This is a genomic window from Bradyrhizobium sp. USDA 3397, from assembly GCF_054060965.1.
On sequence record NZ_JBSSDS010000001.1, the window covers coordinates 5,018,842 to 5,243,261 of the forward strand.

Below are 224,420 nucleotides of genomic sequence, written 5' to 3' on the forward strand. Positions count from 1 at the left end.
GACGCCGACGAGGCTTTATAGTACGCCGGATCGCGTTCCTTGACACCCTCGAGCTCTCTTCATCGAAACTTGCAGCCGATACCCCAAAAGCGCTCAATACGCGAACGAACGCTTTCCAAGCCTTGGTGCTACTCTCCCCCGGAAGCTGACCTTACGACCTGACGTGTTCAGGTCCGCTAAGGGTCTTGGCTGTGTGAAAACGCCGCGACGGTTGAATGAGATAGGACAAGTTGTTCGTCAAAGGCCGATCTAGCGCTGATCCTCGCAAGCAATCTCAAGCGAAATGGCAAAGTGAAGAACGTGGTTCTAGCCGGCTTTTGACTGTTCGCGTCTTTACACAGCCAGGGCAAAAGCTGCTGTAGGGACCGCACCGTTACAGTTTCCGGTTTGCTGCCCAAAGCGGACTCTTAAAAGCATTCGGACCGATAGCAGCAGCAAGAAAATCCGCGCACCTGCCAAGCGGTTAGCCAGGTTCGGTAGCCGTTGTTAGGTTGCTGTTGCCCAAGTGCGGAATTCAGAAGACGGCGGCTCCACCAATAACGAGGAGCCCATCATGGCACGAGCGACTATCTCTCTGGTTTCCGTTCAGAAGCCGACCGCCAACACTCCGGTCCTTCAACGGCGCAACAAGTTTACGTCCAGCATCGATCAGCAGATCACGAAGATCGGGCTCTTTCGCGAGGGAAAGCGAATCTCGCGCGAGCAGTTCTGGGTCGATGCGAATGGCGGAATTTTCTTCCAGCTTCGCTACGGAAAGCAGCCTCTGGAGCTGGAGAAGGGGAAGAGTACCCTCAAGGCCGTCGGCACCGGAAACGCTGCGTGGGACGATCTGGTTGAGCAGCTTGAGCAGATCAAAACACTCGCGGTCGCTGGCGGTTTGGACGAGGCCCTCTCGGCATGCGCCAATGCAGTGCGCTCGAACTTCAAAACTGCGAAGGACAAGAAGGCCGGCAAGGGCTAAGCCCGCCGTTGCCTATCATCGAGTTTGGTCAGACCCTCTGCTGGCTTGGTGCCACAGAGGGTTTTTCATGACCGATGAGCTTGTTGCGCACGCTCTTTCGCTTATCCTCGACGATCCGCGCATAGGCGAATGGGTGACGGCAGAAGCCGACAACCGCCTGGGCCGGAAAGGTCCTGAGGACGTCGAATTCTGGCGGACATACACTGTCGTCACCAATGAGCTGATCAGCGCCGCACTCACAAAGAACGAGCCTACCTGACTGGCGGCTGGCAGCTAAGCCTTTTTGACAGCTTTGCGGGTCGGCCGCTCTAGGAAATCGGCCGGCTCGGCTTGGAGCACCTTTGAGATCTTCACGAGAACCTCCAAGCCTACCCAGGTTGAGCCCTTCTCCAGCTTGCTGATGTAAGTGCGGTTCACGCCGGCATCCATCGCAAGCGCCATCTGCGAGATACCTCGTTCCCGCCGAATCCTTCTCAAGTTGCTCGCAACCACCTGGCGCCAATCCATGACCAAAGTGGTTGCGCTGTTGCTTAAAAGCGACAACCGCTTTAACGCGACAAAGTGCCTATGGCTGGAGGACGACCATGCAGTTTACCCCACGCATCTTGTTACTCTTACCCGCGCTGCTTTGCGGTGAGCTAGCGCCTGCTCAACAAACGAGTCTTGCGACCCGGGAGTGGAATATGCTGCCGGCCGGCATGCGAACGTGTGTTGATAATCAGCTTCGCCGGGAGCAGGGCACGAACCTGGAAGCATTGATTGCTGGTGGGGTGCGCCCGTCGGATCCAATGCTCGCGGCAATAAAGGAATTCTGTCTCAGCCCCCCGGGGGAGGCTTCTGTGACCCGTCCTTCTTTTGGAGGGCCCGATCGTACTTTTGAGCTTGCCGAGTGGATGAATACGGCGATCCTGTCGAAGCCGGTCTTCGCGAGGGCGTTCGCTCAGTGTCGCGAGGTCGTGGGGCTCTACCAAGATAAGGTGTTAGGCCGGTTGCAGGCTGCCGAAGCTGGAGCAGTGTCAAAAAGCGATCAGGCCCGCATTCGCACCATTAAAGATGACCTTGGTTCCAAAAGGAGCGCCGCTGCTACGGTCGCATGCATCAAGCAATTCCTCGCCTCACTGGTAATCGCCAATGCGTCGAGCGTCTTCTATGCGGATCAGTTGGGCGCACTCAACGGGAGGCTGCTCAATAACGGCATCAAGCTGAAAGAGGCGGCTGCTGCCAGGGTCGATGACATGACGGATCAGGGGTTGGCACAGTTGGCAATCAAGATCGGTCTTGAGAGCTTTCAAGCCCAGGAGCTTCAGGCCGACATCGACTCTGTAGGGCAATATGGGTCAGGATCAGGACCGTTGACCTGTTTGCTGCCAGCGGAATGGGTTGGTGTTGAGCCAGGCGGTTATTCAACTTGCCACGGCTCTTTTCTTGAGAAGAAGGTTGGCGAGGTGGCCTCGCTGCTTAAAGTGAAGTAGGGGCCTCCTTCAGCGATCGAGGTCTGCTTCCGGTATCCCTTTGGACTGGTTAGATCGCGTGCCGAATTCCTGGCTCAAAGCGGACCTCTTCTTGCACAAGCCCGCAGGATCGCAAGCACGATGGAATATGGCGGTGCGCTATGCTGAAGCCTCCGCAATCTCCCGTCTCTCCCACGGTCCAACTGGGCACTTTTAAAACTCGAGGCAAGGTCAGCAGCCAGTCCCGCCATCTCATTGAGGCAATTCCTAACGGGCTTTAGTTTTGGCTTTGTAGACCGCTACGCTGAGTTCGAAAATATCACTGCTTACTACCTTGCCATTTCTGATCGATACGTCAGGCATTCTGTCCAAGCTTACATTTCCGCTAAATTTTGTGTCGAGATTGAAAAAAAAGATCCCCTTCGAATCGTCGTCCTCGTTCATCGAATACTTGAATCCGGGCGCTGGCGCACACGCTTTAACCTGCGCCGCAAATTGGTCGTACGCTTTGTCGGCGTCAGTCTTCGCAGAAAACCGCTTTATGGTGCAAGTTAGATAGAAATCGGTTTCGTCCTTTTTGGACTGATTGATTTCGCATTCCTCTGCGCCAGCAAATCCGATCTTTGAAGCCCAACTTCGTCCCCCTGATGCTGAGCCTCGCGCGGACTCGAAATTTGATGACCGCGCAAAAAGCGCGTTGAGATCGCTACAAACGTCTGCTGACGCGGTCCCACAACTCAGCAGCAGCACCGCAACGACTTGGACGAAACACTTGAGTGACAACATAGCAGCACCCTCCCGTCCTTCTTGCCGATGAAATAACAACCTAGCGTCGCGACGCCCATATGGAAAGCGAAAGCACACGCAATACGAGGTCTAACGCAGGGAGAATAAAGCCAGTGCTGCTGCCCTATCGAACTAAACCTTTAATTGCATCGGCTCTTCGGCTACAGTCACGGCATACTTCATACTTATTTGGAGGTAGATCGTGATGGCAAAGGTCATGTTCTATGCCGCAACGGCGTTCTTTTGCAGTGTGACATCAGCTCAACCAGCCACCCTTTGCGACGAATTGAAGTCCGCTATGACGAAGGCAGACAACCTATCAACACGTGTTGGAAAACAGATTGGCGACGACAAGTGGGAAGGGATCGACCTACCCAAGGTTTCCGGTTTCGATGAGTGCTATATCAGCAAGTCGGCTTTAGGGGGGCACTCGTATCAGTGCTCTTCTCTACTTTCTGACGAGCGTCTCGCGCAGAAAATGCGCAGGAATATTACCGCCACTATCTCCTCATGCTTTCCAGAGTCCGAGTGGTGGTACACGAAGTCGCCAGAAGGGCTTATGTTTTCTAAGCTGGAGGGCAGCCCTACCGGATCATTCCACGTTTGGCGGCTACGCTCGACTAACCAGCATTACGTATCTATTTCGTTTGTTGAACGCAGCCGCTGAGAGGACTTAGAAGAATGCGAGTAGATCTGGACGTGCGACGTCGCTAATGGAGGCATCATGGGCCCGAAGCCACGCCAAATGAAGCGCCGGCTTCAACTGGTGGTTATATGCCAGTTGTTGGTGACGGTGTTGATCGTCGATGCAAGGAATAGCACCGCATGTGCAGACGATGGGTCAATCATCGCTGACTATAAGCAGAGGATGTCGGCTCACATTTTAAGGATGTTTGAGGCGATCCCGTTGTATGGAGCCAATTATTCGGTGGGTGACATCTGGCATCCGTCTATGCGGCGGCTTCTGGAAAAGGGAGTTGATTGCTTTCCGACTCTATCGCTTCTCACCCGCCCCTACGCTCAAACCGAGGCATTTCGAATCAGCGGAGAGGCATCGCTGGGACTTGTTCTTAGAGCGCAGAAATTGTTTGGCTTTCAGACAAAGGCATCGGATAGCGCTCAAGTTATGGTTCAATTCGAGGATGTTGTTGAGGAGTTAGCAAGTGAAGGCGACCTCCAAAGGGGATTCAGCCGCCAGCGATGCGAACGATTTGAGGCTGTCATAAGCGGAAGCAAGATTCCAGCCGATCAAATCGCGATCGCGGGCTCCAACACGAGTGATCTAAATCAAGTGCCGGTAATTATTGGGAGACTATATCGCGGCAAACGTCGAATAGTTGTTTCCTATAAATCTGAAGGTGATTTGAAAGTTAAGGCTGAACAAATTTTGCAAGCTGTTGGAGCGCCCGTAACAGGCGCCATCGAGGTTGCCTTGAGCGGCTCGAAATCCTTGGTTGTAGTTGACCGTGAGCCTGTTCCTTTGGCTTTCGCGCCTGCTTTTATTCCCGTGAGAGTCAGTGGCGCGACGATGGGCTCTCAAAGCACTGGCTCGATCGAGTACGAATGGGTGCCTTTCAATCCTGTCAAGGCTCCATGGCAGAAAGCCGCCTTGACCGATCTTGCCGATAAAGTCGAGGAGGGCTGGGCGTGGGAAGAAGATCGGACACGTTAAGCAAGCTTGTCCTGCTCTCGTTGCTTGTGTCGATAACGCTATCCTTGCCAAGCAGCGCGCGAGCTGCTGTCAGTACTTTCGATGAGATGCAGTACTTGGCTGAATTTCGGGCGGCTCTTCAAGCTGGGGACGTTACTCGCGCCAAGGTACTTGCAACTGAAGGAGTGGACCGAACTCGGCGAGGTGCTAGCGAACAGCACTTTATTCGATATTCGTGGCTCATGAACACTGGATACATCGAACTTCTTGAAAACAGAAACGAACTGGCGGCAGATAGCTTTTCGCAAGCTTGCGCCGTCAAAGCGGCTGTTACGGAACAGCCAAAGCTAGGCGGTGAATGCACAAGCTTCCATGCCTTTGCGGCTTTTGTCTCGAGAGATGTGAAGAAGGCGACACGGCTTGCCCGGATTGCCAAGGCAAATCAGAACACAAAGCGTGGGGATGTGGTTGCGGATTTGGTCCTCGGAACTGAGCCGTTGCTCCGTAAACGGCCTCAAGAGGCCATGCGGAACCTGGGCCAAGCAGCTCAATCCGTTCTCTCCCAACCCACTGAAATTGACCCCTACTTGGCTAACTGGGTGGCAGTCGCTTTAGAAACGCTTGGAGAAATGGAGCTGTCGAACGGCCGCAATAGAGATGGATCGAGGGCTCTTCTCGATTCACTTGCAGTGTTTTCGGCAGTCGTCGGGCGCACCAGCACTGAAATGATACCTTATCTGTATAAGGTTGGCCTAAAGCTTATGGTCGCGGATCAACCGGAGAACAAGGAAGTAGCGAAATGGATGATTGAGGTCGCGGCGCTGGATCCTGATCCAGAGCGAGCTAAGGCTTTGCACTATGCCGCAGTAAGTAATCTCGACTTAGGCAACTACGAAGACGACGTGACTATCGCCCTCTTCAGCCGGCTCGCTTATGTTCAGAGGACCTTTGGGCCCGCCTCAATAGATGCGGCAGAAGTCTTGGCTAGTCTCGGAGAAAGGGCGGAAAAGGACGCCCAGTACGCTTTAGGTCGAAAGTTCCTCCATAAGGCGTTGCACATCGTTGCGACCGCCACCGACCGAGAAAGCAAGGCAGTTAAGGACCTACAAGAAAAGGTCGATCGACTTTTGTCGCGTTCCAGCAACCGAGAAAACTTCCTCTCAGAATCAAAGCGAAAGATCACCAGCAGCAAGGACGCCGCAACAGAGAGGATGGTTGCGTCTAGAATAGCGTCGAATGAAAGTCTGATCTCAATCAAAGATACAGCACTGTCATCAGCACATTCATTTTCTGTCGATGATGCGATCGATGTACTTTCGCGAGCCCACGATACTCTTTTGTCTCCTATTAGGCGACACGGTGATGCGCCAGTTGAAGAAATAAGATTGCGCCACCGGCTAGCTTCGGAGCTTTTGGACCGGGCAATGGAGCTAAAGCTAAAATCCGGTGCCATCGATCAAAGCTTTATCGCCCTTCTCCGCTCAAAATCAAGAATCCTTGAAGAGTCAGATGGATTGCAGCCCGCAATCGATTTTCTAGAATCGCATCTCACGTTCATCAAAACGACTCGGAACCCCACAATCCTTGCGCTCGCTCTCAGCAACTATGCTAACTTGTTCTCATTAGCGCTACCCAACTACTCGTTCGGCGAAAATGCCACGCGTCGATCGCTAAGGGTTTGGGATGCGCGGTCGGCTGACATGATCGCGCTGTCCGAAGGTAAGTTGGATCGCGCTTCGGCCCAAACTATTCGCAACGTACTTCTTGAGTTCGCCGATGCGAATGTGAAGCAACGCCGGCTTTCCGCGGCACAACGGAACTGGAAGCAGGTTGCTGCCATTGAGCGCCAATTTCGGTTGAATCGAGACGAGCGTCCATCGTACCTGCATGCAGGGTCGCTACAGGAGAGAAATCGCACCAAACTAGCAGACGATCGAGAGCGACAACGGCTTCGGAAGCTCCTGATACAGGCGAAGAGTGATTTTGAGCGATCAGAAGTTGCGCAATCTGCTATAACAGCGTTCGATCTCGCATCAGCTGATGCAGCTGAATTTGCAGAAATCGCTTTTGATCTTGAAATCAAAGACCTAGCCGGTCGTATGGACAAATTTGTGTTGTCTCCGGTAGAGCAGATCGCTGATAGACAAAAGTTTCTCGATTCCTCAATTGATCGATATCTGACCGGCGTGATTGGTTCGGGCGACGAACTTGAAAGCCGGTCAAAACGACTCGCAAAGTCAATTGAGATGTTCCAGTGGACCTATAGCGGGCAAGCCGCTAGCGCACTTCTTCGAGCATCGGTTCGCGCCCAGGCGAATCGAGGCCTAGCAGTGGATGCCACTAAGTTCGACGCAGCCTACGTGCAGTGGCGCCAAGCATTAGCCGACGCCATATCTATTGCGTCGGATCCAGATCCAGCGAGAGCGCTGCCACCCCAGTTAGTTGACACCATGGCTTCCGCCTACCACGCGGCTGAAGAGATTGGAGTCAGGCTCCGCAAGGAGCCAGGTTACAGCGGCAGCGTAGAATCCAAGAACGTTCCGCTTTCGGCGATTCAAGCCGTTTTGGATCCCAAAGAGGCACTCATTCAGTACCTATATCGGAACGAGTACTCATTTTTCGCCCTGGTAATTACTAAGACTTACGCCGACGTGTTCGATTTACACGCGTATCAGCGCGCACGATCGCCGCTTCACAGGCCAGACATGAGCGTCGAACAGGGCGCGCTTGCAGTAATCCGAAACATTCGTTCGAAGGCGATTGATTTTGATCATGCGGCCGCTAGATCGCTCTACGAACATGCATTTCGCCCGCTTGAAGATGCATTGAATGGGATCAGCAGACTCGTCATTATACCTTCAGGTCCGTTGTGGGACGTTCCGCTTGCTGCGATTTTGGTGCCGCGCGACGGAAAGGATAGCTGGTTAGTTGAGAGATTCGTGCTGCGGACCGCGCTCTCCATTGGGAGCTTTGTTGCTTTGAGATCGCAGCCCGACAGCCCTCCGGAAGCCTCCCCGTTTATTGGGTTCGCAGACCCATTGATGCGCAACAGCGATGCGGCATGTGCATACTCAGCTTGGGGTTATCGTCGTACTCGGGGAAGCGGATTCTGCCCGATTCCCGAGAGCAGAGGCCATGTAATGGCACTTGCAAACGTGTTTCGCTGGGATACACCTGAAGCGATTGTCACGGGCGCCGAATTTACGATTCACAAAATAATCGAGCGACTTCGGCAGCCGTTCCAGGTAGTCGGGTTCTCTACACATGCTCTTACTTCCGAGGAAGCTCGCAGCGTTCTTGGAAGCCCGCATCCAGCTTTGCTTGTTACGCCGTCGCAAACTGATGCAACGCTGAATGAATGGCTTACCACAGCGCAAATTGAGCAACTGTTGTCAATTCCAACTGACTTAGTTGTCCTGTCTGGGTGTAATACAATGGGCGCTGAGGCTGAAGGCGGAGAGACCTTGTCAGGCCTCGCGCGAGCGTTCTTTGAAGCTGGAGCACGCGGGGTGATGGCTTCAAACTGGCACATAGATCCTTTCTCAACAAAAGAGGTGCTGGAACGTCTCAGAGGATCAAGCCGCGACGTTCCTACCAGTCTCCAGGTTTCTATGGCTTCTCTAGCGCGGACCGAGCTTCATCCCCGATATTGGGCAATTTTTTCCTACATCGGACGCTAGGGCTCGGTGCCTCGTTAGCACGCGGGCGCACTTAAGCCAACTAGACGCCGTCCGCCTTCGCCTATGTGAAGTCTTGTCCGGTTTGTTCAGGGCTTTGTTGCTGCCATCACTGGCAGCAGACACAGACTCGACAAGCTTTGGCTGGCACCATGGGTATTAGCGGAAGCACGGCAGAGGAAATCATCCGGGCCGTCAAACATAAACGCTGGTTTGCCCTTTAAGTTTTGCTGCCTCATCTGCGCTGGACTACGCTTATTTGCACCAAAAAATACGGCCACGGCGAACCCAAAAGTGCGATCCGCATTCCTTCTTCCTCCACACTGATGGGTGAAGAGTGGCCGTGCCATCGTCGTGGCGCGTCACGCGCCAGCAAGGACGCTCATCGGGAAGAAGGTTCATATGTAAAATTGACTTGCAGCCGCACGGGCAGATCATCGCGGCCTGTTCCTCGTATCCGTCCTCCTGCACAACGTAGATGGTGCGGCGCTTCAGTTTCGTTGGGAGCGTCTCCTCCACGACCAGAGTAGCATAGGGCGGTACAATCCAAATGTAGATCCGCTGGTATGCGCTGTAGAAAAGTCGACTGAGTCTGTTCACGCTTTCTTCCTTTCCGAAAGCTCCATTAGCTCCAGCAGTGGCTTCGTGTCCCCGAAACCCACCTTGCCGCCTAGGATGTCGCAGATTCCGTCTTCCGGATCGTAGATTAGCTCCATGCTAGCGAGGCTGAAGGTAACGGAGGCGTACGCGCCATTCGGCTCTTCGCGGTACGGGTGAAGGCGAGCGAGCAGTTCATTCACGGCGAGCCCGGAGGCGAACATGTTCACGCTGATGACGGCCGGCCGATGCCCGACAACGCCCTTGATATAGCCGTCCTCAACCTGCCGTTCATGAGCTGCGGGATCGTTACGGCGAAGACCGGCGGCGGCAACTTCGCTCATCGCGAACAGACCCCGGCTCACGAGGCTGGACCGTCCCGGGCGCAGATAGTTCACGGTGCCGCAGACCTCCCGGATGCGTGCAATGCCGTTAAGGTCCTTCGTCGCATCCAGCCTCACACCAATGTCGAAGTATGGAATCGAGTAGTAGGAGGCGATGGCGTTGAGAAGATAACGGCCATCCACAGTGTCCATGCAACCGAAAATGACGTCACATTGAGCGACTTCGCAGATGACCTCTGGCTCCCACAGGTTCTTCTTCACGCGAATGATGCGGGTGCCAAGGCCGGCACGCTCGACCGCATCGGCGAGAACATCAACCTTCGCCCGCTCTTGCCTCACATCGTCCATGGTGGAGTTCAGGATGCGGTTGACGTTACGCTCTTCCATGTGATCGTCGTCGACACTGACGATCACGGCGGCGCCGAGCCTCATAAGCTGCTCAATTGTCGGGCTGCCTGTCCCCGACGCCCCTATCACCGCAAACGATAAGCGGCGGAAGCGTTCGATCGTGCCGTTGTCGAACGCTTGCGCATGCGAGGCGACGAAGTTGGGCAGTTCAATGCTGCCCGCACCCGCGTACCAGAAATGGAGATCGTCTCCCGCGACGCTGATGCAGTAGATCGGATCGAAGCCGCCGCTCGCGTTCAGAACGCGCCCAAACATCTGGCCGTCGGGCAACATCACGGCGCTGCCGTGCAGCAAATCCGCCTCGACCCATCCGCGGATCATCGGCAGTAGCCGTTCGTCGCCCTTATCGTCAGTCATGGAGAAGGCGGCATAGCCGCCGGGGTGGCTGTGAACCTTGACGACCGTGAGTCCTTCGCTTGCGGCGCGGTCGAGCGTTGGCGCGATGTAGTCGGGCTGCCACGTCACCCGCGTCGGGGTGCGTTCGGAGCAGTCTTCGTACGGGATGCCATGAATTTCGCGCACGATGAGCCGGTGGCTGCGGTCGCCGGCGCGGCTGCCGCACAGCAAGATCGCGACGGCTTCGTTCCCATCACCGGGGAAGAGGAAGCTCTTCAAGTGCTCATGCTGATCGCCTGATAAGGCTAGGGTAACGGGAGCGGTCATTTCTCGAACTCCCTGTCAAGCCAGTCTTCGATCAGAATGACATGCGTCCCGATATGGTCGCGTCCGATCTTCCACGGGTTCGCGGCCGTGCGGTGACGGGACCACCGCTGATAAGACTTTCCGTCGAGCTGCTGCTGGGCCTCAGTCGCCCCGATCTTCTTCCCGTCCATGCGCGCGAGTGCCGGGAAGAGGTACACCATGTTGAGTTCGGTGTTGGGGTAGCCGGTCTCGATCCGAATGGCCGCCGTCACGGTCGCGTGGTTGTAGCCGCGCGGCGCCGGGAAGTTGTGGATGAGCACCCACTGGGAGCCATCCACGATCGTTTCCCAAGGCAGACCGTACTCTTCGAGAAATTCCCGGTCGATGGGCAGCAAGTCAAACTGGCGACGGAGGGTCATCGCTTAACCCTCCGTCTGATCGCGAGGCAGCGCCTTGAACTTCTCCACGCCTGGGCGACGGAGATCGACCTCCTCGTCCAGGCCAATCTTTTGAGGCTTCTCACCCGCGAGCTTGACGCGGAGCGTATAGTTCTCTGCCGGCAGCAGACCCGCAAGGGTCAGGATGGCGCGGCCGGTTGGCATGGAGTCGTACACCACGAACTGCTCGCCGTTCACGCGGATGCGGTAGCCCTTCGAGAGCGGCGGGCGCTTGCCGACCTTCGCGTACTCTTCGAGATCCACGATCTCGTCGAGGACTTCTTCCACGCCGGGGGCGGCGCTCCTATCTTCAAGGTTGTCGGTCATTTGATGTTCTCCTTATCGGCGTGTCCAGGCTCCATGCCCTTTCACGGTTCCAATATGACATAGCGCGCTAAGAATATCAAGCGACCGCTTCGCAAGCTTGACGCCCAACGCGGGACGCGCTAGAAGCTCAATAGAAACAACAACTTGTTGGAGCATGCAGCCATGCTGGCCTCAACCGACGAAAGGAACACCTCGAAAAGGACACTCGGTCAGTACCTCGCTTCGATTCGCCTGGACCGGAAAATGAGTCTGCGCGACGTGGAAGAAGCCACGAGCAAGCAGGTCTCGAACGCGTATTTGTCTCAGATCGAAAACGACAAGATCAAACAGCCATCACCGAACATCCTGCATGCGCTTGCAGAGCTTTATGCCATTAACTTTGAGAACCTGATGGGCATGGCTGGATACATATCCAGCTCCAAGCGCGCCGACACCGAACGGCATGGGCGTGTCGCGACATTCGCTGAGCACAATCTAACAGCCGACGAAGAGACTGAGATGCTTCAGTATCTCCAATTCATGCGCACGAGGAAAAGGCCGGGTGACAAGAGCTGACGACAGCAGCCTAAAGCCCGAAGATCTTCGCGCGGTCGAGGAGCGAGCGCGGCAGCTCCTCGACCGCGCATGTGCGTGGGACCGATTCCCCGTGCCTCTCGACGATATTCTCGTCGCCGCAAATGTGCGGGTAGCACAAACAAGCCTGTTCGATCCCCTTGCCGTCATGGATTACTTGGCGGGCAAGGCGATCCGGACCGCGACAACCGTTAAGTCGGCGCTTGGCAAGCTGTTCGGCCTTTACGATTCCGCCGAAGCGCTCATCCACATCGATGACAGTGCCATCAAATCGAACTCTAAGAAGACCTTCCTGACGCTTCATGAAACGGCGCATCATGATCTTCCCGTGCACAAACGCTTGTTTCGGTTCTTCCAGGACTGCGATCAAAATCTCGATCCCGAAATCGCCGACCAGTTCGAGCGCGAGGCCAATAATTTTGCCCGTTTCGCGCTATTCAAGGGCGATACCTATGCACACTACGCTGCGGACTGTACGTTCAACATCAAGACGCCGATTACACTCGCGAAGAAATTCGGCGCGTCAAACTATGCGTCGGCACGAGAATTCGCCCGCACTAACCATCGGGCCTGTGTCGTCTACATCCTAGAGCCAGTCGAATTCGTGGTCGGTCACGGTGCTCAGGCTCTCGTGCGACGCATTGAAGCATCTCCTTCATTTGTCACACAGTTCGGAAGGCCTATGGACACAGCCATCACGCCCGACCATCACCTTGGGCGCATCTTGCCCATTGGCCGCAGGATGACCAGGCCAACAACTCTCTCGATCATAGACCGAAATGGCACGCCGCATGAATGCGTGGCGGAAGCTTTCGACACGAGGCACAACGTCATCATCCTACTTTACCCCGTTAAAGCCCTTACTAAGACGACGATTATTCTTCCGCCGGGGGGCGAAGGGGTTGCGTAAGCTCGTAGTGGAGCGTTCCCTCATCAGGAGGTCGGCTTCCGCAGCATCGTCCACGCAAGGGCAATACCGCCAGTCAGCACGCCGCATGGGATTATTGCCCATCCCGTGAGTCCGCCTTCGGTCAGCTGCGCGAGAACGAACCAAAGTGGAAATCCGAGCAGGACCGACACGCCCAGCCCGAAACAGCCAATGGACATCACGGCCCCGATCTTATCCTCAGTCCCTCTCGGCATATGCGGAGCTATCAAAAATATCGCGAGCGCAATTGCCGCAGCGATCCCGAATATCCATGGCCCCAAGACCGGGAGATTGAAAATGGCCGCAACGAGTAACGGCCAGATTGCGAGGTTGCCAATCGTTGTAGCGACCATCGTGATGACAACAGTGGCGAAGATCAGCCCCCCGATCAACGCGACGATACCGAAGGCACCGTAAAGACCGGCCCTTATCAGAAAATCCTTCATGGCCTACCACCTTGGTTGCATCGTACCCCATGCAAGCCGCTACGCCACCCTGACGGGTCCAATACCGAGAGATCGCAATATACGTGTAGATGGCTCCAATAATAATCGTTGTCTGATCCCTGCGTCCCGGAAGATCCCGGCCCTATCTTCGTGGGGAGCGCGCCGTGACCAAATTCATCGCTTACTTTCGTGTATCTACAGAACGCCAAGGCAAGTCTGGACTCGGTCTTGCCGCTCAGCACCGCAAGATATCCGACTTCGTTGCTAGTGCCGGAACGCTGATCGCCGAGTTCTGTGATGTTCAGTCCGGACGGGACGATTCGCGCATCGAACTGCAGCGGGCGATCCACTTGGCGAAGCGCGAGAACGCAAAGATTGTCATCGCCCGCCTTGATCGGTTCTCACGCCGAGTCAGCTTCATCGCCAGCATTCTGGAGCAAGGCATCGGTTTGGTCTGTGCTGAGATGCCCAACGCCACAGATTTCCAGCTGCATATATTCGCAGCCCTCGCCCAGGAAGAGCGTAGGTTGATTTCCGAGCGAACGAGAGCAGCTTTGGCCGAGGCAAAACGTCGAGGCAGAATCCTTGGATCAAATGGAAGGAGTTTGGCCGCGAAGAATCGCGAGGCGGCTAATCAATTTGCATCACAACTCGGGGCGAAATTGGATGCGGATGTTTTGCGGTGCTCTTACAGCGAGATTGCCCGACACCTGAACGAGGCGGGAGTGACAACTGTGACTGGACGGAAGTTTTATCCACAAACTGTGAAGAATTATCTGCAGCGACTCCAGATGAGCGCCGACCTACCCTCGTGAGGCCAAGCGCATTCCTGAGTGTACCCCGGTAAACTACGGACTCCAATGATACTGGCCTTTGCTGTCCTGGGAGGCGGCTAAGCTATTGCAAAAGCTGAGCGTCTCTCATTAATTGAAAGTCATAATCGACTCAACTTTTCTGGGGGGCCTATGAGCGATCCGGGTCGGGATTTCGAGCACCTTGTCACTGAGTTCTGCAAGAGAAACTGGCCAACTGTCCAGGAGAACCGAATGCAGGACGGGCGAGAGTTAGACATTTTCGTTGATACTGGTTCCGAGTTCTTGCTGATCGAATGTACGATCGAGCGAACAAAGAAGAAGGCGCAAAATGACATCAGCAAGATCCGGGACCTGCGGCGTGCGCTATTTGGTGATGCACCTCAGAAGCCGGTGCGAGGCTTCTTCATTACTCAATCCGATCCCTCTCCGGACATCCATCAAGTAGCAGAGGAGAATGGTTCATGGATATCTGCGTGCTCGCTACCGGCGTTCATCAATCAGTTCAATGGGAGCGCAACTTATTTGCATGAGCGCGTGAAGCGGCCGTTTGGAAGCGTGCGTAATCCTGCGACAGACAGTCTGGATGTAGATCGATCTCAATTCGTTCCTGTTCCTGTTCGGGTCTCCGGAACTGATCAAGCGCTTACAATTGATCGTCTGGTTGACGACCTCGTGCAAAGGAAAAGGACCAGGTTGATCGTGACCGGTGATTTTGGCATCGGCAAGAGTATGACATTCCGAGAGATTTTCTTTCGGCTTCAAGAGAAGTATTCAGCCGGAGAGATCACCCGATTCCCTCTTTACATAAATCTTGCCGACTCCTCGCTTGATGAAGGCGATGATGCAGTTGATTTGATCGAAAGACATGCAAAATGGGTGGGCCTGCGAGATCTGCGCGATAAGCTAGTACACGCATGGGCATCCGACGGCTGCATTGTTTTGCTTGATGGCTTTGACGAACTCGTGAAAGCAGGCTTCACAAGGCTAACAACGTCATCGAAAGATATTCGATTTGCCTCTTCACACATTGTTCGAGCTCTAATTGCTGATTCACCTACGCACACGCCGATACTGATCTCGGGACGCGAAAGTTACTTCGCGACATTCGACGAGATGAAGGCCGCTCTAGGCGCAACATTATTTTCCCATGTGTCGCTACACGATTTGAACGAGGCGGAGGTGAAGGCCCTCTACCGCAAAATTCTCCCCAAGGGGAAAGAGCCAATTCTATTTGAATGGCTTCCTCAACGGCCGCTGCTTCTCTCGTACATTTATTTTCAACTCAGAGACAATACTAGCGAGATCGACGGTATCGTTGCGCCTCCGACTCCAGGGGACGGTTGGAACTCACTGTTAGACAAGCTATCGACTCGGGAAACGAAGATTGCTCGAGGCGCTCAACCAACCCAAATACGCCGCCTAGTCGAGCGTGTCGCATTGTATGCCCGTACGAATGTCGCAGACGTTGGAAAAGTCACCAGCCTGCAGGTTGCACAGGCTTTTCGCGACGTATTCGAGATGGAGCCCGATCTTTCAGTTCAGCAGGTCCTAATGAGGCTGCCGGGCCTCACCGCTGGGCGTTCAAATGAGGATCGCAGCTTCATAGATCAGTCTTTCTTTGAAGCAGCACAGGCGGGGACGATAATTGAAGCAGTTAGCATCCTTGCGACCCGCAATCGCACCTTCATCCGTTCTGAAGGTTCAAAGAAGTTACTGGATCTCCTTTGTAATACCCGATCATCGATATCGGATCTAACTGCAGACGTCGTTATCTGTGCCCTGAGGAGTACCGACCGCCTGGGGGAATTAGGGGTTGCTCTGGTTGAGGTGAGCGGTGACTACGAACTCTCCAAGGGAAACCTCCTCGCTGACCTTCTTCAATGCGCTCTACTGGAGTCAGATATTTGTCTCAGGTCCGATTTGCGGTCGGTACCTATAAGAGCTGCACTGATCCCAAGCTTGGAGATTGACGCAAAGGCGGCAACTCGCACTCGCTTGTCGTTCGAGGATTGTGTCATCGAACAAGTCAACCTGTCCTTTGACGTCAATACGATTGGGAGTGTAAGTTTCCAAAGGACTCGAGTTGGCATACTGGGCTGCTCATCGGCGATTTCCCAAAACCTCGATGCAACCGGACTATCGAAGGATCAGGTAACCGAAATAGTTGTAGCAGACGCCACAAACGCCGATGTGCTGCATCTGAATATTCCTGACAAACTGAAGGTGCTCAAAATCTGTCTGCGTAAGCTATTTCGACAACCAGGGTCTGGTCGAAAGCGAGCGGCGTTCTTTAGGGGTATTGGGGATCTTGACCATACCCTTGTTGATGAATGCATTGCTAATCTCATCCGACACAAGATTGTGTACTTGAGCGGTCGCGATCGATCGGACAACACGGTGCTCCACCCAAACCGCGCACACACCAAGCGTGCCAATTTTCTGATAGATTCGTCATCTGTTCCTGATGACGTTCTGCTCAACTACTAAGTTTCCTATGGGGCGGGAGTAACGAGCTGCTCATGTCATTTTGGTGGGTGAATCAAAATCAAACTGGAAAGTACGAAATCGCCGGCGGCTTCATGTGGTCGCCAAAGCGAAATCGAAACGGCAGCTTCAATAGATTCTACGAGAACATGCGCCTCGTCGATACGGGCGACCTTGTCTTCTCGTATGTAGATCAACTGATCCAGTATATCGGTGTGGTTCAAAGCCCCGCAGTTTCCGGTGCAAGACCGGCCGAGTTCGCCGACACGATTTGGGACAATGATGGTTGGTTGGTGCCCGTTGAGTGGCATCGCCCCCCGATCATCGTTAGACCCAAGGACATTCTCGAAGTATTACGCCCGCTATTGCCGGCAAAGTATTCGCCTATCCAAAGCGAAACCGGAAACGGCCTTCAGAGTGTGTATCTGGCCGCTGTGCCGGAGCCAATGGCGGTGGAGCTGCTCCGTCCATTAGGCAATTGGAGACCGAGCGCGAGCCCTATCGTTCCAGGATTGGTGACATCGGAGGACGCCATCGATCGGTTAGAAGACCAGATCGAGACCAGGATCAAGAACGATACGTCGATTGATGAGACTGAGCGGCAAGCCGTCGTCCTAGCTCGTCGCGGCCAGGGGCGGTTTCGCAAAAATTTGGGTGAGATCGAAAAATGTTGCCGTATAACTCAGGTTGCGGACCCGAGGTTGCTGAGAGCCAGTCACATAAAGCCCTGGCGTGCGTGCGAAGACAATCACGAAAGGTTGGATGGCAACAATGGACTCCTCTTGTCGCCGCACGTGGACCTGCTCTTTGATCGCGGCTACATCTCATTTGAGGATGACGGGACCCTGTTACGGTCGCCTCGCATTGATCTCGCGGATTTCACGCGACTCGGTCTATCGATTGACCAGAATTTCGGCGTGACGCCTTTCAATGGCAGTCAAGCGAAATACCTGGATTTCCATCGGAGCTCCGTTTTCTTGAGGGACAGCGTCAACGAGTAAGCGAGCGTCGGGTAAGCAGATCAAGCATCGTGGGCCGCAGAATTTCCAGCGTATCGAGTACTTCCGATATCAACATGGTCGAAGGCTCAAGGCACGACGAAGCTACGATCAATATTGGGCGGCTTGACCAAAAGCCTGCGAACCGCTCAAAGAAGTGCATTGTGTCGGCATTTCGAGCAAAGGTCATCGACCTTCTCGGTTGAGGCGAAAGGATAGACTTCGGGATGAAGCACTGCCCGATACCCCGCCGCCGCATGCGCCGCAAGCAGAACGATAACTATCCGAGCACTGGCCCTACTTGGTTGATGCCAGCCCGTGTTCATTAAACCTTCGCACGCTATTAGACACTTCTCCCGAGCATTGGCTGACTCGATGAGTGACTTCACCAACTTCCGAGCTGTCTATGACGACCTGACCGACGAGGTGTCGCGGGCTCGGCATACGTTCATACCTGATCACCTACGCAATTGGTTCAAGCATCTCGACGAGACGCCACGAGTCTCGGCCATCGTGCGCCGTCTGGAGCACGGCCTCGATATTGACCGCTTCACCGAACTGGCAATGAGCAGCCATACCCGGACGCTGGACTGGGGCGATCACGACGAGAAGTCACTCGGAATGCGCCTTCTTCTTTTCCGGAGATTTGCAGATCGGAAGCAGGACATCGGGCTGTATGGATTTCACTTCCTGCGCGTGAGCAGCAACGTCAATGACAATGCGCGTGCTTTCGTGGAGCAAGTGTTTGAACCGATGGCACGCGAGCTGCGCCGCTTCCTCGAAAAGGATGTCGCGCGGCTAGAGCGGGACGAGGCCGAAGAGGCCCAGAGAGTGCCTGCATCCGATCGGGTCGTTTTGCTGAATCACAACAGCAAGGAATACACCGACGCCGACGAGGCGATGGAGAGGCTGGAGAAAGCGATTCGAGAAGCAAACGATTTCGAAGACCTCGACGAGAAGGAGCAGCGCGAGGCGGAAGTTTCGGCGGCACGACGGCTGCTGAAAGCTGCCCAGGTCCGCCTCGAACCGCTCGCATCGCTCCTCAGGCCGATACTGGTGCAGTTCACGACCAAGGTCAAAGACAATCTGATCACGACAGCGGCGACACTCGCGTCAGGCGCGCTGATTACGCTCCTCGGAATCGGATTTAAGGCGTTGCTCGGTCTTTAGCCTGCCACTGCGTGCCACAGTGCTCAACGGCTGTAAGGCCGCGTCTCACGGGATTGAGAGAAAAGATGCCGGGATCGTCATTGCTACTCTGGACCGCTTCTCACGCCGAGTCAGCTTTATTGCCGTCTTTCTTGAGCAGGGCATCGGGCCGGTTTGCGCCGAAATGCCCAATGCAGCGGACTTCAAGCTACACATGTTCGCTGCCCTCGCCCAAGAAGAGCGCCGGCTGATTTCCGAACGAACGAGGGCAGCGCTGGTTGAGGCAAAGCGGCGAAGAAAGATTTTGGGCTCAAATGGAAAGAATTTTGTCGCCAAGAATTGCAGGGCCGCTGACGAGTTTGCATCTCAATTCAGGGCAAAACTGGATGCGGATCTATTGCGGCAATCTTACAGCGAGATTGCGCGCTACCTGAACGACGCGGGAATTACTACCCTGACTGGGCGGAAATTCTATCCGCAAACGGTCAAGAACTACCTAACGCGAGCGAACGGACACACTTGACCGCCTCTCGCGGCGATCAGGCTTCTTGATCCAATAGGTCTTCTTCTCCTGGCTCTGAGAATGTCTTCGTTTGCAGTTCTTGAGTCCACGAAAGTGTGAACGCTTGAAAATCACCGCTTGTTACGAGACGAAAGCGAAGATCACGACGATCTCGCTTCTCCGCAACGGACGTGGGTTCACTCAAGCGAGCTCTCCAGTATTGTTCGTCACCATCGAAGCGGCCTAGCTGACGGACGGTTGCGAACTTTTTCTTGATATAGACTATGAACCGTCGCTTAGAGGCGAGCCGGTATGTGAAGTAGGCTTGATCGACGTTATTAGGTCGCGCAGCAGCCAGCTCGTGAGTGACAAATTCGAGCTCCGCGCTGTTTTCAAGTGCCCTGGAGATCTCTTCCCAACTACTCGTCCCTGCGACGACTCCCTCGGTGGAGCGGCGGCGCCGGACTGCTACCTCCGTAAGTTCAGGTGGCGGATAAGCCCGGTTGCAGCTTAGAAATTCGTCCGCCTCGTGCTGCGATAACGATATGCGATAGCAGCGGATATCGAGCCCATAGCGTTCTGTTAGCCATTCAGCTGTAATCAGAACCTCGTAATCGAATTTTTCGGCCACCAGCAGAATGCGTTGGTTCCGATTGATCGTTTCAGAGTCTCCATCATCTAGAAGTTCTTCAAGCTCGTCTCTCGCTTGTTCTACGGTTTGATTGACCGCTTCAGGATAAAATGTCCTGTTGAACTTGTTGAGTTCTTCGATGAACCGACGAGAGGGCCACTTCGAGACCATTCCTGCATAGGCAAGGGTCTGCAGTAGCTGCAGCTTGTGACTGTCTCTCTTAAGCTCGATAATTACGGCAGCACCGGTGTTGTCGACGGCTAGCAGATCAATTCGATCTTTCACGAACCCATCTGGGATAACTTCGGTCCCCACAATGTGGATCGCCTCGCCGAGTTCATCGCAAAACTCCTGAGGTGACCTACAGATCATCTCCTGAAGGTCGCGTCGCTCCCAGTATCCAGATTCACGCATTGTCTTCTGTTGAAGAGAGACGAACTTCCTGGAGGTCTTGTTGATCCGAAGCATCGAGACTACTGCGCCATAATCAGGAGATACTTAGGCCGATGTTGATTCAGCCGGCGCGTGCGAGCATTTGTCAGCGATAGATAAATCAGGCAGGTTGGACCACAAGCCGCCGCTGGGCCGCTTTCAGAACTTCCAACAACAGCCGGCTCTGACCGATAAGCTCGAACGTTTCACCGGGCGTTAGACTGTCTTCGGTTGCGTGCGAAACGGCCTTGGTGGTCTTGCGGAGGCGCTGGAACAGGGAAATGACGCTTTCTGAAATCAGGCCACGGCCTTTTAGATAGCCGAGAACCTCATTCAAATTCCGGTGTGGCTTGTTATCCGGCAACTGCGTCCGTATCGCAAGCAACAATTCTTCGACTTCCTTAAAGGATTGCAGAACGGCCACGGCCGGCGAAGATCGAGCCAATTCAATGGTCGCTGAGTCTAACTTGGCCGCGGTTGTGGCCGGCGCATTCTGCTCAGATTGAACGATCTCTGCTTCAGAACGTGCTTTGTCGACTTCATCTGCAAGTTCGAGCTGAACACCTGCAGCACCCAGTCTCTTGAAACGCCGGAATAGCGCCCGAATCTCTTTGGAGAATAAAGCTACTATGAACACTACCGTCACCGGCCAGGCCAGCGCCCCGGTGGTGCTTGCTATGAAAGCTTTCCAATCCATTTTTCGTTCATGTCATGCCAACACCTGCACGAGACACTCAGTTTTCCTACTTGTGGTTGTCAATACCCGCTCCCCTCGATCGGGTGATTTCCCAGTGGAGAAATATCAGCACTCAGAGTGACCCGATTGAAATTCTTTATTTCTCGTCAAGGGCTGTCTCGTCGGCTGGCAATTGAACAACCGTGCCATCGGCGGCAAGCAGGTTGAAGTCCGGCGCCTTCCCGCTGACCTTTTGGATGAACTTCGCCGGATTTTCCGGATCGACGAACAGTGTCATGCCCTGACCGTCTCGAAAGATCACCTCAAAGCGCTGAGTATCGGGGTCCACTGTCAGTCGCAGTTCGCTGATCAACGATTGCAGCCTCGATGCGATCTGGGCACGGAGCTTGTAAACGTCACCGCCACGGCTCGATCGCACTCGCTCAATCAGCTGCGCAACCTGCTCAGGATGCCGGTAGTACGTTAGCGAGGTTTGGTCGAGGACCGAAATCTCGTGTCGAAGTTGCTTCTCTCGCTTCCTTGCTGCATCCAGTTCGATTTCGATCTTCTTGATCCGCTCGGCAATGAATGCGCTGTCAAAATCCGCCATTTTCAAGCCGATCTCGAAAGCTTTGCGCTGCTCGTCCTCCAACAGCCTTATTTTGCCCACGGCAGCATCAAGGTGGAACGCGACCTCATTGCGCTTCGACGAGTGCTCACTCGACGACACAAGCGATGCCAAATCAAGCCGCTCGACGAACGACAAGAACGTTGCTTCGAACTGGTCGTACCGCCAGCGGCCAGTCATTACGCAACCATTGTCACGAAGCGCATTCGAGCACACGAGGTACGTCCGTCCCTTGGGCGGTGCACCCTTGTCTTGATAGTGCATTGGCTCGCCGCAGTAGTCGCAGACGGCCAGCTTTGAGAAAAGATTTGTATATTGCTTGCCCTTTCTGCCGCCCACCGGATGCGGCTTTTTTCCCTTTTCGGGTTGGGCATTCCGCCACCGTTCAAGGCGGCCGCGCTGAGCTGTTTCGAATACGTCCTGCCGGACGATTCGGGGAAAGTAGTTTTGTATTGGCTGTCCGTCAGGCAGACGCCTACCACCCTCGATGCGATTGGGCTGGAACGTACCAATTGCCGCAGGGCTGCTGAGAATTTTGTTGACCGTCGAGTTCTGCCAGCCCCCTTTGCCCGTAAAGGTCGGGACGCCATCGTTGTTGAGGCGGCGAACGATTGTGAACGTGCCATATCCCGACGCAGCTTCGTCAAAAATCTTACGGACGATCGCCGCACGCTCTTCGATAATTTCGAAGCCGCTGCGGTCTGGGGAAAGGCGTAGCCAGCTTGGGCACCGGGCCGTTAACTTCTTCTGGCCCGCACCTGTCCGTTTGGCGGCCCAAGCGCTCTTCAGGCGATGACTTTTTACGTCCGATTCCTCGTGGCTCCGCTGCATGATGGTCAGCGCCATCAGTAGGCGATAAAAGTCGGTTGTTTCCGCTGTGAAGACCTCCAGTGGATTCATCGTCACCAGGATCATTCCGCTGTTGATCACCGCTAAGAAGGGCTCCAGCGCCTTGGTCGGGGTTTGCCGGCTTATCCGATCGATGGACTCAACCAGCAGGTACGAACCACGCTCGATTTTTCCGTCCCGAATGGCGGCCAGAAACCGCCCGAGCCCGCCTGATGCGAGGAGATTTTTACCTCGATAGGCCGAAACGCCAAGATCGTGGAGATCGGGGTCATCGACCAATTCCAGGCCGTGCACCTCGGCATACTTGCGGGAGGCGTCGAGCTGCCTGCGGAGGCTGTCGCCCTTCTTCTGAAGGTCGGTCGACATCCGGACATAGGAGAAGGCTTTGGGGCGAGGTTGTGAGGCAGGGATAACCATCCACAATTATTACTAAATCTAAATTTAATTGTCCACCATATCCTCATGATCGGCGCGCCGGGCGCGGGCAAATCGATGTTGGCCGCGCGCCTGCCCTCGATCCTGCCGCCGCTGTCGCCGAGCGAGCTGCTCGAGGTCTCGATGATCGCCTCGGTCGCCGGCGAGATCGAAGGCGGCGCGCTGACGGCGCGGCGCCCGTTCCGCTCGCCACACCATTCCGCCAGCATGGCCGCGCTCACCGGCGGCGGCGCGCGCGCCAAGCCCGGCGAGATCTCGCTGGCGCATCAAGGCGTGCTGTTCCTCGACGAATTGCCGGAGTTCGATCCGCGCGTGCTGGATTCGCTGCGCCAGCCGCTGGAGAACGGCGAGGTCGCGGTGTCGCGCGCCAATCACCGCGTCACCTACCCTGCCCGCTTCATGCTGGTCGCGGCGATGAATCCCTGCCGCTGCGGCAATGCGTTCGAGCCCGGCTATGCCTGTAAGCGCGGCCGCATCGACCGCTGCACCGCCGATTATCAGGCGCGCATCTCCGGTCCTTTGATGGACCGCATCGATCTGCGCATCGAAGTGCCGGCGGTGACCGCCGCCGACCTGATCCTGCCGCCGCCGTCGGAAGGATCGGCCGAGGTCGCCGCCCGCGTCGCGGCGGCGCGCGACATCCAGCTGGCGCGCTATGCAGATGCAGGCCTGCCCCATGTCCGCACCAATGCCGAAGCCCCCGCTTCCGTGCTGGAGGAGATCGCAAAGCCGGACGCGCAGGGTCAGAAGCTGCTGCGCGACGCCGCCGAGACCATGCGCCTGTCGGCGCGCGGCTATCACCGCGTGCTGCGGGTGGCGCGCACGCTGGCCGACCTCGACCATGCCGACAAGATCGGCCGGCTGCACCTCGCCGAAGCGCTGTCCTACCGCGCACTCGCGGAGGATGTGCGCCAGCTGGCTTGATCATTCCGCGCATCAACCCGGCGGTAACGACTTTCCTTTACGCTCTACAAACCATAAGGCCCGACGCGTTTCGGTTGTGAGTTCCCCGGGGCCTAGCGAGTAGAGCGTCATGTTGCGTTTCAAGTTCCTGGCCTCGGCTGTTCCCGTGCTGGCGGCTGCGGTGTTCGCCCGCGCCGAGATCGGATCGGTGTCGCATCCCTGCATCGCGCTGGGCGACACATCGGTCGAGCTCACCTCGCTGTTCTGGACCGCCGGTGTGCATGTTGCCTTCACCGACGATCCCGCGCAGGCCACGGTGCGGGTCCAGATCACCGAGGATGCCGACGCCGCGGATTTTGCCGTGGTCGACGACGGCCTCGGCTCCGAGCCTGACACCTGCCAGGCCAGCCCTTCGACGCGTCTCGTCTCGATCGCCGCGCAGCCGGTCGACGGCGGCCAGGTGGTCTATCTCTCCAGCGAAGGACCGGCGGATTACCGCATCTATGTGCGCTCAAAGACGTTCTCGCCGCGCGAGGCGGCTGCGCTGATCGTCGGCGCCCGCGGCGGCCACGGCCGCTTCCAGGCGGCATCGCTTTAGAGCTTTGTGTTTGAGCATGATCTCCGCGCAAACGCGTCCCGCGTTTGTCGCGAAGGAAAACCGCTGCACACTTTTCCGGATCATGCTCTGACCCGTTAACGTCTCGTCAACCCTGTTCGGAGGCGGCGCCACCGCCGCAATTTGTTCGCAAGGTCGGCGGGCCATCGTCGCACGCGGCGGCGGGGATTTCAGGCAAGGGTCGGTTGCGATGGGTCGGACGTTCCGGATCAAGGTGCGCATGCGTCGTTTCAGGCGACGGCATCCGAGGCTCGCCTTCGCGATCCGCTCCTTCATGATCTTCTCGGCGACGTTCGGCGGCGCCTATGGTTTCGTCTCCGGCAGCCGGTCCGACAATTCCGGCTACGATCCCCATACCTTTGCGATCGGTGCCAGCTTCCTGTTTGCGCTCGCCTGCCTCGGCCTTGCGACGCTGAGCATGCGCCTGCGCTTCGTCAACAAGCAGCTGCGGACGCTCGCCGCCCACAACGAAGCCCTGATCGACCGCAATTGGGAGCTGAAGGAAGCGGAAGAGCGCGCCCGCAGCCTGTTCGAGCAGCAGGGCGACCTGATCGTGCTGCGCGCTACCGACGGCCGCATCAGCTTTGCCAACGACGCCTATTGCGCGCTCGCAGGACAGGCGCGCAGCGCGCTGGTCGGCACGCGCTTCGATTTCGACGTGCTGGAGCAGGGCGACAGTGCCCGCGAGAGCAGCGGCACGCGCATCCACGACCAGAAGATCGCAACCCCGCTCGGCGCGCGATGGATCGCCTGGCGCGAGGGCTATGTCCGCCTCGATGCCGGCCAGCCCGCCGAGTTGCAGAGCGTCGGACGCGACGTCACTGACCGCACCGAGACCGAGCGCGCATTGTCCGACGCGCGCGACCAGGCCGACGCCGCCAACCGCGCCAAGTCGCGCTTCCTGGCGATGGCCTCGCACGAAATCCGCACCCCCCTGAACGGCATCATCGGTATGGGCGGCCTGTTGCTCGACACCGATCTGACGCCGGAGCAGGCGACTTATGCCAGGGCGGTGAAGACCTCGGGCGAAGCCTTGATGGCGCTAATCGAGGAGCTGCTCGACTATTCCAAGATCGAGGCCGGCAAGCTCGACCTCGATCAACGTCCCTTCGCGCTCTCGACCCTGGTCGAGGAGATCACCGAGCTGCTCGCGCCGCGCGCGCAGGCGAAGTCGCTCGAGATCGCCGCCTATGTCGACGAGCGCCTGCCGCTCGAAGTGGTCGGCGACGCCGCGCGGCTGCGCCAGGTGCTGCTCAATCTCGCCGGCAACGCCATCAAGTTCACGAGCAGCGGCGGCGTGGCACTGATCGTCGAGCCCGGCATCTGGCCGAACGAGATCAGCTTCCTGGTTCGCGACACCGGCATCGGCATCGCAGCCGAGGCCCAGCAGCGCATCTTCCGCGAATTCGAGCAAGCCGACGAGCGCGTCGCCCGCACCTATGGCGGCACCGGCCTTGGCCTCGCCATCAGCGAGCGCATCGTCAAGCGCATGGGCGGCCGGATCACGCTCACGAGCGAGCCGGGCAAGGGCTCGACCTTCGAGGTCGCGGTGCCGCTTCCGCCGTCGCAAGGCGGCGCCGGGCAGACCGCATTTCCGAGTCCCGACCTCACCGGCAAGTCGATGCTCCTCGTCGCCGACGGCATCGAAGCCTCGCTCATCGCCCGGCGCCTCGAACGCTGGGGCAGCCAGACCTGCCTGATTGCAGATGCGGCGGTCGCCGAAGCATTGCTGCCGGAACGCTCCTGGCACGCGGTGCTGATCGATCGGGCGATCGGTCCAGCCGCAGCCGATCAGCTCGGTGAGGCCGCCCGCGCGCATGCCTTGCAGCGCCTCGTGCTGCTGACGTCGAGCTCGCGCCACGAGAAGCTGTCGCCGGCTTTCACCGGCTTTCTGGTGAAGCCGCTGCGCGCGGCCTCGCTCGCCGCACGCCTTGCCCTGACGCCGGAGGTCGCCTCGCCCGATCTCGCGCCGGAGCCGCCACCGGCCTCCGCCGGCCCCGCGCCAGCGAAAGGCCTGTCGATCCTCGTCGCCGAGGACAACGAAATCAACGCCTTGCTGATGCGCTCGCTGCTGACCAAGCTCGGCCACCGCGTCGTCATTGCCGTCCATGGCGAGGCCGCGCTGGAATCCTGGCTCGCCGCCTCATCGGCCGGCACGCCCTACGATCTCGTGCTGATGGACATCCAGATGCCGCAGCTCGACGGCATCGAGGCGACAAAGCGCATCCGCGCGCACGAGGCCGCGCTGGGCGATTCCCAGACGCCGATCCTGGCGCTCACCGCCAACACGCTGGTGGAGGATCGTTATGCCTGCTTCGAGGCAGGCATGAACGGATTTCTGATCAAGCCGGTCGACCGTGAGAAGCTCGAGGAGGCGCTGGCGGGCCTTGCCGCGTCCCGGCACCAGACGGCTCCGGATCTCACGGGAACCTGATCTCGTCTGACGATCGCAATTGAAATCGAGCGCGTTGCGCGTCACGATCACTCCGGGGGCATTTTGCAACCAAAGGATTTTGCGCATGAACGTGCTTTGCCGCCTCGCCCTGATTGTTCTCCTGGCTGGAATCTCCCGCCACGCAGCCGCCGACACACCGGACCTCATCTCGTCGCTGAAGCAGGGCGGCTACGTCCTGATCTTCCGACACACCGCGACTGACGACAGCCAGAAGGATGTCTATCCCTTCAAGTTCGACGACATGAGTGCCCAGCGTCAGCTCAGCGAGAAGGGCAGGGACGCGGCGCGCCAGATCGGGACGGCGGTCAAGGACCTCGCGATCCCCATCGGCGACGTCTACACCAGCCGCCTGAACCGCGCGGTCGAAGCCGGCAAGCTGATCTCCGGCCGTGAGGTCAAGCCGGTCGATGCCCTGACCGACAGCAGCAACGCCAGCGCATCGGGAATGGCAAACCCGACCGGCGCCAATACCAAGGCCGGGCAGGCCGTGCGTCAGCTCGTCGATGCGCCGCCGCAGGCCGGCACCAACACCGTCCTGGTCACCCACAAGACCAACATCGCCGATGCCTTCGGCAAGGACGCCGGCAACGTCGGGGAAGGCGAGGCCTTCGTCTACAAGGCCGGCGGCTCGGGCCCCGCCACCTTCGCAGGTCGCATCACGCTTGCGGATTGGATCGCGAAAGCGGGCAGGTGAGGACCTGCCGCTCCGCCACGATGTTGTGCTACGGACATCATCTGGCGAACGAGCGAAGAGCTGGCGAACACGTGAGAACATCGGAGAATCGTTCATTCCTCATCCTGCTCGGCGCGATCTCCGTCGCGTTCGTCTGGGTGCTTTGGCCGTTCTCCGGTGCCGTGTTGTGGGCCACGCTGCTGGCCATCATCTTCGCCCCGTTCTATCGGCGGGTCCTGAAATCCGTGCCCGAAAAGCACAACCTTGCCGCCCTCGCCACCGTCATCGTGGTGGTCGTCATGGTCCTGATCCCCGTGGCGATCATCATCGCGTCGCTGATCGACCAGGGCGGGGAGCTGTATCAGCGCGTTCAGAGCGGGGAGATCAGCCTGGCTCATCCCCTGCAGCAGCTGAAATCCGCGCTGCCCGCCTGGGCTGCGTCGCTCGGGGACCGCCTGGCCGGCATCGATCTTTCGGCCCTGAGGGAACGCCTGTCGGGTCTGGTCGTCCCGGCCGGCCAACAGCTGGCCGGGCACGCGATCAACATCGGTCAGGTGACGCTGGAGTTCGTCGCAAGCCTGCTCGTGATGCTGTACCTGCTGTTCTTCCTGCTGCGCGACGGTGACGAGCTCAATGCCCGCATTCGCGAGGCGCTCCCGCTGAGCCCGAGCCATACCGCCGAAATTCTCGATGTCTTCACCCTGGCGGTTCGTGGAACGATCAAGGGCATCGTTCTCGTCGCTTTGATACAGGGAGCGCTCGGCGGGCTCATCTTCTGGCTGCTCGGCCTCACAGCGCCGCTGCTGGCGGGCGCACTGATGGCGCTGCTCTCGCTGCTGCCGGTGCTCGGCTCCGCGCTGGTCTGGGTTCCGGTTGCGCTTTACCTGCTTGTTGCAGGTTCGGTCACGAAGGGCCTCATCCTGCTCGCTTTCGGCACCTTCGTGATCGGCCTTGCGGACAATTTTCTCCGCCCGATCCTGGTCGGCCAGTCGATCCAGATGCCTAGCTATGTCGTGCTGCTTGCCACGCTGGGCGGCCTTGCGACGTTCGGAGCGAACGGGTTCGTCATCGGCCCGCTCGTTGCTGCGATGTTTCTGACGACTTGGCACATCTTCGTCGTCGGGAAAGCGCGAGATGACGTCCGAAAGTGACCTTCATTCCTTGGCCGGCCGGTCTAGGATCTCGCGCACACGCAGCGCCAGCTTCGCTTGCGAGACGGGCTTCTCGAGAACATCGACCCCTTCATCCAGGCGGCCCTGGTGGACGACGGCGTTCCTGGAATATCCGGTCATATAAAGAGTCTTGAGTCCCGGCCGAATCTGCTGCGCCCGTCTCCCGAGCTCGCGACCGTTGATTCCGGGCATGACGACATCGGTTAGAAGCAGATCCACTCTCGGCTCCTCCTGGAGCAGAATCGTCAGAGCGCCTTGAGCGCTCGGCGCGGAGAGGACGCGATAATTGAGGTCGCGCAGGACATCGCACACATAGGCCCTGAGGTCGGCATCATCCTCGACAACGAGAAGGGTCTCAATCTTCTCGCCTTCGGGCAACACGTCTTCCGGCTCGTTGGCAGGCGCCCGGCTCGTGCCGAGATAACGAGGGAAGTACATCTTGATGCTCGTGCCGTGGCCGACCTCGCTGTAGATCTTCACGTGCCCGCCGGATTGCTTGACGAAGCCATAGACCTGGCTGAGACCGAGTCCCGTGCCGTGCCCCGGCTCTTTTGTCGTGAAAAAGGGCTCGAAGGCATGATCGAGCACCTCGCTCGACATTCCGCTTCCGGTGTCGGTCACACAAATTACGACGTACTGACCTGGCGACAGCTCGGGATTGATGCGGCTGTAATCATCATCGGCCGAGACATTCACGGCCTCGACGGTGAGCTTGCCGCCGTCCGGCATGGCGTCGCGGGCGTTGATGGCGAGATTGATGATCGCCGACTCCAGATGGTTTGCGTCGGCTTCGATCTGCCACAGGCCCGCGCTCCCGACAGTCTCGACTTCGATCCGTTCGCCGAGCGTACGCTGCAGGAAATCCTGCACGCCGTTCAGGAAGTTGTTGACGTTGATCGGCTTCGGATCAAGTGCCTGGCGGCGCGAGAAGGCAAGCAAGCGGCTGGTCAGCGCCGCAGCTCTCTGGGCACCACGCTTGGCGTGGCCTAGAGCGCGCTGGAGATTGCCGCTGCCGGCCAATTGGCGGGCATTGCGCTCCGCAGTCTCGATGTTGCCCAGCACGATCATGAGCAGGTTGTTGAAATCGTGCGCGATGCCGCCGCTGAGCTGTCCGACGGCCTCGAGCTTCTGCGAGGCGAGCAGTTGCTCCTGAACCTGCTTGAGCTCGTCCTGTGCGCGCTTGCGTTCGGTGAGATCGCGCGTGACCTTGGCGAAACCGATGACCTCGCCTGTCTCGCCGACGATTCGATCGATGATGACGGAGGCCCAGAAGCGCGTTCCATCCCTTCGTAACCGCCAGCCTTCGGCCTCGAAGCGGCCGTGCTCGCGAGCTTCTGCCAACGCGCGCTTGGGGACTCCGCTTGCGATATCTTCCGGCGTGTAGAACCGGCTGAAATGCTGCCCGATGATCTCATCCGGAGCATAGCCTTTGATGCGCTGAGCCCCTGGATTCCAGGTCGCGACGTTGCCCTGCGGGTCGAGCTGGAAAATGGCATAGTCGATCACGGCCTCGATCAAGCGACGGTAGCGTCGCTCACTCTCGAGCAGCTCGGCGTGCGCTTGCTGCCGCTCGGTGATATCCCGCGTCACCTTGGCAAAGCCGATCAGGCGGCCCTGCTCGTCCCTAATCGCGTCGAGGACGACGAGGGCCCAGAACCGGCTGCCGTCCTTGCGCACCCGCCAGCCCTCGGAATGGAAGCGCCCTGTCTCACGCGCTGTCGTCAGCGCCCTGTCGGGCAGGCCCGCGGCGCGATCCTCGGGCGTGTAGAACGCCGAGAACGACTTGCCGACGATTTCGCCTGCGGAATAACCCTTGAGACGCTCGGCCCCCACATTCCAGGTCCGTACGATCCCATCGGTATCGAGCATGAAGATCGCATAGTCGACGATCGCGTTGACCAGCAGCTCGAGGCGGCGCCCGTCCTCGAGCTGGTCGAGCGGCGTTTGACTCATACGGATCCTCGAGACAGAACAGGGCGGGGTTGCTTAACGAATAGGCAGCAGCAAAGTTCCCCACAAGGACTAAGAATACCTCGGCCTGATGCACTCTCGACCGGCTGCGGGCGCAGCCGAAGCCCGACGCAGCGGCTTCTGGGCCATTATGCTGCGTGGGCGTGGAATCGCGGCGCCGAAAGTCGACCGGGCGGTCCCTGAGTGCCCCTTGGAGACCGTATCTGTCCGGGCGGCGCGCTTGCAATGCGGGCACACAAAAAGGTGGGCGATGACCGGGACCGGCTCGTCCGCGAGCAATTCGGAGCGATACCACCTCATCTCGACTTGGCAGTCCGGACATGTCGGCGCTTCGAGATGCTCTGCAGCGCTTCTGAGACGATCAACCATGGCCCCTCTCGTTTTCGAAGGCCATAACGGAATACCCTTTGCCGGTCTGCATCAAAAGATACTCAGCTGGAAAATTGCGATCGGCTCGGCTGTCCGGCTGGCTAGAGCCGCCTGAGCGCCACGCTCTCCACGGTGTGGTCGGCGCCCTTCTTGAGGATCAGCGTCGCACGGGGCCGGGTCGGCAGGATGTTATCCTCGAGATTGGCGAGGTTGGTACGCTCCCAGATTGCGATCGCGGTCGCGGTGGCTTCCTCGTCCGACAACAGCGCGTAGCGGTTGAAGTAGGATTTCGGATCGGTGAATGCGGTGTCGCGCAGCGCCAGGAAGCGCTTGATGTACCATTGCCGCAGCGCCGCCTCGTCGGCGTCGATATAGACCGAGAAATCGAAGAAGTCGGAAACCACCGGCACCGCCTTGCCATCGCGCGGCAGCTTGCCGGTCTGCAGCACGTTGACGCCTTCGACGATCAGGATGTCGGGCTGGTCGATCTCGGCCCATTGGTTCGGCACGATGTCGTAGGTCAGATGCGAATAGACCGGCGCACGGACGTGGCGACGGCCGGCCTTGATGTCGGAGAGGAAGTTGAGCAGCATCGGCAGATCGTAGCTCTCCGGAAAACCCTTCTTCTGCATGATGCCGTGCCGCTCGAGCACCGCGTTGGGATAGAGAAATCCGTCCGTGGTGATCAGCTCGACCTTCGGCCGCGGCGACCAGCGCGCCAGGAGGGCCTGGAGCACGCGTGCCGTGGTGGATTTCCCGACCGCCACCGAGCCGGCGACGCCGATGATGTAGGGCACCTTGCGATCCCGGATGTTGAGGAACTGGCGCTCGGCGTAATACAGCCGCTGCATCGCATCGACGTAGATCGACAACAGGCGCGACAGCGGCAGATAGATGTCTTCGACCTCCTGCAGGTCAAGGCGATCGTGCAGCGAACGCAGCCGGTCGAACTCGCCCGGCTCTAGCGTCATCGGCGTATCGTCGCGCAGTCGCGCCCATTCCTCGCGCGTATAAACGCGGTAGGGATTGTACTGCTGCTCGGGTGCGCGGATATCCATGACGCCGCCTTTCCGTTGCGATCTATTCGCCCTTGCCTAGCCGCCCTTGCGCGACGCCTTCTCTTCCAGCCCCGACATCGAGGTCCGCTTGTCCAGCGCGGCCTCGACCTCTTCCAGCTTTATGCCGCGCGCCTTCAGCAGCACAAGGAAATGATAGAGCAGGTCGGCACTTTCAGCGATCAGATGCGCGCGATCGTTTTCGACTGCAGCGATTACGGTTTCGACTGCTTCCTCGCCGAACTTCTTGGCGCAATGCTCGGGGCCTTTGTCGAGCAGCTTGCGGGTATACGATGCTTCGCCGCTGGACGCTGCGCGGGCGTCGATGGTTTCGGCCAGATCATGGATCGTGAAACGCGGCATCGGACTCACTCGGAAACACATGGGACCACGGCGGCCATCCCCAGCCACCAGCGTAGCATTCTTATGAACGGGAGTCGTCAGGCATCGAGGCGCATCGGCAGCCCGCGTCGCGCCATGTGCTCCTTGGCCTCACGAATCGTAAATTCCCCGAAATGGAAGATCGAAGCCGCCAGCACCGCCGTGGCGTGCCCGTCGCGGATACCGTCGACGAGATGGTCGAGATTACCGACGCCGCCCGAGGCGATCACGGGAACGGGAACGCTGTCGGCGATCGCCCGGGTCAGCGGAATGTCGAATCCCTGCCTTGTGCCGTCGCGGTCCATCGAGGTGAGCAGGATCTCGCCGGCGCCGAGTGAAACCACCTCCTGGGCGTATTCGATCGCGTCGATGCCGGTCGAGTTGCGCCCGCCATGAGTGAAGATCTCCCAGCGGTCGCCGCCCGGACGCTTGACGCGCTTGGCGTCGATCGCGACCACCACGCACTGCTCGCCGAATTTTTCCGCGGCTTCCTTGACGAATTCGCGCCGCGCCACCGCGGCGCTGTTGATCGACACTTTGTCGGCGCCGGCGCGCAGCAGCGTCTTGATGTCGTTGACCTCGCGCACGCCGCCGCCAACGGTGACAGGCATGAAGCAGGCTTCCGCCGTGCGACGGACCACGTCCAGCATGATGCCGCGGTTCTCGTGGGTCGCGGTGATGTCGAGGAAGGTGAGCTCGTCGGCGCCGGCGGCGTCATAGGCGATGGCGGCTTCGACGGGATCGCCAGCATCGCGCAGATCGACGAAATTGACGCCCTTGACGACTCGGCCGTCCTTGACGTCGAGGCAGGGGATCACGCGCACCTTGAACATGGGTCAGCTCCTGCGCGCGTCGCGGATCAAGGTGAGGGCGGCGGCGGAATCGAGCCGGCCGTCATAGAGCGCGCGGCCGGCGATCGCGCCGGCGAGCTTCTTCGCGCACGGCGTCAGCATGGCTTTCACGTCCTCGATCGAGGCGAGGCCGCCGGAGGCGACCACGGGAATCGAGATGGCATCGGCCAGCGCGATGGTCGCCTCTAAGTTCAAGCCCTTGAGCAGGCCGTCTCGCGCGATGTCGGTGAAGATGATGGCGGCAACGCCCGCATCCTCGAAGCGCTTGGCGATCTCGAGCACCGTGACCTGCGACGTCTCGGCCCAGCCTTCGACCGCGACCTTGCCGTCGCGCGCATCGAGCCCGACCGCGACCCGCCCGGGAAATTTCTTCGCCGCAGACTTCACCAGCTCCGGATCGCGCACCGCGGCGGTGCCAATGATGACGCGGGTGATGCCCTTGTCGAGCCAGGCTTCGACGGTCGCGAGATCGCGAATGCCGCCACCGAGCTGCACCGGAATCTTGATCGTCTTCAACATCGCCTCGACCGCCCCGGCATTCACCGGCTTGCCGGCGAAGGCACCGTCGAGGTCGACGACGTGGAGATATTCAAAACCCTGCTCGGCAAAGCTCTGCGCCTGCGCGGCCGGATCGAGGTTGAACACGGTCGCGCGCGCCATGTCGCCTTGCTCGAGGCGCACGCACTGGCCGTTCTTGAGGTCGATCGCGGGAAAGAGAATCACGGTTTCCATCGCAAGAAGTTCGAGATCAGGGCCAACCCAAAGCGCTGGCTCTTCTCGGGGTGGAATTGCGTGCCGATGGCGGTGTCCTTGCCGACGATCGCGGTGACGGGCCCCCCGTAATCGGCGCGCGCGAGCACGTCCGCCTCGCTGGCGGGATTGAGGTGATAGGAGTGCACGAAATAAGCGTGCTGGCCCTTCGGGCCGAGCGGCAGCTTGTCGAGCACCGGATGCTCCCTGAGCACCTCGAGCGTATTCCAACCCATGTGCGGGATCTTCAGGCCTTCATCGCGCGGCGTGATCTTCTCGACGTCGCCGCCGATCCAGTTCAGGCCCTCGGTGACGACGTGTTCCTTGCCGCGGCTCGCCATCAGCTGCATGCCGACGCAGATGCCGAAGAACGGCCGCGCCTTGACGCGCACCGCTTCGGTGATGGCCTCGACCATGCCGTTGACGGCATCGAGCCCGCGCCGGCAATCGGCGAAGGCACCGACGCCGGGCAGCACCAGGCGGTCAGCCTCGTAAGCCTGGTCCGGATCGCTGGTAACAAAGACCTTTTGCGGGCTCTCCAGGCTGCGCGCGGCGCGCTCGAAGGCTTTCGCGGCTGAATGCAGATTGCCGGAACCGTAATCGATGATGGCGACGCTCATCTTGACCCTCCCGGTTCTGGAAACAACCCAATGATGCCGCCGGCTGGAATGGGCGGCGGGTTCGAGAATGGCTGACCCGGCACATTGCGGGTCGGCGGCGGGCCGCCGCGATCGACGGCCCATTGATCGCCAGCGCTGCCGTTCTGCTTCTGGCTCCAGCGCTCGAAGAAGCGGCGCTCCGCAGTATCGCTGTCGTCGGCGACGACGATGTCGAGCTGGCGCCATTTGCCGCGCGACAAGGTCCAACGGCGCAGGCTCGAGGCTTCGAGGCCCATCAGCAGCGCGACGATGCAATCGGCGAAGAAGATCGAGGAGCGCCCGACGCCGAGGCTCGACAGCCCGGCGTTGAACGCGGCCAGGAAGATCAGATAGCCGATCAGCGCCAGCCACAGCCGATTCCACAACAGCCAGAACGGACCGAAGATCATCGCCCAGAAATGGAAGCCGTCGCGCACGAACACGATCCTGTCGGTCGCGCGCGGGTCGGCTCCTGCGGGTGAGGGAGCGTGAACTGTGTAGACAGGCATGGTGATGCCCCGTTCTCGAAATTCAGTGATGCCGCCAGCAGCCTTCGCCGCAAGACGGAAGATGTCAGCCGCCGAGCGAGCCCTTGGTGGACGGGATTTCGCCCGCCGCCTTCGGATCGATCGCCACGGCCGTGCGCAACGCCCGCGCCAGACCCTTGAAGCAGGACTCGGCGATATGATGGCTGTTATCGCCATATAGGGTCTCGACGTGGAGAGTCACGCCGGCGTTGATGGCAAAGGCCTGGAACCATTCGCGCACCAGCTCGGTGTCGAACTCGCCGATCTTGTGCCGGGGGAAGTCGGCCTTGAACACCAGGAACGGGCGGCCCGAGATGTCGATCACCACGCGCGTCAGCGTCTCGTCCATGGGCATGTGCACGCCGGCGTAGCGGGTGATACCCGCCATGTTGCCGAGCGCCTGCTTGACCGCCTGGCCAAGCGCGATGCCGGTGTCCTCGGTGGTATGGTGATAATCAATGTGCAGATCGCCCACCGCCTTGACCGTGAGGTCGATGCGGGAATGGCGGGCGAGAAGATCGAGCATATGGTCGAAAAAGCCGATGCCGGTCGCGATATTGGCCACGCCGGTGCCATCGAGGTTCACGGAGACCTCGATGTCGGTTTCCTTGGTCTTGCGCTTGATCGTCGCGGTGCGCATTGAAAGCTGGCTTTCATCCTAGCTAGGGAGCCGAAAACGCCAGTCTCTTAACAGCCAAATGACACCTTCGCTACTGCGGGAACGGCCGGCCGGACCTCTACTTCTGCCTATGGTGAGCGAAATTCGGCCCGGAACGGCCCGTTGTGCCCTTGGTCCCGACCGCCTAAATCAGGCCGGACAGTGAGGTATTCATGCAGGACTCCCAGAACAGCTCGCCGGGCTGGCACGGCACCACGATTCTAACGGTCCGCAAGGGCGGCAAGGTGGTGGTCGGCGGCGACGGCCAGGTCTCGATCGGCCAGACCGTGATCAAGTCCAATGCCAAGAAGGTCCGCAAGCTCGGCAAGGGCGACGTGATCGGCGGCTTTGCCGGCGCCACGGCTGACGCCTTCACGCTGTTCGAGCGGCTCGAATCCAAGCTCGAGCAATATCCGGGGCAGCTGACCCGGGCGGCGGTGGAGCTCGCCAAGGACTGGCGCACCGACCGCTATCTGCGGCGGCTGGAGGCCATGATGATCGTGGCTGACAGGGACGTCTCCCTGGTGCTGACAGGCACCGGCGACGTGCTCGAACCCGAGGCCGGCGTGATGGCGATCGGCTCCGGCGGCAATTACGCGCTGGCGGCGGCCCGGGCTCTGCTCGACACCGACAAGGACGCCGAGACCATCGTCCGCCGCTCGCTGGACATCGCCGCGGACATCTGCGTCTACACCAACCGGAATCTGACGATCGAGAGCCTGGCTACGGGGTAGGGCGGAGGGGTCATTTGTCCGAGAGCCTCTCCGCACGATCGGTGCAGCCTCTCCCTCTTGCGGGGGAGGTCGGCGCGAAGCGCCGGGTGGGGGCTCTTCCCTCTGGGGGATTGTCCCATTGCGGAAACACCCTCTCCCCAACCCTCTCCCGCAAGCGGGAGAGGGAGAGCAGCACCGCTGTGGGCGCTAGATGACGCAAAGCTACACCTTCCGTCCCATGACCGCGGCCGACATGCCGCTGATCCGGCGCTGGCTCGACGCACCGCATGTCGCCGAGTGGTGGCATGATCCGGAGACGCTTGAATTCGTCGGCGGCGACCTCGATCATCCTGACCTGGCGCAATTCATCGTCAGCCGTGACGGCCGGCCTTTCGCCTACCTGCAGTGCTACCGGCTCGGCGATTGGCATGTCAGCTTCGGCCCGCAGCCCGTGGGCACTCGCGGCCTCGATCAGTTCATCGGCGAGGCTGACATGCTCGGACGCGGCCACGGCTCCGCTTTCATCCGCGCCTTCATCGACCAGCTCTTCGCGCGCGGTGTGCCGCGCATCGTGATAGACCCGAGTCCTTCCAATGCGCGCGCGATTCGTGCCTATGAGAAAGCTGGCTTCGTGCCGCAGCACGAGATCGTCACGCCCGACGGTCCCGCACTCCTGATGATCCGAGACCCATGACGCTCGCCGCAAGCCCCGCTGCCAAGACCACCTTCCCGCCGCTCGCCTGGGTCGGCATCGCGCTGCTGCTGCTGGCGCTGCAAGCCGCGATCCTGCTTGCGATGGGACGGGTGCCGATCTGCGCCTGCGGCACCATCAAGCTGTGGCACGGCGTGGTGAACAGCTCGGAGAATTCCCAGCAGATTGCAGACTGGTACACGTTCTCACACGTGCTGCACGGCTTCCTGTTCTACGGCCTGACCTGGCTGCTGTTCGCGCGGTTACCCTTCCTGCCTCTCTCCTGGCCCGCACGGCTGATCATCGCGATGCTGATCGAAGGCGCCTGGGAGATCGTCGAGAACTCGCCCTTCATCATCGAGCGCTACCGCGCCGGCACGATCTCGCTGGATTATTACGGCGACAGCATCCTCAATTCGGTCTCGGACAATCTGGCCATGATCTTGGGGTTCCTGGCCGCTCGCGCGCTGCCTGTCACCGCGACTGTGCTGCTGGGGCTGGCCTTCGAGATCGTGCTGGCGCTCCACATTCGCGACAATCTGACGCTCAATATCCTGATGCTGATCCATCCGATCGATGCCGTGAAGCAGTGGCAATCCGGCCCGCCGATCATCTGACCCAAAATGCGGCTTGTCCTTGGCCGTCTCCCGCCCTAGCTAATCAGACATGACAGACTTCTCCCCCCGCGAAATCGTTTCCGAACTCGACCGTTTCATCGTCGGCCAGGGCGACGCCAAGCGCGCCGTCTCGATCGCGCTGCGCAACCGCTGGCGCCGGCAGCAGCTCACCGGCTCCTTGCGCGAGGAGGTGCTGCCGAAGAACATCCTGATGATCGGCCCCACCGGCGTCGGCAAGACGGAAATCGCGCGGCGGCTCGCCAAGCTCGCAAATGCGCCGTTCCTGAAGGTGGAAGCGACCAAATTCACCGAGGTCGGCTATGTCGGCCGCGACGTCGAGCAGATCATCCGCGATCTCGTCGAGGTCGCAATCGCGCAGGTGCGCGAGCGCAAGCGCAAGGACGTGCAGGCGCGCGCCCAGCTTGCCGCCGAGGAGCGCGTGCTCGATGCGCTGGTCGGCGCCAATGCGAGCTCGGCGACGCGCGAATCCTTCCGCAAGAAGCTGCGCGCCGGCGAACTGAACGACAAGGAAATCGAGATCGAGACGCAGTCGTCGGGCGGCGGCATGCCGATGTTCGAGATCCCGGGCATGCCGGGCGCCCAGATGGGCGCGATCTCGCTCGGCGACATCTTCGGCAAGCTCGGCGGCCGCAGCAAGACGCGCCGGCTGACGGTGGAGAGCTCGCACGAGATCCTCGTCAACGAGGAATCCGACAAGCTCTTGGACACCGAGCAGCTGACGCTGGAGGCGATCAGCGCGGTCGAGAACAACGGCATCGTGTTCCTGGACGAGATCGACAAGATCTGCGCCCGCGACGGCCGGGTCGGCGGCGACGTCTCGCGCGAGGGCGTCCAGCGCGATCTGCTGCCGCTGATCGAGGGCACCACGGTCTCGACCAAGCACGGCGCGGTCAAGACCGACCACATCCTGTTCATTGCGTCGGGCGCCTTCCACGTCGCCAAGCCGTCCGACCTCTTGCCGGAATTGCAGGGCCGCCTTCCGATCCGCGTCGAGTTGCAGGCGCTGACCCGCGACGACATGCGCCGCATCCTGACCGAGCCCGAGGCCTCGCTGATCAAGCAATATGTCGCCCTGATGCAGACCGAAGGCGTGACACTCGACATCACCGACAGCGCCATCGACGCGCTGGCCGACATTGCGGTTGCCGTCAATTCGACGGTCGAGAACATCGGCGCCCGGCGGCTGCAGACCGTGATGGAGCGGGTGCTGGACGAGATCTCCTTCACCGCCCCCGACCGCAACGGCGAGACCGTTCGGCTCGATGCGGATTACGTGCAAAAGCACATCGGCGACCTCGCCAAGAACGCGGATCTCAGCCGGTTCATTTTGTAATTCAGGGCGGTCACGCTATGGATGCGGCGTGACCGTACGCATCCTGCAAAATCCCTGGCGGCTCCTGCTCGCGATCAACGCGGCGGTCATCGTTGGCGTGCTCATTCACAAGATCCAGCTGCCGCCCTATGTCCCGTACATCCACCTCCTGGTCGACTATCATTTCGGCTTCATCAAGCGCGCGCTGATCGGGGCAATCGTCGCGCTGTTCACCGACAAGGTGCCGGTATGGCCAGTGTTCGCGCTCGGCGGGGCGACGTGGCTTGCAACGCTGGGCCTCTATGCCAGGCTCTTCCAGAACACGTTCGGCTTCTCCGCGAAAACGCTGCCGCTGTTCGTCTTCACCGCCGGCTCGCCGTTCTTCCTGAAGAACTTCATGCACACGCTCGGCCATTTCGACATCTATGGCTGCGCGCTGGCGATCATCCTGCTGCTGATGCCGGCGGGCTCGCTGGTCTTCGTGGTCATGGCTGCGCTGTTCTCGATCGTTCTCGTGCTGATCCATCACATTCATCTCTTGATGTACGTGCCGACGATCATCACCATCGTCGTGATCCGGCATTACCTTGCTTACGGCTGTGACCGCAGCAATGTTGTCTTCGGCGGGGTCGCTCTCGCCATTGTCTCCGCGCTGTTCTTCGCCGCGCAGTTTCTGGGAACGATGCCGGTCCCCGAAGCGGACTTCGTCGCCTATCTCAAAAGCCGGATGGCCGATCCTGCGCGCATCGACCTCTTGCAATTCGCCTACATCTGGTACCAGCCGCTGGCGAAGGAGGTTGCCGACACCTGGGGCCGCCTGCCGCACAACATCCTCGGCGTGCCCGTGTTCGCGCTTCTGATCTGGCTGCACGCGCCGCTGTGGCGCTTCTTTGCCAGCCTGATCGGCGCGCTCGCCGGCGATCTGCACAAGCGGCTCGTCATCGCAGCACTGGTCGGCATCAGTGTCGCCTATCTTGTGATGTTCGCTATGGTGTTCGACTATTCACGCTGGATCTCGAACTGGGCGGTCTGCATGTTCCTGATCCTGCACGCGGTGAAGATGCTGCCGGCCAAGCAGGAAGCAGCGCCGATTCCGGCGGAGGATCGGAAGACCAACATCTTCGGTTTGATACTCACGCTGATCCCACGCGTCGGAATCATCCGGCCGTTTTAGAGCTCTGCTTGCGCGGCATCGGAGGTGCGCTCCCTCTCCCGCTTGCGGGAGAGGGTTGGGGAGAGGGCTTTCTCGGCGGCGGGAATCCCCAAGAGGAGAGAGCCCTCACCCGGCGCTTCGCGCCGACCTCTCCCGCAAGCGGGAGAGGTGTAGAACCGCTAACCCCTGGGGCGCCTGATCCGCACATACAGCGCCCCCTCGCCGCCATGGCCGATCGCGGCTTCCTCGAAGCCGACCACGAAGGCGCGGAATTCCGGCAGGCTGAGCCATTCCGGCACTTGGCGGCGGAGCACGCCGCTTTCGCCGCCGCTGCGTCCCTTGCCGGTGATGACGAGCACGAAGGTGAGGCCGTCCTGATGGGCGCGGTGCAGGAAGCCGGCCAGCGCGCGATGGGCGCGCATCTGGGTCATGCCGTGCAGGTCGAGCCGCGCCTCGATCTCGCTGCGGCCGCGCGACAGCTTGGTCCGCTCGCGCTTGCCAAGCGGCGCCAGCGGCGGAATAGACGGCTTTGCAACGCGCGGCGCCGGTGCAGCGGCAACCGGCCTTGACGGTGGCGAAGTCCTCGTCACCTGGGACCCGGGCGAAGATTCGGCGCGCGGGGTAGCATGCGCCTTGGCCGCGCGATGCTTTCGCAGCGGCTTGACATGCTTTGCGACGAGATCCCACAGCTCGCGCTCCTCCTCGCTCAGCGCGCGACGACGCGGCGAGGGGCGAGGCTCCAGCACGGGCGGACGGGACGGCCGTTTCATTGCGGGCGATGGGGACGATTCTTCGCCGGACGGCGCGGCTCAGGGGCAGGCTCGATCGCGGGACGTGGCACGGGCAGGGGAATGGGGCCGGCGACCGCAATCGTTTCGGTCTTGCCTTGCGTTGCCGCGGCGACAGGCGTGCCAGTCTTCGCCGGATCGGTTTGCGGAAACAGCTTTGCGATCTTCTCGGCGGGCCTTGGGTCCGGGATCGGCAGCTTCGCGGCGCGCGGGGCGGGATCGAGGCTCTTCGGCACTAGCATCACGAATTGCATGGGGTGGCGCAGCCGGCCGGAGACACGGCCGGCATCCGCGCCGGCGCCGAAAAACAGATCGGCCCGTGCGGGCCCGATGATGGCAGAGCCGGTGTCCTGCGCGATCATCAGCCGGCGGAACGGCGTCTTGGCGCGTTCCGACTCGATCGGAAGCTCGCCCTCGATGAAGAACGGCGTGCCGTAGACATGCAGCGATTTGTCGACCGCGATGGAGCGCCCCGCGGTCAAGGGAATGCCTTGCGCGCCGACTGCCTCCTCCTTGTCGGAGAGGTTGACCTCGCGGAAGAAGATGTAGGCGCGGTTCGCGCGGCGCAGCTCCTTGGCGCCGTCGGGGTTCTGCGCCATCCACTCCCTGATCTTCTGCATCGACATCTCCTCTCTCGGGATGATGCCGCGCTCGATCAGGATGCGACCGACCGCCGTGTAGGGATAGCCGTTATAGGCATCGTAATTGAGCCGAACCGAGCTGCCGTCGTCGAACTTGATGCGGGCCGAGCCCTGGATCTGCGCGAACAACAGATCGGTCGGATCCTTCAGCCAGGCAATCTCGAGCCCGCGGCCGGCGATCTTGCCGTCCTCGATCTCGCCGCGGTCGTAATAGGGCACCAGCTTGCGGCGGCCGATCTTGCGATAGACCGGGCCCTTGTTGGGCAGGCTGAGCGCATCCTGCTTGTAGCCGCGCACGAACAGGTTCGAGGGACGGCGATAGACCGGCACGTTGTAGACATCGGTCTGCGTTCGCGATCCCTCCAGCACCGGCTCGTAATAGCCGGTGACGAATCCGTCGGGCTCGCCGAGCCGCGAGATCCGCAGCGGCGTGAAGTTCTCCTCGAAGAAGCTCTTCGCTTTGCCGTCGTCGACGAGATCGAGGGTTTTGGCAACCCGGCAGGGCTCGCCCAGCGAGGTGCCCAAAGCTTTGGGCTCGGCCTTGGCTTCGCCGTTCTGCGCATTGATCGGCTTGCAGCTGGCGCGGAAGGTCTTGTACGCGGCGAGATGATTGTCGTCGCCCCATCCCTTCACGTCCGCCCAGGCCAGCGGCAGATATTGCGCGCCGGGAATTTCGAACGGCAGGGTGAGCTGCGGATAGGGCAAGGCCCGCGGCGGAGCGGCAGGCGTTCGCGGCAGATGGTGGTAGTGGCTGCGATGGTGACGCCGCGCCGCCTCGGCACCGAGCGAAAACGACGACAGCGCGACGGCGGCTGCGCAAAGCGCCGTCGCGCCGTTCTTCAGGAAGATCTTAATTCGCGCTTCCGGTGCCAACCAGCTTCCAATTCGGATCGCGAGAGGAGGTGTCGCGGGCGAAAGTCCAGATATCGGTGATGTCGGCGACCGTGTCGGCGCTGCCGTCGACGATGTTGCCGGCCTTGTCGCGCGTGGCCGAGATCATCTGCGAGACGAAGCGCACGGTGAGCTGCGCACTGCGATCGCGCAACTCGGCGCCGACGAGCTCGGCCTTGTCGATCGACACGAACCGCGTCTCGGTCTTCTGCTCGTTCTTCTCGCGCTCCTTGATCGCGGCGTCGAAGCTGTCATAGACGTCCGACGACAACAGATCGCGCAGCGCGCGGCGGTCGCCATTGGCAAAAGCCAGCACGATCATCTCGTAGGCGCCGCGCGCACCCGAGAGGAAATGGCGCGGGTCGAAGCTGGAATCCTTCTCGACGATGGCATCGAGACCCTGCGCCAGCGGCGTGCCCGGCTCGGTCAGCCCCTTCCAGCGATCGGCCGGCGCGGTCGGCTCGGCCGTCGGCGCCAGCGGGGCCTGGTCGATCACCTTGCCCGGCATGGTCACGACGTTGTTGTCCTGGGCGCCTCCGAGCGCGTTGCGGGCGGCGGTGCGATCGAACGGCGGCCGCTCGTTGCCGGTACGCTGCCCCAGCACGCTACGCAGCCGCAAGAAGATGAAGACGGCCAGCGCCAGGAATATGATGGTGTAGATGTCCACGTCGTATTCGCTTTCTGGTCTTTGCAGGGCTCGTTGCCGGGAAAATCAATCCGGCCAGTAGACCGTTCCTTACGGAAACGGCAAGACTACATCACCATTTTGGGTCCACGTCAGGTCCGTGGGATGTAGGCACGAAATCTGGCCCGGCCAATGGCGCCTTTTGGCACAGCGCCAAGTGTAGCGCGTTTTATGCTTAAGGGGAAACCCGATCCTGTCCGGAAATGGCGCATCTTCAATCGTTTAAGGCGAAATTTCGCGGAAAAGGCAGGAGGAACGTCAAAGGCGCGATTGCGGCCCGAATTCCTGGTCCGGGACCGTTCGTCCTTGTGGAACGAGCCGGCCCTATGTTAGCCAACCGCCGCGAAATTCAGCCCCAATCGGGTAAGGAGACACTTTCATGACCAACGGTAACGGTACCCCTCCCGAGGCGGCTCAGGCTCCCCAGCTCAACGTGCTGGCGCAATACACCAAGGACCTCTCGTTCGAAAATCCCAACGCGCCGAGCTCACTTCAGCCGCAGAGCCAGCCGCCGCAGATCAACATCCAGATCAACGTCAACGCCAACAATCTCAGTGAACAGGAATTCGAGGTGACGTTGTCGGTCGAGGGCAAGGCCGAGACCGCCGGTAAAGTGATGTTCTCGTTCGAGCTCGCCTATGCCGGCGTGTTCCGGATCGTCAACGTGCCCAAGGAGAACCTGCACCCGCTGGTCATGATCGAGTGCCCGCGCCTGTTGTTCCCGTTCGCACGCGAGATCATTGCGACGGCGGTTCGCGATGGCGGGTTCCCGCCGCTGATGCTGGATCCGGTCGACTTCGTCGGTCTCTACCGCCAGAACATGGAGCGGCAAATGGCCGCTCAGGGCGGACAGGCCGGTCAGGCCTGAGCCGCCGCCAGCACGGCTGGAGCGGGCAGGTACTCGTTCCAGATCGCCTTGTCGCCGAGCGTTGCGATGAAGGCCCGATGGGCCTCGCGCTCGGCTTCGGAAATCCGCGGCGCGAGCGGCACCGGGCGTTGCCGCCGCGGCGCATCGCCGGTGCTACTGACCCTGATCTCCTCGGCGTCCGAGGCCAGCAGCAGCTGCGACTGCCGCGCTCCGACCAGATCGACGTAGACCTCGGCGAGCAGCTCGGCGTCCAGCAGCGCGCCGTGCTTGGTACGGTGTGAATTGTCGATCGAATAGCGCGAGCAGAGATCGTCGAGCCGGTTGGACACGCCGGGATGCTTGCGACGCGCCAGCAGCAGCGTATCGACCAGGCGCTCGCGCGGGATCGCAGCGCGCTTGATGCGGTCGAGCTCGGCATTGATGAAGCCGATGTCGAACGAGGCGTTGTGGATCACCAGCGGGGCGTCGCCGATGAATGCCAGAAAGTCGTCGGCGACCTCGTGGAACAACGGCTTGGTCGCCAGGAACTCGGACGACAATCCGTGCACCGCAAACGCTTCCGCCGGCATGTCCCGCTCGGGGTTGATGTAGACGTGATACGTCTGTCCGGTCGGCATGCGGTTGAAGATCTCGACGCAGCCGATCTCGACCAACCGATCGCCGCGCAGCGGATCGAGGCCGGTGGTTTCGGTGTCGAGGACGATTTCGCGCATGTCTCTTGGAAGCCGTGTGAGGCGGCGAATCAGGTCCGCCGCTGCGGCATCTTAACGACCTCGGCCAGGATGTGCGCGATTTGGGCCCGCACAGGGTCAAGTCCGTGTGAGGTATCCACCACGAAATCGGCCCGCTTGCGCTTCTCGGCATCCGGCATCTGCTTGGCGATGATGGCATCGAGCTTGGCCTCGTCCATCGTGCCGCGCGCCAGCACCCGCTGGCGCTGCAGCTCCGGCGAGGTCGAGACGACGACCACGGCATCGACCCGTTTCTCGCCGCCGGTCTCGAACAGCAGCGGGATGTCCAGCACCACGACCGGCGCCTTGGCGGCCTCGGCGTCGGCAAAGAATTTCTGCCGGGACGCGCCGAGCATGGGATGAACGATCTGCTCGAGCTGCTTGATCGCGACGGGATCGTGAACGACGCGCGCCGACAGCTTTTGCCGGTCGACCTTGCCATTCGCGGTGGTGCCGGGGAAAGCGGCCTCGATCGCGGGGGCGGCCTCGCCCTCATAGAGCTGATGCACGGCGGCATCGGCGTCGTAGACGGGGACGCCGGCCTCCGCGAACAATGTCGCGGTGGTGGATTTGCCCATCCCGATCGAGCCGGTCAGTCCGAGAATTCGCATCAGCACCCAGCCTTCTCTCGCATCTACACCGCAATTAGCTGCTCGCTGCGCAGATACGCAAGCAGCGGCAGCAGCGGCAGGCCGAGAATGGTGAAATGGTCGCCCTCGATGCGCTCGAACAGATGGATGCCGAGGCCCTCGAGCTGATAGGCGCCGACGCTACTGGTCACAGCGTCGCCCGCGGCGTCGAGATAGGCCGAAAGCTCGGCTTCGCTCATTCCCCGCATGGTCATGCGCGCCACGGAAATGTCCTCGAAGAGAATCCTGCCATCCTGCGCCACGGCGACGGCGGAATTCAGCTCGTGCGTCTGACCGGCGAGATCGCGCAATTGCGCCAGCGCCTGGGTGCGGCCTGCCGGCTTGTTGAAGAGACGGCTCCCGAGCGCCAGCGTCTGGTCGGCGCCGATCACATGATGTCCGGGATAACAGGCAGAAACAGCCTTGGCCTTTTCGCGGGCCAAGAGCAGGGCGATCTCGCGCGGGTTGGAGAGCTTTGACGCGGCCTGGATGCCACGCTCGTCGATATCAGCGGTGACGGCTTCGAAGTCGAGCCCGGCATTGGCCAGCAGCATTTTGCGCGCGCTGCTTTGCGAGGCCAGGATCAACGGACTTTTGCCGCGCCACAGACTCATCGACGACACTTACTCGGACGGCCGGTTGCGCTGGCGATCGCTATACAGCTTCATGATCGCCGCCGCGGTTTCCTCGATGGAGCGGCGCGTGACGTCCAGCAGCGGCCAGTCATGCTTGGCGCTCAGCTTGCGCGCGAACGCGACCTCCTCCGTGACCGACTGCTTGTCGGTGTAGGTATCGCTGCCGCTGCTGGACTCGGCGCCCATGGACAGCAGGCGGTTCTGCCGGATCTGAATCAGGCGTTCCGGCGTCGCGTGCAGGCTAACCACCAGCGGCCGCGTCAGCGTCTCCAATTGCGGGGGCACCGGAATGCCTGGCACCAGCGGCACGTTGGCGGTGCGAATGCCGCGATTGGCGAGATAGATCGATGTCGGCGTCTTCGATGTCCGGGACACCCCGACCAGTACCACGTCGGCCTCGTCGAGACCTTCGACATGCTGACCGTCGTCATGGATCATCGTGTAGTTCAAGGCATCGATGCGCTTGAAATATTCCGCGTTGAGCACGTGCTGGGCGCCGACACGGCCGGTGGTCGCTGCTCCCAGATAGGCCTCGAACAGCTGCATCACCGGCCCGATGATCGAGAGGCTCGGAACATTGATCTGCTTGCACTTATCCTCGAGTCTGGCGACCAGATCCTTCTCGAGCAGCGTGAACAGCACGATCCCCGGAGCTTCCTCGATCTCATCGAGCACGCGGTCGAGCTGCTTCTGGCTGCGCACCAGCGGATAGACGTGCTCGACCGGCGTCACGTTGGCGTATTGGGCCGCGACCGCGCGCGCCACGGTGATGAGCGTCTCACCCGTGGAGTCCGAGACCAGGTGGAGATGGAAATAATTGTTCGAGGTCGGCACAAAAACCCTTTGAATTTCGTTGGGGTGGTTTGTGGATTTCTGTGGAGCTTAACCTCTCGGAAAGGGATGCGCGACACCAGGGGCGGGACAAGGCGTGATTTTCTTCACACCGCTGCCGGTCAGGACAAATCCGACGCCCCGCCGAGAGGGAAACGGGATTGCGCGGACAAGTCCCTTGATAAGCTGCCGATACAATCGCGCAAGCCTTTGAAGCCGGCTGACTTATCGGAAGTCGACAAAGGCGGTCCGGAATATGTGGATGGATGTGAACAAGCGCACGTGAACGCGCGGACGGAATTGTGTGAGTCCAATCCACGGTCACATAGACTCAAACCTTAAGAATCTAAGATTCTAGATTTGAGGAAGGCGCTACGGAGGGATATGTGTGCGGGGTAAGACCTTAACGGGTTCTTACTATCCCCAGCGTTCCCCGCGCTGGGCAGCAAGCCGGACCCCCCGAAAATGTTCGAAGACGTCTATCTCTGGATCAAGGCGCTACACGTGATCGCCGTCATCTCCTGGATGGCCGGCATGCTCTACCTGCCGCGGCTGTTCGTCTATCACTGCGAGGCCGAAATCGGCTCGAAGCAGTCGGAGACGTTCAAGGTGATGGAACGCCGGCTGCTCAAGGCAATCATCAACCCCGCGATGATGGTCACCTGGCTCGCCGGGCTCTATCTCGCCTGGTCCGGGCATTGGTTCTCGTTCGGCTGGCTGCACGTCAAACTGGCACTGGTCCTGGTGCTCTCGGCGGTCCACGGCTATTTTTCACGCTGGGTCAAGGATTTCGCCGCCGATCGCCGCCCGCGAAGCCAGAAATTCTATCGGATTATCAACGAGGTGCCGACCGTCCTGATGATTTTCATCGTCATCTTGGTGATCGTGAAGCCGTTCTAGGCAGCCCGCGCGACGATTCGCTCAGCGCTTCGGCTTGCGGAGCGCTAGGCGATTTTCTATATTATCGATATCCCACCCAACGCAGGCGGATGTGGTTGTGTCCGAGCCTTCCAGAGGCCGGACCCCGCATCAGGATTGAAGCCTCACCGGCGTTCACCTTGCCAGACCTGCGGACCTTACCTGCACCTGCTCGCGTCCGCATTTCAGAGCCTCCTCGCACCCCCTCTTTTCAGGTTACCCCACAGGACCACCCCAATGCGGGAAATCAAACTCGAAGACCTCAAGTCCAAAACGCCGGCCGAGCTCGTCTCGTTCGCGGAGGAGAATGGGGTCGAGAATGCCAGCACCATGCGCAAGCAGGAGCTGCTGTTCGCCATCCTTAAGCAGCTGGCGCTCGCCGAAACCGATATTGTCGGCCAGGGCGTCGTCGAAGTTCTCTCCGACGGCTTCGGCTTTCTCCGCTCGCCCGACGCGAATTATCTGCCGGGCCCCGACGACATCTACGTGTCGCCCTCGCAGATCCGCCGTTTCGGCCTGCGCACCGGCGACACCATCGAAGGCCACATCCGCAGCCCGAAAGAGGGCGAACGCTACTTCGCGCTGCTGAAGGTCAACACGCTCAATTTCGAGGACCCGGAAAAGGCCAAGCACAAGGTCAATTTCGACAACCTCACGCCGCTGTTTCCGAATCAGCGTTTCCGCATGGAGATCGACGACCCCACGCGGAAAGACCTGTCGGCACGCGTGATCGACATCGTCGCGCCCATCGGCAAGGGCCAGCGCGCCTTGATCGTGGCGCCGCCGCGCACCGGTAAAACCGTGCTGATGCAGAACATCGCGCATTCGATCACGCACAATCACCCCGAATGCTATTTGATCGTGCTCTTGATCGACGAGCGTCCGGAAGAAGTCACGGACATGCAGCGCTCGGTGAAGGGCGAGGTCGTGTCCTCGACCTTCGACGAGCCGGCGGTCCGCCACGTCCAGGTCGCCGAGATGGTGATCGAGAAGGCAAAACGCCTGGTCGAGCACGGCCGCGACGTCGTGATCCTGCTCGATTCGATCACGCGCCTCGGCCGCGCCTACAACACCGTGGTGCCGTCATCCGGCAAGGTGCTGACCGGCGGTGTCGATGCCAACGCGCTGCAGCGTCCGAAGCGCTTCTTCGGCGCGGCCCGCAACATTGAGGAGGGCGGCTCGCTGACCATCATCGCGACCGCGCTGGTCGATACCGGCAGCCGCATGGACGAAGTCATCTTCGAAGAGTTCAAGGGCACCGGTAACTCCGAACTGATCCTGGACCGCAAGGTCTCGGACAAGCGCACCTTCCCGGCAATCGATATCTCGCGCTCCGGCACCCGCAAGGAGGAGCTCATCACCGATCCGCAGGTGCTCAAGAAGATGTACGTGCTCCGCCGCATCCTCAATCCGATGGGGACGATGGACGCGATCGACTTCCTGCTCGACAAGCTGCGCTCGACCAAGAGCAATTCGGAGTTCTTCGACTCTATGAACACCTGAGTGCACTGCAACAAAGAATTCTGGGGCGCCTTCGGCGCCCTTTTTGCTGCGGTTGTGCTGCAGCGAAGGTGCAGCATGAGCGGCAGCCGCTACCCGATCTCCGTTTCTCCTTAAGCTGTTGATATCGAAAAGTAATACTTGAAATTCTGGTCGGCCTCTCCTCTTCCGATCAGGCAAACTGCAGCAAAGGGCTGCGGTTATATTGCGATGCGAAATCGATTTGCTGCAGAATCTGGTGCAGCAAAACCCGCTTGGCTCGATCGCAAAGAACGGACGTTTGCATTTTTGGCCACAGCCGGACAAATAGGCCATGCATCCGCGAGACCAGACTATCTTTGCGCTGTCATCGGGGCGGGCGCCCAGCGCGATCGCCGTGGTCCGCGTCTCCGGCGCGCAAGCCGGCTTAGCGTTGACGACGCTAGCGGGCCGGTTGCCGGCGCCGCGACAGGCGAGCCGTCGGCTGCTCCGGGACGGCGCGGGCCAGCCGATCGACGATGCGGTCGTGCTCTGGTTTCCAGGACCGGCCAGCGCCACCGGCGAGGATGTTGCCGAGTTTCACGTTCATGGCGGCCGGGCGGTGCTGGCGGCGCTCTTCGCTGTGATTTCCGATATCCCGAATACGCGTGCGGCCGACCCCGGCGAGTTCACGCGCCGCGCCTTCGAGAATGGCAAGCTCGACCTGACCGAGGCCGAGGGGCTGGACGACCTCATTCACGCCGACACCGACCGCCAGCGCCGCCAAGCGCTGCGCCAATTGCAGGGCCTGCTTGGCGACCGCGCGCGCGACTGGCGCGAGCGCATCATCGAGGCCTCCGCGCTGATCGAGGCCGGCATCGATTTTTCCGATGAAGGCGACGTGCCGGCGGAGCTGCGGGCGCCGGCGGTGAAAGCGATCAGAGCGCTTCACGACGAAATCACGGAAGTGCTTGCGGCACAGGGGCATTCTGAACGGCTTCGCGAGGGCCTCGTCGTTGCCATCGCCGGCGAGCCGAATGTCGGCAAGTCGACGCTGATCAACCAGCTCGCGCGCCGCGAAGTCGCGATCGTCTCGCCGCATGCCGGCACCACGCGCGACGTGATCGAGGTGCAGCTCGATCTCGACGGTTATCCCGTCACGGTCATCGACACCGCCGGTATCCGCGAGACCGACGATCCGGTCGAGCAGGAGGGCGTGCGCCGCGCCCGCGCGCGCGCCGAGGACGCCGACCTGGTGCTGTGGCTGGTGGAGGGCGGGCAAGCCGTCGATCCGAATACAATGCGCTCGCGCTGGACATCGGCGGACGGTGCTGCTTCGCCCGGCGGCTCGGTCTGGATCGTGCGCAACAAGATCGATCTCGGCGGGGTCGGAAGAGCCAAGCCGAGCGAGTTTGGGATTTCGGCAAGCCGGGGCGACGGCATGCCTGAGCTGGTCGAGGCGCTGGTGAAATTCGCTTCGGAGTTCTTCGGAACCACCGAGGGCGCCATGGTGACCCGGGCCCGCCAGCGCGAGTTATTGAGCCGGGCCTCAGACAGCTTGCGCCGGAGTCTGGACCTTGTAGAACACGGTGAGGAGCTCGCGGCCGAAGAGCTGCGGACGGCCGCCTATGCCTTGGGCCGGCTCTTGGGCCGGGTAGACGTCGAGGACGTCCTTGGGGCCATCTTCCAGAAGTTCTGCATCGGAAAGTAGCGCTAGTTCTTCATTGTAGAACTAGCGCTTGTTCCATTTCTTCTGTTTCACGTGAAACAGCGCCGGGGCCGCCATGTCGGTCGGCCGTTCCGATCTACAGAGAGAGCGCGAAGGCGATGGCTGTGCTTCGAATCGCGTCATTGCGAGGAGGCCTTGCGAAAAGCAATCCAGACTGTTTCTGCCGCGAAACTCTGGATTGCTTCGCTACGCTCGCAATGAGGGCGTATGATGCGGTTCCCCGCGTTCCACTGGCAGCTCCGGTACCAGGCAAGGGGCACGTGATAGGGCTCGTGTGCTCGGCCCATCTACCGCAGTAAGCCCCCGATCTTGTTTCACGTGAAACACCATATGGCTCAATGCCCCTCCTACCGTGCATGGGGTTGTTTTCGCGAAAGTGCTGCCGCCCTGGGCCGCGCTTGTTTCACGTGAAACACGGCCCACGGAGTTTCCACTTCCGGCTTGCTCGCCGCTAAGCTAGAAGTCCGTCCATGCGAACAGAGCGAGAGAGCTTCGACGTCATCGTCATCGGCGGCGGCCACGCCGGCTGTGAGGCCGCGGCTGCTTCTGCCCGGATGGGTGCAACGACCGCTCTGGTAACGCACCGTTTCTCCACCGTTGGCGCGATGTCCTGCAATCCCGCCATCGGCGGCCTCGGCAAAGGGCATCTGGTCCGCGAGGTCGATGCGCTCGACGGCCTGATGGGCCGTGTGGGCGATGCGGGCGGCATCCAGTTTCGCGTTCTCAATCGTCGGAAAGGTCCTGCCGTCCGCGGTCCGCGGGCCCAGGCCGACCGCAAGCTCTATGCGGCGGCGATGCAGGCCGCGATCCTCCAGACCGAAGGTCTTTCCGTCATCGAGGGCGAAGCCGACGAGCTGGTCGTGGTCGATGGTCGGGTGACCGGGCTTCGCCTGGCCGACGGCCGGGAGCTCCGGGCAGGGGGCATTGTCGTGACCACCGGCACCTTCCTCCGCGGTCTCATCCATCTCGGCGAGAAGAACTGGCCCGCCGGACGTGTCGGCGAGGCGCCTGCGATGGGCCTTTCCAGCTCCTTCGAGCGCGCCGGCTTCACTCTTGGGCGTCTCAAGACCGGGACGCCGCCGCGTCTCGACGGCACCACCATCGACTGGTCCGTAGTCGAGATGCAGCCCGGCGACGAGCCGCCGGAGCCGTTCTCGGTAATGACTGAGCGGATCACGACGCCGCAGATCCAGTGCGGGATTACCCGGACCACGTCCGCGACCCATGAGGTGATCCGGGCCAATGTCCATCGCTCCCCGATGTACTCCGGCCAGATCAAGAGTTCCGGTCCACGCTATTGCCCCTCGATCGAGGACAAGATCGTCCGCTTCGGCGACCGCGACGGTCACCAGATCTTCCTGGAGCCGGAAGGGCTCGACGACACGACCGTCTATCCCAACGGCATCTCGACCTCGCTCCCCGAAGAGGTCCAGCTCGCGATCCTCGCCAGCATTCCCGGCCTGGAGCGGGTGAGGATGGTCCGTCCCGGCTACGCCATCGAATACGACCACATCGATCCCCGCGAGCTCGATCCGACCCTCCAGACCAAGCGTCTGCGCGGTCTCTTCCTGGCCGGGCAGATCAATGGCACCACCGGATATGAGGAGGCCGCCGGGCAGGGCATCGTCGCCGGCCTGAATGCCGCGCTCTCCGCCAGCGGTGCCGCGCTCACCGTGTTCGACCGTGCCGACGGCTATCTCGGTGTGATGATCGACGACCTCGTCACCCGCGGAATCAGCGAGCCCTATCGGATGTTCACCTCGCGGGCCGAGTACCGGCTGACGCTGCGGGCCGACAATGCCGACCAACGTCTGACCGAGAAAGGGATCGCTCTGGGATGTGTCGGCAGCGCCCGGATCAGGCATCATCGCGCCAAGATGGACGCCCTGAACGCTGCCCGGACGTTGTCGAAGTCCCTGACCATCACTCCGAACGAAGCCATCAAGCACGGGCTGTCGCTGAACCGGGACGGCCAACGCCGCTCGGCGTTCGAGCTGATGGCCTATCCGGAGATCGGCTGGAGCCAGGTCCGCGCGATCTGGCCCGAGCTGTCGGCCATCGATCCCGTCATCGCCACCCATCTCGAGATCGACGCCAAGTACGACGTCTACCTGGAGCGACAGAGTGCCGACGTTGAAGCCTTCCGGCGCGACGAGGGCATGGTGCTGGCGGATGTCGATTACCAGCTCGTTCCCGGTCTCTCCAATGAAGTGCGCGCCAAGCTGGAGAAGGCACGACCGTTCACCGTCGGCCAAGCCGGCCGGATCGACGGGATGACGCCGGCGGCGCTCGGCATTCTTGCGGCCTATCTCCGCCGCGAGGCACGGAAGACTTCCAAAGCAATCGCATAAAGCCAATCGCATAGGCGTTTCACGTGAAACAGCGCGGACCGGGCGGAGATCGACCGCCATCGCGACGACCCGGAGCGGGTGAGGGCGCTGGGCGGCGAATTGAATCTGGGTCGGCCAGCCCGAAGATCAGCAAGGCCACAGCCAACGACAAGGCGCTCGATTCCATCATCGCCGCGGACAAGATCGCCGCCCTCAAGCTCGCTCCCGTTTCACGTGAAACCGAGGAGCGGCTTGATCGCTACATCGCGCTACTCCGGGAGTGGCAGGCCAAGACCAATCTCGTCGCGCCATCGACCTTGTCAAACCTCTGGACCCGGCACATCGCTGACTCGCTCCAGCTGCTCGATCTCGCACCGGCTGCAAAACGCTGGGCTGATCTCGGGAGCGGCGGCGGATTTCCCGGCGTCGTGCTCGCCTGCGCCATGGCCGGCAGGCCCGGGGCGAGCGTCCATCTGGTCGAGCGAATCGCCAAGAAGGCCGCCTTTTTGCGCGAAGCGATCCGCGTCACCACATCTCCGGGGGTCGTACATCTCGCTGAGATCGGGGATAATGTGGATAGAATCACCGGCCCCGTCGATTGCGTCACCGCGCGTGCGCTGGCTCCGCTACATCAACTCATCGGCTTTGCGGAGCCGCTGATGCGCCAGGGCGCAAGAGCGTTGTTTCTCAAGGGTCAAGATGTAGAGGCTGAATTGACCGAAGCCGCTAAATATTGGAGTATTCGGCCGCAGCTCCACCAAAGCCGCACGGGCGACGGTTGGATCGTGGAGCTCAATGCCGCCGAACGGCGCAGCTGAGGCGTTGAGGGGTGAGTGGGGGAATTGCGATGAGCGTGATTGACGAACCGCAGCAAGAACAGACGGCCCAAAAGACCGACGAGGTCCCCCACGGCCATCCGCGCATCCTCGCGCTGGCGAATCAAAAGGGCGGAGTGGGGAAAACAACCACAGCGATCAACCTTGGTACGGCGCTCGCGGCGATTGGCGAGCGCGTCCTGATCGTCGATCTCGATCCCCAGGGCAACGCCTCGACCGGCCTCGGCATCGATCGCCGCAACCGCTCCTGCTCGACCTACGACGTGCTGATCGGCGAAGCCGCCTTGCGCGAGGCGGTGGTCTCGACCGCGGTGCCGCGGCTGCACATCGCACCATCGACCATGGATCTCTCTGGCCTCGAGCTCGAGCTCGGCACCACGCCCGGCCGCGCCTTCAAGTTGCGCGACGCGATCGGCGCGCTCAACAACAACGTCTCCCCGGACGCCGACTACACCTACGTGCTGATCGACTGCCCGCCCTCGCTCAACCTGCTCACGGTCAACGCGATGGCGGCCTCGGATGCGATCCTGGTGCCGCTGCAATGCGAGTTCTTCGCGCTCGAAGGTCTGTCGCAATTGTTGCAGACGGTGGAGCAGGTGCGCTCGACACTCAATCCGAACCTGTCGATCCACGGCATCGTGTTGACCATGTTCGACTCGCGCAACAACCTGTCGAACCAGGTCGTCGCCGACGTCCGCCAGTTCATGGGCGAGAAGGTCTACAAGACCATGATCCCGCGCAACGTGCGCATCTCGGAAGCGCCGTCCTACGGCAAGCCGGTGCTGGTCTACGACCTCAAATGCGTCGGCAGCGAAGCTTACTTGCGCCTCGCCACCGAAGTGATCCAGCGCGAGCGCGAGTTGCGCAACACGCATTGACGCTGCCGTAGGGTGGGTTAGCCGAAGGCGTAACCCACCGCGGTCTATCTCCGTGGAAACAGAGGAGGTGGGTTACGCTTCGCTAACCCACCCTACGATTCGAAATTCAGTTCTGGAGTGCTGCACTGTGAATCCAAGGGAGCTGGCGATGGCCGACGAAGCGCGTTCGCGACTGGGCCGGGGTCTTGCAAGTCTGATCGGTGACGTCGGCGGCGAGGCTCAGCATGTCGATCGTCCGCGCGCGCAGCGCAAGGTGCCGATCGAATTCATCAAGGCCAATCCGCGCAACCCGCGCCGCACCTTTTCGGACACCGAGCTGAAGGAGCTCTCGGAGTCCATCAAGCAGCATGGCGTGATCCAGCCGATCGTGGTGCGTCCGGTGAAGGGCGCGCAGGACCGCTTCGAGATCATTGCCGGCGAACGACGCTGGCGCGCCTCGCAGATGGCCGGCCTGCACGAGGTGCCGATCGTCCCGGTCGACATCAGCGACAGCGATGCGCTGGAGTTCGCGATCGTCGAGAACGTGCAGCGCGAGGACCTCAACCCGATGGAAGAGGCGCAGGGCTATCATGCGCTCGCCAACGAGTTCAAACGCAGCCAGGAGGACATCGCCAAGGTAGTCGGCAAGAGCCGCAGTCACGTCGCCAACATGATGCGGCTGACCAAGCTGCCGGCGGAAGTGCAGGCCTTCATCGCGACCGGCGAGCTGACGGCTGGCCACGCCCGCGCGCTGATCGGCGTGCCCGATCCACTCGCCGCCGCCAAGCGCATCGTCGAGGAAGGTCTCAACGTCCGCCAGGCCGAGGCGCTTGCGCATGAAGAGGGCGTGCCGGAGCGCAAGCCGCAGAAGGCGCGCGCCAGCGGGGGCAAGGAGAAGGACCCCGACACGATCGATTTGGAGAAGCGCGTCAGCGACGCGCTCGGCCTCAAGGTCACCGTCAATCACCGCGATCCCGGCGGCTCCGTGCAGATCAACTACCGCAACCTCGATCAGCTCGACGAGGTGATGAAGCGGCTGGCCAAGGGCGCGCTGTAGACCGAATCCTCGGCGTCGTTCCCGCGTTCGAGAACGACAGGGCGTGCGTGGGTGCGCAACTATTTCCACATCGTCATTGCGAGCGCAGCGAAGCAATCCAGAGTCCCTCTGCGGAGAGATTCTGGATTGCTTCGCTCGGCTCGCAATGACGGGTGGAGAGAGCTGCGCTCGCAATGACGTGGAGAGAGCGGGGACCTAGACTAGCCCCGCCGTTTCGCATTCGCGGCGATCGCCATCAGCGCGCGTTGGGCGATGGCGGCGGCGAGGGTGGACTGCTTGCGCGTGTCGAGGGCGGCGGTCGCCAGCTGCTCGATCACAGCGGCGAGCCGCGCCGGGCTGAAGTTGCGCAGCGCGGTTTCGACCGCCGGCTTTCGCGAGAAATGCAGGCGCGGAAAGCCGCCGTCGAGCACGGCGGAGGCAGGCGTGCCGTCGGCAATCGCCAGCGCGGATTTGTGCAGCCACGCGGCCTGGCGTTGCGCGGCCGAGATGATCACGCCGGGATAGGTCCCGGCGATCATCGCCTTTGCAAACTCGGTCTCGACGATGTCGGGCCGACCGGCAAAGGCGCCGTCGACGATCGGATCGAGCTTCAGCTCCGAGGCATCGGCGACCACGGCCATGACGTCGTCCAGCGTGACCTCGCCCTTGCCGTGGGCGTAGAGCGTCAGCTTGCGCAGCTCGTTACGCGAGGCCTGACGGTCGCCGCCGAGGAACGACATCAGCGCCGCGCGGGCGTCCGGCGCGATGCGCAAATTCGCGATCCGCAGCTCGTCGTCCATCAGCTTGGCAAGATCGCGCTCGGTGTCGGGATAACAGCCGATCGCCACGGCGGTCTTGGCTTTCTCGCAGGCCTTGCGCAGCGGCGATTCCGGGCGGAGCTCGCCGGCCTCGATCACGATGCGGCAATCCCTCACGTTCATCTCGGTCAGGGTTTCGATGCCGGAGGCAAAGCTGCGCGAGCCGGCGCGAACGCGGATGGCGCGTCGGCCGCCGAACAGCGGCACCGTCATGGCTTCGTCGACGAGGCGCGAAGGCTCGGCGGAGAGCTCGTCGCCGTCGAGCTTGACCAGCGAGAACGGATCGTTGGGATCGTCGACGCCGGACGCGATCAGCGCGTCGGCGCGCTCGCGCACGAGGCCGGCATCGGGACCGTAGAGCAGGATGATCGGACGGCCCGCATCGGGGCGGGCAAGGAAGGCGTCGATCTCTTTTCCGCGCAGTGCGACCATATTGTCCGATACTCGTCATTCCGCAATGCCTCGTCAGAGGCGAACCCGGAATGACGGAAGGGTACTACGTCCCCGCGGTGAAGTACGAGGCGAGCCGGGTGGTGATGTTCTCGGCGATCTCGTTGGCGGCGCGATCCTCGGCATCGCGCACCGCGCGGGTGCGCGAGAAGCGCTGATAGGACCCCGGCATGTCATAGGACACGCGCGAGAAGGTCGAGCCGGTCATCACCGACCGGCCGGTCGCGACCTCGACCAGATTGTACTGGGCGTCGATGCCAAGATTTTCGCTGGTCGGCAGTCCCGTCGCGGAGCTGACGATCAGGGAGGAGCGGTTGGTGGTGAAGCGGATATCGAGCCGGTGGGTCGGCGGCATGCCCGTCGCGGTGCCGTAAAGCTTGAAGGCCAGCGCATTGCGGATTTCGACGCCGACGCGGGCCTCGCGGGAGGCATTGGGCTTGTTGATCGGGGGCAGCTCGACCCCCATCAGCTTCTCGCGCAGGCCCGGGGTGCCGTCGCTGCGCTCCGCATACATCGGCTGGAAGCAGCCGGCCGTCAGCGCCGCCAGTGCGGCGACTGCCAGCAAGCGGGCTGCGATACGGGTCCTAGCCGACAACATTCACGATCCTCTTGGGGACGATGATCACCTTGCGGACGGGCTTGCCGTCCAGGGCCAGCTTTACCGCATCGAGGGCCAAAACGGCAGCCTCGATTTCCGGATTTTGGGCCGCTGTTGCAACTGTGACCTCACCTCGCTTCTTGCCGTTGACCTGCACCACCAGGGTCACGCTGTCTTCAACCAGCAAATCGCGTTCGATTTGCGGCCAATCGGCCTCCGAAACCAGCCCCTTTCGGCCAAGACCATTCTCAAAAAGCACCTGCCAGCACTCCTCGGCGAGGTGCGGCATCATCGGCGAGAACAGCTGGACCAGGATCTGGCTGGCCTCCTGGATCGCCCAAGCCAAATCTGGAGCGAGATCCGGGGCAGGTTGGCCGGGGCGCTGGAGCACCTCCGAGAAGGCATTGGTGAATTCGCGGATATGGGCCAGGCAAACGTTGAAGTGCAGCCGCTCGATGCCGGCGGTGACCTTGTCCAGCGCGCCGTGGGCGGCCTTGCGCAACGCCGTGGCGTCCGGGCCGAAGCTGGCCGGCCGGGCCGCCGGCGCAGCCTTGCCGAGGGTGGCGGCATCGTTCACCAGCCGCCACAACCGCTGCACGAAGCGCGAGGCACCCTGGACGCGCTCGTCGCTCCAGATCACGTCGCGGTCGGGCGGGGAGTCCGACAGCATGAACCAGCGGGCCACGTCGGCGCCATAGGTCTCGATGATGTCGTCGGGGTCGACTGTGTTCTTCTTCGACTTGGACATCTTCTCGATCGGGCCGATCGCGATGTCTTCGCCCGTCGTCAGCAGCGTGGCGCGGCGTCCGTTGCCGCCGACCTCGACCTTCACCTCGGCCGGCTGCACATAGCTGCCGTCGGCCTTCTGGTAGGTCTCGTGCACCACCATGCCTTGCGTGAACATGCCGGCGAACGGCTCGTCCAGCGCGATATGCCCAGTCGCTTTCATCGCGCGGGTGAAGAAGCGGCTGTAGAGCAGATGCAGGATCGCGTGCTCGACGCCGCCGATATATTGGTCGACCGGCAGCATCCGGTTGGCGACTGCAGGCGTAGTCGGCGAAGCCTCGTTCCAGGGATCGGTGAAGCGCGCAAAGTACCAGGACGAGTCCACGAACGTGTCCATGGTGTCAGTTTCGCGTTGAGCCTTGCCGCCGCATTGCGGGCAGGTGACGTGCTTCCAGGTCGGATGATGATCGAGCGCGTTGCCCGGCTTGTCGAAGGTCGCATCGTCCGGCAGCTTCACGGGCAGATCGGCATCCGGCACCGGCACCACGTCGCATTTCGGACAGTGAATGACGGGGATCGGGCAGCCCCAATAGCGCTGGCGCGAAATGCCCCAGTCGCGCAGACGGAAATTCACCTGGCGCTCGCCGACCGGCGCATTGCCGCGCAGCTCCGTCTCGAGCCGCTTCGCCACCTCTTCCTTCGCCTGCTCGATGGTCATGCCGTCGAGGAAGCGCGAATTGATCATGCGGCCGTCGCCGTCATAGGCGGTATCAGTGATGACGAAGCTCTTCGGGTCCTGGCCTTCCGGGCATACGACGGGCGTGTTGCCGAGAGCGTACTTGTTGACGAAGTCGAGGTCGCGCTGATCGTGCGCCGGGCAGCCGAAGATGGCGCCGGTGCCGTATTCCATCAGCACGAAATTGGCGACATAGACCGGCAGCTTCCAGGTGGGATCGAACGGATGCACCGCGCGGATGCCGGTGTCGAAACCCTGCTTCTCCGCGGTGTCGATGATCTCCTGCGCGGTGCCGATTTTCTTGATCTCTGCGATGAACTCCGCAAGCTCAGGGTTCTTTGCGGCGGCGGCCTGCGCCAGCGGATGATCCGCCGAGATCGCCATGAACTTGGCGCCGAACAGCGTGTCCGGGCGCGTCGTGAAAATCTTCAGCTCGCTCTCGCCGGCCGGCGTTGTCGCCGCATCCAGCGCGAAGCGGATCAACAGGCCTTCCGAACGACCGATCCAGTTGCGCTGCATCAGCCGCACCTTGTCGGGCCAGCGGTCCAGCCCGTCGAGCGCCGACAGTAGCTCCTGCGAGTACTTCGTGATCTTGAAGACCCACTGGTTCATCTCGCGCTGCTCGACGACGGCGCCCGAACGCCAGCCGCGGCCGTCGATCACCTGCTCGTTGGCGAGCACGGTCATGTCGACGGGGTCCCAGTTCACCTTGCGCTTCTCGCGCTCGGCAAGCCCTGCGCGCAGAAAGTCCAGAAACATCTTCTGCTGGTGCTTGTAGTAGGAGGGGTCGCAGGTCGCGATCTCCCTGGACCAGTCCAGCGACAGCCCGATCGAGCGGAGCTGCTTCTTCATCGCGGCGATGTTGTCGTAGGTCCAGGCCTTCGGCGCGACCTTGCGCTCGATCGCGGCGTTCTCCGCCGGCAGGCCGAAGGCGTCCCAGCCCATCGGATGCAGCACGTTGAACCCCTTGGCGCGCATGAAGCGGGCCAGCACGTCGCCGAGCGTGTAATTCCGGACATGGCCGATATGGATGCGCCCGGACGGGTAGGGGAACATCTCGAGCACGTAATATTTTGGCCGCGGATCGTCGTTCTTGGAGACGAAGATCGCCTGCTCGTCCCAGAGGCGTTGCCAACGCGGTTCGGCGTCGCGGGCGTTATAGCGTTCGGAGGTCATGGAATCGTTGGGTTTTCGTGGTTCGGCCGTCTCAAGACGGCGGACTAGGCCATAGAAGCCCTTAAGGGGTCAATGGGTTGCCGCGTTTTGGGAACCGACCCCCTCCGCATAACTACGAGGGTCCGCGTTGGGGTGTGATTAAGGCGTCGATGCCAAGTTGCGATCCGACAAGGTCGCATTACCGCACATGGATTCCAGCTTCGACGATCCCGATTACGACTATGCCGCGTCCGTCGCAGGGCGGGCGATGCGGAGCATGGCCGAACAGCGGATTGCACCGACCCCTGCCAACTTTGCCGTCTGGTTCCAGTATTTCGCGGGCAGCCATGACGATCTGCGCAACGCGATCGATCTCCTGATCGACCACAATCGTCCCTTCGACCCCCAAACCAATCAGGATCTGTTCGAGACCTACATCGCGCCCCAGGTGAGTGCCGTCGTGGTCGACACGTCCGAGCGGCTGCAGGCGCTGATGGGGACGGCGAAGGAGTTTCTGGCGACGGCGATCGCCGACAATCATTCGCAGATGCAGGTCATCAGCCAGGTGGCCGACCAGGGCAAGGCCGGCGTCGATCCAAAGCTGCTGGTTGCCCAGCTCATGAACGAGCTGGCGCGGGCGGCCACGCGGGCGACGCGGCTGGAGGCAGGCTTTGCGGAAAAGACCCGCGAGCTCGACGTGATTCGCGATTCGCTGTCGCGGTCCGAGCAGCGCGCCCGGACCGACACGCTGACCGGGCTGGCGAACCGGCGGGCCCTCGACGAATTCCTGCGCAAGGCGCAGACGACCGCGGAATGGGGCGAGCCGCTCAGCGTGCTGATGCTCGACATCGACCACTTCAAGTCCTTCAACGACAATTTCGGCCACGGTGTCGGCGATCAGGTGCTGCGCCTGATGGCCAAGGTCCTGCGCGAGAAGGTTCGCGCGCAAGATCTGCCGGCCCGCTATGGCGGCGAGGAGCTGATCGCGGTGCTGCCGGACGCCGATCTAGCCGCTTGCGCCGAGATCGCCGAACGGATCAGGCGCGCGATCGCAGATTGCACGATCACGCGTCGTTCGACCGGCGAGACCCTGCCCGGCATCAGCGTGTCCATCGGCGTGGCGCAATACCGGACCGGCGAGGCGATCACGGATCTGATCGAACGCTGCGACCGCGCGCTCTATCTCGCCAAGGGCGGCGGCCGCAATCGTGTGGTGACGGAGATCGAGCTCGAGCGGGCCGGGGCTGCGGGGTAGCGGTCGACCGCGATATGCTCCCTCTCTCCGCAAGCGGGGCGAGGTGAAGAACCAGCGCTTTAGGCGCTCGCCACCATCATCATCTCGGCCGTGCCGGTCGCGATCGCCTGCACGCCGTGCTCGACGACATTGTTGCGGCCACGATGCTTGGCAGCGTAGAGCGCGGCGTCGGCGGCTTCGATCAGGTCGCCGGGACGCAAGGATTCGCTCGGCTTGGTCGCGGCGACGCCGATCGAGACCGTGACGATCATGTGGTTCGAGGTGATGTGAGGCAGGCAGAGCCTCAGCACGGCCGAACGCACCTGCTCGCCGATCGCGACGGCGCGCGTCACGTCGGTGTTCGGCAGCAGCAGGCAGAACTCCTCGCCGCCGTAGCGGGCCGCGAAGCCCATCGTGTCGGCGGCGATGCCGGACAGCGATTCGCCGAGCCGCGTCAGGCAGGAATCGCCTTCGAGATGGCCGTAGGTGTCGTTGAAGAGCTTGAAATGGTCGACGTCGATCATCAGAAGCGCCAGCTCGCTGCCATATTGCTGCGCGCGCATCCATTCGAAATCCAGCCGGCTCTGGAAGCCGCGGCGGTTGGCGAGACCGGACAGCATGTCGATCGACGCCATCACCGTCAGGCGGTCGTTGCTTGCGATCAGCTCGCGCTCGCGCTGGCTCAGCTGCGCGGCCATCGCGTTGAACGCGCGGGCCAGCGGCACGAACTCGGCGGGCAGGCGATTGCGCGCGGCGCGCGCCGACAGGTCTCCCTCGCCGAGCCGCTTGGCCATGTCGGCGAGCATCTCGATCGGCTTGATCACGAGCTTTTCGGCGGCGATCAGCGCGCCGAGCAGGACGAACATGAGCACGAAGGCGAGCTGCAGATAGGCGGTGCGGATGTCGCGGCTGACCGCTGCGGACACCTTGTCTTCGTCGATGCTGGCGATCAGGCGGGCATTGGTGCCGGCGATGCGGATATAGCTGACCGCGCGGCGGGAGCCGTCGGCGGCGAGAAAGGACAGCGAACCCTCATCCTGATCAGAGCGCAGCGCCTTGTCGGCGATCGCGGACATCAGCGGCATGTTGTCGAGCGGACGGCCGACCGCGCTGTGCTGATCGGCCGGGGCCGCCAGCACGGTGCCCGCGCTGTCGACCAGCACCGCAGTGATGCCGGCGCGACCGCCCAGATTGTTCATGACCTTCGACATCCAGTCGAGATTGACGGTGGCGAGCACGACGGCATCAGCCACGCCGCTGAAGGCGGAGACCGGATAGACCGCCATCACCGTTGGCGACGGTACCGGTCGCGACATGATGAAGTCGCTCAGCACGAAGCGGCCGGTTTCCTGGGCCTGCTGGAAGTACGGTCGGTCACTGAGATCGAGGCCAACATACATGTTGTTGGTGGCGCATTGGATGCGGCCGTCCTGGCCGGCGATCAGAAGCGTGCGGATCCAGGGCAGGCTCGACGGCAGGCTCGCGCGTAGCACGTCGCAGCTCTTGCTGATGCCGCCGGCGGAGGCGCGGATGAAGGCCTCCGATTTCAGAATGGTCTCGACCGACGAGATCACCTGGCGCTGCGCATCGGCGCTGTGCCTCGCCACCGTGGTGAATTCAGCCGCGGCCTGCGCAACTTGCCGCGCGCGCGTGTCTTCGAGGGAACGGATGCGCTCGATCATCAAGGGCGTCACGAGAATCACCGCGAGCAACGCAAGCCGCGCCCGGATACCGAGAACCTGCTTGAGTTTCGCGCGCTTGCGGTTGAGACTGACGCTTGCCATTTTCGCTACCCACCCCGCGGGCTAAGGTAAAGCGAAGGGTTCAAAAACTGTTTCTTGAACTCGGTAAAATTGGACCTAACTCGGGTTCGGGTCACAACCAAGAGACGTCATGACGGAAGCCAACGTCGCGCCGGTAACCGGCGATTCACCAACCGCGCTCGCCGCGGTCGAAGCCGAAATTGCACGCGCCTGCAGGGACGCGCAGCGTGAGCGCGCCTCGGTCACGCTGATCGCCGTATCCAAGACGTTCGCGGCGGATGCAATTACCCCGGTAATCGCCGCCGGACAGCGCGTATTTGGCGAAAACCGGGTGCAGGAGGCCAAAGCCAAGTGGCCGGCGTTAACGTCTGCTCACCCCGATATTGCGCTGCATCTGATCGGGCCGCTGCAATCCAACAAGGCGAAAGAGGCGGTCGCGCTGTTCGACGCCATCCATTCGGTCGACCGTCCGAGCATTTGCCAAGCGTTAGCCAAGGAAATCGAATCCCAGAACAAGCACCCGCAGCTGTTCGTTCAGATCAATACCGGCGAGGAACCGCAGAAGGCCGGAATTGCTCCCGGCGAGGCCGATGCCTTCATTGCGAGCTGCCGCGACACCTACGGGCTGACGATCTCCGGATTGATGTGCATCCCGCCGGTCGACGAGCCGCCCGCCGCACACTTTGCGCTCACCGCCAAGATCGCCGCGCGCAATGGCTTGACGAATCTTTCGATGGGCATGAGCGCCGATTTCGCGACCGCCATCATGCTGGGCGCCACCCATGTGCGCGTCGGCAGCGCGATCTTCGGGCGTCGCTAGCCGTTGGCGAGGATCTGTCGTGTCCCGGACAAGCCGCAACGCCAAAGCGGGACCCAGAGCAATGCCTTCATGTGCCGCGAATGGGCCCCGGCTCTGCAGCGCACCCTTAAGGAGCGCTGCGCTGCGTCCGGGGCACGAGCAGCAAAATGCTGCCCCTCGACCTGGAGCGGGACAGATCGCAATGACGGCGCCTCTCAACCGATGATGATCTTTGTGCGCGGGCCCAGGCGCCGCAGCAATTGCAGCATCGCGGATTTCGTCATGGAGACGCAGCCGGCGGTCGGGCCGAAATTGTCGCGGGCAAGGTGCAGGAACACCGCACTGCCGCGGCCGGCGATGCGGGGCCGGGTGTTGTGGTCGATCTCGATGATGAAGTCGTAGAGATGGTCGGCGCGCTGGAGCCGGTCGCCGCCCTGCCCCTCGCCGAGCCGGATGCTCTGGTTGTAACGGCGGTCCCGCGGATCCTCGCACCAGGCGTCCACGCCGGTGATCACCCGGGCCGGCAGGAACGTCCGGGGACGGCTGTGCCGGTCGCCCCGCCACCATAATTGCCTGGGCCGGAAGCTGCCTCTGGGGGTGCCGCCATCGCCCTCGCGCTTGTTGGCGAGAATGCCGCCTCGCCCCAGCGCAACCGGAATGGTCAGCGCTCCCGCCGTCAGCCAGCCCCGGCGCGGATTGCCGGCAGCAGGCTTAACGCGGATCGCCGAGAGCGGCCCGGGGCCTCGATTCCTGATGTAACCGATTGAAGCTGCTTTATTTTTCATGCGAACGTGCAATGTCGAATTCATTACAGGACATTCATCCAAACGTCCTGCTATCTTGGGTTAGAGTGCTTCCGGCTTGTGAATCGGTAACAGCCCACTACTTCAACACGAACAACAATAACAATAATGACGAACGACCTTAAACTTCCCCTCGCGGCTGGGTGCGGCATGGATGTGCTGCCGAGCCGGACCCCAAAAGGATGACCCCCCATGGCCAATGCCCGCAAGATCCTGATCGTGGATGACGATACCGATCTGCGCGACACGTTGGTGGAGCAATTATCGCTACACGAAGAATTCGAAGCCTCTGCGGTCGATACCGGCGCCAAGGGCGCCAGCGCCGCGAAGGCCAATTCCCCCGATCTGGTCCTGATGGATGTCGGCCTGCCCGACACCGACGGCCGCGAGGTTGTCCGCTCGCTGCGAAAGGGCGGCTTCAAGGCCCCGATCATCATGCTGACGGGGCACGACACCGATTCCGATACGATCCTGGGCCTGGAATCCGGCGCCAACGACTATGTGGCAAAGCCCTTCCGTTTCGCCGTGCTGCTGGCGCGCATCCGCGCCCAGCTCCGTCAGCATGAAGCCAGCGAGGACGCGGTGTTCTCGGTCGGACCCTACTCCTTCCGCCCCGGCTCGAAGATGCTGACCGCGGCCAATGCCCGCAAGGTCCGCCTCACCGAGAAGGAAACCGCGATTCTCCGCTTCCTCTACCGGGCCGGCCAGATGCCGGTGTCGCGCGAGACCCTGCTCCAGGAGGTCTGGGGCTACAATTCCGGCGTCACCACACACACGCTGGAAACCCACATCTACCGCCTCCGCCAGAAGATCGAGAAGGACGCCGCCAACCCGGAGATCCTGGTAACGGAAGCCGGTGGCTACAAGCTGGTGCCGTGATACGCTTCGATGGCGTGCGAATCGTTTTAGATCGCACGCCTTCGAGCCTCGGACCTGAATGTCAATCGACGATGATGTAGCGCTTCTCGAGCGTGTCCCGACACTGCGCCTGTTGGGAGACGCCTCGTTGCGCATGCTGGCGATCGGCTCCGAGCAGCGTGACTTCGTCCGCGGCGACGTCCTGTTCAATCTCGGGGACGACGCCGACGCCGGCTTCGTGGTCCAGCGCGGCGCCTTCCGGGTCGAGGACGGCGCGGGCGCCGAAATGATCGCCGGCCCTGGCGCGCTGATCGGCGAGCTCGCGCTGGTGGTGCCGATGAAGCGGCCGTCGAGTGCGATGGCGCTGGAGCATTCCTCCGTCATCCGCGTCGCACGCAGCCTGTTCCAGCGCGTGCTCGAAAGCGATCCCGCTGCGGCGGTGCGCCTGCGCGACGAATTCGCGGTCCGCTCCAGCCAGATCGCCAGCGATATTTTGATGGCCGGTGCGAAGCTGACGAGCTGAGCCCTCGTCATTCCGGGGCGCGACGAAGTCGCGAACCCGGAATCCATTGAGCGGCAGAGTCAGTTGATGAATGGATTCCGGGCTCGCGCCAAGTGGCGCGCCCCGGAATGACCCACCGCGGCTCACACCTCCAGCGTCACCGTGACGGGCACGTGGTCCGACGGCCGCTCCCAGCTGCGCGCATCGCGCAGAATCTTGAAATCGCTGACTGCATCCTTCAGCGCGCGCGAGACCCAGATGTGGTCGAGCCGGCGGCCGCGATCGCCGACGGTCCAGTCGGCGGAGCGGTAGCTCCACCACGTATAGACCTTCTCCGACATCGGAATGCGATCGCGCGCGACGTCGACCCATTCGCCGGCTTCGAGCGCCGCCTTCAGCTTCTCGGTTTCGATCGGCGTGTGCGAGACCACTTTCAGCAGCTGCTTGTGCGACCACACGTCGTTCTCGTGCGGGGCGACGTTGAGATCGCCGACCAGGATGTGGCGATCCTCGTCGCGCGGATGCAGCGGCTCGCAGGCCGTCATCTCGTCGAGGAAGCGGAGCTTGTGGTCGAATTTCTCGTTCAGTGCGGGATCGGGAATGTCGCCGCCCGCGGGTACGTAGAAATTATGCAGCACCAGCGGTTTTGCGATGCCCGCTTTTTCACCGAACGACACCGAGATGTGGCGCGAATCCACCTTGTCGCAGAAGGTGCGGATGTCCTTCGATTCGAACGGGATCTTCGAGACGATGGCGACGCCGTGATAGCCCTTCTGCCCGTTCAGTGCGACGTGCTCGTAGCCGAGCCGCTTGAAGCGCTTCAGCGGAAAGGCATCGTCGATGCACTTGGTCTCCTGCAGGCACAGCACCTCCGGCCGCGCGCTCTTGAGAAACTTCGCGACCAGGTCGATGCGCAGCCGCACCGAATTAATGTTCCAGGTTGTCAGGGAAAGACGCATGGGAAATGCGTCTTAGCAAGCTCTCGCAGGGTGGGCAAAGGCGCTAGGCGCCGTGCCCACCGGCTTTTGGGATTGACCAGGATCAGCAGGATCGTGCCCCGGACGCTGCGCGGCACGAAGTGACGCGCTGCAGAGCCGGGGCCCATCTTGCGGCATTCCTGGGTCCCGGCTCTGCGCTCCGCTCTTGGACAACGCTGCGCGTCGTCCAAGAGCTACGCTTGTCTGGGACACGAGGGCGCTCAACCCCGCGATGGCGTGTTGTAATTGGTGAAATCGATCTTGAACATGTTGGGGTCGAGCTTCTTGCTCGAGTCCAGATTGTACACCGCGATCGTCGTGTCGTAGCCCTGCGGATCGGTGACGGTCCACTGCTTGAGCTGGCCGTCCTTGGCGCCGAACATCAGCAGCAGGCGGCTGGTGCCGACCAGGGCCTGCTTCTCCTCGATGGTGACGCTGACGAAGACGTCGTCGGCCGAGACGCCAACGACATTGGTGTCCTTCATCAGGTCGATGCGGTCGGACAGGAGAAAGCGCAGCGGCGTCTGCGACAGCGGGTAGACGTCCTGAGTCGCGAGCTTGCGGTCGCGCACAACGAGCGAGGAGCCGTCGGCGACGATGTCGATCGGGCTCGGCGCGTCATATTCGAAGCGTACCTTGCCGGGTTTCTGGATGTAGAAATCGCCCTGCGTCTTGCTGCCGTCGGGACCGACCTGGACGAAATTCCCGACCAACGTCTGCAGCGACGACAGATAGGCACTGACCTTGGCCGCCTGCGCTTTCTGGTTGGCGTCGAAGGTCTGGAAGATGCTGCTCGGAACGTTGCGCCGCGGATCCGGGATCACCGGATTGGGCGGCGCCTGCGTCGCGCCGGTGACGGCCGGTCCGCCGGCGGATGCGCCGCCGTCACGCCCCTTCGGCGCGGGTTTCGGCACCGGCACGGTCTGAGCGAACGACGCAGCGGTCACTATCGCGGCGGTGACGAGAAGCACGCCGGCCACGCGCGCGCTTCGCGCGGCGATCGTGGCAGCGAATCGAATGTCCGGATGTCTGATCAACGCGTCGTCCTGTGTGGCTGGGCGCCCTTTTACCGTGATTTCGGGCAAAAGCAGATATCGAATTTGCGTGAAATGTTGCTCAGAGGCTCCTCGCCTCACATATGGCTGTCTTCTTCCTCGACCAGAATCTCGCGCTTGCCGGCATGGTTGGCGGGGCCGACGATGCCCTCCAGTTCCATGCGCTCCATCAGCGATGCGGCGCGGTTGTAGCCGATTTGCAGACGGCGCTGGATGTAGCTGGTCGAGGCCTTGCGATCGCGTTTGACGATCGCAACCGCCTGCTGGAAGAGATCGCCGCCGCCATCGCCGCCCATGCCGGTGGCGTCGAACACGGCACCGTCCTCGTCCTCGGTCGGCTCTTCGGCGGTGACGGCTTCGAGATATTCCGGCTGTCCCTGCGTCTTGAGGTGACGCACCACCTTCTCGACTTCCTCGTCGGAGGCGAACGGTCCGTGCACGCGGCTGATACGGCCGCCGCCCGCCATGTAGAGCATGTCGCCCTGGCCGAGCAGCTGCTCGGCGCCCATCTCGCCCAGAATGGTGCGGCTGTCGATCTTGGACGTGACCTGGAAGGCGATGCGGGTCGGGAAGTTCGCCTTGATGGTACCGGTGATGACGTCGACCGACGGACGCTGCGTCGCCAGGATCACGTGCAGGCCGGCGGCGCGCGCCATCTGCGCCAGACGCTGCACCGCGCCTTCGATGTCCTTGCCGGCGACCATCATCAGGTCGGCCATTTCGTCGACGATGATGACGATGTAGGGCAGCGGATCGAGCGAGAGCTTCTCTTCCTCGTAGATCGCCTTGCCGGTTTCCTTGTCGAAGCCGGTATGCACCGTGCGCGTCGGCTCCTCGCCCTTGGCCTTCAATTCGAGCAGGCGCGTGTTGTAACCGTCGATGTTGCGCACACCGAGCTTGGCCATGTTCTTGTAGCGCTCTTCCATCTCGCGCACGGCCCATTTCAGCGCGACCACCGCCTTCTTCGGGTCGGTCACGACAGGCGTGAGCAGATGGGGAATGCCGTCATAGACGGAGAGCTCGAGCATCTTCGGATCGACCATGATCAGGCGGCACTGGTCCGGCCGCAGCCGGTAGACCAGGCTGAGGATCATGGTGTTGATCGCGACCGACTTGCCCGAGCCGGTGGTACCGGCGATCAGCATGTGCGGGGTGCGCGCGAGGTCGATGATGACGGGGTCGCCGCCGATGGTCTTGCCGAGGCAGAGCGGCAGCTTCGCCACCGTGTCGGTCGCCTCCTTCGCCACCAGCAATTCGCGCAAATAGACTTTCTCGCGATGCGCGTTCGGCAGCTCGATGCCGATCGCGTTGCGCCCGGGCACGACGGCGACGCGCGCCGACAGCGCGCTCATCGAGCGGGCGATGTCGTCGGCAAGGCCGATCACGCGCGAGGACTTGATGCCGGGCGCCGGCTCCAGCTCGTACAGTGTGACCACCGGACCCGGATTGGCCTTCACGATCTCGCCGCGCACGCCGAAATCCTGCAGCACGCCTTCGAGCGAACGGGAATTGTTCTCCAGCTCGGCCTTGCTGAGCGGCTGGCGATCGCCGGCCTTCGGTGCGGCCAGCATGGAGACGGACGGGAGGTCGAACTTGTCGGAGGATTTCTTGGAAGCGGGCTTCGGCGCGGCTTTCTTCTTCGGGGCGCGCGCGGCGGGCTCCTCCTCTTCCTCCTCCTCGTCCTCCAATTCGTCTTCGTGCTCGTCCTCGTAGTCCTCGTCTTGAGACTGCGGCGAGATCGACGGCGCCGAGCGGCCGCCGCCGAGATTCGGCTCCTGCCGGCTGAACTGGGCGGCCTTGGTCTTCGGTCCGCTCGAGACCAGCGAGCGGTAGGCGGCACCACACAGCCAGATCAGCCGCGCCTTGGTGCTCATCAATGCATGGAACAGCCAGCCCAGCGAGACCGAGCCCCGATCGCTCTCCTCGTCTTCGTCGAGCGGCTTGTCGTCATCGGCGACCTCAGCGATCTCGTCGTCCTGCTCACGCGCGCCGAGGCCGCAGGCGATCAGGAAGGTCGCGGTCATCGCGGCGAACAGGATCGTGCCCAGCACGATGCGATAGATCGTACCGGCCGGCCCGAAGATCACCGCGGGGGCGCGCACCAGCGCATCGCCGACCACGCCGCCGAGGCCGGTCGGCAGCGGCCAGGCCCCGCCATGCTGAAAGCAACTGACGAAGCCTGCCGCGATCACCGTGCAGAGAATCCAGGAGCCGAGCCGCAGCGCCTCGCGGTCGAACGGCCGATGCGTCATCATGCGCCAGCCCCAGACCGCAACGGTCAGGACCAGCATGATCGCGCCGAGCCCCAGGATCTGCATGGCGAGATCGGCGCCGATCGCGCCGGCATAGCCGAGGATGTTGCGGATCGGCCGCGAGGTCGCGTGGCTGAGGCTGGGATCCTGCACCGACCACGTCATCAGCGCCGCCGCGGCGACGCCCGCCAGCGCGATCAGGCCGAGGCCGGCGAGCTCGCGCATGCGCCGCGCCAGACCCTCGCGGATCGAGGGCGGCAGATGGCCGACCAGAGGAATGACGCGTTCGATTGCCGACATGCTCACGGGCCCCGCCTAACCCAGAGTCTCGACCAGCCGGTGCAGCGCCTGCGCCGTGGTCTCGCCGTCCTGCACCAGCGCGAGGCGGATATAGCCTGCGCCGGGATTGAATCCGTCAGGCTGCTGTCGCGCCAGGAAGCTGCCGGGCACCACGCGCACGCCGGCTTCCCTGAACAGCTTGAGCGTCACCGACACGTCGTCGCCGATCTCGGAGGTGTTGAGCCAGACGCAGAAGCCGGCATCGGGCCGGCGATAACCGTAACGGTTGCCGATGATCTGGTCGGCGAGGTCGAACTTGATCCGGTACAGCCGCCGATTCTCCTCGACATGCGCCTCGTCGCCATAGGCGACCGTCGCGACATGCTGCAGCGGCACCGGCACCTGGGGCGCTGCGATGTTGCGCAGCTCGAGGAACATGCCGATGAACTTCTTGTCGCCGGCGGCAAAGCCGACGCGCAGGCCCGGCAGGTTGGAGCGCTTCGACAGTGACTGGAACGCGACAACACGTGTGAAGTCGGGGCCGGCGCATTCCAGCGCGCTGCCGGGTGCCTCGCGGGTGTAGATCTCGGAATAACATTCGTCGCTTAGGATCACGAAGCCGTAGCGGTCGGCGAGCTGCTTCAAGCGTTTGAAATAGCCAGGCCTCGCGACCGAGCCCTGCGGATTGGCGGGCGAAGCCAGGTAGAACGCCACCGTGCGCGCCAGGGTCGCCTCATTGATGGCGTCGAGGTCGGGCAGGAAGCCGTTCTCGACCGTGGTCGGCAGATGGACCGGCTCGCAAGCGGCCGCAAGCGCGCCCGCGCCGTAGACCGGATAGAACGGGTTCGGCATCAGGATCGCGGGCTTGCCCGGACGCGGGCCGACATAGCGCGCGGCCGCGATCGCGGCGAGGAACAGCCCCTCGCGGCTGCCATTGAGGACGAGAATCTCGCTCTCGGGGTCGAGCGGCCGCGGCAGCTGGAACCGCGTCGACAGCCAGGCCCCGGCGGCGTTGCGGAACGGGTCGGTCCCCTTGTTCGCGGGATAACGGCCGAAATCGGCGATGTGCTTGGCCAGCACCGGGCCGACGAAGTCGGGTACGGGATGCTGGGGCTCGCCGACCGCAAGCGAAATCAAGGGCTTGCCCGGCTGATGCGGGGCCAGCAGCTCGTTCAGCCGGACGAAGGGCGAGCGTTCGGAATCGGAGCCATTACCGCCCTGCGGCGCACGGGATGAAGCGGTCAGAGCCATTCGTTGGGCGCCAGTACTCTTGGAACGGCCGGTCGCTACCATAGGCGCCGGCGGGAAGCGGTTCAGTTCACCATAGATAGGGCGAGGTTAAGACGCGATTAACCATCGGCCGCCGCCCGCGTCCAGCGCGGGAAAAATGGGGCGAGATAGCGGCGTGCATGGACGGTCCACCCTCCCCTGGAGGTGCCTGCAGGCGGAGCCATCAAAAGAAAGGGGCTCCAGCTTGCGCTGGAGCCCCTCAACGGTCAGGGCATTGCCGGGTATGTGCCCGAACCGTAGTTGTGGACGCGGTCCCCGAAGCGACCGCGCCCGGGAGGAGACGGTTACATGTTGTAGGCGCGCTCGGTGTGCTCGGTGATGTCGAGGCCTTCACGCTCGCTCTCGACATTGGCGCGGAGGCCAACGATCACATCGACGACCTTGAAGAGGATCGCCGAGCCGATGCCCGACCACACCAGCGTGGTGCAGACGGCCTTGATCTGGGCGAGCATCTGGGTGGCGAAGTCGTAATCGGCGACCTTCGGCGGGATCGCCGAGTAGTCGATGATGCCGGCGCCGCCGAGCGCGGGGTTGACGAGAATGCCGGTGCCGATGGCGCCGACGATGCCGCCGACGCAGTGCACGCCGAACACGTCGAGGGAGTCGTCGTAGCCCAGCGCGTTCTTCACGACGGTGCAGAAGAACAGGCAGACCACGCCGACCACGAGGCCGAGGACGATCGCGCCCATGACGCCGGCAAAGCCGGCCGCAGGCGTGACGGCCACGAGGCCCGCGACGGCGCCGGAGATCACGCCGAGCACCGACGGATGGCCCTTGATGATCCACTCCGCGAACATCCACGACAGCGCAGCGGCCGCGGTGGCGACGAAGGAGTTGGTCATGGCGAGCGCCGCGCCGCCGCTAGCTTCCAGGTTGGAGCCGGCGTTGAAGCCGAACCAGCCGACCCAGAGCAGCGAGGCGCCGATCATCGACATGGTCAGCGAGTGCGGAGCCATTAGTTCCTTGCCGTAACCGACGCGCTTGCCGATCAGCAGAGCGCCGACGAGCCCGGCGATGCCGGCGTTGATGTGCACCACGGTGCCGCCCGCGAAGTCGATCGCGCCCATCTTGAAGATCCAGCCGGCGTCGGCGTTGAGCTCGTCGAGCTTGGCCTGGGCCGCGGTCTTTGCCGCAGCGTCAGTGGCGGCAGCGAGCGCCTTGGCCGCATCCTGGATCAGGTCCGGGCCCTGCCAGTACCAGACCATGTGCGCGATCGGGAAATAGATCAGGGTAACCCAGAGCGGAATGAAGAGCGCGATGGCCGAGAACTTCATGCGCTCGGCGAAGGCGCCGACGATCAGGGCGGGCGTGATCGCCGCGAAGGTCATCTGGAAGCAGACGTAGATGAGTTCGGAGATGTTGGCGTCGACCGAGAAGGTCGCTGCCTTCGTATCGGTGGTGACGCCCATCATGAAGGCCTTGGAGAAGCCGCCGATGAAGTCCGAGCCTCCGGTGAAGGTGAGGCTGTAACCGTACACGGCCCAGATCACGGTGACGACGCAGACGGTGTAGAACACCTGCATCAGGACCGAGAGCATGTTCTTGGAACGGACCAGACCGCCGTAGAACAGCGCGAGGCCGGGGATCGTCATCAACAGCACCAGCACTGTCGATGTCAGCATCCAGGCGTTGTCTCCCTTGTTGACCGTTGGCTCGGCGTAGGCTGCGGTCGCAGCGAACAGGCCGACTGCGAGAGCTGCCAGTCCCGCGCCATAGGGACGCTTGAACGTCATATTGTTTACTCCTGCTTGAATAAGGTTGAGCGCGAAATCAGAGGGCCGCGGCATCGGCCTCGCCGGTGCGGATGCGCACCGCGTGGTCGAGGTTGATGACGAAGATCTTGCCGTCGCCGATCTGTCCGGTTTTCGCGGCGGACGTGATGGCGTCGATGGTCTTGTCGACCTGGTCGGAGGCGACAGCGACCTCGATCTTGATCTTGGGCAGGAAGCTCACGGCATATTCGGCGCCGCGATAGATTTCCGTATGGCCCTTCTGGCGGCCATACCCCTTGACTTCCGTCACCGTGAGACCGTGAACGCCGATGGCGGTCAGGGCGTCACGGACTTCTTCAAGCTTGAATGGCTTGATGATCGCCATAACAATTTTCATGGGTCCTATCCCCGCTTGGGCCCGGTCCGGACGTGGCCGGGCGTTCTCGACTGGTTCGCCACGAGGGAGAAGTTTCACTACGCGGGCACAGCCGGACCCCTAGAATCAAATGCCGTGCCAGATCAGGCGGATTGCCTAACGGATTATGAAAACGGGGGTTTTCGCCTTCGGCGGGTGTTGCAATGCAGTGCGCTATTACGTCGCGCTCAAAACGTGGTCACGCCTGCGCAAAACATGGGCAAGACAGGCTCTCGACACAATGTTGCTCACGCGTCGGGCAGCAGGACGGTATTTACGTAGTATCGGCGTCTATTGCAGGGCTTCTCCGTGCTGCGAAATATCCAGACCCTCGAGCTCGTGCTCACGGGATACGCGCAAGGGCACGAACAGGCCGACCAGCTTGAGCAGGATGAAGCTGACGCCCGCCGACCAGACGAAGGTCACGGCGACCCCGTAGAACTGGATCAGGAGCTGCTGCGGATGGCCCTCCAGCAGGCCGGCGGTGCCGCCGATTGCGCTGGTGGCGAACACACCGGCGAGCAGGGTGCCGGTCAGGCCGCCGATGCCGTGGACGCCGAAGACGTCGAGCGAATCGTCATAGTCGAAGCGGTGCTTCAGCCAGGTACAGGCCCAATAGCAGAGCGCACCGGCGATGATGCCGATGACGATGCCGTGCCATGGCGCGACGAAGCCCGAGGCCGGCGTGATGGTGCCGAGACCTGCGACCGCGCCGGAGATCATGCCGAGCACCGAAGGCTTGCGCCGCGTCGACCATTCGATCGCGCCCCAGGTGAGCGCGCCCGCACAGGCGGCCAGATGGGTCGCGATGATCGCCATCACCGCGCGTGAGTTCGCTCCGAGCGCCGAGCCGCCGTTGAAGCCGAACCAGCCGACCCACAGCAGGCCGGTGCCCATCACCGCGAGCGACAGATCGAACGGCGCGAGATTCTCGGTGCCGTAGCCGTGACGGCGTCCCATCACCTTGGCTGCAACGAGGCCGCCGGTGCCGGCCGACAGATGCACGACGAGACCGCCGGCGAAATCGAGCACGCCCATGCTGGCGAGGAAGCCGCCGCCCCACACCCAATGCGCCAGCGGAATGTAGACGAAGATGAACCAGGCGACCGAGAACAGCAGATAGGCCGAGAACCGCATCCGGTCGGCGACCGAGCCCGCGACCAGCGCCACCGTGATGATGGCAAACGTCATCTGGTACAGCATGAACAGCGATTCCGGGATCGTCTTCGCCGCGGGGTTGACGCTGTCCATCGTCATGCCGGCGAGAAACCAGCGATCGAGCGTGCCGATCCACGGGCCGTCGCCGACGAAGCACAGCGAATAGCCGAACGCCACCCAGAGAATGGAGATCAGCGTCACCGCGGCCAGGCTCTGCGCCATGGTGGCGAGCACGTTCTTCTTGCGCACCATGCCGGAGTAGAACAGCGCAAGTCCCGGGATCGTCATCATCAGCACCAAGGCGGTGGCGACGATCATCCAGGCGGTGTCGGCGGTGTTGATCTCGGTTGCCGCCGCTTGCGCCGGCGCAGCTAGGACGGACACAAATCCAATTGGCGCAGCCATGGCAGCTGCGCGGCGCGACAATCCCGCCATATCGTTCCCCCCGGCATCAATTGGCGTCGCACATCGTGGCGTATTTGCCCGGTGCGATCGAAGCAGTCGTGTCAAAGCGTTTTCGAGCGAAGTGGATACCGGTTCGCGTGAAGAAAACGCGTCAAAACAAAAAGTCAGAGCGCGTCGCTGTCGGTCTCGCCGGTGCGGATGCGCAGCGCGTGGTCGATCGGTGTGACGAAGATCTTGCCGTCGCCGATCTGGCCGGTGCGCGCCGTCGCGGTGATCACGGCGACCGCCTTGTCGGCGACGTCGGAAGCGACCGCGATCTCGATGCGCAGCTTCGGCAGGAAGTTCACGACATATTCGGCGCCGCGATAGATCTCGGTGTGGCCCTTCTGCCGGCCATAGCCTTTCACCTCGGTCACGGTCATGCCGTGCACGCCGATCGCCGTCAGGGCCTGGCGGACCTCATCGAGCTTGAAGGGTTTGATGATCGCGACGACGAGTTTCATGGTCAGGCCTATTCCCCGGGATGCGCCGCGCCGTATGTCCCCGGCGCTGCGTCAATCTGGCATCTTTCCGGGCAAATGGCACAAAAAAGTTGCAGATTGAAGCGGAAAAACGTTTGGCCAAGGGCGGTCATGTGAACGGCCGCCTCTGTACAGGGCAGCTGTTCATCATTCACAATGCATTTTTGGCATGGATGCGGTGAACCCAGGCGTGAACCGAAGCGTCCCGGCCGGTACATACGTAAGTTCGAGGGGGACGTTCCATGGCGAGTTGGTTTTACGCATCCGAGGGCAAGCAGCAGGGGCCCTTTCCGGAAGGGCAATTCCGCGACCTCGTTGCCCAGGGCGTCGTGCGTCCGGACACCTTGGTCTGGACCGAGGGCATGGCCGGCTGGCAGAAGGCCGCCGAAATTCCCGGCCTGATCGGCGGCGGTGCGCCGCCGATGGTCCCGACGGGCGGAAGTGGCTATGGCGGCACCGCCGGCTATGCAAGCGGTGGATCGCTCTCGGTCGATTTCAGCATCCTCGAATTCACCTGGCGCAGCATCGTCCTGCTGATTGGAATGATCTTCGTCATCCCGGCGCCCTGGGCCTTCGTCTGGTACACCAGATGGATCGTCTCCTGCGTGAACGTCCCCGGGCGGCCGAACCTCGGCTTCACCGGCAATGCGATGACGTTGGTGCCGTGGTATTTCGGCTTCATCGTTCTCGCCATCGCGCTTGGCTTCGTCGGCAGTGAGATCCTGAGCAATCTGCTGTTCATCGTGCAGATCGTGCTCTACTGGCTGCTGATCAAATGGATGGTCGCGAACCTCGCCTCCAACGGGCAGCCGCTGGGCCTCAGCTTCACCGGTTCGGTCTGGGCCTATATCGGCTGGAACCTGCTGTTCGCGATCTCCATCATCACCATCATCGGTTGGGCCTGGGTGGCCGCGGCGCAGATGCGCTGGTTCTGCCGCAACATCGAGGGCACGCGGCGCGAGATCGTCTTCAAGGGCAGCGGTCTCGATATCCTCTGGCGCGGCATCGTGGCCGCCATCCTGATGTGCTTCATCATCCCGATCCCGTGGGTGTACCGCTGGATCATGAACTGGTTCGCCTCGCAGACCGAGCTCGCGCCGCGCGGCTCGCTCGGGGCATGATCTGAACGGCTTCAGGCGCTGCTCGTCGCGCTAGAGCATGATCCGGAAAAGTGTGAAGCGGTTTTCCGAAAGATCATGCTCAAACAATAACCTAAAGCGCGATGACGATTCATCCTAATCGCATCGCGCTTTAGAAGCGATCAGGCCTTCCGCTCGCGCACCGAGCCTTCCTGCGCGACGGAGGCAACCAGGGTGCCGTCCGGCTTGAAGATCGAGCCGCGGGTCAGGCCCCGCCCCGATTGTGCGCTCGGCGAATCCTGCGCGTAGAGCAGCCATTCGTCGGCGCGGAACGGGCGATGGAACCACATCGCGTGGTCGAGGCTCGCCGGCATCATGCGCTTGTCGAACAGCGTGCGACCATAGCGCGCCATGATCGCGTCGAGCAGTGAGAAGTCCGAGGCGTAAGCGAGCGCGCACATGTGCAGCGCCGGATCGTCGGGCAGCTTGGCGGCGGTCTTGATCCAGACGTGGATGCGGCCGTCGTCGATCTTCTGGCCGAAATAACGGCCGAGCTCGACCGGGCGCAGCTCGATCGGCCGATCGGATTCGTAGTAGCGGCGGATGAAGTCCGGCATCTCCTTGAACATCGGCTGTTTCGCCACCTCCTCCGCCGTGAGCTTTTCCGGCGGCGGCACGTCCGGCATCGTGTCCTGGTGGTCGAACGCAGTCTCCTCCTCGGCGTGGAACGACACCATGATCGAGAAGATCGCGTTGCCGTGCTGGATCGCGGTGACGCGGCGGGTCGAGTAGCTCTTGCCGTCGCGCAGGCGCTCGACCTGATAGATGATCGGGATCTGCGGATCGCCCGGCAGGACGAAATAGCAATGCAGCGAATGCGGCAGCCGGCCCTCCACGGTGCGGCAGGCCGCGACCATCGCCTGCCCGATCACCTGGCCGCCGAACACCCGCTGCCAGCTCGTCTTCGGGCTGTTGCCGCGGAACAGGTTCACCTCGAGCTGCTCGAGGTCGAGGATCCCGATGAGGTCGATCAGTCCTTTGGACATGATGGTGCTTTCCAGTAATGTCTCATTCCGGGGCGCACGCGGTGCGAACCCGAAAATCTCGAGCTGATAAACCTCCGGATTCCGGGTACGCGCGTTGCGCGCCCCGGAATGACGGAACGAAGGGCTAGCGGCCCTCGTTTCACCGCACTGTTTCGCCCAGCTCAAGTCTGCTAGCAAGACCGAGAATTGTCCGGGAAGCTTTGGTATGTCGGTACAGGGTAGCATTGTCATCGGTGGCGGCGCGTTTGCCGGCCTTGCGCTGGCCTTGGCGCTACGCCAGGGGCTCGGGCCCGAGATCCCGATCGTCGTCGCCGATCCCGCCCTCGGCACGCGGCCGAGCCGCGACCCCCGCGCCACCGCGATCGTCGCCGCCTGCCGCCGCCTGTTCGAGACGATCGGCGCCTGGGACGACGTCCGGGATGAGGCCCAGCCGATCCTCGACATGGTCGTCACCGATTCCAAGCTCGAGGATGCCACCCGTCCGGTGTTCCTGAACTTCGCCGGCGATGTCGCGCCGGGCGAGCCGTTCGCCCACATGGTCGAGAACCGCCGCCTGATCGACGCGCTGGTGGTGCGCGCCGAGGCCGAGAGCATCGATCTTCGCGCCACCCCGGTCGCGTCCTACGATGCGCGCACTGACGGCATCGACGTGACGCTCGGCGACGGCAGCGTGATCGCGGCGGGCCTCTTGGTCGCCGCCGATGGCGCGCGGTCGAAGCTGCGCGAGCGCGCCGGCATCGTCACTCATGGCTGGGAGTACGACCAGTCCGGCATCGTCGTCACCGTCGGCCACGAGCGCGATCACGAGGGCCGCGCCGAGGAACACTTCCTGCCGGCTGGCCCGTTCGCGATCCTGCCGCTCACCGGCAAACGCTCCTCGCTGGTGTGGACCGAGCGCCGCACCGAGGCCGCGCGCATCATCGCCCTCAGCGACGAGGAATTCCACGCCGAGCTCGAGCAGCGCTTCGGCCTGCATCTCGGCGAGGTCAAGGTGCTCGACAAGCCGCGGGCGTTTCCGCTGTCCTATTTCGTCGCGCGGTCCTTCATCGCCGAGCGCATCGCGCTGGTCGGCGACGCCGCCCATGTCATCCACCCCATCGCGGGCCAGGGCCTCAACATGGGCCTGAAGGACGTCGCTGCGCTGGCGGAAGTGGTGGTAGATGCCGCGCGGCTCGGCCTGGATATCGGCGGGGCGGACGTGCTCGAACGCTACCAGCGCTGGCGCCGGTTCGACACGATGGCGATGGGCGTCGCCACCAACTCGCTGAACTTCCTGTTCTCCAACCAGTCGACGCTGTTGCGCACGGTGCGCGACATCGGCCTCGGCCTCGTCGACCGCGCCCCGCCGCTGAAGAACCTCTTCGTCCGCCAGGCCGCAGGCCTCACCGGCGAGGTGCCGCGGCTGTTGAAGGGCGAGGCGTTGTAAGGGGCGAATGGTGAGTGGCGAATAGCGTAGGTCCATTCGCCATTCGCCACTCCCCACTCGCTGTTATCAATCGATCTTGCGCGCCTCTTCCGGCAGCATGATCGGGATGCCGTCGCGAATGGGATAAGCGAGCTTGGCGCTGCGCGAGATCAGCTCCTGCCGCTCAGAATCGAATTCCAGCGGGCCCTTGGTCAGCGGGCAGACCAGGATCTCCAGCAATTTTGGATCGACGCTGGCTTCGGGACGTTCGGTGGGCGCGTTCATGGAAGTCTCCGGCACTTGCCTGCCTTTAGCATAGAAATTCGCGCCCGCCATCGCGCTTTAGGCGGGGACCATCGCCAGGAGCTCGTCGAGTATGATCCGCGGCCGGGATTGACGGGCCTGACAGGGCGCAGCCGAGAAATGTCCAGTACAGGATCTGCGCGCGGCCCAGCTCCGTTGCCAGGGCGAGCCCACGCATCCGCGGCCATCTAGAGCGTGATCCGCAAACGCGCGCAGCGGGCTTCCGGCGCGACCGGCGCGCGGAACGTGTTAGCCCGAAAGATCAAATTTTCCGGACGGTGTTGACGTGGCGCTAAGCATGCGATCAGGCGCGGCACAAAATTAACGCGAAGGGCGATTAGCCGGTCCAGCATCGACAATATCAACAATATCGACGATGGGGCGAGACTGAATGTTCCGCGTTTTCTCCTGTCTTACGGCCGAGCACGATTGGCGGCTCGTCGTGCTCGCTGCTCTGGTCTGCTTCGTTGCCAGCATCGTCGCGGTCAGCATCTTCCACCGCGCGATCGCAACGCGCGGGAGAACCCGGTGGATCTGGATCGCCATTGCCGGCGCGGCCATCGGATACGGGATCTGGGCTACGCATTTCGTCGCGATGCTCGCCTACGAGCCCGGGGTCTCCACGGGCTACGGCATCGTGTTAACGGCGTCCTCTCTCGCGGCGGCAATGCTGCTGACCTCGGTCGGCTTCGGCGTCGCGGTCGTCACGTCCGGCCGCTGGCGCGCGGCGGCTGGCGGCGTCATCATCGGCGGCGGCATTGCCAGCATGCACTATCTCGGAATGTGGGCGCTCGAAGTGCCGGGCCGAGTCTCCTGGTCCGTGGACCTCGTGCTCCTCTCCATCGTTCTGGGCATGTGTTTCGGCTACGCTGCGCTGGCGGCAGCGCTCACCCGTCAGGGTTATAGCGGCACGCTGGCAGCCGCCACCCTGCTGACGCTCGCCATCGTGTCGCATCACTTCACGGCCATGGGCGCCGTGAAGATCACACCGGATCCGGCGCTCGCGACCGATACGCTTTCGCTGTCTCCGGCCTTCCTCGCGCTCGCCATCGCCGGCGTCGCATTGTCGGTGCTGGGCATGAGCCTGATCGGCGTGCTGGCCGATCGTCGTCTGGCGACCAGAACTGCCAGGTTCGAGGAGATCATCAGCCAGCTCTCCATCGCCCGGCAGCAGCTCGAAGGGTCGCAGAACGAGCTCAAGGAGCAGAAGCTGAGGCTGGACACGGCCATCAACCACATGGTCGAAGGCCTTTGCATGTTCGACGCCGAGAAGCGGCTCGTCATCTGCAACGAGCGTTACGCCCGGTTGTACCGGCTGCCCCCGGAATTGCTGCGTGCGGGAACTCCCCACCGCGACATCATCAGACATCGCGTCACGAGCGGCGTACTCGAAGGCGAGGCCAGCGATTTCGCCGCCGAACGGCAGATCGCCAGGCTCGATGCGCTGCCGATCCATGTCGTTTCGAGCCGCATCGATGCGTTTGCCGATGGGCGGCTGATCTGCGTGACGCGGCAGCCGATGGCCGGCGGCGGCTGGGTGGCTACGCATCTGGATGTCACCGAGCAACGCCGGTCCGAAGCGAAGATCACCTACATGGCGGAACACGATGCGCTCACCGAGTTACCGAACCGCGTGCTGCTCAAGGCGCGTCTGGAGCCCGCTCTTGCCGATACGCGTGGCGGAAACCTACATTTGGCGGTTCTCTTGCTCGATCTCGACCGCTTCAAGGAGGTCAACGACACGCTCGGACATCCGGCGGGCGACCTGCTGCTGCGCTCGGTCGCGGCGCGCTTGCTGGACTGCGTCAGGGAAACGACGTTCGTCGCCCGACTGGGCGGCGACGAATTCGCAATCGTCGACTACGTGACCAATCCGGCTGCGGACGCGGCCTCTCTCGCCGAGACGATCCATGGCGCGCTCAGCGAGCCGTTCGATCTCGGCGATCATCAGGTCGTCGTAGGCACCAGCATCGGGATCGCCCTTGCGCCCCGAGACGGCGCCGATTCCGACACGATCCTCAGGAGCGCAGATCTTGCCCTCTACTCGGCCAAGAGCGGCGGACGTGGCGCATTCCGCTTCTTCGAGCCGGAGCTGGACCGGCTCCTGCAGGCGCGCCGCAACCTGGAGCGGGATTTGCGGAAGGCGCTTGCGAGGAGCGAATTCGAACTCCACTACCAGCCGTTCGTCAATTTGAAGAGCGGCGAGACCTGTGGCTTCGAGGCGTTGCTGCGTTGGCATCATCCCGAGCGCGGTCTGGTCTCGCCCGGCGAATTCATTCCCGTCGCGGAGGAAACCGGCTTGATCCTGCTGCTGGGGGAATGGGTGTTGAGAACCGCTTGTGCCGAAGCGGCGAAATGGCGTTCCGACCTAAAGATCGCGATCAACCTGTCTCCAGCGCAATTCAGGAGCAAGGAGCTCGTGTCGACAATTGTGAGCGCACTGGCGGCTTCGGGGATCGCTTCAGATCGGCTCGAGCTCGAGGTCACCGAAACCGTCATCATGCATGACAGCGGGACCGTATTCGCAGCACTCAGCCAGCTGCGCGAGCTCGGAGTGCGGATTGCCCTCGACGATTTCGGCACCGGCTATTCGTCGCTCAGCTTTCTGCAGAAGTTTCCATTCGACAAGATCAAGATCGATCGCAGCTTCGTCAGCGAGCTGTCCAATCCGATGGAGGAGCCCCATCGCATCGCGCGGGCCGTGGTCCAATTCGCCACGAGTCTCGGCAAGACGTCCACCGCCGAAGGCGTCGAAACCGCCGAGCAGCTGGAGGTCCTGCGCCAAGAGGGCTGCGTCGAGGCGCAGGGCTTCCACCTCAGCCCGCCGGTACGGGCCTCGACGATCGCGCGGCTTGCGGATCGAAGGGCCGAGGCCGGCGAGTTTGCCGCTTAGCTCGCGCTTGCCGATCACTGCAGCGGCGGATCGCCGCTGGTGCGCTTCTTGGCGAGGTCCATTTCGGTGACGGCGATCAGGATCTCGGCGCGGGTCTTCAGGTCGGGCGCCTCCAGCATGGCCTGCTTCTCGGCGGGGCCATAGGGCGACATCATCGCGAGCGCGTTGACGAGGGCTTCATTGGGCGCGCTCTCGACGCCCTCCCAGTCGACCTTGAGGTTGTTGGCCTTCAGGAAGTCCGCCAGCACCGCCAGCAGCGCCTCGCGGTCGACCTCCTCCTCGCCGCGGCGCGCGGTGAAATCGTCGACATAGGCGAAGAAGTCCACCTTGCACTGCCGATAGGGGGTGAGCACCTCGAGCTCCTCGACCACCTTGAAGCGCGAAACGCCGGTGAGCTCGAGGATGTAGCGGCCGTCGCCGGACTCGGCGAGCTGGGTGATGCGGCCGACGCAGCCGACGCTGAACAGGGCCGGCTTGTCGGAATCCTTCCGCGAATGCGCGATGTCGGGCTGGATCATGCCGATCAGGCGATGGCCGTCGCGGAAGGAATCGTCGACCATCGAAAGGTAGCGCGGCTCGAAGATGTTGAGCGGCATCTGGCCGCGGGGCAGCAGCAGCGCGCCCGGTAGCGGGAAGACCGGAATGATCTCCGGGAGGTCGGCGGGCCCGCGATATTCGATGTTGATCGGCATCTGCCCGGTCCCCTGGCGTTGCTAGCGCATGATCCGGATCCGAAGGACCGCGTTAGCGCAAAGTGTGGAGCGGTTTTCCGAACAGATCATGCTCAAAAAAGGCCGTTACGAAAACAGGATCGTCGACAAACGTTTGCGGCCTTCGACGGTTGCATCATCCGTGCCGCCCCAGGCCTCGAAGAACTGCACCAGCTGCTTGCGGGCGCCGTCGTCGTTCCATTTGCGGTCGCGCTTGATGATCTCGAGCAGCTGCTCGGTCGCCGCCGCGCGGTTGCCTTGGGCGTTGAGCGCGGTGGCGAGGTCGAACCGGGCCTGATGATCGAGCGGATTTGCGGCGACTTTCTGTTCCAGCTCGGCAACCGGTCCGAGCGATTTCGCCTGCTCGGCGAGATCGATCGCGGTCTGCACCGCCTTCACGGCCGGGTCGTTGCGCTTGGATTCCGGCACCATGGCCAGCGTCTGCTTGGCCTGCTCCATCGCGCCCGAAACGGCGTAGCACTTGGCAAGGCCCGCGAGCGCCGCGATGTTGGTCGAATCATGCTGCAGCGCCTCGGCATAGATCTGCGCCGCCGCCGCCGCGTCGCCCTCGGCGAGCACCGCGTCGGCCTCCTGCACGATCTCGGCGACGTTGACCTCGCCCGGCGCGGTGACGCCCTTGGTCAGCCGCTCGATGAAGGCGTTGACCTGGCTCTCCGGCACCGCGCCCATGAAGCCGTCGGCCGGCTGGCCGTTGACGAAGGCGATCACGGCCGGGATCGACTGGATGCCCATCTGGCCCGGGATCGCCGGATGATGGTCGATGTTCATCTTGACCAGCTTGACCTTGCCCTTGGCCGCCTTCACCGCCTTCTCCAGGACGGGGGTGAGCTGCTTGCAGGGGCCGCACCATTCCGCCCAGAAATCGATCAGCACGGGCTGGCGCTTCGATTCCTCGATGACGTCCTTCACGAAGGTCTGGGTGGTGGTGTCCTTGATCAGGTCGGCCGCAGCCGGGCCCGCCGCTCCGTTACCCTGGTCGATGATCGTCACGGGATTCCCTCGTCATGTCTGGAATGGCGGCTCTTTAGCACGCCGCCGCGTCATATGCTTGTGGTCGGCTCCTAAATTGGGCCGAATGGGCCGAATTTCAATCCAGGCACCCCGATTCGCCGGTTCCGAGGCCTTTCCGGTCAATTTGGCCAGCTTCGGGCTCCATATGGCGCCGCAAATGCGAATTGAGGCCGCCCGTAGCTGTTGCATTCCCCTCCCGCTTTTGGCATACGACAGCCGTTGCCGGCGCGTCACGCGACCGACACAGGATGCGGGTGTAGCTCAGTGGTAGAGCACGACCTTGCCAAGGTCGGGGTCGAGGGTTCGAGCCCCTTCGCCCGCTCCAGTTTTCTCCAAAGCATCCAGCCAAACCGGATCAGGCCGCGGTTTTCCGCGCCGCTGGCGGCTGTTCGGGTCTCACATGACAATTCTGGTCACAGGCAGCGCAGGTCACCTTGGCGAGGCCATCCTGCGGACGCTGCGTGGGCGCGGGTCGCCTGCCCGCGGGCTTGATCTAAAGAGCTCCCCCTTCACCGACGCTGTCGGCTCCATCGTCGATCCCACCTTCGTGCGGCGGCAGATGGACGGCATCACTGCCGTGATCCACACCGCGACGCTGCACAAGCCGCATGTGGCGACGCACTCCAAGCAGGACTTCGTCGATACCAACGTGTCAGGCACGCTGAATCTGCTCGAAGCGGCTGCAGCGGCCGGCGTGAAGAGTTTTGTCTTCACCAGCACCACCAGCGCGTTCGGCTCGCAGCTGCGGTCTGAGGCGGGACAGGCCGCGGTGTGGGTCACCGAGGAGCTGCCGTCGGTGCCGAAGAACATCTACGGCACGACCAAGCTGATGGCCGAGAACCTCTGCGAGCTGTTCTTTCGCGAGCGCGCGCTACCGATCGTGGTTCTGCGGACCTCGCGCTTCTTTCCGGAGGACGACGACGATCCGGCGATGCGATCGGCCTACGCGCTGGACAACGCGCAGGCCAACGAGATGCTCTACCGCCGGCTGGATATCGCGGACGCAGTGAGCGCGCATCTAGCTGCCGTCGAGCGTGCGCCCGGCATCGGCTTCGCCCGCTACATCGTCTCGGCGACGAGCCCGTTCGAGCAACGTCATCTCGGAGCGCTGGCGCGCGATGCCGCCACTGTCGTGCGCGAGCTCTATCCGGAGTGCGCGCAGCTCTATGCGGCGCGCGGCTGGCGGCTCTTCCCCGCGATTGACCGGGTCTATGTCAACGCGCGGGCGCGGCGGGAGCTCGGCTGGCGACCCGAATTCGACTTCGCGCACGTGCTGCGCAGCCTGCGCGATGGCCGCGATGTCCGCAGCGCGCTGGCGCGTGAGGTCGGATCGAAAGGCTATCACGACACGCTATTCGACGACGGACCCTACCCCGTCGCGTCGTAATCGCAATTTTACTCGACGCGTCAAATGACTGTCCGGCCTCACCGCGCGCGGGCCAATTGCGCCGTTCTACTGTGCATGGGGTTGTTTTCGCACTTTTGTATGTCCAACCCTGATTCCGCGTTGCAGCGAGAACGCGTTGTCGCCGCGTTCATCCGTTCATTCACGTTCCGTCTCAATTTTTCATGCGCGCAGCCGCGCTGCATCCGGCGCGCTTCTCACGATGGGCAGATGTGCTAACCTTTTTGCGCCTGTCGTCCCGACGGGCTCAAGACTTCGCCTCTCGACTAGCAAAACAAAATAACGCGCAGCCCTGACGGCTGCCTTAGGGGAGTGATGCGATGACATCGATGTTCCATCGATCCGTGTTAGCGCTTGCGGCCGTGGCTCTTCTCGCCGGGACCGGCGCCGGCAACGCGCAGCAGCAGGACAAGAGCAAGCCGCTGAAGAAATACGATTCCAGCACCAAGGAATTCTGGACCCATCCGCCTGACGATTGGTTCCTCGGTGACGAGACCGAGGCGCAGAAGGGCCTCGCGCCGCCGTCGGGCCCGCCGACCGGCGCCTCCGACGCCGAGCTCGCCAACATCGTCAAGAAGATCAAGCTGCCGCCGGGCTTCAAGATCGAGGTCTACGCCTCCGGCGTGCTGGCCGCGCGGCAGATGGCCTGGGGTGACAAGGGCACGTTGTTCGTCGGCTCGTTCGGTCTCGGCAACGTCTATGCCATCAAGGACAACAACGGAAAGAAGGAGGTCAAGACCGTCCTCAAGGGCCTGAACATGCCCACCGGTCTCGCCTTCCGGGACGGTGCGCTCTACGTCATCGCCGTCGACAAGCTGATCCGCTACGACAACGCCGAAGCCAATCTCGACAATCTCGGCCAGGGCAAGGTCGTCTATGACGACATGCCGTCCTATGCCGCGCATGGCTGGAAGTACATCGCGGTCGACAAGGAAGGCTGGTTCTTCCTGCCGTTCGGCCCGCCCTTCAACATCGGCATTCCGCCGACCAGCGTGTCGCAGATCCGGCGCGTCGATCCCAAGACCGGCAACGCCGAAATCTGGGCGCTCGGCGTCCGCAACTCGGTCGGCGGCGACGTCGATCCGCGCACCGGCAAATACTGGTTCACTGAGAATGCCCGCGACTGGATCAGCGATGATCTGCCCTCGGACAAGCTGAACATGATCAACCGGATCGGCGAACATTTCGGCTATCCCTATTGCCATCAGGGCAATCTGCCTGACGACAAGTTCGCGATGGGCCACAAATGCTCCGAGTTCACGCCGCCCGTGCTGAATCTCGGTGCCCATGTCGCCCCGCTCGGCATGAAGTTCTACACCGGCGACCAGTTCCCCGCGGACTACAAGAACAACATCCTGATCGCGGAGCACGGCTCCTGGAATCGCCACAAGTACCAGGGCGCGCGCATCGTGCGCGTGATCGTCGGACCCGACGGCAAGAACCCGAAGCGGGAGATCTTCGCGTCCGGCTGGCTCGAGGGTGACCAGGGCTATCTCGGCCGTCCCAACGACATCATCATCGCCAAGGACGGATCGATCCTCGTGGCGGACGATTGGGCCGGCGCGATCTATCGCATCAGCTACAGCAAGAAGTAGCGCGACCTGACGGAGAAGCTGCGGCCGGGTGACGGCCGCAGCTTCTCCCATTTTGAAGCCCCACGCCGTCGTTCCGGATTGCGCGCCACTTGCGCGCAAGTCCGGAACCCGTAACCACCAACGGGATTATGGATTGCGGCCGCGCCAAGTGGCAAACCCGGAATGACGCAGGACAGAACGGATTTCCAATCATGCGCCGTCAGTTCTCTTGGTCCGTAATCGGCGCGCTATCGCTCGCAGTGATCGCCTTCATTCAAGCCGAGGCCGCCGACAATGCCGCGATCAAGGAGAAGGCCGCCGCCTGCTCCGGCTGCCACGGCGAGAACGGCATTTCGCAGACCGAGAACATCCCCTCGCTCGCCGGCCAGCCCGATCAATTCCTGCAATGGCAGCTCGTGTTCTTCCGCGCCGGCGCGCGCAAGAACGATCAGATGCAGCCGATCGTGGAAGGGATCAGCAACGAGGACATCCGCAATTTCGGCGCTTACTTCGCCTCGCTGACGCCGCCGAAGGGACCCGAGGACGGGGATCCCGACCTGTCGAAGAAGGGCGCGCAGGTTGCCGCCGGCCGCCGCTGCGCCTCATGCCATACCGACAGCTATGCCGGTACCAAGGCGGTGGCGCGGCTCGCCGGCCAGCGCGAGGAATATCTCGTCAAGGCGCTGCACGATTACAAGGCCGGCCAGCGTGTCGGCGGCGGCGTCGCCGCGATGGCCGACGTCGCCTATCACATGAGCGATGAGGAGATCACCGCCGTCTCGCACTATCTCGCGCATTTGAAATAGCGCGGGATGCTGCGGCAAGCACAGCCGTCATCCCGGGGCGCGACGAAGTCGCGAGCCCGGGATCCATAGCCACAGGCAAGAGTTTTGCGAAGACTCTGGAGTCACCACTTCGCCCCATGACCACTCCCTGTGGTTATGGGTCCCGGGCTCGCGCGGCGCGCGCCCCGGGACGACACCGAATGTGTGGTTACGCCCTACCCCGCCCGCTGCTTCTCATACGCCTTCAGATGCGTATAGGCGATGCGCAGCTTCGGCACCGGCACCTTGGCGGCGTCGGCGCGCGCGATGAGATCGCCGATGACGTGATCGGCCTCGACAGGCAGGCCGGCCTTGATGTCGCGGAACATCGATGCCGTCAGCGGCGAGCCCTCGGTGGTGAGATTGCCTTTGACGCGATCGAAGAACGGGCCGCCCGGCGGATAGCCGGACGCCGTGGCAACCGCGCTGGTCTCATCCAGCATGCCGAGCAGGAACTCCCGGCCGCCGGGCGCGGCGAGGATATTGCCGACGGATGTCCGCATCAGGCTGGTGCTTGCTGCGAGCGAGGACAGGAACACCCACTTCTCCCACATGTCCTGCATGATGTTCTGGCTGGCGCTGGCGCCATTGATGCCGCTCTTGAAGGCCTCGTCGATCGCCTTCACCCGGTCCGACATCCCGCCGTCGCGCTCGCCGTAGCTGATCGACTGCATCGGCTGGAGCTGCACCACCTCGCGCTTATCGTTCAGCGTCGCGGCGATGGCGCAGAGGCCGCCGAGCACGCGTTCCTTGCCGAACCTCGTATCCAGCGTGTCGAGATGCTTCATGCCGTTGAGCATCGGGATGATCGCGGTGTTCGGCCCCACCGCCGGGGCAAACGACTTGATGGCATCGTCGAGGTCGAACGCCTTGCAGCTGAGCAGCACGACCTCGAATTTGTCCTTGATCGCGTCAGCTTGAACCGACGGCGGGTTCTTCAAGGTCACATCGCCGTTCGGGCTCTTGATGACGAGGCCGGCGCTCGCGAGCTCGCCGGCGCGGCGCGACCTAACCAGGAAGGTGACGTCGCGGCCGGCCTGCAACAGCCTGCCACCAAAATAGCCGCCGATGGCGCCGGCGCCGACCACGAGGATGCGCATGGGAGAACTCCGTTATTGTTGTTCTTCAGAAAGAGGCGAATGGCGAATAGGGAGTAGCGAATAGAATAGCAAGTTACGAAACGCGAGTAACGTTTCCACTACTCGCCATTCGCCATTCACTACTCGCCTTTCTCGAGCACCATCTCCTCGACCTCGCGCAGCTGCTCCTTGCCGAAGAACATCTCGCTGCCGACGAAGAAGGTCGGCGAACCGAACGCGCCGCGGGCGACCGCCTCCTCGGTGTTCTTGATCAGTTTGGCCTTGACCTCGGGTTCCCCGGCGCGGGCGAACAGCTTTTGCGCATCGAGACCAGACGACGCCAGCGCCTTCGCCGCGATCTCGGGATCGTCCATCTTCTTCGGCTCGCGCCACATGTGGTGGAAGGCGGCCTCGACATACTGCTCGAACACGCCCTCGAGCTGCGCCGCGATCGCGGCGCGCATCAGGTTCAGCGTGTTGACGGGAAAGTGCGGATTCCAGACATAGGGCTGGACATGGAAGCGCTTGATGAAGCGCTCGGTCTCGACCTGCTGGAACTCCCGCTTGTTCTTGATGCCGGCGAGCGTCTCGGCCGGCGACTTGTTGTTGGTCGACTTGAAGATGCCGCCGAGCAGGATCGGCACGTATTCGAACTTGACGCCGATCCGCTGTTCGATGGCCGGAATCGCCAGATGGCTGAGATAGGCGTTGGGGCTACCGAAATCGAACAGGAATTGCGGGGCGGTGCGGGTCAAAATTATTCTCCCTGGTCTTAGCATTCTGAGTGGCTTTTTTTCATTGTGGCGCAGGCCGCGCCACAGGTCCATCGTTTAATGATGGTCATAATACTCTGACGATCAGATCAGGCGCTGGATCGCCCGCTTGCGCCACACCAGATGGTAATAGCCCATCTGCAGAATCAACATGGCGCAGAATACGATGGGATAGGCAGCCCACACGCCGGTCAGGCCGACCGTGCGGCTGAGGATGATTGCAGCCGGCAGCTCGATTGCGGCGATCGCGAAGATCGACAGCAGCATCGGCGTCAATGCGACGCCGGCGCCGCGCATCGCGCCCGAGAACACGGTGGCGAGCCCGAACGGCACCGAGCTCCACAAGGCGATGTTGAGCAATCCCTTCGCCAGATCCAGCACGGCGCCGTCGGTGATGAAGATACCGAGCACCGCGCGTGGCGCGAGATAGATCAGCGCCACCAACCCGCCGGTCAGGACGATGTTGAACGCAAGGCCCATCCGCACGATGCCGTCGAGCCGGGCCCGGTCGTCGCCGCCGACGGCCTGGGCGCCGAGGATCGAGACCGCGATCGAAATCGACATCGCCGTGAACTGGGTGTAGCCCATCACCTGGTTGACGGCGCCATAGGCCGCGGTGGCATTCGAGCCGAAGCCGTTGACGAGGCCGAGCAGCACAAGCTCGGCGATCGCCATCACCACCATGCCGATCGCGCTCGGCAGGCCGATGCCGAGGACTTTGCCGAGCACGGCGCCGTTCAGCCGGAGGTGACGCAGCAGCGTCGCATCCGGCGCGAGCGTGTGCTTTCTCCGCAGCAGATAGGCAGCCAGCACGATCAGCGTCAGCGTGTTCGAGATCGCAGCCGCCCAGGCAGGACTGGTGATGCCGGCCACCGGCAATCCGAACGTGCCGCGGATCAGCATCGGCGTCAGGATCAGGCCGATCGCCGTCGACAAGGCCAGCGCCAGCAGCGGCGTCAGTCCATCGCCGACGCCGCGGATCATCGCCGTCATCAGCAGGAAGATGAAGCCGAGCGGCATCGTCAACAGCATGATACGCGCATAGGCGCTGGCTTCATCGAGAATGTCCGCGGGAGTGGCGAGCATGGCCATCAGGGGCCGGCTGAAGATCCCGCCAACGAGTGCAATCGCTATCGAGAGCAGCAGGCCGACGGCGAGTGTCGTGCCGACGATGATCTTGATCCGGCCATGCTCGCCGGCGCCGAAGGCCTGGCCGATCAGCACGGTGGCGCCGGTGCTGAGGCCCATGACGAAGGCGAACAGGAAGAACATCACGGGGAAGAACGCCGACACCGCGGCGAGCGCGCCGACGCCGACCATCTGGCCGAGATAGACGTTGCTGACGGTGCCGAACAGCGATTGCAGCGCGTTGCTCAGCATCAGGGGTGCGAGGAAGCGGAGGAATGTGGTCCAGAGTGGCTTTGCGGCAGACATGGAATTGGCCTTTCATCAGGGCGTGCGAAGCCGTTGCCGCGCAATGCGCGGCTCGGCCGTCGATGAGTTGTGAGAAGCGGCGCGCGGCTTAGGCGCGGTGGCTGTAAGCGAGCTGGACGATGTGGTCGCGGATGTCGGCCGGCCAATCGGCGATCAGCGAGGTGAAGCGTCGCCGGTCACCCGCGAACAGCGCGCGCGAGGCCTCCTCGAACTGCGGCAGGTCGCCGGCCATGGTCGACATGAAGTGGTAGGCCGCATCGCGCGCCTGCCGCTCGCGGTCCTTGTCGCCGCTGGCGCGCCTGGCCTCGTCGACGAGCTTGCGCAGCGCGACCGAAGCGCCGCCGGCCTGTGCGTTGAGCCACTCCCAGTGCCGCGGCAGCAAGGTCACCTCGCGCGCGACCACGCCGAGCTTCGGCCGGCCGCGCCCGCGCGGCTCTGCGGGTGCTTCGGCCGTCTCGGCTTGCGGCATGAGCGTTGCCAGCCGGGCCAGCACCTCGCGGTCGTCGCCGCGCAGGTCGAAATCGATCGACCGCCCGGTGCTATCGTCGAAGATGACAATTGGCTGGTCCAGCGGTTGCGTCGCCCGCTTGACGGCAAGCGCAACCTCGCCTGCCGTGCCGGAGGTCAGCCGGCGCTGGCCGGCGAAGGCTGTGTAGGTCCCTTGCATTGGAATCATTGCCATATTGATCGCGTTGCTGATTTAATACCCGGGTAAATTCCTCGCGTCAATATACCCGGGTGAAAATATCTGCGGCGACGGCTCGACATTGTGTTGCCGGGCTGGCACCAACGGCGCGGCCGATGACCACGACCAAGCCTTGAGGACCCCGCGATGCTGACCGTTCACCACCTCAACAATTCCCGCTCGCAGCGCGTGCTGTGGCTGCTCGAGGAGCTGGGCGTTTCCTACGAGATCGTGCGCTATCAGCGTCAGCCGGACATGCGCGCGCCGAAGGAGCTGCGCGCCATCCATCCGCTGGGCAAGTCGCCGGTCATCACCGACAACGGCAACACCATCGCCGAATCAGGCGCGATCATCGAATATCTCATCGCCACCTATGGCAACGGGCGGCTGATCCCGCCGCCGAACACGCCGGAGCGGCTGCGCTACACCTATTGGCTGCACTATGCGGAAGGATCCGCGATGCAGCCGCTGCTGCTCAAGCTGCTGTTCACGCTGATGCCGAAGCGTGCGCCGGCCTTGCTGCGCCCGCTGGTGCGCAAGGTCTGCAACCAGGCACTGACCGCGCTGGTCAATCCGCAGCTCAAGCAGCACATGGACTATTGGGAAGGCGAGCTCGCTAAGAGCGAGTGGTTCGCCGGCAGCGAGTTCAGTGCGGCCGACATCCAGATGAGCTTTCCGCTCGAAGCGGCGCAAGCCCGCGGCGGGCTCGAGCAGGGCCATCCCAGGGCGATGGCGTTCCTGGAGCGCATCCACGCCCGCCCTGCATATGTGCGCGCGCTGGAAAAGGGCGGGCCGTATCAGGTCGGGCGGTAAAGTTTCCACCCCGACATGCCGGGAGCACGTTACTGCCCCGCCGCCTCCGCCCCGCGCGTGCGCGGATCGGCTGCGCCCAGCGGTCCGTTCGGTGTCACCAGAATCGAGTTGGCAGATGTCTGCCCCATAGGCTCGACAACGAGGTGCCCCATCGCCTTCAGCTCGAGCAGCACGCCCTCGGGAAAGCCGCGCTCGACGCGCACTTCATCCGGCAGCCATTGGTGGTGCAGCCGCGGCGTTGCGACGGCGGCCGCAACATCCATCTTGTAGTCGAGCACGTTCACGATCACCTGCAGCACAGTCGAGATGATGCGGCTGCCGCCGGGCGAGCCCGTCACCAGCACCGGCTTGCCGTCCCTCAGCACGATGGTCGGCGACATCGACGACAGCGGCCGCTTGCCGGGTCCGGGCAGATTCGCCTCGAAGCCGACGAGGCCATAGGCGTTGGACGCACCGACCGCCGCGGTGAAATCGTCGAGCTCGTTGTTGAGCAGCACACCGGTGCCGTCGGCGACGAGGCCGACGCCGTAGCTGAAGTTCAGCGTGTAGGTGTTGCTGACGGCGTTGCCGCGGGCGTCGACGACGGAAAAATGCGTGGTGTTGCTGCCCTCACGCGGCGCGGCAGAAGCAGACACGAGCTCCTTCGAGGGCGTGGCGCGTTCGGAGGAAATGTTCGCGCGCAGCTTCGCGGCATAGTCCTTCGCAATGAGGGTCTCGATCGGCGCGTTGACGAAGGCGGGATCGCCGAGATAGCGGGCGCGGTCGGCATAAGCGCGCTTCATGGCTTCGATCAAGAGATGCAGCGACGCCGCCGATCCCTGCTTCAGATCTGCCAGAGGGAAGCCCTCGAGGATGTTGAGCGTCTCCATCAGCACGACGCCGCCGGATGAGGGTAGCGGCATCGACACGATGTCATAGCCGCGGTAGCTGCCACGCACCGGCGCGCGGATGACCGGCTGATAGGCCTTGAGGTCGGCCGGCGTCATGATGCCGCCGGCATCGGTCACGGCCTTGGTGAGTTTCTCGGCGACCGGCCCCTCATAGAATCCCCGCGGCCCCTGTGCAGCGACGGCCGCCAGCGTTTCGGCGAGATCGCCCTGCACCAGCCGATCGCCTTCGCCCAGCGGCGTGCCATCCGGACGCGAGAAGATCCTGGCCGAAGAAGGCCAGCGTGCCAGCCGCCGGTGCCAGCTCGGCAACGTATCGGCCATGTCGTCGCTGACGATGAAGCCATCGCGTGCGAGCGCAATCGAGGGTGCCAGCAGTTGCGCCAGCGTGAACTGACCCGAGCCGTATTTCTCGAGCGCGAGCGCGAGGCCGGCAACGGTGCCGGGCACGCCGATGCCGAGCGCGGAGTCCCGTGACTTCGTCGCGTCGGGCTTGCCGTCGGCGCCGAGGAAGATCTGCGGCGTGGTGGCGGCCGGCGCGGTTTCGCGATAGTCGATCGTGATGTCTTCATTGCGATCGGCGGAATGGATCACCATGAAGCCGCCGCCGCCGATATTGCCGGCACGCGGATAGGTCACGGCCATCGCAAAGCCGGTCGCGACCGCAGCGTCGATAGCATTGCCGCCGCGCCGCAGGATGTCGGCGCCGATCTGCGCGGAGATCTTCTCCTGCGCCACCACCATGCCGTGCTCGGCGGCGACGGCGCGCACCGCCTCGCGTGCGGGCGGAACATAGCCCTGCCGTGCATCCTGAGCGGTTGCAGGCGCGAGACCGAGCACCAGGGCAGCAATGGCGGCTAAAAATCTCCGCCGTGTCGAATATGACGACATCATCGAATTCCTGCCGTGGCGTTGAACCGGTTCACACCCGTCACCGTAATGCTATACCGTTTGCTCTAAGAGAGGCAAAACTGTTCGTGATGGGTACTGCGTGATGACGACAATCGCCCCGGATGCGCGCATGGCCGGCGTGGCGCGGACCTATCCGCCGCGCGCCGCCGTCGTGAGTTGGATCTTCTTCGATTGGGCCGCGCAGCCATATTTCACGCTGATCACGACCTTCGTGTTCGCGCCCTATTTCGCGACGGCCATTGCGCCAAATCCCGCCGCCGGTCAATCCTTGTGGGGCTTTGCGATGGCGGCCGCGGGCCTCGCGATCGCGCTGTTGTCGCCGGTGCTCGGCGCCATCGCCGACGCTTCGGGCCGCAGGAAACCGTGGATCGCAGGTTTCGGTACGGTGCTGGTGCTGGCGTCCTGCACGCTCTGGATCGGCAAGCCCGGCGATCATGCCGTCATTCCGCTGGTGCTCACCGCAGTTGCGCTCGCCAGCGTTGGTGCGGAATTTGCCACGCTCTTCAACAACGCGATGATGCCGACCCTGGTGCCGCCGGAGCGGATCGGCCGTCTCTCCGGCACCGGCTGGGCCACGGGCTACATTGGCGGCATCGTCAGCCTGATCATCGTGCTCGGCCTGCTCGCCGCCAATCCCGAGACCGGCCGCACGCTGCTCGGCGTCACGCCGCTCTTCGGTCTCGATCCCCTCACACGTCAGGGCGATCGTGCCGCGGGGCCGCTGACCGCGCTGTGGTTCATCATCTTCGTGACGCCGATGTTCCTGTTCACGCCGGATTATCCGGCGAAGCGCCCGCTGGGCGAGGCGTTGCGCGAGGGCCTCTCGGAGCTGAAGCAGTCGATCAAGAGTCTGCCGAGGCAGAAATCGCTCGCGGCATTCCTGCTCGCCAACATGATCTACACCGATGGTCTGGTGTCGCTGTTCGCCTTCGGCGGCATCTATGCCGCGGGCACCTTCGGCTGGCACACGATCCAGATCGGGACGTTCGGCATCATGCTCGCGATCGCCGGCGCGCTCGGCGCCTGGCTCGGCGGCAAGCTGGATGATCGTCTCGGGCCGAAGCGCGTCATCGCCGGCAGCCTGCTGGTCCTGCTGCTGTCGGTGGCCGCGATTCTTCTGGTCGACAAGGACAGCGTCCTGTTCGTCAAGACCGCGCCGCCGCAAGCGGGCGCTGCTCTGTTCTCGAGCGCGGCCGAGCGCGCCTATCTGGTGCTGGGCTGCCTGATCGGTGCCGCCGGCGGCCCGCTCCAGGCCGCTTCCCGCACGCTGCTGATCCATCTCGCACCGAAGGATCGCATCGCGCAATATTTCGGCCTGTTCGCGCTGACGGGAAAGGTGACGTCCTTCATCGGCCCGCTCCTGATCGGCCTGGTCACCGCGGTGACCGCCAGCCAGAAGGCCGGCATGGCCGTGCTCGTCGTGTTCTTCGTCGCGGGATTGGGCCTGTTGATGCGGGTGCGGGATTAGCTGCACCACGCAACTCTATCCTCGTCATTGCGTGGAGCACTTGCGACGAAGCAATCCAGACCTTCCTTGCGGAGAGAGACTGGATTGCTTCGCTTCGCTCGCAATGACGAATCGATGGTCTCAATGCCTGAAGTGCCGCGTTCCCGTGAACACCATGGCGATGCCGTGCTCGTCCGCGGCCTTGATCACCTCGTCGTCGCGCATGGAGCCGCCGGGCTGCACCACGGCGGTGGCGCCGGCTTCGATGCAGGCGAGCATGCCGTCGGCGAACGGGAAGAATGCATCCGAGGCCACCACCGAACCCTTGGTGAGCGGTTCGGCGAGCTTCAGCTCGGCCGCCGCATCCTGCGCCTTGCGTGCGGCGATCCGCGCTGAATCCACCCGGCTCATCTGACCCGCGCCGATACCGACGGTGGCGAGATCCTTGGCGTAGATGATGGTGTTGGACTTGACGTGTTTTGCCACCCGGAACGCAAACTTCAGATCACGCATCTCCGCATCCGTCGGCGCGCGCTTGGTGACGACCTTGAACGTCATGTCGTCGACCACGGCGTTGTCGCGGCTTTGCACCAGCAGGCCGCCGGCCACCGTCTTGGCGGTCAGGCCCGGCGCACGCGGATCGGGCAGGCTGCCGGCGAGCAGCAGGCGCAGGTTCTTCTTGCCGCCGATGATGGCGATCGCCTCCTCGCTGGCGTCGGGCGCGATGATGACCTCGGTGAAGATCTTGGTGATCTCGCGCGCGGTGTCGGCATCGAGGGCGCGGTTCATCGCGATGATGCCGCCGAACGCGGACGTTGAATCGCAGGCCAGCGCCCTGCGATAGGCCTCGACGAGGTTCGGCCCTTCGGCGACGCCGCAGGGATTGGCATGCTTGACGATGACGCAGGCCGCGGTGCGCTTGGCGTCGAACTCGCCGATGCATTCATAGGCGGCATCGGTGTCGTTGATGTTGTTGTAGGAGAGCTCCTTGCCCTGGAGCTGCCGCGCGGTGGAGACGCCGGGGCGCTTGTCCGGTGTCGCATAGAACGCGGCGGTCTGATGCGGGTTCTCGCCGTAGCGCAGCGACTGGATCAGCCTGCCGCCGAAAGCGCGGAAGTCGGGCGCGTCGACCTCGAGCTGACGGTTGAACCAGTTCGAGATCGCGGCGTCATAGGCCGCAGTGCGGGCATAGGCCTTCGCGGCAAGCCGCCGGCGAAGCTTCAGCGTGGTCGCGCCCTTGTTGGCGGCAAGCTCGTCGAGCACGGCCTGATAGTCCTGCGCCTCGACCACCACGGCGACGTCGTCGTGATTCTTGGCGGCGGCGCGGATCATCGCGGGGCCGCCGATGTCGATGTTCTCGATGCAATCCTCGAAGCCCGCGCCTTTGTCGACGGTCGCCTCGAACGGATAGAGATTGACGACGAGGAGGTCGATCGGCGCGATGCCATGCGCCTTCATCGCCTCCGCATGCTCCTTGTTGTCGCGGATCGCGAGCAGGCCGCCATGCACCTTCGGATGCAGCGTCTTGACGCGGCCGTCCATCATCTCGGGGAAGCCGGTGAGGTCGGAGACGTCCTTCACCTTAAGGCCGGCCGCGGCGATCGCTTTCGCGGTGCCGCCGGTCGAAACCAGCTCGACATCGTGCGCGGCGAGCGCCTTGGCGAACTCGATCAGGCTGGTCTTGTCGGAGACGGAGAGAAGGGCGCGGGTGACGCGGCGGGGATGGTCAGTCATGAGCAAGATCCTCTGTTCAGGGAGTGTCTATGCCCAGGCGCGCGGCTTATATGTCCCGCGCTTCCCGATGGTGCTCCATCCAAGGTCGCCAGTCGCGCGAGCGAGCGCTCGATAGCAGCTTTTGGCGTCGCTCTCAACGGGTAGATAGGGCCGGATCGCGCCTGTTTACAACGGAAGTTCCGGCTCGCGCCGGGCGTTGCGGCGGGCATTGGTCACCGCGGGCGAGGCGGTGGAGCGGACAAAGCTCCAGCGGATCGAGGGGGCCTGGCGGGCGTTCTGACGGATCACGATCTGGGCGGTGCGGCGCGGGCCGTCATTGCCGGCCAGGAATACGCTGTCCTCGAGATCGACCTTGTCGTCCAATGCCTCGAAGGTCCAGACGTCGCGGTTCGGCAGCACCAGCATGACGCCGCGCGCATCCGACAGCCGGCTCGCCTTCACCGCCGGATGCAGATGGAAGCGCAGCGCGAAATCGGCATCGGCGCCCTTGAAGCGTCCGCCCTGCGGCGGCGACAGCGCGTCCTCGCCGTCGATGCGCGCGCCGTCATTGGCGATCATCAGCACGCGGCGGTGGATCGCGCCGAACTTGGCGAGATAGCCGTCATGCGAGGTCGTGAGCAGCGTGCCGTTCTGCACGACCTCGCGATAACTCTCGACCTCGACCGGGCCGCTGGTGACGGGCGCGCCGTGCAGGAGCCGCTTCATCGCCGACATCTCGACGAACTGGCATGACGACGTCTCGTGATAGGTCAGGGTCGAATGCGCCGCCGTGCTGCGTGCGAACGGCCGCCAATTGTCCCGGCCGGTGGTCGGCATGCCGCAATTGGTGACGATGCGGCTGATGCCGGACGACAATTCGAACGAGAGGCAGCCGGCATGGGCGTCGTGGCTGACGCCGGCCGGCGGCGGCGGGCCGGTGTCGATGATCACAGTGGTCTGGCCGGCATCGAGGCGCTGAAAGCCGGTATGCGGCATGTTCGCCATCGGCACGCCGTGGGTGTCGTCATAGGCGAGCAGCGTGGCGAGCAGGTCGGACGAGGTCGCGCTCATGCCGTTGAACAGGGCGAAATTGCCGTCGCCGTGCCGGAAGAAGCGCAGCATCGGCATCATGCGGTCGATCGCATTGAGCAGCGCCGGCGGCGGCGCGATATTGCGCGCGGCAAAAGTCTGCCGCAGCGGCAAGAGGTCGATCAGGAGCTCGATCAGCGCCCCCGGATTGCGCGAGATGTGGCCGCCATCGGGCAGGATCTGCCGCTGCAATTCGTCGGACAGCTTCTTGGAGGCGGTGCGGATGTGACGCGTCTGGTTGGCGAGGCACAGGGACGCATAGCACAGCGCGATCAGCACCTGCAGCTTCGGCACCCCGTCCGGAATGTCGACCATGGTATAGCGCAGGAAGCGGATCTCGCGCGCCAGCGCCCGCAAGTAACGGCGGTAGAACTTGTTGTCGGTCTCGCTCAGCACCAGCGGCGCCTGCGACAGCAGCGAGATCACGCGCCGCGCCAGCACGTCGGCACGGCGCGCGACGGGGCGGCGCTTGTTGGCGGGATTCGAGATCCAGTCCTCGATCAGCGCGCGCGCATTCGCCCGCGTCAGCGCCGTATCGGCGGCGCGCAAGTGCCGCAGCCAGCCGAAGCCGAGCAGCGCAACCTCCCAATCCTCCGACGGCGGCTCGAGGTCGAAGATCGAGCGGCCGTGGCAATTGACGATCTTGCCGGCGAAGACGAAGCGACCGGCATAGATCTCGGCAGCGCGAGTCGCATCCGCGGTCCGCAGGTCATGCGGCGCGATGATCAGCCGGTCGGTACGGCCGGGCCAGACTCGCGACAGCACAACGGAACCGCCGCTCGCGCGCGCGAGCATGTTCCGCGCGAAGCGGTTCATGACCAGCGTCGAGATACGTCTGCGTTGAGCGACCGACACGCCTTGCCTTGATGGGGGAGAGGATCAGTGACGAATCCTTATTAATCCCAAAATCGGACGCCTGACACCACCTTGAACGGCGCGAATCAGGGTCGTGGTCGCAAAATCCAGTGCAAAATCAGGATTTAACGAGCCGGGCCGCGAAAAATCCGTCGAGCCCGCCGAGCCTGGGATCGGCGTTCGGCAGATGGCAGGGCAGGGTGCGCAGGTCGCCGTCCCGGTTGAGGATTTCGTCGAGGCCCGCAACCTCCGATGCCACGATCGGAGCGCGGCGAAGTGCGGGCTCGGCGGCGAGCAGTGCCGCCACCGCCTGCTCGCCCTCCTCGGGTTCCAGCGAACAGGTGCAATAGACCAGCGTCCCGCCCGGCTTGAGCAGCGACACCGACTTGCGCAGCAGCCGCTGCTGGAGCGCGGCCAGGGTAGCGATGTCGGAGTCCTGCCGCAGCCATGCGACGTCGGGATGACGGCGGATCGTGCCGGTGGAGGTGCAGGGCGCATCGATCAGAACACCGTCGAACGCCTCGGCCGGGCCGGTCCATTCGACGGCGTCAGCGACGACGGTCTCGGCCTGCAGCGACAGCCGCGCCAGGTTTTCGCGCAAACGCGCCACACGCGCGGGCGAGCGGTCGATTGCCGTGACCTGCGCGCCTGAGAGCGCCAGCTGCGCGGTCTTGCCGCCGGGGGCGGCGCAGAGATCGGCAATGGACTTGCCTTTGACATCGCCGAACAGCCGGGCGGGCAACGCGGCGGCGGCGTCCTGCACCCACCATTGTCCTTCGGCGAAGCCGGGCAGCATGGTCACCGAACCGTGCAGCAGCATCCGCACCGTTCCGGTCGGCAACGTCTCGCCATGCAGGCGGCTCGCCCATTGGGCGGGATCCGATTTCACCGTGAGATCGAGCGAGGGCTCGTGGCCGAGCGCCGATGCCATGTCGCGTGCGGTCGCCTCGCCATAATGCGCGCTCCAGCGCGCGAGCAGCCATGGCGGCAGATCCAGCGATTGTGTCGCGACCTCCTCCACCAGCGCCTTGCCCTCGCGCGCACAGCGGCGCAGCACGGCGTTGACGAGCCCGGCATAGCGCGCGGCGCGGCGGTCGGATTGCACGAGCCGGACGGAGAGATCGACCGCGGCGTGATCCGGCACGTCCATCCAGAGGATCTGGGCGGCGCCGATCAAAAGTGCACTCTGCGCGCGTGGCGCGTCGGAGGGAACGCCCTTGTCGAGCAGGCGGGACAGCACATGGCCGAGAGTGCCGAGCCGGCGCAGCACGGTGGCGACCAGGCGCCGCATCAGCGCGCGGTCGCGATCCGCCAGCGTCTTCAGTCCGGGGTGGGCACCGGCGCCGTCAAGCTGGTCGTCGAGCGTGCGGTGCTTGTGCAGCACGCCGTCGACGATGTCGGCGGCTATCCGTCGCGCCGCAAGGCCGGGCACTTCGGACGGAGGGACGAAACGTTGAGATGGCATGCGGAAGCAAGGTTCTGAACGAGCGGCAGTTCCGCCGCAATGGGCGCATGCCTTGAGAAGTCGATCTCTGACACGCGAATATGCCAAATGTAAGAATCGCTTGCGGGTTTTTCAGCGCTCCGGGCCGATTTCAGGAATGCGTTATTGGGCATCGCGTTGTGCCCGGTCCTGCGCTAGAAAGCGCGGCGATGAGTAACCCCGTTCCCGATCGCAAGCCGCTGTCGCCGGCCGCCCAGCGTGCGCTGGCCGAGGCCGAGGCGCGCCGGCAGGCTGCGGCCGCCAGGGCCAACGATGAGGCCAAGAACGAGACCAAGGCGAAGGAGCTGCAGGGTCCAAAGGGGCCCGAGCCCACCCGCTACGGCGATTGGGAGCGCAAGGGCATCGCTTCCGACTTCTGAGGCGCTTATTTAACCTCTCCCGCTTGCGGGAGAAGTCGCGCCGCAGGCGCGGGTGAGGGCTTTCTTCTCTAAGGGATTATCCCATTGCGGATACACCCTCTCCCCAGCCCTCTCCCGCAAGCGGGAGAGGGAGCGAAGCTCCTTCGCGGCCGCATCAGACCGAATCTCGTCTTGCCTTGGCTCGCTACAGGTAATTGTGCTCTCGCAAGTAGCGGATGATGCGTTCGCAGGCCGCCTCGCTCGACAGCTCCGAGGTGTCGATGGTGATGTCGGGCGCCAGCGGCGCTTCGTAGGGGGCATCGATGCCGGTGAATGCCGGTAGCTGGCCCGACCTAGCCTTGCGATAGAGACCCTTGGGATCGCGGCGCTCGCATTCGGCAAGCGGCGTCGCGACATGGATCTCGATGAACTCGCCCGCTTCGAGCCGCTGGCGCGCCAGCTCGCGCTCGCTGCGGAACGGCGAGATCAGCGCCACCAGCGCGATCAAGCCGGCCTCGACGAACAGCCCCGCGATCTCCGCGACGCGCCGGACGTTCTCCGTTCTCTCCGCGTTGGAAAAGCCGAGGTCGCGGTTGATGCCGTGACGAAGATTGTCGCCGTCGATCAACGCGGCATGGCGCCCAAGCTCGGCGAGCCGGCTGTCGACGAGATTGGCGATGGTCGATTTGCCGGCGCCGCTCAGCCCCGTGAACCAGAGCACGCAGGGCCGTTGCTGCTTCAGCCGAGCCCGCACGGATTTGTCGACCGCAAGCCGCTGCCAATGAACGTTGGTGGCGCGGCGGAGCGACATGTCGATCATTCCCGCCGCGGCAGTGCGATGGCTGATCGGGTCGATCAGGATGAAACTGCCCATCTCGCGGTTGTCGCGATAGGCCTCGAACACCAGCGGGCGGTCGAGATCGAGATGGACATAGCCGATCTCATTGACGTCGAGCGTGGCGGCGCTTTCCCGCGCCATGGTGTCGATGGCGATCCGGTGCTTGAGCTCCGTGATCACCGCGCCGGTCGAGGCGGTGCCGCACCGGAGCAGATAGCGCCGGCCGGCGACCATGGCCTCGCCATCGAACCAGACGAGATGGGCCGCGAGCTGATCCGACACCGGCGCTGCAGATCCGGCGGTGAGCACGTCGCCGCGGCTGACGTCGATCTCATCGGCGAGCGTGAGGGTGATGGACTCGCCCGACCTTGCGTGATTGCGCTCGCCGGCGGGCGTGAGAATGCGCGCGATGCGGGTCTGGTGTCCCGATGGTTGCGCGCGAACGGCATCGCCCACCGCGATCGTTCCGCTCGTGATCCGTCCGCAGAAGCCGCGAAAATCCGCATGCGGCCGGCTCACCCATTGCACCGGCAGCCGGAACGGCTGCTGCGAGGCGTCGCCGGCGACGTCCACGGATTCCAGATAGGCCGTAATGGTCGGCCCCTCGTACCAGGGCATGCGCGTGCTCGCAGCGACGATGTTGTCGCCGTCGGGCGCAACGACCGGGATGCACTGGACCTGGGAGATCCCGAGCTGGCCGGCCAGAGTCAGGTATTCGGCGGTGATGGAAGCGAAGCGATCGCCGTCAAATCCGATCAGGTCCATCTTGTTCACGGCGAGCACGACGTGGCGGATGCCGAGCAGCGACAGGATGTGGCTGTGACGCCGCGTCTGCGTGATCACGCCCTTGCGCGCGTCGACCAGCACCACGGCGAGATCGGCATTGGAAGCACCGGTCGCCATATTGCGCGTATATTGCGCATGTCCCGGCGTGTCGGCGACGATGAAGCGGCGCAGCTTCGTGGCGAAGAAGCGGTAGGCCACGTCGATGGTGATGCCCTGCTCGCGCTCGGCCTGCAACCCGTCGACCAGCAGCGCGAAGTCGAGGTCGCCGCCGGTGGTGCCGGCGGTCTTGCTCTCCGAGGCGAGCGCGTCGAGCTGGTCGTCGAGCAGCGTCTTCGAATCGTAGAGCAGCCGACCGACCAGCGTGCTCTTGCCGTCGTCGACGCTGCCGCAGGTGACGAAACGCAGCGTCGGGCGATCCTCCTGGTCGAGCCGCGGCGCATCGGTGGCGGCAATGGTCGGTGCCTCGTGATAGGACATCAGAAATAACCTTCCGCCTTCTTGCGCTCCATCGATGCGGGACTGTCCCGGTCGATCATGCGTCCCTGTCGTTCGGAGGTACGCGACGCCATCATCTCCTGCACGATCTCGGGCAGGGTTGCCGCCGTCGAGCTCGTTGCGCCGGTGAGGGGATAGCAGCCGAGGGTGCGAAACCTGACGGAGCGCCATTGCGGTTCTTCGCCAGGCTGCAGCGGCATCCGGTCGTCGTCCACCATGATCAGCGCACCGTCGCGCTCGACCACCGGGCGCGACGCTGCGAGATAGAGCGGAACGATCGGGATGTCCTCGAGCAGGATGTAGTCCCACACGTCGATCTCGGTCCAGTTCGACAGCGGAAACACCCGCATGCTCTCACCGGGCGCGAGCCTCGTGTTGTACAGGCCCCACAGCTCCGGCCGCTGGTTCTTCGGATCCCAGCGATGCGCGGCGCTGCGGTGCGAGAACACGCGCTCCTTGGCGCGCGACTTCTCCTCGTCGCGCCGCGCGCCTCCGATCGCGGCGTCGAAGCCGTGGAAGTCCAGCGCCTGTCGCAGCGCTTGCGTCTTCATGACGTCGGTGTAGCGGGCCGAGCCGTGGGTGAAGGGGTCGACGCCCTGGCTCAATCCGTCAGTGTTGGTATGGACGATCAGGTCGAGCCCGAGCTCGCGCGCGCGTCGGTCCCGAAACGCGATCATCTCGCGAAACTTCCAGGTCGTATCGACATGCAGCAGCGGAAACGGCGGCCTGCCGGGATCAAAGGCCTTCATCGCCAGATGCAGCAGCACCGACGAGTCCTTCCCGATCGAATACAGCATGACCGGCTTGCGGAACTCGGCCGCCGTCTCTCGCAGAATGTGGATGCTTTCCGCCTCCAGCCGGCGGAGGTGGCTGGCGACGTGACGCTGCTTGCCGCCAGCACCTTCATGGAGTGCGGAATCGGCTCCGGTGGGAATGTCCAGCATGACGATCACGCAGCCGCAGCAAACCAGTCGCCGAACAGACGTTGCGACAGTGCCGCATTCAGGCCGAGATCGCGAACGCAGGCGGCGACCGCGGCGCGATACGCATCATTGACCCCGCAGCGCTCCAGAGCCTCGCGTTGCGCTTCGCTCAGAGAGGCCGTCGCACGCCGCTGGTAGCGATAGGCACTGTCGGAGGTGTGCAGATTGGGCACCTTGTAGATCGTCGCTTCGCTCGGGAAGATGACGCGCGCATTGTTCGCGTGCGAGTCTCCCGGCTCACGCCAGGACGTCACGGCATTCTCGTTGAAGCTGCCCGAAAGGCCGATCCGTTCGAACAGGACACGAACCGAGGACACGGCCTCCTTGCTCACCTCATAAACGTAGTGAGTGACGGCAACGCCCTGTCGCTGGGCGTAGCTTGCGACTTGAGCCGCGTTGAGCGCGGCGACGACATAGTGCCGCAACAATACATCTGCAGGCGCGCGCGAGATCAGCTTGTCGAGCCACGATGCCAGTGAACTCGCCGGCTCACGGTCGAGCATGATGAGATGCAGCCGGTGCCGCGGATAGCCCGCCTCGATCAGCAGCTTGAGCGGATTGAACAGGCTCTCGGCGAGCACGTAGGGCCCGATCGTTTCCTTGCTGAAGATGTGCGGCTCGTCGTCTGCCGACGGCACGGCCCACGGCGCCGGCCTCTTGCCGACGAGCGCATCGCGCAGCATGGCCTTCAAAGGCTGATAATAGGAAGGCATCCCGGTCATGCCGAACAGATTGCTCAGGGCCGTCGATCCGACGCGCGCCTTGCCGCATGCAAAATAGAGCATGGGAAAGTCTTGCGGCGAGCGATGCCGGAAGCCGTCCGCCAGGCACTCCGTCACCTCGCGCATCAGCGTTTCGAGCGCGACGGTCCTGGTTTGGAACCCCTCCACCGGCGGAAGCAGCGTGGTGTCGAGAGAACTATCTTGCTGACGAACGAGTTCGGCGATTCGCTCGAGCGAATCGGGGGACGACGCATCGATATTCATGGCGGGGACTCGCTGAACAGGTTCCGCAAGCGAGTTGCTTACGGCTCAATATTCAACCTATTGTTGATTATGACCCCGGTCAAACCCGGGCAATCCCGGGGGCTTCATGAATGTCCGGCGAGCACGGCAATCGTGCTCGCCGCTTCGTTGCGCATTACGCGGCGCGCACGGTGCTGAGGAACTTCTCGACCTCCGTCTTCAGGAGGCTGCTTTCGCTCGACAGTGAACGCGCCGACGCCAACACTTGTCCCGACGCCGCGCCGGTCGCGCTCGCGCCATGGCTGACCTGGGCGATCTTGTCCGCGACTTCGACCGTTCCCTTGGCGGCTTCGCTGACGTTTCGCGCAATCTCGGCCGTCGCTGCGCCCTGCTGTTCGATCGTCGCGGCAATGGTCGTCGAAATATCGGAGATGCGGCCGATGGTCGTTCCGATTTCCTTGATCGCTCCGACGGAGTCCTGCGTTGCCGATTGCATGCCGGCGATCTGCGCGCTGATTTCCTCGGTCGCTCGCGCGGTTTGCGCCGCGAGCGCCTTGACCTCGCTCGCCACGACCGCAAAGCCGCGGCCGGACTCGCCGGCGCGGGCCGCCTCGATCGTTGCGTTTAGCGCCAGGAGGTTGGTCTGTTCGGCGATCGCCGTGATCAATTTGACGACGTCGCCGATGCGGCCCGCCGCCTTGAGCAGCTCGTTGATCCGGGCATCGGTGCGCTCGGCCTGCTTGACCGCATCGCCGGCGATACGGCTGGAATCGTGCACCTGACGGCCGATCTCGACGACCGACGTGCTCATTTCCTCGGCCGCGGACGCCACGGCCCCGACATTGGTCGAGGCTTCCTCCGAGGCGGCGGCGACCATTCCGGAGAGCTGCTGGGTCTGTTCGGCCGTACCCGACAACGTGCCGGCAGCGGATTCGAGCTCCTGGGATGCAGCCGACACCGAGTCGATGATGCCGCCGACCGCAGTTTCGAACGCGTTGGCAAGCCGCGTCATCTCCTGCTTGCGCTGAGCGGCCGCAGCGGCTTGATGGTTCTTCTGCTCGGCTTCCATCTGCTCGATGCGGATCAGATTGTCCTTGAAGGCCTGTGCCGCGCGGGCGTTATCGCCGACCTCGTCGCCACGGCGGGTGTAGGGAATTTCGATCGCCTTGTTGCCTCCGGCGAGCTGCAGGAGCACATCGCCAATGCGACGGATCGGACGGGCGACGTTCAAGACGGAAAAGACTGCGGAGCCGACCAACGTCAGGACGACGAATAGGCCGACGATCAAAGCGAAATTGGCGACGCGGTCCAGCTCGGCCAGCATCTCGCCCTTGCGGCGCGCGGCGAATTCGTTGGCGACGCCGACGAGATCGTCGATGCGCTTGCTGACTTCCTGTGCTGCCGGACGCATATGCTCTGCGAGAATGCTTGCCCTTGCCGACTCTGCTGCAAGCTTGGCGCCACCCGCGGGGGCGGCGATGACCGCCTTTTGCGCCGCGGCGAGCTCGACGCCGCTGGCCAGATACGCATCGACGAATTTCTTGGTCTCGCGGTAAGCGTCCTGTGTGACCTTGCGGGTCGCCCGCTCTCTCGCGGCATCGATTTCGGTGCCGGCCTCGCCGGCCCGGGTACGGAGAAGCTCAAGGAGCCTGTCCACCTCTCCGGCTGACGGTGCCGAGCCGAGTTCGAGAGCGGCGAGCTGCGCGCGTGCCATCGCCGTCTGAGCCGCCTGCGCATTGCCCTTGTTGAGATAGTTGATCGTGACGAGGCGATTGGATTCGGCAATGGAGCGGTTGCCGAGCATCTGATTGGTCAGCATGCCGCCGACCAGCACGACGCTCACGCCTGTCACGATGCCGAGCTTTGTTCCAATGCGAAACCTGAATGACCTCACGGCGATCTCCCCTCGGTTTGTCGTATAACAGCTATTCGCAACCAATGATTGAGAATTGGAAAATATTCGCGAATCCCCAGTAGAACTACGGCTGACTTCTGAGAGACGGAACTTTCGTGCATGGCCTCCGGGCGCATTCGGCTTCGTTCATGGACGCGCTCATGCTTGTGAGTTCCCCCGACTCAGTCATAGCGTGAGCTGATGCGTTTCCAGGATCGCCCCAATTCCTATCGGCCGCAGTTCAGCGGCTCGCCGTTCGGCCGCCGCTTCTCCGGCCTATTGCCCTGGATGTTCGTAGTGGGCATCGGGCTGGCCGTCGTGCTCACATTCCGCCATGGAACGCACTGGCTTGTTCCCGATACCGATCGCACTGGAGATGCCGAGATCGTTCTTCAGCAGACCGGCCACGCGGATGTGCGGCCCGTCGAATTCATCCGCGCCATCGATGGCGACACTTTTCTCGCCCGTGTTCGTCTGCACGAGGGACGCGATCCCGTGGTCCGCATTCGGCTGCGCGGCATCGATGCGCCCGAATTGAAAGCATCCTGCCAGGAGGAGCTGGACAAGGCCGAAGCTGCGGCCCGTGCCTTGCGCGATCTGCTCGGCCAGGGCGGCGTGACCATTACCAATCTCGCTCCCGACAAATACGGCCGAGTCCTCGCCGACGTCGCGACCCGGCGGACTGCGAACGTTTCGGCGGCACTGCTCGCCGGCGGCTTCGTGCGCAGCTACAATGGCGGCCATCGCGACGGCTGGTGCGCGCGCGGCTGGCGGTTCTGGCAATAAAAAGGCCGCGTCGAAGACGCGGCCTTTCATTTCATCTCGGCTGATTCAGGCGATCAGCGCGTCACGACCACCGTCGTGCCGACGGAGACGCGGCCGTAGAGATCGGTGATGTCGTCGTTGAGCATGCGGATGCAGCCATAGGAGACGAAGCCGCCGATCGAGCCCGGCACGTTGGTGCCGTGGATCGCATATTCGCCGCCGGCGAGCGTCATCGCCGCAACGCCCATCGGGTTGCGCGGCGAGCCGCCCGGAATGACGTCGGGGATACCAGGCTTGTCGCGCTTCACCTCGGCGGGCGGCGCCCAGGCCGGATTGAGATATTTGCCGTCGATCTTCGTGGTGCCGGCCCACTGCTTGCCGGCTTTGCCGACGCCGACCGGATAGCGCACGGCCTGGCCGTTCCCGAGGATGAGATAAAGCCGCCGCTCGCTGGTTTTGACCACGATGGTGCCCGGCGAATAGTCGGCCAGGTGCGCCCCCACCATTTCCGGCCGCGCCTGCGCCGCCGTCGACGTCAAGGCCCCAGCCGCGATGGTGGCGGCCAGCGCCACCGCAATCCTCATCGACATCGATGCTTCCCCTTGCCCAAATCGGATCGTCCAAAATGACGCAGAACCGGCAATCGTCGCCGCACCAAGCCCTCGTCGATGCTCATTCTTAACGGCGCCCGTTAACCCAATGGTTTCCGCGCGCGGCTGCCGAGGGCAGGCCAGCAGGGGGAACAAAGGAAATGTTCGAAATAAAGTAAATGACCAGAAAACAACACTCGGCGGGAAAGATGCAGGCGCGCTGCCGCGCCCGCTGACAACAGCGTGAGGGTGTGAATGGCCGTTGGTTGAGAGGGAGACGCGCTCTCGTGTCCCGGACAAGCGCAGCGAGGCGGAGCGCCGATCCGGGACCCAGTTCTTTCTTTCGGTCGATCGCTGGGCCCCGGCTCAGCAGCGCACCGCTGAAGGAGCGCTGCGCTGCGTCCGGGGCACGAACTCGCCTTACGCCGACTTCTTGTTCTGCCGGTTCTTGACGAGATCATCGACAACGGCGGGATCGGCGAGCGTCGAGGTGTCGCCGAGGCTGCCCGGCTCGTCCTCGGCGATCTTGCGCAGGATGCGGCGCATGATCTTGCCGGAGCGGGTCTTGGGCAGGCCCGGGGCGAACTGGATCTGGTCGGGCGAGGCGATCGGGCCGATCTCCTTGCGCACCCAGGTCACGAGCTCCTTGCGCAGCTCGTCGCTCGGCTGCACGCCGGCCATCAGGGTGACATAGGCGTAGATGCCCTGACCCTTGATGTCGTGCGGGAAGCCGACGACGGCGGCTTCCGACACCTTCTCATGCGCGACCAGCGCGCTCTCGACTTCGGCGGTGCCCATGCGGTGGCCGGAGACGTTGATGACGTCGTCGACGCGGCCGGTGATCCAGTAATAGCCGTCGGCGTCGCGGCGGCAGCCGTCGCCGGTGAAGTACTTGCCCTTATAGGTCGAGAAATAGGTCTGCTCGAAGCGGGCATGGTCGCCGTAGACCGTGCGCATCTGGCCCGGCCACGAGCGCGTCAGGCAGAGATTGCCTGATGTCTCGCCTTCCAGCACCTTGCCGTCGGCATCGACGATCTCAGGCACCACGCCGAAGAACGGTTGCGTCGCCGAGCCGGGCTTCAGCTTGGTCGCGCCCGGCAGCGGCGTGATCAGAATGCCGCCGGTCTCGGTCTGCCACCACGTGTCGACGATCGGGCAGCGGTCGTCGCCGACGACGCGGTGATACCACTCCCAGGCTTCGGGATTGATGGGCTCGCCGACCGAGCCGAGCAGACGGAGCGAGGCGCGCGAGGTCTTCTTCACCGGTTCGTCGCCGGACTGCATCAGCGCGCGGATCGCGGTCGGCGCGGTGTAGAAGATGTTGACCTTGTGCTTGTCGATGACGTTCCAGAACCGCGAATTATCCGGATAATTGGGCACGCCCTCGAACATCAGCGTGGTCGCGCCGTTGGCGAGCGGCCCATAGAGGATGTAGCTGTGGCCGGTGACCCAGCCGACGTCGGCGGTGCACCAGTAGATGTCGCCGTCGTGATAGTCGAAGACGTATTGATGCGTCATCGAGGCGAACACGAGATAGCCGCCGGAGGTGTGCAGCACGCCCTTGGGCTGGCCGGTCGAGCCCGACGTGTAGAGGATGAACAGCGGGTCCTCGGCGTGCATGTGCTCGACCGGGCATTCCGTGGTCACCATCGCCGCCGCCTCGTGGTACCAGAGATCGCGCGTCGGGTTCATGTCGACCTTGGCGCCGGTGCGCTTGACCACGACGACCCAGTCGACGCCGTCGGCCTTGCTGAGCGCCGCATCGACATTGGCCTTCAGCGGCACCTTCTTGCCGCCGCGCAGGCCCTCGTCCGCGGTGATGATCACCTTGGATTGGCAGTCGTTGATGCGTTGGGCGAGGCTGTCAGGCGAGAAGCCCGCGAATACCACGGAGTGGATGGCGCCGATCCGCGCGCAGGCCAGCATCGCGTAAGCAGCTTCCGGGATCATCGGCAGGTAGATGGTGACGCGGTCGCCCTTCCCGACGTTGCGGGTGCGCAGGATGTTGGCCATCCGGCAGACCTCGTCATGCAGCTCCTTGTAGGTGATGTGCTTGGACTGCGAGGGATCGTCGCCTTCCCAGATGATCGCGGTCTGGTTGGCGCGCGCAGGCAGATGCCGGTCGATGCAGTTGTAGGCGACGTTGAGCACGCCGTCCTCGAACCATTTGATCGAGATGTTGCCCGGCGCGAACGAGACGTTCTCGATTTTAGTCGGCGCCTTCATCCAGTCGATGCGCTTGGCCTGCTCCGCCCAGAAACCGTTCGGGTCCGAGATCGAACGGGCGTACATCTCCTTGTACTTGGCCTGGTCGACCCAGGCGCGCTTCGCCCACTCCGCGGGGATATCGTAGATCTTCTCGGACATGCTTCCCTCCACATGCGGCAAGCTCAGGCAATGCCGGCAGCATCATTCGATGGATTATGCGTCGGGCTAACCGGGCCCGACAAGGAGCACAAGCTGGACCTTCGACGGGCAGCCGGCCATGCGGAGGATCAAGGTCTGGGCGGGTCGCGTCGCAAATCTGAAACAGGGCGACGGGCGCCTTCCGGCTCTTTACCCAAACCGCCAGCAGGGACGCTGCAGACCCCCCATGCGCCGAGGAGAGGTATTTAGCAACCTCTTCTCACTGATTCGGGACTCGCAATCGTGTTCGGAACACCCTAAATGGCCAACCCGGGTCCAAAGAGACCCCTCGGAACAAAAATCACAACAGCGGCATTGATCGACAACAGGACAGGGCTAAGGCGTAAGACCATGATGGATCAGCAGAATCTCGGGACGATACGGCCCGCTTCAGCCGATCCTGCAGCCATTGCCCTGGCCAAGGCCCTCGGACAATGGCCGAAACCGGGCGGTTTCAGGCGCCCGAGCCCCAAGAAGACCTATGACACGGCGCCTGCGGCGACGGTCGAGGCCCTCGCCAAGGAGCTCGGCTTGCGGCTCGGCGACCAAAACGAGCTGACCATCCGTCGTATCAGGCGCGGCAAGGGCTATTCCTTCGTCCGTCCCAACGGCGCGCATATCCGCGACGCCCGCACCATCCGGCGGCTGCACGCCATGGCGGTGCCGCCGGCCTATCGCGAGGTGCGCTACTCCGCCGATCCGAACTCGCACCTTCAGGCGGTGGGCCGCGATGCCGCGGGCCGGCTGCAATACCGCTATCACGCCGACTGGGAGAAGGTCCGCGAGCAGCGCAAGGCGCATCGCCTGGCAAAGCTCGTCGGCGCGCTGCCGAAAATTCGGCGCAAGGTCTCGGCGTTCCTGTCAGGGGACGAGCCGACGCGCGAGTTCGCGCTCTCGGCCGTGATCGAGCTGATCGCGCGCACCGCAATCCGCCCCGGCAATGAATCTTACGCCCGCCTCAACGGCACCCGCGGCGCGACCACGCTGCTGAAGTCAAACGTCACGCTGGAAGACGATTGCTTCGTGCTGACCTTCAAGGCCAAGGGTGGCAAGGCGGTGCGCAAAGAGTGCGACGCCGCCAAGCTGGTGCGCGCCATTGGCATTTTGCAGAGCGTTCCCGGCAAGCGCATGTTCCAGTATCGCGATGCCTCCGGCATCGTGCGCGCGGTCAACACCACCCAGGTGAACGCGTTTCTGCGCGAGATTGCCGGCATCAAGATCTCGCTGAAAGATTTCCGCACGCTGATGGCGTCCGCCGTCGTGGTGGAATCGCTGTCGCGGATCACGCCGGCGAGCAGCCAGCGCGGCCGCAAGAAGCAGGTGCTGGATGCGATCCGCGCCGCCGCCGACCAGCTCTCCAACACGCCGGCGATCTGCCGCAAGAGCTACGTCCACGACACCATCGTCACCGCCTTCGAGGATGGCATCCTCGAGCGCTTCGCCGCGACCATGACGGGTCAGCGCTCGCAGGCCAGGCGCGAGCAGTTGCTGGCGCAGGTGGTGGCAACCGCGGCGGTGTAACGAAGCGACGCTCTCGTAGGGTGGGCAAAACGAAGCGTGCCCACCATTTGCCCATGGTGACGGGTGGTGGGCACGGCGCGAAGAGCGCGCCGTTGCCCACCCTACGAGAGCTACTTCTTATCTGACACACCCGTGTCCGGACCGGGATCGCCGCCTGCGGCTGCGATCGTGAGCCGCTCAAGGTAGTGCGCCCAACCCGTTGCATGAGCGGCCGCCTGCGCTTCGTTCGGCAGGCCGCTATGGGTCATGCGCAGCAGCGTGCCGCCGTCCTGCTCGATCAGGTCGATCTCGATCAGGCTCGAGCCGGGCGGCACTTCCTGACCGCCCTCCCACCCGAACGTGTAGGCCAGACGATGCACCGGCACGACCTCGCGGAACGCGCCGCGGGCGGCGGCGCCGTCCGGGCTGACGCCCTTGAGCAGGTAGAGCCCGCCGGGATAAGGCTCCGTGGTTGCGTCGGAGCCCATCCAGCTCAGGATCTTTTCGGGGTCGGTGAGGTAGGCGAAGACAGTGGCGCGCGGGGCCGCGATCTGGGTCTCGCGTCGCACTATGAAGGGCTCGGGCATCGGCGATCATCCCTGGTCTGACGATGGGACATGGCGGTGGCCCTGCGCTCCGTCAAGGATTGCCCGTGGCAAAGACGACCCGGTTTCGCCATGATCGCCTGATGCAGCTCTCCCCGACCCTCGCCTGGCTCCTCGATGCGGCCTCGGATTGTCGCGGGGCCGACCACCTGCTCGCGGAGCTCGGCGCGCATCTGGTCGCCGACGGCGTGCCGCTCGCGGCAGGCGCCCTGACGCTGGAGGTGCCGCATCCGCTGATCGCGAAGCGGACCTGGCTGTGGCGTGCCGACAGCGGCCAGGTGATCGAAGCGCTCGGCTTCGCGCCGGGCGGCCTCGCGCCCGATCCACCCGACGACGCCGGCCGCCGCTGGCTGCGCGATATCGCGCGCGGCGAGGTGCATGAAGATGTCGCCGGACGGCCTGCTGGACCGCTGCTCGGCTGGATCGGACCGCGCCCATTCACGGCAGATGAGATCGAGCAATTGCGTCAGGCCGCGCGTTTCGCCGCAACGCCGCTGGCCGTGCTCGCCGCGCGCGCCACCTTGCGGGCAACGCTCGATGCATACCTCGGCACGCGCAGCGCGGAGCGGGTACTGGCGGCGCCTCTGCGCCGCGATCTCGGCGAGACCATCCAGGCCGCACTGCTCTATGCGGACCTGCGCAATTTCACGAGCCTGTCGGAGACCACCCCGCCGGCCGGTGTCATTGCGGCGCTCGATGCCTGGTTTGATCGCATCGCCGGCGCGGTTCACGCCTTCGGCGGCGAGGTGCTGAAATTCATCGGCGACGGCGTGCTCGCGATCTTTCCGGTGCTCGAGGCGTCACCGCGCCGCGCCTGCGATGCCGCGCTGCGCGCGGCAAGCGCAGCCGAAGCGGGCATGGCGTACCTCAACAAGGAGCGCCGCGCGCAAGGGCTGCCGCCTTTGTCGTTTGGCGCCGCGCTCCATCTCGGCGAGATGCTCTGGGGCAATATCGGCGCCGCCAACCGGCTCGACTTCACCGCGATCGGCCCCGCCGTCAATCTCGCCAGCCGTCTGGAGGGATTGTGCAAGCCGCTGGGCCGGACGGTGCTGGTGTCGGGCGCGCTCGCCGCCGAGACGGAGATGCCGCTGGTTGCGCTCGGGTCGCACTCGCTGCGCGGCATTGCCGCACCGTGCGAGGTGTTTGCGCTGGAGGAATCGCAAGCCCGGATATCGTAGCCCGGATGGAGCGAAGCGTAATCCGGGATCGGGCTTCAATCGAGACTTTCCCGGATTGCGCTGCGCTCCATCCGGGCTACGAAACGACGTAACTACAGCCCGCCCATCTTGCAGACGAGCTTCCACTCCTCCGCCGTCACCGGCTGCACCGACAGGCGCGAATATTTCACCAGCGCCATATCCGCGAGCTTCTTCTCCGCCTTGATCGCGACCATCGTCACCGGCGTCTTCAAGGGTTTGTCGGCCTTGATGTCGACGCAGACGAATTTGCCGGTCTTGTCGGTTGGATCGGGATAGGCCTCCTTGATGATCTCGGCGATGCCGACGATCTCCTTGCCCTCGTTGGAATGATAGAAGAACGCCTTGTCGCCCTTCTTCATGTTCACGAGGTTCTGACGCGCGGTGAAATTGCGCACGCCGGTCCAGGCCTCGCCCTTGGCGCCCTTCGCAACCTGCTGGTCCCAGGACCACACCGACGGTTCGGATTTCACGAGCCAGTACGCCAAGCTTATTCCTCTGCCTTGAAGGGGCGCGTCATCAGCGCCGAGATCGCGGCATCGATCGTGCTTCGGCCGCTCAGGATCGATGCGACCGCCTCGGATACCGGCAATTCGATGTCTTGCGAAGCCGCGAGCTCGATCAGCACGGGGGCGGTGAACTCACCCTCGGCGAGCTTGCCGGCGGGCGGCTGCTCGCCGCGTCCGAGCGCGAGGCCGAGCGCGAAATTGCGCGATTGCGGGCTCGAGCAGGTCAGAATGAGATCACCGAGGCCCGACAGGCCGGTGAGCGTCTCGCTGCGTGCGCCGAGCGCACGGCCGAGGCGCGTCAGCTCGGCAAAGCCGCGGGTCGTGAGCGCCGCCTGCGCGGAGGCGCCGAGCTTGCGCCCGACCGCAATGCCGACCGCGATCGCCAGCACGTTCTTGGCGGCGCCACCGATCTCGACGCCGCGAATGTCGGTGGAGTGATAGGGGCGGAATGTCGGCGAGCCCAGCGCCTGCACCAGGCTGCTGGCGAGCGCCTCATCGCTTGCCGCCAGGGTCACTGCCGTCGGCAGGCCGCGTGCGACGTCGTCGGCAAAGCTCGGCCCCGACAGGATCGCCGGCCGCGCGTGCGGCGCGGCCTCGGCGATCACGTCGGTCATGAACTTGTGGGTGCCGTGCTCGATACCCTTGGCGCAGGCGACGATCGGCACCGCTTTCGTGATGTGCGAGGCCAGCATGTTGACGGCACCGCGCAAATGTTGCGCCGGCGTCGCGATCAGCAGCATGTCCGCGCGCGCGGCGAGCGCCAGCTCGCCCGTCACCACGATCTCAGGCGCGATGCGCACGCCCGGCAGCCGCGGGTTGTCGCGCGTCGATGCGATCCGCGCGCCATGCTCGGCATTGCGTGCCCACAGCGTCACGTTTCGCCCTGCTCGCACCGCCACCGTCGCCAGCGCCGTACCCCAGGCGCCTGCGCCGATCACTGCGACGGATTGGAACGCGGCCATTCCTAGAATCCCGCCCGAGTCTTGCCGTAGCCCGCGGGCGCCGTCGCGTTGGCATCGAGCAGCCAGCGTGCGCGCGGCTGCGCGTCCATCGTGTCGGTCAGGCCGAGCGCCAGGCGCTCGGCGCCGGCCCAGGCGATCATGGCGCCGTTGTCGGTGCACAGCGCGGGCGGTGGCATGATCAGCTGCGTCCCGGCCTGCCTCGCGACATCGTCAAGCGCGCCGCGGATCGCCTGATTGGCGGCGACGCCGCCGGCGGCGACCAGCGCGCGCGGCGCGCCGAACTGCTCGCGGAAAAGCTTCAGGCCGACGCTCAGCCGGTCGGCCGTTGAATCGAGCACGGCGGCCTGGAAGCTCGCGCAGAGATCGTTGATGTCCTGCGGCATGAGCTCGGCCAGCCGGCTCGCTTCGGTGCGCACCGCCGTCTTCAGCCCCGACAGCGAGAAATTGGCATCGGGGCGCCCCTGCATCGGCCGGGGAAACGCAAAGCGCGTGGCGTCGCCGCCTGCCGCCGCGCGCTCGACCTGCGGGCCGCCGGGATAGGGCAGGCCCAGCATTTTCGCGACCTTGTCGAAGGCCTCGCCGATGGCGTCGTCCACCGTGGTGCCGAGCCGCACATATTGGCCGACGCCGGTGACCGCGACGATCTGGGTATGGCCGCCGGAGGCGAGGAAGAGGCAATAGGGAAATTCGATGCCGTCGGTGAGACGCGGCGTCAGCGCATGCGCTTCGAGATGGTTCACCGCGACCAGCGGCGTGTCGTGCACCATCGCGATCGCCTTCGCGGTGGTGAGTCCGACGATGACGCCGCCGATCAGCCCGGGCCCCGCGGCCGCCGCGACGCCGTCGAGCTGAGCATACCCGATGCCGGCCTCGTTCATGGCGCGCTCGATAATCCCATCGAGCACGTCGACATGCGCGCGCGCGGCGATCTCCGGCACCACGCCGCCGAAGCGGGCATGCTCGGCGATCTGCGACCGCACGATGTTGGACAGGATCTTGCCCTTGCCGTCGGCCGCGCGTTCGATCACGGCCGCGGCGGTCTCGTCGCAGGTGGTTTCGATGCCCAGCACCAGCATTGGCGAATTGTTATCCAATTTGCGCCCTTGCGCTCATCCATAAAGCAGAGTTCTGGTACGTCCGGTAGCATCCCGGGGTCGGCTTGCGCAATCGTCACGCGCAGCCGTTCTGGTCAATGCGTCACCGCCAAATGGTCCGGGAACAGCAGCGATGTCCATTCTTGTCACACGGCCGCATCCCGACAATGCGGCGACGGCGGACAATCTGCGCACGCGCGGGCATGCGGTACTGCTTGCGCCGGCACTCAAGCTCGAGCCGGTCGCCTTCCAAGGCGAGAGCGAAGTTTCTTATGATGCCGTTCTCGTCACCTCGGCCAACGCGATTCGCGCCATAGCGCCGCAATTGCCGGACCTCGGTCTGCTGGAGCTACCATTGTACGCGGTCGGCGAACATACGGCTTCAGCGGCGCGAAAGGCTGGTTTTGCCGAGGTGATCGTCGCCGGGGGCGACGCAGCGTCCTTGCGCGACAAGGTGATGCAGAGCGCGTGCGACAAGGTGCTGAAGAAAAACAGCACGCTGCTGTATCTCGCCGGCGCGGATCTGTCGCGCGACCTCGGCGGCGAGCTCGGCGCGGGAGGTTTCCGCGTGGTGACGCAGACGACCTACCGCATGGCGCCGGTGAAGCATCTGCCGCGCGAGGTGTGCGAGGGCTTTGCCGCCTACGGGATCGAGGCGGTGCTGCACTACTCCCGGCGTAGCGCACGTGCGTTCCTAGATGCGGCGCGGGACGAAGGTGTCGAAATTTCGGCGCTAGCGATCCCGCATTGCTGCCTGTCCGAGACCGTTGGGGGCGTGCTGCGCGATGCCGGCGCGTCACAGGTTCTGGTGGCCGCAACGCCGGACGAAACTGCCTTATTCGACACCTTGGAGCGTGCGTTGCGGACCCGTTTGGCGTAAAGGTCGGGCCGAATCCGACGCAATCTAATCCATCCCTGGTATGGAAGTGTGAGGAACCGTCACGATGGCCGACGACAAGCCTGAAGACGCTGGATTGGCGCCCGATCCGGGTCGTGCCAAGCGCACCCCGCCCACCATCGACCTCGAGGCGACGGAAGTCTCGACCCAGCCGCAGCAGGTCGCGGGCGAGCCCGAGGCATCCGAGCACGTCGCGCAGGAGCCGGCCAGGGTGGAAGAGCCCGGCTCGGAACAGGTCAAGGCCGAGCCTCAGTCCGAATCGGCAGAGCAGCAGGCCTCCGCGGCGGCGCCTGTATCGGCGCCGATTTCCCCCTGGATCATTGCGCCGTTCTCCGGCGTTGCCGCGGCTGCGGTCGTGATCGCAGTCGGCTGGATGCTGGGCTGGCCCGCGGTGCAGGCCCCGCCGGCCGCGCCGCAGGTCACCAGTGCGACCGTCGATGCGCTGAGCGGACGCGTTGCCGCGGTCGAAGCCAGAGCGGCGAGGCCCGCGGCTGATCCGGCCCAAGTCGCGCGGATCGACGCGTTGGAGAAAGCGGCGAGCGCACTGCGCGGCGACATCGCCAATTTGCGCGCACAGTTCGACAAGACGGCGAGCGCGCTGAACGATGCGAAATCCGCAGCCCCGAGTGCCGCGCCCGATCTTGCCGCGCTCACCGACCGCATCGCTCAGCTCGAGCGCGCGAGCAAGACCGAGCGGGCCGAGCTCGCGCAGCAGGGCGAGAAGATCGCCGAGGCCAAGACGATGGACGACAAGCCGCTCCGCTACGTGGTGGCGGCGTCCCTGCTCGACGTTGCCGTTCGCCACGGCGATCCCTATCAATCGCAATTGGCGGCGGCGCGGTCGCTGGCGACCAAGCCCGATATGCTGAAGCCGCTCGAGGCGTTTGCATCGTCCGGCATCCCGACATCGGCGGCGCTGAGCCGCGAGCTCCTCAATATCGTGCCGAAGCTGTCGCCGCCGGCTGAAGCTCCGTCGAGCGAGGCCGGCATTGTCGAGCGGCTCCAGGCGGGCGCGTCGAAGCTCGTGCGGATCGAGCGCACCGATGGCGTCGGCAACGATCGCGGCGCTATCGTGACGCGCGTCACGGCGGCGGCGCTCCGCAGCGATTTCGCCGAAGCGCGGCGCGAGCTGAAGACGCTGCCCGAGGCTGATCGCGCCCCGGCGCAGGCCTGGCTCGACAAAGCCGACGCCCGCGACGCCGCGCTCGCCGCGTCCCGCAAATTCGCCGACGATGCCATGGCGGATCTCGCCAAATCTACTCAATAAGATTCGCGCAACAATCGGCGCGTATAGGGATCGACCATGCTTCGCATCGTCCTCTTTCTCGTCTTGATCGCACTGGCGGCGGCCGGCGCGGCCTGGGTCGCCGACCAGCCCGGCGATCTCGTCCTGACCGCGGGCAGCTTCCGCATCTCGACGACGCTGCCGAGGTTCGTGTTCTTGCTCGGCCTCTTCGCCGCTTCCGTCGTGCTGGTCTGGAGCATCCTGACGATGATCTGGCGCATGCCAGGGCGCTTGCGCCGACGCCGTCATGACAAGCGCCATGCCCGCGGCCGTCATGCCATCACCCATGGCCTGCTCGCGATCGGCCACGGCGATTCCGCGCTCGCGCGCCGGCACGCCGAGGCGGCGCGGCGGCATGCACCGAACGATCCGCTCGCGCTGCTGCTGCACGCGCAGTCGGCGCAGCTCGAAGGCAATCGCGACGAGGCGCAGCGCGTCTTCCGCGCCATGGCCGAACGCGAGGATATGCGGCTGCTCGGCCTGCGCGGTCTCTTCATCGAGGCGCAGCGCGCCGATGATGCGGTCGGCGCCGTGATGATCGCGGAGGAAGCGATCAAGCTGTCGCCGTCCGCGACCTGGGCCTCGCACGCGGTGCTCGGCTTCCGCTGCGCGCGCGGCGACTGGAGCGGCGCGCTCGCGATCCTCGATTCGAATCTGTCCGCGGGCCTGATCGACAAGCCGACCTATCGCCGGCAGCGCGGCGTGCTGCTCGCCGCGCGTGCGCTGGAGCTGGAAACGATGGACCGCGACGTCGCGCGCGAGAGCGTGATGGAGGCGGTCAAGCTCGCGCCGACCCTGGTGCCGGCGGCCGTGCTCGCGGCAAAATTCGAGAGCGAGGCGCATCAGGTGCGCCGCGCCATGAAGATGGTCGAAGCCGCCTGGCTCGCCAATCCGCATCCCGATCTCGCGGATGCCTATGCGCATGTGAAGCTCGGCGATTCCGCATGGCACCGCTTGCAGCGGGTGGAAACTCTCGCCGCGAAGACCCCCGCCGACAAGCCCGGTTATGTCGAAGGGCAGCTCGCGATCGCGCGTGCTGCGATCGAGGCCTCGGAGTTCGCCCGCGCACGCGAGGTGCTCGCGCCTTATCTCAAGGATCCGACCCAGCGCGTCGCGCTGCTGATGGCTGAGATCGAGCGCACCGAGCATGGTGACGGCGGCCGCGCCCGCGCCTGGACCTTGCGCGCGGTGCGCGCCCGGCTCGATCCCGCCTGGACCGCGGACGGCTATGTCAGCGACCGCTGGCGTCCGGTCTCCCCGGTCACCGGCCGCCTCGATGCGTTCCAGTGGCAGGCGCCGGTCGCGAGCCTGCCCTCGGACAAGGGCCCCACGCTCGAATCCTCGGCCTTCGAGGAAGCCATGCTGGCCGCTCCGCCGCCGAAGCGGGTGACCGCCGCTCCCAGCGAAGCCGCGGTGGAACCGCCGGAGGTGGCCCCGCTGCCGGCACCGGCCGCGCAGGACAATTCACCCCCTCAGGCCAAGGACGCCGCGAAGGAGGCTACCAAGGAAGTGGCCAAGGAGACTGGGGAGCAAACTGCGAAGGTCGACGAGCCGGTCGTCACGCCCGCCGAGCCGGCGAATCCGGCTCCGGCGCCCGCCGAATCATCGCCGCCGGCGCCGACGCCGGTCTTCCGGACCCGCGCCGACCTCAGTAAGCCCACCTCGGCGCCGACCCAGACCGTCATCCCGATCGTCCGCGCACCGGACGATCCCGGGATCGACGACGACGGCCCAAGCGACGAATTTACGGAACAAATCGGCACGCCCAAAGCCCAGGCGGGCGGCTGGCGCGGATTCTGGTCCCGCTGGGGCGCGTGAGCGGTATTTCGCCTCCCGCTTGTCCTTGCCAATTCGGGCCATGCCCGATATCAGGGGCGCGCGTATCGGGGCCGGCATTGCTTTGGTCCCGGCAGGTTCGCCGCAATAGCTCAGTCGGTAGAGCACGTCATTCGTAATGACGGGGTCGGGGGTTCGAATCCCTCTTGCGGCACCAGCGCCCCGGTTCATCCGATCCCCAAGCGCCTCCGATCGACCAGGCATCAGGCTCGCTCAGCTGCGTGATCGCGATCACATAATCGCAGCCATGGCTCCCCTACCGTCCGTCACGCCAACACGGGGAGACCTCACATGCGCAAGATCATTCTGATTGCCGCCATGCTCCTGGCTTCTGCCTCCGCCCAGGCAGGCGGCTCCCGCGGCCTGTCGCTCGCCGCGGCAGACGAACAGACCTCCACTCCGCAAACTGCGACATCGGCGAGCACCGTGACCACGCACGTGAGCGAAGCCGCGCCGGCCACCGAGGCTCCGAAATATTCCGATCGTCCGCCGGCGGTGTCGCTCTCCGCGCCGGCTGCGGTGAGCGCTCCGACGGCGACCGCACCTACGACGGCCGCGCCGGTCATGACGGCCAAGCCCGCATCTAAGAGCGCAGCAAGGTCAGACAAGCCGAAGCCCAAGCGCAGCTGGACCGAGCGCCGCATCATCAGCGAACTGCATCGCCACGGCATCTATTGGTAGGCCGCAGACCAGTACCCCGATCTCGCCGTCATGCCCGGGCTTGACCCGCCTGCGCGGCCGAAGCCGCTTCGGCGCGGCGAAGGCCCGGGCATCCACGTCTTCGCGCCTGACTCAGAAACGTGGATGGCCGGGACAAGCCCGGCCATGACGCAAAAGTTTGGATTTAGCGCGGTTACTGCGAAATTGTTTGCACCACGCTCGCGATCGGGCGCGTGTTGGTGCCTGCGGTCGGCACCTTCATGTCCTTCATCAGCGCCTCGTCATATTCCGGCAGCGTCTGGAGGCTCGTCTTGGCCTTCATCTGCACGACCTTGTAACCGCCGGCCTTCAGCCGCGCGAGCAGCGTCGGCAGGGCGAGGCCCGTGTTCTTCTGGAAGTCGTGCATCAGGATGATGCCTTTGCCGAGCTTGTCCAGCCTCGTCATCACGGTCTCGACGATCTTCTCCGGCGTCGCGCCCTTCCTGAAGTCGAAGGAGTCGATTTCGGTCGAGAACATCGCGACGTTGCGGGTGCCGAAATAGCTCACCATCGCCGGATTATGCTGAAGCTGCGGAAAGCGGAAGAACGGCGCCGGATTGGTGCCGAGCGCGAATTTCACCGCGCTGAAGCCCTTCTCGACCTCGTCCTTGACCTGCTGCTCGGTCAACTTCTTGCTGTTCAGATTGACATGCGACCAGGTGTGCGTGCCCACCGTGTGGCCCTGGGCCAGCACCTGCTTCAGGATCTCCGGATGGTAGGTCGCGTGCTTGCCGACCGAGAAGAATAGGCCCTTGGTGCATTCGTCCGCGAGCGCCTTCAGCACCGTAGGCGTGTTGACCGGCCACGGACCGTCGTCGAAGGTCAGCACGACCTCCTTCTCGGTCAGGAAGTCGAACTGCTTGAAATGCTCGAAGCCGAAGCCGGGGCCGCCCGTCGTGTCGATCTCGACGACGCGGGACACGCCCAGCGCGTTCGGATTGGCGCAGGCCTGCTTCGGCTGCATCGGCATGACCGGCACGGGGGCAGGTGCTGGAGCTGCAGCGGCCGGCTTGGCCGCGACGGCCGCGGTGGTCTCGACGTCGTCCTTGGCGGCGAGCTTCGCCTGTGCCGGCAATGGGTCGGCGGCACGGGCGGCAACTGTCTTGGGAGCGCCCTGGTCGGCGCGCGCGGAATAATAAAACCAACCGCCGGCGGCGATCACGACCGCCGCAACTACACTGGCCAGCATCAGGCCCAACGCATTACGCATCGCTACTCTTTCCAATTACGCAACCAAACCGGCGGAATTTCCCGCGCGACGAGCCATTAATGCGAAGTAAGAGTTAACGTGACACCAACACGACAGCGGTTGCGAAGGAATTTCAGTGGGCTGCGTCTGAGTGACTGAGATCACAGAGGACGGGTCTCCCGTGAGCGTCATCACAGTGGAAACGGTTTTGCCGGAGCATCGTAGCTCCCATCGACAACGGGCCCCGCTGTGGCGGCGCCAATGGGAGCTTCAAATGACCAAGTCGTTTACCGGCAAGATCCGCGACACCAGCCTGGCCCTGGGTTTTGCCGCCATCGTCTCGATCGCTTCGACGGGCGCGAGCTTCGCCTTCTCGGCCGAGGCGCAGCAGATGTGCACGGGCGATGCCTTCCGTCTCTGCTCGGCCGAGATCCCCAATATCCCGAAGATCACCGCGTGCATGATCAAGCATCGCTCGGACCTCAGCGCCGGCTGCCGCGCGGTGATGGACAAGACCCTCGCCAAGGGCGCTTCGCGCAAGGTCGCTGACGCTCAGGACACACAGTAATCAAGACGCCGGCGGTTGCGCCGGCAGCTCCCCTCGCCATGTCCCCCGGCATGAAGCCGGGGTGATGGCGGCGGCGCGCTGCAGCTAGTCAACAAAGCCGTTGCAGGTGCGGGATCGTCGCACTAGCTTCGCCCGCGTCTTTCCGGGTAAGAGGCAATTGCGCAATGACCAGACTGCTTTTCGTTATTTACTTGCTCCTGTGCGCATCGAGCGCCTCCGCGCAACAGCAGCCCGGCCATGATGCCTGCGCGCGCGACGTAACGCGCTTCTGCCGTCCCGTAATGAACAATGGCGACGGTGCCGTGCTCGCCTGCCTGAAGCAGAACCGCACCCGCCTCAGTAAGGGCTGCGACAAGGTGCTGACGGATCATGGGCAGTGATCGTCATTCCGGGGCGCGCCGTTAGGCGAGAGCCCGGAATCCATCGGGCGGCAAACTCCTGAGAGAAATGGATTCCGGGCTCGCGCTTCGCGCGCCCCGGAATGACGAAAGACCTACGTACTGCTTCCCGCCGCGGTCGCGACCACCGGCAGCACCTCGCTGTTGGCGCGGTCCGGCGTATCGTCCTTCCAGCGCACCGAACCGAATGGGCGCTCCAGCATGCGGCGGATCCGCACCGGCTCGGGACCGATGTGGAAATCGATCGCCTGCTGATGCAGCGCGCGTTCGGACTGGGTCGCCCGGTTGCGCTGACGCAAATAGTCGAGCCAGGTCGGGCAGTGATAGCGCTCGGTCCACAGCTCGGGGTCGGCGATGTCGCGCGCGATCGACCAGCCATAGGCGCCATTGCGTTGGCGGGAGAGCTGCACATCCTGCATCACGTTGTGGAACGCGCGCGCGTTCTCTTGCGCGACGCGATATTCGATCTCGACCACGAGGGGCCCGCTGCGTCCGGTCAGCGACAGCTTCACTTCGGGATCGGCCAGCATGTCCGCATCCTCGTTGCGGGCGCCGACGCGCGGCATCGTAAGCCAGATGCCGAGCAGCGGCGAGATCAGCATCAGGCCGGCTGCCGTCAGCAGCGCGATCTCGACGCCGGCATAGTCGGTGAGATGGCCCCAGCCCCAGGCGCCAATCGCGATGCCCCCGGCGATCGCGGCCTGGAAGGCTGCGAGCGAGCGACCAGCGACCCAGCGGGGGGCCGAGAGCTGCACGCCGATATTGAATAGCGCGATCGCCGCCATCCAGACTGCGCCGCCTAGCACCAGCGCGGCCGCCGTCAGCACCGGCTCCGTGCTCAGGGCGAGGGCGGCCATGGCGAAGGCCATCGTGATGGTGCAGGCGCGGATCGCGGCCTCGCCGCTCATGCGCTTGCGCAGTTCGTGAATGTTGAGCGCGCCGATCACGGCGCCCATGCCGAAGGCGCCGAGCATGATGCCATACATCTGCGCGCCGCCATGCAGCAGGTCGCGCGCGACCAGCGGCATCAGCGCCATCACGGCGCCGCCGATCAGGCCCATCACCAGCGTGCGCAACAGCACGATCTTGATCGGCGGCGAATTGGTGATGTAACGCACGCCCGAAACCATGGCACGGTTGAGCTTCTCCCGCGGCAGGCGCGACGCCTCGGTGTTGCGGCGCCAGAGCAGCAGCACTACCAGCAGCGGCAGATAGAGAATCGCGTTGCAGGCGAACGCCGCCACCGCACCGAGCGCAGCGACGATGACGCCGCCGACCGCCGGGCCGAAGCTGCGCGCGATGTTGTAGCTGATGCCGTTCAGCGCCACCGCGGACGCCAATGCCTCGGGCGGCACTTGTTCGCTGACCGAGGACTGCCAGGCCGGACCGAACAGCGCATTGCCGCTGCCGACGATGAAGCAGAAGGCGAGCAGCAATTCCGGGGTGATCAGGTTGAAGCCGGCCAGCACGGTGAGCACACTCGCGCCGATCAGCGCGATCGACAGCGAAATCACGCTGACGATGCGACGGTCATACATGTCGGCAATGGCGCCGGCCGGCATCGAGATCAGCATGATCGGCAGCATGAGCGCGGTCTGCACCAGGGCCACCTTGTCTGCCGAGGCCGCCATCTGCGTCATCGCCCAGGCCGCACCCACGCCCTGGATCAGGAGGCCGAGATTGGAGAGCAGGCTGGCGAGCCAGATCCGCCGGAACACGGTGTACCGCAGGGGCGCAGTGATGCCGTCGGCGGCCATTTTCGGGCGGTTCGGCTGCTCGGTCATATCCCCTTCCATGTCGGATGGCAGAAGTGGTTGTGGTGATTCCGGCCAATTCAGTGATGCCCGCGAAAGTCCTTCGCTGTCCAGTGCTTAGGCCGGTATAAGCAGTGCAAAGAGCTAGGCTTGCCGGGAGGAACTGATGAAGCTGTCGCGACGGACGATCTTGCAAGGGGCTGCGAGCGTGCCTTTCGCACTTGCGAGCTTGCGGACGGGCGCGCTGGCCCAGACTCCGCCTGCCGCCGCGCCCGGCACGGAGCTGCCGCCGATTCTGTTCGTCCACGGCAATGGCGATTACGGCGCGCTCTGGATGACGACCTTGTGGCGGATGGAGTCCAATGGCGTTGCACGGGATCGCATGATGGCGATCAATTTCACCGATCCCCTGGCGCGCAACGACGACAAGGTCGAGCAGGCGGGCCGCTCCTCGACCGAGGACCAGCGCCGCGAGCTCGCTGCTGCGATTGCTGAGCTGAAGCGCCGCACCGGCGCACCTCGCGTGGCTCTGGTCGGCAGCTCGCGCGGCGGCTACGCGATCCGCAATGTCATCAGAAACGGCGGCGCCGGGGATGTCAGTCATGCCGTGCTGTGCGGTACGCCCAATCACGGTGTGTTCGCGACCGACGACCAGCCCAACAACGAGTTCAACGGCCGCGGCAGGTTCCTGCGCAGCTTGAACGAGGGCGAGAGTGAGGTGACGCCGGGAGTCGCTTTCCTCACGCTGCGCAGCGACGGTCTGGACAAATTCGCGCAACCCGATGGCCGCTTCATCGGCAAGCCGGGCACGCCGACCAATGTCACCGCCCAAGGGCCGGAGCTGAAGGGCGCCACCAATATGGTGCTCGGCGCGCTCGACCATCGCGAGGTGGCGTTCCACCCGCGCGCGTTCCGAGAGATTTACAAGTTCATCGCGGGGCGCGAACCTGCGCGCATCGCGATCGTGCCGGAGACCAGCGTGAGATTGAGCGGCCTCGTCACGGGCACGCCCGGCGGCGTGCCGACCAATCGTCCGGTCGCGGGTGCAACCGTCGATGTCTTCCGTGTCGATCCTGATACCGGTGAGCGCAAAGGTGGTGCGCTGTACAGCTCGAAGACCGGCGCCGATGGCCGTTGGGGGCCAGCGCAGGTCGATCCCGCCTGGTCGCTCGAATTCGTGCTGACCTCGCCGGATGCGCCGACGACGCACATTTACCGCTCGCCCTTCCCGCGCTCGTCAGAGGTCGTGCATCTGCGGCCCGCGCGGCCGCTCGGGCCTGCCGACAAGGACGCTGGCGCCGTCGTGATCATGTCGCGCCCGCGCGGCTATTTCGGCCTGCCGCGCGATGTGGTGCTGCTCGATGGCAAGGAGCCGGCCGACGTCAAGCCGGGCGTGCCCACGGATGCGGCAGCAACCCTGCGGCTTCCGGCCAGCGAGGTTGGACGTAACATCGTGGCCCAATTCGGCGAAGAACGGATTGTGACACGCGCCTGGCCTGCGTCCGAGAACCGGATTGCCATCGCCGAGCTGACTTACTAGCTATTTACCTGCGTCCCACTTGCGGGAGAGAGCCATGAATATCGCCAGCGTGCGTCGGCCCATCATCCCTCCGGCTCCCCCGCGGGCGCCCGACAATATGTCGTTCTACGCCCGGCTCGCGGTCATCAGGCAGAACATGATCGCGACCTGGGGGCAACGCGCCTATGAGGAAGAGGTCATCCCGGGCCGCTTCATCTTCCGCAACAGCTTCATCCTGAACCAGCCGGACGCGATCCGGCACGTGCTGCTCAGCAATTACGAGAACTACACGCGCACGCCGGCCGGCATCCGCATGCTGCGCCCCGTGCTCGGCGACGGCCTTCTGATCGCGGAAGGTCATTCCTGGACGTTTCAGCGCCGCACGCTAGCGCCGGCCTTCACGCCGCGCGCGACCGCAAACCTCGTTCCGCACATGACGGCGGTGCTCGACGAGACCATCGCCAAGCTGGACGCGCAAACCGGCGAGCCGGTCGACCTGCGCGCGATCATGCAACGCATGACGCTCGAGATCGCCGGGCGCACGATGTTCTCGTTCGGCATGGACCAGCACGGCGCGACCCTGCGCAACTTCATCATGGAATATGCCGCGCGGTTGGGACGTCCCTATTTCCTCGACATGGTGCTGCCGGTGTCCTGGCCGAGCCCGATGGATTTCGCCCGCGCCCGTTTCCGTAAGCGCTGGACCGAGTTCGTGGCCATGCTGATCGCCGAGCGGCGTAAGGCGGGCAAGAAGGACGGTGCGCCGCCGCGCGATTTGTTCGATCTCATGGACGAGGCACGCGATCCCGAGACGGGCCAGGGCTTCTCCGACGAGCAGCTGGTCGACGAGGTCGCGACCATGATCCTCGCCGGTCATGAGACCACGGCAACGGCGCTGTTCTGGGCACTCTACCTGCTCGCGCTCGATCCTGATACGCAGGAGGAGGTGGCGTCCGAGACCCGCGGCGAGCATCTCGACAGCATGGCCGACATCGATCGCCAGAAATTCACCCGCGCGGTGATCGACGAAACCATGCGGCTCTATCCGCCGGCCTTCCTGGTCGCGCGTGCCGCGCGCGATAAGGACAATGCGGCCGGTGTCGAGATCAGCAAGGGCGACATCATCATGATCGCGCCCTGGCTCTTGCACCGGCACGAGAAGCTGTGGGATCAGCCGAACGCTTTTATTCCAAAGCGCTTCATGTCGAAGGAGGCGCCGGACCGTTTTGCCTATCTGCCGTTCGGCGCAGGTCCGCGCGTCTGCATTGGCGCACCGTTTGCCCAGGCCGAATCCGTGCTGGCGCTTGCGCGGCTGATCGGCGCATTCCGAATCGAGCTTGCCGACCCCGCGACCCCCGTGATCCCGCTCGGCGTCGTCACCACCCAGCCGGACCATTCACCCCTGTTCCGCATCACGCGTCGGTGACAGGCTCGCGTCTGGCCGCTGGCGTGACCCAGCCTACATAGAGTTCCGCCATGAGCGACATTCAGGCCCAGTTCTCCGTTCTGAAGCAGACCGCCGACCCCGTTGTGGTGGAGGCCATCGCGCAGCTGATCGCCAACGGTCATGATCGCGATCTCAACCGGATCAATGCGCTGGATTTTGCCGACCGGACCGGGCTCGACCAGGAGAAGGTCATTTCCGGCTTCCTGCACGCCTCGCGGCTCGGCCTGTTCGACATGAGCTGGAACGTGCTGTGTCCCGGCTGCGGAGGCGTGCTGGGCGCGCACGCCACGCTGAAGTCGTTGAAGCACGACGACTACAATTGCGCGCTCTGCGCCGCCGGATACGAGGCCTCCGTCGACGAGATGGTCGAAGTGGCCTTCACCGTCAGCCCGCGGGTCCGCCGCATCGGCGCTCATGATCCCGACACGTTGCCGATCTGGGAGTATGTGCGGCAGATGTTCTGGAGCTCAGGCGTCGACATCAACGACGAATCCTTTTCCCGCCTGATCAACCAGGTAACGCTCGAAGCCCTCGAATTGCCCGCCGGCGAGAAGGCGATCCTCTCACTCAATCTGCCGAGCCAGTTCATCATCGTGTTCGAGCCGGTCACCCATTCCGCCCATTTCCTGGACGTTCAGGGTGAGCCGACCAGCGAGCGTCAGCAGCTGTCGATCATGTTCAACAAGCTGGAGGCGCCGACGGGGACCACCGTGATGCGCCCCGGACCGTTGCGTCTCATGCTTGAGAACCAATCGGACAGTCGCGTATTGCCCTCGGTCTGGATTGCCGACCACGCGTTGCACGAGATGATCGGCAAGCGCAAGCCGATCCTGACCGCCAAGCGCATGCTGTCCAACCAGACGTTCCGCGACGTCTTCAAGGCCGACAACCTCAATGTCGACCAGCGACTGAAGATCACGTCCCTGACGTTCCTGTTCACCGACCTGAAGGGTTCGACGGCGCTGTATGAGCGGGTCGGCGATCTCAATGCCTTCGATCTCGTGCGGGCGCATTTTCGCGCGCTGCTGGAGATCATCGCCGCCGAGAAGGGTGCGGTCGTGAAAACGATCGGCGATGCCGTGATGGCGACCTTCGTCAGGCCCGAGCACGCCATTACCGCGGGACTGCGGATGCGCGCGGCGATGGACGAATTGAACAAGCAGCGCGGCGCCAACGACCTCATTCTCAAGATCGGGATCCACGAAGGCCCCTGCCTCGCGGTCATGCTCAACGAGCGGCAGGATTATTTCGGCCAGACCGTCAACATCGCCGCGCGCGTGCAGAGCCTCTCGACCGCACAGGAGATTCACATCACCGGTCCGGTGCTGGACGCTCCCGCCGTTGCCGAAGTGCTCGAGCAGCGCGCGATCAAGCCGATCCAGAAGCAGGCCGCGCTCCGTGGCATCGCCGACAAGATGGTGGTGTACGAGATACCGTGAGGCGGGGGATGCGACTGCTTGCTCCGTCATTGCGAGGAGCCCTTGCGACGAAGCAATCCGGGCCGCCTCCGCGGAAAGATTCTGGATTGCTTCGCTGCGCTCGCAATGACGTTGTGGAAGCGGACGTGCGCCCCACTCTCCATCGTCAAGCCCGGCCATGACGGCAGAAAGCGCGCCCAGATTGCCGAAACGTAATACGCGCGCGGAACTGACGCACGTTGCGCCGGTTGGGTTTCCTGCTCATATAATGCTGGTAACGGCCGCGCTCCTTGCGGCGTCATCAATCTCGGTAGGACCCATGCTCGACGGCTTGCGCCAATTCATCGCCGACATTGTCGGTCCCCAAGCCCAGGACCGCGCATTTGGCGACAGCGATTACCGGCTGGCCGCGACCGCGCTGCTGGTCCATGTGGTCTCGCTGGACGGCCAGCCCAGCGCGGCCGAGCAGCGCAAGCTGCACAGCCTGATCGAAAACCATTTCGGGCTCGACCGCGGCACCGCCGACCGTCTCATCGCCGACGCGACCCAGGTCGAAGGCGAGGCCGTCGACCTCTATCACTTCACCAGCGTCATCATGCGCTCGCTCGATGAAGCGGGTCGCAAGCGAATCGTGCAGATGATGTGGGAACTGGTCTATGCCGACGGAGAGGTCAGCGAGTTCGAGGACAATGTGGTCTGGCGCGCGTCCGACCTGCTCGGCATTGCCCAGCGCGACCGGATCGAGCTGAAGCACGCTGTTGCGGAGCGTGCTGGTGGCCAGGTCAAGGATCGCGCCGTCGGACCTGTCCCCGGCGGATTGCCTGGCCTGCGAGCCACATGACGAAACTTTAATATAAGCCCGGCGGTCCCCCGCTTTGCGGATTCGACTGCAAATACCGGGCTTTCCTGCTTCCCCTGTCGCTCTCACAAGCAGCCATGCTGCCGCCGCCGCTTGCCTGCCGCGCACGGCTTATGCTCTCGTTCTGGTATTGCCGGGGCCACAGAGTTCAATTCAAGAGACTTCGATCGTGACTGAGCGGGTAACGTTGATCACCGGTGCCTCGGCGGGCATCGGGATGGAGCTGGCGCGTGTGTTTGCCGCCAATGGACATCGCCTCGCATTGACGGCGAGACGGGTGGATCGGCTCGAAGCGCTCGCGAACGAGATCGCCGCCAAGGGTGGCAAGAAGCCGATCGTGATCGCCTGCGATCTCGAGGACCCGCATGCCGGTGAGAGGATCGCCGCGGCACTTGCCGCCGAAGGCGTCGAGCTCGATCATCTCGTCAACAATGCCGGCTTCGGCGTGTTCGGCGATGCGATCGAGCGCGATCGCGCCGAGCAGCTCGGCATCGTCGATGTCAATGTCCGGGCCCTGACGGATCTGTCGCTGCGCTTCGCCGATCAGCTCATCCGAAACAAGGGCGGTCTTCTCAATGTCGGCTCGGTCGCAGGCTTCCTGCCCGGCCCCGGCATGGCCGTCTACTACGCGTCCAAGGCCTATGTGATCTCCTTTACCGAAGCATTGCGGGCGGAGCTTGCGCCCCGCGGCGTCCGCGTCACCGTGCTTTGTCCGGGCCCGGTCCCCACGGAATTCCAGGCCCGCGCCGGCGTCGGCTCGCAACATGACACGGCCTTTCTCAACGTCTCAGCTGCCGAGGTTGCGCAGGAGGCGTATCGCGCTCTGATGGCCAACAAACGGGCAGTGCTGCCCGGCCTCGGCAACAAGATTGTGCCGTTCGCGCTGCGCTTCTTCCCGCGCGGCTTCATCCTGGCCGCCACTAGCCGGTTCCAGCGGCAGCGGCGCTGAACGCCGCCGCCCACGTCCGTAGTGGCCCGGAGCTTGCTTCCAGACGTGCGCGTGTGTGCGCAAACTCACACGATGTTAACCATCGCTTAGCTATGCTGGCGGTCTGAACCGATAGCACTCGCAGAGGCCATGTCGTTCCGGACGGACAGGTTTGGTGGCGCAGAGGTGGTCGCCTTCCCACAGAGGGCGGCGAGCGTCGCCGCCGCTGAAACCCGGCTGCCGGTGCTGATCGTCCTGCATCAGGAATGTTCGACACCCGGGCGCGTCGGCAATGCGCTGCGCGCACTCGGCCATCGCCTCGACATCCGCCGTCCCCGCTTCGGCGATCCCCTGCCCGAGACGCTCGATCAGCACGCCGGTGCCGTGATCTTCGGCGGGCCGATGAGCGCCAATGATTCCGACGACTACATTCGCCGCGAGATCGACTGGATCGAAATTCCGCTCCGCGAGCAGCGCCCGTTGCTCGGCATCTGCTTGGGGGCGCAGATGCTGGCGATGCAGCTCGGGGCTCGTGTCGCGCCGCATGCGCAGGCGCTGACGCAGATCGGGTACTACCCGATCAGGCCGACCCTCGCGGGCCGCGCGCTCTGCCCGCACTGGCCGGCGCAGGTCTATCACTGGCATCGCGAGGGCTTTGAGCTGCCTGAAGGCGCCGACTTGCTCGCCGAAGGCGATGATTTCCCGGTGCAGGCATTCCGCACGGGCAATGCTTTCGGCGTGCAGTTCCACCCCGATGTGACCTATGCGATGATGTGCCGCTGGACCACGCGCGGTTACGACGGCTTCAGCGCGCCCGGTGCACGGCAGCGGCATCATCATTTCGCGGATCGCGCCGTCTACGATGTCGCCGAACGCGCCTGGCTCGATCATTTCCTCGACGGCTGGCTGGAGCGCCGGCCGATGCTGGCGCAAGCCGCCGAGTGATCGCGGCTTCGCGCAAGTCCTTCTCCCATCCCTGGGTATGCTAGGCTCGCTTCTAACGAGCGCGTGCCAACGCGTGCCGGCAAACAAGGGAGAGCGTCATGGCCTACGAACACATTCTCTATGAGGTGAGCGACAAGATCGCGACCATCACGCTCAACCGCCCCGATCGCATGAATGCATGGACGCCGGTCATGGAGCGCGACGTGCGCCACGCTATGGAGGCATCGAGCACCGACGACAATGTCCGCGTCATCGTCCTCACCGGCGCGGGCCGCGCCTTCTGCGCCGGCGCCGACATGGATGCGCTGAAGGGCCTCGATCCCGACGACGTCAGGCGTGCCTCGAACCTGCCGCCGTTCGATATGAATCGCCGGCCGGACTGGCAGACGCGGTACGGCTATTATCCTTCGATCAAGAAGCCTGTGATCGCCATGCTCAACGGCGCGACGGCTGGCATTGGACTGGTGCATGCACTCTATTGCGACCTGCGCTTTGCTGCCGACAATACCGTGTTCACCACGGCCTTCGCGCGGCGCGGCCTGATCGCCGAGCACGGCATCAGCTGGATGCTGCCGCGCATCGTCGGCCACGCCAATGCGCTGGATCTGTTGCTCTCGGCGCGGCGCGTGTCGAGCGAGGAGGCACTGCGGATGGGCTTGGTGAACCGGCTCTGGTCGCCGGAGAAGCTGCGCGAGGAGACCTATGCCTATGCGCGCGATCTCGCCGATTTCGTTTCGCCGAGTGCGATGGCCGTGATCAAGCGCCAGCTCTACGAGGTGCCGTTCCAGACGCTGGCCGAGGCGACGATCGAGGCCAACCGCGAGATGATGGTGGCGCTGAACGGGAGTGATTTCCGGGAGGGCGTGGCGAGCTTCATGGAGAAGCGGCCGCCGCGGTTTACGGGGAGGTAGGGGAGGAGAGATTCCGAGAGAGCCCGGCTTCGCCCTTCGGGCTACGCCGCGGCAGCCTTCGCTACGAAAAGGCTTGCCGAGCCGAAGCTGGCGAAGCCAGCGAAGGCTGGTGGAGCCAGGCGGGATCGAACCGCCGACCTCGTCATTGCGAACGACGCGCTCTCCCAGCTGAGCTATGGCCCCTTTGCTGGCCGCTCTGGTGAACGCGGCCGACAACCGGGCGCCATTTAAGTCCCCGCCAAGGTCAAGTCAAGGACGGGCGTAACCCGGTTTTAGCTCTCAGGGTGCCGACTTCCCTTGTTTGGGCCTGACGGAACCGATATCTAGCAAACGGGGCATCAATCCCGACCGAGCCAGAGTTTTCAAAAGCCAGAGGCCTCATAAGCCATGCGTGCCGTTCTCGACATCGTCATCATCGTGCTCGACCTCTACGTCTGGCTGCTGATCGCCTCCGCGATCCTGTCCTGGCTGATCGCCTTCAACGTGGTGAACACGCGTAACCAGTTCGTGTCGGCGGTGGCGGAGTTCCTCTATCGGATCACCGAGCCTCTGCTGGCGCCGATTCGCAATTTCCTGCCCAGCCTCGGCGGTCTCGACATCTCGCCGATCATCCTGATCCTGATCATCATGTTCATCGAGCGGGTGATCCTGTACTACATCTATCCGAACGTGGTCTAAGCGGGCGGGAGCGCCTTGGTTGCCAACAAGGAGCCTTGTTGTCAGGAGCCTTGCCCTAAGGACCCTTGGCGCTACTCGGCCGCAGGAATCAGCATCGCGCTGCGGGTGACTCCGCGCGGCGGCCGCGACGACATCGACGGGATCGAGCAGCTTTCGGATGGCCGCAGCGTGCTCAAGGTGCGGGTGCGCGCCATTGCCGATGGCGGCGAGGCCAACAAGGCCGTTCTGGCGCTGCTGGCGAAATCGCTCGGCGTGCCCAAGAGCAATGTAAAGCTGCTATCCGGAGCCACGTCGCGGCTGAAGCAGATCGCGGTCGACGGCGATCCGGCGCGTCTCGGCGAAACCCTGCGCCAGCTCACATCGGCCAAACCGACAGATTGAGAGAACGGACATGACCGCTGATATCATCGATGGAAAAGTCATTGCGGCGGAACTCCGTGGCCGCGTCGCCAGCGAGGTCGCCCGCGTCAAGCGCGAGCACAATCTGGTGCCGGGCCTTGCGGTGGTCCTGGTCGGCAACGACCCCGCGAGCGAAGTCTATGTCCGCTCAAAACACACCCAGACCCAGGCCGCGGGCATGGCCTCGTTCGAGCACAAGCTGCCGGCCGACGTCTCGCAGGCAGACCTGCTGGCGCTGGTGGCAAAGCTCAACCGCGATCCCGCCGTGCACGGCATTCTCGTGCAATTGCCGTTGCCGAAGGGGTTGAACACCGAAGCGGTCATCAATGCCATCGATCCCGCCAAGGACGTCGACGGACTGCATCCGAACAATGCCGGCCGGCTCGCCGGCGGCTTCGAGGCGCTGTCGCCCTGCACGCCGCTCGGCTGCATCATCCTGACCAAAAGCGTGCACGCCTCGCTCGAAGGCATGAACGCCATCGTCATCGGCCGCTCCAACCTGGTCGGCCGCCCGCTCGTGCAATTGCTGCTGAACGAGAACGCCACGGTGGCGGTCGCGCATTCGCGCTCGCGCGACCTGCCTGGCCTCGTGAAGAAAGCGGATCTTGTCTATGCGGCGGTGGGCCGGCCAGAGATGGTGCGCGGCGACTGGCTGAAGCCGGGTGCGACCGTGATCGATGTCGGCATCAATCGCATCTCGAAGGAGGACGGCAAGACGCGTCTCGTCGGCGACGTCGCCTATCAGGAAGCGCTTGCCGTTGCCGGCGCGATCACGCCGGTGCCGGGCGGTGTCGGCCAGATGACGGTGGCGTGCCTGTTGGTGAACACGCTCCGCGCGGCCTGCGCGATCGCCGGCCTGCCGAAGCCGGCGGTGTAAGAAAGCTCTCCTGTCCCGGACGCGACGCCGAGCCGGACCCATGGCGCCACTGTGCTGGGCCCCAGCTCAGCAGCGCATCGTTTCATGGGGCGCTGCGTCCGGGGCACGGAAGCTCAGCCCTTCTTCTTCTTCTCGCGCTCGATGCCTTCTTGGATCAGCTGGTGCGCTTCCTCCGGGCCGCCCCAGCGCAGGATCTTCACCCACTTGCCCTTTTCGAGATCCTTGTAGTGCTCGAAGAAGTGCTGGATCTGCTGCAGCGTGATGTCAGGCAAATCGGAATACGACTTCACCTTGTCGTAGCGCTGCGTCAGCTTGGACGACGGCACCGCCAGGATCTTCTCGTCGCCGCCGGCTTCGTCCTCCATGAACAGCACCCCGACCGGACGCACGCTCATGACGGCGCCGGGGATGATGGCGCGGGTGTTGATGATCAGCACGTCGCAGGGATCGCCGTCATCCGACAGCGTGTGCGGGATGAAGCCGTAATTACCGGGGTAACGCATCGGCGTGTAGAGGAAGCGGTCGACCACCAGCGTGCCTGCCTCCTTGTCCATCTCGTACTTGATCGGTTCGCCGCCCACGGGGACCTCGATGATGACATTGACGTCGTGGGGGACGTTCTTTCCAATCGAGACCGCATCGATACGCATTCAAGGCTCCGTTGTTGCCGAGGATAAATCGCGCCCGGCAGCGATTTTGGCGCTGTCATACGCGGGCTTGGCCCGCTGATCCATCGCGTTTTTGTGAAATAATGAATCCGGCGATCACCGGCGCAAGCGGCCTGCGGTATCGACGGATGGGAACGCTGCCCGGCTAGAGTTTCAGCAGCTCAATTGGTCCAAGCGAAGGCAACCTTGTCGAGCGCCTTCGGTCCGAAACGCTCCGACGAGCGCGCCACCATGCGGCCCCCCAGGGCGCGATAGAACTCGGTAGCGGGGTCGTTGTCCGAGAGCGCCCACACCACCATGCTCTTCAGGCCGCTCTGCATCAGGTCGCGGCGGGCGGCGGCAAACAGGCGGCGGCCGAAGCCGAGGCCCTGAAATTCGGGCCGCAGATAAAGCTCGTAGATCTCGCCGTCGAAATGCAGGCTGCGGGCTCGGTTGCGGCCGTAATTGGCATAGCCCGCGATCTTGTCACCGAACACCAGCACGCTGACACGGCTGCCCTTGCGGATCGCGCTGTCCCACCATTGCGGACCGCGGCGGTTGATCAGCTTCTCCAGCTCGGCGCCGGGAATGATGCCCTGATAGGCCGAACGCCACGCTTCGTCATGGGTCGACGCCACCGCAGTTGCATCTGCAGCTTTGGCCGGCCGGACCTCGATCAGGGTTGTGCTCATGGACGCGATCAAACCAAGTCGCCGCGCCGGCGGCAAGACCTATCGTTAATTATCGGTTAACCTGTGGACTTTCTGCATCAGTATTTTGGCCATGTTGTGCCGAAAAAGGACAGGGCCCAATGCTGAGGGCACCGGCGGGCCGTGCCTCGGTGCAAAACTCCTGTTGCGGCAACGAAGGAACGGCGATGGGCACCGCAGAAAGTCCGCCCATGCTGATTCGTTCCTACTAGTGTGGCTGTCGCTGTTCTTGTTCGCCCTCGGCAATTCATGCGGCTCCTCAACACCATCGCGCTCCTGCCTCTGCTGGCCTTGCTGACTGCGTCGCCTCTGTGCGCGCAGGTCGGGTTCGGTCCAACCGGAGAAGAGGGCGAGCCGTTTCGTCGGCAGGCATGGCGCGTGCCAACGCCGGATACCGATCTTGCTGCGCATGCCCTGCTGTTTCGCCCCTCGGGCCCAGGTCCGTTCCGGCTCGCGGTAATCGCACACGCCTCAACGCAGAACACGCTGCGTCGGGCGCAAATGCCGCAGCCGGAATACCGCCCGCTCGCCGCCTATCTCGTCGCGCGCGGCTTTGCGGTGCTGGTGCCGGAGCGGCCCGGCCATGGTGCTACCGGCGGCCGCTACCTCGAGGATCAGGGCGGCTGCGACGAGGCCGACTACGCGCGCTCGGGCCGCGCAACGGCCGACGCAATCAAGCTGGCGCTGGTCCATCTGCAAAAGCAGGACTTCATCCGCAAGGATGGCGCGATCGTGATCGGACATTCCGCCGGCGGATGGGGTGCGCTGGCGCTCGCCGGTGCCGATCCGAAGGTGATCTCCGCCATCACCGTGTTTGCACCGGGACGCGGCGGCCATGCCAATGATGAGCCGAACCGAATCTGCGCGCCGCACACCCTGCTCGCCGCCGCAGCGGAATTCGGCAAGACCGCGCGCATTCCCGTCACTTGGCTTGTTGCGCCCAATGACAGCTATTTCGCGCCAGCATTCTCGCAGAAGCTCGTCGATGCGTTTCGCGGCACGAGCGGCAAGGCCGAGTTTCGCCCGCTGCCGGCCGTCGGCAGCGAAGGCCATTGGATGATCGAAACCGAAGCCGGCGTCAAAGCCGCCAGCGGCGAGCTCGCGCGGGCGCTGAACCCGCCCAAGCCTGTGGCGACCAAGAAGCCATGACGCTGTATTTCCTGTTCAAATTTGTTCACGTCCTCGGCGCCATCGTCATTCTCGGCACCGGGACCGGCATCGCCTTCTTCATGCTGATGGCGCATCGCACGCAGCAGCCGGAGTTCATCGCCCGCACCGCTTCGGTCGTGGTCATCGCGGATGCGATCTTCACGCTGTCGGCCGTGATCCTCCAGCCGGTCAGCGGCGGCGTGCTGATGATGCTGTCGGCGACCTCGATCACGGAGGGCTGGCTGCTGGCCTCACTCGCGCTCTACGCGATTGCCGGCTTGTTCTGGGTGCCAGTCGTGTTCATGCAGATCGAAATGCGCGACCTCGCGCGCAAGGCTGCTGCGCAGCGCAGTGCGCTCCCACAGCGCTATTTCGTACTGTTCCGCCGCTGGTTCGCGTTCGGCTTCCCCGGTTTTGGGGCAACCGTGCTGATCCTGTGGCTGATGATCGCAAAACCGTTTTGAGAGACGTGATGAACCAGCGCACCATTCTCGTACTCGGCGCCTCTGGCCTGATCGGCCGCTTCGTCACCGATGATTTGCGCACGCGGGGCTTTCGCGTCGTCGGCGTGGCGCGGAGCCTGTCGCCGGCGCAGAGGATGAGCGCGCTGGACATCGAGCTGCCGATCCTCATCCTCGACACGGCCGCGCTGACGCGTCTCCTCAGCGAGCACGCGGTAGACGTCGTCGTGAACTGTCTCGGCGTGCTCCAGGATGGTCCCGGCAGCAACACGAGCGCGGTGCATCGCGATTTCGTCGCGCGACTGCTTCAGGCGATCGGCGGCAGCGGCCGCGCAATCCGGTTGGTGCATATCTCGATCCCCGGCTCCGCGGAGGCGGACCGCACCGCCTTCGCTACGACCAAACGCGAGGCCGAGCGCCTGATCGGGGCTAGCAGCATTCCCCATGCCATCCTGCGGCCCGGCTTCGTGGTCGCACCGTCAGCCTATGGCGGCAGCGCCCTGCTCCGCGCGCTTGCAGCCTTTCCGATCGATTTGCCGGCCAAGGACATGGCAACGCCATTTCAGCCCGTGGCGATCGAGGATATTACGGCGACCATCGCCTGGCTCGCCGCGCGCGACATTGACGATGCCTCGTTGAGGGCGGTGAGCTGGGACCTGATGCAGGCCGAACCGGTCACCATGGCCGGCGTCATCAAGCCGTTTCGCCATGCGTTCGGCACGGCCGGTTGGCCACGCAACGCGATGCCGCGCTTCCTGCTTGATCTCGGCGCGAAACTCGGCGATGTCGCCAGCTATCTTGGCTGGATGCCACCGATGCGCTCCACCGCCATTGCCGAGCTCCGTCGCGGCGTGACTGGCGATCCGACAGCGTGGATCGCCGCGACGGGCATCGCGCCGAGGAGGCTGGCTGAATTAATCGGACGCCACCCTGCCAGCATCCAGGACAAATGGTTCGCGCGTCTGTTCCTGGTCAAGGCGCTGATTTTCGCAAGCCTGGTCGCGTTCTGGGTCGTCTCGGGCTTTATCGCCTTGTTCGTGTCCTACGGTGCCGCCGCCGGCATCTTGACCGCGCACGACTTTCCGCCCGCGTTGGTCGATCCCATCACCATCGGCACCAGCCTGATGGACATGAGCATCGGTGTATTGATCGCCTTCCGCCGGACGGCTGCGATCGGCTTGGTCGCGGGTATTTTCGCTTCGCTCGGCTATATGGTTGGCGCAGCGATTCTCACGCCCGACCTCTGGATCGAGCCGCTTGGCGCGCTGGTGAAGACCGGGCCGGCGATCGTGCTGATGGTCGTCGCGCTTCTGATGCTGGATAACCGATAGCGTTTTCGAGCTAAGTGGATTTCGGTTCGCGTGAAGAAAACGCGTCAAAAAGAGAGTCTGATGCCCAAATGGCCTGACGACGACGTCATTCTGTTCGACGGCGTCTGCATCTTCTGCTCACGCTGGGTCCGCTTCGTCGCCAAGCGCGACACGGCGAGGCAGTTTCGGTTCACGCCGATCCAGTCGGATTATGGCGCCCGGCTCGCGCACACGTTCGGCATCGACCCCGATGATCCCGACACCAACGCGGTTGTCCACGGCGGCGAGGTGTTCATGAAGTCGGATGCTGCGCTGACGGTGCTGTCGCAGCTCCCAGGCTGGGGCTGGGTGCGTGGGCTGTTCGCCGTGCCGAAGCCGCTGCGGGACGCGGTCTACAGCCTCGTCGCGCGCAACCGCTATCGCATTTTTGGGAGGTATGACGCCTGCTTCGTGCCGGATGCCGATTTGCGGGCGCGGGTGATCGAGTAGCTCGCACTGACGGAGCTTGCGGGTTATGGCTTGCCCAGAGCCGCCAGCGCTTCCCCCGCCGCCCGTTCTCCGCTATCCCGCGCGCCATGGGCGGTCGTGAAGAAATTCGGCGACGTCGCCTCTCCCGCAAAAAACAGTCGCCCATCGACCGGCGCGGCCAGCACTGCGCGATCCCTCGCGTGCCCGGGCAGCGCATGCGAATACGACCCCCGCGCGAACGGATCGCGGGCCCAGCGCGATTCGTACAGCGGCTTCAGCTTGCGCCTGATGTCGTTGCCGAGAAAACCCGCGATCTCGTTGATGGCTTGGGCGGCGATGGCGCCGGCGCCGGCATCCTCGAGCTCGCGGGCAAAGCTGCCGCCGAAAAAGCCCTCGATGCAGGGCTGGCCGAACGGGCGGATGTGATAGGTGCCCATCTCCGTGCGCATGGTGGCGCCGCGCAGGTTCCCCTCTATCGGGAAGGTCTCGGCGTCCTCAAGCGCCAGCGTCACCTTGTCATCGACACCGAGCGGCAGGCCGGCCGCTGCGCTCACCTTTGCGGGGAGCGGGGGCGAGAAGCGGATGGCTTCCTCCGCAATGAGATTGGTCGGCACGGTGACGATCACCTTGTCCGCGGTCAGCGTGCCCCGCGACGTCTCGATGCGGATGCGCTTGTCCGAATGATCGATCAGCGCGACGTTGCAGTTCAGCGCCACCGGGCAGGGTGCACCATAGGCCGCAATCAGCGCGCCATAACCGCGGCGGACGCGCCAGTTGAAGTTGGTGTCCTCATAGGCGTCCCAGTCCAGCGTCGACATATCCTTCAGCTCGCAGCCGTTGATATAGGTCGAGATCGCGTCGATCATCGGATTCCAGCGATTGCCCGGCTCCAAATGCGAGCTCGCGGGCTCGTCCTTACCTGTTTGCGCTGCTTCCCACAGACGCTCATAGAACGCGTCCATCGCGCGCATGAAATCGTCGCGCTCGCTTTCCGGAAAGGCATTGCCGTAGGCCCGCTCGCGCCAGGGCGGCAGGTCCTTGTTGAGCTCGAAGCCGAGCTGTCGCGCGATCGGCACGAAGCAGTTCTTGTCGGCCGAATGCAGCCAGCCGCAGCCGACGTCGAACGTCACCTCGGGTGAGGCCTGCACCGTCCAAGCCCGGCCGCCGAGCCGGTCACGGGCCTCCAGCACGATCACGGAGAGGCCGGTGTCCGTCAGCGCATGGGCTGCGCCGAGGCCGGCAGCACCGGCGCCGATGATCGCAACGTCGACGGAGGAGGGGAGGGACATGGAGAAGCGAATAGTGAGTGGCGAATGGCGAATAGAGTATAAGAAACGCCGCTTCTGGCCAAACGCCCCTATTAGCTACTCGCCATTCCCCATTCGCTCAGTCACGCCACCGCTTCCTTGGCCTTTTCCGCGCGCTTGCGCTCGTTCGGGTCGAGGTGCTTCTTGCGCAGGCGGATCGACTTCGGGGTGACCTCGACGAGCTCGTCGTCCTCGATATAGGCGAGCGCCTTTTCCAGCGTCATGCGGATCGGCGGGGTCAGGCGCACCGCCTCGTCCTTCGAGGTGGTGCGGATGTTGGTGAGCTGCTTGCCCTTGAGCACGTTGATCTCGAGATCGTTGTCGCGGGTGTGCTCGCCGACGATCATGCCGCGATAGACCTTCCAGCCCGGCTCGATCATCATCGGGCCGCGGTCTTCCAGCTTGAACATGGCGTAAGCCACCGCTTCGCCCTGGTCGTTGGAGATCAAGACGCCGTTGCGGCGGCCCTGGATCTCGCCCTTGTAAGGGGCATAGCCGTGGAACAGGCGGTTCATGATCGCGGTGCCGCGGGTGTCGGTGAGCAATTCGCCCTGGTAGCCGATCAGGCCGCGGGTCGGCGCGTAGAACACCAGGCGCTGGCGATTGCCGCCCGAGGGCTTCATCTCGATCAGCTCGGACTTGCGCTCGCTCATCTTCTGCACGACGACGCCGGAATGCTCCTCGTCGACGTCGATCACGACCTCCTCGATCGGCTCCATGGTGGCGCCGGTCGCTTCGTCCTTCTGGTAGACGACGCGCGGACGCGACACCGAGAGCTCGAAGCCTTCGCGGCGCATGGTCTCGATCAGGATCGCGAGCTGGAGTTCTCCGCGGCCGGACACTTCCATTGCGTCCTTGTCGGCGGATTCGACGACGCGCAGCGCGACGTTGCCCTCGGCTTCGCGCAGGAGACGGTCGCGGATCATGCGGCTCGTCACCTTGTCGCCTTCGGTGCCGGCGAGCGGGGAGTTGTTGACGATGAACGACATCGACACGGTCGGCGGATCGATCGGCTGCGCCGGCAGCGGCACCTCGACGGTCGGATCGCAGAAGGTGTCGGCGACGGTGCCCTTGGTGAGGCCCGCGATGGCGACGATGTCGCCGGCTTCAGCTTCATCGAGCGGGGTGCGCTCGAGTCCGCGGAACGCCAGGATCTTGGTGATGCGCCCGGACTCGACCAGCTTGCCGTCGGCGTTCAGCACCTTGACCTGCTGGTTCGGCTTCAGCGTGCCGGAAGAGATGCGGCCGGTGATGATGCGGCCGAGATAGGGGTTGGCTTCGAGGATGGTGCCGATCATGCGGAACGGACCTTCCTCGACCTTCGGCGGGGCGACGTGGCGCAGGATCAGGTCGAACAGCGGCTCCATGCCCTTGTCCTGCGGACCTTCGGGGCTATCCGCCATCCAGCCCTGCTTGGCCGACCCGTAGAGGATCGGGAAATCGAGCTGCTCCTCGCTGGCATCGAGCGCCGCGAACAGGTCGAACACCTCGTTGATGACTTCGGTCGGACGCGCGTCGGGGCGGTCGACCTTGTTGATGACCACGATCGGCTTGAGGCCGACCTTGAGCGCCTTGGAGACGACGAACTTGGTCTGCGGCAGCGGGCCTTCGGCGGCGTCGACCAGCACCAGGGCGCCGTCCACCATGTTCAGGATGCGCTCGACCTCGCCGCCGAAATCGGCGTGGCCGGGGGTGTCGACGATGTTGACGCGAGTGTCCTTCCACTGCACCGAGGCCGCCTTGGCCAGGATGGTGATGCCGCGCTCGCGCTCCAGATCGTTGGAGTCCATGGCGCGATCGGTCACCTTCTGGTTCTCGCGGAACGTGCCGGATTGCTGCAGGAGTTTGTCGACCAGGGTCGTCTTGCCGTGGTCGACGTGGGCGATGATGGCGACGTTACGAAGATTCATGAGTGAGCTTCTTTGCGGTCGAACAATGGGTTAAGCGCGATCTCGCCGGTCGGACCGGGACCTCTTCTCGAAACAACGCTGGAAGACTGGAAACGGGGCGCTTTCCGCCCAAAAAGGAAGCCCGGCCATATCGACCGGGCGCCCTGCGCGTTGCGGCGCAATATATGCAAAAACGGCCAAAAAACAATGTGTTCTTTGGCCGTTGGTTGACTGAATTTTGTCCGGGAATCCCCGGGGCTTAGGGCTGGGTCGGGGGATGAGCGGGGACCCTGCGCCCCTTGATCGCCGCCCAGATCATCGCGACCCCGCCGATGCCCACGACCAGTCCCAGAAGGACGAACGGCGCGATGTCGCCAGCGATCTTGCCGTCCTCGAACATCGACACTCCGCCGAACAGGAGTGCGCAGAGACCCGGCAGCAGCATGAAGATCCCGGCGATCGCCATCAGGGCGGTAAGGCAGCCGCTGCGAGCTGGGCCGGGCGTTGGTGCGGGTGGCGGTAGAACCGGCGGTGGCGTGTCGCTCATCGTGGTGCCTCCTCGGTTTGCCTCGCCTCGTGATAGGTCTGCCCCTCGAGCCCGGCGCGAATCCGGGAGATGGCGCCATTCCGATAGAACAGATTGTAGGTGTCGAACGGGATGATCGCCCCCTGCTCGGTCACGAAATGGATGCAGCTGCGCTTGACGTTGCCGACGCAGAAATTGAAGCGGTCGAGAAACTGCACGACGGTGACGCGGAAGACGTTTTCGTAGGTGAGCCCGTCCGGCACCTGAAAGCTCGGCAGGCAGCACAACAATTCGCAGACGCGCTCGGACGTGTTGAGGGGCCCTGAGGAGAGCGAGAACAGGTCGATGAACTTTTCCCGCAGCACCGGATATTTCTCCGGGCTGATTGTGTTGGGCATCACCGCCACCAGCTGCTCCTGCGGGATCAGCGAGGTCAGCGGCAGCACCTTCTCGCCGTTGCGCAGGCCATAGCCGATCGAGATGCTCTCGGGGTTGCAGGGCAGCGGGATCATGTCCTTGTCCCCGAACACGCCAGTCTCGACGACGCGCTTGCGGATCTCCGACAGCATGATGCGGTCGGTATTCTTGTTGAAACTCTCGTTGCGGCCGGCATCCTGGACCGGCTGCAATGTCACCCCGCGCACGCACGTCCAGGTCAGCGCGTGGCGCACGATGTCGCCGATCTCGGAATCGTTGACGCCGCGCTTGATGGTCGCGACCAGCGTGGTCGAGATGCCGTAATGCTCGAGATTTTCCAGCGCCTGCTGGCGGATTTTTCGCAAGTCCGCGCCGCGCAGATTGATCAGCGCGTCGCGCTGCAGCGAATCGAACTGGAGATAGACCTCCAGCCCGCGCCTGTTCTCGGCGAGCCGCGCCACGAAATCCTTTTCGCGGGCGATGCGCAGGCCGTTGGTGTTGATCATGACATGGCGGATCGGGCGCGCGCGCACCGCGTCCAGGATATCGAAGAAGTCAGGATGCAGCGTCGGCTCGCCACCGGAAATCTGCACGAGATCGGGCTCGCCCTCGCTCGCGACCAGCGCATCGAGCATCTTCTCCACCGTCGCGAGCGGCGTGAATTTGGTTCGTGCCGGCGAGGACTCCGCGAAGCAGACGGGGCAGGTGAGGTTGCAATGCTCGGTGATCTCGATCAGCGCCAAGCAGGAATGCTGCTCGTGGTCGGGACAGAGACCGCAATCATAGGGGCAGCCGAATTGGGTTCGTTCCTGGAATTGCAGCGGCCGGTCGCCCGGCTTGATGAAATCCTTGCACAACCGCCAATAGGCGGCATCGGTCGACACCAGCGTCGATTGCACGCCGTGCTCCCTGCAGCGTTTTTCGTACCAGACCTCGTTGCCGAGGATCTGGATCTTGGTCGGCACCAGCTTCAGGCAGGTCTCGCATAGGGATTGGGTCTGGCCCCAGAAGATGTAGGGGCGCGACTTACGCAACGGCGCGTTCATGCAAGTGACTCTTTTTGCAAGCGTCTCGCTTTGGGTGCTGTTGCCAGCATGAAGGCGGCGTAGAGCAGGATCGACAGCGACAGCAGGTGAAACAGGGTCAGGGGCCCAACCAGCGTGCCATAGGGTTTGAGAAATTCCCACAGAAAGCGCTGCGCTCCGTAATAAGCGAGCACCAGGTAGAAACCATTGGTGATCGTGAACGCGTTCCGGTTCAAGACCGCCAGCACATAGGCGAGCGCGAACAGGGCCATGGCCGCGCTCTCGTAGAGCTGCACGGGATGGCGGCGAACGCCGTCGCCGAAATCATGGCCGAAGGGCAGCGCCGTCGGCGTGCCATAGGTGAAATCGTCGAGGCCCGCGAGGTAACAGCCGATCCGGCCGATCGCGATGCCGAGCGCCAGCGGCAGCGCGAAGCGCGCGCCGGTTCGCACCGTGACGCCTGCGGACCATTTGTAGAGCTCGATCGCCACGATGCCGCCCGCCAGCCCGCCCTCGACCGAGCGCGCAATGCCGCTTTGCCCCGACAGCCACAGATTGGCGGAGCCGAACAGATAGGCGCCAAGGCCTGCGCCAAACACCAGCGTGGCGATATAGGGCAGCGCGAAGGATTGCGAGGGAAACTGCAAGCCCCGTCGCGACAGCCAATAGATGGCGGCCGCCGCCGCCAGCCAGGCCAGGATGTCGAAGAGAGTGTGAAGCAAAGCCCCGCTCATGCGGGCGGCAGTATAGCACGACCGCGGTTACAACGGCGCGCCGCGCATTATTGCAGGGGAGAAGAAGCTACCCGGCCTCCCGCTCCTCGGTCGGATAGACCCCGCGCAGCACTTCCTCGAAATGCATCTTTACGGCATCGTTGCACAGGCAGGCGCGCAGCCTCAGGCCGTCGCGGTTGCGGACCAGGATCGAGCCGCGCCGCGTGTCGAGCACGCCTTCGGCCTTGAACGACTGAAGCACGCGGCTGGCATAGGAGCGGCCAACGCCGAGCAAAGTCGCGAGCTGTTCGTGGGTCAGCGGCACACTGGTCTCGTCGCCGGTCCGCTCCATCGCCGCCAGGATCCATTTGGCGGTGCGCTGCTCGATCGAATGGATCGCGTTGCAGGCGGTCGACTGGAAGATCTGGGCCAGCATGCAATCGGCATAGCGGGCAAAGACGTTGCGCAGCGACGCCGAGCGCAGCTTGGCTGCTTCCAGCTTGGCGACGTGAATGCGCGCAAACGGTCCACCGAATTTGACGCAGATCCGGGTATAGGCCGGCAGAAACCCCTCGCTGACGATGCCGCCCACCGCGCCCTCGCGGCCGACCAGAATGGTTTCGACGTCGCGGCCATCCTCGTTGGGGACGAGGAAAGTCGCGAGCGATGGGCCGCAGGGGAAATGGACGACCTGCACGTCATCGCCGGGATTGTAGAGCAAGTGCCCGGCTGCAGAGTCCTCGACGGTCACGTGCGGCGCCAGGAGGCCGTAGTCGACCTGACTCAAGCGCCGCAGCAGATTGTTGGCCGGCCGGCTCTCGACCTCGGTGACCTTGCCGATACGCGCATCCATCCTGAACTCCCACCTTCCTCCCACCTTAGCGAGTTCCATCCGTTTCCTGTGTGCACAAGTGGACAGACCAGAGAACGAGGATGTGGTGAGTTTCGTTCCGGGAACCCTCCGATGCGCTGGGCGCAGGCATCGTGTCGCGGCAGTCCTGATCCCAAAACCCCCGAACCAAGATGCGATCATGGCACCTGCAAACTGCAATGGCACAGGCCGGCCGGCTGATGTTCTGATCGTCGAAGACGATCCGATCATCGCGATCGATTTCGAGGATCGCCTGCTCGGATTTGGTGTGGCCACCGTGCGGACCGTGGGGTCGGTAACGCAGGCGTTGAATGCCATCGCAAAACGGGCACCCGATTTCGCGCTGCTCGATGTCGAGCTGATCCGCGAGACGAGCTTTGCGATCGCCGAGCGGCTGATCGCGCTGAAGGTTCCGTTCGTGTTCGTCACCGGCTACGGCGCAGAGGTACGCATTCCGTCCGAACTGGCGGGCCGGCCGCGGCTGCAGAAGCCGTGCTCGAGCGAGGCGCTGGAGGCGGCGCTGCAGGCACGGGACACCTGATCGCCTATTTGCCGGAGCGAATGCAGAGCTCGGCGAGGTCGGTCTCGACGCCCTTGAAGAATGTGTGCGGAAACGGCGGCGGCGATGAGGCCTTCTTGATCGCCGCACTCTGCGCAATCGCCTCTTGATCGGACAATTGCAGGAAACGTTTCAGCGCTTTCGAACGACTCTTGCTGGCGAACGTCTCCAACCGCTCTTCCGTTGCATCGGTCGGATTGAGACGGAGCAGAGCTTCGTTGCCTGTCTGCAATGGATAGACCCCTCCAAGTTTCACGCGGGCGATCACGTTGTAGCGGTCGAAATGCTCGAAGATCAAATCCAGGATCTTCGCCTGACGTATCGGCTCTTCCATCGCGAGATAGCGCTTCACATCCGGATTGCTCTTCAGGCTTACCAATTCGGCTGCGCCGGCAAATGGATTGTCGGAGATCTGCCGGTCGATGAACGCCGATGCGCCTTCCAGCATATGCGTGCCCCATCTGATGACAATATCGCGGCCGCGCGGTTCGAGCTGGTCGGCAGCCAACCCCTTGTCCGTCAGACATGCCGGGTCGGCGCTTGCGCGCAGTGACTTGCCGAGCTCGGCGGTCAGCGCCTTGCCGTAAGGCGAAGCGAGGGCCTCGCGCACCAGCGTCGCTCTGTCCTGGGTTTGCGCGCATGTGGGGGATGCTGCGCTCAGCAGCAGCGCGATAACGATCGTTGGGCGGCTGAACGGCACGGCATCAACTCGAACATGGCTCGGACGGCATCACGCCCTCGAAAATGCGCGGGCGCCTGCAATTGTCGTCCGGGCCGGGCGGATGGTTCATCCGGGTTCGACTTGGCCGTCACGCAAGCTTCGGATCGAGCGTGGTCGACCACAGCGCGACGTCGGCGCGATCGCGCAGGGTCACCGTCATCCGGCCGGACGCGCCGTCGATCTTGACGTGACCAAAGAACTGCATACCCGCGGACGGCGGCAGATTCTGGCTGTCCTTGCCCGGCGCCTTGACGAAGCGCACCTCGGGGCCAAAGGTATTGTCGAGCGCGTTCGGGCCGAACGTGCCGGCATGCAGCGGGCCCGAGACGAATTCCCAGAACGGCTCGAACTCCTGAAATTGCGCCTTGTTCGGATCGTAATGGTGCGCGGCGGCGTAGTGCACGTCCGCGGTCAGCCACACCGTGTTGCTGATCGGCGCCATCTTGATGAAGCGCAGGATGTCGGCGATCTCGAACTCGCGGCCACGCACCGGGCCGTCGCCCTGCGCAACGGCTTCCGAGCCGCCCTTCGGCGTGTCGGAGACGATCAGGCTGATCGGCATGTCCGATGCGATCACCTTCCATGTCGCGCGCGAATTCAGCAGGCCGCGCTTGAGCCAGGCGATCTGCTCCGGGCCGAGGAAATAGCTGGCGGGGCCATAGGCGGTTTCGAGATTGGCACCGTTCGGCCCGCGATAGCTGCGCTCGTCGAGCACGAATACGTCGAGATGCGGGCCGTAGGAGATCTGGCGATAGACGCGGCCGGGCTCGATGATGCTCTCCCGCATCGGGTACATCTCGTGGAAGGCCCGGCCCGCGCGAGCTGCGAGCAGTGAGATGTCGCGCACCTTGTAGGCGGCCGGCAAGTCTTTCGACAGCGACCAGTTGTTGGTGACCTCGTGGTCGTCCCACTGCACGAAGACCGGCACCTCGGCATTGAAGGCGCGGAGATTGTCGTCGGTGAGATTGTATTTGTACGCGGCGCGGTACTCGTCCAGCGTCTCGGCGACCTTGGCTTTCTCCGGAATGGTGAGATTCTTCCAGATCTTGCCGTCGGCGAGCTTCACCTCGGGTTGGATCGGACCGTCGGCATAGACCGTGTCGCCCGAGTGCAGGAAGAAATCCGGCCGGTGCTTGCGCATGGTCGAGAAGGTGACCATGCCGCCGTCGTCGGGATTGATGCCCCAGCCCTGCCCTGCGACGTCGCCGCCCCAGACGAAGCTGACGTCGCGGCGGTCGGCCGGCGCGGTGCGGAAGCGGCCGGTCACCGCCTCGCCCTCGATGGCGCTGTGCGAGAGATCGCGGAAGCGGACGCGGTAGAAGATGTCCTGGCCGGCGGGAAGATTTTCGACCAGCATCTTGGCGGTGAAGTCGCTTTCGGGCAGCGCCGCGATCGGCGGCAATGTGCGGGCGTCCCTGAAGGACTCGCTCGTGGCGACCTCGACCAGCATCTGCGCGGGCCTGTCGGTTCGCGCCCACACCACGCCGCCGTCGACGGTAACGTCGCCCGCTTGCACGCCGTGGGTGACCGCCGGCCGATCAGCCGCGCGCGAAAGATACGGCATCGCCATCGTGCCGAGCGCACCGGCGCTGCTGGTGAGGAAGCGGCGGCGGGAGAATGTGATGGTCATGAGGCTCCGACCCCGGGCTTGCGGGCGAGTCCGTCAATCCGGGGCGCGCGTAGCGCGAACCCGGAATCCATGTCTCCCCGCGAATGCTGCGCAATGGATTCCGGGTTCGATGCTTCGCATCGCCCCGGATGACGTTGGGAGCTATATTGAGACAATGTGACGCAGCAATAACGCGCGCGGGCGCTCACGCGTTGCCGGCGGCCCGGAACTGCGCGCTGGCACGTTGCAGGTTCGGCGGCAGGCTGAACAGCACAGCCTTGCGGTCGGCGACGGCGGCGTGGAATTGGTCGAGTGCGATGTTGAAGGCGGTGAGCGCGGCTTCCTCGATGGCGCCGTGATCGAAGCAGCGCAGCGTGTCGCGCAGGATCTCGTCGGCCTCGGTCTGCATCTGGTCGAGCTCTTCGGTCGTCTCGCACTTGCGTGCCGCGGCGATCATGTCAAGCAGGCGTTCGCGCTGGTGATTGTTGTTGTCGCGCTCGTCCTTCTTCAGATAGCCGGCGAACCAGGCGCCGACCGAGCCCATGGCCGAGAGCGCCATCAGGCTCCACCAGATGTAATCGCTGTATTTGTCGAGGAAGGTCTTCTCCTCGCCGTCGACGAAGGCGGCCGCACCCGGATGCACCGGGATCACCGCATCCTTGTCGGTGTCGGGCGTCTCGATCTTCGCCGCCAGCGGGAATTCCGTCACCAGTTGCTGGCGCACGGCGAAGAGCTGGCGCGTGAACGCTGCGATGTCGGCCTCGGACACGCCTTTGCGCGCCACGATGTGGTGCGCGAAGCTGATGGTCTTGACCTCGTCCTCGGGACGGTCGGGCGAGCCGCCGTAGGTGCCGGCGGGGATCTCGCCCGCTTCATAGACTGGATGGTTTTGCGCGATCGCATCGGCGGAATCGATGGCGAGGAAGGTTGGCGTGCCGCCCTCCCTGACCGATGCCGAGATCGCCTCCGCGGTGATCTTGCTGTTGACCGGGCCTGCCGCGAGGTAGACGTCGGCCTTCTGCGCCTTGATCGCCTCGGCAACTTCGTTGGCGGGAAATTGCACGATCTCGACCTTGGCCGGGTCGACGCCGTATTGGTGCAGGATCACCTTGAGCAGATTGACGTTGGCCTGGGTACGGCCGACGACGCCGATGCGGTGACCGGCGAGCTGTGCGACTTTGGTGATCTTCGCGCCCTTCTTCTTGCCCTTGGCGGGCACGGACCACAGCACCACGACGTTCTTGCGCAGGGTCGCGACCGCCTGTGCGTTCTTCGGCACGTCGAGATCGCCACGCACGATGGCGAGATCGACCTTGCCTTCGGCGAGCGCATTGGCGCTGGCGGTTGCGCCGTCGGTTTGGATCGGGCGCAGCCGCACGTAGCTCTTGTGCTGCGCAAAGCCTTGCGTCAGCGCCTGCACGACCTTGACGTCGTCGCTGTTGGCGGGGCCGACCGCGATTCTGAGCGTCACGGGACGCATCGCGAAGTAATAGCCGCCGGCAACCACGCCGACGATCGCAAGCAGGAACGCCAGAGACACGAGCGCCGTCTTCCGCGCCGCGGATCGCGGCGAAGGCGGAGGGGGCGCTTCGGCCAGGTCCAATCCCCCGGTCATCGGTCTCCCAAACAGGCGCTTCAGGCTCAGTTTCATCTTGGCCGGCGATTTACGTCCGCAATTGTAGCAAATTTCTTGTCCGGCGGGGTTACATCTCCGTCATGGTTAGCGGATGGAGGAAATCCCCCGTATGAACCCGGGCGTCGGCACGGTGTTAGGGTAAAGTTCCTCCGAAGGATGGAGATGGTGATGGCAGAACGGCTCTCGGCGGAGGCGCGCAGGCAGGCGTTGGGCGGATTGTCCGGCTGGACTGACGTCCAAGGCCGCGACGCCATCGGGAAAACCTTTGTCTTCAAGGATTTCAACGAGGCGTTCGGCTTCATGACCCGCGCCGCGCTGGTCGCCGAGAAGATGGATCACCACCCCGAATGGCGCAACGTCTACAAGACGGTGGAGGTGGTGCTGTCGACCCACGACGCCGGCGGCGTCACCGCGCGCGACATGGCGCTCGCCAAGGCGATGAACGCCATCGCAGGCTGACACCAAGCAGACGCCTTGCAGGGACCGGCTGCATCCCCATCTTGTGATCAGCCGGGATCGGGCGGTCCTCCGCCTCCCGCAGAACGGGGAGCATTTGAGCATGGCTGCCGAGCACAGCGTTGGCTTCGAGCCGGCCGATCGGCTCGCGGAAGATCGCGAGAGCGTGCGCCGCCGCTTCTGGCGCAAGCTGAAGCGGGTCGCTGCGCATCTGCCGTTCGCGGAGGATCTGCTTGCCGCCTATTACTGCGCGTTCGACCGGCAGACGCCGCGTCACGTCCAGGCTTCGCTGCTCGGTGCAATCGCCTATTTCGTCCTGCCGTTCGATTTCGTCGCGGACGTGATGCCCATGCTCGGCTTCGCCGATGACGCTGCCGTGCTCGCCACCGCCATCCGCATGGTTGCCAGCCACATCACGAACGAGCACCGCGAGGCCGCCCGCGCCGCGCTGAAGCGTGGGGTGGAGGAGGCGGACGGCAAAGCAGAAGTCGCGTAGCCGACGCGACTTCAACCACCTGCATCAGCTCACGGATGCAAGATCACCTTGCCCATCGCCTGCCGTCCCGCCAGCACCTTCAACGCATCCGCCGTCTGAGCCAGCGGGAAGGTGCGGTCGACATGCGATGAGATCTTGCCTTCCGCGGTCCACTTCACCAGCTTCTCGAGATTGGCGCGGTTCTTGGCCGGGTTGAGCCGGGTCCAGGCGCCCCAGAACACGCCGCGGATGTCGCAACCCTTCAGCAGCGCGAGGTTCAGCGGCATCTTCGGAATGTCGCCGGCGGCAAAGCCGATGACGAGGAAGCGGCCTTCCCATGCGATCGAGCGCAGCGCCTGTTCGGCGTAAGCACCACCAACGGGATCGAAGATGATGTCGACGCCCTTGCCGCCGGTGAGCTTGCGCAGGCCTTCCTTCAGATCTTCCTTGGCGTAGTTCAGCGTCAGCTCGGCGCCGTGCGCCTTGGCGAATTCGAGCTTCTCGTCCGACGAGGCGCAGGCGATCACCTTCAATCCCATCAGCTTGCCGAGCTCGCAGGCCGCAAGGCCGGTGCCGCCGGCTGCGCCCAGCACAGCGAGCGTCTCGCCCGGCTTGGGGCTGGCGCGATCTTCCAGCGCATGCAGCGCGGTGCCGTAGATGATGATGATGCCGGCCGCGCGGTCGTAGTCGAGATTGTCGGGGATCTTCACGATCGAGCTCGCCGGCAGCGCGATCTTCTCGCGTGCGCCGTTGTGGCCGCATGAGGCGACGACGCGATCACCGACCTTGAGATCCGTGACGCCAGCGCCGATGCTCTCGATCACGCCCGCAACTTCCGCGGCCGGCGAGAACGGGAAGGGCGGCTTGATCTGGTACTTGCCTTGGATCATCAGGATGTCGAAAAAATTCAGCGCCGCCGCCTTGATCGCGATCACGGCTTCGCCGGGCCCCGCCACCGGATCCGGCACCTCAGTCAGGACGAGGTCGTCGGGCTGGCAATATTGCGAGCAGAGGATGGCTTTCATGGCGGCACCTTGAGGGCGTTTCGGGTGGAATTATAGTTTGGCCGTTTCTGCCGGATTTAGGCAGTGGCGACAATCCGGATTCTTTGTCTGGGGTCAGCGACGGCCTATCCTCCGTCATTGCGAGCGCAGCGAAGCAATCCAGAGTCCGTCCTGCGGAAATAGTCTGGATTGCTTCGCTGAGCCTGTCATCGGGCCGCGCTTCGCGCGGACCCGGTGGCTCGCAATGGCGAAATCCGCGGAGAAAGGATTCAAACGATGTTTGAAACAGGCCTGCTCAAGAACAAGCGCATCCTCATTACCGGTGGTGGTTCGGGTCTCGGCGCTGCAATGGGGCGTCGCTTCCTCGCGCTCGGCGCCGAGCTCGTGATCTGCGGCCGCAAGCTCGAGCGGCTCGAGGCGACGGCGCGCGAGATGCGCGACGAGACCGGCGGCACGGTCACGACCATCGCCTGCGACATCCGCGACGGTGCGGCGGTCGACGGCATGATGGATACGATCTGGCGCGAGGCGCCGCTCGACATCCTCGTCAACAATGCCGCTGCCACCTTCATCGCACAGAGCGAGCATCTCTCCTTCCGCGCCGCGGACGCGATCCTGGCGCCGACACTGCATGGCGCGATGTATTGCACGCTCGCCGCCGGCAGGCGCTGGATCGAGGCCAAGCATGGCGGTGTCGTGCTGTCGATCCTCTCGACCTCCACCATCACCGGCCGCGCCTTCACCGTTCCCTCGGCGATGGCGAAATCCGCACTGCTGGCGATGACCAGGAGTCTTGCGGTGGAATGGGGCCCGAAGGGCATCCGGACCGTCGCGATCGCGCCGGGCCCGTTTCCGACCGCAGGGGCCACCGGGCAGCTCCGTCCCGAAGGCCGTGACGAAGGCTGGACCGCGCGCAATCCGCTTGGACGTACCGGCGAGCACGGCGAGCTCGCCGATCTCGCCAGCTTCCTGGTCTCGGATCGCGCCGCCTACATCAATGGCGAGATGGTGGTGATCGACGGCGGCGCGCATCTGCGCAGTTCCGGCGCCGAGGATTTGCTCGGCTGGACCGAGGCGCAATGGGCCGCGCAACGCACCGCCCGATCCAGGGCCTAGCCGCCGCCGATACCGCTAACTGCCTTCCCAAATTGAACTTTCCCGGCTATCCCTGCCCGGGGACAAAGCGCGCTCGGGCCATCTTCCAGTCACAATATTGAGGGAACCAACGCGGCATGTGGCGGGTGCTGATTTTAGCTTTGATGACTGGCGTGGCGGCCGGGGGAATCACCGTGTCTGCGCGGGCGCAGACGGCGCAACCGGCGCCCAAGTCCAGTCCAGCTCCAAAAGAGGCGGCACCGAAGCCGGCGGCGCCGCCGGCCAACACCAACGCAAAGGCGGCCCCGAAGCCCGAGAGCAAGCCGGCGGCCCCGGCTGCGGCCGTTGCGGGGGGCGCGGAGCCGACCCTGATCGGGCAGTTCGGCACCTGGGGTGCCTATTCGGCGACGCCGAACGGCAAGAAGGTCTGCTTCGCGCTGGCCAAGCCGTCATCGTCGAAGACCAACCCGCCGAACCGGCCGCGCGATCCCGCTTATGCCTTCGTCTCGACCCGGCCGGCGGAGAAGGTCAACAACGAAGTTTCGGTCATGATCGGCTATGCGCTGAAGCCGGGCTCGGAATCGACCGCCGAGGTCGGCGGCGCCTCCTTCGCCATGTACACGCAGGGCGACGGGCTCTGGATCAAGAACGCGGCCGAGGAGGAGCGGATGGTCGAAGCCATGCGCAAATCCGCCGATCTCGTCGTCAAGGGCGTCTCGGCCAAGGGTACCGAGACGACCGACACCTTCTCGCTGAAGGGCCTCGCCCAGGCGCTCGACAAGATCGCGCAGGATTGCCGGCGTTAAGGTCGCAATCGGTGGTTCCGGTTGCTATATAGGTGTATTCCAAAGGTGCAGCCGTCATGGCCGGGCTTGTCCCGGCCATCCACGCGCTGGCAACGGGCGAGAAAGAACGTGGATGCCCGGGACAAGCCCGGGCATGACGAGAGATATCAGGCAACCGATGCAACCGACGACCGAGCCGCACAACGGCCTCCTGGTGGAGAAGACCCCGCTCGAAACCTATGTGCCGCCGGCCAAGCCGTCGCTGATAGGCCTGTCGCGCACCGAGCTTGCCGATCGCCTCGGCGAGATCGGCGTCGCACCGGCCCAGCGCAAGATGCGCGTGCAGCAGCTGTGGCACTGGCTCTATTTCCGCGGCGCCCGGAGCTTCGACGAGATGACCTCGATCTCGAAGGGCATCCGCGCCGAGCTCGCCCAACATTTCACTGTGGACCGGCCCGAGGTCGTGGCCGAGCAGATCTCCAACGACGGTACCCGCAAATGGCTGTTGCGGCTGCCGAGCGGCGACAATGTTCAGAAGGCGCATGAAGTCGAGTGCGTCTACATCCCCGAGACCGACCGCGGCACGCTCTGCGTCTCCTCGCAGGTCGGCTGCACGCTGAATTGCGCCTTCTGCCACACCGGCACACAGCGCCTGGTGCGCAACCTCACTGCCGGCGAGATCGTCGGCCAGGTCATGGTCGCGCGCGATCGGCTCAACGACTGGGCCGACCGTGAGGACGGCACGCGCCGCGTCACCAACATCGTGATGATGGGCATGGGCGAGCCGCTCTACAATTTCGACGCGGTGCGCGATGCGCTTCTGATCGTCGGCGACAACGAAGGCATCGGCATCTCCCGCCGCCGCATCACGCTGTCGACCTCGGGCGTGGTGCCGAACATCGTGCGCGCCGGCGAGGAGATCGGCGTCATGCTCGCGATCTCGCTGCATGCGGTGCGCGACGAGCTGCGCAACGAGCTGGTGCCGCTCAACCGCAAATATCCGATCAAGGAGCTGCTGCAGGCCTGCCGCGACTATCCCGGCGCCTCCAACGCGCGCCGCATCACCTTCGAATATGTGATGCTCAAGGGCGTCAACGATTCGCTCGACGATGCCAAGCTGCTGGTGAAGATGCTCAAGGGCATTCCGGCCAAGATCAACCTGATCCCATTCAATCCCTGGCCCGGCACCGCCTATGAATGCTCGGACTGGGACCAGATCGAAAAGTTCTCCGAATACATCTTCAACGCCGGCTATTCCTCGCCGGTGCGCACCCCGCGCGGCCGCGACATCCTCGCCGCCTGCGGCCAGCTCAAGTCGGAGACGGAAAAGCTCTCGGCGCGCGAGCGCCAGGCGCTGCGCGCCATGGCGATGACGGATTAGTGTGTCATGCCCGTGCTCTCGCCTCCTCGTCGTTGCGAGGAGCGTAGCGACGAAGCAATCCAGACTGTCTCCGCGGACGTATGTCTGGATTGCTTCGCTGAGCCTGTCATCGGGCCGCGCTTCGCGCGGACCCGGTGGCTCGCAATGACGACAATCGGGACTTCTTCGTCATGTCCCTGATCGGCCGCCTCGTTGTCATCTTCATCGGCTTCCTCGCCGCCTGCTTTGTCGGCGGCATGATCGTCGTCGTCGCGCTGCTGTTTCCGGAGTTCGCCGATCTCGGCGCCGGTCCGGTCGATCAGGGCACGATCGACATCCTGCTCGGCTTCGGCTTCATCTTCGTGTCCGGCTTTGCCCTGGTGCCGGCAGCGGTGATCGTCGCGATCACCGAAGCGCTCTACATCCGTAGCGCGCTCGCCTACGCCGTCGGCGGCGGCCTCGTCGGGCTCGCCTGCTATCTCGGCCTCGTCCCGTTCCATTCCGACACGTTGCAGTTCGAAGGCATCGTACGGCGTCACCTGGAGATCATGACCGGCGCGGGCATCGTTGCCGGCTTCGTCTATTGGCTGATCGCCGGCCGCAATGCCGGCGCCTGGCGGATCCCGCCGCCCCCGCGCAAACCACCGCCGCCATTGCCATCGAATTCAAGGCCGGATGCGCGGTGAGTTTCTTATCCTCCCCCTCCAGGGGAGCATGGATACCTCCCTTGGGGTTTTCATCTCCATCCCACTCCGCTAAACCGCGCGCCATGAACCGTACCGGACTCTTCATTGCCCTGGCGCTGTGGCTCGTGATCGGCGTCGTCTTCGGCCTCTATCCCGAGCTCGACCTCAAGCTCGCATCGCTGTTCTTCGATCCCGCCACCAAGACGTTCCCGCTCAAGCTGAACGGGTGGGCCGGCTTTGCGCGCGATGCGGCGATGTGGATCGCCTGGGCCTTCGTGCTGCCGTCAATCGCGGCGCTTGTTGTGAAGATGATCCGGCCGGACCGGCCGCTAATCGTGCGGGGACGCACGATCATCTTCTTGCTGGTGACCATGATCATGTCGGCCGGCATCCTCACGAACCTGACCTTCAAGACCTATTGGGGCCGGCCGCGGCCGGTGGTGGTGACGGAATTTGCCGGCGACCAGCAATTCGTGCCGTGGTGGGATCCCCGCGGCGGCTGCGCGCGCAACTGCTCGTTCTTCTCGGGCGAGGGCGCGACCGCCTTCTGGACGCTTGCGCCCGCGGCGCTAGCCCCGCCGTCGTGGCGGCCGCTCGCCTATGCCGGCGCCGTCATCTTCGGCACGCTCACCAGCGCCCTGCGCATGGCCTTCGGCGGGCACTTCTTCACGGACGTGTCGATCGCCGGCCTCGTCACCTTCGTCGTGATCTGGTTCGCCTACGCGCTGATCTATCGCTGGCCGCGGACGCGGTTCTCGGACGAAGCGGTGGATGCCGCCCTGACCCGGCTGAACATGCCCGCTTACCGGCTCCGGCAGCGCCTGTTCGGCCGCAAGACCGGCCCCGAGCCCTCGGTTTGAGCCATTAAAGGGGTGCCGAGCCCCGCGAAATTTGATATTCGCGCGGTCGAACGCACCCGTCACATCAGCTTGAGACCCGATTGGAAGCCCCATGACCACGATCCTGAAAAGCCTGCCCAAGGGTGAGAAAGTCGGCATCGCTTTTTCGGGCGGCCTCGACACCTCTGCGGCGCTGCTCTGGATGAAGCAGAAGGGCGCGCGCTGCTACGCCTACACCGCCAATCTCGGCCAGGCCGGATGAAGCCGACTACAACGAGATCCCGCGCAAGGCGCTGGAGTTCGGCGCCGAGAACGCGCGGCTCGTCGATTGCCGCACGCAGCTGGTCCACGAGGGCATTGCCGCGATCCAGTCGGGCGCCTTCCATATCTCGACCGGCGGCATCACCTATTTCAACACCACGCCGCTCGGGCGCGCCGTCACCGGCACGATGCTGGTCGCAGCGATGAAGGAAGACGGTGTCAACATCTGGGGCGACGGCTCGACCTTCAAGGGCAACGACATCGAGCGCTTCTACCGCTACGGCCTGCTCACCAATCCCGGCCTGAAGATCTATAAGCCCTGGCTCGACCAGCAGTTCATCGACGAGCTCGGCGGCCGCGCCGAGATGTCTGCGTTCATGACCGCGCAAGGCTTTGCCTACAAGATGAGCGCGGAGAAGGCGTATTCGACCGACAGCAATCTGCTCGGCGCCACGCACGAGGCGAAGGATCTCGAGAGCCTCGACAGCGGTATCAAGATCGTCAACCCGATCATGGGCGTGCCGTTCTGGCGCGAGGACTGCAATGTCAAGGCCGAGAAGGTCGTGGTGCGCTTCGAGGAAGGACAGCCGACCGCGCTCAACGGCCAGACCTTCTCCGATCCCGTCGCGCTGTTCCTCGAAGCCAACGCGATCGGTGGCCGTCACGGCCTCGGCATGAGCGATCAGATCGAGAACCGCATCATCGAGGCCAAGAGCCGCGGCATCTATGAAGCGCCCGGCATGGCGCTGCTGCACATCGCCTATGAGCGCCTCGTCACCGGCATCCACAACGAGGACACGATCGAGCAGTACCGCATCAGCGGCATGCGTCTGGGTCGTCTGCTCTATCAGGGCCGCTGGTTCGATTCGCAGGCGTTGATGCTGCGCGAGACCGCGCAGCGCTGGGTCGCCCGCGCCGTCACCGGCGAAGTGACGCTCGAGCTGCGCCGCGGCAACGATTATTCGATCCTCAACACCGAGAGTCCCAACCTCACCTATGCGCCGGAGCGGCTGAGCATGGAGAAGGTCGAGGACGCGGCCTTCACGCCGGCCGACCGCATCGGCCAGCTCACCATGCGCAACCTCGACATCGCCGACACCCGCACCAAGCTCGGTCTCTATTCGAAGACCGGCCTGCTCTCGGGCAGCGAAGGTTCGCAGATCTTCCGGCTCGAGAGCGACAAGGGCTGAGGCTTTCCGTAGCCGGATGGAGCGAAGCGAAGTCCGGGCTGCGAGCTTAATGACGCTGTCATTCTCGACCGCTACGCTTCCACTTCTGTTGGAAACGGGATTGCGGAGCATCGCACATGGTCAGGGGATCGGCACTCGCCTCTCTCATTGTTCTCTGTTGGGCATCATCATCGTCGGCGCAGACGATCTATCCGATCGATCGCGCCGAGATCCTGGCGGGAGCCAAGTTCGACTTCAAGGTCGAGCTCCCCGGGCTGGTCGATCCCGCCAAGTTGAAGGTGACGGTGAACGGCGCGGATTATGCGGCCGCGTTCGGCCGCTCCGGAACCTTCATCGAGCGCGAGGACGGCAAGGAGCAGTCGTCCCTGGTCCTGCGCGACGTCACGTTGACCAAGCCGGGCAGCGTTGCCGTGGAGGTGAGCGACGGCACGCGCCAGCGCAGCGTCACATGGACGGTTTACGACACCGGCCCGCGCAAGGCGAAGAACGTCATCCTGTTCATCGGCGACGGCATGTCGCCGGCGCATCGGGTCGCCGCGCGGATTCTGTCCAAGGGCATCTCGGAAGGCAAGAGCCGCGGCAAGCTCGCCATCGACGACATGCCCCATATGGCGCTGGTGGCAACCGCCGGCTCGGACTCGATCATCACGGATTCCGCGAACTCGGCGAGCGCCTATGCGACCGGGCACAAGAGCGCCGTCAATGCCCTTGGCGTCTATGCCGACCGCAGCGCGAGCCCGCTCGACGATCCCAAGGTCGAAACCATCACCAGCCTTGCCAAAAGGCGGCTCGGCATGGCGATCGGTGTGGTCACCAATACCGAGATCGAAGACGCGACGCCGGCGGCGATGGTCGCGCACACCCGCCGGCGCGCCGCCTACGACGACATCGTCGAGCAGTTCTTCGCGGCAAAGCCGGATGTGATGATGGGCGGCGGCAGCGCGAATTTTCTGCCGAAGTCGGCTGCCGGCTCCAAGCGCAAGGACGAGACCGACTACATCGCGAAGTTTCGCGATGCCGGCTATCAGGTGGCGACCACCGCGGGCGAGCTCAGCGCCTCTGCCGCCAAGCAAGAGACGAGCAAGCTGCTCGGCCTGTTCGCCACCGGCAACATGGACGGCGCGCTCGACCGCAAATTCCTCAAGGGCGGCGGCGTCAAGAAATTTCCCGAGCAGCCTGATCTGACCGAACAGGTGCAGGCGGCGTTGAAAATCCTCTCGAAGAACGAAGCCGGCTTCTTCCTGATGGTCGAATCCGGAATGATCGACAAATACGCGCATTTGCTCGACATGGAGCGTGCCGTCTACGACACGATCATGCTCGACAACGCGGTGCGTCAGACGCGCGAATGGGCGCGCGCACGCGGCGACGACACCCTCATCCTGGTGCTGGCCGATCACAATCATCCCAACAGCCTGGTCGGCACGGTGAACGACGACATGGGCACGACGCCCAACGTGCCCCTGCGCGAGCGCGTCGGGGTCTATGATCAGGCCGGATTTCCCAACTATCCCGCGCCGGATGCGGAAGGTTATCCGTCACGCGTCGACGTGAGCCGCCGGCTTGCCATCTTCTCGGCGAGCCTGCCCGATCATTATGAGACGTTCCGCCCGAAGCTCGACAATCCCAACGAGCCGACCGTCAAGGCCGGCGACGACGGCACCTTCAAGGCCAACGAGAAATACAAGGAGGTCCCGGGCGCGGTGCTGCGCCCCGGCAATCTGTCGTCGCTGGTCGGCGCCAGCGTGCATTCGGGCGAGGACGTCATTGTCACGGCGACGGGCCCGGGGAGCGAGCGCGTGCACGGCTCGATGGACAATACCGAAGTGTTCCGTGTCATGGCCGAGGCGCTGGGATTGGCTGCGCGAGAATGATGGGGGCGACTGCCAACCTGGGCGCAATTATTCCTGCCGCAGGCGAGCGCGGCAGGACGGGCCGCCCTGGTCCGCTCACGTTCTATCAATTCACGACGCGTGAGGCGGCGTGAAGACCAGCTTCACGCAGCTGCGGAAGAGCATGATCTGCCGCTCCAGCCGCTTCGGGTCGTTGAGCGTCTTCGACATGATGATTGCGCCGTCGACCACGCACGAGATCATCTCCGCGAGATCGTCGAGGTCGATCGGCTCGCGGGGCGGATAGACCGCGGCGATGCCGTCGAGAATCTCGCGGAAGTGCGCATTCCAGCTCCGGACCGATTGCGCGGTCAGATCGCGAACGTCGCGGTCGAACAAGCGCTCCTGGTAGCAGATGCTGGCGATCAGGCAGCCGGGATGGCCGTTCGGCAGATCGGCCATGACTTCGGCGAGTAGTTTCAGCGAGATCAGGAACGACTGCAGCGGGTCGTCGGAGAGCTCACGTCCGCGCCTGAAGATCTCGTCGAACAGGCGGTCATTCGTATCCACGTAGCGACGCAGCATCTCCCGTGCGAGCGCGTTCTTATCCCTGAAGTGATAGAAGAACCCGCTCTTGGTCAGTCCGGCCTCGGCAATGACCTCCTCGATCGAGGTGGCGCCGAAGCCCTTTGCGAGCACCGCCGCTTCCGCGATCTCGAGAATGCGCTCGCGCGTCGCTTCGCCCTTTCCCATCGATGTCTCCAGAACTGTACCGACGGTGCAGAAATTGGCCCTTGGGGCCAAGGCCCACTCCGCGTGACTCCTGCAAATCATTGATTTGTCTCCGCTTGCGGGTGGAAGTTCAGCCGCACCATGGGGCTTCTAGAGCGACGCGACATTATGCGGCACCAAATGCCGCGACCGAACACGGGCGTAGCGCGACCGAGTGAAGAGTGCGGCCCGTCCAAATCATGGAGCGATCAATGGCCAGATACAGACATGGTCTGCCGCAGCGCGGCGGCGGCATTTTCCTGACCGATGGCGGCATGGAAACAACTCTCATCTTTCAGCACGGGCTGGAGCTGCCCCACTTTGCGGCATTCGTGCTGCTCGACAGCGCGGATGGCCGTGCGCATTTGAGGCAGTACTACGAAGCCTACCTGCGTATCGCGCGGCAGCATGGGCTCGGCTTTGTCCTCGACAGTCCGACCTGGCGCGCCAACCCTGATTGGGGCGCCAAGCTCGGCTATGATGCGGCCAGGCTTAAGGCCATTAACATGCGCGCCATCCGCTTCCTCGACGAATTGCGCGGCGCTTGGGAGTCCCCCGCCACGCCTTGCGTCATCAATGGCGCGATCGGTCCGCGAGGCGACGGCTACAAGGCCGGCAACATGGACGCGGCGGAGGCGGAATCCTACCACTCAGGCCAGATCGCGGCCTTCGCCGAGGCGGGCGCCGACATGGTGACTGCATTCACGCTGAACAGCATCAACGAAGCCGTGGGCGTAGTCCGAGCAGCCAAGAGGCAGGACATTCCGGTCGCGATCTCTTTCACGGTCGAAACCGATGGCCGCCTCGTCCGGGGAGAGTCGCTGCGCGAGGCGATCGAGGCTGTCGACGACGCAACTGAACGTGCCTGCGAATACTTCCTGATCAATTGCGCGCACCCAACTCACTTCGAGAGTGCACTCGCCGCAGGCGAGGCGTGGGTTCAGCGCATCCACGGCATCAAAGCCAATGCATCGGTCAAGAGCCACGCCGAGCTCGACGAATCGGAGGCGCTGGACAGTGGCGATCCCCAAGATCTCGGCCGCCGCTACCGTTTGCTCAGGCGCGCATTCCCCGGCATGCGCATTCTCGGCGGCTGTTGCGGCACCGATCACCGGCATGTTGCCGCCGTTTGCGAGGCATGTCTGCCGTCGGAAGCGATGACGGCGTGACAAGAAAAATGGCCGGGATCGCTCCCGGCCCTTGTCTTCTTGCGAAGGTCTTACTGGCGCGGCGGAGGCGCCGCATTGGCCTGGCCGCCATTGAGCAACGGCGTGATGCGGCGGACGGTGACGCGCCGGTTGATCAGGCTCGAGCCTTGCGTCTGCTCCTTCAGATACTGCTCGCCATAGCCCTGCGACGTCAGGTTCTCCGCGGGCACACTGAATTGCTGCGTCAGCAATTCGGCTGCGGCCTGCGCGCGGCGATCCGACAGCGACAGATTGTCGACCTCGTTGCCGACCGCATCGGTGTGGCCCTCGATCAGGAACACCTCCTGCGGATTGGCCTGGATCGCCTGGTTGATGCCTTCTGCGATCACCTGGAGCCGCGCCGCCTGATCCGGCGGAATGGTCCACGATCCCGTCTCGAAGGTGATCGTGTTGACGTCGATGCTCGGCATCTGCATGCGAACATTCGGGCTGTAGCGGATCTCGTCGAGCGAGTAGCGCCGATCGATCCGCTGCACCGGAGGAGCCCGCATCGTTTCGTAGATCACCTGCGGCGGCGCTTCCTGGGCGTCGACGATGTAGCGATCATAGGGAATGCTGACCACCGGCGGCGGCACGTCGACGTAGAAGCCGCCGACCGCCCGCGGATCGCGGTAGGTGTTGTCGATGATCACGATCTCGCGTCCGCGCGGGTCCCTGCGGATACGACGCAGCAGCGAGCCGTCTGGGCCGACCACGGTGATCACCTCGCTGCCGTCGGGACGGATCACGACGGTGCGGGTTTCGCCGCCGACGGTGTCGGTGCGGATGTCGCGGGCGCCGTAGCGGAAGCGATAGAGATCGTTGCCGCGGACATAGGCCTGCCCGCCCGGATCGCGGATGATGATGCGGTCCGGCTCGGTATAGACGGTGCGGCCGCCTTCGACGACCTCGCGCCGCTGGCTATGAATATCGGCGATGGTGGCGCCGATCACGGCACCGGCCACCACGCCCGCGCCGATCGCAAGCGGCGTCAGGTCACGCTGCTGCGGACGCGGCGGCGGCGGCAAGGGCGTCGCGACTGTCGGCGCGGCGCGGAAAGCCGGCGCGACCGTCGGCGGTCTGTATTGTGCCCGGTCGGGCGGCGGCGCTGCGGCGGGCGTGCCGGGCACCACGGTCGGAGCCGCGGCGCCGGCGGGAGGTGCCGGCGGCCGGGCGGGCGCACCAGCCTGCGGCGGCGCAGCCGGAGTCCCGGCGGCGGGCGCGCCGGCCGGAGGCGTTCCACCCTGCTGCCCGGGGGCTGGCGTCGCTGTCGGGGCCGGGGTTGCGCCGGGCGCGGGCGTTGCCGACCCCGGACGTCCGGGCGGCGGCGGGGGCGGCGGCGTGCTGCCGGGCGCGGGCGTTGCCGTTGGAGCGGGCGTAGCGCCGGGTGCGGGTGATCCCGCCGGGGGCGGCGGCGCGCCAGGACGTACGCCGGGCGGAGGTGCGCCGGGGCGACCAGCCGGCGGTGCGCCGGGCGTGCTGCCGGGAGCCGGCGTTGCGGTTGGCGCAGGTGGCGTCGTCGGTGTTGGTGTCGCCGTTGGAGCCGGCGTGACTGCCGGCGCAGGCGCGCCGGGGCGCGCCGGGGGCGCGACTGTCGGAGCAGGCGGTGTTGCCGTGGGCGCAGGCGCGGGAGTCGGCCGGGCCGGCGGAGCCGCTGCGGGAGGGGGCGGCGGGGGCGGCGTCGGGCGAGCCCCAGGCGGCGGTGTGGTGGGGGCCTGCTGCTGCGGCGCCGCCGCAGGGGGCGGTGCGGGCGGCGTGGGAGCCGGGCGTGCGGCAGGCGGGGGCGGCGGCGGGGCAGCGGGACGCGCAGCCGGAGGCGGCGGTGTTGGGGCTTGCTGCTGCGGGGCCGCGGCCGGGGGCGGCGAAGGCTGCTTCGGAGCAGCAGGCGGCGGCGAGGGCGGCGGAGGCGCCGGACGGGCTGCAGGGGGAGGCGGCGGCGGAGGTGCCGGGCGGGCCGCAGGGGGAGGCGGAGGTGGTGGCGGCGCTGCCGGGCGCGGCGGTGCTGCGGCCGGCGGAGGAGCTGCAGGCGGCTGGGGCGGTGCAGCCGCCGGCGGCGGAGCCGCGGGGCGTGCGGGTGCTGCAGGCGGCGCCGCGCCTGGCGGTCCCTTCGGCGGCTGCTTCGGTCTTCCGTCAGGGCCCGCGTCCTGCGGCTGGGCCTGAGCGACGACGAACGGCGCAGCGTCTTGCGCATGCGATGCGGTGTTGGCCAATTGCATCGCGGTCAAAGCCGTCGTCGCAAGCAGCACGAAACGAAGGTTGGTCATGTGGTGAACTTCCCCGGAAGGTTCTTTGTCGAAGTGTCGGGATGAACGGCTAAGCGTTAGGCCGCATTGTGGCGGGCGATGCAACTGCGACCCGATTTATTTCTGCACGCAAATCATCTCACTATGGCAACGTTCATTGCGCATTCAGGCGCTGGTGGCAATCGCCTGACATTGCTTCGCCGCTTCACGCGTGATCGCGCGGCGGAATCGCATCCGTCGCAGGATTGGGCGTGAGCGGCCCGTTCGGTCCGCGCGATGGGATCTCCTCAGGCATGCGGCCCGGCAATTCGTCGGGCCGCGGCGGCGAGCCGGGCTCGCGCACCGGCGGCGTGATTTCGGGCTGCGGATTGCCGGGCGGGATTCCGGGCGGCGGCTCAGTTGGCGTACCGGGCGTCGACGGCGGAATCTCGGGCGGTTCAATCGGCATCGGCATCATCGGGATCGTTGTCCAGAGAACAACAACGAAGGTGCAGCACCGATGTTCCGCGTCACATCGCTTCGAAGACCGGATTATTCCGGCGTGTGGCAGACCGCTTCGATATTGTGGCCGTCGGGGTCGAGCACGAAGGCGCCGTAATAGTTCGCGTGATAATGCGGGCGGATGCCGGGCGGGCCGTTGTCGCGGCCGCCGGCCGCCATCGCCGTCTTGTAGAATGCATCGACTGTGGCGCGGTCCTTGGCGTGGATGGCGACGTGCACCGGCTTGTTCATCGCGCCTTCGCCCCCGATCCAGAAATCGGGCTTGCCGTCGGCTCCGAAGCCTGCAGCCGCAGCGTGTCCGGTCTGCTCGGCAGTGACCTCCATGATCAGGCTGTAGCCGAGCGGCGCCAGTGCCTTCGCATAGAACGCCTTGGCGCGCTCATAGTCGGAGACGGAGAAACCCAGATGATCGATCATCGCAACCTCCCTTGTTCGTACCCGTCAGCGGGACAGAAACGTATTGCTTCGTGTCTTGCGTGCGATCGTAAAGCCGCGCCCGACCATGTCGGCAATACAATCCTGCTGCCATTCGTTTTGTGACAGATGCTCGATCACCACCGCACGTGGCCAGAGCGATTGCGGCGCGTCGCGGAAGAAGCCGATCAGCACGCGGTCCTCAAAGCCCTCGACGTCGATCTTCAGCGAATCGACTTGGCCGACGCCGGCCTCCTCCAGAATGCGCACCAGGCGCAGCGACGGCACCTTGATGGCCTCGGCACTGGCCGTGCCGGTGACGACGTGGGTAGCGCCGAGGTTGCCGCCGCCGCTCTCGATGATCAGCTCGCCGTCGCTGTCGCCCGCGGCGGCCTGCACCAGGCGCACCTGCGGCGTCTTCGATGCGGCGTGGTTGAACGAGAGCCGTCCGAAGGTCAGCGGATGCGGCTCGATCGCCACCACTTGTCCGGATGGCCCGATCTGATGCGCCATCACCAGTGCGAAAGTGCCGACATTGGCGCCGACATCGACGAACGTGCCGCCCGCCGGGGTGTGCTGGCGCAGGAAGTCGAGCTCGTCGAGATTGTAGTCGGGATTGAACAGCGCGCCGCGCTCGGTCGCGCTGCCCTGGTGATGGAAGCGGAACGAGGCGCCCTGATATTGCACGTCGACCGGGCCGCTGCGCAGCAGATTGACCAGCCGCGACATCCACGGCCGGAACGCGCCGCGCTTCAGCCCCGACCGCTGAGCGAGGCGGATGATCGCAGCCTGCGCCGCATTGGGCGCGAACGCACCGAACGGCGCGGGCGAAGGGGCATTGTCGGACGTCAAGCAGCAGATCCTCGTTGCAGGCGGCGCATGCATAGCGGGTTTTAACGAGGACTCCAACGCTCGATCACAGTCCGGTAGCCCGGATGGAGCGCAGCGTAATCCGGGATTCTTGCCGCGCGGATAGACCTTCCCGGATTGCGCTACGCTCCATCCCGGCTACGGATCACGCCGCCTTCTTTGGCGCCTTGCGCTGCCGCAAGAACCGCCCGAGCAGCCGGCGCCGGCCCTTGCGCGGAATCAGGTCGATATCGCTGACGAGCTTGGCGCCGCCCTTGCGCCGCTCCAGCACGATCTTGCGGCTGTGGAAAGCCTCCAGCTCGGCGCGATGCGCGACGCTGACGATGGTCGCCTTCGGCAGCGCCTCGGTGATCATCTGCATCATCTTGTCCTGGCTCTTCTCGTCGAGAGCCGAGGTCGCCTCATCGAGCACGACGATGTCGGGGTTGTGCAGGAGCAGCCGCGCAAAGGCGAGGCGCTGCTTCTCGCCGCCCGACAAGGTCTGGTCCCACGGTGCCTCCTCCTCGATCTTCTCCTTGAGATGATCGAGGCCGACCTTGTGCAGGGCTGCGCTGATCTCGTCCAAAGTCCAGTGGTCGGCCGCGCCGGGATAGGCGACCGCTCGCCGCAAGGAGCCGGAGGGCACATAGGGCCGCTGCGGCAGCATGAACAGCCGGCGATCGGCATGGAAATTCACGCTGCCGCCGCCCCACGGCCACAGCCCGGCGATGGCGCGCACCAGCGTGCTCTTGCCGGTGCCGGATTCGCCGGCGACCAGCAGCCGTTCGCCAGGCTCGATCACCACCTCGGTCTCGCCGACCACGGCGGTGCCGTCGTCGAGCGTGACCGAGAGATCCTTCAGCTCCAGCATGGCCTCGTTGCTGGTCTCGCCGCGCTTGATGCGGCCGAGGCCGTCGCCCTGCTCGGCGCGCTCGAGGCCGTCGAGCGACATCATCAGCGAGGCGATGCGCCGCGCACAGGCGTTCCAGTCGGCGAGCCGCGGATAATTGTCGACCAGCCAGCCGAACGCGCTCTGCACGATGGTGAAGGCGGACGCGGCCTGCATCACCTGGCCCAGCGTCATGCTGCCGTCGAGGAATTTTGGCGCGCAGAGCAGAAGCGGCACGACCGGCGCAACGAGGCTCGATCCTTGCGACACCAGCGTGGTGCGCATGTGCTGGCCGGCAAGGCGCGCCCATTGCCGCAGCACGCTCGTGAAGTTGCGATCGATGCCGTCGCGCTCCTCCTCCTCGCCGCCGAGCAGGGCGATGCTCTCGCCGTTCTCGCGCACGCGCGTCAGGGTGTAGCGGAACTCGGCTTCGGCCTGGTTCTTGCCCTCGGAGACCTGCACGAAGCGCCGGCCGATCACCACGATCGATCCGGATGCGATCGCGGCGTACAGCATCGCGGCGATCACCAGGAAGCCCGGAATGGTCACGGACGAACCGCCGATCGTGACTGTAAGTGCCCCGCCGATGGTCCAGAGCACGACGATGAAGGTCGCGGCCGACAGCAGCGCCGACGTCACGCCGGCAAGAAAGTCGACGGGGGAATCGGTCGCAATCCGCAGATCCTCCGCGATCCGATATTCGGGATTCTTGTGATCGCCGCCGACGAGGTTGAGCTGGTAATAGCGCCCGTTCTTGAGCCACCGTGTCAGCACGCTCGCCGTCAGCCAGGCGCGCCAGCGTCGCTGGATGCCCATGCGCGCGAACACCTGCACGACTGCGAGCACGATGCTGCCGATCGCGAGCGGGAAGAACATTGCGGTGAGATGGAAGACGCTCGCTGCATCGCGCTTCTCGATGGCATCGAAGATCGCGCGATTCCAGACGTTGATGCCGTATTGGAAGCCGACGGTCAGCACGATCAGCAGGCCGAGACCAACCGAGAACGGCCAGGCGAGGCGGTCGCCGTTGCGGCCCCAGAAGCCGCGGGCGCTGATCCAGAACCGCGTCAGCAGATAATCCTTGCGGACCTGCTCGGCTTCCTCGGGTGACAATTCGGGGTCGGGTTCGACCAGCTCGGGCGGCGGCGGTGTCACCTCGTCGCCGTTCTCGCCCTGGATATCGATGATGGGCGGCTTCTTGCCCTTTTCACGCGTCGCGGCCGGCTTGTACATGAACGGACAACGCCAAGGGAACTCGGCCGGTTCCCGCGAGGTTCCGGAGCCCCTATTCGGCGGCGCCGTCCCTGACGTGCCGGATCCGCGCCGCCCGATGCAGAACGCGCGACAATTCCTCGATCGAATAAGGCTTTTGCACGAGGTCGCAGCCGCCGGTACCCTCCTGCGACAGGGCCTGGCTGTAGCCGGTGGTCAGCACGACCGGAACGCTGAGGCCGCGCTCGCGGATCGCCTGCGCCAGATCGAGCCCGGTCATCCCGGGCATCACCACGTCCGAGAACACGACATCGAAGCGGTCGGCGTCCACGACGAGCTCGGCGAGCGCGTCGGCCGCGTTGTCGACCAGCGTGATGCTGTAGCCGAGCTCGGTGAGGCCATCGGCGGCGAAATTGGCCAGTTCGATATTGTCCTCGACCACCAGCACCGACATGCCGCTGCCGGCCACCGCCGGCGCCGTGTTGGGGGCCTGGCGCTGCGGCAGCAGGCCCGGTGGCACGCGCGGCAGATAGAGCGAGAAGGTGCTGCCGTGCCCCACCTCGCTCGTCACGGTCACCTCGCCGCCGGACTGCCGGGCGAAGCCGAACACCTGGGACAGGCCGAGACCGGTGCCGCGGCCGACCTGCTTGGTGGTGAAGAACGGCTCGAAGATGCGCCCGAGCCGCGCGGCGGGAATGCCGACGCCGGTATCGCTGACGGTGACGCGGACGAAGCCGTGGTCCGGGCTGGCCGAAAGCTGCACCAGCGCGTCCGGAACGGTCGTCGTGGCCTCGACCTTGAAAACGATTCGTCCTTGGCCCTGCATGGCATCGCGCGCATTGGTCGCCATGTTGATCAGCGCCGTCTCGAACTGGCTGGCATCGGCATTGACGAGGCACGGCTCCGCCGGCAGCTGCATGACGATCTCGATCGCGGGGCCCAGCAGCGTGGCGAGCATGTCGTGCAGCGACTGCACCCGTGTGCCGACGTCGAACACCTCCGGCTTGAGGGTCTGGCGCCGCGCAAAGGCGAGCAGTTGCGAAGTCAGCTTGGCCGCACGCGCCACCGAATCGGCAATGGCCGTGATGTAGCGTTGTCGCCGCTCCTCCGTCAGCTGCTGACGGTTCAAGAGATCGACCGAAGCGCGGATCACCGTCAGGAGGTTGTTGAAGTCGTGCGCGACGCCGCCGGTGAGCTGGCCGAGCGCTTCCAAGCGCTGGCTGTGCTTGAGCGCCTCCTCGGCCTCGCGCCGCTTTGCAGCTTCGGTCTGAAGGTGCTGGGTGCGCCGCAGAGCGAGCGCCAGCAGCAGAAACAGCAGCGCGGTGGCGGGAATGCCGAACACCAGATGCTGGCCGATGGTGGCGAGCCAGCGTGCGCGGATCGCAGAGGTCTCCAACCCGGCGCTGACATAGATCGGATATTCGGCGACGCGCCGATAGGCGATGCGCCGCTCGATACCGTCCGAGGGCCAGGCGACCGTGATGAGGCCGTGCACGGGCTGGGTCGCGATCTTCTGGCCCACCGGTCCGGTCGGATCGAGCCGAAGCTCGTGGTCGAGCCGGGGAAAATGCGCGAGCATTGCGCCGTCGGTGCGCCCCATCGCGAAGAAGCTGCCGGGATCGGTGCCGATCCTGGCATAGAAGCTTTCGAAATATTCCGGCAGCACGGAGGCCTGGATCACGCCGATGAAGCGGCCGTCGTCGGAGTCGCGGCGGCGGCTGACTCCGAAGAATCGGGCGCCCTGATAGGGCGGTCGTGGCGTCAGGGCCGTGCCGATGAACGTGCCGATGCTCTGGTCGACATGGGAATAGAAGTAATCGCGGTCGGCAAAACTCAGGTCCGGCGGCGGCGAGACGAGACTGTTGACCAGCGCCTTTCCGTTCGCGTCGAAGATCCAGGCCGATTTGAGCTGCGGCAGCGAATCGGTCAGCCGCTTCAGCCGGCGATGCAGCGTCGGCTCCCGGTCGCGGATGATGCCGTCGGGCAGGCCACGCACGACCTCGTTGAGCTCGGCGATGCTGCGGTCGATGGTCTCGAAGACCTTGAGCGCGTGCTCATGTGCGACATCGACCGTGCGCTCGATCTCGCGGTCGGCGGTATCCTTGGTCGATGTGTAGGAGATCGCGGCGGCGATTGCGAACAGCCCAATCGGCAGCGCCAGGGATGCCGCCATCATCCACTGTAACAGCCTCAGCGAGTTGCGTTGCGCCCTCTGCACAGTCGCTCCGTCCCTGACGGGAGCTTAACTGAATCCCGCGCAAGGAAGGAAGCAGCTTGTGCTGGAACCGTTGGTTGCGAGCCGGAAATTTGCGCGTCGAGCGGGTCAGAGAAAAATTCTGCTCGAATTGACGGCAAATGCAGAACACCCCGGCCGGTTTGGCCGGGGCGGAAGGGGGACTTCGCCTCAGATCTGGCGTTCGACCATCTTGAGCTTGAGCTCGGCGATGGCTTCGGCCGGGTTGAGGCCCTTCGGGCAGGCCTTGGCGCAGTTCATGATGGTGTGGCAGCGATAGAGCCGGAACGGGTCCTCGAGATTGTCGAGCCGCTCGCCGGTGGCCTCGTCGCGCGAATCCGAGACCCAGCGGTTAGCCTGGAGCAGCGCGGCGGGGCCGAGATAGCGCTCGCTGTTCCACCAATAGCTCGGGCAGGAGGTCGAGCAGCAGGCGCAGAGGATGCACTCGTAGAGGCCGTCGAGCTTCTCGCGGTCCTCATGGCTCTGGCGCCATTCCTTCTGCGGCGTCGGCGAGGTCGTCTTCAGCCAGGGCTCGACCGAGGCGTATTGCGCGTAGAAATTGGTGAGGTCGGGGACGAGGTCCTTGACCACCGGCTGGTGCGGCAGCGGGTTGATCTTCACCGCGCCGTCCTTCACGTCGTGCATCGACTTGGTGCAGGCCAGCGTGTTCTGGCCGTCGATGTTCATCGCGCAGGAGCCGCAGACGCCTTCACGGCAGGAGCGGCGGAAGGTCAGCGACGGGTCGATGTGGTTCTTGATCCAGATCAGGCCGTCCAGCACCATCGGGCCGCAATCATTGGTGTCGATGTAATAGGTATCGACGCTTGGATTCTTGCCGTCGTCCGGATTCCAGCGATAGACCTTGAACTCGCGGAGCTCGGTCGCGCCCGGGGGCTTCGGCCAGGTCTTGCCGCCAGTGATCTTGGAGTTCTTCGGAAGTGCGAATTCAACCATTCGATTAAGGCCTTCGCTGTTCGATCAATACACGCGCGACGCTTAGTAAACGCGAGCTTTGGGCGGGATGTACTGCACGTCGTTGGTCATGGTGTAGTTGTGAACCGGGCGATACTCGATCCTGACCTTGCCGGCATCGTCAAGCCAGGCCAGCGTGTGCTTCATCCAGTTCTTGTCGTCCCGCTCGGAGAAGTCCTCGCGGGCATGGGCGCCGCGGCTCTCGGTGCGGTTGGCGGCCGAGTTCATCGTCACCACCGCCTGCGAGATCAGATTGTCGAATTCCAGCGTCTCGACGAGGTCCGAATTCCACACCAGCGAGCGGTCGGAGACGGCGATGTCGGTGATGCCGCTGTGGACCTTCGCGATCAGGTTCTGGCCTTCGCTCAGCACTTCGCCGGTGCGGAACACCGCGCAATTGTTCTGCATCACGTGCTGCATGCCTTCGCGCAGCTTCGCGGTCGGCGTGCCGCCTGAGGCGTAGCGGTAATGGTCGAGGCGACCGAGCGCCATCTCGGCCGAGTTCGTCGGCAGCTCGGGCTGCTTGGCGTTGGGTGTGAGCTTTTCGGCCAGGCGCAACGCGGCGGCGCGGCCGAATACGACGAGGTCGATCAGCGAGTTGGAGCCGAGGCGGTTGGCACCGTGCACGGAGACGCAGGCCGCTTCGCCGATCGCCATCAGGCCGGGGATCACCGCGTTGTCGTCGCCGTCCTTCTTGGTCAGCACCTCGCCGTGATAGTTCGTGGGGATGCCGCCCATGTTGTAATGCACGGTCGGCACGATCGGGATCGGCTCGCGCGTCACGTCGACATTGGCGAAGATCTTGGCCGATTCCGAGATGCCCGGCAGACGCTCGGCGAGCACGGCGGGATCGAGATGGTCGAGATGCAGGAAGATGTGGTCCTTCTTCTTGCCGACGCCGCGTCCCTCGCGGATCTCGATGGTCATCGCGCGCGAGACCACGTCGCGCGAAGCGAGGTCCTTGGCCGACGGCGCATAGCGCTCCATGAAGCGCTCGCCTTCGGCGTTGACGAGATAGCCGCCTTCGCCGCGGGCGCCCTCGGTGACGAGGCAGCCCGAGCCGTAGATGCCGGTCGGGTGGAACTGCACGAACTCCATGTCCTGCATCGGCAGGCCGGCGCGCAGCACCATGCCGCCGCCATCGCCGGTGCAGGTGTGCGCCGAGGTGCAGGAGGCGTAGGCGCGGCCATAGCCGCCGGTCGCTAGGATCGTGGTCTGGGCGCGGAAGCGATGCAGCGTGCCGTCGTCGAGCTTGAGCGCGATGACGCCGCGGCAGGTGCCCTGGTCGTCCATGATCAGGTCGATGGCGAAGAACTCGATGAAGAACTCGGCCGCGTGGCGCAGCGACTGGCCGTACATCGTGTGCAGCATGGCGTGGCCGGTGCGGTCGGCCGCGGCGCAGGTGCGCTGCGCCTGGGCCTTGCCGAACTCGGTGGTCATGCCGCCGAACGGACGCTGGTAGATCTTTCCGTCCTCGGTGCGCGAGAACGGCACGCCCCAATGCTCGAGCTCGTAGACCGCGTCGGGCGCGTTGCGCACCATGTATTCGATCGCGTCCTGGTCCCCGAGCCAGTCCGACCCCTTCACGGTGTCGTACATGTGCCAGCGCCAGTCGTCCTTGTGCATGTTGCCGAGCGAAGCGGAGATGCCGCCCTGCGCCGCGACCGTGTGCGAACGGGTCGGAAACACCTTGGTGATGCAGGCCGTGCGGAGGCCCGCTTCGCTGCAGCCGACGACAGCGCGCAGGCCGGCGCCGCCGGCGCCGACCACGACGACGTCATAGGTGTGGTCTTCGATCGGATAGGCTTTTCCGTTGGTGGCGGGAGCGCCGTTGCCCTTGCCATTGGTCTCAGCGGCCATGGGTTACACTCCGGAAGAGAGCTTCAGGATCGCGTAGGTCGAGGCGAGCGCCACGGCGACCGAGAAGAAATTGTTGAGCATGATCGCGGTGAGCTTGAGCTTCTCGTTATGGACGTAGTCCTCGATCACCACCTGCATGCCGATCTTCATGTGCCAGGCGCTGGCGAAGATGAAGAGGAGCAGGATCACCGCAACGGGAATGGAGCTCAGGGTCTGCGCCGCATAGACCTGGTTGCGGCCGAGCAGCATCATGATGATGACCAGCGCCGGGATCATCAGCAGCGTCATGGCGACGCCGGTGATGCGCTGGCGCCAGAAATCGGACGTGCCGGAATGCGCGGCGCCGAGATTGCGGACGCGCCCGAGCGGGGTGCGCATCGAGGGACGCTTCGGAGAACCGTGGGATTCGTCGAAGCTCATCGGCCGCCTCCGTTCGCATAGGCGATAATCCAGATCAGCACCGTCAGCGCGATGCCGCCGATCAGGGCGCCCCAGGTCAGCGCTTCGCGCTCATTGGCCTTGAAGCCGTAGCCGAGATCCCAGACGAAATGCCGGATGCCGCTGAGCATGTGGTGCATCAGGGCCCAGGTGTAGCCGAACACAATCAGCCGGCCGATGATGCTGCTGGAGAAAGCCTGGACATGGGCATAGGCGGCCGGGCCGGAAGCCGCGGCAACCAACCACCAGACCAGCAGCAGGGTTCCGACGTAAAGGGCGATACCGGTGGCGCGGTGCACGATGGATAGAGCCATCGTCAGCGTCCAGCGATAGGTTTGGATGTGCGGCGAAAGCGGTCGTTCGATCCGTGCGGTCATGGGCGGCTTTTGATGTTTGTTGCGGCCCAGCATGGGGCGCGCGGGGATCGCGAAAGGTGGGCTCTATTTACGGAGTCGATCTGGCCTGCGCAATCACCAAATCGCCATAAACCGAACTGTGGTTCAGCTCTATGGCCTTGATGAACCAAGGCCAATCAGGGCCTTGGTATACCAGCCTATCGGTCCGCAAACGAACATAGGAATCTAAATTCATCACTTCGAGGCCGGCGTTTGGCGCATTGAAATCACTATTGGAACGCCTCTAAGCCGTTGCGAGCCGGGGCGTGGCAATGCGCCCGCGAAGGATGCCGGGCGCGAATCTGCCCGGCCGTTGCCCGATTGGGTTTCTGGCACTCTCACCGGTTCACGCGCTGCGGGCCGATATGCGCAACCTGCATTCCACCCCAGCCGGGCCGCGCGACGTTCGACCGCCCAAATCGGATCGCCTACTGCTGCCGATGCGCTCGGCTACATCTATGCCGGATGGCCCGCCGCGGCGAGCTATCCGGCTTGTCGCAGCCCTGCAAGTGCCCTTCGGGCTCAGCTCGTCTCGCTGCTCCGCGCCGCGCTGATGATGCCGATGAGCCTCGTCACCCTGCCGCTCGGCGTGAAGGCCGCGGATGCAATGTCGAAGCGCACGCTGGAGATGGCGTTCGGGTGTTATCTGTTGATCGTAGGCAGCTGTAGCCGCCACATCCACCGTCATTGCGAGCGAAGCGAAGCAATCCAGGCTGTCTCTGCGGAACGATTCCGGATTGCTTCGTCGCAAGTGCTCCTCGCAATGACGGGGAGAGCAGAGCTCAGAAATCGCAAGGCGGACTAATCCTTCAGTCGCACTTCGCTGTGGAACCATGATCGGAGATCGCCGATGCCTTCGATGCGATCGGAGTCGGAAAGCACCTTCAATCGCGCAGCAATCACTTCGCCTTCGATCTGCAATCCAAGCTCTTTGCAGCGATCCAACACATAGGTGACCATCATCGCGGTTTTTCGCCAGGTCGGCTTCATGACCGAAAAAATAATCTCGTCGAGTTGCTTTTCGGTCGTCGACGCCGGGAGCTGCACCTCATCCCACGTGAGTTCGCAAATATACCTCAGCGGTTCTCGATCGGATTTTGGCGGCTCCAGATCCGGGTACTGATCGTAGATCGGCTGGAGCAGTTCGTCCTCTAAGGCGGCAACGACTTCCTCAAGCCAATCTCCGAACCCGATCCGCTCAGCCTTGCCAAGTGCCGCGATGCCCATTCGGGCCTGGTCGAGGGCCCTATAAGCATCGAGGAGATGATCGTTGATCCGGACAGCCTGCTCGCGCTTCATGCATCTCTCCAGCCCCGGAGCATTCGCTCCTACTTCTTCGCGTAAATGTCCTTGTACGTCTCGCGCAGCACGTTCTTCTGCACCTTGCCCATCGTGTTGCGCGGCAGCTCGTCGACCACGAAGACTCGCTTCGGCATCTTGAATTTCGCGAGGCGCCCGTCGAGGCCCTTCAGCACGGCCGCTTCATCGATGCTCGCGCCGGGCTGGCGCACCAGCACGGCCGTGACACCCTCGCCGAAATCGGCATGCGGCACGCCGATCACGGCCGACTCCACCACGCCAGGCATGGCGTCGATCTCGCTCTCGATCTCCTTCGGGTAGACGTTGAAGCCGCCGGAGATCACGAGATCCTTGCCGCGTCCGAGAATGTGCACGTAACCCTTGTCGTCGATCTTGCCGAGGTCGCCGGTGATGAAGAAGCCGTCGGGCCGGAATTCGGCCTTGGTCTTCTCCGGCATGCGCCAATAGCCCTTGAAGACGTTCGGCCCCTTCACCTCGATCATGCCGATCTCGTCGCGCGGCAGCTCTTTTCCTGTCTCGGGATCGGTCACGCGCACGGAGACGCCCGGCAGCGGGAAGCCGACCGCGCCGGGCACGCGTTCGCCGTCATACGGGTTCGACGTGTTCATGTTGGTCTCGGTCATGCCGTAGCGCTCGAGCACGGCATGGCCCGTGCGCGCCGACCATTCGCGATGGGTGTCGGCGAGCAACGGCGCCGAGCCCGAGATGAACAGCCGCATGTGCTTCGTCGTCTCATGCGACAGCGCGGGGTTCTGCAGCAGGCGGGTGTAGAAGGTCGGCACGCCCATCAGCACCGTCGCGCGCGCCATCAGCTTGATGATCAGGTCCGGATCGAGCTTCGGCAGGAAGATCATCGAGGCGCGGGCGAACAGCGTCACGTTGGTCGCCACGAACAGGCCGTGGGTGTGGTAGATCGGCAGCGCGTGGATCAGGACGTCCTTGTCGGTGAAGCGCCAATAGTCGACGAGCGAGAGCGAGTTGGACGCGAGATTGTCATGCGTCAGCATCGCGCCCTTGGAGCGGCCGGTGGTGCCCGAGGTGTAGAGGATCGCGGCGAGATCGTCGTTTTCGCGCGGCACCGTCGTGAATTCGCTCCTCGCCTTGTCTGCGGCCTCCGTCAGCGAGCCCTTGCCGTCAGCCCCGAGCGTCTCGACCTTCGCCCTCACCTTGCCTGCGATCGGCGCGAGGCCTTCTGCCTTGGCGGGATCGCAGACCACCAGCGACGGCTCGGCATCGCCGATGAAGTAGTCGAGCTCGTTCAGCGTATAGGCCGTGTTCAGCGGCAGAAAGACCGCGCCGGCGCGCACCGTGCCGAGATACAGCACGATGTTGGCGACCGACTTCTCCACCTGTACCGCGACGCGGTCGCCCGGCTTCACGCCGCGCGCGACCAGCACGTTCGCCATCTGGCCCGCGCGCGCGATCAGGTCGCCATAGCTGATATGGGCGCCGTCATGCGTCTCGATCGCGAGCCGCTTCGGATCGGCGAGGCCCTCGAACAGGCGGGAAAACAAATTGGCGTTGGCAGCTTGGTTCATGCAACATTCCTCGCCGGCATAGGCCGGTCAAAACCGAGGGCTGGATTAGCAAAAACCGCCCCGATGAAGCAACGGAGACAGTTTGCATGTCAAAAAGCGGGAAACGCGTGGCCTGGGTCACGGGTGGTGGCAGCGGGATCGGGGAGGCCGGCGCCGAGGCGTTAGCTGCCGACGGCTGGACGGTGGTGGTCTCGGGCCGGCGGCAGTCAGCCCTCGATGCCGTGGTGGCGAAGATCACGGGGGACGGTGGGGCGGCCGAGGCCATTGCGCTCGACGTCGCCAACGCGGCCGCAGCCCAGAAGGCGGCCGATCAGATCGTCGCGAAGCACGGGCGCATCGACCTGCTCGTCAACAATGCCGGCATCAATGTCCCCAAACGCAGCTGGAAGGACATGGAGCTGGAGGGCTGGGACAGACTGGTCCAGGTCAATCTCAACGGCGTGCTTTATTGCATGCGCGCCGTGCTGCCGACGATGCGCCAGCAGCAGGACGGTTCCATCATCAACGTCTCGTCCTGGGCCGGCCGTCACGTCTCGAAGATGCCGGGCCCGGCCTACACCACCACCAAGCACGCGGTGCTGGCACTGACCCATTCCTTCAACATGGACGAATGCGTCAACGGCCTGCGCGCCTGCTGCCTGATGCCGGGCGAGGTGGCGACGCCGATCCTGAAGCTGCGCCCGGTGGTGCCGAGCGAAGCCGAGCAGGCGAAGATGCTGCAGCCCGAAGACCTCGGTCGTACCATCGCCTTCATCGCGAGCATGCCGGCGAGAGTCTGCATCAACGAAGTGCTGATCAGCCCGACGCATAATCGCGGCTTCATTCAGACCCCGAACAACAGGGATTGACGGCCCATAGCAGTAGGCTCGTCATTGCGAGCGAAGCGAAGCAATCCAGGAATGCATCCGCGGAGACAGTCTGGATTGCTTCGTCGCAAGGGCTCCTCGCAATGACAGCGGATGGACCCACACGAACATCCCCGCCGATAGTTTCACCCATCACAAAGAATTTTTCCCCGAAACCGCACCTGAAACCCTCCCGTAGTTCGGTCCAACGACGGAACTGCTGCATCACCCTCAACTGTCGCAGGCGCCGTTGTTGCTCAGCTCAACGCCGGCCATCGCCGGTCTCAATTCAATCGGGAGACTCTCTCATGTCGAAGCGCATTACCTATCTCGCTGCCGCCGCCTTCAGCGCCCTGGCCCTCACCGCGACCGTCGTCGCGCCCGCCAGTGCCGAGGAAAAGACCGTGATGGTCGGCGGCGCCGCGATGTACCCGTCCAAGAACATCGTCCAGAACGCGGTCAACTCCAAGGATCACACCACGCTGGTGGCGGCGGTGAAGGCGGCCGGCCTGGTGCCGACGCTCGAAGGCAAGGGCCCGTTCACGGTGTTCGCGCCGACCAACGCCGCCTTCGGCAAGCTGCCGGCCGGCACCGTCGACAACCTGGTCAAGCCCGAGAACAAGGCGACGCTGACCAAGATCCTCACCTACCATGTCGTGCCCGGCAAGCTCGCGGCTTCCGACCTCACCGACGGCAAGAAGCTGAAGACCGCCGAAGGCGAGGAGCTGACGGTGAAGAAAATGGACGGCAAGGTCTGGATCGTCGACGCCAAGGGCGGCACCTCGATGGTGACGATCACCAACGTCAACCAGTCGAACGGCGTGATCCATGTGGTCGATACCGTGCTGATGCCGGCGACGTAACACCGCGCGATCCTGTTTCATCCCCGAACAGGACGTCCTCAGACCGCGAGCCGGGGATACCCGGCTCGCTCTTTTGTGACCACAATAGCCTCACGACATCGATTCGATGGCGAACGGGATGTAACGAAAGCCGAAACACCGGCGTATAATCGCTGTCACACGCCCTCAGGATGGAACCCGCCATGGCGAGCCTCACAGTCACCGACGAGCAGGTCACGGCCACCAAGTCCAAAGTGATCCAGCCGGCCTGGGTGCGGGTCATGCATTGGATCAACGCGCTCGCCATGATCCTGATGATCCTGTCGGGCTGGCAGATCTACAACGCCTCGCCGCTGTTCGACTTCCGCTTTCCGCGCGAGTACACGCTGGGCGGCTGGCTCGGCGGCGGCCTGCTCTGGCATTTTGCGGCGATGTGGCTGCTGATGATCAACGGCCTCGCCTATCTCGTCACCGGCATCGCCACCGGCCGCTTCCGCAAGAAGCTGCTGCCGATCACGGCATCGGGCGTGCTCCACGACGTCAGGGCGGCGCTGACCTTCAAGCTCGGCCATGACGATCTCACCGTCTACAATTACGTGCAGCGGCTGCTCTATGCCGGCATCATCGTGGTCGGCGTGCTGATCGTGCTGTCGGGCCTTGCGATTTGGAAGCCCGTGCAGCTCTATTATCTCGTGATGCTGTTCGGCGATTATCCGGCCGCGCGCTATGTCCACTTCTTCTGCATGGCCGCGATCTGCGCGTTTCTGGTCGTTCACGTCTTGCTTGCGCTGCTCGTGCCGAAGAGTCTGCGCGCGATGATCATCGGTCGCTGAGGAGGAGAATCGTCATGGCGAAGCGTCCGTTCCTCATTCCCGGCGTCGACAAGCGGCTGCTGATCAAGGATTCCATCAAGACGATGCCTGACGTCACGCGCCGCCGCTTCATTGCGGGCGGCGCCAGCCTGGGAGCGCTGACGCTGCTCACGGGTTGCGACGTCATCGACTCGTCCTCGGCCGAGACCATGCTGGCGAAGGTCTCGAAGTTCAACGATGCCGTGCAGGCCTGGATGTTCAATCCCGACGCGCTGGCTCCGACCTTCCCCGAAAGCGCGATCACCAAGCCCTTCCCGTTCAACGCCTATTACGATCTCGACGACGCGCCCGATATCTCGGCCGCCGATTGGAAGCTCGAGGTGCGCGGCCTCGTCGACAACAAGAAGTCCTGGACGCTGGATGAACTCCATCAATTGCCGCAGGTCACGCAGATCACGCGTCACATCTGCGTCGAGGGCTGGAGCGCGATCGGCAGCTGGACCGGCACGCCCTTGCGCGATTTCCTCAAGCTGATCGGCGCCGACACGCGCGCGAATTATGTCTGGTTCCAGTGCGCCGACAAGGACGGCTACAATTCACCGCTCGACATGCGCAGTGCGCTGCATCCGCAGACCCAGATGACGTTCAAATACGCAAACGAGATCCTGCCGCGCGCCTACGGCTTTCCGATGAAGATCCGCGTGCCCACCAAGCTGGGCTTCAAGAACCCGAAATACGTGGTCTCGATGGAAGTCACCAACGATTACAAGGGCGGCTATTGGGAAGACCAGGGATATAATTCGTTCAGCGGGAGCTGAGAGGGCGAATAGCGAATCGGGAGTGGCGAATAGGGAAGCAATGAAGCCAACCCGCTCTCAATTCGCCACTCGCTATTCGCTATTCGCCTTTCGGGCCCACTTTCCTCTGGCACAACGCCGCCACCGCGCCCAGCGCCAATAGCGCCGCCGACACATTCAGCGCGTAACTCAGGCTCCCCAGCGCATCCGTAATCGCGCCGACCACGATCGGCCCGAGCGTCTGGCCGACGCCGAACGAGATCGTCATCGCCGCGATCGCGGTCGGCCACACCTCTGGCGGATAGTTGAAACGGACGAAGGCGGTGGTCGAGCCGACCACGGCGAAGAAGGCGACGCCGAACACGATCGCGGAGACCGCGAGCCAGGCCGGCGAATGCCCGATCATCGGCAGCGCTGCGCCAGCTGCGTTGGTGCCGAGGATGATGGCGGTGGCAAGTCCGCCGCGATCGAGCGCCAGCACGCCGCGCCAGGCCCAGGGCGTCACGAACGCGGATAGGCCGATCAGGCCCCAGAACGCCGCCTGCGCCGCGGCCCCGCCGCCGCCGTCGCGCACATAGGCGATCATGAAGGTCATGTAGGCGATATAGCCGGCGCCGAACAGGAAATAACCGGCCAGATAAATCAGCACCGGCAGGATCGCGAACGAGGCATGACCGCCTTCGGAGAAGCGCGCGCCGCTCTCGATGCGGATCAGGAACAGCGGGATCGTCATCGCGACCGACAGCAGCGTCAGCGCCCACCACACGATCCACCACGAGCCCGGCCCAAAATGTTGCAGCGTGAACGGGGCGATCAGCCCCGAGGACAGAATGCCGATGCCGGGTCCGGCATAGAACAGGCTGAGCAGGAAGTTGGCCCGTTCGGGCCGCGACTGGGCGATGGTGGCAGCGAGTGCGCCGCCGGCGACGAAGCCGGCCGCCGCGCCCAGGCCCAGCACCAGGCGCGCCAGGCTCAGCGCGACGAAATCCCCCGTCAGCGCGCAGGTGGCGAGCGCTGCGACGCAGGCAATTGTTCCGCCGCGGATCGCGGCGGCCCAGCCGACGCGCCGGATCAGGCGGGACGCCACCAGCGCGCCCACCAGATAGCCGACGGCGTTGATCGTGTTCATGAAACCGGCCGCCGAGTATGACCAGCCGAGGTCCTCCCGCATATCAGGCAACACCAGCGCATAGGCAAAGCGGCCGATGCCCAGTCCGACAGTGGCGGCCAGCGACAGCGTCAGGATCAGCCGCGCGGGATGCGCGTAGGGCAGGCGGTCAGGGGCGTGCAAGGGGTACTCCGGCCTGCCCAGTGTGGCAGGCCCCGCCCGCCTTGCACAGCCGCACCCCGGCAATGGTGTCTTGCCAAGCGCGCAACGCCGCTCTAGCACTCCGGCGCCGTCATTCCGGGGCGCGCGAAGCGCGAGCCCGGAATCCATAACCCCGGCTGGTGGCTATGGATTCCGGGCCCGCGCTAAGAGGCGCGTCCCGGAATGACGAGAGAGGATCGAAAAGGACACGACCATGGCGACCCACAAACTGCTGCTGCTTCCCGGCGACGGTATCGGCCCCGAGGTGATGGGCGAGGTGAAGCGGTTGATCGACTGGCTCAATTCGGCCGGGATCGCCAAGTTCGAGACCGACACCGGCCTCGTCGGCGGCTCCGCCTATGATGCGCACAAGGTGTCGATCTCCGAAGGCGACATGGCCAAGGCCAAGGACGCCGACGCCGTGATCTTCGGCGCGGTCGGCGGCCCGAAATGGGATGCCGTGCCTTACGAGGTGCGCCCGGAGGCCGGCCTCTTGCGCCTGCGCAAGGATCTCGCGCTGTTCGCCAACCTCCGTCCCGCCGTGTGCTATCCGGCGCTCGCGGATGCTTCCAGCCTGAAGCGCGAGGCGATCGAGGGCCTCGACATCGTCATCGTGCGTGAGCTCACCGGCGGCGTCTATTTCGGCGAGCCCAAGACCATCACCGATCTCGGCAACGGCCAGAAGCGCGCCATCGATACCCAGGTCTACGATACCTATGAGATCGAGCGCATCGGCCGCGTCGCCTTCGAGCTTGCCCGGAAGCGCAAGAACAAGGTGACGTCGATGGAGAAGCGCAACGTCATGAAGTCGGGCGTGCTCTGGAACGAGGTCATGACTCAGGTCCACAAGCGCGAATACCCCGATGTCACGCTCGAGCATCAGCTCGCCGATTCCGGCGGCATGATGCTGGTGAAATGGCCGAAGCAGTTCGACGTCATCGTGACGGACAATCTGTTCGGCGACATGCTCTCCGACATCGCGGCGATGCTCACGGGTTCGCTCGGCATGTTGCCCTCGGCCTCGCTCGGCGAGGTCGACGTCAAGACCAAGAAGCGCAAGGCGCTGTACGAGCCCGTGCACGGCTCGGCCCCCGATATTGCCGGCAAGGGCCTCGCCAATCCTATCGCGATGATCTCGTCCTTCGGCATGGCGTTGCGCTATTCCTTCGACATGGGCGATCTCGCCGACAAGGTCGACCAGGCAATCGCTGCCGTGCTGGCCAGCGGCCTGCGCACCGCCGACATCAAGTCGGAAGGCACCACGGCCGCTTCCACCACGCAGATGGGCGAAGCGATCCTGAAGGAATTGCAAAAGCTGCACGCGTAGCCACAAGCACCGCCATCGTAGGGTGGGCAAAGCGTAAGCGTGCCCACCGCTTCTATCGCGATTGCCGAGAGATGGTGGGCACGGCGCAAGCGCGCCTTTGCCCACCCTACGGCGTCTTCATCGGAGCCGCCTCATGGATACACCCCGCCCCAAGATCGCGGAAACCGTCATCCATGAGACGGTGCGCCTGCGCGAGGCGCAGATCGGGCGACGCTGCGAGGTGCTCGCGAACACGCGCATCGAATATGCTTCGCTCGGCGACTACTCCTATCTCGGCGAGAATTGCGACGTCGCCGACGCCGTGATCGGCAAGTTCACGGCGATCGCCAACTCGGTGCGGATCGGTGCGCCAAACCACCCGATGGGCCGTCCCTCGCAGCACCGCTTCACCTACGTCCCCGAATATTACGAGGCGGGCGCGACGCGCGACCGCGACTTCTTCGCAGGTAGGCGCGGCGACCGGGTGATCGTCGGCAACGACGTCTGGATCGGCCACGCCGCCATCCTGCTGCCGGGCGTGAGCGTCGGCGATGGCGCAGTGATCGCCGCAGGCGCCGTCGTCAGCCGCGATGTCGAGCCGTACACCATCGTCGGTGGCGTTCCCGCCCGTCCCATCCGCAAGCGCTTTGACGATACCGTTTCCGCAAGCCTGCGCCGCATCGCCTGGTGGGATTGGCCGGATGCGCTGATCTTCGAGCGCCTCAGTGATTTCCGCTCCGAGGCCATCGAAGAATTTTGCCGGCGCTACGATCCGGCAGCCAACGCGTGAGGCGCACGCATCTCGCGAAAAACAAAAATGGCCGGGCGTGAGCCCGGCCATTTTGCTTCGGATCGCTGTCCGCCTCAGTACAGCGGGAAGTTCTGCGGATAGCCGCCGACATCCTGCGGCGGGGAGAGCGGCTGGCGGTCGATCGGCCGGTTGAGGTTCTCGCGGGCGAAGGACGGATAGCCCACGGCCGGGGGGAAGGCATAGTCGGTGAACTTGCGGTCGCCCGGATTGACCTCTGTGCCGCCGTCCAGCCAGGAGCGCTTGCTCACATAGAGGCGCGTGCGGCCCTGCTGGTAGACCGTGTTGGGTCCACCAGGGCCGTAATAGGGCCGGCCGCGGTCGTCATAGCGCTGCTTGGTCCTGGTGTCGGCGGAAGTCGGGGTCGCGAACGCAACGGCAATTGCGGCGCCCGCCGCAAGCAATGTCGCCAGTTTGTTCGCGGCAGAAAATTTCAAGCTCATCACGTCCCCTTCAGGCGGCAGGCCGCCAGTCGATTTCACCCCATACTAGCCCGGCCGGGGCGGACGCAACTAGGTCAATTGGGTCACACCAGCTCGGAATAATCGTGCGCGCCGGCAAAAGTTGCATGCAAACCAGCCACTTGAGCTTGATGCAGAATCCTTGATGCAAGTCAAAGCGCTCCGCGCAATTGCGCGTTCGCTGCGCCCAGCAGCCAGTCCGGCGAGCCCTGGGGGTCACAGCCGCGGCGCCTGAGCTCGGCATGGGCGAACAATTCCGCCAGCCTCGGCTCGTTGCCCGAGGCCAGCAGCGTCAGCCGGTTCAGCGTGCAGGCGATCGCCGCGCGCCGGGCGGGCAAGCTGTCGCCCTGGCAAGAGAAGCCGGAGATTTGCAAGGCAGGCTCCTCGTAGCGCTTGAGATAGCCGAGGCAGGCCCGCGTCCCCTCTGTCGCGCCGACCGGCCGGAACAGGGCGACGGGGCCGAATTTGCTGTCGATCAGGCCAGCCTGCTCGAGCGGGGCATCTGCACTCAAACCCATCCGAGCGGCCAAGCCCGCGGCCGCCGGCCGTGTCACGTCGAATTCGGCGCCTTGGCGGTAGATTTCGAGCTCGGCCACCGGCTTGTCCGCCATATCGGTCCAGCGCAGCACGTCCCTGCGGCCGCCTTCGGGATGCCGAAAGATGATGTAAGACGCTGTTTTTTCTGATGAATCGATCCGGCTGACGGCGAAGGCCGGATGCGAGCGGTGGGCGATGCTCCAGTCCGGTCTGTCCCTCGGACCATCGCCACGCAGGTCGGGCAGCTGTCCCAGTCCTGCGAGGGCGAGGATGGCAAACAGGGCGAGCGCCCCTACATAGGCGACCAGATGCGCCAGCGTGCCGACGATCTCGTCGGCGACGGCCAAGAGCGTCAGCTGGATCTGGGTAGGGCTAACGGCCGTGCTGGCCTCAGGCGACTGCATCCACGTCCCTAAGGCATGGTCTTAACGTTGTCTTGAGGCCGGTTCTCGCATAGAAGCGCTGCTCTTCCTGTTTAAGCGTCAGCTTCGGGAACGTGCTTTTTCATCGGAGAGTGAACGATGGGTTACAAAGTCGCAGTCGTCGGCGCGACCGGCAATGTCGGTCGGGAAATGCTCAACATCCTGGATGAGCGCAAATTCCCCGCGGACGAGGTCGTGGCCCTGGCGTCGCGCCGCAGCGTCGGTGTCGAAGTCTCCTATGGCGACCGCACCCTGAAGGTCAAAGCGCTCGAGCACTACGACTTCTCCGACGTCGACATCTGCCTGATGTCGGCGGGTGGGTCGGTGTCGAAGGAATGGTCGCCGAAGATCGGCGCCGCCGGCGCTGTGGTGATCGACAATTCCTCGGCCTGGCGCATGGATCCGGACGTGCCGCTGATCGTGCCCGAGGTGAATGCGGCCGCGACCGAAGGCTTCAAGAAGAAGAACATCATCGCCAACCCGAACTGCTCGACCGCACAGCTCGTGGTGGCGCTCAAGCCGCTGCACGAGAAGGCGACGATCAAGCGCGTCGTGGTCTCGACCTATCAGTCGGTGTCGGGCGCCGGCAAGGACGCGATGGACGAATTGTTCTCGCAGACCAAGGCCGTCTACACCAACGACGAGCTGGTCGCGAAGAAATTCCCCAAGCGCATCGCCTTCAACGTCATCCCCCACATCGACGTCTTCATGGAGGACGGCTACACCAAGGAAGAGTGGAAGATGATGGCGGAGACCAAGAAGATCCTGGATCCCAAGATCAAGCTGTCCGCCACCTGCGTGCGCGTGCCCGTGTTCGTCGGCCATTCCGAGGCCGTCAACATCGAGTTCGAGAATCCGATCACCGCCGATGAAGCCCGCGAGATCCTGCGCAAGGCGCCGGGCTGCCTCGTCATCGACAAGCAGGAGCCCGGCGGCTACGCCACGCCCTATGAAGCGGCCGGCGAGGACGCGACTTACATCAGCCGCATCCGCGAGGACGCGACGGTGGAGAACGGCCTCGTGCTCTGGTGCGTGTCGGACAATCTGCGTAAAGGCGCCGCCCTCAATGCGATTCAGATCGCGGAAGTCTTGATCAACCGCAAGCTGATCACCGCCAAGCAGAAGGCGGCGTAAGGGGCTTACATAGGCCGGACTTCGACCACGTCAGGCACGAAGTGCTTGAGCAGGTTCTGGATGCCGTGCTGGAGCGTCGCCGTCGATGACGGGCAGCCGGAGCAGGCGCCCTTCATGTTGAGATAGACGATACCGTCCTTGAAGCCGCGGAAGGTGATGTCGCCGCCGTCATTGGCGACGGCCGGCCGCACCCGGGTCTCGATCAGGTCCTTGATCATGTCGACGGTCTCGGCGTCGGCTTCATCGAAGAACTCGTCCTCGTCGTCGAGATCGGCATCGCTGTGCGCTTCGCCGTCGGCGAGCAGCGGCGCGCCGGACATGTAGTGCTCCATGATGGCCCCCAGAATCGCGGGCTTGAGCTGCTGCCACTCACCGCTCGCCTTCGTCACGGTGATGAAGTCCGATCCGTAGAACACGCCGGTGACGCCGGGCACCTCGAACAGCTTTTCGGCGAGCGGCGAACGCGCCGCCGATTCGCGGCTCGAAAATTCCATCGGGCTGCCGTCGACCACGACGCGGCCGGGAATGAACTTCAGCGTGGCGGGATTGGGGGTTGCTTCGGTTTGAATGAACATGGTTTTCTCCAGACGTCGCCGGTTCAAGGCCGGCGCGTGCTCTATCCCCTAACAGATGGCGACGGCGAACGCACGGTCAAGGGGAAGGCTGGACGTTTCGGTGCAATTTCAGTGGGTTAAGGTACGCAATCTTCTCTCGTCGTCATGGCCGGGCTTGTCCCGGCCATCCACGCTTTGCTTCGTCGTGCCAAGAACGTGGATGCCCGGGACAAGCCCGGGCATGACGAGTAACCCACCGGCAGAGCCGTCTACGACAGCGAATCCACGCTTTCGTCGCTCAGCGCGCCCGAGATAATCGTCACCGGCACCGGGAAGGTGCCGAGCGCATTTGCGAGCAGCGAGACCAGGGGTCCGGGCCCCTCCGCGCCAGGATTGGCGGCGAGCACCAGCATGGCGATATCGGGGTCCTCGTCGATCACTGCGAGCAGCTGTTCCATCGCGCTGCCCTCGCGGATCACCCGCTCCGGCGTGATCGCAGCGATGCCGTTGGCGCGCCCGGCGGCGCGGTCGAGTGCGGCCTCGGCGGCTTCCTGCGCTTCGGCGCGCATGATGTCGGCCACCCCCAACCATTCCTGGCTCTGCTGCTCCGGCTCGATGATGCGCAGCATCACCACGCCGCCGCCGGCGCGGATCGCCCAGCGGCTTGCGTAATAGACGGCGCGATCCCATTCGGCGCTGTCGTCGACGATGACGAGGCATTTGGGCTTGTGACCCGGCTCGTAGCAAAGTCGCTTGCTGGTCATGCATGTCCCGGATTGTGCACGGGGAGCATGCTGCCACACTCCCGCGATGTTTGGGAGGGGCGAAGCGGCCGGCGCCGTGGCGCCAGCCGGTATCGTGAAGCGCGCCCTAGCGCCGGCGGATGAAGCCAACGATGTCCTTGGAGAGCTTCATGGTCTCGTCGGCGATCGCGCGCGCCCGATCGGATCCCTCGTTCAGGATCGCGTCGATATGGCCGGGGTCGGCGACGAGGCGCTTCATCTCGCCGGCGATCGGCGCGAGCTTTGTCACGCACAGCTCTGCCAGCGCGTTCTTGAAGCTGGAGAACTGGCCGTTGCCGAATTCGCGCAGCACGTCCGCCTTGGAGCGGCCGGACAGCGCGGCGAAGATGCCGACGAGATTGTCGGCCTCGGGCCGCGCTTCCAGGCCTTTCTCTTCCGTCGGCAGCGGCTCCGGATCGGTCTTCGCCTTGCGGATCTTCTGCGCGATGGTGTCGGCATCGTCGGTGAGGTTGATGCGCGAATTGTCGGAGGCGTCCGACTTCGACATCTTCTTGGTGCCGTCGCGCAGGCTCATCACGCGCGTCGCCGGACCCGTAATCAAGGGTTCCGGCAGCGGGAAGAACAGCCCGTCATTGACGCCCTGCGCGCGGATCGAGTCGCCGAAGTCGTTGTTGAACTTCTGCGCGATGTCGCGCGAAAGCTCGAGATGCTGCTTCTGGTCCTCGCCCACGGGAACGTGGGTGGCGCGGTAGAGCAGAATGTCGGCGGCCATCAGCACGGGATAGTCGAATAGACCGACCGAGGCGTTCTCGCGGTCCTTGCCGGCCTTCTCCTTGAACTGGGTCATGCGGCCGAGCCAGCCCATGCGCGCAACGCAGTTGAAGATCCAGGCGAGCTCGGCATGGCCGGAGACCTGGCTCTGGTTGAACACGATGTGCTTCTTCGGGTCGATGCCGGCCGCGATGAACGCGGCGGTCACCTCCCGGGTGTTGCGCGCGAGCTCGACCGGCCCGCCCCAGACGTCCACCCCTTGCGTGATCGCGTGCATGTCGACGACGCAATAGATGCAATTGTGGGTTTCCTGCATCTTCACGAAGTTGACGATGGCGCCGAGGTAATTGCCGAGGTGGAGATTGCCCGTCGGCTGGACGCCCGAAAAGACCCGTTCAACGAATGGCATGGTCAGCCTTCCCATAGGTATTCGGCCGTCGTTTCCAACAGCGGCGCTGCCCCGTCAAGGGTCTTTCGCCGGGCTCGCGGTTTAGCCGGGCCGTTTCAACGCGTTAACCGCCTCACGCCAGGAGGCGGCGCCGACGGTTTGCAGCAGCAAGCCGTAGACGGCGATCCCGGCCACGATCTGTACACCCAGCGCAATGAAGTGGATGAGCCCATGGGCGCCGGCAGGCACCAGACCCGTTGTCAGCCAGAGCAGGGCGCCCATGGCGATCGCGGCCAGCACGATCCGCGGCAATCGCGTGCGGGCACTCGCATCGATCGAGAAGCCGAACGCGGCCGTGCCCTTCCGGATCAAGGAGAGCGCGCTGCTCCAGGCGCCGGCCGCGATACCAGCCGCGATACCGCTCGCGCCAAGGAGATGGCCGAGCAGAATCGCGAGCACGACCGTCACCACGAAGCCCTTGGCGGTCGCGAGCAGCGGCGTCACCGTGTCGCTGCGGGCATAGAACGCCGGCGACAGCGCCTTGATCAGCACATGAGCCGGCAGGCCCAGCGCCAGCCACATCAGCGAGCGCGCGGTGGCCGCGCTGTCCTCCGCACCGAACGCGCCATGCTCGAACAACAGCCGCACGATCGGTTCGGCCAGCACGATCAGGCCGAGGGTGGCCGGCAGCGCCAGCCCGGCGGCAAGCTCGAGCGCGCGGGATTCGGCATGCGCCACCGCGTCGCGATCGGAGCTAGCGACGGCGCGCGTCAGCTCCGGCACCAGCACGGTGCCCATGGCGACGCCGACGATGCCGAGCGGCAGCTCGATCAAGCGGTTGGCGAAATAGAGCCAGGACACGGCGGACGGCGTTGCGGACGCGATGATCGCACCCGCCACCATCAGCCATTGCGGCCCCGAGCTTGCGATCATGCCGGGGATCGCCTTGGCGAAGAAGCCGCGCATCTCCTTGTCGAAACTGGCGCGCAGCGGTGTCGCCAGGCGCGCGCTTCGCCGCGACAGCAGCATCAGCAATTGCAGCAGGCCGGCCAGGCCGACCGTCGCCGCCAGGATCCACGCGGCGAAGCCGGCGTCTGCATGCCAGACCAGCAGCATCACGATCGCCGCGATCAGCGCAATGTTGAACAGCAGTGGCGAGAACGCCGTCAGCGCGAAGCGCCCCTGCGCATTGAGAAGCCCCATCAGCACGGTGACGGGACCGGCGAAGGCGAGGTAAGGCAGCATCAGCCGCGCGTTCTGAACCGCGAGATCGAGCGTGCCACTGCCGAGGAATCCCGGCGCGATGACCGTCATGATCAGCGGCATCAACAACGCGATCAGGATCGAGCTCGCGATCAGGGCCGCGCTGACCGTGCCGAGCACGCGCCCGGCGAACGCCGCGGCTTCCGCCACCCCGTCGCGGTCCCGCACCCGCAGCCAGGCAGGGATCAGCGCCGCGTTCAGCGCGCCCTCGCTGAGCAGCCGCCGCACCACGTTGACGAGCTGGAACGCCGCCAGAAACGCATCCGCCACGGCGCCGGTGCCGAGCAGCGCCGCAATGAGGGAATCGCGGGCAAAACCCAGCAGGCGCGAGGCCAGCGTTCCCGTCGAGACGGTCAGGAAGGAGCGGATCATGCTCTCGAAAATACCGTTGCTTGCCCGCCAAGGCCCGGTCGTGATAGGCCGCGAGCTTGGATTTCAGGCCGACAGGAAGCGGATTTCCGGTTAGATCGCAATCCGGCAAACAGGATCAAGGTGAATGGCTGACGTGAAATATGACGTTCTCGGCATCGGCAACGCGCTGTTCGACGTGCTGGTTCGGACCGACGAGGCCTTTCTGGCCAAGCATGGCATGGCGAAGGGCAGCATGTCGCTGATCGACGAGGCGCGCGCGGCGGCCATCTACAAGGACATGGGTCCGGCCACGGAAGTCTCGGGCGGATCTGCGGCCAACACCATCGTCGGCATCGGCAGCCTGGGGGCGCGCGCCGCCTATGTCGGCAAGGTCAAGGACGACCAGATCGGCAAGCTCTACGTGCACGACATTCGCGCCGCCGGCGTCGCCTTCAACACGCCCGCTGCCAAGGACGGCCCCGCCACCGGCTGCTCCTACATCCTGGTCACCGGCGACGGCGAGCGCACCATGAACACCTATCTCGGCGCGGCGCAGGACCTGTCGCCCGCCGACATCGATCCGGCCGAGATTGCGGGCGCGGGCATCGTCTACCTCGAGGGCTATCTCTGGGACCCCAAGAACGCCAAGGAGGCCTTCGTCAAGGCGGCCAAGATCGCCCATGACGCCAAGCGCAAGGTGGCGCTGACGCTCTCGGATTCCTTCTGCGTCGATCGCTATCGCGACGAGTTTCTCTCGCTGATGCGGGGCGGCACCGTCGACATCGTGTTCGCCAACGAGTCCGAGCTGCACTCGCTCTACATGACCTCGGATTTCGACACCGCGCTGAAGCAGCTGCGCAACGACGTCAATCTCGGTGTGGTCACCCGCAGCGAGAAGGGCTGCATGGTGGTGTCGTCGGAAGACGCGGTCGCCGCGCCGGCCTTCCCGGTCGAGAAGGTGGTCGACACCACCGGTGCCGGCGATCTCTTCGCCGCCGGCTTCCTCTACGGCCTCGCGCGCAACTTCGGCTACAAGCAGTGCGGCGAGCTCGGCGCGCTCGCCGCCGCCGAAGTCATCCAGCACATCGGCGCCCGCCCGCTGGTGTCGCTGAAGGAGCTGGCCGAGCAGCGCGGGTTGACAGGTTAAGGTCCCGCTCTCACGCCGTCATTGCGATCCTCATTCTCCGGTGTCATCGCCCGCGAAGGCGGGCGATCCAGTATTCCGGAAGCATCAGCGGGTTACGAAAAAGCCGCGGCGTACTGGATTCCCCGCTTCCGCGGGGAATGACACCGTCAGTGTTGCGCGAGTGTTCGACAACTCACGCCGTCTTCGCCGCCTTCAATCCCAAACGCTGCTCGACTGCCTCGCGCATCAGGAATTTCTGGATCTTTCCGGTCACGGTCATCGGAAACTCGTCGACGAATTCGACGTAGCGCGGGATCTTGTTGTGGGCGATCTGGCCTTCACAGAAGGCGCGCACTTCCTCAGCCGTCAGTTGCTCGCCCGCTCTGACGCGAATCCAGGCGCAGAGTTCTTCGCCGTAGCGGGTGTCTGCGACGCCAAAGATTTGCACGTCCTGGATCTTGGGGTGACGATACAGAAACTCCTCGATTTCGCGCGGATAGAGGTTTTCGCCGCCGCGGATCACCATGTCCTTGATGCGGCCGACGATGTTGCAATAACCATCGTCGTCGATGGTGGCGAGATCGCCGGTGTGCATCCAGCCGTTCGCGTCGAGCACGTCGGCCGTCTTCTCCTTCTCTTCCCAATAACCCAGCATGATGCTGTAGCCGCGGGTGCACAGCTCGCCGCGTTCGCCGCGCTTCACGATCCTGCCCTCGAGATCGACGATCTTGACCTCGACATGCGGATGGATACGTCCGACCGTGGAGACGCGGCGCTCCAGCGGATCGTCCACCGCGCTCTGGAAGCTGACGGGGCTGGTCTCGGTCATGCCATAGGCGATGGTGACCTCCCGCATGTTCATCTCGGTGTTGACGCGCTTCATCACCTCGATCGGGCAGGGCGCGCCGGCCATGATGCCGGTGCGCAGCGATGTCAGGTCGAAGCCGGCAAATTCGGAGTGATCGAGTTCGGCGATGAACATCGTCGGCACGCCGTAGAGCGCCGTACATTTCTCCAGCTCGATCGTGCGCAGCGTCGCGAGCGGGTCAAAACCCTCGCCGGGATAGACCATCGCGGCGCCGAGCGTCACGGAGGCAAGGTTGCCCATCACCATGCCGAAGCAATGATAGAGCGGCACCGGAATGCAGATGCGATCCTTCTCGGTGAGGCGCATCGCGCGGCCGACGAAATAGCCGTTGTTGAGAATGTTGTGGTGGGTTAGCGTCACGCCCTTGGGTGATCCGGTCGTGCCGCTGGTGAACTGGATATTGACGGGATCGTCGAACTGCAACTCCTGGCCGAGCGCGGCCAATTGCTGACGGTGCCGGTCGCCGCCCATGCGCGCGACCTCGTCGAAGGCAATCGTGCCCGGGGCGGCCGGGCCGCCGATCTGGATGACATTGCGGAGGGCCGGCAGCCGTGCCGCTTGCAGCTGTCCGGGCCTGGCGGATGACAGCTCCGGCAATAGCGTGTTGAGCATCTCCATGTAGTTGCTGGTCTTGAACGCCGTCGCGGTGACGATCGCCGCGCAGCCGACCTTGCGAAGGGCAAATTCCAGCTCGCTCAGGCGATAGGCAGGATTGATCGTCACTAGGATCAGGCCGGCCTTGGCGGCGGCGAACTGGGTCAGCGTCCATTCCGGCCGGTTCAGCGACCAGATGCCGATCCGTTGGCCCCGCTCGAGCCCGAGCGCAAGAAAGCCGGCGGCAAGCGCATCAACCCGTTCCGCGAATTCCGACCAGGCCCATCGCACGCCGTGGCTGGGCGAGACCAGCGCTTCGCGATTGCCCCAGCGCTGCGCGGCCTGGTCGAGACTCCGGCCGATCGTGTCGCCGAGCAGCGGCGCGTCCGAGATGCCGCAAACGTAGCTGTCCGCTTTGTCCGCCAAGTCGAAATCCTTTCGTCAGTGATGATCGGCACACTCTACCCGTCGTCATGCCCGGGCTTGTCCCGGGCATCCACGTTCTTTGTGCCGCGTGGCAAGACGTGGATGGCCGGGACAAGCCCGGCCATGAGGTCAGGTGAGAGGTTGACGAGTCACGCCGCCTTCTGCCCGCTTCCGGCAGCATCGAGCCCGGCATAAACGCCGCGCTCAAAGCCTGCGAACGCCTCCAGGCATTTCGCGTCCGCGAACGGCAGCAGCTGCATCAGGATGACGCCGGTGACGTCTCGCGCCGGGTCGATCCAGTAATAGGTGTTGGCGAGGCCCGCCCAGGCGAGGCTGCCGGCGCTGCGGCCCTCGGCGGTCTTGGCGGTGTTGATCATGAAGCTGAGGCCCCACTTCTTCACCTGCTCCGGATAGAGATCGACGTCGTTGGTGTACATCGGCGCCGCCGTCGTCATCTTGGTCATGTTGAGATCGCCCATCTGGTTCTGGCTCATCATGGCGATCGTGTCGGCCTTCAGCACCTGATTGTCGTTGCCGCGGCCCTTGTTGAGGATCATCTGGGTGAACTTGATGTAGTCGGCCGCCGTCGAATAGAGCCCGCCGCCGCCCATGTGAAATTCAGGCTCCTGCTCCAGCTCGAACGGGATCGCTGCCAGCTGGCCGTCCTCGCCGCGCGCATGCATGCCGACCAGGCGCTTGCGCATGTCGTCGCTGATCTTGAAAGCGGTGTCGCGCATGCCGAGCGGCGCGAACAGATTGTCGCGCAGGTACGCGTCGAGCCGCTTGCCGCTGGCGGCCTCCACGGCCTTGCCGACGAAATCGATGTTGGTGCCGTACTCCCAGCGCGTGCCGGGGTCGGACATGATCGGCGTCTTCAATGCCGCGTTCTGGCAGGTGGTGATGGCGGGAATGCCGTTCTTGTCCAGATAGACCGCGAGATCGCCGTTCCACATGTTGTAGCAGAAGCCGGCGGTGTGGGTCATGAGCTGGCGCAGCGTGATCGGTCCTTTGGCCGGCCGCAGCTTCGCCTCGCCCTTGGCGTCAAAGCCTTCGAGCACCTGCGGATTGGCGAGCTCCGGCAAGACATCGCCGATCGGCGCATCCAGCGACAGCCTGCCCTGCTCGACCAGCTGCATGGCGCCCGCTGTGGTCACCGCCTTCGTCATCGATGCGATCCAGAACACGCTGTCGGCGGTCATCGGATCGGGCTTGGACAGATCGCGCTTGCCGAACGCACCCTGATACAGCACGTCTTGACCGCTGGCCGCGATGGCGACGACGCCCGGAATCTCCTTGGTCTCGCTCTTCTGACGCAGAATCTCATCGATCTGGGCTTGGCTTTGCATGGCGTTTCCTCGGGTTTGATTATTGTTGGAAGTGATCGATTGTCTTCCCGGATCTCCGGCGCGGCAAGCGCCATCTATGTACCTGCACCGGTCGCGATGTCGTGACTTGACGGTCTTGATCCAACGCAGGACGACAACGAGGCTGAGCGCGCACGCTCTTTTACAATCTGCGGTGGATCGGCGTGTCTCGCCTCACCTTGGATGGGTTTCTCGCGATATGCTTCGTGGTTTTCGAACCCCTGAAACATTTCGTGAGCTGCCGCGTTCAGCACCCGGCCCGATCGACGAGCCGTTAAGACTTGATGCAAATGTGCCGGCCGTGGATGGGCGGCGAGGGGGACCTCAGATGATTTCGACCTGGAGCGAATGGAAACGCTATCCCCGTGCCGGACGAGGCGAGAATCTGGAGGCGCCGATTTCGCCCGGCATTTACGAGGTCCGCATCGCCGGCACCGGCGCGCTCTATTCCTTCGGCGCCGTCGACAATCTGGCGCAGGCGCTGGCGCTGCTGCCGGTTGGCTCGAAGTCGTGGTTCGGCCGTCGCGACACCTCCCACGTTCCCGATCTGGAATACCGGACCTGCGCGACCTCCACGAAGGCGGACGCCAAGGCCGCGGCCGAACGCATGATCGGACGCCGCGAGACCTATATGAGCGGCGCGGCCTGATCCTTCCGCGGCGGTGGTGCTTCACCTCTCCCCGCCGGGGAGAGGTGAAGGACCAGCGGCCCTCAGCTTAACTCCCAGCAGATGTGCGTTGCCGGGCGGTGCATTGCGTACCGTCTGTCCCTATATTGCGGCCGATCCGATCGCCCAGGGAGAAACGCCATGACACCGACCGCCGCCGCACGCGCCTCGCAAGCCACCGCCACTCTGCGCGACCGGTTGAAGGACCCATCGCTGCTGAAGGAGGCCTGCTACATCGACGGCGCCTGGGTCGGCACGCCGGTCTTCCCTGTCAACAATCCCGCCACCGGCGTCGAGCTCGCCAAGGTGCCGCAGCTTGGTGCCGACGACACCACCCGGGCGGTTGAAGCCGCCGAGCGCGCCTTTCCGGCCTGGGCAAAGCACACCGCCAAGCAGCGCTCCAACATCCTGCGGAAATGGTTCGAGCTGATCACGGCCAATCGCGAGGACCTCGCGCTGATCCTCACCTCCGAGCAGGGCAAGCCGCTCACCGAGGCGCTCGGCGAGGTCGATATCGGCGCGGCCTATATCGAGTTCTTCGCCGAGGAAGCGAGGCGCGTCTATGGCGAGACCATCCCGACCCAGCGCGCCGATGCGCGCCTGCTCGCCATCAAGCAGCCGATCGGCGTCTGCGGTGCGATCACGCCGTGGAATTTCCCGAACTCGATGATCACGCGCAAAGTGTCGCCGGCGCTGGCGGCCGGCTGCACGGTGGTGCTCAAGCCCGCCAACGAGACGCCGCTGTCGGCGCTGGCGCTGGCCGTGCTCGCCGAGCGGGCCGGCGTCCCCAAGGGCGTGCTCAACATCATCACGGGCGATGCGCCGCCGATCGGCAAGGTGCTGTGCGAGCATCCGGCCGTGCGTTTCGTCGGCTTCACCGGCTCGACCGCCGTCGGCAAGATCCTCTACCAGCAGGCCTCGGTCGGCGTGAAGCGGCTCGGCCTCGAGCTCGGCGGTAACGCGCCGTTCGTGGTGTTCGACGACGCCGACATCGACGCCGCGGTCGAAGGCGCCATCGTCTCGAAATACCGCAACATGGGCCAGACCTGCGTCTGCGCCAACCGCATCTACGCCCAGGACAAGATCTACGACGAGTTCGTGCAGAAGCTGTCGAAGAAGGTCGCCGCGATGAAGATCGGCGACGGCACCGAAGGCGGCGTCACGCAAGGCCCGCTGATCAACATGAAGGCGGTCGACAAGGTCGAGCGCCACATTGCCGATGCCGTCAAGCGCGGCGCCAAGGTCGTCACCGGCGGCAAGCGCAGCGAGCTCGGCCGCTCCTTCTTCGAGCCGACGGTGCTGGCCGACGTCAAGCCTGACTCGCTGGTGTCGCAGGAGGAGACCTTCGGCCCCCTCGCACCCGTGATCCGCTTCAAGGACGAGGCGGACGTCATCGCGATGTGCAACGCCTCGCCCTTCGGCCTCGCCTCGTACTTCTACTCCCGCGATATCGGCCGGGTCTGGCGTGTCGCCGAGGCGCTGGAATCGGGCATGGTCGGCGTCAACACCGGCCTCATCACCACCGAGGTCGCGCCCTTCGGCGGCGTCAAGGAAAGCGGCCTGGGCCGCGAAGGCTCGCGTCACGGCATGGAAGAATATGTCGAGATCAAATACGTGATGATGGCGGGGGTGTGAGAGCCGCCGTCCTCTTCGCGAACGCGAGCCAGGCAGAAATGGTGGAGAGGGGCTCCCGGCCTCTCCACGTCATTGCGAGCGGAGCGAAGCAATCCAGAATCCCTCCGCGGCAAGACTCTGGATTGCTTCGCTGCGCTCGCAATGACGAAGCGAGACGCGACAGTCGGGCCTAAATCTTCAGCTCATTCCCCGTCACGCGCCGATACGCTTCCAGGTACCGCTTGCTGGTCGCGTCCACCACGCTGGCCGGCAGCGGCGGCGGCGGGGCGTCGCCGTTCCAGCGGCCGGCGCGGCGTTCGACGTCGAGATAGTCGCGCAAGGGCTGCTTGTCGAAGCTCGCCTGCGGCTGACCCGGCTTGTAGGCATCTAACGCCCAGAAGCGCGACGAGTCCGGCGTCATGACTTCGTCGATCAAGATGATGCGGCCGTCCTTGTCGCGGCCGAACTCGAACTTGGTATCGGCGATGATGATGCCCTGCTCGCGGGCGAGCTCCTCGCCGAGCGTGTAGATCGCGCGCGTCATGCTCTCCAGCGTGTAAGCGACCTCGTCGCCGACCACGGCGCGCATCTTCGCGATGGTGATGTTCTCGTCATGGCCGCTCTCGGCCTTGGTCGCCGGGCTGAAGATCGCCGGCTCCAGCTTCTCGCTCTCGACGAGGCCAGCCTTCAGCGTCTCGCCCGCGAGCGTTCCGCTGGCAGCATATTCCTTCCAGGCGGAGCCTGAGAGATAGCCGCGGATCACGCATTCGATCGGAAACACGGTGGTGCGCTTGCACAGCATGGCGCGGCCAAGGATCTCCGCGCGATGCGGTTTCAACGCCGGTACGGCCGCGACGATCGCGTCGGTGTCGGCGCTGATCATGTGATGCGGCACCACGCCTTCGAGCTCATTGAACCACCACGCGCTGATCTGCGTCAGCACCGCGCCCTTCATCGGGATGGTCTCGCCCATCACCACGTCGAAGGCGCTGATGCGGTCGGTGGTGACGAGCAGCAGGCGGTCGTCGTCGACAGCGTAGATATCGCGCACCTTGCCGCGTCCGATCTTGGCAAGCGGCAGGTCGCTGGAGAGCATGGTGGTCATCGGCAAAGCCTTCGCACAGGGAATCCAGCCGCATTCGTTGTGCGGCCGGACACCGGATTAGCCTATTCCGGCAGCGGAATGAACTCGTGTTCCTGCGGAACTGCGGCGAAGCGGCCGGTTTTCCAGTCCTGCTTGGCCTGCTCGATCCGCTCCTTGCTGGAGGAGACGAAATTCCACCAGATGTGGCGCGGGCCCTCCAGCGCATCGCCGCCGAGAAACATCATTCGCGTGGCCTTCAGGGCTTTCACGGTGATGCGGTCGCCGGGCCGGAAGATCAGCAGGCGCGGCCCTTCGTAGCGCTCGTTCGCGATCTCGACCTCGCCGTCGACGACATAGATCGCGCGCTCCTCATGGTCCGGATCCAGCGGCACGCTCGCGCCTGCCACCGCCGTGACCTCGGTGTAGAACCAGGGCGAGACCATCGACACCGGCGAGGTGATGCCGAGGGCGGAGCCCGCGATCACCCGCGCGGTGAAGTCGCGCTCGGAAATCATCGGCAAATCGCCTGCCGCATAATGCTGGAACGACGGCGCGATCTCTTCGGAGCCCGCCGGCAGCGCGATCCAGCTTTGCAGGCCGAGCATCTTCTGTCCCGAGGCGCGCTGCGCGTCCGGCGTGCGCTCGGAATGCGCGATGCCGCGCCCGGCCGTCATCAGGTTCATCGCGCCCGGCGCGATCTCCTGGACGTTGCCCTCGCTGTCGCGATGCATGATTGCGCCGTCGAACAGATAAGTGACGGTGGCGAGCCCGATATGTGGATGCGGCCGCACGTCCATGCCCTTGCCGGAGACGAACTGCACCGGTCCGAAATGGTCGAAGAAGATGAACGGCCCGACCATCTGCCGCTTGCCGTGCGGCAACGCCCGCCGCACCGCGAACCCGTCACCGAGATCGCGTGTGCGCGGCACGATGACGAGATCGAGCGCATCGCAGGACATGGGATCGCCGAGCACGGGATCGTTCGAGGGCTGCCAGCTCATGAGTGGACTCCTTTTGGCTTTGTTGGACGCGACGGTAGCAGACTTTCACATCAGCGTCGCGACAAAGCGAGCGCCCGACGTCGCAGCTGCGATAGCCTACATACTCCGCTGTCATGCCCCGGCTTGACCGGGGCATCCAGTACGCCGCAGCCCATCGATTCAACCGCTGCCGTCTCGGAGTACTGGATCGCCCGGTCAAGCCGGGCGATGACAGCTGTGGATGCCGCCGCTAGCCCTTGCATGCGGATGGACCTTGAAAAAGCGAGCCTGACGAACGATGTTCGGCTGCCTTCAACTGCGACCGTTCGACCCAGCCGATGACCCTTACCGCAACCGAGCTCGCCTTCCGCGCTGCCAGCGTCGCGCTGCTGCTTGTGCTCGCGGCCTCGCTTGTCTCCGGCCTCCGTCATGTGCTGGCAGCCCGCCTCGGCGCCGTCTTCGCGTTAGGCTCGGCGGCGCATGCCGCGAGCTATTCCATCGGCGTGTCGTCGCCCGTTCCGATCTGGCACGCGCCGCTGATTGCACTGTCGACCGGCAACATCGTCGTGTTCTGGCTGTTCACGCGCGCGCTGTTCGACGACGACTTTGGGCTACGCTGGTGGCATGGTTTGATCTGGGCCGCGGTGACCGCCTTCAGCTTGGTCGGGTGTCTCTGGATCGCGCCGGGCGGCAACGCGCGGTTCTCCGTGACGGCAGTGAACCTGATCGTGCTCGGCTTCATCGCGCTCGCGGTGGCGCAGACGATCGGATCGTGGTCCGCCGATCTGGTCGAGCGCCGCCGCCGCCTGCGCGTCGTCATCGTCTGCGCCGCCGCACTCTATGGCGGGTCGAATGCGCTGCTCCAGATCCTCGTTGCCTTCAGCGTGGGCGATGTCGCCGACACGATCAATACCGGCGTGCTCGCCTGCATCGTTGCCGCGATCGCCTACGCCATGTTGCGCGTCGATGGCGCCGATCTGTTTCCGATTGGGCCAGAGCCCGCACCGGCGATCGCGCCGATCCAGCCTTTGGCCGAGGACTCCGACAAGAAACTCATCGATGCCCTGATGCGCCTGATGGCGGACGAGCGGATCTATCGCCAGGAGAACATCACCATCGGTGTGCTGGCGGGCCGGCTGAAGATTCCCGAATACAGGCTGCGCCGGCTGATCAACCAGCGGCTCGGCTATCGCAATTTCAATGTATTCCTGAACAACCACCGCATCGAGGAAGCCAAGGCCGCGCTCGCCGATCCCTCCCAGGCCGAGGTCCCCGTCATCACCATCGCCATGGACGCCGGCTTCCAGTCGCTGGGACCATTCAACCGCGCCTTCAAGGCGGTGACAGGCGTGACGCCGACCGAGTACCGGCGGTTGAAGACGAGTGCGGCGTGATCCTTCTTTACCTCTCCCCGCTTGCGGGGAGAGGTCGGATCGCTCTTGCGATCCGGGTGAGGGGGAACAGGTCTCACGACGAACTCGTCTGGGGAGAGAGCCCCTCACCCCAACCCTCTCAGCGCGAGCGAAGCTCGTCGCGGCCCCGTAAGAACGGGGAGAGAGAGCAGACCCATCGCTGTCTCACTTTCGTATCACTCTGAAATAGCTCGCTTATTCCAAAATCGGCCAGCCCGCCCCGATTTCAACTAACCCCTTTTCCAAATCCGGCGAGCATCCCCCATCCGCATCCCGCTTCCTCCCCGGCATACGCCCCAGCCGGAGAACGCCCGTGACCCGCCGCCGCAAGATCCTCCTCATTGCCTCCGCGATCGCCGCAGCCGGCCTCGCGCTCGGCGCGGCCCGGGCTCGCGACGTGCCGAAGGTCGCGACCGGCTTCGTCGCCGATATCCTGTGCGCCGAGACGTTCGTCTCCGGCCTCGATCCCAGGCGCAACTTCGCCGAGACCACGGATGCCATGCCAGGAGCGAGTCTGATCGACTGGGCGATGGAGTACAGGGTCGACCGCGTCCGCAAGGATGTCACGGTGACGCTGTTCGGCCTCGGCCGCAGCCATGCCATGTATCGCGAGGGCCTCGGCTGCACGCTCGAGCACGGCGCTGGCATTGCCTCCGTCGAGCCGCTGCCTGACGACAAGCGGCCCGCGTTGCTTCCCGCGATCGCCGGCCCCGCGATCGTGCCGCCGCAGAGCCCCGAGCTCGGCGCCGCGCTCGACCGGGCCTTCGCCGAGCCCGCTCAACCGCCTTACCGCCGCACCCGCGCCATCGTCGTGATGAAGGCCGGCCGCGTCGTCGCCGAACGCTACGCCGACGGCATCGGCCCCGAGACGCCGCTGCTCGGCTTCTCCATGACCAAGTCGGTGGTCTCGGCGCTGATCGGCGTGCTGGTGCGCCAGGGCAAGCTGAAGCTCGACGGCCCCGCACCGGTCGCCGCCTGGAAAGATCCCGACGATCCGCGCCATGCCATCAATGTCGATCAGCTGCTGCGCCACACCGCGGGCCTTGCGCTCGGCAGCTCGCTGCAGGCCTCGCTCGGCTCCGCCTTCGAGCCGGTCAACCGGATGAAATTCGCCGAGAAGGACATGGCCGCCTATGCCGAAAGCATGCCGCTCGCAACCGCGCCCGGCACCGCATGGAATTATCACGACGGCAACACCCTCATTCTCTCGCGTCTGATCCGTGATGCGACCGGCGGCACACCGCAAGACGCGCTGCGCTTTGCGCGCCGCGAATTGTTCGCCCCGCTCGGCATGCGGAATGTGGTGCTCCAGCTCGACGGCGCCGGCACGATCGAAGGGTCGAGCGAGATGCTCGCCTCCGCCCGCGACTGGGCGCGCTTCGGCCAGCTCTATCTCAATGACGGCGTCGCCGGCGGCAAGCGCATCCTGCCGGAAGGGTGGGTGAACTATTCGGCGACGGCCACGCCGAATGCCTGGGTCGGCATCGGCGCCGGTTTCTGGACCAACCGCGGCGACAGCTTTGGCGCAAATTTTCGCGTGGAGCACGGCTGGCCGCGCGATGCCTTCTTCGCCAAGGGCACGATCGGGCAGTACGCGATCGTGGTCCCGTCGGAGCAGCTGGTGATCGTGCGGCTCGGACGTTCCCCAAACGCACCGCCGCAAGCCGACGGCGTGTTCGAGTTGGTGCGGGATGTCGTGGCAGCAACGCGCGAGAAGGGGAAGCTGGCGGGAGAGGATTAAGACGCCTCTTACCCTCCCCTGGGGGGAGGGTCGATCGCGCGCAGCGCGAGCGGGGTGGGGTGACGGTCTCTCAGCGACGAACAGTGCCCGAGTGGAGAGATCACCCCACCCCGTCACGCAATCTCGCTTCGCTCGATCGCGTGCCGACCCTCCCCCTCCAGTGGAGGGTAAGAAGCGGCTGCGGCTCTAGCTCTTACCTCCCCAATTCCGTCGCCTGCGCCACGCGGTCGAACCGCTCCAGGGTCATGATCGCATCCGCGAACTTCTCCGCGCGCTCGTTCAGCACGGGACGGGCCAGCGTCAAAAACTTCTGCTGCATCGCCTGCGTATCCGGAAACGAGGTCGGCTCTCCGGACGGATCGGCGTAGAGCCGCTCGTGCACGCCGTCGTCCGTGGTGATGCTCACGCGCGCGCCGAACGGATGGGTGCGGCCGATCTCGAGCCGGTCGTCCTGCACCACGTCGAACTTGTCGGCGAGTGCGTCGATGGCGGCGTCGCCGAGACGGTTGTAATCGTCCCAGCCGAACGAGCCCTGGTCGAGCGCGAGTGCGCCGGTGAAGAACATCGAGAACTGGCCGCCGACGATCGAGCGCGGGTGCCGCTTGGTCGCGGCATCGCCGGTCAGCGTGATGCCGTTGCGGTGCAGGCCGATCTCGACGCGCTTGACCTGCTCCGGCGTCAGATTGTGCTCGCGCCGCATCGCGATCAGCGCGTCGATCGCGGCATGGGTGTAGCGGCAGCTCGGATAGGGCTTCACGCCGATCTTCATGGTCTCATAGGTCTTGCCGAGCTCGGCGACCGCCTTGTCCGGATGCGCATCGTCGGTGTAGCCGGCGAGCAGGCCGTGCTTGCCCTCGACCGATTCCGTCGCACCGACGAAATCGTTGCGCGCGAGCGTCGCGGCGATCACGCCGTTCATCGCGGCGGCGCCGACCTGGTAGCGCTTGTTCCAGGCGCCGTTGACCAGAAATTGCAGCGAGCCCGCGGCCTGGCTGCCGGAAACGCCGAATGCTGCAATCAGCTGCTTCTCGCTCAGGCCGAACAGTTTTCCGGCCGCCGCAGCCGCTCCATAAGTGCCGGCGGTCGCCGTCGGGTGGAAGCCGCGCGCGTAATGCGAGGTCGGATCGAGCGCATTGCCGAGCCGGCAGCACACCTCGTAACCGGCAACGATCGCCGTCAGCACGTCGCGCCCGGAGGCGCCGACCATCTCGCCGACGGCGAAGGCGGCCGGCACCACCGGTGCGCTCGGATGCAGCGAGGAATCGGCATGGGTGTCGTCGAAATCGAGGGAGTGGCCGAGCGCGCCGTTGAGCAGCGCCGCGACCGCCGGCGTCCAGGTCTTGGTATCGCCGAACACGGTGGACTCACCCTTGGTGTCGAGCGCCAGCGCCTCCAGCATCTTCAGCATCGACGGGGTCGATTCCGCCTCGCGCCGCGCCCTGATGGCGCTGCCGAGGAAGTCCAGCGTCAGTACCTTGGCGCGCTTCAGCACCTCCGCCGGAATATCCTGGTACTTGAGATTGAAGACATAGGCGGCGAGCGTTGCGGTTTCGTGAGCCATCGTGTTTCCTCGATTTGGCGCGCAAGTTAGGCGGGCTGATTTGGCCTTTCAAGCGGCCTTGCGTCGGCGGGGATCAGCCATGCTTTTGCTTAGGCGAAAAGGATCGGGATATTCCGCATGACGCGCGCAAGGCAGCTGTTCGACCGGATTCGAGCGCGGCGGACGCAATTGGGGCTGGCGATCCGGGTCACCGTCGCCGCGACCGCGGCCTATGCGATCGCGACCGCGCTGCATCTGCTGCTGCCGCTCTGGGCGGTGCTGACCTCGCTGATCGTGACCCAGATGAGCGTCGGCCGCTCGCTGAAGGCGACGCGCGACTACATGCTCGGCACCATCGGTGGAGCCCTCTATGGCGGCGCCATCGCCATCCTGATTCCCTATTCCAGCGAGGCGGGCCTGCTCGGCCTGCTGGTCCTCTCCGTCGCCCCGCTCGCCTTCATCGCCGCGATCAATCCGAGCCTCAGCGCCGCCACTGTCACCGCCGTGATCGTGCTCCTGGTTCCGACCCTGCATCATGCCGATCCCCTGACCTCGGCGATCGATCGGGTCAGCGAGGTCGGTGTCGGCGCTGTCACGGGATTGTTGGTCTCCTTCCTGGTGCTGCCCTCGCGCGCGGTGCGGCAGATCCGCGCCAGCGCGGCGGTTCTGCTCGAATTGATCGCCGATGCCCTCGCCGAGCTGCTGGCAGGCCTCACGCGCGGCCGCGACAACGACGCGCTGCACCGGATCCAGGACGGCATCGGCACCGCGATGGTCAATCTGAATGCGATCGGCTCCGAAGCCGAGCGTGAGCGCGCGGCGCGCTTGTCGAGCGGTCCGGACACCGGCCCATTGCTGCGAACGATCCTGCGGCTGCGCCATGACGTCGTGATGATCGGCCGCGCCACGGTGGTGCCGCTGCCGGTGGAAGTGCAATTGCGGCTGGCAGCGCCCCTGTCGGAAGTGTCGACCGTGATCGCCCGCTTCCTCCGCTCGGCCGCTGGCGCTTTGCGCGAGGGCGCCGGCGCGCCGCCGATCCATCCCGTCCATGTCGCGCTCCAGCACTACGCCGAGGCCGTCGCGTCCGTCCGTCAGGATGGCCTGATCCGCGGTCACCCCAGCGACACCGCCGAGCGCTTCTTCGCGCTCGGCTTCTCCCTGGAGCAGATGCACCAGAATCTCGGCGACCTCGACCGCGTCGTCGGCGAATGGTCGGAGGCCTCGACAGATAAAACCGCACGCGTTGCGGAGTGAGTTCGGGCGCGTCGTCGTCAACGTCGGCTTTCGACAGTAATGCGCGTGTGCGAAGCGCGGCGGTGATCGGCGGTCTGCGGCTCTGAGTCGCTCCACGCACGAGGTTCCATCGGGTCATGTTGCTGACGCATTTTCTGTCTTAATCGGCGAGAAGCTAAACACGACGTGAGACCACTCCGGTTCTCACAACGGTTCCGTAGCCAAGGGTTGGCTCGCATCCGCAAAACGATCGGCAAGTTCATGAGCGCTGCTGCGTTCGCTTGACCACGTGTGCGGTTCTGGAACCGGACAATCTAAAAAATCACAGGACTCATGATGCTCTTCCGCTCGAGCGCCGCAATTTGCGGCGCCCTGGTTACGCTTGCCTTCTCTGTTGCCGTTGCTCGAAGTGAAACGCGTGGGGATCACTCAAGTGCCGTCGTCGATGCCGCCTCCGGCGATGCGATCATTGGCGCGGCGTCCACCTACAATCCGTTCAAGCCTGGCAAGGAGGAGGGCGGTCCGCAGACGGCCTCCGGCGAGCGTTATGATCCCTCTGCCTGGACCGCCGCCATCAAGACGAGCTTGCGCCGGAAATTCGGTGGAGTCGGATTTGGCGCGAGGCCGAAATATGCTCTCGTCGAGGCCGTGGGCAAGAAGGTCATCGTCAAGATCAACGACGTCGGGCCATTAAGACCTGGCCGCATCATCGACTTCAATGAACGGACGATGCGCCATTTCGATCCGAGCATGGACCTCGGCGTCATTCCTGACGTGAAAGTCAGTCCGCTCGCGGGCGACAATTGGACTCCAGGGCCGGTGGGCTGAACACGGCGTGTTCGTTCAATGTCGGCCCGCACAGTTCATCGGACAGACTCCACGATCCGTCCCATCATGTTGCGGACCACGAGCTTGTGGAAGGGCATGATCAGCGCAAGATAGGTCCGGCCGAGCCGGTTGTGCGTGCGCACCAGCGTGGTCGAGGTCACCTGCCGGCTCGCGGCATCGCCTGAAACGTCGATGACGATGCGGAAGTCGAGGTGCGAATCGTCGAAGCCTGCGACCAGCTGCTCCGGCGTCTCGCTCAGCACCGGAAACAGGCCGATCATGCCGCGTGGGGCCGGCGCGCCTTCGCCCGATGTCTTCAGCCCGAACGGCCTCACCAGAATGTTGCGCAGCCGCAGCAACGCGTCGATCCAGCGCGGCCCGTTCAGCACCATTCTCGTGCAGGCCTTGCGGGCATTCACCGCTGCGGCGCCGATGTCCACGCAAAACGCGTCGATGAACTGCGCGCCGCCGAGCAGCGCATCGGCATCGACTTCAGGCGCGACTTCGCGGACCGTCCCGATCATCCCGCCATTTTGCGCGTCAGCATCCGGAAGCGCAAGATCAGGAGCCCGGCATAGACGAACGTGCCGATCGAGAATCCGATCCAGACGCCGACCGCGCCCAGCCCTGTGTGGAACGCCAGCAACCAGCCGATGGGAAAAGAGACACCCCAATAGCCGATCGCGGCGAACAGCAGCGTCATCTTGGTGTCGTTGATGCCGCGCAGCGCGCCGCCCATGATGGTCTGCAGGCCGTCGGCGATGAAGAAGCTGGCCCCGACCAGCAGCAGCGTTGCCGTCAGCTCGACGGTGGCCGCACTTTCGCTGCCGCCGCCGAAGAACAGCCGGCCGAGCTGATAGCGACCGATCACGATGGCGATCGTCAGCGCGGAGACCAGCGCGAGGCCGAGCACGGCTGCGACGAGCCCTGCGCGCTTCACCGCCGCCGGATCATTGCGGCCGAAGGCATGACCGACTCGTACCGTCGCCGCCATGCCGATGCCGAGCGGCACCATGAACAGCACGGCGGTGATCTGGAGCGCGATCTGGTGCGCGGCGATCGCGGTGGTCGAGATCAAGCCCATCAGCAGCGCGGCCGAGGAGAACAGGCCATATTCCAGCAGCAGCGAGAACGAGATCGGCGCGCCGATCGCGATCAGCTGGCGCATCAAGGGCCAGTAGATCCGCCAGAGGTGGGCGAGCGGACGATAGTCCGCGAACGGCTTGCGCAACCCGGCGATCGCGAGCGCGGCGAGGAAGGTGCCGAGATTGACCAGCGTGGTCGCAAGCCCCGCGCCGAACAGGCCGAGCTCGGGCAGGCCGAACAGGCCGTGGATCAGGGCATAGACCAGCGCGGCATTGACCGGGATCGCCGCCAGCGTGATCCACAGCGGCGCCTGCGGCCGGTTCACCGCGCTCATCATGCTGCGCAGCGCGATGAATCCGAGCGCCGGTGCGATCCCCCAGGCCAGGCCGTTCAGATAGTGCTGCGCCAGCGCGGCCGAGTGCGGTGTTTGACCGAGTGCGAGCAAGATCTGCTCGCCATAGAGCGGCGAGGCCATCATCGGCAGCGAGATCAGCAGCGCGGCCCATAGGCCGACGCGCAAGGAGCGGCGAATGCGCCTGACGTCGCCGGCGCCGAACGCCTGCGCCGCCAGCGGCGACACTGCGGACGTCAATCCGAGCCCGAACGTGAAGCTGACGAAATAGACCGTATGGGCCAGCGCCGCCGCGGCCACCGCCTCCTCGCCGAGCCGCCCGATCATCGCAAGATCGGTCGTGATCATCGCGATCTGCCCGAGTTGCGTCAGCATCAGCGGCACAGCGAGGCGCAGCGTCTCGATGAATTCTTCGGCAAGGTGGTTCCGCCGTGCGTCCAGGCGTGCCCGGTACCGCCGTTTGGTATCCAAAAGCTCGGTCATGCCGGGGACATAGCAGCCTCGATCGGCGAAGTAACGGCAAAGAAATGTGAGGGCGGGTGCCGCTGAAAAAAAGGCGGGCTCAGGCGAAGGAAAGGTCGGGTTGCGCCGTATTCGTCATGTGCGGCGAATCTGGGCCGGTCTCACATTGGAAATTGAGCATGATAACGAGATTTAGATTGACGTTCGCCGCGCTGTTCATCGGTTCTGCCATCCTGAGTGCCGGCGCCGCTGCAGCGGCCGACCTGAGGCTGCCCGCAGCGCCGCCCCCGCATGCGGCGTCGGCAGCCCTGCTGAGCTGGGCGGGGCCCTATTTCGGCGTTCTGGCCGGCTATCTGTCGGGCCGCTCCGAGATCTCGCTGCCGGCGACGGGTGAATTCCACTTTGTCGATCCGAAGGGCGCGATCGTCGGTGCAACGGCGGGCTTCTCGGCGCAATGGGGCCGGATCGTCGCCGGGCTCGAGGGCGACGTGAACTTCGTCGATGCGCGCGCGACGATCGATACCGGCTTTGCGCCGACCCCCGCCGTCACGCAGCTTCAATCCGCGGTCAATTGGAACAGCCACCTCCGTGGACGGATCGGCTATGCTTTCGACCGCACGCTGCTGTTCGCCGCCGGTGGCCTTGCCGTCGCGGGCGTCGAGAGCAAGGCGTTCGACAATGGGATCGGCGCCGTTGCGAGCTGGAGCGATACACGGATCGGCTGGTCGATCGGAGCGGGCGGGGAATTCCGCTTCGCACCGCAGGCCTCGGTCCGGCTCGAATATCTCTATGACAATTACGGCTCGAAGACGCTGGCCGCCCAGACGATCGGCGCGACGACGTTCGGCGCGCGCGAGTCCCGGCTCGACACGCACACAGTACGAGCCGGAGTCTATTGGCGCTTTTGATGCTCGGTTGGAGGCGGCTATCGCCTAGTAGGATCGGTTCGCAATTCTCGGCTACGATGTCCGCAGGCCAGAGCAACAGATCGATGTGATGGAAGAGCCATCGGACGAGACCTTGATGGCGGAGGTTTCGGCGCAGCGGCAGCACGCGTTTCGCGTCCTCATGCGGCGCCATATGCCTCGGGCGCTGCGGGTCGCGGAGCGGATCGTGCGCGACCCGGTCGAGGCCGACGACATCGGCCAGGAGGCGTTCATGCGTGTCTGGACGCACGCAGCCTCTTTCGACCCAGAGGTTGCGAAATTCACGACCTGGCTCTACCGCATCGTCCTCAACCTGACGTTCGACCGCACGCGGCGCCGAACGTTCCAGCCCCTCGAAGACGCTGGCGATGTGCCCGATTCGGGACCGCACGCCGTCGAACGGCTCATCGCCGATGAGGAGGTTCGCCTTCTCAACCGCGCGATGGCCGGCCTGTCGGACCGGCAGCGCGGCGCGATCGCCCTCTTCCACATGGAGGGATTGAGCGGTGAGGAGGCGGCGAACGCGATGAATCTCAGCGCCAAGGCGTTCGAATCGCTGCTGGGCCGCGCCCGCACGGCGCTCAAGGCAAATGTTCAGAAAATACAGCAGACGGGGAGCCACGTATGACGCCCGAACAGTTCAGACAATTGGCCGAGACATGGGGAGGTGACGTCGAGCGCTGGCCCGCGCCGACGCGCGAGGCCGCGCGGCGGATTGCGGCGACTGCGGAAGGCGCTGCGGTCCTGGACCAGCAGTCGCGCCTCGACCGGCTCCTTGCCGTCGCCCCGGAGATCGAGACGGCGCGGGCGGATCGGTCGAGCTTTCTGGTCCTGCAAAGGCTCGCCACCGTGCCGCAGCAGCCTCGGCCGGCATGGCATCAGCGCCTGTTGCGCTGGCCGGCGCTCGTTCCCGCCGCAAGTCTCGCCTGCTCTGTGATGGTGGGTGTGTGGCTGGCGGGAGCGCTGCCCTATGCCCACGCGCCGTCGGACCCCCTGTCCGTCATGAGCGGCGTCTTCGACATCTACGCAATCGGCTATGGATCGGTGCAATGAAGTTCTGGCGAGAATGGTCCACTCCCTGGCGGGCGCTCATGCTGCTGTCGCTGTGCGTCAACGTCGTGCTGTTCACCTATGTCTCGGCGCAATGGCTGCTGTCCGGCGGCTTTCGACCGGGCGCAGCCGTGCCGCTACGCATGATCGAGCGTGTCGCCGAAAGACTTCCGGCGGAAGACGCGGAGATCCTGTGGAGCATTTATCGTGGCAAGGAGGCGGAGCTGGCTCCGCTCCAGGCCGAGTACCGGCTCGCATTGATGAAGGCGATGAAAACGGCGGCGCAGACGAATCTCGACAAGGCCGAGCTGGAAGCAGCCGTGAAGGATGCCCGCGACAAGCGCGTGAAGATTGGCGACCTCGTCGTCTCGACCTTCGTCGAGATGCTGGAACGAATTTCAGCGAAAGGACGCCGACAACTCGTCGGCGGCTATTTTCGCTGAGCCGCGCAGAGTGAACGAGGGATTCGGCCCGTCCAGACGTATCACCTACATCGATGTCTGCGAATTGGTGGAGATGATATGGTGCAACGATTTGACAGGACGGCAAGCGGACCAGTGGTGAGGTTCTCGCATCGGACGGCCGTCTACGTGCGTGCGGGTCTTGCGGCCGCGAGTCTGGTCGCACTTCTCGTGCTGTTTCTTTCGCAAGCCTCCGCAGGCGATGCGCGGAGTGAGGCGAAGCAGGCCTGCAAGGCAGACTATTCACGGTTCTGCGCCGGCACCATGCCCGGGGGCGGCCGCATCCGCAAATGCCTCGGCGACAATTACGCGAGCTTGTCCGGGGCCTGCAAACAGGCCGTCGACGCGAATCCGTCAAAATAGACCAGGTTAGCTCCGCTCCGGCACGCGCTTGATCTTCGCGCCAAGCGCGTTCAGCCGCTCCTCGATGCGCTCATAGCCGCGCTCGATCTGGTCGGCGTTGTTGATCGTCGAGGTGCCCTCGGCGCACACGGCCGCGAGCAGCATCGCCATGCCGGCGCGGATGTCGGGCGAGGTCATCGTGGCGCCGTGCAGGCGGCTGGGGCCGGCGATGATGGCGCGGTGCGGGTCGCACAGCACGATGCGCGCGCCCATCGCGATCAGCTTGTCGACGAAGAACATCCTGGATTCGAACATCTTCTCGAACATCAGGATCACGCCCTCGCATTGCGTGGCGGTAACGATGGCGATCGACATCAGGTCGGCGGGGAAGGCCGGCCAGGGCTGGTCCTCCAGCTTGGGCACATGGCCGCCGAAATCGTCCTGGATCTTCAATGTCTGATTGGAGGGCACGATGAGGTCGTCGCCCTCGATCCGGCAGACGATGCCGAGCCGCTCGAAGCCCATGCGGATCGAGCGCAGATGCTCGACGCCCGCGCGCGCGATGCGCAAGGGCGAGCGCGTCACCGCGGCAAGCCCGATCAGCGAGCCAACCTCGATGTGGTCGGGCTGGATCCGGTACGTCGTCCCGCCGAGCGTCGCTTGACCATGAATGATCATGGTGTTGGTGCCGATGCCTTCGATCCTGGCGCCGAGCGCGACCAAGAAATTGGCGAGGTCCTGCACATGCGGCTCGGAGGCCGCGTTGCGCAAATAGGTGATGCCGTCGGCGGCGACCGCCGCGACCAGCGCGTTCTCGGTGGCGGTGACGCTCGGCTCGTCCAGGAACACGTCCGCGCCCGCGAGCTTTGGCGCGCGGAATTCGAGCCGGTCGGTCGCGGTGACCTTGGCGCCGAGCTGCTCCAGCGCGAGCACATGCGTGTCCAGCCGGCGGCGGCCGATGACGTCGCCGCCCGGCGGCGGCAGCATCACTTCGCCGCAGCGGGCGAGCAGCGGCCCGGCGAGCAGGATCGAGGCGCGAATACGCACGCACAGCTCGGGGTCGAGGTCGGCGGCGCGGATGCTCTTGGCATGGATATGAAGCGTGTTGCGCGCGGACCATTCGGCCGACGCGCCGACCGAGCGGACCAGCTCGACCAGCGTCTCGGTGTCGCGGATCCGCGGCACGTTCTCCAGCACGACCGGATGCTCGGTCAGCAGCGCGGCGGCGATGATCGGTAGCGCCGAATTCTTATTGCCGGACGGCTCGATCGAGCCCGAGAGCCGGTGACCGCCCTCGACGATGTATTGGATGGGCGCCACGGGGTTCTCGCTGTCCTGTTGAGTGGGAGGGCCTGTTTCGGGCGGAAACTACAGAGATTTGAGCGCGGGAGCAATTGTACTGGGCGGTGGTTCGTGGCCGTTCCGTGAGCCCAGGCGAGGCTGCTGATCCCTCATGGTGAGGAGCGCGGAACGCGCGTCTCGAACCATGCAAGCCCCTATGTCGCCCGTGGCCATCCTTCGAGACGCCCGCTTTTGCGGGCTCCTCAGGATGAGGACGGGAGCTTGTGGCAAGCGGCCCCTCAAAACAGCCCGATGATATTCCCGATCACATAGAGGATCGCGATCAGGATCAGAGCCCCCATCATGAAAAAGGAGATTTCGATGCCGATGGCGCCGGTGCCGAGCGTGGCGGCGACGGCGGCGAGGAGCCGTTCCTCCCGGAAGATCAGGGAGAGCACCGAAAGCAGGATGGCGAGCAGGCCGAGCGAGATTGCCGTGACCGATGCGGTTTCACTCCAGCTTCGTCCAGCCGACTTCTCGACCTTCGGAGCCTGATACTCGACGCCCTTCACCTTCGCGACGATGCGGTCCTTGATGCGATGTCCGGTGTCGACGATCACCTTGTCCGCCGGCGGCGGCGGAAACACGATCGGCACGACCCAATGCGGCAGCACCGCCGCCATCAGCGCCAGCACGCCGACGATGCTGCCGATGATGCCGAGGCGGCGTGAGGGCACAGCGGAACTGGGCGTTGCAGAGGCGGTCATGGCGCGACATTTTCCCGGCCGGAATTGGCCTTGCGGGTTCATGCCGTTTCGTCGCGACGGCCCGTGGTGAGGTTCAGAGCCGAATTGGTGCGCCGTCATGCCCGGGCTCGTCCCGGGCATCCACGTTCTTTGTTCCGCGGGGCAAGACGTGGATGGCCGGGACAAGCCCGGCCACGCCGCCGCGGAAGCAGCGAGCCCTCAAATATCGATCGTCGCGCTCAGCGAATGTTCCTGAATGAAATCGCGGCGGGGCTCGACGACGTCGCCCATCAGCTTGGTGAAGATGTCGTCGGCCTCGTCGACCTCCTTAACCTTCACCTGGAGCAGCGAGCGTGCCTCGGTGTCGAGCGTCGTTTCCCAGAGCTGCTCCGGGTTCATCTCGCCGAGGCCTTTGTAGCGCTGCAGGCTGATGCCCTTGCGGCCCGAATCGGTCACGGCCTCGAACAGATCGACCGGGCCGTGGACCACGTGCTCTGAGTCCTTGCGCCGCAGCTTGCCGGAGCGGGCGTAAACGTCCTGGAGCTTGGTCGTGTATTCGTCGAGCTTGCGCGCCTCGGCCGAGCCGAGCAGGGCGTCGTCGATGACGGCGGCTTCCTTGACACCGCGCACGGTGCGCTCGAACAGGAAACCCTGGCCCTCGACGAATTGTCCGACCCAGCCGCGCTCGACCTCCTCGGCCTGGTTGTCCAGCCGGCTCGCGATGTATTGCGCGGCGGCCGCCGCCTTCTCGGGATCGCCGTAGATCTCCTTGTTCAGCACGCCGGTGATGGCGGCCTGCTCGACCACCTTGCGATTATAGCGGCTGTGCAGGTTGCGCAGGACGCTGCGGACTACGCGGGCGTCGTCGACCAGCGCGCGCAGATCGCGCCCGGAGCGGTCGCCGCCGGTGCCGGGGATGTACACGCAATCATCGAGGCCAGCGTCGATGAGATAGTCTTCCAGCGCCCGCTCGTCCTTCAGGTACTGCTCGGACTTGCCGCGCGAGACCTTATAGAGCGGCGGCTGGGCGATATAGAGATAGCCGCCGTCGATGATGTCGCGCATCTGCCGGTAAAAGAACGTCAGCAGCAGCGTGCGGATGTGAGCGCCGTCGACGTCGGCGTCCGTCATCACGATGATCTTGTGATAGCGCAGCTTCTCGACCGAGAACTCGTCGCTGATGCCGGTGCCGAGCGCGGTGATCAGCGTGCCGATCTGCTCGCTCGACAGCATCTTGTCGGGACGGACGCGCTCGACGTTCAGGATCTTGCCGCGGAGCGGCAAGACGGCCTGGAATTCGCGGTTGCGGCCCTGCTTGGCGCTGCCGCCTGCCGAGTCGCCCTCGACGATGAAGAGCTCGGACTTGGCCGGATCCTTTTCCTGGCAGTCGGCGAGCTTGCCCGGCAGCGAGGAGACCGAGAGCGGGCTCTTGCGCGTCAGCTCGCGCGCCTTTCGCGCCGCTTCACGGGCCGCCGCGGCCTGGATCACCTTGCCGACGATCATCTTGGCTTCGCTCGGGTGCTCCTCGAACCAGGCGGCAAGCGCCTCGTTGAGGACGTTCTCGACCACGGGGCGCACTTCCGAGGACACCAGCTTGTCCTTGGTTTGCGACGAAAACTTCGGATCGGGTACCTTCACCGAGAGAACGGCGGTGAGCCCTTCGCGGCAATCGTCGCCGGTCAGCGCGATCTTTTCCTTCTTGGCATTGGCCTCGGCATAGCCGTTGACCTGGCGCGTCAGCGCGCCGCGGAAGCCGGCGAGATGGGTGCCGCCGTCACGCTGCGGGATGTTGTTGGTGAAGCACAGCACGTTCTCGTGGTAGCTGTCGTTCCACCACAAAGCGGCCTCGACGCCGATGCCGTTGGCTTCCGAGCGCACCATGATCGGCGCCGGCACCAGCGCCTTCTTGTTGCGGTCGAGATATTTGACGAACTCCTCGACGCCGCCGGAATAGAACATCTCCTCGCGCTTCTCGACCGCGTGGCGCATGTCGGAGAGCACGATGTTGACGCCGGAATTGAGGAAGGCGAGCTCGCGCAGCCGATGCTCGAGCGTGGCGAAGTCGTATTCGACGTTCTTGAAGGTCTCGGTCGAGGCCAGGAACGTCACCTCGGTGCCGCGCTTGCCCGGGGCATCGCCGACGACCTTCAGCGGCGCCACGGCATCGCCGTGGGCGAACTCGATATAGTGCTCCTTGTTGTCACGCCAGATGCGCAAGCCGAGCTTGCTCGACAGCGCGTTGACGACGGAGACGCCGACGCCGTGCAGGCCGCCGGAAACCTTGTAGGAGTTCTGGTCGAACTTACCGCCGGCGTGCAGCTGGGTCATGATGACCTCGGCCGCCGAGATGCCTTCGCCCTTGTGGATGTCGACGGGAATGCCGCGGCCGTCGTCGCGCACGGTGACGGAATTATCCGCGTTGAGGATCACCTCGACGCGCGAGGCATGGCCGGCGAGCGCTTCGTCGATGGCGTTGTCGACGACTTCGTAGACCATATGGTGCAGACCCGAGCCGTCGTCGGTGTCGCCGATATACATGCCCGGGCGCTTGCGGACGGCATCGAGTCCCTTGAGCACGCGGATCGATTCCGCGCCGTAATCGCTCGCGTTGGAGGGCTCGTTTTCGGCAGCGTGCTGCCGAGCAGGTTCTGTCATGAGAGGCCTTCGAGATGTCGCCCGAATCAGCGGCGCAGAAGGCGCTGATTTGCGGGGCTATTTGTGCCATGAAAGACAGCTTGCGCCTAGCGCAAAGTATCCTCCGGCAACCCTTTGAGAAGATGGGGTTTTTCGGCCGGTTTTCAAGGCGCCGGAGGGCCGATTCTGGGCGCCGCAAAAAGCCCGATTCGAGGGCAGTTTTTTTCCTCGAAAAGCCGTGGATTCTGCGGGGTGAAAGGTTCGGTTTTGGTCGGGCCACAGCGTCGGTGCAACCTCTCCCGCTTACGGGATCGGCGCGTCCGAGCGATGCGAAGCATCGTCCCGCGCGCCGGGTGAGGGCTTTCTCATCTTGGGGATTGTCCCAATGTGGAAGCACCCTCTCCCCAACCCTCTCCCGCAAGCGGGAGAGGGAGCGCACCTGCTTCGTGGCGTCTCAATACATCTGCAGCGGCAGCACGTCGCCGCTCGGGCCCACCAGAAGGCCCCAGGCCTCGCCGGCGGCAACGGTCAGGGACTCGTTACGCGCAGGCCGGCCGGGCAGGCGCAACGCGTACGCGTATTTGCCGGGCGGCAGGTCGAGCATCGGGCCTTTCGGTGATTGCGGGCCGCCGGCGCCGGCTGCGATCTTCACAGTCTGCTTGTTGATCGTCAGCGCGGCCTCGTTCGCTGCCATATTTCCGAGCATGAGCCGCGCTTGTCCCGCCTTCGGCATGATCTCGGCCTTGGCCGCGACATCGGCATTCTTCTGCGCCAGGCTGACCGTGGTCTCGCCCTTGGCGCGGCCGAGCTTGAGCATGGCGGGACCTTGCGGCGAGGTGAAGTCGATCTGCGCGCGTTCCGCGGACACGATCGCGCCGTCGGCTCTCTCCTGCCAGCCCAGCTTTGCAAGCTCGGCCCGGTAGAAGGCGAGGACTTCGTCGAGCGAAGCGGGGATGCGGGCCTCGAGCTCGCGGCGGAGCGGCGCTTCGCCTCCGGGTATCTTGGTGGTGGCGAGCGATTTCGACGAACGCTGCGTCGGCACCGGCAGCGGGGACTCAGGATCGGGCTTGAGCGGCTCGGCGGATTTGGCCTGAATCTCCACCGCCGCGCCGGCCGCAGGCTTGGCCGCTTCGGTCACCAGGCCCGATCCGTCGGCGCGGACATTCACCTTCGGGCCCATCTGCATCACCGTCATCGAGATCGACTTGCCGCCCTTCGAGAACGCCATCACCGCCATGTTCGGCTGGTTGATGACGGAGGGCTGCTCCTTCCAGCCCGAACTCTTCAGCGCGGTGCGATAGAAGCTGCTGAGCGCCTTCACGCTCGACGCCGAGGAGAATTCCAGGTGGCCGTCGCCGCCTTCGAACGTCACGGCTTCGGCGTTTTCGGGCAGCGGCACCGGCGTCTTGCTGTCAGCGAGCGCGGTGAGCGGGGCGTCCGACAGGGAGGCGGCCTGCGTCTTGCGCCTGATATCATCGGCCGCAATGAGCTGCTGAGCCGTACCCAAGGCATCGCTCAGGAATCTCGCGTCGGCCTCCTTCTTCGCCTTGGCGCGGGCGGCGAGCGCGGATTCCTTCACCTGCGCGGTCAGGCTGACCATGGTGAAATCATATTTGCGGCCGAGCCGCAGCACGCCGGTTTCATCGGTGTTGGAGATCTTGATCGCCACCTCGTCGCCGGGCGCGAGCGGTGCGCTGCCATCCTCCTGCCAGCCGCGCGCGGCGAGCTCGCGTTGATAGAAGGCGCGCACGGCGGGCAGCTCGGCCATCGCGGCGGCCGAGATCTCGCGCTTGTTCGAGCTGGCGCTGCCGAGGCCCCGCGCAGATTTGGTTGGCTTCGGCCGCGGCAGACCGGCCATGTCGTCGTCGGCCTCGAGCACCTCCGGCAGCGCGAACGGCGCGACCCGGATCTCGACATTGGTGCGGCCATCGTCGCGGCGCGTCAGGGTCAGCATCACCGGCTTCTGGTAGACGTGCGTCGCGTCGCGATCGGGGTGGTCATAGAAGACGCGAACGCCGTTCGGAACGGTCCCGGCAAGATCGGCGTTCGGCCAGCGCAAGGCCGTCTCTGGGTTCAGCTTGCGCCACCCCATCGCCGCCATGTCCTTGGTAAAGAATGCTGCGGTCGCATCGAGCGCGCCGGGCGCGATGCAGCTGAGATAGGGCCGGGTCTCGTCGAACACGAGATCGATCGCACCTTCCGGAAAGGGCACGTTCGCATAGATCCGGTTCGGCGTGTAGAACACGGCGGACTGGTCGGGTCGCCCGCGCGCCTGTGTGAAGGAAACGCGCAGCCCTTGCCGTCCCTTCTTGAAGGTCAACGCTGCGCTTTTCTCATCCAGCGGATACACATAGGGCACCCAGCCGTCGGCGCTCAGCAGCTTCCTGGTGGCGTCCGACGTGGCGGCAAGCGGGGTCGGCACGGTGTAGATCACGCGATAGGTGTCGGGACGCGAAGTGTCCTCCACCGCACCGTCGAGCCGCGGCAGCGTATGGACGTCGACGATGCCATCATCTGCCGCGCCGGCGGGACGCGAGGGGATCGCTATCGCGAGAATGCCGCAGGCAAGCAGCAGCCATCTTGCCGGGACTTGCGCCCCGCGCCGGATCATCGGCATCGTCAAAAAACTCCTGGATGTCGCGCGGGTCGTCATGCCTTTGCGCATTGGCGGCCTGCGGCGCCGCCGGCGCGGCCTCAGACGAGAAGTCGCGCCGGGAACCGGAGAGGTTCAACAGGCTCAGTACAGCTGCAACGGCGGCCAGGCGTCACCGTCGCGCCCGACCGTGAGCTCCCAGGTGTCGCCGGCGGCGGCGGTGAGGATGTTCGTGGTGGCGGGTTGGCCCGGGACGGCTAGCCTGTACGAATATTCGCCCGGCGCGAGGTCCAGCGCGACGGCATTCGCGCCGGCCGGACGCGGGATGGTCCGCTCGTTGATGGTGAGGACCGCTTCCTTGTCGCCGATATTGCTGAACACCAGCTTCGCCTGGCCGGGCTCGGGCAGCACGTTTGCCTTCATCGCCATGTCCGCGTTCTTCTGCACCAGATGAACCGAGGTGCCGGAATCCTTGCGGGCGAGCTTCAGCGCGGCCGGCCCCAGCGGCGAGACGAAGGCGAGCCGGACGTGATCGGCGTTGACCACGGCGCCATCATGCTGCTCTTGCCAGCCGAGCTTGCGAAGCTCGGTCCGGTAGAAGGCGAGCACGTCGCTGAGCCCTGCGGGCACGGTGGCCTCCAGCCTGACGCGGAGCGGCGCGTCGACGCCCTGCATCAGCGTGGTGTGGATCCCTCTGTAAGTGTAGCGGGTCGGTGCGGGCAGCTTGGCATCGGAATCCAGCGTGAGCGTCGTCGGAAACAGATGCGGCAGCGAGGCACCGGCGCTGGCCGCGAGCATGCACATCGCAAGCAGGGCGAAGCCGCACGCAAACAACTGCCATCGTGCCGGGGCTTGCGCCCCATGCCTCACCGCCGTCATGCTCATGCTCCAAAAATATCGCGAAGGATATCGCGCATGTCCGAGTGCTGCGCGATGGCCGCTTCTTGCGGCCTCAAGCAGCTAGTCGCGATCTGGAACAGGCGGGTTCAATGCGGCGGCCTAGAGGCGGGCCGAGACTCGTCCGCTCTCGACGTCAAACACTTCGCCCCCCGCTCCGATCTCGGCGAAGGCGGCAGGATCCGCACCGGTCAGCCATACCTGCGCGCCGAGCTTCTTCAGCTCCTCGAACAACGCCGCCCGGCGGTTCGGATCGAGATGCGCAACCACCTCGTCGAGCAGCAGCAGCGGCACGATGCCGGTCATCTCGGCGACCAGGCTCGCATGCGCCAACACGAGGCCGATCAGCAGCGCCTTCTGCTCGCCGGTGGAGGCATCGCGCGCCGGCATGCTCTTGGGCGCATAGATCACCTGGAGGTCGGTGAGATGCGGGCCGTCGGTGGTGCGGCCGGCGATCGCATCGCGCGGACGGTTGTCGCGCAGGATCTGGCGGTAGCGGTCCTCGACCGAGGTCGCGGTCTCCTCGAGCAGCGCATTCTCCATCCAGCCGTCGAGCGCGATTTGAGCGGACGGAAATGCGGATTCTTGCGCGCGCGCGTTGAGCATGCCGGTGAGCCTTGCCGCAGTCTGGCCGCGCGTGGCCGCGACCGCGACCGCGAGCTCGGCCGTCTCGCGCTCGATCGCGTCGCACCAATGGTCGTCGTAATTGCGCGTCTCCAGCAGGCGGTTGCGCGAGCGCAAGGAGCGCTCGAGCGCGTTGATGCGGCTGGAATGCTCGCTGTCGATGGCGAGCACGAGACGGTCGAAGAAGCGCCGCCGTTCGGACGCTGCGCCCATGAACAGCCCGTCCATCGCCGGCGTCAGCCACACCATGCGGATATGATCGCCGAAGGCGCTGGCCGAGCCCACCGGCTCGCGGTCGATGCGGCAGCGCCGGCTGACCGTGGTGTCCGCGCGCGGCGCATCGATGCCGGTGCCGAGCGTCGCCAGCCCCAGCGCGCCCTCGACCTGCGCCGACACCGCCCAGGAGCCGTCACCCTGGTTGTCGGCGACATCCTCCAGCGTCGCCCGGCGCAGGCCGCGGCCCGGCGACAGGAACGAGATCGCCTCGATGCAATTGGTCTTGCCCGCCCCGTTCGGCCCGACCAGCGCCACCAGATCAGCCGCCGTCTCGAGCCCCGCCGCTCGGTAATTGCGAAAATGCGTCAGCGTCAGCCGATGAATGCGGGAGGGGGTCATGCTAGCTCGTCATTGCCGGGCTTGACCCGGCAATCCATCGGCCGCGTCAGCGGGCTATTTCATCATATAGGTCTTGCCACGCGGGATTGCTTTTCACGATCAGGTCGATCTTCCACTCGCGTGACCAGTGCTTCATGTTCTTTTCGCGCTGAAGGGCAGCGGCGATCGTGTCGTGTGCCTCGAAATAGACCAGGGTTTTCACCCCGTAGCGTTTGGTGAAACCGTCTGCCAGACCTTCGCGATGTTCATAGACGCGCCTGACCAGATTGTTCGTGACGCCGATGTAGAGCGTTCCACCGGGCTTGCTGGCGAGAATGTACACCCAATAGGTCATCTTGCTTGATGGATGGCCGGGTCAAGCCCGGCCATGACGAAAAGAGAGAAATCGTCTCACACCCGCATCGGCATCAGCACGTACAGCGCGCTCTTGTCGTCGCGGTCCTGCACCAGGGTCGGCGAGCCGGGGTCGGCGAGGCGGAGCGTGGCGACGTCGCCTTCGATCTGGGCGGCGATGTCGAGCAGATAGCGGGAGTTGAAGCCGATATCGAGCGCGTCGGAGGCGTATTCGACCTCGAGCTCTTCGGTCGCGCTGCCGGAATCCGGATTGGTCACCGAGAGCACCAGCTTGCCCGCCGACAGCGACAATTTGACGGCGCGGCCGCGTTCGCTGGAGATGGTGGAGACGCGGTCGACCGCGTTCTCGAAATCCTTCTTGTCGACCACGAGCTCCTTGTCGTTGTTCTGCGGAATGACGCGGCCGTAATCGGGGAAGGTGCCGTCGATCAGCTTCGAGGTCAGCACGACGTTGCCGATGGTGAAGCGGATCTTGGCCTGCGACAGCTCGATCGTCATCTCGGCCTCGGTGTCCTCGATCAGGCGCTGCACCTCGCCGACCGTCTTGCGCGGCACGATCACGCCGGGCATGCCCTCGGCCCCCTTGGGCTGCACCAGGTCGAGCTGGGCGAGGCGGTGGCCGTCGGTGGCGACACCGCGCAGGGTGGCGGCCTTTGGCGTGCCGGCGGCATGCAGATAGATGCCGTTGAGGTAATAGCGCGTCTCTTCGGTGGAGATCGCGAACTGGGTGCGGTCGATCAGCCGCTTGACGTCCTTGGCGGCGAGCGAGAACGAATGCGACATGTCGCCGGCGGCCAGATCCGGGAAATCGTTCTCCGGCAGCGTCTGCAGCGTGAAGCGCGAGCGGCCGGCGCGGATCGCGAGCACCGCGCGGTCGCCGTCGGCCTCCAGCACGATCTGCGAGCCGTCCGGCAGCTTGCGCACGATGTCGTAGAACATGTGCGCCGGCACGGTGGTGGAGCCCGCGGTCGCGGTTTCCGCCGGCAGCGTCTCGGTCACTTCGAGGTCGAGGTCGGTCGCCTTCAGCGACAATTTCGCGTTCTCGGCGCGCACCAGCACATTGCCGAGGATCGGGATCGTGTTGCGGCGCTCGACCACGCGGTGGACGTGGCCCAGCGATTTCAGCAATTGTGCGCGTTCGACCGTAACCTTCATTGCACTACTCGCCCGATCCCTTAGGAAAACACAGCGTTGAGAAGGCCGGGCGGCGGGACGCGCGCCACGGCACCGAAGACCCCGCAAGGCCGGATCATTCCTGCCGATATGACCAAAGCCGTCTGGGTCGCGCAAGGTGCCGCGGATGCCCCGCGGATTCAAGGGATTGGGGCCAGTTCCCCACGATTTACCGCGCCAAAACGAAGACCGCGCCCAGGTGTAGGTGCGCTCCCTCGCCCCGTTCTTACGGGGAGAGGGTTGGGGTGAGGGGCTTCTCTCCGCGGGCGAGCCTGCCGTTGGATCGGTACCCCCTCACCCGGATCGCAAGAGCGATCCGACCTCTCCCCGCAAGCGGGGAGAGGTGAAAGAAGAAATAGGCCTTTATTCCTGAAGCTGGCGCTTCAGCGATTCCACTTCCTCCGACAGCGCGGTGTCCTTGGAGACCAGCGCCTCGATCTTGCGCACCGCGTGCAGCACGGTG

General features: G+C 64.2%; 204 protein-coding genes, 3 tRNA genes, 3 pseudogenes and 1 riboswitch (1 of these 211 running past the window's edge). Of the genes and pseudogenes, 99 read left to right on the forward strand and 111 right to left on the reverse strand.

Annotated elements, in window-relative coordinates; translation table 11 throughout:
* Positions 1-553 precede the first annotated feature (553 nt).
* Both ACVWYQ_RS23180 and ACVWYQ_RS23185 read left to right on the forward strand, forming a co-directional pair.
* On the forward strand, positions 554-961 hold the full coding sequence (locus ACVWYQ_RS23180) for a hypothetical protein (protein WP_456726414.1): 408 nt from the start codon (positions 554-556) through the stop codon (positions 959-961).
* 67 nt (positions 962-1,028) lie between these two features.
* Entirely contained in the window at positions 1,029-1,220 is a 192-nt protein-coding gene (locus ACVWYQ_RS23185; RefSeq protein WP_456726415.1) for a hypothetical protein, read from the forward strand.
* A 14-nt stretch (positions 1,221-1,234) separates the two neighbouring features.
* Here ACVWYQ_RS23185 and ACVWYQ_RS23190 read toward each other — a convergent pair whose 3' ends face one another.
* Positions 1,235-1,468 (reverse strand): helix-turn-helix domain-containing protein, encoded by a 234-nt coding sequence (locus tag ACVWYQ_RS23190; protein WP_456726416.1) that lies wholly within the window; start codon positions 1,466-1,468, stop codon positions 1,235-1,237.
* A 77-nt stretch (positions 1,469-1,545) separates the two neighbouring features.
* On the opposite strand from ACVWYQ_RS23190, the gene ACVWYQ_RS23195 reads away from it, so the two are divergent.
* On the forward strand, positions 1,546-2,433 hold the full coding sequence (locus ACVWYQ_RS23195) for a hypothetical protein (RefSeq protein WP_456726417.1): 888 nt from the start codon (positions 1,546-1,548) through the stop codon (positions 2,431-2,433).
* A 246-nt stretch (positions 2,434-2,679) separates the two neighbouring features.
* On the opposite strand, the gene ACVWYQ_RS23200 is transcribed toward ACVWYQ_RS23195, so the two are convergent.
* The gene (locus tag ACVWYQ_RS23200; RefSeq protein ID WP_456726418.1) at positions 2,680-3,198 is read right to left on the reverse strand and encodes a hypothetical protein; all 519 of its coding nucleotides are present in this window, start codon (positions 3,196-3,198) and stop codon (positions 2,680-2,682) included.
* A 202-nt stretch (positions 3,199-3,400) separates the two neighbouring features.
* Between ACVWYQ_RS23200 and ACVWYQ_RS23205 the strand changes: the two genes are divergently transcribed.
* The 3 genes from ACVWYQ_RS23205 (at position 3,401) to ACVWYQ_RS23215 (ending at position 8,529) form a co-directional block, all read left to right on the forward strand.
* On the forward strand, positions 3,401-3,865 hold the full coding sequence (locus ACVWYQ_RS23205) for a hypothetical protein (protein ID WP_456726419.1): 465 nt from the start codon (positions 3,401-3,403) through the stop codon (positions 3,863-3,865).
* A gap of 78 nt (positions 3,866-3,943) precedes the next feature.
* Entirely contained in the window at positions 3,944-4,870 is a 927-nt protein-coding gene (locus tag ACVWYQ_RS23210) for a hypothetical protein (protein WP_456726420.1), read from the forward strand.
* 221 nt (positions 4,871-5,091) lie between these two features.
* Positions 5,092-8,529, forward strand: a complete 3,438-nt coding sequence (locus ACVWYQ_RS23215; protein WP_456726421.1) for a CHAT domain-containing protein — start codon at positions 5,092-5,094, stop codon at positions 8,527-8,529.
* A 252-nt stretch (positions 8,530-8,781) separates the two neighbouring features.
* Here the strand turns inward: ACVWYQ_RS23215 and ACVWYQ_RS23220 are convergent, their stop codons facing one another.
* The 4 genes from ACVWYQ_RS23220 to ACVWYQ_RS23235 all read right to left on the reverse strand — a co-directional run bounded on the left by ACVWYQ_RS23220 (position 8,782) and on the right by ACVWYQ_RS23235 (position 11,281).
* The gene (locus ACVWYQ_RS23220) at positions 8,782-8,964 is read right to left on the reverse strand and encodes a DUF6527 family protein (RefSeq protein ID WP_456727204.1); all 183 of its coding nucleotides are present in this window, start codon (positions 8,962-8,964) and stop codon (positions 8,782-8,784) included.
* A 158-nt stretch (positions 8,965-9,122) separates the two neighbouring features.
* On the reverse strand, positions 9,123-10,538 hold the full coding sequence (locus tag ACVWYQ_RS23225) for a ThiF family adenylyltransferase (RefSeq protein ID WP_456726422.1): 1,416 nt from the start codon (positions 10,536-10,538) through the stop codon (positions 9,123-9,125).
* Positions 10,535-10,936, reverse strand: a complete 402-nt coding sequence (locus tag ACVWYQ_RS23230) for an E2/UBC family protein (RefSeq protein WP_456726423.1) — start codon at positions 10,934-10,936, stop codon at positions 10,535-10,537. Before ACVWYQ_RS23230 ends, ACVWYQ_RS23225 begins: the two co-directional genes overlap by 4 nt.
* Before the next feature lie 3 nt (positions 10,937-10,939).
* On the reverse strand, positions 10,940-11,281 hold the full coding sequence (locus tag ACVWYQ_RS23235) for a multiubiquitin domain-containing protein (protein WP_456726424.1): 342 nt from the start codon (positions 11,279-11,281) through the stop codon (positions 10,940-10,942).
* Positions 11,282-11,443: 162 nt separating this feature from the next.
* Here ACVWYQ_RS23235 and ACVWYQ_RS23240 point away from each other — a divergent pair, with 162 nt between their 5' ends.
* Together ACVWYQ_RS23240 and ACVWYQ_RS23245 are read left to right on the forward strand one after the other, a co-directional pair.
* Positions 11,444-11,836 carry a helix-turn-helix domain-containing protein gene (locus ACVWYQ_RS23240; protein ID WP_456726425.1) on the forward strand — a complete coding sequence of 131 codons (393 nt, stop codon included), beginning with the start codon at positions 11,444-11,446 and terminating at the stop codon, positions 11,834-11,836.
* A complete protein-coding gene (locus ACVWYQ_RS23245; RefSeq protein ID WP_456726426.1) occupies positions 11,823-12,764 on the forward strand; it encodes an ImmA/IrrE family metallo-endopeptidase in 942 nt (313 codons plus the stop codon). Before ACVWYQ_RS23240 ends, ACVWYQ_RS23245 begins: the two co-directional genes overlap by 14 nt.
* A gap of 23 nt (positions 12,765-12,787) precedes the next feature.
* Here ACVWYQ_RS23245 and ACVWYQ_RS23250 read toward each other — a convergent pair whose 3' ends face one another.
* Positions 12,788-13,228, reverse strand: coding sequence for a hypothetical protein (locus tag ACVWYQ_RS23250; RefSeq protein ID WP_456726427.1), 441 nt, complete (start codon positions 13,226-13,228; stop codon positions 12,788-12,790).
* A 164-nt stretch (positions 13,229-13,392) separates the two neighbouring features.
* Between ACVWYQ_RS23250 and ACVWYQ_RS23255 the strand changes: the two genes are divergently transcribed.
* The 5 genes from ACVWYQ_RS23255 (at position 13,393) to ACVWYQ_RS23275 (ending at position 19,197) form a co-directional block, all read left to right on the forward strand.
* A complete protein-coding gene (locus ACVWYQ_RS23255) occupies positions 13,393-14,043 on the forward strand; it encodes a recombinase family protein (RefSeq protein WP_456726428.1) in 651 nt (216 codons plus the stop codon).
* Positions 14,044-14,274: 231 nt separating this feature from the next.
* Positions 14,275-16,530 carry an NACHT domain-containing protein gene (locus ACVWYQ_RS23260; protein ID WP_456726429.1) on the forward strand — a complete coding sequence of 752 codons (2,256 nt, stop codon included), beginning with the start codon at positions 14,275-14,277 and terminating at the stop codon, positions 16,528-16,530.
* A gap of 32 nt (positions 16,531-16,562) precedes the next feature.
* On the forward strand, positions 16,563-17,528 hold the full coding sequence (locus ACVWYQ_RS23265) for an HNH endonuclease (protein WP_456726430.1): 966 nt from the start codon (positions 16,563-16,565) through the stop codon (positions 17,526-17,528).
* A 372-nt stretch (positions 17,529-17,900) separates the two neighbouring features.
* Complete coding sequence (locus ACVWYQ_RS23270; protein WP_456726431.1) at positions 17,901-18,695, forward strand: hypothetical protein; 795 nt, start codon at positions 17,901-17,903, stop codon at positions 18,693-18,695.
* Positions 18,696-18,714: 19 nt separating this feature from the next.
* Positions 18,715-19,197, forward strand: a complete 483-nt coding sequence (locus ACVWYQ_RS23275; RefSeq protein WP_456726432.1) for a recombinase family protein — start codon at positions 18,715-18,717, stop codon at positions 19,195-19,197.
* A 16-nt stretch (positions 19,198-19,213) separates the two neighbouring features.
* On the opposite strand, the gene ACVWYQ_RS23280 is transcribed toward ACVWYQ_RS23275, so the two are convergent.
* From ACVWYQ_RS23280 to ACVWYQ_RS23290, 3 genes are all read right to left on the reverse strand, one after another.
* Positions 19,214-20,275 (reverse strand): hypothetical protein, encoded by a 1,062-nt coding sequence (locus tag ACVWYQ_RS23280; RefSeq protein ID WP_456726433.1) that lies wholly within the window; start codon positions 20,273-20,275, stop codon positions 19,214-19,216.
* A gap of 85 nt (positions 20,276-20,360) precedes the next feature.
* Entirely contained in the window at positions 20,361-20,936 is a 576-nt protein-coding gene (locus tag ACVWYQ_RS23285; protein ID WP_456726434.1) for a hypothetical protein, read from the reverse strand.
* 136 nt (positions 20,937-21,072) lie between these two features.
* Positions 21,073-22,809 carry a recombinase family protein gene (locus tag ACVWYQ_RS23290; protein ID WP_456726435.1) on the reverse strand — a complete coding sequence of 579 codons (1,737 nt, stop codon included), beginning with the start codon at positions 22,807-22,809 and terminating at the stop codon, positions 21,073-21,075.
* A gap of 33 nt (positions 22,810-22,842) precedes the next feature.
* Between ACVWYQ_RS23290 and ACVWYQ_RS23295 the strand changes: the two are divergent.
* The 5 genes and pseudogenes from ACVWYQ_RS23295 to ACVWYQ_RS23315 form a co-directional block, all read left to right on the forward strand.
* Positions 22,843-23,751, forward strand: a pseudogene (locus ACVWYQ_RS23295) (YifB family Mg chelatase-like AAA ATPase); the annotation flags it as partial.
* A 109-nt stretch (positions 23,752-23,860) separates the two neighbouring features.
* Positions 23,861-24,328: a hypothetical protein gene (locus ACVWYQ_RS23300; RefSeq protein ID WP_271543273.1), complete on the forward strand. Its 468-nt coding sequence runs from the start codon at positions 23,861-23,863 to the stop codon at positions 24,326-24,328.
* Positions 24,329-24,536: 208 nt separating this feature from the next.
* A complete protein-coding gene (locus ACVWYQ_RS23305; protein WP_404544947.1) occupies positions 24,537-26,780 on the forward strand; it encodes an ATP-binding protein in 2,244 nt (747 codons plus the stop codon).
* A gap of 85 nt (positions 26,781-26,865) precedes the next feature.
* The gene (locus ACVWYQ_RS23310) at positions 26,866-27,495 is read left to right on the forward strand and encodes a histidine phosphatase family protein (protein WP_271543269.1); all 630 of its coding nucleotides are present in this window, start codon (positions 26,866-26,868) and stop codon (positions 27,493-27,495) included.
* Between the two features lie 71 nt (positions 27,496-27,566).
* Positions 27,567-28,625, forward strand: a complete 1,059-nt coding sequence (locus ACVWYQ_RS23315; protein ID WP_271543267.1) for an AI-2E family transporter — start codon at positions 27,567-27,569, stop codon at positions 28,623-28,625.
* A 3-nt stretch (positions 28,626-28,628) separates the two neighbouring features.
* On the opposite strand, the gene ACVWYQ_RS23320 is transcribed toward ACVWYQ_RS23315, so the two are convergent.
* The 8 genes from ACVWYQ_RS23320 to hisB all read right to left on the reverse strand — a co-directional run bounded on the left by ACVWYQ_RS23320 (position 28,629) and on the right by hisB (position 35,828).
* The gene (locus ACVWYQ_RS23320) at positions 28,629-30,599 is read right to left on the reverse strand and encodes a hybrid sensor histidine kinase/response regulator (RefSeq protein ID WP_404544950.1); all 1,971 of its coding nucleotides are present in this window, start codon (positions 30,597-30,599) and stop codon (positions 28,629-28,631) included.
* A 488-nt stretch (positions 30,600-31,087) separates the two neighbouring features.
* Positions 31,088-32,044, reverse strand: a complete 957-nt coding sequence (coaA, locus tag ACVWYQ_RS23325; protein ID WP_404544952.1) for a type I pantothenate kinase — start codon at positions 32,042-32,044, stop codon at positions 31,088-31,090.
* Positions 32,045-32,080: 36 nt separating this feature from the next.
* Entirely contained in the window at positions 32,081-32,404 is a 324-nt protein-coding gene (locus tag ACVWYQ_RS23330; protein WP_404544955.1) for a phosphoribosyl-ATP diphosphatase, read from the reverse strand.
* Between the two features lie 77 nt (positions 32,405-32,481).
* Positions 32,482-33,255 (reverse strand): imidazole glycerol phosphate synthase subunit HisF, encoded by a 774-nt coding sequence (gene hisF, locus ACVWYQ_RS23335; RefSeq protein ID WP_057025778.1) that lies wholly within the window; start codon positions 33,253-33,255, stop codon positions 32,482-32,484.
* Positions 33,256-33,258: 3 nt separating this feature from the next.
* The gene (hisA, locus tag ACVWYQ_RS23340; protein WP_404544957.1) at positions 33,259-33,996 is read right to left on the reverse strand and encodes a 1-(5-phosphoribosyl)-5-[(5-phosphoribosylamino)methylideneamino]imidazole-4-carboxamide isomerase; all 738 of its coding nucleotides are present in this window, start codon (positions 33,994-33,996) and stop codon (positions 33,259-33,261) included.
* Complete coding sequence (gene hisH / locus ACVWYQ_RS23345) at positions 33,993-34,643, reverse strand: imidazole glycerol phosphate synthase subunit HisH (RefSeq protein WP_404544960.1); 651 nt, start codon at positions 34,641-34,643, stop codon at positions 33,993-33,995. The genes hisA and hisH overlap by 4 nt, the downstream gene beginning before the upstream one ends.
* On the reverse strand, positions 34,640-35,170 hold the full coding sequence (locus ACVWYQ_RS23350) for a DUF2628 domain-containing protein (protein ID WP_157285168.1): 531 nt from the start codon (positions 35,168-35,170) through the stop codon (positions 34,640-34,642). Before ACVWYQ_RS23350 ends, hisH begins: the two co-directional genes overlap by 4 nt.
* A 64-nt stretch (positions 35,171-35,234) precedes the next feature.
* Positions 35,235-35,828 carry an imidazoleglycerol-phosphate dehydratase HisB gene (gene hisB, locus ACVWYQ_RS23355; protein ID WP_036044988.1) on the reverse strand — a complete coding sequence of 198 codons (594 nt, stop codon included), beginning with the start codon at positions 35,826-35,828 and terminating at the stop codon, positions 35,235-35,237.
* Between the two features lie 191 nt (positions 35,829-36,019).
* Between hisB and hslV the strand changes: the two genes are divergently transcribed.
* From hslV to ACVWYQ_RS23380, 5 genes are all read left to right on the forward strand, one after another.
* Positions 36,020-36,580 carry an ATP-dependent protease subunit HslV gene (hslV, locus tag ACVWYQ_RS23360; protein WP_036003154.1) on the forward strand — a complete coding sequence of 187 codons (561 nt, stop codon included), beginning with the start codon at positions 36,020-36,022 and terminating at the stop codon, positions 36,578-36,580.
* A 190-nt stretch (positions 36,581-36,770) separates the two neighbouring features.
* Positions 36,771-37,253, forward strand: a complete 483-nt coding sequence (locus tag ACVWYQ_RS23365; RefSeq protein WP_271543254.1) for a GNAT family N-acetyltransferase — start codon at positions 36,771-36,773, stop codon at positions 37,251-37,253.
* Positions 37,250-37,867 (forward strand): DUF2585 domain-containing protein, encoded by a 618-nt coding sequence (locus ACVWYQ_RS23370; RefSeq protein WP_271543252.1) that lies wholly within the window; start codon positions 37,250-37,252, stop codon positions 37,865-37,867. Before ACVWYQ_RS23365 ends, ACVWYQ_RS23370 begins: the two co-directional genes overlap by 4 nt.
* 49 nt (positions 37,868-37,916) lie before the next feature.
* The gene (gene hslU / locus ACVWYQ_RS23375; protein WP_036003145.1) at positions 37,917-39,221 is read left to right on the forward strand and encodes an ATP-dependent protease ATPase subunit HslU; all 1,305 of its coding nucleotides are present in this window, start codon (positions 37,917-37,919) and stop codon (positions 39,219-39,221) included.
* Between the two features lie 28 nt (positions 39,222-39,249).
* Complete coding sequence (locus ACVWYQ_RS23380) at positions 39,250-40,374, forward strand: hypothetical protein (RefSeq protein WP_271543249.1); 1,125 nt, start codon at positions 39,250-39,252, stop codon at positions 40,372-40,374.
* A gap of 158 nt (positions 40,375-40,532) precedes the next feature.
* Here the strand turns inward: ACVWYQ_RS23380 and ACVWYQ_RS23385 are convergent, their stop codons facing one another.
* Genes ACVWYQ_RS23385 through ACVWYQ_RS23395 form a run of 3 tightly spaced genes read right to left on the reverse strand, consistent with a single transcriptional unit; the run spans position 40,533 to position 43,340 of the window.
* Positions 40,533-41,123, reverse strand: a complete 591-nt coding sequence (locus tag ACVWYQ_RS23385; protein WP_157285164.1) for a Smr/MutS family protein — start codon at positions 41,121-41,123, stop codon at positions 40,533-40,535.
* Entirely contained in the window at positions 41,120-42,655 is a 1,536-nt protein-coding gene (locus tag ACVWYQ_RS23390) for a murein transglycosylase A (protein WP_271543246.1), read from the reverse strand. The genes ACVWYQ_RS23385 and ACVWYQ_RS23390 overlap by 4 nt, the downstream gene beginning before the upstream one ends.
* Complete coding sequence (locus ACVWYQ_RS23395) at positions 42,633-43,340, reverse strand: Tim44/TimA family putative adaptor protein (RefSeq protein WP_036044972.1); 708 nt, start codon at positions 43,338-43,340, stop codon at positions 42,633-42,635. Before ACVWYQ_RS23395 ends, ACVWYQ_RS23390 begins: the two co-directional genes overlap by 23 nt.
* A 397-nt stretch (positions 43,341-43,737) precedes the next feature.
* On the opposite strand from ACVWYQ_RS23395, the gene secB reads away from it, so the two are divergent.
* Positions 43,738-44,226: a protein-export chaperone SecB gene (gene secB / locus ACVWYQ_RS23400; protein WP_036003132.1), complete on the forward strand. Its 489-nt coding sequence runs from the start codon at positions 43,738-43,740 to the stop codon at positions 44,224-44,226.
* Here secB and dnaQ read toward each other — a convergent pair.
* Genes dnaQ through ACVWYQ_RS23420 form a run of 4 tightly spaced genes read right to left on the reverse strand, consistent with a single transcriptional unit; the run spans position 44,217 to position 47,055 of the window.
* The gene (gene dnaQ / locus ACVWYQ_RS23405) at positions 44,217-44,939 is read right to left on the reverse strand and encodes a DNA polymerase III subunit epsilon (RefSeq protein ID WP_271543244.1); all 723 of its coding nucleotides are present in this window, start codon (positions 44,937-44,939) and stop codon (positions 44,217-44,219) included. The genes secB and dnaQ overlap by 10 nt on opposite strands.
* A gap of 29 nt (positions 44,940-44,968) precedes the next feature.
* Entirely contained in the window at positions 44,969-45,568 is a 600-nt protein-coding gene (gene coaE / locus ACVWYQ_RS23410) for a dephospho-CoA kinase (protein WP_271543690.1), read from the reverse strand.
* A gap of 23 nt (positions 45,569-45,591) precedes the next feature.
* Positions 45,592-46,200: a Maf family nucleotide pyrophosphatase gene (locus ACVWYQ_RS23415; protein WP_271543242.1), complete on the reverse strand. Its 609-nt coding sequence runs from the start codon at positions 46,198-46,200 to the stop codon at positions 45,592-45,594.
* Positions 46,201-46,209: 9 nt separating this feature from the next.
* Positions 46,210-47,055: a pyruvate, water dikinase regulatory protein gene (locus ACVWYQ_RS23420; protein ID WP_036003121.1), complete on the reverse strand. Its 846-nt coding sequence runs from the start codon at positions 47,053-47,055 to the stop codon at positions 46,210-46,212.
* Positions 47,056-47,517: 462 nt separating this feature from the next.
* Between ACVWYQ_RS23420 and hemJ the strand changes: the two genes are divergently transcribed.
* The 7 genes from hemJ to ACVWYQ_RS23455 all read left to right on the forward strand — a co-directional run bounded on the left by hemJ (position 47,518) and on the right by ACVWYQ_RS23455 (position 56,237).
* The gene (hemJ, locus tag ACVWYQ_RS23425) at positions 47,518-47,952 is read left to right on the forward strand and encodes a protoporphyrinogen oxidase HemJ (RefSeq protein WP_271543239.1); all 435 of its coding nucleotides are present in this window, start codon (positions 47,518-47,520) and stop codon (positions 47,950-47,952) included.
* A gap of 255 nt (positions 47,953-48,207) precedes the next feature.
* Positions 48,208-49,473, forward strand: coding sequence for a transcription termination factor Rho (gene rho / locus ACVWYQ_RS23430; RefSeq protein ID WP_008133567.1), 1,266 nt, complete (start codon positions 48,208-48,210; stop codon positions 49,471-49,473).
* Between the two features lie 310 nt (positions 49,474-49,783).
* The gene (gene mnmE / locus ACVWYQ_RS23435; protein ID WP_456726436.1) at positions 49,784-51,139 is read left to right on the forward strand and encodes a tRNA uridine-5-carboxymethylaminomethyl(34) synthesis GTPase MnmE; all 1,356 of its coding nucleotides are present in this window, start codon (positions 49,784-49,786) and stop codon (positions 51,137-51,139) included.
* A 488-nt stretch (positions 51,140-51,627) separates the two neighbouring features.
* Positions 51,628-53,508 (forward strand): tRNA uridine-5-carboxymethylaminomethyl(34) synthesis enzyme MnmG, encoded by a 1,881-nt coding sequence (gene mnmG, locus ACVWYQ_RS23440; RefSeq protein ID WP_271543230.1) that lies wholly within the window; start codon positions 51,628-51,630, stop codon positions 53,506-53,508.
* Between the two features lie 23 nt (positions 53,509-53,531).
* The gene (rsmG, locus tag ACVWYQ_RS23445) at positions 53,532-54,305 is read left to right on the forward strand and encodes a 16S rRNA (guanine(527)-N(7))-methyltransferase RsmG (protein ID WP_404544981.1); all 774 of its coding nucleotides are present in this window, start codon (positions 53,532-53,534) and stop codon (positions 54,303-54,305) included.
* Positions 54,306-54,334: 29 nt separating this feature from the next.
* Positions 54,335-55,201: a ParA family protein gene (locus ACVWYQ_RS23450; RefSeq protein ID WP_404544982.1), complete on the forward strand. Its 867-nt coding sequence runs from the start codon at positions 54,335-54,337 to the stop codon at positions 55,199-55,201.
* Positions 55,202-55,349: 148 nt separating this feature from the next.
* A complete protein-coding gene (locus tag ACVWYQ_RS23455; RefSeq protein ID WP_036024286.1) occupies positions 55,350-56,237 on the forward strand; it encodes a ParB/RepB/Spo0J family partition protein in 888 nt (295 codons plus the stop codon).
* Between the two features lie 200 nt (positions 56,238-56,437).
* Here the strand turns inward: ACVWYQ_RS23455 and holA are convergent, their stop codons facing one another.
* The 3 genes from holA to leuS form a co-directional block, all read right to left on the reverse strand.
* A complete protein-coding gene (holA, locus tag ACVWYQ_RS23460; protein ID WP_271543225.1) occupies positions 56,438-57,466 on the reverse strand; it encodes a DNA polymerase III subunit delta in 1,029 nt (342 codons plus the stop codon).
* Between the two features lie 64 nt (positions 57,467-57,530).
* Positions 57,531-58,082, reverse strand: a complete 552-nt coding sequence (lptE, locus tag ACVWYQ_RS23465) for an LPS assembly lipoprotein LptE (protein WP_157285155.1) — start codon at positions 58,080-58,082, stop codon at positions 57,531-57,533.
* Positions 58,069-60,720 (reverse strand): leucine--tRNA ligase, encoded by a 2,652-nt coding sequence (gene leuS, locus ACVWYQ_RS23470; RefSeq protein WP_404544985.1) that lies wholly within the window; start codon positions 60,718-60,720, stop codon positions 58,069-58,071. The genes lptE and leuS overlap by 14 nt, the downstream gene beginning before the upstream one ends.
* A 187-nt stretch (positions 60,721-60,907) precedes the next feature.
* On the opposite strand from leuS, the gene ACVWYQ_RS23475 reads away from it, so the two are divergent.
* Positions 60,908-61,954, forward strand: a complete 1,047-nt coding sequence (locus tag ACVWYQ_RS23475; RefSeq protein WP_456726437.1) for a GGDEF domain-containing protein — start codon at positions 60,908-60,910, stop codon at positions 61,952-61,954.
* A gap of 59 nt (positions 61,955-62,013) precedes the next feature.
* Here the strand turns inward: ACVWYQ_RS23475 and ACVWYQ_RS23480 are convergent, their stop codons facing one another.
* Entirely contained in the window at positions 62,014-63,717 is a 1,704-nt protein-coding gene (locus ACVWYQ_RS23480) for a sensor domain-containing diguanylate cyclase (RefSeq protein WP_036003074.1), read from the reverse strand.
* A 109-nt stretch (positions 63,718-63,826) separates the two neighbouring features.
* Between ACVWYQ_RS23480 and ACVWYQ_RS23485 the strand changes: the two genes are divergently transcribed.
* The gene (locus ACVWYQ_RS23485; RefSeq protein WP_271543216.1) at positions 63,827-64,516 is read left to right on the forward strand and encodes a YggS family pyridoxal phosphate-dependent enzyme; all 690 of its coding nucleotides are present in this window, start codon (positions 63,827-63,829) and stop codon (positions 64,514-64,516) included.
* Between the two features lie 194 nt (positions 64,517-64,710).
* Here ACVWYQ_RS23485 and ACVWYQ_RS23490 read toward each other — a convergent pair whose 3' ends face one another.
* Positions 64,711-65,280 (reverse strand): L,D-transpeptidase family protein, encoded by a 570-nt coding sequence (locus ACVWYQ_RS23490; RefSeq protein ID WP_271543214.1) that lies wholly within the window; start codon positions 65,278-65,280, stop codon positions 64,711-64,713.
* A gap of 210 nt (positions 65,281-65,490) precedes the next feature.
* Between ACVWYQ_RS23490 and ACVWYQ_RS23495 the strand changes: the two genes are divergently transcribed.
* Positions 65,491-66,177 (forward strand): response regulator transcription factor, encoded by a 687-nt coding sequence (locus tag ACVWYQ_RS23495; RefSeq protein WP_008142830.1) that lies wholly within the window; start codon positions 65,491-65,493, stop codon positions 66,175-66,177.
* Between the two features lie 58 nt (positions 66,178-66,235).
* Positions 66,236-66,679, forward strand: a complete 444-nt coding sequence (locus ACVWYQ_RS23500; RefSeq protein WP_271543212.1) for a cyclic nucleotide-binding domain-containing protein — start codon at positions 66,236-66,238, stop codon at positions 66,677-66,679.
* 122 nt (positions 66,680-66,801) lie between these two features.
* Here ACVWYQ_RS23500 and xth read toward each other — a convergent pair whose 3' ends face one another.
* The 8 genes from xth to ACVWYQ_RS23540 all read right to left on the reverse strand — a co-directional run bounded on the left by xth (position 66,802) and on the right by ACVWYQ_RS23540 (position 76,704).
* Positions 66,802-67,617 carry an exodeoxyribonuclease III gene (gene xth / locus ACVWYQ_RS23505; RefSeq protein ID WP_157285151.1) on the reverse strand — a complete coding sequence of 272 codons (816 nt, stop codon included), beginning with the start codon at positions 67,615-67,617 and terminating at the stop codon, positions 66,802-66,804.
* Positions 67,618-67,856: 239 nt separating this feature from the next.
* Positions 67,857-68,615 (reverse strand): outer membrane lipoprotein carrier protein LolA, encoded by a 759-nt coding sequence (locus ACVWYQ_RS23510; protein ID WP_271543686.1) that lies wholly within the window; start codon positions 68,613-68,615, stop codon positions 67,857-67,859.
* 152 nt (positions 68,616-68,767) lie between these two features.
* The gene (locus ACVWYQ_RS23515; protein WP_275500376.1) at positions 68,768-71,248 is read right to left on the reverse strand and encodes a DNA translocase FtsK; all 2,481 of its coding nucleotides are present in this window, start codon (positions 71,246-71,248) and stop codon (positions 68,768-68,770) included.
* A 9-nt stretch (positions 71,249-71,257) separates the two neighbouring features.
* A complete protein-coding gene (locus tag ACVWYQ_RS23520) occupies positions 71,258-72,472 on the reverse strand; it encodes an aminotransferase class I/II-fold pyridoxal phosphate-dependent enzyme (protein WP_404544989.1) in 1,215 nt (404 codons plus the stop codon).
* Between the two features lie 323 nt (positions 72,473-72,795).
* Positions 72,796-74,244: an ammonium transporter gene (locus ACVWYQ_RS23525; protein ID WP_157285148.1), complete on the reverse strand. Its 1,449-nt coding sequence runs from the start codon at positions 74,242-74,244 to the stop codon at positions 72,796-72,798.
* Between the two features lie 37 nt (positions 74,245-74,281).
* Positions 74,282-74,620 carry a P-II family nitrogen regulator gene (locus ACVWYQ_RS23530; RefSeq protein ID WP_008142813.1) on the reverse strand — a complete coding sequence of 113 codons (339 nt, stop codon included), beginning with the start codon at positions 74,618-74,620 and terminating at the stop codon, positions 74,282-74,284.
* A gap of 309 nt (positions 74,621-74,929) precedes the next feature.
* Positions 74,930-76,231 (reverse strand): ammonium transporter, encoded by a 1,302-nt coding sequence (locus ACVWYQ_RS23535; RefSeq protein ID WP_404544991.1) that lies wholly within the window; start codon positions 76,229-76,231, stop codon positions 74,930-74,932.
* Between the two features lie 134 nt (positions 76,232-76,365).
* Complete coding sequence (locus ACVWYQ_RS23540) at positions 76,366-76,704, reverse strand: P-II family nitrogen regulator (RefSeq protein WP_008142802.1); 339 nt, start codon at positions 76,702-76,704, stop codon at positions 76,366-76,368.
* A 260-nt stretch (positions 76,705-76,964) separates the two neighbouring features.
* Between ACVWYQ_RS23540 and ACVWYQ_RS23545 the strand changes: the two genes are divergently transcribed.
* Complete coding sequence (locus tag ACVWYQ_RS23545) at positions 76,965-77,843, forward strand: DUF4339 domain-containing protein (protein WP_271543204.1); 879 nt, start codon at positions 76,965-76,967, stop codon at positions 77,841-77,843.
* A gap of 140 nt (positions 77,844-77,983) precedes the next feature.
* On the opposite strand, the gene tesB is transcribed toward ACVWYQ_RS23545, so the two are convergent.
* Positions 77,984-78,847 carry an acyl-CoA thioesterase II gene (gene tesB / locus ACVWYQ_RS23550; protein WP_404544994.1) on the reverse strand — a complete coding sequence of 288 codons (864 nt, stop codon included), beginning with the start codon at positions 78,845-78,847 and terminating at the stop codon, positions 77,984-77,986.
* Between the two features lie 205 nt (positions 78,848-79,052).
* Between tesB and ACVWYQ_RS23555 the strand changes: the two genes are divergently transcribed.
* Complete coding sequence (locus tag ACVWYQ_RS23555) at positions 79,053-80,273, forward strand: ubiquinone biosynthesis hydroxylase (protein WP_404544997.1); 1,221 nt, start codon at positions 79,053-79,055, stop codon at positions 80,271-80,273.
* A 66-nt stretch (positions 80,274-80,339) separates the two neighbouring features.
* Here ACVWYQ_RS23555 and ACVWYQ_RS23560 read toward each other — a convergent pair whose 3' ends face one another.
* A complete protein-coding gene (locus ACVWYQ_RS23560) occupies positions 80,340-80,537 on the reverse strand; it encodes a Trm112 family protein (protein WP_225135539.1) in 198 nt (65 codons plus the stop codon).
* Positions 80,538-80,946: 409 nt separating this feature from the next.
* On the opposite strand from ACVWYQ_RS23560, the gene ACVWYQ_RS23565 reads away from it, so the two are divergent.
* Positions 80,947-83,448 (forward strand): EAL domain-containing protein, encoded by a 2,502-nt coding sequence (locus ACVWYQ_RS23565; RefSeq protein ID WP_456726438.1) that lies wholly within the window; start codon positions 80,947-80,949, stop codon positions 83,446-83,448.
* Between the two features lie 14 nt (positions 83,449-83,462).
* On the opposite strand, the gene ACVWYQ_RS23570 is transcribed toward ACVWYQ_RS23565, so the two are convergent.
* The gene (locus tag ACVWYQ_RS23570; protein WP_128265775.1) at positions 83,463-84,140 is read right to left on the reverse strand and encodes an LON peptidase substrate-binding domain-containing protein; all 678 of its coding nucleotides are present in this window, start codon (positions 84,138-84,140) and stop codon (positions 83,463-83,465) included.
* 105 nt (positions 84,141-84,245) lie between these two features.
* The gene (gene trxA / locus ACVWYQ_RS23575) at positions 84,246-85,169 is read right to left on the reverse strand and encodes a thioredoxin (RefSeq protein ID WP_025033093.1); all 924 of its coding nucleotides are present in this window, start codon (positions 85,167-85,169) and stop codon (positions 84,246-84,248) included.
* Between the two features lie 271 nt (positions 85,170-85,440).
* On the opposite strand from trxA, the gene ACVWYQ_RS23580 reads away from it, so the two are divergent.
* The 4 genes from ACVWYQ_RS23580 (at position 85,441) to ACVWYQ_RS23595 (ending at position 88,975) form a co-directional block, all read left to right on the forward strand.
* Positions 85,441-85,515, forward strand: a tRNA-Gly gene (locus ACVWYQ_RS23580).
* 75 nt (positions 85,516-85,590) lie between these two features.
* The gene (locus ACVWYQ_RS23585; RefSeq protein ID WP_404545004.1) at positions 85,591-86,577 is read left to right on the forward strand and encodes an NAD-dependent epimerase/dehydratase family protein; all 987 of its coding nucleotides are present in this window, start codon (positions 85,591-85,593) and stop codon (positions 86,575-86,577) included.
* Between the two features lie 338 nt (positions 86,578-86,915).
* The gene (locus ACVWYQ_RS23590) at positions 86,916-88,190 is read left to right on the forward strand and encodes a PQQ-dependent sugar dehydrogenase (RefSeq protein WP_404545006.1); all 1,275 of its coding nucleotides are present in this window, start codon (positions 86,916-86,918) and stop codon (positions 88,188-88,190) included.
* A gap of 191 nt (positions 88,191-88,381) precedes the next feature.
* Positions 88,382-88,975 carry a c-type cytochrome gene (locus ACVWYQ_RS23595; protein WP_271543187.1) on the forward strand — a complete coding sequence of 198 codons (594 nt, stop codon included), beginning with the start codon at positions 88,382-88,384 and terminating at the stop codon, positions 88,973-88,975.
* Between the two features lie 194 nt (positions 88,976-89,169).
* On the opposite strand, the gene panE is transcribed toward ACVWYQ_RS23595, so the two are convergent.
* From panE to ACVWYQ_RS23615, 4 genes are all read right to left on the reverse strand, one after another.
* Entirely contained in the window at positions 89,170-90,093 is a 924-nt protein-coding gene (gene panE, locus ACVWYQ_RS23600) for a 2-dehydropantoate 2-reductase (RefSeq protein WP_271543186.1), read from the reverse strand.
* 119 nt (positions 90,094-90,212) lie between these two features.
* Positions 90,213-90,827 (reverse strand): 2-hydroxychromene-2-carboxylate isomerase, encoded by a 615-nt coding sequence (locus ACVWYQ_RS23605; protein WP_404545011.1) that lies wholly within the window; start codon positions 90,825-90,827, stop codon positions 90,213-90,215.
* Positions 90,828-90,929: 102 nt separating this feature from the next.
* Positions 90,930-92,279, reverse strand: a complete 1,350-nt coding sequence (locus tag ACVWYQ_RS23610; protein ID WP_271543184.1) for an MATE family efflux transporter — start codon at positions 92,277-92,279, stop codon at positions 90,930-90,932.
* An 88-nt stretch (positions 92,280-92,367) separates the two neighbouring features.
* Entirely contained in the window at positions 92,368-92,961 is a 594-nt protein-coding gene (locus ACVWYQ_RS23615) for a DUF2239 family protein (RefSeq protein WP_271543183.1), read from the reverse strand.
* A 150-nt stretch (positions 92,962-93,111) separates the two neighbouring features.
* Here ACVWYQ_RS23615 and ACVWYQ_RS23620 point away from each other — a divergent pair, with 150 nt between their 5' ends.
* The gene (locus ACVWYQ_RS23620) at positions 93,112-93,777 is read left to right on the forward strand and encodes a glutathione S-transferase family protein (RefSeq protein ID WP_271543182.1); all 666 of its coding nucleotides are present in this window, start codon (positions 93,112-93,114) and stop codon (positions 93,775-93,777) included.
* Positions 93,778-93,806: 29 nt separating this feature from the next.
* Here ACVWYQ_RS23620 and ggt read toward each other — a convergent pair whose 3' ends face one another.
* Complete coding sequence (gene ggt / locus ACVWYQ_RS23625) at positions 93,807-95,558, reverse strand: gamma-glutamyltransferase (RefSeq protein ID WP_271543181.1); 1,752 nt, start codon at positions 95,556-95,558, stop codon at positions 93,807-93,809.
* Between the two features lie 100 nt (positions 95,559-95,658).
* On the opposite strand from ggt, the gene ACVWYQ_RS23630 reads away from it, so the two are divergent.
* Entirely contained in the window at positions 95,659-97,044 is a 1,386-nt protein-coding gene (locus ACVWYQ_RS23630) for an MFS transporter (protein WP_157285130.1), read from the forward strand.
* A gap of 120 nt (positions 97,045-97,164) precedes the next feature.
* Here ACVWYQ_RS23630 and purH read toward each other — a convergent pair whose 3' ends face one another.
* The 3 genes from purH to ACVWYQ_RS23645 form a co-directional block, all read right to left on the reverse strand.
* Positions 97,165-98,757 (reverse strand): bifunctional phosphoribosylaminoimidazolecarboxamide formyltransferase/IMP cyclohydrolase, encoded by a 1,593-nt coding sequence (gene purH, locus ACVWYQ_RS23635; RefSeq protein ID WP_404545015.1) that lies wholly within the window; start codon positions 98,755-98,757, stop codon positions 97,165-97,167.
* A gap of 24 nt (positions 98,758-98,781) precedes the next feature.
* A riboswitch (ZMP/ZTP riboswitch) is annotated at positions 98,782-98,863 on the reverse strand.
* A 59-nt stretch (positions 98,864-98,922) separates the two neighbouring features.
* On the reverse strand, positions 98,923-100,641 hold the full coding sequence (locus ACVWYQ_RS23640) for a heparinase II/III family protein (RefSeq protein WP_271543179.1): 1,719 nt from the start codon (positions 100,639-100,641) through the stop codon (positions 98,923-98,925).
* A gap of 157 nt (positions 100,642-100,798) precedes the next feature.
* A complete protein-coding gene (locus ACVWYQ_RS23645) occupies positions 100,799-102,145 on the reverse strand; it encodes an RsmB/NOP family class I SAM-dependent RNA methyltransferase (RefSeq protein ID WP_271543178.1) in 1,347 nt (448 codons plus the stop codon).
* Positions 102,146-102,333: 188 nt separating this feature from the next.
* Between ACVWYQ_RS23645 and ACVWYQ_RS23650 the strand changes: the two genes are divergently transcribed.
* Positions 102,334-102,543 (forward strand): DUF1674 domain-containing protein, encoded by a 210-nt coding sequence (locus tag ACVWYQ_RS23650; protein WP_271543177.1) that lies wholly within the window; start codon positions 102,334-102,336, stop codon positions 102,541-102,543.
* Between the two features lie 184 nt (positions 102,544-102,727).
* On the opposite strand, the gene cysN is transcribed toward ACVWYQ_RS23650, so the two are convergent.
* From cysN to ACVWYQ_RS23670, 4 genes are all read right to left on the reverse strand, one after another.
* Positions 102,728-104,623, reverse strand: coding sequence for a sulfate adenylyltransferase subunit CysN (gene cysN, locus ACVWYQ_RS23655; RefSeq protein WP_404545018.1), 1,896 nt, complete (start codon positions 104,621-104,623; stop codon positions 102,728-102,730).
* Complete coding sequence (cysD, locus tag ACVWYQ_RS23660; protein ID WP_404545020.1) at positions 104,623-105,585, reverse strand: sulfate adenylyltransferase subunit CysD; 963 nt, start codon at positions 105,583-105,585, stop codon at positions 104,623-104,625. The genes cysN and cysD overlap by 1 nt, the downstream gene beginning before the upstream one ends.
* A 5-nt stretch (positions 105,586-105,590) precedes the next feature.
* Positions 105,591-106,610, reverse strand: coding sequence for a sulfotransferase family protein (locus ACVWYQ_RS23665; RefSeq protein ID WP_271543174.1), 1,020 nt, complete (start codon positions 106,608-106,610; stop codon positions 105,591-105,593).
* A 154-nt stretch (positions 106,611-106,764) separates the two neighbouring features.
* On the reverse strand, positions 106,765-108,483 hold the full coding sequence (locus ACVWYQ_RS23670) for a methyl-accepting chemotaxis protein (RefSeq protein WP_404545022.1): 1,719 nt from the start codon (positions 108,481-108,483) through the stop codon (positions 106,765-106,767).
* Positions 108,484-108,684: 201 nt separating this feature from the next.
* Here ACVWYQ_RS23670 and ACVWYQ_RS23675 point away from each other — a divergent pair, with 201 nt between their 5' ends.
* Entirely contained in the window at positions 108,685-109,269 is a 585-nt protein-coding gene (locus ACVWYQ_RS23675; RefSeq protein ID WP_275513670.1) for a thermonuclease family protein, read from the forward strand.
* A gap of 53 nt (positions 109,270-109,322) precedes the next feature.
* On the opposite strand, the gene ACVWYQ_RS23680 is transcribed toward ACVWYQ_RS23675, so the two are convergent.
* Both ACVWYQ_RS23680 and acs read right to left on the reverse strand, forming a co-directional pair.
* Positions 109,323-109,838 carry a L,D-transpeptidase gene (locus tag ACVWYQ_RS23680; RefSeq protein ID WP_036024233.1) on the reverse strand — a complete coding sequence of 172 codons (516 nt, stop codon included), beginning with the start codon at positions 109,836-109,838 and terminating at the stop codon, positions 109,323-109,325.
* Between the two features lie 420 nt (positions 109,839-110,258).
* Positions 110,259-112,205, reverse strand: coding sequence for an acetate--CoA ligase (gene acs, locus ACVWYQ_RS23685; protein ID WP_157285120.1), 1,947 nt, complete (start codon positions 112,203-112,205; stop codon positions 110,259-110,261).
* 390 nt (positions 112,206-112,595) lie between these two features.
* Here acs and ACVWYQ_RS23690 point away from each other — a divergent pair, with 390 nt between their 5' ends.
* Positions 112,596-113,765, forward strand: a complete 1,170-nt coding sequence (locus ACVWYQ_RS23690) for a DNA topoisomerase IB (protein WP_271543173.1) — start codon at positions 112,596-112,598, stop codon at positions 113,763-113,765.
* Between the two features lie 110 nt (positions 113,766-113,875).
* Here the strand turns inward: ACVWYQ_RS23690 and ACVWYQ_RS23695 are convergent, their stop codons facing one another.
* A complete protein-coding gene (locus ACVWYQ_RS23695) occupies positions 113,876-114,331 on the reverse strand; it encodes an SRPBCC family protein (RefSeq protein WP_404545026.1) in 456 nt (151 codons plus the stop codon).
* A 101-nt stretch (positions 114,332-114,432) separates the two neighbouring features.
* Here ACVWYQ_RS23695 and ACVWYQ_RS23700 point away from each other — a divergent pair, with 101 nt between their 5' ends.
* Positions 114,433-115,527, forward strand: a complete 1,095-nt coding sequence (locus tag ACVWYQ_RS23700; RefSeq protein WP_271543684.1) for an adenylate/guanylate cyclase domain-containing protein — start codon at positions 114,433-114,435, stop codon at positions 115,525-115,527.
* 92 nt (positions 115,528-115,619) lie between these two features.
* On the opposite strand, the gene ACVWYQ_RS23705 is transcribed toward ACVWYQ_RS23700, so the two are convergent.
* From ACVWYQ_RS23705 to tsaD, 3 genes are read right to left on the reverse strand one after another with little or no spacing between them, the layout of a single operon-like run.
* On the reverse strand, positions 115,620-116,033 hold the full coding sequence (locus ACVWYQ_RS23705) for an EVE domain-containing protein (RefSeq protein WP_271543172.1): 414 nt from the start codon (positions 116,031-116,033) through the stop codon (positions 115,620-115,622).
* A 2-nt stretch (positions 116,034-116,035) separates the two neighbouring features.
* Positions 116,036-117,016 carry an NAD(P)H-dependent glycerol-3-phosphate dehydrogenase gene (locus tag ACVWYQ_RS23710; protein WP_404545028.1) on the reverse strand — a complete coding sequence of 327 codons (981 nt, stop codon included), beginning with the start codon at positions 117,014-117,016 and terminating at the stop codon, positions 116,036-116,038.
* Positions 117,017-117,018: 2 nt separating this feature from the next.
* Positions 117,019-118,092: a tRNA (adenosine(37)-N6)-threonylcarbamoyltransferase complex transferase subunit TsaD gene (gene tsaD / locus ACVWYQ_RS23715; protein WP_404545030.1), complete on the reverse strand. Its 1,074-nt coding sequence runs from the start codon at positions 118,090-118,092 to the stop codon at positions 117,019-117,021.
* Between the two features lie 151 nt (positions 118,093-118,243).
* Between tsaD and ACVWYQ_RS23720 the strand changes: the two genes are divergently transcribed.
* From ACVWYQ_RS23720 to ACVWYQ_RS23740, 5 genes are all read left to right on the forward strand, one after another.
* Positions 118,244-118,990 carry a uroporphyrinogen-III synthase gene (locus tag ACVWYQ_RS23720; protein WP_456726439.1) on the forward strand — a complete coding sequence of 249 codons (747 nt, stop codon included), beginning with the start codon at positions 118,244-118,246 and terminating at the stop codon, positions 118,988-118,990.
* A 64-nt stretch (positions 118,991-119,054) separates the two neighbouring features.
* On the forward strand, positions 119,055-120,275 hold the full coding sequence (locus tag ACVWYQ_RS23725) for a COG4223 family protein (protein ID WP_404545034.1): 1,221 nt from the start codon (positions 119,055-119,057) through the stop codon (positions 120,273-120,275).
* A gap of 36 nt (positions 120,276-120,311) precedes the next feature.
* Positions 120,312-122,111, forward strand: coding sequence for a heme biosynthesis protein HemY (locus tag ACVWYQ_RS23730; protein WP_404545037.1), 1,800 nt, complete (start codon positions 120,312-120,314; stop codon positions 122,109-122,111).
* A gap of 99 nt (positions 122,112-122,210) precedes the next feature.
* A tRNA-Thr gene (locus ACVWYQ_RS23735) sits at positions 122,211-122,286 on the forward strand.
* A 134-nt stretch (positions 122,287-122,420) separates the two neighbouring features.
* Complete coding sequence (locus tag ACVWYQ_RS23740) at positions 122,421-122,810, forward strand: hypothetical protein (protein ID WP_157285113.1); 390 nt, start codon at positions 122,421-122,423, stop codon at positions 122,808-122,810.
* A gap of 172 nt (positions 122,811-122,982) precedes the next feature.
* On the opposite strand, the gene ACVWYQ_RS23745 is transcribed toward ACVWYQ_RS23740, so the two are convergent.
* Complete coding sequence (locus ACVWYQ_RS23745; RefSeq protein ID WP_404545040.1) at positions 122,983-124,038, reverse strand: polysaccharide deacetylase family protein; 1,056 nt, start codon at positions 124,036-124,038, stop codon at positions 122,983-122,985.
* Positions 124,039-124,291: 253 nt separating this feature from the next.
* Here ACVWYQ_RS23745 and ACVWYQ_RS23750 point away from each other — a divergent pair, with 253 nt between their 5' ends.
* Positions 124,292-124,585 (forward strand): hypothetical protein, encoded by a 294-nt coding sequence (locus ACVWYQ_RS23750; protein WP_036038816.1) that lies wholly within the window; start codon positions 124,292-124,294, stop codon positions 124,583-124,585.
* A gap of 164 nt (positions 124,586-124,749) precedes the next feature.
* Complete coding sequence (locus tag ACVWYQ_RS23755) at positions 124,750-124,965, forward strand: hypothetical protein (RefSeq protein WP_404545042.1); 216 nt, start codon at positions 124,750-124,752, stop codon at positions 124,963-124,965.
* A gap of 113 nt (positions 124,966-125,078) precedes the next feature.
* On the opposite strand, the gene ACVWYQ_RS23760 is transcribed toward ACVWYQ_RS23755, so the two are convergent.
* On the reverse strand, positions 125,079-126,767 hold the full coding sequence (locus tag ACVWYQ_RS23760; protein WP_271543161.1) for an MFS transporter: 1,689 nt from the start codon (positions 126,765-126,767) through the stop codon (positions 125,079-125,081).
* Positions 126,768-126,903: 136 nt separating this feature from the next.
* On the opposite strand from ACVWYQ_RS23760, the gene ACVWYQ_RS23765 reads away from it, so the two are divergent.
* The 7 genes from ACVWYQ_RS23765 (at position 126,904) to ACVWYQ_RS23795 (ending at position 134,764) form a co-directional block, all read left to right on the forward strand.
* Entirely contained in the window at positions 126,904-128,277 is a 1,374-nt protein-coding gene (locus tag ACVWYQ_RS23765; RefSeq protein WP_404545044.1) for a hydrolase, read from the forward strand.
* Positions 128,278-128,311: 34 nt separating this feature from the next.
* Positions 128,312-129,682, forward strand: coding sequence for a cytochrome P450 (locus tag ACVWYQ_RS23770; protein WP_404545046.1), 1,371 nt, complete (start codon positions 128,312-128,314; stop codon positions 129,680-129,682).
* A gap of 50 nt (positions 129,683-129,732) precedes the next feature.
* Entirely contained in the window at positions 129,733-131,142 is a 1,410-nt protein-coding gene (locus ACVWYQ_RS23775; RefSeq protein WP_036038810.1) for an adenylate/guanylate cyclase domain-containing protein, read from the forward strand.
* 298 nt (positions 131,143-131,440) lie between these two features.
* Positions 131,441-131,962 (forward strand): tellurite resistance TerB family protein, encoded by a 522-nt coding sequence (locus ACVWYQ_RS23780; RefSeq protein WP_271543153.1) that lies wholly within the window; start codon positions 131,441-131,443, stop codon positions 131,960-131,962.
* Positions 131,963-132,149: 187 nt separating this feature from the next.
* A complete protein-coding gene (locus ACVWYQ_RS23785; RefSeq protein ID WP_271543151.1) occupies positions 132,150-132,929 on the forward strand; it encodes an SDR family NAD(P)-dependent oxidoreductase in 780 nt (259 codons plus the stop codon).
* Positions 132,930-133,058: 129 nt separating this feature from the next.
* Positions 133,059-133,853, forward strand: a complete 795-nt coding sequence (locus tag ACVWYQ_RS23790) for a glutamine amidotransferase (protein WP_271543149.1) — start codon at positions 133,059-133,061, stop codon at positions 133,851-133,853.
* A 98-nt stretch (positions 133,854-133,951) separates the two neighbouring features.
* Positions 133,952-134,764, forward strand: coding sequence for an enoyl-CoA hydratase (locus ACVWYQ_RS23795; RefSeq protein WP_271543147.1), 813 nt, complete (start codon positions 133,952-133,954; stop codon positions 134,762-134,764).
* Positions 134,765-134,871: 107 nt separating this feature from the next.
* Here the strand turns inward: ACVWYQ_RS23795 and ACVWYQ_RS23800 are convergent.
* A tRNA-Ala gene (locus ACVWYQ_RS23800) sits at positions 134,872-134,947 on the reverse strand.
* 204 nt (positions 134,948-135,151) lie between these two features.
* Between ACVWYQ_RS23800 and ACVWYQ_RS23805 the strand changes: the two genes are divergently transcribed.
* From ACVWYQ_RS23805 to folD, 3 genes are read left to right on the forward strand one after another with little or no spacing between them, the layout of a single operon-like run.
* Complete coding sequence (locus ACVWYQ_RS23805; protein ID WP_036002872.1) at positions 135,152-135,442, forward strand: YggT family protein; 291 nt, start codon at positions 135,152-135,154, stop codon at positions 135,440-135,442.
* A 15-nt stretch (positions 135,443-135,457) separates the two neighbouring features.
* On the forward strand, positions 135,458-135,823 hold the full coding sequence (locus ACVWYQ_RS23810) for a DUF167 domain-containing protein (RefSeq protein WP_051056859.1): 366 nt from the start codon (positions 135,458-135,460) through the stop codon (positions 135,821-135,823).
* 10 nt (positions 135,824-135,833) lie between these two features.
* Positions 135,834-136,718 carry a bifunctional methylenetetrahydrofolate dehydrogenase/methenyltetrahydrofolate cyclohydrolase FolD gene (folD, locus tag ACVWYQ_RS23815; RefSeq protein WP_404545049.1) on the forward strand — a complete coding sequence of 295 codons (885 nt, stop codon included), beginning with the start codon at positions 135,834-135,836 and terminating at the stop codon, positions 136,716-136,718.
* 113 nt (positions 136,719-136,831) lie between these two features.
* Here folD and ppa read toward each other — a convergent pair whose 3' ends face one another.
* Together ppa and ACVWYQ_RS23825 are read right to left on the reverse strand one after the other, a co-directional pair.
* Entirely contained in the window at positions 136,832-137,368 is a 537-nt protein-coding gene (gene ppa, locus ACVWYQ_RS23820; RefSeq protein WP_036002867.1) for an inorganic diphosphatase, read from the reverse strand.
* Positions 137,369-137,547: 179 nt separating this feature from the next.
* Positions 137,548-138,057 (reverse strand): GNAT family N-acetyltransferase, encoded by a 510-nt coding sequence (locus ACVWYQ_RS23825; RefSeq protein WP_024338772.1) that lies wholly within the window; start codon positions 138,055-138,057, stop codon positions 137,548-137,550.
* 267 nt (positions 138,058-138,324) lie between these two features.
* Here ACVWYQ_RS23825 and ACVWYQ_RS23830 point away from each other — a divergent pair, with 267 nt between their 5' ends.
* From ACVWYQ_RS23830 to ACVWYQ_RS23845, 4 genes are read left to right on the forward strand one after another with little or no spacing between them, the layout of a single operon-like run.
* Positions 138,325-139,224 (forward strand): alpha/beta hydrolase family protein, encoded by a 900-nt coding sequence (locus ACVWYQ_RS23830; RefSeq protein WP_271543138.1) that lies wholly within the window; start codon positions 138,325-138,327, stop codon positions 139,222-139,224.
* A complete protein-coding gene (locus ACVWYQ_RS23835; protein ID WP_271543136.1) occupies positions 139,221-139,688 on the forward strand; it encodes a DUF2269 family protein in 468 nt (155 codons plus the stop codon). Before ACVWYQ_RS23830 ends, ACVWYQ_RS23835 begins: the two co-directional genes overlap by 4 nt.
* Positions 139,689-139,696: 8 nt before the next feature.
* Complete coding sequence (locus tag ACVWYQ_RS23840) at positions 139,697-141,016, forward strand: SDR family oxidoreductase (RefSeq protein ID WP_271543134.1); 1,320 nt, start codon at positions 139,697-139,699, stop codon at positions 141,014-141,016.
* Positions 141,017-141,076: 60 nt separating this feature from the next.
* Complete coding sequence (locus ACVWYQ_RS23845) at positions 141,077-141,484, forward strand: thiol-disulfide oxidoreductase DCC family protein (protein WP_275500322.1); 408 nt, start codon at positions 141,077-141,079, stop codon at positions 141,482-141,484.
* Between the two features lie 23 nt (positions 141,485-141,507).
* On the opposite strand, the gene ACVWYQ_RS23850 is transcribed toward ACVWYQ_RS23845, so the two are convergent.
* The 6 genes from ACVWYQ_RS23850 to ACVWYQ_RS23875 form a co-directional block, all read right to left on the reverse strand.
* Complete coding sequence (locus tag ACVWYQ_RS23850) at positions 141,508-142,752, reverse strand: flavin monoamine oxidase family protein (protein WP_271543130.1); 1,245 nt, start codon at positions 142,750-142,752, stop codon at positions 141,508-141,510.
* A 101-nt stretch (positions 142,753-142,853) separates the two neighbouring features.
* The gene (typA, locus tag ACVWYQ_RS23855; protein WP_036002847.1) at positions 142,854-144,680 is read right to left on the reverse strand and encodes a translational GTPase TypA; all 1,827 of its coding nucleotides are present in this window, start codon (positions 144,678-144,680) and stop codon (positions 142,854-142,856) included.
* A gap of 238 nt (positions 144,681-144,918) precedes the next feature.
* The gene (locus ACVWYQ_RS23860) at positions 144,919-145,206 is read right to left on the reverse strand and encodes a hypothetical protein (protein WP_271543127.1); all 288 of its coding nucleotides are present in this window, start codon (positions 145,204-145,206) and stop codon (positions 144,919-144,921) included.
* Entirely contained in the window at positions 145,203-146,648 is a 1,446-nt protein-coding gene (locus ACVWYQ_RS23865; RefSeq protein WP_271543125.1) for a radical SAM protein, read from the reverse strand. The genes ACVWYQ_RS23860 and ACVWYQ_RS23865 overlap by 4 nt, the downstream gene beginning before the upstream one ends.
* Positions 146,645-147,361: a prolipoprotein diacylglyceryl transferase gene (locus tag ACVWYQ_RS23870; RefSeq protein ID WP_271543123.1), complete on the reverse strand. Its 717-nt coding sequence runs from the start codon at positions 147,359-147,361 to the stop codon at positions 146,645-146,647. The genes ACVWYQ_RS23865 and ACVWYQ_RS23870 overlap by 4 nt, the downstream gene beginning before the upstream one ends.
* A 67-nt stretch (positions 147,362-147,428) precedes the next feature.
* Positions 147,429-148,193: a Crp/Fnr family transcriptional regulator gene (locus ACVWYQ_RS23875; RefSeq protein ID WP_128265822.1), complete on the reverse strand. Its 765-nt coding sequence runs from the start codon at positions 148,191-148,193 to the stop codon at positions 147,429-147,431.
* 178 nt (positions 148,194-148,371) lie between these two features.
* Between ACVWYQ_RS23875 and ACVWYQ_RS23880 the strand changes: the two genes are divergently transcribed.
* Positions 148,372-148,752 carry a response regulator gene (locus tag ACVWYQ_RS23880; protein WP_128265823.1) on the forward strand — a complete coding sequence of 127 codons (381 nt, stop codon included), beginning with the start codon at positions 148,372-148,374 and terminating at the stop codon, positions 148,750-148,752.
* 4 nt (positions 148,753-148,756) lie between these two features.
* Here ACVWYQ_RS23880 and ACVWYQ_RS23885 read toward each other — a convergent pair whose 3' ends face one another.
* The 3 genes from ACVWYQ_RS23885 to ACVWYQ_RS23895 all read right to left on the reverse strand — a co-directional run bounded on the left by ACVWYQ_RS23885 (position 148,757) and on the right by ACVWYQ_RS23895 (position 152,751).
* On the reverse strand, positions 148,757-149,470 hold the full coding sequence (locus ACVWYQ_RS23885; protein WP_456726440.1) for a hypothetical protein: 714 nt from the start codon (positions 149,468-149,470) through the stop codon (positions 148,757-148,759).
* Between the two features lie 109 nt (positions 149,471-149,579).
* Positions 149,580-151,121, reverse strand: coding sequence for an alkaline phosphatase D family protein (locus ACVWYQ_RS23890; RefSeq protein ID WP_271543117.1), 1,542 nt, complete (start codon positions 151,119-151,121; stop codon positions 149,580-149,582).
* A gap of 184 nt (positions 151,122-151,305) precedes the next feature.
* On the reverse strand, positions 151,306-152,751 hold the full coding sequence (locus ACVWYQ_RS23895; protein ID WP_271543115.1) for a TAXI family TRAP transporter solute-binding subunit: 1,446 nt from the start codon (positions 152,749-152,751) through the stop codon (positions 151,306-151,308).
* Between the two features lie 153 nt (positions 152,752-152,904).
* On the opposite strand from ACVWYQ_RS23895, the gene ACVWYQ_RS23900 reads away from it, so the two are divergent.
* Positions 152,905-153,195 carry a 4a-hydroxytetrahydrobiopterin dehydratase gene (locus tag ACVWYQ_RS23900; protein ID WP_036002826.1) on the forward strand — a complete coding sequence of 97 codons (291 nt, stop codon included), beginning with the start codon at positions 152,905-152,907 and terminating at the stop codon, positions 153,193-153,195.
* Between the two features lie 100 nt (positions 153,196-153,295).
* Positions 153,296-153,688: a YkvA family protein gene (locus ACVWYQ_RS23905; protein WP_157285090.1), complete on the forward strand. Its 393-nt coding sequence runs from the start codon at positions 153,296-153,298 to the stop codon at positions 153,686-153,688.
* 29 nt (positions 153,689-153,717) lie between these two features.
* Here the strand turns inward: ACVWYQ_RS23905 and ACVWYQ_RS23910 are convergent, their stop codons facing one another.
* Positions 153,718-154,692 (reverse strand): NADPH:quinone oxidoreductase family protein, encoded by a 975-nt coding sequence (locus tag ACVWYQ_RS23910; protein ID WP_404545062.1) that lies wholly within the window; start codon positions 154,690-154,692, stop codon positions 153,718-153,720.
* A gap of 255 nt (positions 154,693-154,947) precedes the next feature.
* On the opposite strand from ACVWYQ_RS23910, the gene ACVWYQ_RS23915 reads away from it, so the two are divergent.
* The 7 genes and pseudogenes from ACVWYQ_RS23915 to ACVWYQ_RS23945 all read left to right on the forward strand — a co-directional run bounded on the left by ACVWYQ_RS23915 (position 154,948) and on the right by ACVWYQ_RS23945 (position 162,761).
* Complete coding sequence (locus tag ACVWYQ_RS23915; RefSeq protein ID WP_404545064.1) at positions 154,948-155,787, forward strand: SDR family oxidoreductase; 840 nt, start codon at positions 154,948-154,950, stop codon at positions 155,785-155,787.
* A gap of 116 nt (positions 155,788-155,903) precedes the next feature.
* Complete coding sequence (locus ACVWYQ_RS23920) at positions 155,904-156,572, forward strand: invasion associated locus B family protein (protein WP_404654491.1); 669 nt, start codon at positions 155,904-155,906, stop codon at positions 156,570-156,572.
* A gap of 157 nt (positions 156,573-156,729) precedes the next feature.
* The gene (gene rlmN / locus ACVWYQ_RS23925) at positions 156,730-157,932 is read left to right on the forward strand and encodes a 23S rRNA (adenine(2503)-C(2))-methyltransferase RlmN (protein ID WP_404545066.1); all 1,203 of its coding nucleotides are present in this window, start codon (positions 156,730-156,732) and stop codon (positions 157,930-157,932) included.
* A 170-nt stretch (positions 157,933-158,102) separates the two neighbouring features.
* Positions 158,103-158,597 carry a hypothetical protein gene (locus ACVWYQ_RS23930; protein WP_271543106.1) on the forward strand — a complete coding sequence of 165 codons (495 nt, stop codon included), beginning with the start codon at positions 158,103-158,105 and terminating at the stop codon, positions 158,595-158,597.
* Between the two features lie 83 nt (positions 158,598-158,680).
* Entirely contained in the window at positions 158,681-159,457 is a 777-nt protein-coding gene (locus ACVWYQ_RS23935; RefSeq protein WP_404545068.1) for a phosphatase PAP2 family protein, read from the forward strand.
* A gap of 91 nt (positions 159,458-159,548) precedes the next feature.
* Positions 159,549-160,887 (forward strand): annotated as a pseudogene (gene argG / locus ACVWYQ_RS23940) (argininosuccinate synthase).
* Between the two features lie 116 nt (positions 160,888-161,003).
* Entirely contained in the window at positions 161,004-162,761 is a 1,758-nt protein-coding gene (locus ACVWYQ_RS23945; RefSeq protein WP_404545072.1) for an alkaline phosphatase, read from the forward strand.
* Between the two features lie 90 nt (positions 162,762-162,851).
* Here ACVWYQ_RS23945 and ACVWYQ_RS23950 read toward each other — a convergent pair whose 3' ends face one another.
* Positions 162,852-163,472: a TetR/AcrR family transcriptional regulator gene (locus ACVWYQ_RS23950; RefSeq protein ID WP_157285081.1), complete on the reverse strand. Its 621-nt coding sequence runs from the start codon at positions 163,470-163,472 to the stop codon at positions 162,852-162,854.
* Positions 163,473-163,702: 230 nt separating this feature from the next.
* Here ACVWYQ_RS23950 and ACVWYQ_RS23955 point away from each other — a divergent pair, with 230 nt between their 5' ends.
* Entirely contained in the window at positions 163,703-164,659 is a 957-nt protein-coding gene (locus tag ACVWYQ_RS23955; RefSeq protein WP_456726441.1) for a homocysteine S-methyltransferase family protein, read from the forward strand.
* 50 nt (positions 164,660-164,709) lie between these two features.
* On the opposite strand, the gene ACVWYQ_RS23960 is transcribed toward ACVWYQ_RS23955, so the two are convergent.
* The 10 genes from ACVWYQ_RS23960 to sdhC form a co-directional block, all read right to left on the reverse strand.
* On the reverse strand, positions 164,710-166,941 hold the full coding sequence (locus ACVWYQ_RS23960) for an OmpA family protein (protein WP_404545077.1): 2,232 nt from the start codon (positions 166,939-166,941) through the stop codon (positions 164,710-164,712).
* A gap of 184 nt (positions 166,942-167,125) precedes the next feature.
* A complete protein-coding gene (locus ACVWYQ_RS23965) occupies positions 167,126-167,368 on the reverse strand; it encodes a hypothetical protein (RefSeq protein ID WP_036002774.1) in 243 nt (80 codons plus the stop codon).
* An 83-nt stretch (positions 167,369-167,451) separates the two neighbouring features.
* On the reverse strand, positions 167,452-167,838 hold the full coding sequence (locus tag ACVWYQ_RS23970; protein WP_157284938.1) for a VOC family protein: 387 nt from the start codon (positions 167,836-167,838) through the stop codon (positions 167,452-167,454).
* A 24-nt stretch (positions 167,839-167,862) separates the two neighbouring features.
* Complete coding sequence (locus ACVWYQ_RS23975) at positions 167,863-168,687, reverse strand: FkbM family methyltransferase (protein ID WP_456726442.1); 825 nt, start codon at positions 168,685-168,687, stop codon at positions 167,863-167,865.
* 163 nt (positions 168,688-168,850) lie between these two features.
* Entirely contained in the window at positions 168,851-170,806 is a 1,956-nt protein-coding gene (locus ACVWYQ_RS23980; RefSeq protein ID WP_157284936.1) for an ABC transporter ATP-binding protein/permease, read from the reverse strand.
* 52 nt (positions 170,807-170,858) lie between these two features.
* Entirely contained in the window at positions 170,859-173,003 is a 2,145-nt protein-coding gene (locus tag ACVWYQ_RS23985; RefSeq protein ID WP_456726443.1) for an ATP-binding protein, read from the reverse strand.
* Positions 173,004-173,189: 186 nt separating this feature from the next.
* Positions 173,190-173,972, reverse strand: coding sequence for a succinate dehydrogenase iron-sulfur subunit (locus ACVWYQ_RS23990; RefSeq protein WP_036002750.1), 783 nt, complete (start codon positions 173,970-173,972; stop codon positions 173,190-173,192).
* A gap of 42 nt (positions 173,973-174,014) precedes the next feature.
* Positions 174,015-175,850 carry a succinate dehydrogenase flavoprotein subunit gene (sdhA, locus tag ACVWYQ_RS23995; RefSeq protein ID WP_036002747.1) on the reverse strand — a complete coding sequence of 612 codons (1,836 nt, stop codon included), beginning with the start codon at positions 175,848-175,850 and terminating at the stop codon, positions 174,015-174,017.
* A 3-nt stretch (positions 175,851-175,853) separates the two neighbouring features.
* Positions 175,854-176,270: a succinate dehydrogenase, hydrophobic membrane anchor protein gene (gene sdhD / locus ACVWYQ_RS24000; protein ID WP_036002745.1), complete on the reverse strand. Its 417-nt coding sequence runs from the start codon at positions 176,268-176,270 to the stop codon at positions 175,854-175,856.
* Positions 176,267-176,665 carry a succinate dehydrogenase, cytochrome b556 subunit gene (gene sdhC, locus ACVWYQ_RS24005; RefSeq protein ID WP_025033170.1) on the reverse strand — a complete coding sequence of 133 codons (399 nt, stop codon included), beginning with the start codon at positions 176,663-176,665 and terminating at the stop codon, positions 176,267-176,269. Before sdhC ends, sdhD begins: the two co-directional genes overlap by 4 nt.
* A 460-nt stretch (positions 176,666-177,125) precedes the next feature.
* Between sdhC and ACVWYQ_RS24010 the strand changes: the two are divergent.
* Positions 177,126-177,347: pseudogene (locus tag ACVWYQ_RS24010) on the forward strand (sulfite exporter TauE/SafE family protein); the annotation flags it as partial.
* 137 nt (positions 177,348-177,484) lie between these two features.
* Here ACVWYQ_RS24010 and ACVWYQ_RS24015 read toward each other — a convergent pair.
* Positions 177,485-177,982, reverse strand: coding sequence for a hypothetical protein (locus ACVWYQ_RS24015; RefSeq protein ID WP_404545081.1), 498 nt, complete (start codon positions 177,980-177,982; stop codon positions 177,485-177,487).
* 29 nt (positions 177,983-178,011) lie between these two features.
* Complete coding sequence (locus tag ACVWYQ_RS24020) at positions 178,012-179,541, reverse strand: malonate--CoA ligase (protein ID WP_456726444.1); 1,530 nt, start codon at positions 179,539-179,541, stop codon at positions 178,012-178,014.
* 86 nt (positions 179,542-179,627) lie between these two features.
* Here ACVWYQ_RS24020 and ACVWYQ_RS24025 point away from each other — a divergent pair, with 86 nt between their 5' ends.
* The 4 genes from ACVWYQ_RS24025 (at position 179,628) to ACVWYQ_RS24040 (ending at position 182,858) form a co-directional block, all read left to right on the forward strand.
* On the forward strand, positions 179,628-180,389 hold the full coding sequence (locus ACVWYQ_RS24025) for an SDR family oxidoreductase (RefSeq protein WP_157284932.1): 762 nt from the start codon (positions 179,628-179,630) through the stop codon (positions 180,387-180,389).
* A 305-nt stretch (positions 180,390-180,694) separates the two neighbouring features.
* Complete coding sequence (locus ACVWYQ_RS24030) at positions 180,695-181,249, forward strand: fasciclin domain-containing protein (protein ID WP_275501691.1); 555 nt, start codon at positions 180,695-180,697, stop codon at positions 181,247-181,249.
* Positions 181,250-181,431: 182 nt separating this feature from the next.
* Positions 181,432-182,061 carry a cytochrome b/b6 domain-containing protein gene (locus ACVWYQ_RS24035; protein WP_036002769.1) on the forward strand — a complete coding sequence of 210 codons (630 nt, stop codon included), beginning with the start codon at positions 181,432-181,434 and terminating at the stop codon, positions 182,059-182,061.
* Positions 182,062-182,075: 14 nt separating this feature from the next.
* Complete coding sequence (locus ACVWYQ_RS24040; protein ID WP_271541542.1) at positions 182,076-182,858, forward strand: molybdopterin-binding protein; 783 nt, start codon at positions 182,076-182,078, stop codon at positions 182,856-182,858.
* A 79-nt stretch (positions 182,859-182,937) separates the two neighbouring features.
* Here the strand turns inward: ACVWYQ_RS24040 and ACVWYQ_RS24045 are convergent, their stop codons facing one another.
* Positions 182,938-184,128: a YbfB/YjiJ family MFS transporter gene (locus tag ACVWYQ_RS24045; RefSeq protein WP_404545092.1), complete on the reverse strand. Its 1,191-nt coding sequence runs from the start codon at positions 184,126-184,128 to the stop codon at positions 182,938-182,940.
* A 232-nt stretch (positions 184,129-184,360) separates the two neighbouring features.
* On the opposite strand from ACVWYQ_RS24045, the gene leuB reads away from it, so the two are divergent.
* Together leuB and ACVWYQ_RS24055 are read left to right on the forward strand one after the other, a co-directional pair.
* Entirely contained in the window at positions 184,361-185,473 is a 1,113-nt protein-coding gene (gene leuB / locus ACVWYQ_RS24050) for a 3-isopropylmalate dehydrogenase (protein ID WP_271541546.1), read from the forward strand.
* A gap of 133 nt (positions 185,474-185,606) precedes the next feature.
* Entirely contained in the window at positions 185,607-186,242 is a 636-nt protein-coding gene (locus ACVWYQ_RS24055) for a DapH/DapD/GlmU-related protein (protein WP_271541548.1), read from the forward strand.
* 74 nt (positions 186,243-186,316) lie between these two features.
* On the opposite strand, the gene ACVWYQ_RS24060 is transcribed toward ACVWYQ_RS24055, so the two are convergent.
* Positions 186,317-186,703 (reverse strand): hypothetical protein, encoded by a 387-nt coding sequence (locus tag ACVWYQ_RS24060; protein ID WP_157284925.1) that lies wholly within the window; start codon positions 186,701-186,703, stop codon positions 186,317-186,319.
* A gap of 170 nt (positions 186,704-186,873) precedes the next feature.
* A complete protein-coding gene (locus ACVWYQ_RS24065; protein WP_271541552.1) occupies positions 186,874-187,662 on the reverse strand; it encodes a hypothetical protein in 789 nt (262 codons plus the stop codon).
* 117 nt (positions 187,663-187,779) lie between these two features.
* Between ACVWYQ_RS24065 and ACVWYQ_RS24070 the strand changes: the two genes are divergently transcribed.
* A complete protein-coding gene (locus ACVWYQ_RS24070; protein WP_271541554.1) occupies positions 187,780-188,814 on the forward strand; it encodes an aspartate-semialdehyde dehydrogenase in 1,035 nt (344 codons plus the stop codon).
* Between the two features lie 5 nt (positions 188,815-188,819).
* Here the strand turns inward: ACVWYQ_RS24070 and ACVWYQ_RS24075 are convergent, their stop codons facing one another.
* From ACVWYQ_RS24075 to murJ, 4 genes are all read right to left on the reverse strand, one after another.
* Complete coding sequence (locus ACVWYQ_RS24075) at positions 188,820-189,389, reverse strand: NifU family protein (RefSeq protein WP_271541556.1); 570 nt, start codon at positions 189,387-189,389, stop codon at positions 188,820-188,822.
* Between the two features lie 248 nt (positions 189,390-189,637).
* Positions 189,638-190,132: a universal stress protein gene (locus ACVWYQ_RS24080; protein ID WP_271541558.1), complete on the reverse strand. Its 495-nt coding sequence runs from the start codon at positions 190,130-190,132 to the stop codon at positions 189,638-189,640.
* A 106-nt stretch (positions 190,133-190,238) separates the two neighbouring features.
* Complete coding sequence (gene trpS / locus ACVWYQ_RS24085) at positions 190,239-191,291, reverse strand: tryptophan--tRNA ligase (RefSeq protein WP_271541560.1); 1,053 nt, start codon at positions 191,289-191,291, stop codon at positions 190,239-190,241.
* Positions 191,292-191,372: 81 nt separating this feature from the next.
* Positions 191,373-192,905: a murein biosynthesis integral membrane protein MurJ gene (murJ, locus tag ACVWYQ_RS24090; RefSeq protein WP_271541562.1), complete on the reverse strand. Its 1,533-nt coding sequence runs from the start codon at positions 192,903-192,905 to the stop codon at positions 191,373-191,375.
* A 124-nt stretch (positions 192,906-193,029) separates the two neighbouring features.
* On the opposite strand from murJ, the gene ACVWYQ_RS24095 reads away from it, so the two are divergent.
* Positions 193,030-194,031: an adenosine kinase gene (locus ACVWYQ_RS24095; protein WP_036002704.1), complete on the forward strand. Its 1,002-nt coding sequence runs from the start codon at positions 193,030-193,032 to the stop codon at positions 194,029-194,031.
* 172 nt (positions 194,032-194,203) lie between these two features.
* Here the strand turns inward: ACVWYQ_RS24095 and ACVWYQ_RS24100 are convergent, their stop codons facing one another.
* Complete coding sequence (locus tag ACVWYQ_RS24100) at positions 194,204-195,898, reverse strand: AMP-binding protein (protein WP_404545107.1); 1,695 nt, start codon at positions 195,896-195,898, stop codon at positions 194,204-194,206.
* A 149-nt stretch (positions 195,899-196,047) separates the two neighbouring features.
* Complete coding sequence (locus tag ACVWYQ_RS24105; RefSeq protein WP_404545110.1) at positions 196,048-197,244, reverse strand: serine hydrolase domain-containing protein; 1,197 nt, start codon at positions 197,242-197,244, stop codon at positions 196,048-196,050.
* A gap of 346 nt (positions 197,245-197,590) precedes the next feature.
* Between ACVWYQ_RS24105 and ACVWYQ_RS24110 the strand changes: the two genes are divergently transcribed.
* The gene (locus tag ACVWYQ_RS24110; RefSeq protein WP_100236193.1) at positions 197,591-197,911 is read left to right on the forward strand and encodes a hypothetical protein; all 321 of its coding nucleotides are present in this window, start codon (positions 197,591-197,593) and stop codon (positions 197,909-197,911) included.
* Between the two features lie 159 nt (positions 197,912-198,070).
* Positions 198,071-199,564, forward strand: a complete 1,494-nt coding sequence (locus ACVWYQ_RS24115; protein WP_404545112.1) for an NAD-dependent succinate-semialdehyde dehydrogenase — start codon at positions 198,071-198,073, stop codon at positions 199,562-199,564.
* A 169-nt stretch (positions 199,565-199,733) separates the two neighbouring features.
* Here the strand turns inward: ACVWYQ_RS24115 and ACVWYQ_RS24120 are convergent, their stop codons facing one another.
* Positions 199,734-200,648, reverse strand: a complete 915-nt coding sequence (locus tag ACVWYQ_RS24120) for a phosphoribosylaminoimidazolesuccinocarboxamide synthase (protein ID WP_404545114.1) — start codon at positions 200,646-200,648, stop codon at positions 199,734-199,736.
* A 62-nt stretch (positions 200,649-200,710) separates the two neighbouring features.
* On the reverse strand, positions 200,711-201,628 hold the full coding sequence (locus ACVWYQ_RS24125; protein WP_271541573.1) for a pirin family protein: 918 nt from the start codon (positions 201,626-201,628) through the stop codon (positions 200,711-200,713).
* Positions 201,629-201,945: 317 nt separating this feature from the next.
* On the opposite strand from ACVWYQ_RS24125, the gene ACVWYQ_RS24130 reads away from it, so the two are divergent.
* Together ACVWYQ_RS24130 and ACVWYQ_RS24135 are read left to right on the forward strand one after the other, a co-directional pair.
* On the forward strand, positions 201,946-203,001 hold the full coding sequence (locus ACVWYQ_RS24130) for a helix-turn-helix domain-containing protein (protein WP_271541574.1): 1,056 nt from the start codon (positions 201,946-201,948) through the stop codon (positions 202,999-203,001).
* 331 nt (positions 203,002-203,332) lie between these two features.
* A complete protein-coding gene (locus ACVWYQ_RS24135) occupies positions 203,333-204,760 on the forward strand; it encodes a serine hydrolase domain-containing protein (RefSeq protein WP_404545117.1) in 1,428 nt (475 codons plus the stop codon).
* Positions 204,761-204,953: 193 nt separating this feature from the next.
* Here ACVWYQ_RS24135 and ACVWYQ_RS24140 read toward each other — a convergent pair whose 3' ends face one another.
* Complete coding sequence (locus tag ACVWYQ_RS24140) at positions 204,954-206,321, reverse strand: MmgE/PrpD family protein (RefSeq protein ID WP_456726445.1); 1,368 nt, start codon at positions 206,319-206,321, stop codon at positions 204,954-204,956.
* Positions 206,322-206,438: 117 nt separating this feature from the next.
* Between ACVWYQ_RS24140 and ACVWYQ_RS24145 the strand changes: the two genes are divergently transcribed.
* Together ACVWYQ_RS24145 and ACVWYQ_RS24150 are read left to right on the forward strand one after the other, a co-directional pair.
* The gene (locus ACVWYQ_RS24145) at positions 206,439-207,554 is read left to right on the forward strand and encodes an FUSC family protein (protein ID WP_225186497.1); all 1,116 of its coding nucleotides are present in this window, start codon (positions 206,439-206,441) and stop codon (positions 207,552-207,554) included.
* A 312-nt stretch (positions 207,555-207,866) separates the two neighbouring features.
* Positions 207,867-208,361 carry a septal ring lytic transglycosylase RlpA family protein gene (locus ACVWYQ_RS24150; RefSeq protein WP_338025329.1) on the forward strand — a complete coding sequence of 165 codons (495 nt, stop codon included), beginning with the start codon at positions 207,867-207,869 and terminating at the stop codon, positions 208,359-208,361.
* A 35-nt stretch (positions 208,362-208,396) separates the two neighbouring features.
* Here ACVWYQ_RS24150 and ACVWYQ_RS24155 read toward each other — a convergent pair whose 3' ends face one another.
* Both ACVWYQ_RS24155 and ACVWYQ_RS24160 read right to left on the reverse strand, forming a co-directional pair.
* Complete coding sequence (locus ACVWYQ_RS24155) at positions 208,397-208,885, reverse strand: DUF2867 domain-containing protein (RefSeq protein WP_456726446.1); 489 nt, start codon at positions 208,883-208,885, stop codon at positions 208,397-208,399.
* On the reverse strand, positions 208,882-210,282 hold the full coding sequence (locus tag ACVWYQ_RS24160) for an MATE family efflux transporter (protein ID WP_456726447.1): 1,401 nt from the start codon (positions 210,280-210,282) through the stop codon (positions 208,882-208,884). The genes ACVWYQ_RS24155 and ACVWYQ_RS24160 overlap by 4 nt, the downstream gene beginning before the upstream one ends.
* Before the next feature lie 176 nt (positions 210,283-210,458).
* Here ACVWYQ_RS24160 and ACVWYQ_RS24165 point away from each other — a divergent pair, with 176 nt between their 5' ends.
* The 4 genes from ACVWYQ_RS24165 to ACVWYQ_RS24180 all read left to right on the forward strand — a co-directional run bounded on the left by ACVWYQ_RS24165 (position 210,459) and on the right by ACVWYQ_RS24180 (position 212,680).
* Positions 210,459-211,169: an outer membrane protein gene (locus ACVWYQ_RS24165; RefSeq protein ID WP_456726448.1), complete on the forward strand. Its 711-nt coding sequence runs from the start codon at positions 210,459-210,461 to the stop codon at positions 211,167-211,169.
* A gap of 79 nt (positions 211,170-211,248) precedes the next feature.
* Complete coding sequence (locus ACVWYQ_RS24170) at positions 211,249-211,815, forward strand: RNA polymerase sigma factor (protein ID WP_275501917.1); 567 nt, start codon at positions 211,249-211,251, stop codon at positions 211,813-211,815.
* Entirely contained in the window at positions 211,812-212,240 is a 429-nt protein-coding gene (locus tag ACVWYQ_RS24175; protein WP_456726449.1) for a hypothetical protein, read from the forward strand. Before ACVWYQ_RS24170 ends, ACVWYQ_RS24175 begins: the two co-directional genes overlap by 4 nt.
* Complete coding sequence (locus ACVWYQ_RS24180) at positions 212,237-212,680, forward strand: periplasmic heavy metal sensor (RefSeq protein WP_157284907.1); 444 nt, start codon at positions 212,237-212,239, stop codon at positions 212,678-212,680. The genes ACVWYQ_RS24175 and ACVWYQ_RS24180 overlap by 4 nt, the downstream gene beginning before the upstream one ends.
* A gap of 387 nt (positions 212,681-213,067) precedes the next feature.
* On the opposite strand, the gene murA is transcribed toward ACVWYQ_RS24180, so the two are convergent.
* From murA to dnaA, 9 genes are all read right to left on the reverse strand, one after another.
* A complete protein-coding gene (murA, locus tag ACVWYQ_RS24185; RefSeq protein ID WP_036024088.1) occupies positions 213,068-214,360 on the reverse strand; it encodes a UDP-N-acetylglucosamine 1-carboxyvinyltransferase in 1,293 nt (430 codons plus the stop codon).
* 260 nt (positions 214,361-214,620) lie between these two features.
* The gene (locus tag ACVWYQ_RS24190) at positions 214,621-215,088 is read right to left on the reverse strand and encodes a hypothetical protein (protein WP_456726450.1); all 468 of its coding nucleotides are present in this window, start codon (positions 215,086-215,088) and stop codon (positions 214,621-214,623) included.
* Positions 215,089-215,286: 198 nt separating this feature from the next.
* Positions 215,287-217,722, reverse strand: a complete 2,436-nt coding sequence (gyrB, locus tag ACVWYQ_RS24195; RefSeq protein ID WP_157284869.1) for a DNA topoisomerase (ATP-hydrolyzing) subunit B — start codon at positions 217,720-217,722, stop codon at positions 215,287-215,289.
* A gap of 433 nt (positions 217,723-218,155) precedes the next feature.
* Positions 218,156-220,318, reverse strand: a complete 2,163-nt coding sequence (locus tag ACVWYQ_RS24200) for a hypothetical protein (RefSeq protein ID WP_456726451.1) — start codon at positions 220,316-220,318, stop codon at positions 218,156-218,158.
* A gap of 120 nt (positions 220,319-220,438) precedes the next feature.
* A complete protein-coding gene (locus tag ACVWYQ_RS24205) occupies positions 220,439-221,173 on the reverse strand; it encodes a hypothetical protein (RefSeq protein ID WP_404545157.1) in 735 nt (244 codons plus the stop codon).
* Positions 221,174-221,293: 120 nt separating this feature from the next.
* Positions 221,294-222,430 (reverse strand): DNA replication/repair protein RecF, encoded by a 1,137-nt coding sequence (recF, locus tag ACVWYQ_RS24210; RefSeq protein ID WP_456726452.1) that lies wholly within the window; start codon positions 222,428-222,430, stop codon positions 221,294-221,296.
* Positions 222,431-222,476: 46 nt separating this feature from the next.
* Positions 222,477-222,764 carry a GIY-YIG nuclease family protein gene (locus tag ACVWYQ_RS24215; RefSeq protein WP_157284865.1) on the reverse strand — a complete coding sequence of 96 codons (288 nt, stop codon included), beginning with the start codon at positions 222,762-222,764 and terminating at the stop codon, positions 222,477-222,479.
* 56 nt (positions 222,765-222,820) lie between these two features.
* On the reverse strand, positions 222,821-223,939 hold the full coding sequence (dnaN, locus tag ACVWYQ_RS24220) for a DNA polymerase III subunit beta (RefSeq protein ID WP_036002613.1): 1,119 nt from the start codon (positions 223,937-223,939) through the stop codon (positions 222,821-222,823).
* Positions 223,940-224,320: 381 nt separating this feature from the next.
* On the reverse strand, positions 224,321-224,420 hold the 3' portion of the coding sequence (gene dnaA, locus ACVWYQ_RS24225) for a chromosomal replication initiator protein DnaA (RefSeq protein ID WP_157284864.1). The gene runs 1,310 nt beyond the window's last position; the window shows 100 of its 1,410 coding nt (coding positions 1,311-1,410); its start codon lies off the right edge, out of view — the gene reads right to left on this strand; the stop codon is at positions 224,321-224,323.

Excerpts from the sequence above, each read along its gene's own strand:
- ACVWYQ_RS23180 (WP_456726414.1), top strand. The coding sequence starts at position 554 with ATGGCACGAGCGACTATCTCTCTGGTTTCCGTTCAGAAGCCGACCGCC.
- ACVWYQ_RS23185 (WP_456726415.1), top strand. The coding sequence starts at position 1,029 with ATGACCGATGAGCTTGTTGCGCACGCTCTTTCGCTTATCCTCGACGAT.
- ACVWYQ_RS23190 (WP_456726416.1), bottom strand. The coding sequence starts at position 1,468 with ATGGATTGGCGCCAGGTGGTTGCGAGCAACTTGAGAAGGATTCGGCGG.
- ACVWYQ_RS23195 (WP_456726417.1), top strand. The coding sequence starts at position 1,546 with ATGCAGTTTACCCCACGCATCTTGTTACTCTTACCCGCGCTGCTTTGC.
- ACVWYQ_RS23200 (WP_456726418.1), bottom strand. The coding sequence starts at position 3,198 with ATGTTGTCACTCAAGTGTTTCGTCCAAGTCGTTGCGGTGCTGCTGCTG.
- ACVWYQ_RS23210 (WP_456726420.1), top strand. The coding sequence starts at position 3,944 with ATGAAGCGCCGGCTTCAACTGGTGGTTATATGCCAGTTGTTGGTGACG.
- ACVWYQ_RS23215 (WP_456726421.1), top strand. The coding sequence starts at position 5,092 with ATGAACACTGGATACATCGAACTTCTTGAAAACAGAAACGAACTGGCG.
- ACVWYQ_RS23220 (WP_456727204.1), bottom strand. The coding sequence starts at position 8,964 with ATGATCTGCCCGTGCGGCTGCAAGTCAATTTTACATATGAACCTTCTT.
- ACVWYQ_RS23225 (WP_456726422.1), bottom strand. The coding sequence starts at position 10,538 with ATGACCGCTCCCGTTACCCTAGCCTTATCAGGCGATCAGCATGAGCAC.
- ACVWYQ_RS23230 (WP_456726423.1), bottom strand. The coding sequence starts at position 10,936 with ATGACCCTCCGTCGCCAGTTTGACTTGCTGCCCATCGACCGGGAATTT.
- ACVWYQ_RS23235 (WP_456726424.1), bottom strand. The coding sequence starts at position 11,281 with ATGACCGACAACCTTGAAGATAGGAGCGCCGCCCCCGGCGTGGAAGAA.
- ACVWYQ_RS23240 (WP_456726425.1), top strand. The coding sequence starts at position 11,444 with ATGCTGGCCTCAACCGACGAAAGGAACACCTCGAAAAGGACACTCGGT.
- ACVWYQ_RS23250 (WP_456726427.1), bottom strand. The coding sequence starts at position 13,228 with ATGAAGGATTTTCTGATAAGGGCCGGTCTTTACGGTGCCTTCGGTATC.
- ACVWYQ_RS23260 (WP_456726429.1), top strand. The coding sequence starts at position 14,275 with ATGCAGGACGGGCGAGAGTTAGACATTTTCGTTGATACTGGTTCCGAG.
- ACVWYQ_RS23265 (WP_456726430.1), top strand. The coding sequence starts at position 16,563 with ATGTCATTTTGGTGGGTGAATCAAAATCAAACTGGAAAGTACGAAATC.
- ACVWYQ_RS23270 (WP_456726431.1), top strand. The coding sequence starts at position 17,901 with ATGAGTGACTTCACCAACTTCCGAGCTGTCTATGACGACCTGACCGAC.
- ACVWYQ_RS23280 (WP_456726433.1), bottom strand. The coding sequence starts at position 20,275 with ATGCTTCGGATCAACAAGACCTCCAGGAAGTTCGTCTCTCTTCAACAG.
- ACVWYQ_RS23285 (WP_456726434.1), bottom strand. The coding sequence starts at position 20,936 with ATGGATTGGAAAGCTTTCATAGCAAGCACCACCGGGGCGCTGGCCTGG.
- ACVWYQ_RS23290 (WP_456726435.1), bottom strand. The coding sequence starts at position 22,809 with ATGGTTATCCCTGCCTCACAACCTCGCCCCAAAGCCTTCTCCTATGTC.
- ACVWYQ_RS23300 (WP_271543273.1), top strand. The coding sequence starts at position 23,861 with ATGTTGCGTTTCAAGTTCCTGGCCTCGGCTGTTCCCGTGCTGGCGGCT.
- ACVWYQ_RS23305 (WP_404544947.1), top strand. The coding sequence starts at position 24,537 with ATGGGTCGGACGTTCCGGATCAAGGTGCGCATGCGTCGTTTCAGGCGA.
- ACVWYQ_RS23310 (WP_271543269.1), top strand. The coding sequence starts at position 26,866 with ATGAACGTGCTTTGCCGCCTCGCCCTGATTGTTCTCCTGGCTGGAATC.
- ACVWYQ_RS23320 (WP_404544950.1), bottom strand. The coding sequence starts at position 30,599 with ATGAGTCAAACGCCGCTCGACCAGCTCGAGGACGGGCGCCGCCTCGAG.
- coaA (WP_404544952.1), bottom strand. The coding sequence starts at position 32,044 with ATGGATATCCGCGCACCCGAGCAGCAGTACAATCCCTACCGCGTTTAT.
- ACVWYQ_RS23330 (WP_404544955.1), bottom strand. The coding sequence starts at position 32,404 with ATGCCGCGTTTCACGATCCATGATCTGGCCGAAACCATCGACGCCCGC.
- hisF (WP_057025778.1), bottom strand. The coding sequence starts at position 33,255 with ATGTTCAAGGTGCGCGTGATCCCCTGCCTCGACGTCAAGGACGGCCGA.
- hisH (WP_404544960.1), bottom strand. The coding sequence starts at position 34,643 with ATGAGCGTCGCCATCATCGATTACGGTTCCGGCAATCTGCATTCAGCC.
- ACVWYQ_RS23350 (WP_157285168.1), bottom strand. The coding sequence starts at position 35,170 with ATGCCTGTCTACACAGTTCACGCTCCCTCACCCGCAGGAGCCGACCCG.
- hisB (WP_036044988.1), bottom strand. The coding sequence starts at position 35,828 with ATGCGCACCGCGACGATCAAGCGCAAGACCAAGGAAACCGACATCGAG.
- hslV (WP_036003154.1), top strand. The coding sequence starts at position 36,020 with ATGCAGGACTCCCAGAACAGCTCGCCGGGCTGGCACGGCACCACGATT.
- ACVWYQ_RS23365 (WP_271543254.1), top strand. The coding sequence starts at position 36,771 with ATGACGCAAAGCTACACCTTCCGTCCCATGACCGCGGCCGACATGCCG.
- ACVWYQ_RS23370 (WP_271543252.1), top strand. The coding sequence starts at position 37,250 with ATGACGCTCGCCGCAAGCCCCGCTGCCAAGACCACCTTCCCGCCGCTC.
- hslU (WP_036003145.1), top strand. The coding sequence starts at position 37,917 with ATGACAGACTTCTCCCCCCGCGAAATCGTTTCCGAACTCGACCGTTTC.
- ACVWYQ_RS23385 (WP_157285164.1), bottom strand. The coding sequence starts at position 41,123 with ATGAAACGGCCGTCCCGTCCGCCCGTGCTGGAGCCTCGCCCCTCGCCG.
- secB (WP_036003132.1), top strand. The coding sequence starts at position 43,738 with ATGACCAACGGTAACGGTACCCCTCCCGAGGCGGCTCAGGCTCCCCAG.
- dnaQ (WP_271543244.1), bottom strand. The coding sequence starts at position 44,939 with ATGCGCGAAATCGTCCTCGACACCGAAACCACCGGCCTCGATCCGCTG.
- coaE (WP_271543690.1), bottom strand. The coding sequence starts at position 45,568 with ATGCGAATTCTCGGACTGACCGGCTCGATCGGGATGGGCAAATCCACC.
- ACVWYQ_RS23415 (WP_271543242.1), bottom strand. The coding sequence starts at position 46,200 with ATGAGTCTGTGGCGCGGCAAAAGTCCGTTGATCCTGGCCTCGCAAAGC.
- hemJ (WP_271543239.1), top strand. The coding sequence starts at position 47,518 with ATGTTCGAAGACGTCTATCTCTGGATCAAGGCGCTACACGTGATCGCC.
- rho (WP_008133567.1), top strand. The coding sequence starts at position 48,208 with ATGCGGGAAATCAAACTCGAAGACCTCAAGTCCAAAACGCCGGCCGAG.
- mnmE (WP_456726436.1), top strand. The coding sequence starts at position 49,784 with ATGCATCCGCGAGACCAGACTATCTTTGCGCTGTCATCGGGGCGGGCG.
- mnmG (WP_271543230.1), top strand. The coding sequence starts at position 51,628 with ATGCGAACAGAGCGAGAGAGCTTCGACGTCATCGTCATCGGCGGCGGC.
- ACVWYQ_RS23450 (WP_404544982.1), top strand. The coding sequence starts at position 54,335 with ATGAGCGTGATTGACGAACCGCAGCAAGAACAGACGGCCCAAAAGACC.
- ACVWYQ_RS23455 (WP_036024286.1), top strand. The coding sequence starts at position 55,350 with ATGGCCGACGAAGCGCGTTCGCGACTGGGCCGGGGTCTTGCAAGTCTG.
- holA (WP_271543225.1), bottom strand. The coding sequence starts at position 57,466 with ATGGTCGCACTGCGCGGAAAAGAGATCGACGCCTTCCTTGCCCGCCCC.
- lptE (WP_157285155.1), bottom strand. The coding sequence starts at position 58,082 with ATGTTGTCGGCTAGGACCCGTATCGCAGCCCGCTTGCTGGCAGTCGCC.
- leuS (WP_404544985.1), bottom strand. The coding sequence starts at position 60,720 with ATGACCTCCGAACGCTATAACGCCCGCGACGCCGAACCGCGTTGGCAA.
- ACVWYQ_RS23475 (WP_456726437.1), top strand. The coding sequence starts at position 60,908 with ATGGATTCCAGCTTCGACGATCCCGATTACGACTATGCCGCGTCCGTC.
- ACVWYQ_RS23480 (WP_036003074.1), bottom strand. The coding sequence starts at position 63,717 with ATGGCAAGCGTCAGTCTCAACCGCAAGCGCGCGAAACTCAAGCAGGTT.
- ACVWYQ_RS23485 (WP_271543216.1), top strand. The coding sequence starts at position 63,827 with ATGACGGAAGCCAACGTCGCGCCGGTAACCGGCGATTCACCAACCGCG.
- ACVWYQ_RS23490 (WP_271543214.1), bottom strand. The coding sequence starts at position 65,280 with ATGAAAAATAAAGCAGCTTCAATCGGTTACATCAGGAATCGAGGCCCC.
- ACVWYQ_RS23495 (WP_008142830.1), top strand. The coding sequence starts at position 65,491 with ATGGCCAATGCCCGCAAGATCCTGATCGTGGATGACGATACCGATCTG.
- ACVWYQ_RS23500 (WP_271543212.1), top strand. The coding sequence starts at position 66,236 with ATGTCAATCGACGATGATGTAGCGCTTCTCGAGCGTGTCCCGACACTG.
- xth (WP_157285151.1), bottom strand. The coding sequence starts at position 67,617 with ATGCGTCTTTCCCTGACAACCTGGAACATTAATTCGGTGCGGCTGCGC.
- ACVWYQ_RS23520 (WP_404544989.1), bottom strand. The coding sequence starts at position 72,472 with ATGGCTCTGACCGCTTCATCCCGTGCGCCGCAGGGCGGTAATGGCTCC.
- ACVWYQ_RS23525 (WP_157285148.1), bottom strand. The coding sequence starts at position 74,244 with ATGACGTTCAAGCGTCCCTATGGCGCGGGACTGGCAGCTCTCGCAGTC.
- ACVWYQ_RS23530 (WP_008142813.1), bottom strand. The coding sequence starts at position 74,620 with ATGAAAATTGTTATGGCGATCATCAAGCCATTCAAGCTTGAAGAAGTC.
- ACVWYQ_RS23535 (WP_404544991.1), bottom strand. The coding sequence starts at position 76,231 with ATGGCGGGATTGTCGCGCCGCGCAGCTGCCATGGCTGCGCCAATTGGA.
- ACVWYQ_RS23540 (WP_008142802.1), bottom strand. The coding sequence starts at position 76,704 with ATGAAACTCGTCGTCGCGATCATCAAACCCTTCAAGCTCGATGAGGTC.
- ACVWYQ_RS23545 (WP_271543204.1), top strand. The coding sequence starts at position 76,965 with ATGGCGAGTTGGTTTTACGCATCCGAGGGCAAGCAGCAGGGGCCCTTT.
- tesB (WP_404544994.1), bottom strand. The coding sequence starts at position 78,847 with ATGTCCAAAGGACTGATCGACCTCATCGGGATCCTCGACCTCGAGCAG.
- ACVWYQ_RS23555 (WP_404544997.1), top strand. The coding sequence starts at position 79,053 with ATGTCGGTACAGGGTAGCATTGTCATCGGTGGCGGCGCGTTTGCCGGC.
- ACVWYQ_RS23560 (WP_225135539.1), bottom strand. The coding sequence starts at position 80,537 with ATGAACGCGCCCACCGAACGTCCCGAAGCCAGCGTCGATCCAAAATTG.
- ACVWYQ_RS23565 (WP_456726438.1), top strand. The coding sequence starts at position 80,947 with ATGTTCCGCGTTTTCTCCTGTCTTACGGCCGAGCACGATTGGCGGCTC.
- ACVWYQ_RS23570 (WP_128265775.1), bottom strand. The coding sequence starts at position 84,140 with ATGCCGATCAACATCGAATATCGCGGGCCCGCCGACCTCCCGGAGATC.
- ACVWYQ_RS23585 (WP_404545004.1), top strand. The coding sequence starts at position 85,591 with ATGACAATTCTGGTCACAGGCAGCGCAGGTCACCTTGGCGAGGCCATC.
- ACVWYQ_RS23590 (WP_404545006.1), top strand. The coding sequence starts at position 86,916 with ATGACATCGATGTTCCATCGATCCGTGTTAGCGCTTGCGGCCGTGGCT.
- ACVWYQ_RS23595 (WP_271543187.1), top strand. The coding sequence starts at position 88,382 with ATGCGCCGTCAGTTCTCTTGGTCCGTAATCGGCGCGCTATCGCTCGCA.
- panE (WP_271543186.1), bottom strand. The coding sequence starts at position 90,093 with ATGCGCATCCTCGTGGTCGGCGCCGGCGCCATCGGCGGCTATTTTGGT.
- ACVWYQ_RS23610 (WP_271543184.1), bottom strand. The coding sequence starts at position 92,279 with ATGTCTGCCGCAAAGCCACTCTGGACCACATTCCTCCGCTTCCTCGCA.
- ACVWYQ_RS23615 (WP_271543183.1), bottom strand. The coding sequence starts at position 92,961 with ATGGCAATGATTCCAATGCAAGGGACCTACACAGCCTTCGCCGGCCAG.
- ACVWYQ_RS23620 (WP_271543182.1), top strand. The coding sequence starts at position 93,112 with ATGCTGACCGTTCACCACCTCAACAATTCCCGCTCGCAGCGCGTGCTG.
- ggt (WP_271543181.1), bottom strand. The coding sequence starts at position 95,558 with ATGATGTCGTCATATTCGACACGGCGGAGATTTTTAGCCGCCATTGCT.
- ACVWYQ_RS23630 (WP_157285130.1), top strand. The coding sequence starts at position 95,659 with ATGACGACAATCGCCCCGGATGCGCGCATGGCCGGCGTGGCGCGGACC.
- purH (WP_404545015.1), bottom strand. The coding sequence starts at position 98,757 with ATGACTGACCATCCCCGCCGCGTCACCCGCGCCCTTCTCTCCGTCTCC.
- ACVWYQ_RS23640 (WP_271543179.1), bottom strand. The coding sequence starts at position 100,641 with ATGAACCGCTTCGCGCGGAACATGCTCGCGCGCGCGAGCGGCGGTTCC.
- ACVWYQ_RS23645 (WP_271543178.1), bottom strand. The coding sequence starts at position 102,145 with ATGCCATCTCAACGTTTCGTCCCTCCGTCCGAAGTGCCCGGCCTTGCG.
- ACVWYQ_RS23650 (WP_271543177.1), top strand. The coding sequence starts at position 102,334 with ATGAGTAACCCCGTTCCCGATCGCAAGCCGCTGTCGCCGGCCGCCCAG.
- cysN (WP_404545018.1), bottom strand. The coding sequence starts at position 104,623 with ATGTCCTATCACGAGGCACCGACCATTGCCGCCACCGATGCGCCGCGG.
- cysD (WP_404545020.1), bottom strand. The coding sequence starts at position 105,585 with ATGCTGGACATTCCCACCGGAGCCGATTCCGCACTCCATGAAGGTGCT.
- ACVWYQ_RS23665 (WP_271543174.1), bottom strand. The coding sequence starts at position 106,610 with ATGAATATCGATGCGTCGTCCCCCGATTCGCTCGAGCGAATCGCCGAA.
- ACVWYQ_RS23675 (WP_275513670.1), top strand. The coding sequence starts at position 108,685 with ATGCGTTTCCAGGATCGCCCCAATTCCTATCGGCCGCAGTTCAGCGGC.
- ACVWYQ_RS23680 (WP_036024233.1), bottom strand. The coding sequence starts at position 109,838 with ATGTCGATGAGGATTGCGGTGGCGCTGGCCGCCACCATCGCGGCTGGG.
- acs (WP_157285120.1), bottom strand. The coding sequence starts at position 112,205 with ATGTCCGAGAAGATCTACGATATCCCCGCGGAGTGGGCGAAGCGCGCC.
- ACVWYQ_RS23690 (WP_271543173.1), top strand. The coding sequence starts at position 112,596 with ATGATGGATCAGCAGAATCTCGGGACGATACGGCCCGCTTCAGCCGAT.
- ACVWYQ_RS23695 (WP_404545026.1), bottom strand. The coding sequence starts at position 114,331 with ATGCCCGAGCCCTTCATAGTGCGACGCGAGACCCAGATCGCGGCCCCG.
- ACVWYQ_RS23700 (WP_271543684.1), top strand. The coding sequence starts at position 114,433 with ATGCAGCTCTCCCCGACCCTCGCCTGGCTCCTCGATGCGGCCTCGGAT.
- ACVWYQ_RS23710 (WP_404545028.1), bottom strand. The coding sequence starts at position 117,016 with ATGGCCGCGTTCCAATCCGTCGCAGTGATCGGCGCAGGCGCCTGGGGT.
- tsaD (WP_404545030.1), bottom strand. The coding sequence starts at position 118,092 with ATGCTGGTGCTGGGCATCGAAACCACCTGCGACGAGACCGCCGCGGCC.
- ACVWYQ_RS23720 (WP_456726439.1), top strand. The coding sequence starts at position 118,244 with ATGTCCATTCTTGTCACACGGCCGCATCCCGACAATGCGGCGACGGCG.
- ACVWYQ_RS23725 (WP_404545034.1), top strand. The coding sequence starts at position 119,055 with ATGGCCGACGACAAGCCTGAAGACGCTGGATTGGCGCCCGATCCGGGT.
- ACVWYQ_RS23730 (WP_404545037.1), top strand. The coding sequence starts at position 120,312 with ATGCTTCGCATCGTCCTCTTTCTCGTCTTGATCGCACTGGCGGCGGCC.
- ACVWYQ_RS23740 (WP_157285113.1), top strand. The coding sequence starts at position 122,421 with ATGCGCAAGATCATTCTGATTGCCGCCATGCTCCTGGCTTCTGCCTCC.
- ACVWYQ_RS23745 (WP_404545040.1), bottom strand. The coding sequence starts at position 124,038 with ATGCGTAATGCGTTGGGCCTGATGCTGGCCAGTGTAGTTGCGGCGGTC.
- ACVWYQ_RS23750 (WP_036038816.1), top strand. The coding sequence starts at position 124,292 with ATGACCAAGTCGTTTACCGGCAAGATCCGCGACACCAGCCTGGCCCTG.
- ACVWYQ_RS23755 (WP_404545042.1), top strand. The coding sequence starts at position 124,750 with ATGACCAGACTGCTTTTCGTTATTTACTTGCTCCTGTGCGCATCGAGC.
- ACVWYQ_RS23760 (WP_271543161.1), bottom strand. The coding sequence starts at position 126,767 with ATGACCGAGCAGCCGAACCGCCCGAAAATGGCCGCCGACGGCATCACT.
- ACVWYQ_RS23765 (WP_404545044.1), top strand. The coding sequence starts at position 126,904 with ATGAAGCTGTCGCGACGGACGATCTTGCAAGGGGCTGCGAGCGTGCCT.
- ACVWYQ_RS23770 (WP_404545046.1), top strand. The coding sequence starts at position 128,312 with ATGAATATCGCCAGCGTGCGTCGGCCCATCATCCCTCCGGCTCCCCCG.
- ACVWYQ_RS23775 (WP_036038810.1), top strand. The coding sequence starts at position 129,733 with ATGAGCGACATTCAGGCCCAGTTCTCCGTTCTGAAGCAGACCGCCGAC.
- ACVWYQ_RS23780 (WP_271543153.1), top strand. The coding sequence starts at position 131,441 with ATGCTCGACGGCTTGCGCCAATTCATCGCCGACATTGTCGGTCCCCAA.
- ACVWYQ_RS23790 (WP_271543149.1), top strand. The coding sequence starts at position 133,059 with ATGTCGTTCCGGACGGACAGGTTTGGTGGCGCAGAGGTGGTCGCCTTC.
- ACVWYQ_RS23795 (WP_271543147.1), top strand. The coding sequence starts at position 133,952 with ATGGCCTACGAACACATTCTCTATGAGGTGAGCGACAAGATCGCGACC.
- ACVWYQ_RS23805 (WP_036002872.1), top strand. The coding sequence starts at position 135,152 with ATGCGTGCCGTTCTCGACATCGTCATCATCGTGCTCGACCTCTACGTC.
- folD (WP_404545049.1), top strand. The coding sequence starts at position 135,834 with ATGACCGCTGATATCATCGATGGAAAAGTCATTGCGGCGGAACTCCGT.
- ppa (WP_036002867.1), bottom strand. The coding sequence starts at position 137,368 with ATGCGTATCGATGCGGTCTCGATTGGAAAGAACGTCCCCCACGACGTC.
- ACVWYQ_RS23825 (WP_024338772.1), bottom strand. The coding sequence starts at position 138,057 with ATGAGCACAACCCTGATCGAGGTCCGGCCGGCCAAAGCTGCAGATGCA.
- ACVWYQ_RS23830 (WP_271543138.1), top strand. The coding sequence starts at position 138,325 with ATGCGGCTCCTCAACACCATCGCGCTCCTGCCTCTGCTGGCCTTGCTG.
- ACVWYQ_RS23835 (WP_271543136.1), top strand. The coding sequence starts at position 139,221 with ATGACGCTGTATTTCCTGTTCAAATTTGTTCACGTCCTCGGCGCCATC.
- ACVWYQ_RS23840 (WP_271543134.1), top strand. The coding sequence starts at position 139,697 with ATGAACCAGCGCACCATTCTCGTACTCGGCGCCTCTGGCCTGATCGGC.
- ACVWYQ_RS23845 (WP_275500322.1), top strand. The coding sequence starts at position 141,077 with ATGCCCAAATGGCCTGACGACGACGTCATTCTGTTCGACGGCGTCTGC.
- ACVWYQ_RS23850 (WP_271543130.1), bottom strand. The coding sequence starts at position 142,752 with ATGTCCCTCCCCTCCTCCGTCGACGTTGCGATCATCGGCGCCGGTGCT.
- typA (WP_036002847.1), bottom strand. The coding sequence starts at position 144,680 with ATGAATCTTCGTAACGTCGCCATCATCGCCCACGTCGACCACGGCAAG.
- ACVWYQ_RS23860 (WP_271543127.1), bottom strand. The coding sequence starts at position 145,206 with ATGAGCGACACGCCACCGCCGGTTCTACCGCCACCCGCACCAACGCCC.
- ACVWYQ_RS23865 (WP_271543125.1), bottom strand. The coding sequence starts at position 146,648 with ATGAACGCGCCGTTGCGTAAGTCGCGCCCCTACATCTTCTGGGGCCAG.
- ACVWYQ_RS23870 (WP_271543123.1), bottom strand. The coding sequence starts at position 147,361 with ATGAGCGGGGCTTTGCTTCACACTCTCTTCGACATCCTGGCCTGGCTG.
- ACVWYQ_RS23875 (WP_128265822.1), bottom strand. The coding sequence starts at position 148,193 with ATGGATGCGCGTATCGGCAAGGTCACCGAGGTCGAGAGCCGGCCGGCC.
- ACVWYQ_RS23880 (WP_128265823.1), top strand. The coding sequence starts at position 148,372 with ATGGCACCTGCAAACTGCAATGGCACAGGCCGGCCGGCTGATGTTCTG.
- ACVWYQ_RS23890 (WP_271543117.1), bottom strand. The coding sequence starts at position 151,121 with ATGACCATCACATTCTCCCGCCGCCGCTTCCTCACCAGCAGCGCCGGT.
- ACVWYQ_RS23895 (WP_271543115.1), bottom strand. The coding sequence starts at position 152,751 with ATGAAACTGAGCCTGAAGCGCCTGTTTGGGAGACCGATGACCGGGGGA.
- ACVWYQ_RS23900 (WP_036002826.1), top strand. The coding sequence starts at position 152,905 with ATGGCAGAACGGCTCTCGGCGGAGGCGCGCAGGCAGGCGTTGGGCGGA.
- ACVWYQ_RS23905 (WP_157285090.1), top strand. The coding sequence starts at position 153,296 with ATGGCTGCCGAGCACAGCGTTGGCTTCGAGCCGGCCGATCGGCTCGCG.
- ACVWYQ_RS23910 (WP_404545062.1), bottom strand. The coding sequence starts at position 154,692 with ATGAAAGCCATCCTCTGCTCGCAATATTGCCAGCCCGACGACCTCGTC.
- ACVWYQ_RS23915 (WP_404545064.1), top strand. The coding sequence starts at position 154,948 with ATGTTTGAAACAGGCCTGCTCAAGAACAAGCGCATCCTCATTACCGGT.
- ACVWYQ_RS23920 (WP_404654491.1), top strand. The coding sequence starts at position 155,904 with ATGTGGCGGGTGCTGATTTTAGCTTTGATGACTGGCGTGGCGGCCGGG.
- rlmN (WP_404545066.1), top strand. The coding sequence starts at position 156,730 with ATGCAACCGACGACCGAGCCGCACAACGGCCTCCTGGTGGAGAAGACC.
- ACVWYQ_RS23930 (WP_271543106.1), top strand. The coding sequence starts at position 158,103 with ATGTCCCTGATCGGCCGCCTCGTTGTCATCTTCATCGGCTTCCTCGCC.
- ACVWYQ_RS23935 (WP_404545068.1), top strand. The coding sequence starts at position 158,681 with ATGAACCGTACCGGACTCTTCATTGCCCTGGCGCTGTGGCTCGTGATC.
- ACVWYQ_RS23945 (WP_404545072.1), top strand. The coding sequence starts at position 161,004 with ATGGTCAGGGGATCGGCACTCGCCTCTCTCATTGTTCTCTGTTGGGCA.
- ACVWYQ_RS23950 (WP_157285081.1), bottom strand. The coding sequence starts at position 163,472 with ATGGGAAAGGGCGAAGCGACGCGCGAGCGCATTCTCGAGATCGCGGAA.
- ACVWYQ_RS23955 (WP_456726441.1), top strand. The coding sequence starts at position 163,703 with ATGGCCAGATACAGACATGGTCTGCCGCAGCGCGGCGGCGGCATTTTC.
- ACVWYQ_RS23960 (WP_404545077.1), bottom strand. The coding sequence starts at position 166,941 with ATGACCAACCTTCGTTTCGTGCTGCTTGCGACGACGGCTTTGACCGCG.
- ACVWYQ_RS23965 (WP_036002774.1), bottom strand. The coding sequence starts at position 167,368 with ATGCCGATTGAACCGCCCGAGATTCCGCCGTCGACGCCCGGTACGCCA.
- ACVWYQ_RS23970 (WP_157284938.1), bottom strand. The coding sequence starts at position 167,838 with ATGATCGATCATCTGGGTTTCTCCGTCTCCGACTATGAGCGCGCCAAG.
- ACVWYQ_RS23980 (WP_157284936.1), bottom strand. The coding sequence starts at position 170,806 with ATGTACAAGCCGGCCGCGACGCGTGAAAAGGGCAAGAAGCCGCCCATC.
- ACVWYQ_RS23990 (WP_036002750.1), bottom strand. The coding sequence starts at position 173,972 with ATGGTTGAATTCGCACTTCCGAAGAACTCCAAGATCACTGGCGGCAAG.
- sdhA (WP_036002747.1), bottom strand. The coding sequence starts at position 175,850 with ATGGCCGCTGAGACCAATGGCAAGGGCAACGGCGCTCCCGCCACCAAC.
- sdhD (WP_036002745.1), bottom strand. The coding sequence starts at position 176,270 with ATGAGCTTCGACGAATCCCACGGTTCTCCGAAGCGTCCCTCGATGCGC.
- sdhC (WP_025033170.1), bottom strand. The coding sequence starts at position 176,665 with ATGACCGCACGGATCGAACGACCGCTTTCGCCGCACATCCAAACCTAT.
- ACVWYQ_RS24015 (WP_404545081.1), bottom strand. The coding sequence starts at position 177,982 with ATGAAGCGCGAGCAGGCTGTCCGGATCAACGATCATCTCCTCGATGCT.
- ACVWYQ_RS24020 (WP_456726444.1), bottom strand. The coding sequence starts at position 179,541 with ATGAACCAAGCTGCCAACGCCAATTTGTTTTCCCGCCTGTTCGAGGGC.
- ACVWYQ_RS24025 (WP_157284932.1), top strand. The coding sequence starts at position 179,628 with ATGTCAAAAAGCGGGAAACGCGTGGCCTGGGTCACGGGTGGTGGCAGC.
- ACVWYQ_RS24030 (WP_275501691.1), top strand. The coding sequence starts at position 180,695 with ATGTCGAAGCGCATTACCTATCTCGCTGCCGCCGCCTTCAGCGCCCTG.
- ACVWYQ_RS24035 (WP_036002769.1), top strand. The coding sequence starts at position 181,432 with ATGGCGAGCCTCACAGTCACCGACGAGCAGGTCACGGCCACCAAGTCC.
- ACVWYQ_RS24040 (WP_271541542.1), top strand. The coding sequence starts at position 182,076 with ATGGCGAAGCGTCCGTTCCTCATTCCCGGCGTCGACAAGCGGCTGCTG.
- leuB (WP_271541546.1), top strand. The coding sequence starts at position 184,361 with ATGGCGACCCACAAACTGCTGCTGCTTCCCGGCGACGGTATCGGCCCC.
- ACVWYQ_RS24055 (WP_271541548.1), top strand. The coding sequence starts at position 185,607 with ATGGATACACCCCGCCCCAAGATCGCGGAAACCGTCATCCATGAGACG.
- ACVWYQ_RS24060 (WP_157284925.1), bottom strand. The coding sequence starts at position 186,703 with ATGAGCTTGAAATTTTCTGCCGCGAACAAACTGGCGACATTGCTTGCG.
- ACVWYQ_RS24065 (WP_271541552.1), bottom strand. The coding sequence starts at position 187,662 with ATGCAGTCGCCTGAGGCCAGCACGGCCGTTAGCCCTACCCAGATCCAG.
- ACVWYQ_RS24070 (WP_271541554.1), top strand. The coding sequence starts at position 187,780 with ATGGGTTACAAAGTCGCAGTCGTCGGCGCGACCGGCAATGTCGGTCGG.
- ACVWYQ_RS24075 (WP_271541556.1), bottom strand. The coding sequence starts at position 189,389 with ATGTTCATTCAAACCGAAGCAACCCCCAATCCCGCCACGCTGAAGTTC.
- ACVWYQ_RS24080 (WP_271541558.1), bottom strand. The coding sequence starts at position 190,132 with ATGACCAGCAAGCGACTTTGCTACGAGCCGGGTCACAAGCCCAAATGC.
- trpS (WP_271541560.1), bottom strand. The coding sequence starts at position 191,291 with ATGCCATTCGTTGAACGGGTCTTTTCGGGCGTCCAGCCGACGGGCAAT.
- murJ (WP_271541562.1), bottom strand. The coding sequence starts at position 192,905 with ATGATCCGCTCCTTCCTGACCGTCTCGACGGGAACGCTGGCCTCGCGC.
- ACVWYQ_RS24095 (WP_036002704.1), top strand. The coding sequence starts at position 193,030 with ATGGCTGACGTGAAATATGACGTTCTCGGCATCGGCAACGCGCTGTTC.
- ACVWYQ_RS24105 (WP_404545110.1), bottom strand. The coding sequence starts at position 197,244 with ATGCAAAGCCAAGCCCAGATCGATGAGATTCTGCGTCAGAAGAGCGAG.
- ACVWYQ_RS24110 (WP_100236193.1), top strand. The coding sequence starts at position 197,591 with ATGATTTCGACCTGGAGCGAATGGAAACGCTATCCCCGTGCCGGACGA.
- ACVWYQ_RS24115 (WP_404545112.1), top strand. The coding sequence starts at position 198,071 with ATGACACCGACCGCCGCCGCACGCGCCTCGCAAGCCACCGCCACTCTG.
- ACVWYQ_RS24120 (WP_404545114.1), bottom strand. The coding sequence starts at position 200,648 with ATGACCACCATGCTCTCCAGCGACCTGCCGCTTGCCAAGATCGGACGC.
- ACVWYQ_RS24125 (WP_271541573.1), bottom strand. The coding sequence starts at position 201,628 with ATGAGCTGGCAGCCCTCGAACGATCCCGTGCTCGGCGATCCCATGTCC.
- ACVWYQ_RS24130 (WP_271541574.1), top strand. The coding sequence starts at position 201,946 with ATGACCCTTACCGCAACCGAGCTCGCCTTCCGCGCTGCCAGCGTCGCG.
- ACVWYQ_RS24140 (WP_456726445.1), bottom strand. The coding sequence starts at position 206,321 with ATGGCTCACGAAACCGCAACGCTCGCCGCCTATGTCTTCAATCTCAAG.
- ACVWYQ_RS24145 (WP_225186497.1), top strand. The coding sequence starts at position 206,439 with ATGACGCGCGCAAGGCAGCTGTTCGACCGGATTCGAGCGCGGCGGACG.
- ACVWYQ_RS24150 (WP_338025329.1), top strand. The coding sequence starts at position 207,867 with ATGATGCTCTTCCGCTCGAGCGCCGCAATTTGCGGCGCCCTGGTTACG.
- ACVWYQ_RS24155 (WP_456726446.1), bottom strand. The coding sequence starts at position 208,885 with ATGATCGGGACGGTCCGCGAAGTCGCGCCTGAAGTCGATGCCGATGCG.
- ACVWYQ_RS24160 (WP_456726447.1), bottom strand. The coding sequence starts at position 210,282 with ATGACCGAGCTTTTGGATACCAAACGGCGGTACCGGGCACGCCTGGAC.
- ACVWYQ_RS24175 (WP_456726449.1), top strand. The coding sequence starts at position 211,812 with ATGACGCCCGAACAGTTCAGACAATTGGCCGAGACATGGGGAGGTGAC.
- ACVWYQ_RS24180 (WP_157284907.1), top strand. The coding sequence starts at position 212,237 with ATGAAGTTCTGGCGAGAATGGTCCACTCCCTGGCGGGCGCTCATGCTG.
- ACVWYQ_RS24190 (WP_456726450.1), bottom strand. The coding sequence starts at position 215,088 with ATGACCGCCTCTGCAACGCCCAGTTCCGCTGTGCCCTCACGCCGCCTC.
- gyrB (WP_157284869.1), bottom strand. The coding sequence starts at position 217,722 with ATGACAGAACCTGCTCGGCAGCACGCTGCCGAAAACGAGCCCTCCAAC.
- ACVWYQ_RS24200 (WP_456726451.1), bottom strand. The coding sequence starts at position 220,318 with ATGCCGATGATCCGGCGCGGGGCGCAAGTCCCGGCAAGATGGCTGCTG.
- ACVWYQ_RS24205 (WP_404545157.1), bottom strand. The coding sequence starts at position 221,173 with ATGACGGCGGTGAGGCATGGGGCGCAAGCCCCGGCACGATGGCAGTTG.
- recF (WP_456726452.1), bottom strand. The coding sequence starts at position 222,430 with ATGACCCCCTCCCGCATTCATCGGCTGACGCTGACGCATTTTCGCAAT.
- ACVWYQ_RS24215 (WP_157284865.1), bottom strand. The coding sequence starts at position 222,764 with ATGACCTATTGGGTGTACATTCTCGCCAGCAAGCCCGGTGGAACGCTC.
- dnaN (WP_036002613.1), bottom strand. The coding sequence starts at position 223,939 with ATGAAGGTTACGGTCGAACGCGCACAATTGCTGAAATCGCTGGGCCAC.